The organism is Brevibacterium sp. S22, from assembly GCF_004745485.1.
Taxonomy (GTDB): Bacteria; Actinomycetota; Actinomycetes; order Actinomycetales; family Brevibacteriaceae; genus Brevibacterium.
In genome coordinates, this window is sequence record NZ_RHFG01000001.1 from 115344 (window position 1) to 341854 (window position 226511).

The 226511-nt window shown below is 64.0% G+C and carries 216 protein-coding genes, 5 pseudogenes and 1 riboswitch (2 of these 222 cut by a window edge); of the genes and pseudogenes, 86 read left to right on the forward strand and 135 right to left on the reverse strand.

All coding sequences use genetic code 11. From position 1 onward, the window contains the following. The 6 genes from EB835_RS00620 to EB835_RS00645 all read right to left on the reverse strand — a co-directional run. Nucleotides 1-815: the 5' portion of a PIG-L family deacetylase gene (locus tag EB835_RS00620; RefSeq protein ID WP_135807568.1), read on the reverse strand. 508 nt of this gene lie to the left of the window's left edge; 815 of the gene's 1323 nt are visible here — the first part of the coding sequence; the start codon lies at nt 813-815; its stop codon lies beyond the left edge, outside the window. Nucleotides 816-867: 52 nt separating this feature from the next. Continuing rightward, a complete protein-coding gene (typA, locus tag EB835_RS00625; RefSeq protein WP_135807569.1) occupies nt 868-2778 on the reverse strand; it encodes a translational GTPase TypA in 1911 nt (636 codons plus the stop codon). Between the two features lie 106 nt (nt 2779-2884). After that, complete coding sequence (locus tag EB835_RS00630) at nt 2885-4807, reverse strand: ABC transporter ATP-binding protein (RefSeq protein ID WP_135807570.1); 1923 nt, start codon at nt 4805-4807, stop codon at nt 2885-2887. Next, complete coding sequence (locus EB835_RS00635) at nt 4807-5838, reverse strand: ABC transporter permease (RefSeq protein WP_135807571.1); 1032 nt, start codon at nt 5836-5838, stop codon at nt 4807-4809. The genes EB835_RS00630 and EB835_RS00635 overlap by 1 nt, the downstream gene beginning before the upstream one ends. After that, complete coding sequence (locus EB835_RS00640) at nt 5835-7379, reverse strand: ABC transporter permease (protein ID WP_135807572.1); 1545 nt, start codon at nt 7377-7379, stop codon at nt 5835-5837. The genes EB835_RS00635 and EB835_RS00640 overlap by 4 nt, the downstream gene beginning before the upstream one ends. A gap of 95 nt (nt 7380-7474) precedes the next feature. Beyond that, a complete protein-coding gene (locus EB835_RS00645) occupies nt 7475-9280 on the reverse strand; it encodes an ABC transporter family substrate-binding protein (protein WP_135807573.1) in 1806 nt (601 codons plus the stop codon). 259 nt (nt 9281-9539) lie between these two features. On the opposite strand from EB835_RS00645, the gene EB835_RS00650 reads away from it, so the two are divergent. After that, entirely contained in the window at nt 9540-10124 is a 585-nt protein-coding gene (locus EB835_RS00650) for a hypothetical protein (RefSeq protein ID WP_240688448.1), read from the forward strand. Nucleotides 10125-10175: 51 nt separating this feature from the next. Here EB835_RS00650 and EB835_RS00655 read toward each other — a convergent pair whose 3' ends face one another. From EB835_RS00655 to EB835_RS00675, 5 genes are all read right to left on the reverse strand, one after another. Beyond that, nucleotides 10176-10829 (reverse strand): MBL fold metallo-hydrolase, encoded by a 654-nt coding sequence (locus EB835_RS00655; RefSeq protein ID WP_135807574.1) that lies wholly within the window; start codon nt 10827-10829, stop codon nt 10176-10178. A gap of 119 nt (nt 10830-10948) precedes the next feature. Continuing rightward, nucleotides 10949-12019 (reverse strand): NADH:flavin oxidoreductase/NADH oxidase, encoded by a 1071-nt coding sequence (locus EB835_RS00660; RefSeq protein ID WP_135807575.1) that lies wholly within the window; start codon nt 12017-12019, stop codon nt 10949-10951. A gap of 28 nt (nt 12020-12047) precedes the next feature. Continuing rightward, on the reverse strand, nt 12048-13673 hold the full coding sequence (locus EB835_RS00665) for an SLC13 family permease (RefSeq protein WP_135807576.1): 1626 nt from the start codon (nt 13671-13673) through the stop codon (nt 12048-12050). 104 nt (nt 13674-13777) lie between these two features. Then, entirely contained in the window at nt 13778-14545 is a 768-nt protein-coding gene (locus tag EB835_RS00670; RefSeq protein WP_135807577.1) for an alpha/beta fold hydrolase, read from the reverse strand. A gap of 96 nt (nt 14546-14641) precedes the next feature. Continuing rightward, entirely contained in the window at nt 14642-15283 is a 642-nt protein-coding gene (locus EB835_RS00675; protein WP_135807578.1) for a thymidine kinase, read from the reverse strand. Between the two features lie 157 nt (nt 15284-15440). Here EB835_RS00675 and EB835_RS00680 point away from each other — a divergent pair, with 157 nt between their 5' ends. The 3 genes from EB835_RS00680 (at nt 15441) to EB835_RS00690 (ending at nt 18929) form a co-directional block, all read left to right on the forward strand. Next, nucleotides 15441-17669, forward strand: coding sequence for an NADP-dependent isocitrate dehydrogenase (locus EB835_RS00680; RefSeq protein ID WP_135807579.1), 2229 nt, complete (start codon nt 15441-15443; stop codon nt 17667-17669). Nucleotides 17670-17789: 120 nt separating this feature from the next. Next, complete coding sequence (locus EB835_RS00685) at nt 17790-18281, forward strand: LapA family protein (RefSeq protein ID WP_135807580.1); 492 nt, start codon at nt 17790-17792, stop codon at nt 18279-18281. Nucleotides 18282-18284: 3 nt separating this feature from the next. After that, nucleotides 18285-18929: a 4'-phosphopantetheinyl transferase family protein gene (locus EB835_RS00690; protein WP_135807581.1), complete on the forward strand. Its 645-nt coding sequence runs from the start codon at nt 18285-18287 to the stop codon at nt 18927-18929. A gap of 470 nt (nt 18930-19399) precedes the next feature. Here the strand turns inward: EB835_RS00690 and EB835_RS00695 are convergent, their stop codons facing one another. Then, entirely contained in the window at nt 19400-19789 is a 390-nt protein-coding gene (locus EB835_RS00695) for a hypothetical protein (protein ID WP_135807582.1), read from the reverse strand. Next, entirely contained in the window at nt 19786-21180 is a 1395-nt protein-coding gene (locus EB835_RS00700; protein ID WP_135807583.1) for a MocR-like pyridoxine biosynthesis transcription factor PdxR, read from the reverse strand. The genes EB835_RS00695 and EB835_RS00700 overlap by 4 nt, the downstream gene beginning before the upstream one ends. 218 nt (nt 21181-21398) lie before the next feature. Here EB835_RS00700 and pdxS point away from each other — a divergent pair, with 218 nt between their 5' ends. From pdxS to EB835_RS20490, 3 genes are all read left to right on the forward strand, one after another. Further along, nucleotides 21399-22280 (forward strand): pyridoxal 5'-phosphate synthase lyase subunit PdxS, encoded by an 882-nt coding sequence (gene pdxS, locus EB835_RS00705; RefSeq protein ID WP_135807584.1) that lies wholly within the window; start codon nt 21399-21401, stop codon nt 22278-22280. Next, nucleotides 22277-22858 (forward strand): pyridoxal 5'-phosphate synthase glutaminase subunit PdxT, encoded by a 582-nt coding sequence (gene pdxT, locus EB835_RS00710; RefSeq protein WP_346763128.1) that lies wholly within the window; start codon nt 22277-22279, stop codon nt 22856-22858. Before pdxS ends, pdxT begins: the two co-directional genes overlap by 4 nt. A gap of 118 nt (nt 22859-22976) precedes the next feature. Beyond that, nucleotides 22977-23207 (forward strand): helicase HerA-like domain-containing protein, encoded by a 231-nt coding sequence (locus EB835_RS20490; protein ID WP_346763131.1) that lies wholly within the window; start codon nt 22977-22979, stop codon nt 23205-23207. A 25-nt stretch (nt 23208-23232) separates the two neighbouring features. Here EB835_RS20490 and EB835_RS00720 read toward each other — a convergent pair whose 3' ends face one another. From EB835_RS00720 to EB835_RS00745, 6 genes are all read right to left on the reverse strand, one after another. Then, nucleotides 23233-24231, reverse strand: a complete 999-nt coding sequence (locus tag EB835_RS00720; protein ID WP_135807587.1) for a diacylglycerol/lipid kinase family protein — start codon at nt 24229-24231, stop codon at nt 23233-23235. A gap of 20 nt (nt 24232-24251) precedes the next feature. Further along, on the reverse strand, nt 24252-25361 hold the full coding sequence (locus tag EB835_RS00725; RefSeq protein WP_135807588.1) for a winged helix DNA-binding domain-containing protein: 1110 nt from the start codon (nt 25359-25361) through the stop codon (nt 24252-24254). A 76-nt stretch (nt 25362-25437) separates the two neighbouring features. Beyond that, complete coding sequence (locus tag EB835_RS00730; protein ID WP_135807589.1) at nt 25438-26745, reverse strand: carboxylesterase family protein; 1308 nt, start codon at nt 26743-26745, stop codon at nt 25438-25440. Nucleotides 26746-26754: 9 nt separating this feature from the next. Continuing rightward, complete coding sequence (locus tag EB835_RS00735) at nt 26755-27258, reverse strand: phosphoribosyltransferase (RefSeq protein WP_135807590.1); 504 nt, start codon at nt 27256-27258, stop codon at nt 26755-26757. A 59-nt stretch (nt 27259-27317) separates the two neighbouring features. Further along, a complete protein-coding gene (locus EB835_RS00740) occupies nt 27318-27821 on the reverse strand; it encodes a DUF2087 domain-containing protein (protein ID WP_135807591.1) in 504 nt (167 codons plus the stop codon). A gap of 199 nt (nt 27822-28020) precedes the next feature. Next, complete coding sequence (locus EB835_RS00745; protein WP_168216582.1) at nt 28021-28404, reverse strand: YchJ family protein; 384 nt, start codon at nt 28402-28404, stop codon at nt 28021-28023. A gap of 54 nt (nt 28405-28458) precedes the next feature. Here EB835_RS00745 and EB835_RS00750 point away from each other — a divergent pair, with 54 nt between their 5' ends. The 4 genes from EB835_RS00750 to EB835_RS00765 all read left to right on the forward strand — a co-directional run bounded on the left by EB835_RS00750 (nt 28459) and on the right by EB835_RS00765 (nt 32018). Further along, entirely contained in the window at nt 28459-29046 is a 588-nt protein-coding gene (locus tag EB835_RS00750; RefSeq protein ID WP_135807592.1) for an HhH-GPD-type base excision DNA repair protein, read from the forward strand. A gap of 201 nt (nt 29047-29247) precedes the next feature. Further along, complete coding sequence (locus EB835_RS00755; RefSeq protein ID WP_135807593.1) at nt 29248-29844, forward strand: hypothetical protein; 597 nt, start codon at nt 29248-29250, stop codon at nt 29842-29844. Between the two features lie 293 nt (nt 29845-30137). Then, nucleotides 30138-30692 (forward strand): hypothetical protein, encoded by a 555-nt coding sequence (locus EB835_RS00760; RefSeq protein WP_135807594.1) that lies wholly within the window; start codon nt 30138-30140, stop codon nt 30690-30692. A gap of 102 nt (nt 30693-30794) precedes the next feature. Next, on the forward strand, nt 30795-32018 hold the full coding sequence (locus EB835_RS00765) for an NAD(P)-binding domain-containing protein (protein WP_240688449.1): 1224 nt from the start codon (nt 30795-30797) through the stop codon (nt 32016-32018). Here the strand turns inward: EB835_RS00765 and EB835_RS00770 are convergent. Beyond that, a complete protein-coding gene (locus EB835_RS00770; protein ID WP_135807596.1) occupies nt 31988-32650 on the reverse strand; it encodes a hypothetical protein in 663 nt (220 codons plus the stop codon). The genes EB835_RS00765 and EB835_RS00770 overlap by 31 nt on opposite strands. 105 nt (nt 32651-32755) lie before the next feature. On the opposite strand from EB835_RS00770, the gene EB835_RS00775 reads away from it, so the two are divergent. After that, nucleotides 32756-33472, forward strand: a complete 717-nt coding sequence (locus EB835_RS00775; protein ID WP_135807597.1) for a PIG-L deacetylase family protein — start codon at nt 32756-32758, stop codon at nt 33470-33472. Nucleotides 33473-33626: 154 nt separating this feature from the next. Here the strand turns inward: EB835_RS00775 and tpx are convergent, their stop codons facing one another. The 7 genes from tpx to EB835_RS00810 all read right to left on the reverse strand — a co-directional run bounded on the left by tpx (nt 33627) and on the right by EB835_RS00810 (nt 39687). Then, nucleotides 33627-34127, reverse strand: a complete 501-nt coding sequence (gene tpx, locus EB835_RS00780; RefSeq protein ID WP_135807598.1) for a thiol peroxidase — start codon at nt 34125-34127, stop codon at nt 33627-33629. Between the two features lie 139 nt (nt 34128-34266). Further along, on the reverse strand, nt 34267-36390 hold the full coding sequence (locus EB835_RS00785) for a bifunctional metallophosphatase/5'-nucleotidase (RefSeq protein ID WP_135807599.1): 2124 nt from the start codon (nt 36388-36390) through the stop codon (nt 34267-34269). Nucleotides 36391-36505: 115 nt separating this feature from the next. Continuing rightward, nucleotides 36506-37513, reverse strand: a complete 1008-nt coding sequence (locus tag EB835_RS00790) for a DUF368 domain-containing protein (RefSeq protein ID WP_135807600.1) — start codon at nt 37511-37513, stop codon at nt 36506-36508. A gap of 44 nt (nt 37514-37557) precedes the next feature. Next, a complete protein-coding gene (locus tag EB835_RS00795) occupies nt 37558-38076 on the reverse strand; it encodes a DinB family protein (RefSeq protein ID WP_135807601.1) in 519 nt (172 codons plus the stop codon). Nucleotides 38077-38131: 55 nt separating this feature from the next. Continuing rightward, nucleotides 38132-38503: a VOC family protein gene (locus EB835_RS00800; RefSeq protein WP_135807602.1), complete on the reverse strand. Its 372-nt coding sequence runs from the start codon at nt 38501-38503 to the stop codon at nt 38132-38134. Between the two features lie 107 nt (nt 38504-38610). Further along, complete coding sequence (locus EB835_RS00805; protein ID WP_135807603.1) at nt 38611-39429, reverse strand: thioesterase family protein; 819 nt, start codon at nt 39427-39429, stop codon at nt 38611-38613. Nucleotides 39430-39471: 42 nt separating this feature from the next. Then, nucleotides 39472-39687 (reverse strand): hypothetical protein, encoded by a 216-nt coding sequence (locus tag EB835_RS00810; protein ID WP_135807604.1) that lies wholly within the window; start codon nt 39685-39687, stop codon nt 39472-39474. A gap of 84 nt (nt 39688-39771) precedes the next feature. Here EB835_RS00810 and EB835_RS20800 point away from each other — a divergent pair, with 84 nt between their 5' ends. Further along, nucleotides 39772-40749 carry a GNAT family N-acetyltransferase gene (locus EB835_RS20800; protein WP_346763129.1) on the forward strand — a complete coding sequence of 326 codons (978 nt, stop codon included), beginning with the start codon at nt 39772-39774 and terminating at the stop codon, nt 40747-40749. Nucleotides 40750-40824: 75 nt separating this feature from the next. Here EB835_RS20800 and EB835_RS00825 read toward each other — a convergent pair whose 3' ends face one another. Beyond that, a complete protein-coding gene (locus EB835_RS00825; RefSeq protein WP_135807605.1) occupies nt 40825-42975 on the reverse strand; it encodes a S1 family peptidase in 2151 nt (716 codons plus the stop codon). A gap of 265 nt (nt 42976-43240) precedes the next feature. Further along, entirely contained in the window at nt 43241-45202 is a 1962-nt protein-coding gene (locus tag EB835_RS00830) for a S1 family peptidase (protein WP_135807606.1), read from the reverse strand. Between the two features lie 246 nt (nt 45203-45448). On the opposite strand from EB835_RS00830, the gene EB835_RS00835 reads away from it, so the two are divergent. Genes EB835_RS00835 through EB835_RS00845 form a run of 3 tightly spaced genes read left to right on the forward strand, consistent with a single transcriptional unit; the run spans nt 45449 to nt 47217 of the window. Beyond that, nucleotides 45449-45928: an META domain-containing protein gene (locus tag EB835_RS00835; protein WP_135807607.1), complete on the forward strand. Its 480-nt coding sequence runs from the start codon at nt 45449-45451 to the stop codon at nt 45926-45928. Beyond that, a complete protein-coding gene (locus tag EB835_RS00840; protein WP_135807608.1) occupies nt 45925-46245 on the forward strand; it encodes an META domain-containing protein in 321 nt (106 codons plus the stop codon). Before EB835_RS00835 ends, EB835_RS00840 begins: the two co-directional genes overlap by 4 nt. Next, nucleotides 46246-47217 carry a DUF808 domain-containing protein gene (locus EB835_RS00845; RefSeq protein WP_135807609.1) on the forward strand — a complete coding sequence of 324 codons (972 nt, stop codon included), beginning with the start codon at nt 46246-46248 and terminating at the stop codon, nt 47215-47217. Nucleotides 47218-47322: 105 nt separating this feature from the next. Here EB835_RS00845 and EB835_RS00850 read toward each other — a convergent pair whose 3' ends face one another. From EB835_RS00850 to EB835_RS00875, 6 genes are all read right to left on the reverse strand, one after another. Next, entirely contained in the window at nt 47323-48144 is an 822-nt protein-coding gene (locus tag EB835_RS00850; RefSeq protein WP_135807610.1) for an ABC transporter ATP-binding protein, read from the reverse strand. Beyond that, nucleotides 48141-49244 carry a FecCD family ABC transporter permease gene (locus tag EB835_RS00855; protein ID WP_240688451.1) on the reverse strand — a complete coding sequence of 368 codons (1104 nt, stop codon included), beginning with the start codon at nt 49242-49244 and terminating at the stop codon, nt 48141-48143. Before EB835_RS00855 ends, EB835_RS00850 begins: the two co-directional genes overlap by 4 nt. After that, the gene (locus EB835_RS00860; protein ID WP_135807611.1) at nt 49241-50308 is read right to left on the reverse strand and encodes an iron chelate uptake ABC transporter family permease subunit; all 1068 of its coding nucleotides are present in this window, start codon (nt 50306-50308) and stop codon (nt 49241-49243) included. The genes EB835_RS00855 and EB835_RS00860 overlap by 4 nt, the downstream gene beginning before the upstream one ends. Nucleotides 50309-50393: 85 nt before the next feature. After that, nucleotides 50394-50879, reverse strand: coding sequence for a SufE family protein (locus tag EB835_RS00865; protein WP_135807612.1), 486 nt, complete (start codon nt 50877-50879; stop codon nt 50394-50396). Beyond that, nucleotides 50879-51787 (reverse strand): sulfurtransferase, encoded by a 909-nt coding sequence (locus tag EB835_RS00870; protein WP_135807613.1) that lies wholly within the window; start codon nt 51785-51787, stop codon nt 50879-50881. The genes EB835_RS00865 and EB835_RS00870 overlap by 1 nt, the downstream gene beginning before the upstream one ends. A 72-nt stretch (nt 51788-51859) precedes the next feature. Continuing rightward, nucleotides 51860-52648, reverse strand: coding sequence for an alpha/beta fold hydrolase (locus EB835_RS00875; protein WP_135807614.1), 789 nt, complete (start codon nt 52646-52648; stop codon nt 51860-51862). Nucleotides 52649-52738: 90 nt separating this feature from the next. Between EB835_RS00875 and EB835_RS00880 the strand changes: the two genes are divergently transcribed. Then, nucleotides 52739-53197 carry an NUDIX hydrolase gene (locus EB835_RS00880; RefSeq protein ID WP_135807615.1) on the forward strand — a complete coding sequence of 153 codons (459 nt, stop codon included), beginning with the start codon at nt 52739-52741 and terminating at the stop codon, nt 53195-53197. 21 nt (nt 53198-53218) lie between these two features. Here the strand turns inward: EB835_RS00880 and EB835_RS00885 are convergent, their stop codons facing one another. The 3 genes from EB835_RS00885 to EB835_RS00895 form a co-directional block, all read right to left on the reverse strand. Further along, entirely contained in the window at nt 53219-54178 is a 960-nt protein-coding gene (locus tag EB835_RS00885; protein ID WP_135807616.1) for an iron-siderophore ABC transporter substrate-binding protein, read from the reverse strand. Between the two features lie 105 nt (nt 54179-54283). Next, nucleotides 54284-55756, reverse strand: coding sequence for an amino acid permease (locus tag EB835_RS00890; RefSeq protein ID WP_135807852.1), 1473 nt, complete (start codon nt 55754-55756; stop codon nt 54284-54286). A 112-nt stretch (nt 55757-55868) separates the two neighbouring features. After that, nucleotides 55869-57191, reverse strand: a complete 1323-nt coding sequence (locus tag EB835_RS00895; RefSeq protein WP_135807617.1) for an FAD-dependent oxidoreductase — start codon at nt 57189-57191, stop codon at nt 55869-55871. Between the two features lie 125 nt (nt 57192-57316). On the opposite strand from EB835_RS00895, the gene EB835_RS00900 reads away from it, so the two are divergent. Continuing rightward, on the forward strand, nt 57317-57925 hold the full coding sequence (locus tag EB835_RS00900; RefSeq protein WP_205749829.1) for a TetR/AcrR family transcriptional regulator: 609 nt from the start codon (nt 57317-57319) through the stop codon (nt 57923-57925). Nucleotides 57926-57932: 7 nt separating this feature from the next. On the opposite strand, the gene EB835_RS00905 is transcribed toward EB835_RS00900, so the two are convergent. Genes EB835_RS00905 through EB835_RS00915 form a run of 3 tightly spaced genes read right to left on the reverse strand, consistent with a single transcriptional unit; the run spans nt 57933 to nt 61107 of the window. After that, nucleotides 57933-59186 carry an alpha-hydroxy acid oxidase gene (locus tag EB835_RS00905; RefSeq protein ID WP_101544819.1) on the reverse strand — a complete coding sequence of 418 codons (1254 nt, stop codon included), beginning with the start codon at nt 59184-59186 and terminating at the stop codon, nt 57933-57935. A gap of 47 nt (nt 59187-59233) precedes the next feature. After that, a complete protein-coding gene (locus EB835_RS00910) occupies nt 59234-59881 on the reverse strand; it encodes a response regulator transcription factor (protein ID WP_101544985.1) in 648 nt (215 codons plus the stop codon). A gap of 35 nt (nt 59882-59916) precedes the next feature. After that, on the reverse strand, nt 59917-61107 hold the full coding sequence (locus tag EB835_RS00915) for a sensor histidine kinase (RefSeq protein ID WP_135807618.1): 1191 nt from the start codon (nt 61105-61107) through the stop codon (nt 59917-59919). Nucleotides 61108-61261: 154 nt separating this feature from the next. Here EB835_RS00915 and EB835_RS00920 point away from each other — a divergent pair, with 154 nt between their 5' ends. Beyond that, complete coding sequence (locus EB835_RS00920) at nt 61262-62512, forward strand: DedA family protein (RefSeq protein ID WP_135807619.1); 1251 nt, start codon at nt 61262-61264, stop codon at nt 62510-62512. On the opposite strand, the gene EB835_RS00925 is transcribed toward EB835_RS00920, so the two are convergent. Both EB835_RS00925 and thiE read right to left on the reverse strand, forming a co-directional pair. Continuing rightward, entirely contained in the window at nt 62466-63431 is a 966-nt protein-coding gene (locus tag EB835_RS00925; RefSeq protein ID WP_135807620.1) for a ketopantoate reductase family protein, read from the reverse strand. The genes EB835_RS00920 and EB835_RS00925 overlap by 47 nt on opposite strands. Beyond that, on the reverse strand, nt 63428-64111 hold the full coding sequence (gene thiE / locus EB835_RS00930) for a thiamine phosphate synthase (protein ID WP_240688455.1): 684 nt from the start codon (nt 64109-64111) through the stop codon (nt 63428-63430). Before thiE ends, EB835_RS00925 begins: the two co-directional genes overlap by 4 nt. Before the next feature lie 11 nt (nt 64112-64122). Then, a riboswitch (TPP riboswitch) is annotated at nt 64123-64226 on the forward strand. On the opposite strand from thiE, the gene thiO reads away from it, so the two are divergent. The 4 genes from thiO (at nt 64216) to moeB (ending at nt 67604) form a co-directional block, all read left to right on the forward strand. Continuing rightward, nucleotides 64216-65394 carry a glycine oxidase ThiO gene (gene thiO / locus EB835_RS00935; protein ID WP_135807621.1) on the forward strand — a complete coding sequence of 393 codons (1179 nt, stop codon included), beginning with the start codon at nt 64216-64218 and terminating at the stop codon, nt 65392-65394. (Overlaps the previous riboswitch by 11 nt.) Continuing rightward, entirely contained in the window at nt 65391-65648 is a 258-nt protein-coding gene (gene thiS, locus EB835_RS00940; RefSeq protein ID WP_135807622.1) for a sulfur carrier protein ThiS, read from the forward strand. The genes thiO and thiS overlap by 4 nt, the downstream gene beginning before the upstream one ends. 1 nt (nt 65649) lies before the next feature. Beyond that, on the forward strand, nt 65650-66417 hold the full coding sequence (locus EB835_RS20375) for a thiazole synthase (RefSeq protein WP_135807623.1): 768 nt from the start codon (nt 65650-65652) through the stop codon (nt 66415-66417). Continuing rightward, nucleotides 66414-67604, forward strand: coding sequence for a molybdopterin-synthase adenylyltransferase MoeB (moeB, locus tag EB835_RS00950; RefSeq protein WP_205749830.1), 1191 nt, complete (start codon nt 66414-66416; stop codon nt 67602-67604). The genes EB835_RS20375 and moeB overlap by 4 nt, the downstream gene beginning before the upstream one ends. A 101-nt stretch (nt 67605-67705) precedes the next feature. Here moeB and EB835_RS00955 read toward each other — a convergent pair whose 3' ends face one another. Beyond that, nucleotides 67706-68215, reverse strand: coding sequence for an SRPBCC family protein (locus EB835_RS00955; protein WP_135807625.1), 510 nt, complete (start codon nt 68213-68215; stop codon nt 67706-67708). A 23-nt stretch (nt 68216-68238) separates the two neighbouring features. Here EB835_RS00955 and EB835_RS00960 point away from each other — a divergent pair, with 23 nt between their 5' ends. Continuing rightward, a complete protein-coding gene (locus EB835_RS00960) occupies nt 68239-68883 on the forward strand; it encodes a mismatch-specific DNA-glycosylase (RefSeq protein WP_101544802.1) in 645 nt (214 codons plus the stop codon). On the opposite strand, the gene EB835_RS00965 is transcribed toward EB835_RS00960, so the two are convergent. From EB835_RS00965 to EB835_RS01015, 11 genes are all read right to left on the reverse strand, one after another. Further along, entirely contained in the window at nt 68880-69509 is a 630-nt protein-coding gene (locus EB835_RS00965) for a thymidine kinase (RefSeq protein ID WP_135807626.1), read from the reverse strand. The two genes, EB835_RS00960 and EB835_RS00965, sit on opposite strands and share 4 nt — an antisense overlap. Continuing rightward, entirely contained in the window at nt 69502-70203 is a 702-nt protein-coding gene (locus EB835_RS00970) for a PepSY domain-containing protein (protein WP_135807627.1), read from the reverse strand. Before EB835_RS00970 ends, EB835_RS00965 begins: the two co-directional genes overlap by 8 nt. An 82-nt stretch (nt 70204-70285) precedes the next feature. Beyond that, on the reverse strand, nt 70286-70747 hold the full coding sequence (locus tag EB835_RS00975; RefSeq protein ID WP_135807628.1) for a VOC family protein: 462 nt from the start codon (nt 70745-70747) through the stop codon (nt 70286-70288). Between the two features lie 11 nt (nt 70748-70758). Beyond that, nucleotides 70759-71331: a DinB family protein gene (locus EB835_RS00980; protein WP_135807629.1), complete on the reverse strand. Its 573-nt coding sequence runs from the start codon at nt 71329-71331 to the stop codon at nt 70759-70761. Nucleotides 71332-71391: 60 nt separating this feature from the next. After that, a complete protein-coding gene (locus tag EB835_RS00985; RefSeq protein ID WP_135807630.1) occupies nt 71392-72033 on the reverse strand; it encodes a hypothetical protein in 642 nt (213 codons plus the stop codon). Nucleotides 72034-72092: 59 nt separating this feature from the next. After that, nucleotides 72093-72629 carry an HXXEE domain-containing protein gene (locus tag EB835_RS00990; protein ID WP_135807631.1) on the reverse strand — a complete coding sequence of 179 codons (537 nt, stop codon included), beginning with the start codon at nt 72627-72629 and terminating at the stop codon, nt 72093-72095. Nucleotides 72630-72720: 91 nt separating this feature from the next. Continuing rightward, nucleotides 72721-74130: an ATP-binding cassette domain-containing protein gene (locus EB835_RS00995; RefSeq protein WP_135807632.1), complete on the reverse strand. Its 1410-nt coding sequence runs from the start codon at nt 74128-74130 to the stop codon at nt 72721-72723. Between the two features lies 1 nt (nt 74131). After that, nucleotides 74132-74968, reverse strand: coding sequence for an energy-coupling factor transporter transmembrane component T family protein (locus tag EB835_RS01000; RefSeq protein WP_135807633.1), 837 nt, complete (start codon nt 74966-74968; stop codon nt 74132-74134). Then, the gene (locus EB835_RS01005; RefSeq protein WP_135807634.1) at nt 74965-75843 is read right to left on the reverse strand and encodes a histidine kinase; all 879 of its coding nucleotides are present in this window, start codon (nt 75841-75843) and stop codon (nt 74965-74967) included. Before EB835_RS01005 ends, EB835_RS01000 begins: the two co-directional genes overlap by 4 nt. Further along, nucleotides 75840-76973 (reverse strand): nucleoside hydrolase, encoded by a 1134-nt coding sequence (locus EB835_RS01010; RefSeq protein ID WP_135807635.1) that lies wholly within the window; start codon nt 76971-76973, stop codon nt 75840-75842. The genes EB835_RS01005 and EB835_RS01010 overlap by 4 nt, the downstream gene beginning before the upstream one ends. Nucleotides 76974-76999: 26 nt before the next feature. Beyond that, nucleotides 77000-77458, reverse strand: coding sequence for a DUF2695 domain-containing protein (locus EB835_RS01015; protein ID WP_135807636.1), 459 nt, complete (start codon nt 77456-77458; stop codon nt 77000-77002). Between the two features lie 119 nt (nt 77459-77577). On the opposite strand from EB835_RS01015, the gene EB835_RS01020 reads away from it, so the two are divergent. Further along, nucleotides 77578-78483, forward strand: coding sequence for a carbohydrate kinase family protein (locus EB835_RS01020; protein ID WP_135807637.1), 906 nt, complete (start codon nt 77578-77580; stop codon nt 78481-78483). Here the strand turns inward: EB835_RS01020 and EB835_RS01025 are convergent. From EB835_RS01025 to EB835_RS01035, 3 genes are all read right to left on the reverse strand, one after another. Continuing rightward, nucleotides 78473-78943 carry an SRPBCC domain-containing protein gene (locus EB835_RS01025; RefSeq protein WP_168216584.1) on the reverse strand — a complete coding sequence of 157 codons (471 nt, stop codon included), beginning with the start codon at nt 78941-78943 and terminating at the stop codon, nt 78473-78475. The genes EB835_RS01020 and EB835_RS01025 overlap by 11 nt on opposite strands. Beyond that, on the reverse strand, nt 78936-79268 hold the full coding sequence (locus EB835_RS01030; protein WP_135807639.1) for a VOC family protein: 333 nt from the start codon (nt 79266-79268) through the stop codon (nt 78936-78938). Before EB835_RS01030 ends, EB835_RS01025 begins: the two co-directional genes overlap by 8 nt. 189 nt (nt 79269-79457) lie before the next feature. Next, entirely contained in the window at nt 79458-79949 is a 492-nt protein-coding gene (locus tag EB835_RS01035) for a winged helix-turn-helix transcriptional regulator (protein ID WP_135807640.1), read from the reverse strand. A 120-nt stretch (nt 79950-80069) separates the two neighbouring features. Here EB835_RS01035 and EB835_RS01040 point away from each other — a divergent pair, with 120 nt between their 5' ends. Then, nucleotides 80070-80708, forward strand: coding sequence for a dihydrofolate reductase family protein (locus tag EB835_RS01040; RefSeq protein ID WP_135807641.1), 639 nt, complete (start codon nt 80070-80072; stop codon nt 80706-80708). A 137-nt stretch (nt 80709-80845) separates the two neighbouring features. Here the strand turns inward: EB835_RS01040 and EB835_RS01045 are convergent, their stop codons facing one another. Further along, entirely contained in the window at nt 80846-81532 is a 687-nt protein-coding gene (locus EB835_RS01045) for an SDR family oxidoreductase (RefSeq protein WP_135807642.1), read from the reverse strand. A gap of 87 nt (nt 81533-81619) precedes the next feature. Between EB835_RS01045 and EB835_RS01050 the strand changes: the two genes are divergently transcribed. From EB835_RS01050 to EB835_RS01065, 4 genes are all read left to right on the forward strand, one after another. Beyond that, a complete protein-coding gene (locus EB835_RS01050; RefSeq protein WP_135807643.1) occupies nt 81620-82153 on the forward strand; it encodes a hypothetical protein in 534 nt (177 codons plus the stop codon). A gap of 80 nt (nt 82154-82233) precedes the next feature. Continuing rightward, nucleotides 82234-82839, forward strand: coding sequence for a 1-acyl-sn-glycerol-3-phosphate acyltransferase (locus EB835_RS01055; RefSeq protein ID WP_135807644.1), 606 nt, complete (start codon nt 82234-82236; stop codon nt 82837-82839). Nucleotide 82840: 1 nt separating this feature from the next. Beyond that, a complete protein-coding gene (gene arfB / locus EB835_RS01060) occupies nt 82841-83284 on the forward strand; it encodes an alternative ribosome rescue aminoacyl-tRNA hydrolase ArfB (RefSeq protein WP_135807645.1) in 444 nt (147 codons plus the stop codon). Between the two features lie 45 nt (nt 83285-83329). Then, nucleotides 83330-83824, forward strand: coding sequence for a mycothiol transferase (locus tag EB835_RS01065; protein WP_135807646.1), 495 nt, complete (start codon nt 83330-83332; stop codon nt 83822-83824). 58 nt (nt 83825-83882) lie between these two features. On the opposite strand, the gene EB835_RS01070 is transcribed toward EB835_RS01065, so the two are convergent. The 3 genes and pseudogenes from EB835_RS01070 to EB835_RS01080 all read right to left on the reverse strand — a co-directional run bounded on the left by EB835_RS01070 (nt 83883) and on the right by EB835_RS01080 (nt 86227). Beyond that, a complete protein-coding gene (locus EB835_RS01070; RefSeq protein ID WP_135807647.1) occupies nt 83883-84734 on the reverse strand; it encodes a GNAT family N-acetyltransferase in 852 nt (283 codons plus the stop codon). A gap of 19 nt (nt 84735-84753) precedes the next feature. After that, nucleotides 84754-85698 (reverse strand): alpha/beta fold hydrolase, encoded by a 945-nt coding sequence (locus EB835_RS01075; RefSeq protein WP_135807648.1) that lies wholly within the window; start codon nt 85696-85698, stop codon nt 84754-84756. A gap of 90 nt (nt 85699-85788) precedes the next feature. After that, nucleotides 85789-86227, reverse strand: a pseudogene (locus EB835_RS01080) (nucleoside deaminase). A 226-nt stretch (nt 86228-86453) separates the two neighbouring features. Between EB835_RS01080 and EB835_RS20380 the strand changes: the two are divergent. Next, complete coding sequence (locus EB835_RS20380) at nt 86454-86642, forward strand: hypothetical protein (protein ID WP_205749831.1); 189 nt, start codon at nt 86454-86456, stop codon at nt 86640-86642. On the opposite strand, the gene EB835_RS01090 is transcribed toward EB835_RS20380, so the two are convergent. Together EB835_RS01090 and EB835_RS01095 are read right to left on the reverse strand one after the other, a co-directional pair. Further along, nucleotides 86603-87043, reverse strand: coding sequence for a YtoQ family protein (locus EB835_RS01090; RefSeq protein WP_135807649.1), 441 nt, complete (start codon nt 87041-87043; stop codon nt 86603-86605). The genes EB835_RS20380 and EB835_RS01090 overlap by 40 nt on opposite strands. A gap of 106 nt (nt 87044-87149) precedes the next feature. Next, nucleotides 87150-88379 carry an alpha/beta hydrolase gene (locus EB835_RS01095; RefSeq protein WP_168216585.1) on the reverse strand — a complete coding sequence of 410 codons (1230 nt, stop codon included), beginning with the start codon at nt 88377-88379 and terminating at the stop codon, nt 87150-87152. A gap of 566 nt (nt 88380-88945) precedes the next feature. Here EB835_RS01095 and EB835_RS01105 point away from each other — a divergent pair. Then, a complete protein-coding gene (locus tag EB835_RS01105; RefSeq protein ID WP_240688457.1) occupies nt 88946-89110 on the forward strand; it encodes a hypothetical protein in 165 nt (54 codons plus the stop codon). A gap of 646 nt (nt 89111-89756) precedes the next feature. Here EB835_RS01105 and EB835_RS01110 read toward each other — a convergent pair. After that, on the reverse strand, nt 89757-90704 hold the full coding sequence (locus EB835_RS01110; RefSeq protein WP_135807651.1) for a LysR family transcriptional regulator: 948 nt from the start codon (nt 90702-90704) through the stop codon (nt 89757-89759). 123 nt (nt 90705-90827) lie between these two features. Here EB835_RS01110 and EB835_RS01115 point away from each other — a divergent pair, with 123 nt between their 5' ends. Together EB835_RS01115 and EB835_RS01120 are read left to right on the forward strand one after the other, a co-directional pair. Then, on the forward strand, nt 90828-91820 hold the full coding sequence (locus tag EB835_RS01115; RefSeq protein ID WP_135807652.1) for a putative oxygenase MesX: 993 nt from the start codon (nt 90828-90830) through the stop codon (nt 91818-91820). Nucleotides 91821-91837: 17 nt separating this feature from the next. Continuing rightward, nucleotides 91838-92872, forward strand: coding sequence for a methionine synthase (locus EB835_RS01120; protein WP_135807653.1), 1035 nt, complete (start codon nt 91838-91840; stop codon nt 92870-92872). Nucleotides 92873-93379: 507 nt separating this feature from the next. Here EB835_RS01120 and EB835_RS01125 read toward each other — a convergent pair. From EB835_RS01125 to EB835_RS01150, 6 genes and pseudogenes are all read right to left on the reverse strand, one after another. Further along, nucleotides 93380-93508 (reverse strand): annotated as a pseudogene (locus EB835_RS01125) (DUF933 domain-containing protein); the annotation flags it as partial. 25 nt (nt 93509-93533) lie between these two features. After that, nucleotides 93534-93974 (reverse strand): HEPN domain-containing protein, encoded by a 441-nt coding sequence (locus tag EB835_RS01130; protein WP_135807654.1) that lies wholly within the window; start codon nt 93972-93974, stop codon nt 93534-93536. After that, nucleotides 93967-94560 (reverse strand): ArsR family transcriptional regulator, encoded by a 594-nt coding sequence (locus EB835_RS01135; protein ID WP_135807655.1) that lies wholly within the window; start codon nt 94558-94560, stop codon nt 93967-93969. Before EB835_RS01135 ends, EB835_RS01130 begins: the two co-directional genes overlap by 8 nt. Nucleotides 94561-94655: 95 nt before the next feature. After that, the gene (locus EB835_RS01140) at nt 94656-95114 is read right to left on the reverse strand and encodes a phosphotransferase (protein WP_135807656.1); all 459 of its coding nucleotides are present in this window, start codon (nt 95112-95114) and stop codon (nt 94656-94658) included. Beyond that, nucleotides 95111-95413 (reverse strand): HigA family addiction module antitoxin, encoded by a 303-nt coding sequence (locus EB835_RS01145; protein ID WP_135807657.1) that lies wholly within the window; start codon nt 95411-95413, stop codon nt 95111-95113. Before EB835_RS01145 ends, EB835_RS01140 begins: the two co-directional genes overlap by 4 nt. Continuing rightward, the gene (locus EB835_RS01150; RefSeq protein WP_135807658.1) at nt 95400-95681 is read right to left on the reverse strand and encodes a type II toxin-antitoxin system RelE/ParE family toxin; all 282 of its coding nucleotides are present in this window, start codon (nt 95679-95681) and stop codon (nt 95400-95402) included. The genes EB835_RS01145 and EB835_RS01150 overlap by 14 nt, the downstream gene beginning before the upstream one ends. Before the next feature lie 657 nt (nt 95682-96338). Here EB835_RS01150 and EB835_RS01155 point away from each other — a divergent pair. The 5 genes from EB835_RS01155 to EB835_RS01175 all read left to right on the forward strand — a co-directional run bounded on the left by EB835_RS01155 (nt 96339) and on the right by EB835_RS01175 (nt 100385). Continuing rightward, nucleotides 96339-96800, forward strand: coding sequence for a hypothetical protein (locus tag EB835_RS01155; RefSeq protein ID WP_135807659.1), 462 nt, complete (start codon nt 96339-96341; stop codon nt 96798-96800). Further along, nucleotides 96797-97510 carry a hypothetical protein gene (locus EB835_RS01160; protein WP_135807660.1) on the forward strand — a complete coding sequence of 238 codons (714 nt, stop codon included), beginning with the start codon at nt 96797-96799 and terminating at the stop codon, nt 97508-97510. The genes EB835_RS01155 and EB835_RS01160 overlap by 4 nt, the downstream gene beginning before the upstream one ends. A 128-nt stretch (nt 97511-97638) precedes the next feature. Further along, a complete protein-coding gene (locus EB835_RS01165; protein WP_135807661.1) occupies nt 97639-98403 on the forward strand; it encodes an ABC transporter ATP-binding protein in 765 nt (254 codons plus the stop codon). Then, nucleotides 98400-99158, forward strand: a complete 759-nt coding sequence (locus EB835_RS01170; protein ID WP_135807662.1) for an ABC transporter permease — start codon at nt 98400-98402, stop codon at nt 99156-99158. The genes EB835_RS01165 and EB835_RS01170 overlap by 4 nt, the downstream gene beginning before the upstream one ends. A 705-nt stretch (nt 99159-99863) precedes the next feature. After that, the gene (locus EB835_RS01175; RefSeq protein ID WP_135807663.1) at nt 99864-100385 is read left to right on the forward strand and encodes a hypothetical protein; all 522 of its coding nucleotides are present in this window, start codon (nt 99864-99866) and stop codon (nt 100383-100385) included. A gap of 710 nt (nt 100386-101095) precedes the next feature. On the opposite strand, the gene EB835_RS01180 is transcribed toward EB835_RS01175, so the two are convergent. Continuing rightward, nucleotides 101096-101713: a TetR/AcrR family transcriptional regulator gene (locus EB835_RS01180; RefSeq protein ID WP_135807664.1), complete on the reverse strand. Its 618-nt coding sequence runs from the start codon at nt 101711-101713 to the stop codon at nt 101096-101098. Between the two features lie 37 nt (nt 101714-101750). On the opposite strand from EB835_RS01180, the gene EB835_RS01185 reads away from it, so the two are divergent. Both EB835_RS01185 and EB835_RS01190 read left to right on the forward strand, forming a co-directional pair. Continuing rightward, the gene (locus EB835_RS01185) at nt 101751-102311 is read left to right on the forward strand and encodes a GNAT family N-acetyltransferase (protein ID WP_135807665.1); all 561 of its coding nucleotides are present in this window, start codon (nt 101751-101753) and stop codon (nt 102309-102311) included. A gap of 9 nt (nt 102312-102320) precedes the next feature. Further along, a complete protein-coding gene (locus EB835_RS01190) occupies nt 102321-102908 on the forward strand; it encodes a zeta toxin family protein (protein WP_062241913.1) in 588 nt (195 codons plus the stop codon). 382 nt (nt 102909-103290) lie between these two features. On the opposite strand, the pseudogene EB835_RS01195 reads toward EB835_RS01190, so the two are convergent. Then, nucleotides 103291-104474: pseudogene (locus EB835_RS01195) on the reverse strand (IS3 family transposase). A gap of 62 nt (nt 104475-104536) precedes the next feature. Here EB835_RS01195 and EB835_RS01200 point away from each other — a divergent pair. Together EB835_RS01200 and EB835_RS01205 are read left to right on the forward strand one after the other, a co-directional pair. Then, nucleotides 104537-104815 (forward strand): annotated as a pseudogene (locus tag EB835_RS01200) (ABC transporter permease); the annotation flags it as partial. Between the two features lie 431 nt (nt 104816-105246). Next, nucleotides 105247-105621 carry a VOC family protein gene (locus EB835_RS01205; protein WP_135807666.1) on the forward strand — a complete coding sequence of 125 codons (375 nt, stop codon included), beginning with the start codon at nt 105247-105249 and terminating at the stop codon, nt 105619-105621. 143 nt (nt 105622-105764) lie between these two features. Here the strand turns inward: EB835_RS01205 and EB835_RS01210 are convergent, their stop codons facing one another. The 3 genes and pseudogenes from EB835_RS01210 to EB835_RS20200 form a co-directional block, all read right to left on the reverse strand. After that, nucleotides 105765-106406: a response regulator gene (locus EB835_RS01210; protein WP_135807667.1), complete on the reverse strand. Its 642-nt coding sequence runs from the start codon at nt 106404-106406 to the stop codon at nt 105765-105767. Between the two features lie 5 nt (nt 106407-106411). Continuing rightward, nucleotides 106412-107365: a sensor histidine kinase gene (locus EB835_RS01215; RefSeq protein WP_168216586.1), complete on the reverse strand. Its 954-nt coding sequence runs from the start codon at nt 107363-107365 to the stop codon at nt 106412-106414. 262 nt (nt 107366-107627) lie between these two features. Continuing rightward, nucleotides 107628-107984 (reverse strand): annotated as a pseudogene (locus tag EB835_RS20200) (ABC transporter permease); the annotation flags it as partial. Nucleotides 107985-108042: 58 nt separating this feature from the next. On the opposite strand from EB835_RS20200, the gene EB835_RS01225 reads away from it, so the two are divergent. After that, nucleotides 108043-108955, forward strand: a protein-coding gene (locus tag EB835_RS01225) for an IS5 family transposase (RefSeq protein WP_240688460.1) whose coding sequence is annotated in 2 segments (ribosomal slippage) — nt 108043-108414 and nt 108416-108955 — 912 coding nt in all. Because the reading frame shifts where the segments join, the coding sequence is not laid out codon by codon here. 22 nt (nt 108956-108977) lie between these two features. On the opposite strand, the gene EB835_RS01230 is transcribed toward EB835_RS01225, so the two are convergent. Further along, entirely contained in the window at nt 108978-109352 is a 375-nt protein-coding gene (locus EB835_RS01230) for a cupin domain-containing protein (protein WP_135807670.1), read from the reverse strand. Between the two features lie 462 nt (nt 109353-109814). Between EB835_RS01230 and EB835_RS01235 the strand changes: the two genes are divergently transcribed. Both EB835_RS01235 and EB835_RS01240 read left to right on the forward strand, forming a co-directional pair. Next, the gene (locus EB835_RS01235) at nt 109815-110831 is read left to right on the forward strand and encodes an alpha/beta fold hydrolase (protein ID WP_135807671.1); all 1017 of its coding nucleotides are present in this window, start codon (nt 109815-109817) and stop codon (nt 110829-110831) included. Nucleotides 110832-110880: 49 nt separating this feature from the next. Continuing rightward, the gene (locus EB835_RS01240; protein ID WP_135807672.1) at nt 110881-111228 is read left to right on the forward strand and encodes a VOC family protein; all 348 of its coding nucleotides are present in this window, start codon (nt 110881-110883) and stop codon (nt 111226-111228) included. A gap of 68 nt (nt 111229-111296) precedes the next feature. Here EB835_RS01240 and EB835_RS01245 read toward each other — a convergent pair whose 3' ends face one another. From EB835_RS01245 to ychF, 6 genes are all read right to left on the reverse strand, one after another. Then, on the reverse strand, nt 111297-111830 hold the full coding sequence (locus tag EB835_RS01245) for a VOC family protein (RefSeq protein WP_135807673.1): 534 nt from the start codon (nt 111828-111830) through the stop codon (nt 111297-111299). A gap of 87 nt (nt 111831-111917) precedes the next feature. Next, entirely contained in the window at nt 111918-112577 is a 660-nt protein-coding gene (locus EB835_RS01250) for a helix-turn-helix domain-containing protein (protein WP_135807674.1), read from the reverse strand. 109 nt (nt 112578-112686) lie between these two features. Beyond that, the gene (locus EB835_RS20205) at nt 112687-112830 is read right to left on the reverse strand and encodes a hypothetical protein (protein WP_168216587.1); all 144 of its coding nucleotides are present in this window, start codon (nt 112828-112830) and stop codon (nt 112687-112689) included. Nucleotides 112831-113178: 348 nt separating this feature from the next. Then, nucleotides 113179-113436: a type II toxin-antitoxin system RelE family toxin gene (locus EB835_RS01255; RefSeq protein ID WP_135807675.1), complete on the reverse strand. Its 258-nt coding sequence runs from the start codon at nt 113434-113436 to the stop codon at nt 113179-113181. Nucleotides 113437-113445: 9 nt separating this feature from the next. Continuing rightward, nucleotides 113446-113691 (reverse strand): type II toxin-antitoxin system prevent-host-death family antitoxin, encoded by a 246-nt coding sequence (locus EB835_RS01260; RefSeq protein WP_135807676.1) that lies wholly within the window; start codon nt 113689-113691, stop codon nt 113446-113448. Between the two features lie 78 nt (nt 113692-113769). Then, on the reverse strand, nt 113770-114855 hold the full coding sequence (ychF, locus tag EB835_RS01265) for a redox-regulated ATPase YchF (protein WP_025778105.1): 1086 nt from the start codon (nt 114853-114855) through the stop codon (nt 113770-113772). 72 nt (nt 114856-114927) lie between these two features. On the opposite strand from ychF, the gene EB835_RS01270 reads away from it, so the two are divergent. Continuing rightward, a complete protein-coding gene (locus EB835_RS01270) occupies nt 114928-116124 on the forward strand; it encodes a DNA recombination protein RmuC (RefSeq protein WP_135807677.1) in 1197 nt (398 codons plus the stop codon). 72 nt (nt 116125-116196) lie between these two features. Here the strand turns inward: EB835_RS01270 and EB835_RS01275 are convergent, their stop codons facing one another. Beyond that, nucleotides 116197-117213, reverse strand: coding sequence for a 4-hydroxy-3-methylbut-2-enyl diphosphate reductase (locus tag EB835_RS01275; protein WP_135807678.1), 1017 nt, complete (start codon nt 117211-117213; stop codon nt 116197-116199). Between the two features lie 91 nt (nt 117214-117304). On the opposite strand from EB835_RS01275, the gene xseA reads away from it, so the two are divergent. Together xseA and EB835_RS01285 are read left to right on the forward strand one after the other, a co-directional pair. After that, the gene (xseA, locus tag EB835_RS01280) at nt 117305-118612 is read left to right on the forward strand and encodes an exodeoxyribonuclease VII large subunit (protein ID WP_135807679.1); all 1308 of its coding nucleotides are present in this window, start codon (nt 117305-117307) and stop codon (nt 118610-118612) included. 52 nt (nt 118613-118664) lie between these two features. Then, the gene (locus EB835_RS01285) at nt 118665-118904 is read left to right on the forward strand and encodes an exodeoxyribonuclease VII small subunit (protein WP_101555286.1); all 240 of its coding nucleotides are present in this window, start codon (nt 118665-118667) and stop codon (nt 118902-118904) included. An 85-nt stretch (nt 118905-118989) separates the two neighbouring features. Here EB835_RS01285 and EB835_RS01290 read toward each other — a convergent pair whose 3' ends face one another. Then, nucleotides 118990-119559 (reverse strand): DUF4245 domain-containing protein, encoded by a 570-nt coding sequence (locus tag EB835_RS01290; protein ID WP_240688466.1) that lies wholly within the window; start codon nt 119557-119559, stop codon nt 118990-118992. A gap of 198 nt (nt 119560-119757) precedes the next feature. Between EB835_RS01290 and glpX the strand changes: the two genes are divergently transcribed. The 3 genes from glpX to EB835_RS01305 all read left to right on the forward strand — a co-directional run bounded on the left by glpX (nt 119758) and on the right by EB835_RS01305 (nt 123063). Next, a complete protein-coding gene (gene glpX, locus EB835_RS01295; RefSeq protein WP_135807681.1) occupies nt 119758-120882 on the forward strand; it encodes a class II fructose-bisphosphatase in 1125 nt (374 codons plus the stop codon). A 60-nt stretch (nt 120883-120942) separates the two neighbouring features. Further along, complete coding sequence (locus EB835_RS01300; protein WP_135807682.1) at nt 120943-121569, forward strand: carbonic anhydrase; 627 nt, start codon at nt 120943-120945, stop codon at nt 121567-121569. A 90-nt stretch (nt 121570-121659) separates the two neighbouring features. Continuing rightward, nucleotides 121660-123063: a class II fumarate hydratase gene (locus EB835_RS01305; RefSeq protein ID WP_135807683.1), complete on the forward strand. Its 1404-nt coding sequence runs from the start codon at nt 121660-121662 to the stop codon at nt 123061-123063. Nucleotides 123064-123253: 190 nt separating this feature from the next. On the opposite strand, the gene EB835_RS01310 is transcribed toward EB835_RS01305, so the two are convergent. Continuing rightward, nucleotides 123254-124561: a PhoH family protein gene (locus EB835_RS01310; RefSeq protein WP_135807684.1), complete on the reverse strand. Its 1308-nt coding sequence runs from the start codon at nt 124559-124561 to the stop codon at nt 123254-123256. Between the two features lie 211 nt (nt 124562-124772). After that, a complete protein-coding gene (locus tag EB835_RS01315; RefSeq protein WP_135807685.1) occupies nt 124773-125534 on the reverse strand; it encodes an isoprenyl transferase in 762 nt (253 codons plus the stop codon). A gap of 103 nt (nt 125535-125637) precedes the next feature. Here EB835_RS01315 and EB835_RS01320 point away from each other — a divergent pair, with 103 nt between their 5' ends. After that, nucleotides 125638-126423 carry a PAQR family membrane homeostasis protein TrhA gene (locus tag EB835_RS01320; RefSeq protein ID WP_135807686.1) on the forward strand — a complete coding sequence of 262 codons (786 nt, stop codon included), beginning with the start codon at nt 125638-125640 and terminating at the stop codon, nt 126421-126423. A gap of 305 nt (nt 126424-126728) precedes the next feature. Here EB835_RS01320 and EB835_RS01325 read toward each other — a convergent pair whose 3' ends face one another. Together EB835_RS01325 and mca are read right to left on the reverse strand one after the other, a co-directional pair. Next, nucleotides 126729-127142, reverse strand: coding sequence for a hypothetical protein (locus EB835_RS01325; protein ID WP_205749832.1), 414 nt, complete (start codon nt 127140-127142; stop codon nt 126729-126731). Next, nucleotides 127139-128149: a mycothiol conjugate amidase Mca gene (mca, locus tag EB835_RS01330; RefSeq protein ID WP_135807687.1), complete on the reverse strand. Its 1011-nt coding sequence runs from the start codon at nt 128147-128149 to the stop codon at nt 127139-127141. Before mca ends, EB835_RS01325 begins: the two co-directional genes overlap by 4 nt. Before the next feature lie 123 nt (nt 128150-128272). Between mca and EB835_RS01335 the strand changes: the two genes are divergently transcribed. After that, a complete protein-coding gene (locus tag EB835_RS01335) occupies nt 128273-128698 on the forward strand; it encodes a DUF4307 domain-containing protein (RefSeq protein WP_168216588.1) in 426 nt (141 codons plus the stop codon). A gap of 259 nt (nt 128699-128957) precedes the next feature. After that, nucleotides 128958-129452 carry a transcription elongation factor GreA gene (gene greA / locus EB835_RS01340; RefSeq protein ID WP_135807688.1) on the forward strand — a complete coding sequence of 165 codons (495 nt, stop codon included), beginning with the start codon at nt 128958-128960 and terminating at the stop codon, nt 129450-129452. A gap of 165 nt (nt 129453-129617) precedes the next feature. Here greA and EB835_RS01345 read toward each other — a convergent pair whose 3' ends face one another. Beyond that, nucleotides 129618-131072: an AI-2E family transporter gene (locus EB835_RS01345; protein ID WP_135807689.1), complete on the reverse strand. Its 1455-nt coding sequence runs from the start codon at nt 131070-131072 to the stop codon at nt 129618-129620. Between the two features lie 65 nt (nt 131073-131137). On the opposite strand from EB835_RS01345, the gene EB835_RS01350 reads away from it, so the two are divergent. The 3 genes from EB835_RS01350 (at nt 131138) to EB835_RS01360 (ending at nt 134850) form a co-directional block, all read left to right on the forward strand. After that, a complete protein-coding gene (locus tag EB835_RS01350; protein ID WP_240688468.1) occupies nt 131138-132181 on the forward strand; it encodes an SGNH/GDSL hydrolase family protein in 1044 nt (347 codons plus the stop codon). Then, a complete protein-coding gene (locus tag EB835_RS01355; RefSeq protein ID WP_135807690.1) occupies nt 132178-132915 on the forward strand; it encodes a Maf family protein in 738 nt (245 codons plus the stop codon). Before EB835_RS01350 ends, EB835_RS01355 begins: the two co-directional genes overlap by 4 nt. 123 nt (nt 132916-133038) lie before the next feature. Further along, nucleotides 133039-134850, forward strand: a complete 1812-nt coding sequence (locus EB835_RS01360) for an acetyl/propionyl/methylcrotonyl-CoA carboxylase subunit alpha (RefSeq protein WP_135807691.1) — start codon at nt 133039-133041, stop codon at nt 134848-134850. A gap of 70 nt (nt 134851-134920) precedes the next feature. Here the strand turns inward: EB835_RS01360 and EB835_RS01365 are convergent, their stop codons facing one another. The 4 genes from EB835_RS01365 to EB835_RS01380 form a co-directional block, all read right to left on the reverse strand. After that, entirely contained in the window at nt 134921-136198 is a 1278-nt protein-coding gene (locus EB835_RS01365) for an RNA polymerase sigma factor (RefSeq protein ID WP_135807692.1), read from the reverse strand. Beyond that, entirely contained in the window at nt 136198-136539 is a 342-nt protein-coding gene (locus tag EB835_RS01370) for a YciI family protein (RefSeq protein WP_135807693.1), read from the reverse strand. Before EB835_RS01370 ends, EB835_RS01365 begins: the two co-directional genes overlap by 1 nt. Nucleotides 136540-136661: 122 nt before the next feature. Continuing rightward, nucleotides 136662-138086, reverse strand: coding sequence for an NAD(P)H-quinone dehydrogenase (locus EB835_RS01375; protein ID WP_135807694.1), 1425 nt, complete (start codon nt 138084-138086; stop codon nt 136662-136664). Nucleotides 138087-138145: 59 nt separating this feature from the next. Beyond that, the gene (locus tag EB835_RS01380; RefSeq protein ID WP_135807695.1) at nt 138146-138697 is read right to left on the reverse strand and encodes a gamma carbonic anhydrase family protein; all 552 of its coding nucleotides are present in this window, start codon (nt 138695-138697) and stop codon (nt 138146-138148) included. A gap of 283 nt (nt 138698-138980) precedes the next feature. On the opposite strand from EB835_RS01380, the gene EB835_RS01385 reads away from it, so the two are divergent. Further along, nucleotides 138981-139229, forward strand: coding sequence for a WhiB family transcriptional regulator (locus EB835_RS01385; RefSeq protein WP_009374875.1), 249 nt, complete (start codon nt 138981-138983; stop codon nt 139227-139229). Between the two features lie 229 nt (nt 139230-139458). Here the strand turns inward: EB835_RS01385 and EB835_RS01390 are convergent, their stop codons facing one another. After that, nucleotides 139459-140973: a sensor histidine kinase gene (locus tag EB835_RS01390; RefSeq protein WP_135807696.1), complete on the reverse strand. Its 1515-nt coding sequence runs from the start codon at nt 140971-140973 to the stop codon at nt 139459-139461. A gap of 238 nt (nt 140974-141211) precedes the next feature. Continuing rightward, nucleotides 141212-146092, reverse strand: a complete 4881-nt coding sequence (locus tag EB835_RS01395; protein WP_240688470.1) for an NAD-glutamate dehydrogenase — start codon at nt 146090-146092, stop codon at nt 141212-141214. A gap of 141 nt (nt 146093-146233) precedes the next feature. On the opposite strand from EB835_RS01395, the gene EB835_RS01400 reads away from it, so the two are divergent. Further along, nucleotides 146234-146698: a DUF2505 family protein gene (locus tag EB835_RS01400; protein WP_135807698.1), complete on the forward strand. Its 465-nt coding sequence runs from the start codon at nt 146234-146236 to the stop codon at nt 146696-146698. Between the two features lie 38 nt (nt 146699-146736). Here EB835_RS01400 and EB835_RS01405 read toward each other — a convergent pair whose 3' ends face one another. The 3 genes from EB835_RS01405 to EB835_RS01415 are packed head-to-tail and all read right to left on the reverse strand — an operon-like array spanning nt 146737 to nt 149142. Continuing rightward, complete coding sequence (locus tag EB835_RS01405; RefSeq protein WP_135807699.1) at nt 146737-147213, reverse strand: DUF6912 family protein; 477 nt, start codon at nt 147211-147213, stop codon at nt 146737-146739. Nucleotides 147214-147223: 10 nt separating this feature from the next. Next, nucleotides 147224-148495: an AAA family ATPase gene (locus EB835_RS01410; RefSeq protein ID WP_135807700.1), complete on the reverse strand. Its 1272-nt coding sequence runs from the start codon at nt 148493-148495 to the stop codon at nt 147224-147226. Further along, nucleotides 148495-149142: an SAF domain-containing protein gene (locus tag EB835_RS01415; RefSeq protein WP_135807701.1), complete on the reverse strand. Its 648-nt coding sequence runs from the start codon at nt 149140-149142 to the stop codon at nt 148495-148497. Before EB835_RS01415 ends, EB835_RS01410 begins: the two co-directional genes overlap by 1 nt. A gap of 159 nt (nt 149143-149301) precedes the next feature. Between EB835_RS01415 and EB835_RS01420 the strand changes: the two genes are divergently transcribed. Continuing rightward, nucleotides 149302-149523, forward strand: a complete 222-nt coding sequence (locus tag EB835_RS01420; RefSeq protein ID WP_025780784.1) for a helix-turn-helix domain-containing protein — start codon at nt 149302-149304, stop codon at nt 149521-149523. Between the two features lie 37 nt (nt 149524-149560). On the opposite strand, the gene EB835_RS01425 is transcribed toward EB835_RS01420, so the two are convergent. Further along, entirely contained in the window at nt 149561-150076 is a 516-nt protein-coding gene (locus tag EB835_RS01425; protein ID WP_135807702.1) for a hypothetical protein, read from the reverse strand. 149 nt (nt 150077-150225) lie between these two features. On the opposite strand from EB835_RS01425, the gene EB835_RS01430 reads away from it, so the two are divergent. Together EB835_RS01430 and EB835_RS01435 are read left to right on the forward strand one after the other, a co-directional pair. Beyond that, a complete protein-coding gene (locus tag EB835_RS01430) occupies nt 150226-151068 on the forward strand; it encodes a LysM peptidoglycan-binding domain-containing protein (protein WP_135807703.1) in 843 nt (280 codons plus the stop codon). Continuing rightward, the gene (locus EB835_RS01435) at nt 151065-151526 is read left to right on the forward strand and encodes an Rv3235 family protein (protein WP_135807704.1); all 462 of its coding nucleotides are present in this window, start codon (nt 151065-151067) and stop codon (nt 151524-151526) included. Before EB835_RS01430 ends, EB835_RS01435 begins: the two co-directional genes overlap by 4 nt. A gap of 18 nt (nt 151527-151544) precedes the next feature. On the opposite strand, the gene secA is transcribed toward EB835_RS01435, so the two are convergent. From secA to mtrA, 7 genes are all read right to left on the reverse strand, one after another. Beyond that, nucleotides 151545-154235: a preprotein translocase subunit SecA gene (gene secA / locus EB835_RS01440; RefSeq protein WP_135807705.1), complete on the reverse strand. Its 2691-nt coding sequence runs from the start codon at nt 154233-154235 to the stop codon at nt 151545-151547. A gap of 54 nt (nt 154236-154289) precedes the next feature. Then, nucleotides 154290-155531, reverse strand: a complete 1242-nt coding sequence (locus EB835_RS01445) for a winged helix-turn-helix domain-containing protein (protein WP_135807706.1) — start codon at nt 155529-155531, stop codon at nt 154290-154292. Between the two features lie 90 nt (nt 155532-155621). Next, the gene (gene raiA / locus EB835_RS01450) at nt 155622-156284 is read right to left on the reverse strand and encodes a ribosome hibernation-promoting factor, HPF/YfiA family (RefSeq protein WP_135807707.1); all 663 of its coding nucleotides are present in this window, start codon (nt 156282-156284) and stop codon (nt 155622-155624) included. A gap of 65 nt (nt 156285-156349) precedes the next feature. Further along, nucleotides 156350-157072 carry a ComF family protein gene (locus EB835_RS01455; protein WP_135807708.1) on the reverse strand — a complete coding sequence of 241 codons (723 nt, stop codon included), beginning with the start codon at nt 157070-157072 and terminating at the stop codon, nt 156350-156352. 55 nt (nt 157073-157127) lie between these two features. Beyond that, complete coding sequence (locus EB835_RS01460; RefSeq protein ID WP_135807709.1) at nt 157128-158852, reverse strand: LpqB family beta-propeller domain-containing protein; 1725 nt, start codon at nt 158850-158852, stop codon at nt 157128-157130. Continuing rightward, complete coding sequence (mtrB, locus tag EB835_RS01465) at nt 158849-160840, reverse strand: MtrAB system histidine kinase MtrB (protein WP_135807710.1); 1992 nt, start codon at nt 160838-160840, stop codon at nt 158849-158851. The genes EB835_RS01460 and mtrB overlap by 4 nt, the downstream gene beginning before the upstream one ends. Continuing rightward, nucleotides 160837-161517, reverse strand: a complete 681-nt coding sequence (gene mtrA / locus EB835_RS01470; protein WP_135807711.1) for an MtrAB system response regulator MtrA — start codon at nt 161515-161517, stop codon at nt 160837-160839. The genes mtrB and mtrA overlap by 4 nt, the downstream gene beginning before the upstream one ends. Nucleotides 161518-161768: 251 nt before the next feature. On the opposite strand from mtrA, the gene EB835_RS01475 reads away from it, so the two are divergent. Genes EB835_RS01475 through EB835_RS01495 form a run of 5 tightly spaced genes read left to right on the forward strand, consistent with a single transcriptional unit; the run spans nt 161769 to nt 167150 of the window. Next, the gene (locus EB835_RS01475) at nt 161769-162818 is read left to right on the forward strand and encodes a hypothetical protein (protein ID WP_135807712.1); all 1050 of its coding nucleotides are present in this window, start codon (nt 161769-161771) and stop codon (nt 162816-162818) included. Further along, nucleotides 162815-163549, forward strand: coding sequence for a DUF4129 domain-containing protein (locus EB835_RS01480; RefSeq protein WP_135807713.1), 735 nt, complete (start codon nt 162815-162817; stop codon nt 163547-163549). The genes EB835_RS01475 and EB835_RS01480 overlap by 4 nt, the downstream gene beginning before the upstream one ends. Then, a complete protein-coding gene (locus EB835_RS01485) occupies nt 163546-164805 on the forward strand; it encodes a DUF4350 domain-containing protein (RefSeq protein ID WP_135807714.1) in 1260 nt (419 codons plus the stop codon). Before EB835_RS01480 ends, EB835_RS01485 begins: the two co-directional genes overlap by 4 nt. Then, nucleotides 164802-165863 (forward strand): AAA family ATPase, encoded by a 1062-nt coding sequence (locus EB835_RS01490; protein WP_135807715.1) that lies wholly within the window; start codon nt 164802-164804, stop codon nt 165861-165863. The genes EB835_RS01485 and EB835_RS01490 overlap by 4 nt, the downstream gene beginning before the upstream one ends. Beyond that, nucleotides 165864-167150, forward strand: coding sequence for a DUF58 domain-containing protein (locus tag EB835_RS01495; protein WP_135807716.1), 1287 nt, complete (start codon nt 165864-165866; stop codon nt 167148-167150). A 13-nt stretch (nt 167151-167163) separates the two neighbouring features. On the opposite strand, the gene EB835_RS01500 is transcribed toward EB835_RS01495, so the two are convergent. Beyond that, complete coding sequence (locus tag EB835_RS01500; RefSeq protein ID WP_135807717.1) at nt 167164-168162, reverse strand: stage II sporulation protein M; 999 nt, start codon at nt 168160-168162, stop codon at nt 167164-167166. Between the two features lie 115 nt (nt 168163-168277). Between EB835_RS01500 and EB835_RS01505 the strand changes: the two genes are divergently transcribed. Next, the gene (locus tag EB835_RS01505) at nt 168278-169102 is read left to right on the forward strand and encodes an RDD family protein (RefSeq protein ID WP_240688471.1); all 825 of its coding nucleotides are present in this window, start codon (nt 168278-168280) and stop codon (nt 169100-169102) included. Between the two features lie 126 nt (nt 169103-169228). Here EB835_RS01505 and ahcY read toward each other — a convergent pair whose 3' ends face one another. From ahcY to EB835_RS01520, 3 genes are all read right to left on the reverse strand, one after another. After that, nucleotides 169229-170689: an adenosylhomocysteinase gene (gene ahcY, locus EB835_RS01510; protein ID WP_135807718.1), complete on the reverse strand. Its 1461-nt coding sequence runs from the start codon at nt 170687-170689 to the stop codon at nt 169229-169231. 170 nt (nt 170690-170859) lie between these two features. After that, nucleotides 170860-172344 carry a phosphohexomutase domain-containing protein gene (manB, locus tag EB835_RS01515; RefSeq protein ID WP_135807719.1) on the reverse strand — a complete coding sequence of 495 codons (1485 nt, stop codon included), beginning with the start codon at nt 172342-172344 and terminating at the stop codon, nt 170860-170862. Next, complete coding sequence (locus EB835_RS01520; RefSeq protein ID WP_135807858.1) at nt 172341-172697, reverse strand: DUF3499 domain-containing protein; 357 nt, start codon at nt 172695-172697, stop codon at nt 172341-172343. Before EB835_RS01520 ends, manB begins: the two co-directional genes overlap by 4 nt. Before the next feature lie 88 nt (nt 172698-172785). Here EB835_RS01520 and EB835_RS01525 point away from each other — a divergent pair, with 88 nt between their 5' ends. Then, nucleotides 172786-173148: a metallopeptidase family protein gene (locus EB835_RS01525; RefSeq protein WP_135807720.1), complete on the forward strand. Its 363-nt coding sequence runs from the start codon at nt 172786-172788 to the stop codon at nt 173146-173148. 123 nt (nt 173149-173271) lie between these two features. Here the strand turns inward: EB835_RS01525 and EB835_RS01530 are convergent, their stop codons facing one another. The 3 genes from EB835_RS01530 to EB835_RS01540 are packed head-to-tail and all read right to left on the reverse strand — an operon-like array spanning nt 173272 to nt 178066. Next, nucleotides 173272-174729 (reverse strand): DUF5719 family protein, encoded by a 1458-nt coding sequence (locus tag EB835_RS01530; RefSeq protein WP_135807721.1) that lies wholly within the window; start codon nt 174727-174729, stop codon nt 173272-173274. Beyond that, the gene (locus EB835_RS01535; protein ID WP_135807722.1) at nt 174726-177818 is read right to left on the reverse strand and encodes a glycosyltransferase family protein; all 3093 of its coding nucleotides are present in this window, start codon (nt 177816-177818) and stop codon (nt 174726-174728) included. Before EB835_RS01535 ends, EB835_RS01530 begins: the two co-directional genes overlap by 4 nt. Beyond that, complete coding sequence (locus EB835_RS01540; protein ID WP_167200753.1) at nt 177815-178066, reverse strand: WhiB family transcriptional regulator; 252 nt, start codon at nt 178064-178066, stop codon at nt 177815-177817. Before EB835_RS01540 ends, EB835_RS01535 begins: the two co-directional genes overlap by 4 nt. A gap of 538 nt (nt 178067-178604) precedes the next feature. Here EB835_RS01540 and EB835_RS01545 point away from each other — a divergent pair. From EB835_RS01545 to EB835_RS01560, 4 genes are read left to right on the forward strand one after another with little or no spacing between them, the layout of a single operon-like run. Then, complete coding sequence (locus EB835_RS01545) at nt 178605-179732, forward strand: coenzyme F420-0:L-glutamate ligase (protein WP_135807723.1); 1128 nt, start codon at nt 178605-178607, stop codon at nt 179730-179732. Between the two features lie 43 nt (nt 179733-179775). Then, a complete protein-coding gene (locus EB835_RS01550) occupies nt 179776-180468 on the forward strand; it encodes a hypothetical protein (protein WP_135807724.1) in 693 nt (230 codons plus the stop codon). Continuing rightward, on the forward strand, nt 180456-181226 hold the full coding sequence (locus EB835_RS01555; protein ID WP_135807725.1) for a CoA transferase subunit A: 771 nt from the start codon (nt 180456-180458) through the stop codon (nt 181224-181226). Before EB835_RS01550 ends, EB835_RS01555 begins: the two co-directional genes overlap by 13 nt. A gap of 12 nt (nt 181227-181238) precedes the next feature. After that, the gene (locus EB835_RS01560) at nt 181239-181901 is read left to right on the forward strand and encodes a 3-oxoacid CoA-transferase subunit B (protein WP_135807726.1); all 663 of its coding nucleotides are present in this window, start codon (nt 181239-181241) and stop codon (nt 181899-181901) included. Between the two features lie 562 nt (nt 181902-182463). On the opposite strand, the gene manA is transcribed toward EB835_RS01560, so the two are convergent. The 8 genes from manA to EB835_RS01600 form a co-directional block, all read right to left on the reverse strand. Next, the gene (manA, locus tag EB835_RS01565) at nt 182464-183783 is read right to left on the reverse strand and encodes a mannose-6-phosphate isomerase, class I (protein ID WP_135807727.1); all 1320 of its coding nucleotides are present in this window, start codon (nt 183781-183783) and stop codon (nt 182464-182466) included. Between the two features lie 290 nt (nt 183784-184073). Continuing rightward, nucleotides 184074-186914: an NlpC/P60 family protein gene (locus EB835_RS01570; protein WP_168216590.1), complete on the reverse strand. Its 2841-nt coding sequence runs from the start codon at nt 186912-186914 to the stop codon at nt 184074-184076. Nucleotides 186915-187179: 265 nt separating this feature from the next. After that, the gene (locus tag EB835_RS01575; protein WP_240688474.1) at nt 187180-188730 is read right to left on the reverse strand and encodes an LCP family protein; all 1551 of its coding nucleotides are present in this window, start codon (nt 188728-188730) and stop codon (nt 187180-187182) included. A 304-nt stretch (nt 188731-189034) separates the two neighbouring features. Beyond that, nucleotides 189035-190183, reverse strand: coding sequence for an acyl-CoA dehydrogenase family protein (locus tag EB835_RS01580; RefSeq protein ID WP_135807862.1), 1149 nt, complete (start codon nt 190181-190183; stop codon nt 189035-189037). A gap of 38 nt (nt 190184-190221) precedes the next feature. Then, nucleotides 190222-190749, reverse strand: coding sequence for a 5-(carboxyamino)imidazole ribonucleotide mutase (purE, locus tag EB835_RS01585; RefSeq protein ID WP_135807728.1), 528 nt, complete (start codon nt 190747-190749; stop codon nt 190222-190224). Between the two features lie 84 nt (nt 190750-190833). Beyond that, complete coding sequence (locus EB835_RS01590; protein ID WP_276605969.1) at nt 190834-192027, reverse strand: 5-(carboxyamino)imidazole ribonucleotide synthase; 1194 nt, start codon at nt 192025-192027, stop codon at nt 190834-190836. A 104-nt stretch (nt 192028-192131) separates the two neighbouring features. Further along, the gene (locus EB835_RS01595; protein ID WP_135807730.1) at nt 192132-193322 is read right to left on the reverse strand and encodes an alkaline phosphatase family protein; all 1191 of its coding nucleotides are present in this window, start codon (nt 193320-193322) and stop codon (nt 192132-192134) included. After that, entirely contained in the window at nt 193322-193909 is a 588-nt protein-coding gene (locus EB835_RS01600; RefSeq protein ID WP_135807731.1) for a DUF5998 family protein, read from the reverse strand. The genes EB835_RS01595 and EB835_RS01600 overlap by 1 nt, the downstream gene beginning before the upstream one ends. Nucleotides 193910-193989: 80 nt before the next feature. On the opposite strand from EB835_RS01600, the gene EB835_RS01605 reads away from it, so the two are divergent. The 3 genes from EB835_RS01605 to EB835_RS01615 all read left to right on the forward strand — a co-directional run bounded on the left by EB835_RS01605 (nt 193990) and on the right by EB835_RS01615 (nt 200379). Further along, the gene (locus EB835_RS01605) at nt 193990-196662 is read left to right on the forward strand and encodes a bifunctional acetate--CoA ligase family protein/GNAT family N-acetyltransferase (RefSeq protein ID WP_135807732.1); all 2673 of its coding nucleotides are present in this window, start codon (nt 193990-193992) and stop codon (nt 196660-196662) included. Between the two features lie 276 nt (nt 196663-196938). Further along, entirely contained in the window at nt 196939-197493 is a 555-nt protein-coding gene (locus EB835_RS01610) for a TetR/AcrR family transcriptional regulator (RefSeq protein WP_135807733.1), read from the forward strand. 147 nt (nt 197494-197640) lie between these two features. Beyond that, nucleotides 197641-200379: a DNA gyrase/topoisomerase IV subunit A gene (locus EB835_RS01615; RefSeq protein WP_135807734.1), complete on the forward strand. Its 2739-nt coding sequence runs from the start codon at nt 197641-197643 to the stop codon at nt 200377-200379. Nucleotides 200380-200446: 67 nt separating this feature from the next. Here the strand turns inward: EB835_RS01615 and EB835_RS20500 are convergent, their stop codons facing one another. Beyond that, complete coding sequence (locus EB835_RS20500; protein WP_240688476.1) at nt 200447-202144, reverse strand: adenylate/guanylate cyclase domain-containing protein; 1698 nt, start codon at nt 202142-202144, stop codon at nt 200447-200449. After that, complete coding sequence (locus EB835_RS01625; protein WP_135807735.1) at nt 202144-203016, reverse strand: biotin--[acetyl-CoA-carboxylase] ligase; 873 nt, start codon at nt 203014-203016, stop codon at nt 202144-202146. The genes EB835_RS20500 and EB835_RS01625 overlap by 1 nt, the downstream gene beginning before the upstream one ends. Nucleotides 203017-203083: 67 nt before the next feature. On the opposite strand from EB835_RS01625, the gene EB835_RS01630 reads away from it, so the two are divergent. Both EB835_RS01630 and EB835_RS01635 read left to right on the forward strand, forming a co-directional pair. After that, the gene (locus tag EB835_RS01630) at nt 203084-204664 is read left to right on the forward strand and encodes an acyl-CoA carboxylase subunit beta (RefSeq protein ID WP_135807736.1); all 1581 of its coding nucleotides are present in this window, start codon (nt 203084-203086) and stop codon (nt 204662-204664) included. Further along, entirely contained in the window at nt 204661-205035 is a 375-nt protein-coding gene (locus tag EB835_RS01635) for a hypothetical protein (RefSeq protein ID WP_135807737.1), read from the forward strand. Before EB835_RS01630 ends, EB835_RS01635 begins: the two co-directional genes overlap by 4 nt. A gap of 68 nt (nt 205036-205103) precedes the next feature. On the opposite strand, the gene EB835_RS01640 is transcribed toward EB835_RS01635, so the two are convergent. The 4 genes from EB835_RS01640 to EB835_RS01655 all read right to left on the reverse strand — a co-directional run bounded on the left by EB835_RS01640 (nt 205104) and on the right by EB835_RS01655 (nt 209797). Next, nucleotides 205104-206855, reverse strand: coding sequence for an MDR family MFS transporter (locus EB835_RS01640; RefSeq protein ID WP_240688478.1), 1752 nt, complete (start codon nt 206853-206855; stop codon nt 205104-205106). Continuing rightward, complete coding sequence (locus EB835_RS01645) at nt 206852-207562, reverse strand: TetR/AcrR family transcriptional regulator (RefSeq protein ID WP_135807738.1); 711 nt, start codon at nt 207560-207562, stop codon at nt 206852-206854. The genes EB835_RS01640 and EB835_RS01645 overlap by 4 nt, the downstream gene beginning before the upstream one ends. Before the next feature lie 105 nt (nt 207563-207667). Next, complete coding sequence (locus EB835_RS01650) at nt 207668-208465, reverse strand: carbon-nitrogen hydrolase family protein (protein WP_135807739.1); 798 nt, start codon at nt 208463-208465, stop codon at nt 207668-207670. A 144-nt stretch (nt 208466-208609) separates the two neighbouring features. After that, nucleotides 208610-209797, reverse strand: coding sequence for an MFS transporter (locus EB835_RS01655; RefSeq protein ID WP_135807740.1), 1188 nt, complete (start codon nt 209795-209797; stop codon nt 208610-208612). 118 nt (nt 209798-209915) lie between these two features. Between EB835_RS01655 and EB835_RS01660 the strand changes: the two genes are divergently transcribed. Next, entirely contained in the window at nt 209916-211589 is a 1674-nt protein-coding gene (locus tag EB835_RS01660) for a DUF885 domain-containing protein (protein ID WP_135807741.1), read from the forward strand. Nucleotides 211590-211602: 13 nt separating this feature from the next. Continuing rightward, nucleotides 211603-212325, forward strand: a complete 723-nt coding sequence (locus tag EB835_RS01665; RefSeq protein WP_135807742.1) for a GntR family transcriptional regulator — start codon at nt 211603-211605, stop codon at nt 212323-212325. Here EB835_RS01665 and EB835_RS01670 read toward each other — a convergent pair. From EB835_RS01670 to EB835_RS01690, 5 genes are all read right to left on the reverse strand, one after another. Beyond that, nucleotides 212268-213041: an aspartate/glutamate racemase family protein gene (locus EB835_RS01670; protein WP_135807743.1), complete on the reverse strand. Its 774-nt coding sequence runs from the start codon at nt 213039-213041 to the stop codon at nt 212268-212270. The two genes, EB835_RS01665 and EB835_RS01670, sit on opposite strands and share 58 nt — an antisense overlap. Before the next feature lie 21 nt (nt 213042-213062). Next, complete coding sequence (locus EB835_RS01675; protein ID WP_135807744.1) at nt 213063-214580, reverse strand: NCS1 family nucleobase:cation symporter-1; 1518 nt, start codon at nt 214578-214580, stop codon at nt 213063-213065. A gap of 315 nt (nt 214581-214895) precedes the next feature. Then, nucleotides 214896-216389 (reverse strand): MFS transporter, encoded by a 1494-nt coding sequence (locus tag EB835_RS01680; RefSeq protein WP_240688479.1) that lies wholly within the window; start codon nt 216387-216389, stop codon nt 214896-214898. 151 nt (nt 216390-216540) lie between these two features. Further along, nucleotides 216541-217920 carry an LLM class flavin-dependent oxidoreductase gene (locus tag EB835_RS01685; RefSeq protein WP_135807746.1) on the reverse strand — a complete coding sequence of 460 codons (1380 nt, stop codon included), beginning with the start codon at nt 217918-217920 and terminating at the stop codon, nt 216541-216543. A gap of 59 nt (nt 217921-217979) precedes the next feature. After that, nucleotides 217980-219311 carry an MFS transporter gene (locus EB835_RS01690; RefSeq protein ID WP_135807747.1) on the reverse strand — a complete coding sequence of 444 codons (1332 nt, stop codon included), beginning with the start codon at nt 219309-219311 and terminating at the stop codon, nt 217980-217982. A gap of 298 nt (nt 219312-219609) precedes the next feature. Here EB835_RS01690 and EB835_RS01695 point away from each other — a divergent pair, with 298 nt between their 5' ends. Together EB835_RS01695 and EB835_RS01700 are read left to right on the forward strand one after the other, a co-directional pair. Further along, the gene (locus tag EB835_RS01695) at nt 219610-220140 is read left to right on the forward strand and encodes a flavin reductase family protein (RefSeq protein WP_135807748.1); all 531 of its coding nucleotides are present in this window, start codon (nt 219610-219612) and stop codon (nt 220138-220140) included. Nucleotides 220141-220203: 63 nt separating this feature from the next. Further along, nucleotides 220204-221310, forward strand: a complete 1107-nt coding sequence (locus EB835_RS01700; protein WP_135807749.1) for an Rv2578c family radical SAM protein — start codon at nt 220204-220206, stop codon at nt 221308-221310. Between the two features lie 64 nt (nt 221311-221374). Here the strand turns inward: EB835_RS01700 and EB835_RS01705 are convergent, their stop codons facing one another. Beyond that, nucleotides 221375-222130 (reverse strand): helix-turn-helix transcriptional regulator, encoded by a 756-nt coding sequence (locus EB835_RS01705; protein ID WP_168216591.1) that lies wholly within the window; start codon nt 222128-222130, stop codon nt 221375-221377. Between the two features lie 192 nt (nt 222131-222322). Here EB835_RS01705 and EB835_RS01710 point away from each other — a divergent pair, with 192 nt between their 5' ends. Beyond that, a complete protein-coding gene (locus EB835_RS01710; protein ID WP_168216592.1) occupies nt 222323-223354 on the forward strand; it encodes an ABC transporter substrate-binding protein in 1032 nt (343 codons plus the stop codon). 58 nt (nt 223355-223412) lie between these two features. Beyond that, on the forward strand, nt 223413-224147 hold the full coding sequence (locus tag EB835_RS01715) for a DsbA family oxidoreductase (protein WP_135807752.1): 735 nt from the start codon (nt 223413-223415) through the stop codon (nt 224145-224147). A 162-nt stretch (nt 224148-224309) separates the two neighbouring features. Here EB835_RS01715 and EB835_RS01720 read toward each other — a convergent pair whose 3' ends face one another. Next, nucleotides 224310-224963, reverse strand: a complete 654-nt coding sequence (locus EB835_RS01720) for a TetR/AcrR family transcriptional regulator (RefSeq protein ID WP_168216593.1) — start codon at nt 224961-224963, stop codon at nt 224310-224312. A gap of 136 nt (nt 224964-225099) precedes the next feature. On the opposite strand from EB835_RS01720, the gene EB835_RS01725 reads away from it, so the two are divergent. Then, on the forward strand, nt 225100-226511 hold the 5' portion of the coding sequence (locus EB835_RS01725; RefSeq protein WP_168216594.1) for an ABC transporter permease. Its footprint extends 964 nt past the window's final position; the window shows 1412 of its 2376 coding nt (coding positions 1-1412); its start codon is at nt 225100-225102; its stop codon lies beyond the right edge, outside the window.

Below are 226511 nucleotides of genomic sequence, written 5' to 3' on the forward strand. Positions count from 1 at the left end.
ATCGGGGCTCCGGCCCCGATGGAGAAGTATTCGCGGTCGCCGATCTTCTGACCCACACCGTTGGACAGAGCGAAGAATCCGCCGGACACGCTCACCTGGGTGCGGTGTGCCTCCAACGCAGCCCGTTTGGCTGGCAGCGCCGTGGTGACGTCCTGGTCGATGACGATCTGCCCGACCGGGGGTTTGGCCGGGATCGTCTCGGCGGCGGAGAACCCGGTGGCGGCGAAGCCGTCTTGATTCGGGTCGAATGACCGGCGAGCCGCCTCGGTGGGGGTGTCGACATAGAGGAGCCGACCGGCCCGCCATTCGGCGAGGTCGAAGGCCAGGGTCGTGGCCTCGTGCACCCGCACATGGTCGGGGTGTCCGTATCCGCCGTTGGCGGCATAGGTGATGACCGCATGCGGTTCGAAGGCGTCGATGACGGCGGCGATATGCCGGGCCACGGTCATGGCATCGGCTGCACACAGGGCATTGTCGGGCATCGTCGATGCGGGTTGGGCGTGCCCGTCCGGCCCCCACTCCATTCCCGAATCCTCGAAGGTCCGGGTGGTCCCGCCGAGGAAGGTGTGCATGCGCACACCGAGAGCACGCATCGCCTCGGCGATCTCCTGTTCGCGGACCCGGGCGAGACCAGCACGGTCGCCTTCGAGCTGCTGCAGCTCTGCGGGGATGACCTCGCCGCCCTCACCGCGGGTGGCGGTGAGCACCATGACCTCGGCACCTTCGGAGACCAATGCGGCGATCGTGCCGCCCGTCGTGATCGTCTCATCGTCGGGATGAGCGTGCACGAGGAGGACGCGTGGCGTAACAGTCATTGGTTCCTGGGTGCTCGAGGTCATTCGGTGCTGCCGGCAGTGGATGTCCGGCTCAGGCGTTCTGGCGGCGCATCTTCGCGTAGAGCTTTGCGCGTTCCTTCTGGTCGAGTTCGACCTTGCGGATGCGGATGGCCCCCGGGGTGACCTCGACGCATTCGTCCTCACGGGCGAATTCGAGGCTCTCTTCGAGGGTCAGCCTGCGCGGCGGAGTGAGGTTCTCGAAGCTGTCAGCCGATGCCGAACGCATGTTCGTCAGCTTCTTCTCCTTCGTGATGTTGACGTCCATATCGTCAGCGCGCGAGTTCTCGCCCACGATCTGGCCCTCGTAGACTTCGGAGGTCGGTTCGACGAAGAAGGTGCCGCGGTCCTGCAGGTTGATCATCGCGTACGGGGTGACGGCTCCGGCGCGGTCGGCCACGAGCGATCCGTTGATGCGGAACTCGATGTTGCCGGCCCACGGACCGTATCCGGCCGAGATCGTGTTCGCGATTCCGGTGCCGCGGGTCTCGGTGAGGAACCGGGTGCGGAAGCCGATGAGACCGCGTGCCGGAACCTTGAACTCCATCCGCACCCAGCCGGTGCCGTGGTTCGTCATGGTCGACATGACGCCCTTGCGTGCGGCAAGCAGCTGGGTCACGGCGCCGAGGTAGTCCTCCGGAACGTCGATCGTGAGCTCTTCGAAGGGCTCATGGACCTTGCCGTCGACCTGTTTGGTCACGACCTGAGGTTTGCCGACGGTGAGCTCGAAGCCTTCGCGGCGCATCTGCTCGACGAGGATGGCCAGGGCCAGCTCTCCGCGTCCCTGCACCTCCCAGGCGTCGGGGCGTTCGGTCGGCACGACCTTGAGGGAGACGTTGCCGACGAGCTCCTGGTCGAGGCGGTCCTTGACCATGCGGGCGGTGACCTTCGTGCCCTTCTCACGGCCGGCCAGCGGTGAGGTGTTGATGCCCACGGTCATCGAGATCGCCGGATCGTCGATGATGATCGCCGGCATCGGCTTCGGGTTGTCGATGTCGGTGAGCGTGTCGCCGATCATGATGTCGGGGATGCCGGCGACGGCGACGATGTCACCGGCCGAGGCCTCCGTGGCGGGAACGCGGTCGAGACCCTGTGTCTCGAGCAGTTCGGTGATCTTGACCGAGCTGATCGCGTCGCCGCGGGCCCAGGCGACCTGCTGCCCCTTCTTCAGCGTGCCGCCGAAGATGCGCAGCAACGCCAGACGGCCGAGGAACGGAGAGGCGTCGAGGTTGGTGACATGTGCCTGGAGGATGCCGTCGGAGTTGATCTCCGGCGCCGGGATCGTCTCGAGGATGGTCTTGAACAGCGGTTCGAGGTCGGGGTTGTCCGGCACGTCTCCGTCGGCGGGCTGTTCGAGGGAGGCGGCACCTGCCTTCGCGGCGGCGAAGACGACGGGCACGTCGAGGACGGAGTCGACGTCGAGATCGGGCACTTCGTCGGCGAGGTCGGCGGCCAGCCCCAGGAGCAGGTCCTGGGCTTCCTCGACGACTCCGTCGATGCGCGCATCGGCTCGATCGGTCTTGTTGATCACGAGGATGACGGGCAGCTTCGCCGCCAGCGCCTTGCGCAGGACGAAGCGGGTCTGCGGCAGCGGCCCTTCCGAGGCGTCGACGAGGAGGACGACGCCGTCGACCATGGACAGTCCGCGTTCGACCTCTCCGCCGAAGTCGGCGTGGCCCGGAGTGTCGATGACGTTGATGACGATGGGGTCCTCACCGGCCGAAGGACCGTTGTAGAGGACCGAGGTGTTCTTCGCGAGGATGGTGATGCCCTTCTCGCGTTCGAGGTCGCCTGAATCCATGACGCGTTCGGCGAAGTCGCCGTGTTCGCTGAACACACCGGTCTGCCGGAGCATGGCATCGACCAGTGTGGTCTTGCCGTGGTCGACGTGTGCGACGATTGCTACATTTCGGCGGTTTTCCCGTCGTGTGATGGCTTCAGTCATCAAGAACCTTTTGAGATAGAGAGATCGGTCCAGCCCGGACCCAACAGACAATTATACGCACCACCTGCACGCTCTCGCGTGCAGGTGGCCGTCAGGTTGAGCAGACTCAGGCGTTCATCGTGGCTTCGAGAACCGCGTCCCTGGCCTCTCGACGCTTGCGCTGCTCCCTCGGATCCGGGACCGGAACCGCCGACAGCAGGCGCTGTGTGTACGGGTGGACGGGGTTCGACACGACCTGCGAGGACTTGCCGATCTCGACGAGGTAGCCGTGGCGCATCACCGCGATGCGCTCAGCGATGCGTTCGACCACTGCCAGATCGTGGCTGATGAACATGCATGCGAAGCCGTATTCCTTCTGCAGGCCTTCGAACAGGTCGAGGACCTTCGCCTGCACGGACACGTCGAGCGCCGAGGTCGGCTCATCGGCGATGAGCAGCTTCGGTCGCAGAGTCAGTGCGCGGGCGATGCCGATGCGCTGCCGCTGACCACCGGAGAGCTCGTGCGGGTACCGGTTGCGCATCGACGTCGGCAGCTCGACCGCGGTCAGCAGCTCCTCGACGCGCTTGCTCAGCCCGGGTCCCTTCATCCCCTCATGGAGGTAGAGCGGTTCGCCGATCGACTCACCGACGGGCAGTCGCGGGTTGAGTGAGGAGCCTGGATCCTGGAACACGATGCCGACTTCCTTGCGCAGCGGTCGCATCTGCTTGTTGCTCAGACCCTTGATGCTCGTGCCGTTGACGACCATATCGCCTTCGACAGTGGGCAGGAGGCCCAGAGCGGCACGCCCGATCGTGGTCTTGCCCGAACCGGACTCGCCGACCAGACCCACGACTTCGCCGGGAGCGATCATGAGATTGATGTGGTGGGCGGCGCGGAAGGCCTTCTTCCGTCCGATCGCGGGATATTCGATCGCAGCATCGCGCAGCTGCAGGGCAGAGGGCTTCGAGAAGTCCGCCTGCGAGCCGGGATGGTAGTACGTCTCAGTGGAGTCCATCTCGATCTCGCGGTGATCCGGCTCGTTCGCCTGAGCTCGTGCCTCGGCCACAGCCATATCAGCGGCCCCGGCCTCCGAGAGACCGTCCCCGCCGGCACCGTTGTCCTGCAGCCCGACAGGGTCAGACACGTGCGAGGCCTGGTCAGAGCTGATATCGCTCAGCGAGGCCTTGACATCTCCGATGCTGCCGCCGAATGCTTCGTTCTCGGTTCCCGCACCGAGGTGGGGAACAGCATCGAGCAGCTGCTTCGTGTACGGATGCTGGGGTTGATAGAAGATCTCCTCCGCCGTGCCCGATTCGACCACCTGGCCCGCGCGCATGACGATGATGCGGTCGGCCATATCCGCCACCACGCCCATATCGTGTGTGATGAGGATGATGCCGGCGTCGAGCTTCGACTTCAGCTCGCGCATGAGCTTGAGGATCTCGGCCTGCACCGTGACGTCGAGCGCCGTGGTCGGCTCGTCGGCGATGAGCAGCTTCGGCTGGCAGGCCAGGGCCTGCGCGATCATGATGCGCTGCCGCTGACCACCGGAGAGCTGGTGCGGGAAGGAATGGAAGCGATCCTCGGGGTCAGGGATCTCGACGAGCCGCATGAGCTCGAGAGCCCTCTCTTTGGCCTCGCTGGGACCGATGTCGAGGTGGACGCGCAGCGTCTCGACGATCTGGTAGCCGGCGGTATAGACCGGGTTGAGCGCGGTCATCGGCTCCTGGAAGATCACGGAGATCTCGTTGCCGCGGACGTGCTGTATCTTCTCCGGCGGCATCCCGATGAGCTCACGCCCACCGAGCTTCGCCGAACCGGTGGCTCGACCGTTGCTCGGCAGGAGCCCGAGCAGAGACATGCTCGACTGCGACTTTCCCGAACCGGACTCACCGACGATCGCCAGCACCTCACCGGCGTTGACGGTGTAGTCGAGGTGTTCGGCGGCCATCCACCATTCGTCGCTGACCCAGAACTGGACGCCGAGGTCCTTGACCTCGAGGATCGGGGACCCCTTCTTCGACTGGGCATCTGCTGTGTTCTCAGTCATCAGTTCGCCCCTTTCTGCGCCATGCGTTCGGCTTTCTTCATCTTCCTCCAGCTCGGAATGGTCTTCATCCTCGGGTCGAACGCGTCGCGCAGGCCGTCGCCGATGAAGTTCACGCACAGGGCGATGATGATGATGAACAGACCCGGCCACCAGAACAGCCACGGCCGCGTGGCAAAGGAGGTCTGGTATTCGCTGATGAGCTGGCCCAATGAGATGCCGGGCGGCTGGATGCCGAAGCCGAGATAGCTCAGCGAGGCCTCGAGGACGATCGCCTGGCTCATGATCAGCGTCGTGTTGACGATGATGACGCCCATGGCATTGGGCAGCATGTGCTTGAACATGATGCGGAAGTCGCTCGCTCCCGCCACACGGGCCGAATCGACGAACTCCCTTTCGCGCAGTGACATGAAGTCACCGCGGACGAGACGGGCCAGGCCCACCCAGAGGATGCAGCCGAGCGCCAGGCCGAGCATCGGACCGCTGGATCCGCCGACGAGGACGCCGAGGATGGAGCCGACGACGATGACCGGCAGGATGATGAAGCCGTCGGTGATGCGCATGAGGATCGAATCGACCCAGCCGCGGTAGTAGCCTGCGACGGCACCGACGATCGTACCGATGACCAGGCACACGGCGCCGATGATGAACATGACCATGATGGAGATCTGAGTCCCCTTCATCACTCGGGCGAAGTTGTCGCGGCCGATCTCGTCCTGCCCGAACGGGTGGTCCCCGAGGGAGAAGATCGACGACAGCGACCACGTCGGCGCACCACCGGGATTGGCCACCTGCCCGGAAGCCGTATGGGAGAACTTCCACCAGCCGGGCAGGCCGCCGATTCCCTGCGCGCTGAAGGCGAAGATCGCCACGAGCACGAGGACGATGATGCTGATCATCGCACCCTTGTGACGGAGGAACTTGCGCAGGACGATCCTGCCCTGCGACAGGCCTTCGGTTTCCTTCGACTCGATCGCATTGTCCCCGACTTCGTCGAGAGCGAGAGCGTTCTGATTGTCGTTGTTGGTACTCATGCGTTCACTCGGATTCTCGGGTCGAGGACGGCGTAGAGGAAGTCCGCGACCAGGTTTGCGATGATGGCGAGCAGACCCGTGATCAGGATGTAGGCCATGACCGGATCGAGTTCGGCCTGCCTCATCGAGTCGATGAAGAGCTTGCCCATGCCGTTCCAGCCGAAGATCGTCTCCGTGATCACGGCACCGCCGATCATGGTGATGATGTCGACGGGGATGATCGACGCCAGCGGCAGCAGTGCATTGCGCAGGGCATGGCGCATGATCACCGTGCGCTCGTTGAGGCCTTTGGCTCGCGCCGTGCGGATGTAGTCCTGCCCCATGACCTCGAGCATCGAACCGCGGGTGTAGCGGGTGTAGGAGGCGAAGGAGATCAGCACCAGAGCGATCGACGGCAGCAGCAGGTGAGTGAACGAGTCGAGGTTCGTGATCCAGAAGTCACCGTCGATGTTCGGTGCAGAGGCACCGATCGTCGCGATCGGGCGGTTGTTGATCGCTGGGTCGTTCGAATAGTCCTGCCAGCCCTGCAGCACGCGGTCGGCGAAGATGAGCACAGCCACGATGATGGCAGTGAAGCTCGTCGTCCGTGCAGTGTCCCAGGGATCCGGGCCGCGGAATGCCAGTCCGACTGCGATGGCGATCGCGATCGCGACGATGAGGAGACCGAACATCCACAGCCAATTCATCCCGACGTAGTAGAAGAGGTTCATCAGCGGCCAGTAGAGCAGCGCGCCGATGACGACTGTGGTGAGCGAGGCGTAGAGCACGCGGCGATTCTTCAGCCCCGTCGACAGGAACGTCATCACGACAGCCGCGCCGGCGCCGATGACGACGACACCGAGGAGACCGATCGTCGGCTGCTGCATCCAGCCGCTGGCGAGGATGTAGTAGACAGTGCCGAAGGTGATGAGAGCGGCGGCGGCAAAGGTGATGATCCGTCGTCTGGCGCTGCCGCCGAGCGCACCCATCCAGAACAGCCCCATCGCCACACAGCCGATGATGATCGGCCACCAGGAGTCCAGTGTCGGATCGTTGATGAAGTTGTTGATGTCGATCGCGCCGTACTGCTTGAGCAGCACTGCCACCCAGAAGACAGGCAGCGAGTAGAGGAGGAACGAGACGAAGGTGATGAAGTAGTCGAAGCCCGAGTACTGGCGGATGGCCGAGATCATACCGACGGCGATGCCGAAGATGATGGCCACGATCGTCGAGGCGGTGATGAGCTTGATCGTGTTGACGATCGCGCCCTGCAGCTGGTCGGTGACCTCTTGGCCGGACTTCCAGGCGATGCCGAAGTCACATTGGCCGATGGCGCAGCCGCCCACACCGGCGAGCCACTTGAAGTAGCGCACGACTGCGGGGGTGTCGAGGTCAAGGAGTCGACGACGCGACTCGTAGAGAGCTTCGATGTTCGGAGAGGTGCTCGAACGCAGGTCCCAGAAGAAATCCAGGGCCACGTTGAGCAGGAGGTAGAGGACGAAGGTGACGACAAGCAGCACGAGCACAGTCGAAAGGAGTCGTCGGAGGATGAATCTGATCATAGCGGGCTGTCCGTTTCAAACTTCTGAAGACGCCGTTGTGGGGACCACACAGTGATCCCCACAACGGATGGTGTGTGGAGAGGAACCGACCAGGGTCAGTTCGTCTCCCACTCCCAGTAGTTCCACATCAGAGTCGGTGAAACGGTCGTCGACGACGCATTCTTCAGCTTGTCGCTGTAGATGAGCAGCTCGGGGTGCTGGAACAGCGGTGCGCCGAAGGCATCGTCTGTGAGCTGCTTCTCGAGTTCCGTCGACAGCTTCTCATGGTCCTCTTCGGGTGCCACGAGGATCTTGTCGAGGATGTCGTTCGTCTCGTCGCTCGAATAGCCCCCATAGTTGTTCTGAGCACCGGTGCGGAAGTTCGCATCGGCTTCGGTGATTCCGGTGCCTTCGGACTGCCATCCGAAGATCGACACATCATATGTCCCATCACCGAGGCGAGTTCCCCAGTTGACATCACCGACGTCTTCGATCTCGAATCCGGCCTTCTCCGCCGATTCCTTGACCAGCTGGAACTCCTGCTGGCGCCGGGAGTTCGTGTTGTCGTACATGACACGGACCTTGGGTGACTCGACGCCCGCCTCCTTGAGGAGCTTCTTCGCAGCGTCGACATCGACCTCTTCGTAGGCGTCGATGCCATTGCCTGCGACGATACCGTCGTACAGCGGGGATCCGGGCACCTGGTTGAAGGAGTCACGAGTGACAGCTTCATCGTTGAGCGGCTTGATGATCTTGTCGACGATGTCCTGACGCGGGACGGTGTGCAGGAACGCCTGCCGCACCTTCTTCGCCTTCTCCTCGTCTCCGCCGTTGGCTTCGGGGTCGAAGGGCCCCTTGTTGTCGAAGGTGAAGTCGACATGCTCATAGGTCGCGCCGTCGCCGGCTTCGACGGTGACGCCGTCGAGGTCCTCGGCAGCCGAGAGCACGTCAGCCGTCGCCTGCGGCTGGGTGAAGTCGACTTCGCCGTTCTCCACCGCCTGGACCATGGCCATCGGATCACCGTTGTAACGCACGGTCACGGTGTTGACCTTCGGTTTGTTCGGGCCCGTGTAGTTGTCGTCGAGTTCGAGCGTGAGGTACTGGCCTTCTTCGAACTTCGTGATTTTGTACGGTCCGTTGTGGACGAGGAGATCCTCGTCTTTCGGCATCGATGTGAAATCGAAGCCGGTGTTCCAGGTGTTCGAGATCTTCGAGAGCTTCTCGGTGTCCTCGTCCTTGATCGCATCGAGGATGGCCTGCTTGCCCTCTTCCGGATCATCGACGCCGAGAGCCTTCTTCGCGACGATATGCGAAGGCACTCCCACGCCATCGGGACCGATGCCGAACTCGTCGGCCCAATCGGCATAGGGTTTGGTGTATTCGAAGGTGAGCTCCTTGCCGTCATCGGAGATCTCCGGGAAGTCCTTGATCAGCGATGCCCCGACAGTCGAGGAATCGAAGTAGACAGTCTTCGCGTCGTTCTCCTTCACCGCTCCGTCGTCGTCGTTGTTCGACTCGACGGTGTTGAAGTTCGTCGACCTGCCGGCCCAGGTCAGCGCCAAGTCAGCGGCGTCGACGGGTGTGCCGTCGGACCACTTTGCATCGTCGTTGAATGTGTACTTGACCTTCAGCGGATCTTCTGAGACCTGCTCCACCGTACCGAGGTTGCCGTCCTGAACTTCGAGGTTGTCGTCGTAGTACCCGAAGTTGTCGTTCATCAGGTAGGTGAGGAGGGCATTCGAGGCCGCATTTCCGTTTGCGGTCTGGGTATTCATCGATCGGAAGGACTCATTCCACCCGATATTGAGTGTTGAGTTGTTCGACGACTCTTCATCATCGCCTCCGCCAGGGGGTGTGCAGGCGGTGAGCACCATTGCAGCGGCAGCCACAGAGGCGCCGGCCGCGAGGAAGCGCTTGTTCACGTTCTCTCCTTGTTGTTCTAGGGCGAGTCACCCTCGTACGTGCACCCCAAAACCGGAGTGCATTCCGGTCACATCCGCAGCGTCGGCAGAGGCCGAAGCACATGTGACCGCGTTCATGTTTTTCACATGGATTGCATCAAAGCTAATTCACTGAGGACTGTGACCGAGTCCACATAATGAGCAAATTTCGCAATCGTTACCGTTTCGAGACTAAGAGAACAGACAACTTTTGCTCAGTCTCAGTGGATAGGATGAACAGGTGGCTGACAGTGAGATAGATCGCAATGACACCGAGCCGACCGTCGTGCGGACGACGAGCTCGACGGCTCTGTTCTTCATCGTCGGCGGGCTCTGCGCCTTGGGTGTGATCTCCATCGTCTTCGGCGATTTCACACTGCGCGGACTCGCCGCCGCTGGCATCCCGCTGGCCGTCGGCACCTTGGTCTTCGTCTTCTACCGGTATCCCCGTGTCGAGCTGCACCGCCGGCAGATCGTCTTGGTCAATCCCCTGCAGACCGTGACGATCCCATGGAACCTCGTCGACGGCTTTGAGACCCACTTCGGTCTCAGCGTGCGCACTCATGCGAAGAAGTTCGCCTCATGGCCGCTGGCCGGCAAGGGCAAGAAGTGGGAGAAGGACGAGCACGGTATCCGCCGGCTGGTCGAGGATCCCAACCCGGCCGTCGACACCGTGCTCGAACGCTATTCGGCTCTCAGCGACGAAGAGCTGGCCAACCCAGGCGGGCAGCGCAGGGTCGAGACGAGATGGAACATCGGCATCGTCGCCGTGGGACTCCTCGCCATCGCGTGGGCGCTCATCGGCTTCGCCGCACTGCCGAGCTGAGGAACTCTCTGAAGGCTCTCACCATCGTCTGAAGCCTGCGCAGGACCGCGGTCACCACCCGCGTTCGCGCCACTCCCCCAGTTTCGGGCGCTCGTCACCCAGAGTCGTCGAGTCTCCATGCCCGGGCAGAACGAGCGTCTCATCCGGAAGCTCACCGAAGATCCGATCTTCGAGGTCGTCCATCAGAGATGTGAAGTCCTCGGCCGACCAGGTCTTGCCCGGTCCGCCTGGGAACAGCGAATCGCCGGAGAACAGGATCGTCTTTCCCCCGTCACGAAGGAGCAGCGCTGTCGAGCCGGGAGTGTGTCCGCGCAGTCCGATGGCCTGGAGGACGAATCCGCCGAAGTCCCCGACGTCGAGGTGATCGACGGAGTGCGCGATCTCTACGCCTTCCGCCTCGGTGATGGCGGCCGCGTCCGCGGCACCGGCGATGGTCATCGCCTCCGGATAGTTCGCCGAGGTGGCCTGCAGAGCCCGGATATGATCCCAATGCTGGTGCGTGGTGATGATCGCCCGCAGAGTCGGCTCGGCTTCGGTGTCCTGGGCGCCGGAGCTGATGAGATCGGCGATCCCATCGGCATCATCAGCGGCATCGATGAGCACCTGGGAACCGGTCTCCCTGCCTGTGAGCAGGTAGACGTTGTTCGCCATCTCGGAGACCGCAATAGATCGGATGACGACGTGCTCGGTTTCGATCGTGTTCATTTCCGTACTCCTCAATCTGTTCTGTCTCGGCTCGATGTCTTCTGTCTGGGCGAATGGTTCGGTGATGGCTGGTCGGGTGCCCCGATCGCTGCGGAGCGTCCGCAGCGATCACGGATGGATCACCAGGATCCGCGCGTGTACTGCGGAGGGTAGGGTCCGGGTTCGACGCCGAGCACGTGGGCGGCGCGCTGTGGCCATGAGGGTTCGCGCAGAGCGGCTCTGGCCATGAAGATCGCATCGGCCTGACCCGTGCTGAGGATGGTCTCGGCCTGCTTCGGGTCGGTGATGAGTCCCACGGCTCCGGTCGGGACGCCTTCTGCCCGAATCGCTGCGGCCAGGGACACCTGGTAACCGGGACCGATGGGGATCCGCACCGGATAGTTGCCGCCCGAGGAGACGTCGATGAGGTCGACTCCGGCTTCAGACAGAGTACGGCTGACCTCGGCGGCCTCGGCGACGTCGAAACCGCCGTCGGTCCATTCGCTCGCCGAGATGCGCACGAACACCGGCACATCGTCTCCGACTTCGGCGCGCACCGCGGCATAGACCTCGTGCAGCAGTCGAGACCGTCCGGCGAGGTCGCCGCCGTATTCGTCGCTGCGCTGATTCGACAGCGGGGACAGGAACGAATGGAGCAGGTAGCCGTGAGCGGAGTGGAGCTCGACGAGATCGAAACCGGCGTCGATCGAACGACGGGCCGCAGCGGCGAAGGCGGCGACCACCTCGGCGATATCGTCCTTGGTCATCTCCGCAGGCTCGGCGAGCTTCGGATAGGCGATGGGGCTGGCGCCGAACGTCGGCCACCCGCCCTCGGACTCGGGCACGCTGCCCTTCGGTTCACCGGTGAAGGGACGATAGGTGCTCGCCTTGCGGCCGGCGTGAGCGAGCTGGATGCCGATGACGCTGCCCTGGGAGTGGACGAAGTCGACGACCGCCGACCAGGAGTCGGCCTGATCGTCGTTCCAGATCCCGGCGTCCTGCGGTGAGATGCGCCCTTCGGGGACGACGGCCGAGGCCTCTGTGAGGATGAGTCCGAATCCGCCCTGCGCTCGGGCACCGAGGTGGACGAGGTGCCACGGGCCGGGCATTCCGTCTTCGGCTTCGCAGGAGTACTGGCACATCGGGGCCAGCCAGATGCGGTTGGGAATCTCGGTCCCCCGCAGAGTCAGCGGTTCGAACAGCTCAGTCATGCCATCAGTCTGCCAGTTCCGCTCGTCCTCAGACAGCGATCCCGAATACCGGAACGGCGAGCAGATACACCGTGGCGGTGATGAGCACGATGCCGATGACATTGAGCCACAGCCCGCCCTTGACCATCTGCGCCACGGTGACATATCCCGAGCCGAACGCCACCGCGTTGGGTGGGGTCGCGACCGGCAGCATGAACGCGCACGTCGCGGCCAGGGCAACGGGAATCGTCAGCAGCAGCGGGTCGAGGCTGAGGCCCATGGCCACTCCGCCGACGACCGGAACGAACGTCGCCGCGGTTGCGGTATTCGAGGTCAATTCTGTGAGGAAGAGGATGATTGCCGCGAAGATCGCAACGACGAGCATTGTCGGAAGAACCCCGAGACCACTGGTGGTCTTGCCGATCCATTCGGTCAGGCCCGAATCCGAGAACTGTGCGGAGAGAGCGAGCCCGCCGCCGAAGAGCAGGAGGACTCCCCAGGGCAGCTTCTCCGCCGTCGCCCAGTCGAGGAGCCGAACTCCCCGGTTTGCTCCGCCGGGGATGAGGAAGAGCAGGAGCCCCACGACCATGGCGATGCCTTCGTCGCTGATCGGCGGCTCGTCAAAGATCAGCGGCAGCGAGATCCAACTGACGGCGGCAAGGACGAACATCGCGAGCACGAGCTTCTCACCTGTGGACATGGGGCCGAGTTTGGCAAGTTCATCGCGGATGAGCTCACGCCCTCCGGGAATCCTGTCGATCTCCGGTCTGAACAGTACCTTGACCAAGAGGAACCAGGCGATGGCCATCATCACCACCGACAGGGGCACACCGACGATCATCCACTGGCCGAAGCCGATGGAGATGTCGTAGTTGTCTTTGAGATAGCCGACGAGGAAGAGATTGGGAGGAGTGCCGATGATGGTGCCCAGCGACCCGATCGACGCGGAGTAGGCGATGCCGAGCATGAGCGCGGTGCCGAAGTTCGACTTCACGACCGCGCCGATGCCGGTGTCATCGCCGCCGTCGCTCGGTCTGTCGGCAGCGCCGACGGCGTCTTCTGTCCCGTCTCCGTCAGGATCCGCCGTTTTGTTGAAGGCGGTGCCCACAACCTTCGACACGATCATGAGCACCGACATGCCGATCGGCAACATCATCACTGCGGTCGCCGTATTCGACACCCACATCGAGATGAACCCGGTGGCGATCATGAAGCCAGCGATCATCGGTCCTGGCCGGTCACCCATGATGCTCAGCGTCACGAGTGCGATGCGACGGTGCAGATTCCACCGCTGCATCGCCAGGGCGATGAGGAAGCCGCCGAGGAAGAGGAAGATGATCGGATTCCCGTACGAGGCGCCGACGGTCTCCATCTCGACGTCCGTGCCGAACACGGGGAACGCCACGAGCGGAACGAGGGAGGTCGCTGCGATCGGCAGCGCTTCCGTCATCCACCAGGCCGCCATGAGCACCGCGACCGCCGCGGTCAGTTTGGCACCATGCCCGATATCGGCAGGCATGATCGCATAGATCAGAGTGGAGAAGATGAGGCCGAGCAGGAACCCGGTCCACCTGATTCGCAGGGTGGTGCGGCTGATTCCGGGTTCTCGTTCCCCGGGAGAGCGCAGGTCGACCTCGGTGGATGTGAAATCAGGGGAACTCGGGCGCGGGGACATTCTCACTCCTCATCGAGCAGGTTTGCCTGTGCTTTGGCACAGCCTACTCCAGAAGTGGTCTCACCATCGACAGAGGAGCCCTTGACCCGTGGGCGCAAGCGTTCCTACAGCTGGCCGCAGAACTCCTGGATATGGTCGGCGACGATCTCGGGGTGTTCGACCATCGACAGGTGCGCCGAGTCCGGGATCGTGACGAAGTGCGCGCCCTCGATCTGCTGGGCCATCTCTGACATCGCCTCCGGGGTGCAGCCGGGGTCCTGGGCCCCGGCCACGACCAGCGTCGGGGTGCTGATCGAACCGAGCTTTCCGCTCAGATCGTAGGTCTTCAGCGCCGAGGCGGCCGCGCTGTAGACCTCATCATCGACCAGCGCGAGGTCGGAGAGGATGAGGTGACCGGTGGCGATGTCCTCGCCGAGGAATCCGGCGGCGAACCACCGGTCGGCGGTGTCATCGACGATGCTCCGGGTTCCGTCGGCGCGGACTTGGCCGATGCGTTCGTCCCATGACTCCGGGGTGCCGAACTTCTCGGCAGTCGCGCAGGCGATGAGTCCTGTCAGGACGTCGGGATGGTTCAGTGCCAGAGTCAGACCGACAGCGCCGGAGATCGAGACTCCGCAGTAGGCGAAGGACTCGACCCCGACCTCGGCGAGGGACTCGACGACACCGGAAGCCAGCGCTTCGACTGTCAGCGGGGCGGCCGATCCACCGTTGGCCACGGTGTGCCCCGGAAGGTCGGTGAGGTAGATCTGATAGTCGTCGGCCAAGCGTGCGGCTACGGGCGTCCACAAGGGCATCCGTGTGCCCAGAGCGTTGCCGAAGACGAGGACGGGAGAACCGGGATTGTCGTTGAAGGCACGGACGGCGATGCGCATGGAGGCTCCTTGAGAACTTGAGGTGCGTCGGAAATTCGACTGGATGTGACGGAAGTCGACGAGCTGGATGCGACGGGGAAGCTGTGTCGGGATCGGTCAGGAGTCTGTCGTTGAAAGCCTACCGTCGGAGTACTCGAGATAACAGCTCGGGCACAGTGATTCATAGGTCACAGTGTTGCCGTCGATGGCGACCTGATCGCCGTCGAAGATGAACCGTCCGTCCACGAGCCGGCCGTTGAACATGGCCTTGCGACCGCAGCGACAGATCGTCTTGAGCTCCTCGAGGGTATGGGCGATCTCGAGCAGCCGGGCCGATCCGGGGAACGCCTTCGTCTGGAAGTCCGTGCGGATTCCGTAGCACATCACCGGCACCGAGGCATTCGTAGCGATGCGCATCAGCGAATCCACTTGGACAGGGGTGAGGAACTGCGCCTCGTCGATGAGCAGGCACGAGACCGGGACCTTCGGAGCGTCGATGGACTCGATGAGGGCATCGTGGTCGACGTAGTCCGCATGTTCGGCATAGATCGTCTCAACGTCGCCGTCGGCGGGGATGACGAAGTCGACCTCTCGAGTGACTCCCAGCCGGGACACGATCTGCGATGCTCCCTTGGTGTCGATGAGCGGTTTGGCCAGCAGGACCCGCTGACCGCGCTCCTCATAGTTGAAGGCCGCCTGCAGCAGAGCGGTCGACTTGCCCGAATTCATCGCTCCGTACCGGAAGTAGAGTTTGGCCACTGTCGTCCTCTTTCTGTTGTCCGTGCCGACACAGAAGACTACCGGGTGCCGACGTCAGATGTGAGCACCATCATCGGCCTGACCCGACTGCTGAAATGGCCCAGAAGGTAGGATGGAGGGCGACAAACCCCAAGAAGATGCGGAGTGGTCCACAACTATGGCTAAAATCATTTACACGCGCACGGATGAAGCGCCGCTTCTGGCGACGTATTCGCTCAAACCCATCATCGAAGCCTTCGCTACGTCGGCCGGTGTCGAGGTTGAGACTCGAGACATCTCTCTCGCCGCACGCGTGCTGGCCCAGTTCAGCGACCGCCTGCCCGAAGACCAGCAGGTCGGCGACGCCCTGGCCGAACTGGGTGCACTCGCCCAGACCCCTGATGCCAACATCATCAAGCTGCCCAACATCTCCGCTTCGGTCCCGCAGCTGAAGGCGACGATCGCCGAACTGCAGTCCCAGGGCTACGATCTGCCCGACTATCCGGAAGAGCCTTCCACCGATGAGGAGAAGGATGTTCGGGCTCGCTACGACAAGGTCAAGGGTTCGGCCGTCAACCCGGTTCTGCGTGAAGGCAACTCCGACCGTCGCGCACCGCAGGCCGTGAAGAACTTCGCCAAGGCCCACCCGCATTCGATGGGCGAATGGTCCAAGGACTCGAAGACCCGCGTCGCCACCATGGACCGGGGCGATTTCCGCGACAATGAGAAGTCCGTGATCATCGATGCCGATGACACCCTCACCATCCGCCTGCGCACCGAAGCCGGCGAGACCACGATCCTCAAGCAGTCCCTGCCCGTCCTCGCCGGCGAGATCATCGATTCGACGAAGATGAACGCCGCCGCCCTCGACGAGTTCGTCAAGGATCAGATCGCCGCTGCCAAGGCCGACGGCGTCCTCTTCTCCGTCCACCTCAAGGCCACGATGATGAAGGTCTCCGACCCCATCCTCTTCGGGAAGGTCATCGAGGCCTTCTTCCCCGATGTCTTCGCCGAATACGGTGATGTCCTCGCCGAGGCGGGGCTGACCTCCGACAACGGACTGGCCGCCATCCTCGGCGGGCTCGATGCCCTCGATGCCGACGTCGCCGCCGGGGTCAAGGCCGGAATCGAGAAGGGCTTGGCCGATGGTCCCGACCTGGCCATGGTCAACTCGCACAAGGGCATCACGAACCTCCACGTGCCCTCCGACGTCATCGTCGACGCCTCCATGCCCGCGATGATCCGCGTCGGCGGCAAGATGTGGAACAAGGACGACCAGACCCAGGACACCCTGGCCGTCATCCCCGACTCGTCCTACGCCGGCGTCTACCAGACCGTCATCGAGGACTGCCAGGCCAAGGGCGCCTTCGATCCGACGACCATGGGCACCGTGCCCAACGTCGGTCTCATGGCCCAGAAGGCCGAAGAGTACGGCAGCCACGACAAGACCTTCGAGATTTCCGAGGCCGGCACCGTCGAGGTCGTCAACTCCGCCGGTGAGGTCCTCATGAGCCATGAGGTCGCCGCCGGTGACATCTGGCGCGCCTGCCAGACGAAGGACGTCCCCGTCCGGGACTGGGTCAAGCTCGCTGTCACCCGTGCCCGCCTGTCGGAGACCCCGGCCGTGTTCTGGCTCGATGAGACTCGTGCGCATGACACCAACATCCGTGCGAAGGTCGAGGAGTACCTGCGTGACCACGACACCGAGGGCCTGGACATCCGCATCATGAACCCGGTGGAGGCCACTCAGTTCTCCATCGACCGCATCCGCGAGGGCAAGGACACCATCTCGGTGACCGGGAACGTGCTCCGTGACTACAACACGGACCTGTTCCCGATCCTCGAGCTCGGCACCTCGGCGAAGATGCTCTCCGTCGTCCCGCTCATCGCAGGCGGCGGACTGTTCGAGACCGGTGCCGGCGGCTCGGCTCCGAAGCACGTCCAGCAGCTCGTCGAAGAGAACCACCTGCGGTGGGACTCACTCGGTGAGTTCCTCGCCCTGGCCGAGTCCTTCCGCCACGAGTTCAACGTCCACGGAAACGAGCGGGCCGGAGTGCTGGCCGACACCCTCGATGCCGCTACGGGCAGGTTCCTCGAGGAGAACAAGTCGCCTTCGCGCAAGGTCGGCGAGATCGACAACCGCGGCAGCCACTTCTACCTCACCCTCTACTGGGCTCAGAAGCTGGCAGAGCAGACTTCTGACGAGGCGCTGGCCGAGGCCATCGCGCCGGTGGCGAAGGCACTGACCGAGAAGGAGGACGCCATCGCGACCGAACTCCTCGAGGTTCAGGGCGGCCCGGTCGACCTGGGCGGCTACTACTACCCCAACGATGATCTGGTGAACGCGGCGATGCGTCCGTCGGCAACGCTCAACGAGATCATCTCCTCCCTGAGCAAGACCGTCTGACCCACTGCTCGACACCAACTGAGGAAGAGTCCCGGCAGCCCCTGCCGGGACTCTTTCTGCAAACCACCCTGGTTCTGCAATCCACCCTGGTGCGCCCCATCAGCAGTTATGATGGGGCGCATGAGTACTCAAGACCCGCGTGGCGATTCGCAGACGCCCGAAGAGCTCCTGGCCGAAACCGATGCAGTCCTCGGCAGCGATACTCCCGCGACGGGCGAGGCCGCCGCTGCAGACAAGACTCGGGAGATCTCCCCACACGAATCAGCTGAACAGACTCAGCCTCCGGCCGGACATACCGACGAACAGTCACAGCCTCCGGCCGGACACACCGGTGAGCTGCCGTCGACGAAGGCCGGTTCCGGAATGTCGGCGGGCATGTGGGTCTCGCTCATCCTCGGCGCCGTCATCGTCGTCCTGCTGCTCATCTTCATTCTGCAGAACAATGTCCCCGCCGAGTTCAAGTACTTCGGCTGGCAGTTCGAACTGCCTCTGGGCGTGGCTATGCTCTTCGCAGCCATCGGCGGCATCCTCATCGCCGGGATCATCGGGTCGGTGCGGATCTACATCCTGGGCCGCAAGCTGAAGAAGATCAACAAGGCCCTGGGCCGCTGAACGATGGCGCACCACCCCAGCTTCACCGAACTGTCCACCGAGCTGCCCGTGACTCTCATCCTCGCCGATACTTCGGCTGAGGCGGCGTGGGCACGCGACGACGCTTCCGTCCTCACCGAGCAGGAACGCAACTATGCACAGGAATTCGACGCCGAGGCGGCCGTGACCTGGTCAGCCGGTCGTGTCGTCCTCCGCCATGTGCTCGGAGCACATCTGGACCGGGATCCCGCTGCGATCGAGATCCGCCTCGATTCGGCGGGCAAACCACGCCACGATGAATGTGAGTTCTCGGTGTCTCGGTCTCGACGCCTCGTTCTCGTCGCCGTCGCCGACGACCCGGTCGGGCTCGACATCGAAGCGGTCCCCGAACGAGATGTCGCCCTCGAGGCTGTGCATCTGCTCCACAAAGATGAGCGGGCCGAGCTCGAGGCCTTGTCCGACGAGGACTTCGCCGCTGGGTTCGTCCGCGTGTGGGCGCGCACCGAGGCCTTCCTCAAAGCGCTGAGCACGGGCCTGGCTCGCGATCCCGGTCTCGACTACATCGGCGCCGGGCCGCACCCGAACTCACCGCATCCGGACGTCGACATCCACGACCTCGAGGCTGGCATTCCGGACGGTCATATCGCTGCGATCGCGTTCAATCGCTGACTGTCTCTCCGCGCTGGCTTTCACCCCGCGCTGACTTTCACTCCGCGCTGACTTTCTCTTCGCAGAGTCACGCCGATCAAGCATTGCCGCGTCTGACCGCCCGCCGCACACGTTCACACCACAAACTACCCGCCGATCAAGCCTCGCCGCGGAAATATGCCCGTAGACGACCACAAATCCGCGGCAGCGCTTGATCGGCAGGAATCATGCGGCGCCGAACAGGTGTTCTGGGACGGCTGTTCGCCGAGACCGGACCGTTCGCGCCGATCAAGCATTGCCGCGTCTGACAGCCCGCCGCGCACGTTCACACCACAAACTCTGCGCCGATCAAGCATTGCCGCGGAAATATGCCCGTAAACGACCACAAATCCGCGGCGACGCTTGATCGACAGTGAGAATGTGCGGCACCGCTTGATCGACGGCGGAGCATGTGCAGCGGAGCTTGATCGACAGTGAGCAGGTGGCGGGGGTCAGGGGCTCTGTGAGTCCTCTTCGCTGAAAGAGGGACCGTTCTCGCCGGTAGTGAAGACCACAGCGATGCCCAGCGAACCCACACCCATCAGGACGAAGAGTATCCAACCACCGGCGGGATTGCTCGCAGCAGCGAGGATGAGGCCGATGACGACGGCGACGATGAGGAGCGCGTCGAAGACCATCGGGAACTTCAGATAACGCTTCTCTCCCTTGCTCACGGCATAGGAGATCTGAGTGGCGGCGCTGAGGAAGAACAGCACCAGAGCGGTGATGACCAGCCAGCGCGGGGCGAGGAAGAAGTCCTCGAGCCCGCCGACGAAGATGAAGCCGGCAACGGCCAGCAGCAGCTTGATGATCCCGTCGACTGCGAATCCCGAATTCCTCATGACTGGATTCTACTCAACAGGGTCTTCACTTCTCCCAAGGCCTCCTGCAGCACTGAGGCGTCGACGTTCGAATGTGCGATGACTAGACCATGCCTGACCTCATCACCGCCGGTCCAGCCGCGCGCCAATGAAGCGACGAGAATGCCGCGGTCGGCCAGCTGCCGCAGCAGACTCTCGGCCTGCTCCTGAGTCGTTTCGATGACGAGGGTACGTCCGTCATGGACCAGACCGGGGATCGGACCGATCTCCCCCACGACCTCTTCGGCCGCCCGCAGTCGACGCCGGCCGCGGGAGATGCGACGACGCAGCCCGCCGGAGCCGAGGTAGGAGGCGATGGCCATCTGCAGAATCGGTGAGAAAGCGGGCCCCAGTGCCGTGCGCGCGCTTATGAGCTTCTCCGAGATCTCCCCGCGGGCGATGACGTATCCGGTCGATACTGCCGAGGTCAGCAGAGTGGAGAAAGTGCCGATATGGACGACCTCGGCCGCGCTGCCGGTCGATGATGCGAGGTCGAGAAGTGTCGGGAGCACAGTCCGGGTGAAACGGGCCTCACTGTCGTAGTCGTCTTCGACGAGGACGGCATCGCCTCTGGCCGCCCAGTCCAACAGCCGGGCACGCTGGTCGACCGGCATCGGTGTCCCGTGTGGGAACTGGTGATTCGGAGTCACGACGGCGGCGCCCACATCGGCTGGAGCCGGCGACGAGGAGGCGGTGTCCAAGGGCACGAGATGCTGGTCGGTCATTGCCTGCCGCAGGCCTGGGAAGCCCGGATTCTCCACGGCGATGGAACCGGCGATGCCGATGCTCAGCAGCAGCCTCAGTCCGTCGCGAGACCCGCTGGTGAGGATGATTTCATCGGGGTCGACTGCCATGCCGCGCGCCAGTCGCAGATAGTCGGCGATCGCCCATCGGGCACGGGGCTGGCCCAAGGGATCGATCGGCCCCGGGTCGAGGTCGAGCGATTCCCTCCAGGCGCGACGAAAAGCCGGTTCGCGCAGCGGGTCATCACCGCCGAATCCCGGACGCAGGTCGACATAGTTGCGTAAGAGCCGCCTCGGTGATTCGGGAATCCGGCGCCGCGGACGCAGTGTTCGCGGTGCGGCGGGCAGGTCAGGGTTGATCCGCGTCATCGAGCGTTCGGCGGCGACGAGAAATCCCTCGACGGCGAGCTGCGCATAGGCAGTCTCCACGCTGCCGCGGGAGATTCCGAGGTGCTTGGCCAGCCGACGACTCGAGGGCACCGCGTCCCCGGGACGCAGCGTCCCGTCCGAGATGAGACGGCGCAGCTCCTGAGTGAGCTGATCGGGCAAGGGAGTCGGCAGACCCTTGTCGACACTCATCGGCAGCGCGATGCCCTCGGTCTGCGTGCGGTCCTGTGACGTCGAAGCCATCAGACGATCATAGTGCGACAACGCGTATCTGGCTTAAAATACTTGACTCTTTCTGGCTCTCACAGTGAGCCACTCGGCAGTTTAGGCTAGTCAGGAACGGCCGTTCACCCCGAAGATACATGATCCTTCCGATACTTGGCAGCAGACCGCGATCACTCTGCGCTGCACCCAGTGTCGGCCCGGATCGACTCCGCGACAGTGAATGGACTGGCACCACAATGACCGAAACACAGACCCTGCTCAACACCGGACTTGCCCAGATGCTCAAGGGCGGCGTCATCATGGACGTCGTCAACGAAGAGCAGGCACGCATCGCCGAGGCGGCCGGAGCCTCAGCCGTGATGGCCCTCGAACGAGTCCCCGCGGATATCCGCGCTCAAGGCGGAGTCGCCAGAATGAGCGATCCCGATCTCATCGACTCGATCATCAGCGCCGTGTCCGTGCCGGTCATGGCCAAGGCCCGCATCGGGCACTTCGTCGAAGCACAGATACTTGAGACCCTCGGCGTCGACTACATCGACGAATCAGAGGTCCTTTCCCCCGCCGACTACGTCAACCACATCGACAAGTCTGTCTTCAAGGTGCCGTTCGTCTGCGGTGCGACCAACCTCGGTGAGGCTCTGCGCCGGATCACCGAAGGCGCATCGATGATCCGGTCGAAGGGCGAAGCAGGAACCGGCGACGTCTCCGAGGCGATGCGTCACCTGCGCACCATCAACTCCGAGATCCGTGCACTGGGGGCGAAGAGCGAAGACGAGCTCTACGTCGCGGCCAAGGAGATCGCTGCCCCATACCACCTGGTCAAACAGGTCGCCAGCCTCGGCCGGCTGCCCGTCGTGACGTTCGTCGCTGGAGGCATCGCCACCCCAGCGGATGCTGCGATGATGATGCAGCTCGGTGCCGACGGCGTCTTCGTCGGCTCCGGAATCTTCAAGTCCGGCAACCCCGAGGCCCGTGCGAAGGCCATCGTCGAAGCGACCACTCACTTCGACGATCCGCAGGCTGTGGCCAAGGCTTCCCGCGCACTCGGCGATGCGATGGTCGGCATCAATGTCGCCGATGTTCCCGCACCGCACCGCCTGGCCGAACGCGGCTGGTGAGAGTCGGCGTCCTCGCCCTCCAGGGAGCTTTTCGTGAGCACCTGCTCATGCTCGGCTCCCTGGGGGTCGACCCCCTCAAGGTCACCAAGTCCGACCACCTCGACGCCATCGATGCGCTCATCCTGCCCGGCGGAGAGTCCTCGGCGATGGTGCGCATCGCAGCCGGCACGGATCTCTTCGCGACCCTGCGCGAACGCATGACCGGTGGTCTGCCGGTCTTCGGCACCTGCGCGGGGCTCATTCTCCTGGCGGATCGGCTCAGCGATGATTCGCTGGGCGGCTACGACCGCCTCGGTGGGCTCGATATCACCGTGGCCCGCAACGCCTATGGTCGCCAGCGCGAGTCCTTCACCACCCCGCTGACCGTCCACGGACTGACCGAGCCGGTCGACGGCACATTCATCCGGGCCCCGCAGATACTCGATCTCGGGCCCGACACCGAGGTGCTCGCCCGGCATGACGGTATGCCCGTCCTCGTTCGGCAGGGGCAGGTGTGGGGAGCCAGCTTCCACCCCGAGTTGGGGACGGACCGGCGAGTCCATGCAGAATTCCTCCACCGCCACGGTGCGGCTGTATAAAGATTGAGGCATAACAGCGCAGGCATTGCAGACACTCAAAGACGGATACACCTTCGACGGGGAGACCCTCGATCTGGGAGTCGCCCTCGACGGTGAGGAACCCTGAAAGGAGACCCCGATCTCCATCGGACTGTCCATGCTCAACCGGCACGACCTCGTCGCCGGTGACACCGGAACCGGCAAGACCGCACCCCTGCAGATGCTCGCCGAGCGGCCGTCACGGGACGGTGCGCCGGTCTTCGTCTCCGATGTCAAAGGCGATCTCTCGGGTATCGGCGGAGCCCGTACAGATCTTCCCGAAGTCCGGCTATGGCCTCGAAGAGCTGCCCACGCGGACCGCGGCACGTGAGATCGCGCGCGGGATCTTCGGCACCTCACGCCGTCGGCGCTGATACCAAGAGCTTCTTCTCGCCGACGCTGACCCGCAGTTCCACACAGTCGCCGATGTGGTCGCCGTCGAGTTGCGCCGGCACAGGTGATTCGAGCGCGACTGTCGTTTCCGCGGTACTGCGATAGCTCATGAGCGGGTGTGTCTGCGGTTCGCCCTGCAGGCATGCTGCGGCGATTCCCGCCCACGCTCTGCACCGGGCCATGAACGGGTGCGGAAGTGGGCCGACGGTGAGCACGGAGAAGGTCTCTGCCTCGATTCGTGCCTCGGGGAACACTGCGATGGGTCCTGCAGGACGGGCCGCCTTCGATGCCATCACCGACCACACCGGCCTCTGGGCAGCGTTCCCAGGACGCATTGTGAAGTTGGCGGCGAAGAGGGCTCGGACGGCTCCCCAGGCGTAACCCGCCAGCCCAGGGGCGGCGTGATGGTGGGCGACGGCACGGGCGTCTCCCCCGATTCCCGCGAGGCTGATGAAATCGCTGCGAAGTCGACTGCCGTCTGCTTGCCGAAGGTCCGCCGCATTGACCGGGACGCTCACACTGTTCGTGGTCCCGCCGCGGATGATCGATGCCACCGTGGACACACAATGGTCGATTGCCTGCCGGGACGAGCCGAGACCGATATGACGGCTGAGCACATTCGCGGTTCCCGTCGGGATGACGAAGACAAGAATCCCCGCTTCTGCGAGCACCGGGGCTGCCGCACGGATGGTGCCGTCTCCGCCGAGGATGATGACGATGTCGGCGCCCCAATCGGTGAGCTGTTCGGCTTGCCAATGCCCAGAGCGTTCGACGCTGGTCGTCATGCTTCGGTGGTGCGCGGAAACAGAACGCAGGCCCTGAACGAGATCGGCATACGCTCGCAGAGTCGCCGCATGTCTGGGATTGAGTATGATCCCGACGTCGATTCTCCGCTGCGACGATGTCGGCCGGCCTTCTGGGGCGACCTCGCCGCCCGCCGGTGTCCTCTGTGATTCGCCCATTGTCGGTCGTGCCTGCGATCTCAGACGAAGGCCGGGTGGGTTTCGCTCACCGATTCGACGGCCTCGAGGGCCACCGTCTCACCAGGAAATGCTTCGACGAGGACACGTGGACCGGTTTTGCGGGGTGATCGCTTCCATGTGGCGCGTGCACGGGTGCCCATCACCACCGTGTTCTTGAACATTCCGTTGCCTCCGGGAACAACGAGCTTTTCGTTTGCAGGGTCGAGCGTAGCGCTGCGGTCTTTGTAACCGAGGATGATCTCGTCGAATCCCGGCAGCAGCATCGTCTCCTGCGCCGCGGTCTCCCATTCGGACAGACGATCTTCGAGGTCCGGGGCGTGCACGCAGTCAGTGCCGTCGATGTCCGCACTCACGATCTCACCGGCGTCGATCCCAGCGTGGATGGCCATTCTGACGTGGGTCTTCGGCAGTCCCGTCCATCGGGTGGCGTCGTCGAGCGTCACCGGTCCGTGACTGGTGACGAAGCGTCTCATCCATTCGTGCAGCGCCGCCTCGGCGTTCAACGCGGTGGGACTCGTCACCCAATCGTCGGTGAGCACGTATTTCATATCGTCCTTGCCCTCGATCATGGGGGCTTGAACGATGATGTTCTGCAGTGCCAGGGAGGTGATGAGGTGTCGAGCGTGTCCGTATTCGTCTCCGGCTTCGATGGGGGCAAACGCTTCGAGCAGCTCTTCACGGGTCAGAGGTCCACGGTCTCTGATGGCGGTTGCGGCCAGTCGGGCCGCGGTGTCGATCATCGCGTCGGTGATGCCGAAGTGCTTGCGCCGGTTGGCTGTGGACTTCATCGTCCGTGCACCGGTCAGGCCGAGGATCCACCCGATGTCCTTGGCTGTGGTCAGATGGATGGTGCCGCGCTGAGTCCAGGACCGCACGATCTCTCCGGCGTCGATGGCGGCGCGGACGGCGCCTACCCCTGCAGTGACATCGGGACCCAGACGCAAGGCGATGGAGACCAAAGCGCCGCTGAGGGCCTGCGCTTGGACGCAGCCCAGATGTTCGACGACGGCACCTGCAGGTGAGAGGTCCGTGCCTGTCGGTGACGAGGGCGGAGGTCCGACGAGGCCCTGAGCGATCAGACGGGCGGCCGAGACCTGATGTGCATCCATGGTCTTACGGTAGTGCACGCCGGTGACACGGCAATTGTGAAAGACCGACAGAATCGGGACCGCACTGTCGAACCGTTCAGCCCATGATGTCGATGAGGCCGGGCACGCGCATACGCGGCAGCGACCCCGAGGCCGCGAAGTCGCCCCAGATCCGGCGCAGTTCGGGACCGGCGATATCGGTGGTCGCGCCGTAGTCGAGGAAGGATCTGTGCCAGATCGCGCCGGGGAAGATCAGCGGCAGGTCTCCGGCATGGGCGGCGTCGAAGAAGCTGCCGTCGCCGCGAGAGACGATGAGCAGGCGCGCTCCCTGACCGCCGGACATGCGGTGCCGGTCGTAGAACTCTCGACCGGCTCGGGTGTAGACCGCCGAAGTGATCCCAGAGATGAGGGATTCGAGCATCGGTGAGGTCAGGGACCGCTTGTGCAGCCGGCGCAGGGCGGGGACGAAACCGGCGAAGAACGCCATCTCGCGTTCGGTGCGGGTCATGAGCACGTCATACGTCGGCGCGACGTCGACCCATGCCTTGGCCGCCTCGGCGCGGGACGGCAGCGGGTACCGGCCGTAGTGGACTCCGAAGCACATTCCCGCGTGCAGGCCGCCGACGAGGGCCGCCCTGTGCACTTCCTCCTGGGCCTCGAGAATCTCCTTCACGCTCGCGTCAGGGTCGATCCTCTGGGCGACCTTGGCCATCGCCCAGTTCATCGTGTCCGTACCACCGGCCAGACCCAGCGGTGCAGATGCCATGAGCACGCGCCGGAAGAGGCCCGTCGTACCCTCGGCGATCATCAGGTGGGCGCAGGCGTCTGCACCGGCGCTCTGTCCGGCGATCGTGACATTGCGCGGGTCGCCGCCGAAGGAGGCGATGTTGGTCTGCACCCACCGAAGAGCGGAGATCTGGTCGAGCACACCGAGGTTCGAATGCTCGGGTGCGCCCGTGCCCAAATAGCCGAGCACGCCGAGGCGGTAGGTGACGGAAACGACGATGATGTGCTGTTCTGCCGCGATGGTGTGCGCGTCGTAGATCTCCGCGTCACCGGCCCCGGCGACATAGGCTCCGCCGTGGATCCAGACGAGGACAGGCAGCCCCACCTCGGCGCTGGGATCGATGTCGCGGGGCATCGTCACGCTCACGCGCAGACAGTCTTCGCTGATGGGAAGGCCTCCGAGCTGGTCGAAGGTCATCCCTGCGTTCGGGTCGCGGCGCAGCTGCGGGCTCGCCGGGCCGGGCTGGCCGCCGTCGATGAAGTCCACCGGGGGCTCGTCGACGGGAGGAAGGAAACGCCCCGCGCGGGCATAGCGGATGCCCCGTGCGCGGATCACATCGTCGGCGATATAGGCGCGGACGCGTCCGCACGGGGCGGCGATGTCCCGTGTCTCCTCCATACGGTCAGCTTACTTGCTGGGTTCGACCGGCGGCTCGGCCGACCAGGGGAAGACGATCCACTGATCGGTGCGCTTCCACACGAAGTCCGGGTCGATGATCGACGCGGACTTCGCGTAGATGACGGCCGACTGGGCTTCGGCACCGTGTTTGCGCAGCAGTTCGAGGACGAGGGCCAGGGTACGACCGGAGTCGGCGACGTCGTCGACGACGAGCAGCTTCTTGCCCTTGATCGCTTCGATGTCGAGCATCGGGGCGAGCAGGATGGGATCGGGCAGCGTTTCGTGGACGTCGGTGTAGAACTCGACGTTGATGGCATCGGAGAGCTTGAGCCCGAGGGCATAGGCCAGTGCTCCGGCGGGCAGCAGCCCACCCCGGGCCACGGCGATGACGATCTCGGGGTCGTAGTCTGAATCCGCAATGGTCTGCGCCATCTCACGCGCCGATTGGCCGAACATGTCCCAGCTGAGAATCTCTTTTTCGTCGAGATCGGTCGAATCGGCGTGGTAGGCCATGGATGCTCCTCGTGTCTGCCCGGTTGTGGTTCGAGCTTCAAGGATACGCCGTCGCCGGTTCAGCTCAGAAATACCTCGAGTCCGGCCATCTCCTGTGCCTGTGAGCCGCTGTGGATGGGTGGTTTCGGGTTGACCCAGTACTCACCCGTGTGGGCATTGCGTTCGAGCAGTCGGTAGTCGATGAGTTCGCGACGCAGCAGGGCGAAGTCCGGATGGAACTCGCCGAGGATGCCGTTGAGCTGCTTTTCGTCGTAGACCCGGTCTGGGTCGAGGGAGACGAGGACCTCGATGAGGATGACGACGAGGGCGCGACGTTTCGTCGGAACGGCTGTGATGCGACCGTTCGGCATGAACGTCCTCAGTGTCTTCGCCCGAAACCGATCGATCTGCGGGTCGATCGGGGAATCGCTGAGGATTTCGCCGCTGGCTCCGCGGTGCGCCTCTGCACTCCGGTTCGCATCTTGGCTTTCGGCGAGCAGTGCGGCGCGGGCAGTAGTGAAGTTCTCACCGGTTTCGGTCATCCGCGTGCGAACGAGTCTCTTGAAATCCTTGTCCTTGGTCATGGTGTCTCTTCCTCAAGCGACCAAGTCTCCCCCCAGCACGAAACCTGGTCAGGGATTCACCGTGCCGGTTTCGTCCGAGGATGCTCTCCCCTTCGCCATGTGGTCGGTGTGCTGGGATCACGACCTCGGCTGGGCGTTGGATGCGCCAGCCAACAGTATAGATGTCATCGTCATCGATTCTCGAAGTCGGTGTTCGAAGTCAGTTCTCAAGGGCATCGAGGTACATCCACCGTCCGGCCCTGCGGACGAAGGAGGAGTTCTCTTCGAGGAGATGATCGCCGAGGTGGTCCCGGAATTTCGCTCGGAAGTGCACCGTTCCGGCGCCATCATCGGGTCCCCCGTCGGTCGTGGACAGGATTTCGAGACCGAGCCAGGTGGTGGAGTCATCGACGCCGACGTCGTCGGGTCGGGTCTTGGCATGCCACGTGCGGAAGAGGTGGTCTTCATTGCCGCGAACAAAAGCGGTATAGCGGGAGCGCATGAGCGCCTCGGCGGTGGTGGGCCAGGTTTCGCCGTCGAGTGCAGGTCGGCAGCAGTCGGCGTAGTCGGCGCCTCGAGGCACTCCGGAACAGGGACAGATCATTCCCCGATGATATCGGTGCATGGACGGCAGACGGCGGCATGCGAAGATGGAGCCATGACTTCACTGTTCCTGTCTGGAGATCCGAAGGCCGATGCACTGTTGGCCGAAGACCGCTTCGCTCTGCTCGTCGGAATGCTGCTCGATCAGCAGGTGACCATGGAGAGCGCTTTTGCGGGGCCGGCGAAGTTGGCCGAGCGACTGGGCAAGCTCGATGTCGACGAGATCGCAGAGATGAATCCGGATGATTTCCTCGACACTTTCGCCCAGTCTCCTGCGGTCCACCGGTTCCCGAAGTCGATGGCCGGACGGGTGCAGAAGCTGGCTGCGGCCATCGTCGACGACTACGACGGGAATGCTGAGGCGATCTGGACTGATGGTGATCCCAGCGGTGCCGAGGTCCTCAAACGGCTGAAGAAGCTGCCTGGATTCGGTGATCAGAAGGCGAAGATCTTCCTGGCGCTGCTCGGTAAGCAGTTCGAGCTTCAGGCCGAAGGCTGGCAGGTGGCTGCCGGTGACTACGGTGACGAGGACGCCCGCCGTTCGATCGCCGATGTCGTCGACGACGTCACTCTGCAGGAGGTGCGCGCCTTCAAGAAGCAGCAGAAGGCCGCCGCGAAGGCGGCAAAGGCGGCGAACAAGTAGGGCCGATCTCTTCGGCACAATTGCTTCCGCGCACTCGGACATGAGTTATCCACAGATTCGACTTCGCCTGTTCTAAAAAGCGCGCCTGTCGAATAATGTAGAGAATCCGGGTGTCGGCCGATGGGGTCGCGCCGCAGTTGCAGACCACAGAGGCGTGGAATGAGAACTGGATCGTCCCGACCGTGTCGTCGACCCGCCCAATTGATCGTTGCCATTTTCTCCGCATTGAGTCTGGTCTCAGTTGTCGGCTGTGCCGACACTTCGCCCGTCGCTGCGCCGACGTCGACCCTGCCCGCGAATGAGCCCGACGCTGATTCCACAGATGACACCGCCGAGGTGGCCATCCCCGATTACGAAACCGACCTCGACCTCAATAAGGAGGAAAAGAAGGCCGTAGAGGGAGCGCTGGTGGCGTTTGAAGGTTTCATCCAAACCATCAATGAAGCATATTCCGGAAAGACCAAAGCAACGAGCGAGTTCCCTCAGTTCGCGTCTGGCGATGCACTTAAGTCAATTCAAGCAGAAGCCAAATCAGTAGCTTCGGATAAAGCGACGTTTGAAGGCCAAGTCGTACCGCTAAAGGTCGAAGTATTTGATATCACGGAGCTGGAGGACTCAGCAGAAGCCGCATCAGTCTTAGTGAACTTCTGTGTCGACACTACAAAGTGGACGATGACCCCGGCGGGGCAATCACCGACTTCGAACCCTGACGGAAAAGTGACAATGCAACACACGATTCAGCAGGATGACGGGAGCTGGAAAGTCGACCAGCAAACACTCTGGGAACGACGTTGCTAGACAACAGGGCTTCCCACACCATACTTTCTATCGCAATTGTCGTCATTTGCTTATTCGTGGTTCCGATACCAGCAGTGGCAGCACCGGGTTGCACCATCGGCGACACAAGCGGGTGTGAAGCAGTGAAACCTCCTGCTCCAGAGCCGCCTCCGGGCGGGGGCGGCTCCGGAGGTGGCGGCGGTGGGACCGGAGGAGGCGGCTCCGGTGGCGGTAGCGACGGCGGAGGTGGCGCCGGTGGTGGCGCCGGTGGTGGAGTGCCGGACTGTGCAACGGAAGATGTCGGTTATCTGTGCGTGAGCGAACCCGGCCCCGGCGGTGGAGGAGGCGGAGGCGGCGAGGCTCCGGCCCGACCGGATCCCCCGACACGCATCCCGGAATCGCAGTTCCAGAACTTCGATATTCCGGCTCCCACAATCTACGCCTGGCCAAAAGATTGGGCCGTCGTCGGCAAGCCGACAGCGTTTTGGACCGACATCGACGTCAGCTATATCGACATGACCCTGCTGACCTACGCAGTCAAAGTCAGAGTCACCCCAGAGCGCTTCAGCTGGGACTTCGGAGACGGCTCGGGCACCACAACCACTGCGAAAGGCGCGAAACCACTTGCCGGCGGCACACCGCAGATCGGTCACGAATACCAAAAATCAGGCAAAGTCTCGGCAGCGATGACAGCGACATTCAGCGGAGAGTTCTCCGTCGATGGCGGCCCTTGGCTGCCTATCGACGGCTTCGCCCACGTCGCCAGCAACACCATCGGCATCGACGTCTACCGGTATCACCGCTACCTCGTCGACGAAAACTGCTACACCAACCCTCGCGGACCCGACTGCGCTCAATCGGCCAGATGACACCCCTCATCTCTCGGCCAGAACGCAACAGTCTAACGCCCCGGCATAGACAGTCGGACTGTGACTCGAGAAACCTGAAACAATGGCACCATGGTGTGCCGAATGAACGAGCTCCTGATCGATTCTCACTGGCCCGTCGTCATCATCGGGGCGGGCCAAGCCGGGCTGTCCGCAGCGCATTACCTGTGGCGCGACGGGCTCGCACCGGGCAAGGATTTCATCATCCTCGACGCCGGCGACGGACCCGGTGGAGCGTGGCGGGAGCGGTGGGACTCCCTGACTCTGGGTTCCACGAACCATATCTCCGACTTGCCCGGATTCCCACTCGGCCGCCCCGACCCGAACATACCCGCCTCGCAGATCGTCTCCGACTACTACTCCCGGTTCGAACGCGAGCTCGAACTCTGCGTCATCCGCCCAGCTGAAGTGAACACCGTCCGCTCGGAAGAACGAGGGCAGGGACGCTTCACCATCACCACCACAATAGACGGTGAACACGTGGCGCTCTCCAGCGACTTCCTCATCAACGCAACCGGCACCTGGACTCAGCCCTACGTCCCCTTCATCCCCGGCATCGCCGAATTCGAAGGCCACCAGCTCCATACCGTGAACTTCCGGGACGTCGAGGACTTCCGCGGACTGCGCACACTCGTGGTCGGCGGCGGAATCTCCGCCACACAGTTTCTCCTCGAACTCGCCGAGGTGACCGACACGCTGTGGGCCACACGCCGTCCCCCGAACTTCACGTCCAGAGAATTCGACGGCCAATGGGGCCTCGAAGTCGAGCGGGCCGTGCGCGACCGAACTCTGTCCGGCCTTGCCCCGGCCAGCGTCGTGCGCACCACGGGGCTGCCGATCCGACGAGAGTTCCGCGAAGGGATCGATTCCGGAGTTCTGGTCTCCCGTGGCATGTTCGACCGCATCCTTCCTCACGCGGTCCGGTTCCCCGGGACCGGCGACACCGAACAGCCGACGACCTCGGAGGGACTGGGCCCATCGGCCAGTGACCATCTGGCAGTACCCGAGTCGTGGGCACCATTCACCGCACCTCACGTCGAAGAGGTCGACGTGATCTTCTGGAACACAGGATTCCGAGCAGCTCTCAAACACCTCGCACCTCTTCATTTGCGCACACCGGATGGTGGGATCGCCATGGAGACAGAAGTCGCCGTCAAGGACGATCCCCGACTCTTCCTCGTCGGCTACGGATCGGCCAGTTCCACGGTCGGCGCCACCCGCGCGGGAAGGATTGCGGCCCGGGAACTGCTCAAACGCATGTCAGGTAGCCGACAGCCTCAGCGCAGGTCTGGGGCTTTGAGCACCTGATCGCCGAGGCGAACCGTCGGAAGCATTTGGCGGAACTGGTCCTGAGCTTCGGTGTCATCGGCTTGAGCAAGCATGTCGACACTGATCTTGAACAGTCGACCGTCGGCGGATAATCCGGCAACGGTACCGAAGATCACTGAGTCCTCCTGATCGACTGCGCGCATATCGTCGGCAGCCAGCGTGCCATGGAAGACCCAGTACTCTCCCCCACTGAGTGATCCCGTGGTTTCACTGTCCAATGTCGACCCCGAGGTGCTGAACATTCTCTCCCGCGCCTGATCCACCAAGCCCTGAGGTGAAGAATCATCGTCATCGAAGCAGTTGACCGTGATGATCGCCTCGGAATCGGCGGTATAGAGCCGATATCCGTCGTACCCGGAACCATCGGCCCAGTCTGCGCCCAATGCCAGGCTGACTTCGATGGGACACTTGTCGCCCAGGTCAACGGTGGTCTCACTCATGTCGTCGGGAATCGTCGGACCCGTTGATGTCGGCGATGGTGACTGCCCATCCCCGATGCCCACTTTCGCCGGCTTCGAGCCTGCTTCATCGGAGCTGCTGACCCGGAACGCCGAACATCCGCTGAGGGTCAGCCCCAGAACCAACGTCACCGCTGCGAATGACCTCTTCATCGTTGTCTGCCTTCACTCGGTCGGTGGGGTCATCCACATCGTACCCAAAGTCGGATTCGTCCCCGTTCCCTAGCGCAACTGCAGGATGCCGCCTAGCCTGGAGGCATGACTGAGATCCCGCTTTTCGATGACTCTGATATCAACCGCGTGCTCTGCGTGGTCGCCCACCCCGACGATATGGAGTACGGAGGGTCGGCCGCAGTGTCGAAATGGACCGACGAGGGCAAGGAGGTCGCTTATCTGCTGCTTACCCGTGGGGAGGCAGGGATCCGTGAAATGAGCCCCGAGGAGGTGGCGCCGTTGCGCGCCGAAGAGCAGCGTCGGGCATGCAATGTCGTCGGCGTCGACGATCTCGAGATCCTCGACTACCCGGATGGACTGTTGGAACCCACTCATGAGCTGCGTCGCTCGATTGCGCGGAAGATCCGCGAGTTCCGACCGAATGCGGTCGTGGTGACGACATTCGATCTGCAGGTCCAGTGGGGACTCAATCATGTCGATCATCGCAATGCCGGTGTCGCCACTGTCGATGCGATCCGCGATGCCGACAATCCCTGGGTCTTCACCGATCTCAAGGACGAAGGGCTCGAAGCGTGGAAAGCCGATCGGCTGCTCATCAACGGTGCCGAGCCCACTCATGCCGTGGCCCTCACCGCCGAGCATGTCGACCGCGGTGTGCGGTCACTCGAGGCGCACAAGGTCTATTTGGACGCACTCAGTGACCACCCGGAACCGAAGGATATGATCTCCGGCATCACCACGAGCGGTGGAGAGCTCGCCGGTGTTGATTATGCTCTGCCGATCACCGTCGTCGATATGTGAGAACTTCGGCACGAGCTGCGTACCGGCACCCGAGGTGCCTGCCGCATTGATCATGATCGGCACTCTTTGCCTGCAGAGTGAACCGGGTGGGACGCGTACACGTCCCACCCGGTTCACTATGCGCGGGTCGAGGATTCGGCCCGCAGACAGGAGATCAGGCTCCCAGAGCTGCGATCGCTGAGTCGTAGTCGGGCTCGGTGGTGATCTCGTCGACGAGCTGTGTGTAGGTCACAGTGCCTTTCTCATCGACGACGACGACAGAGCGTGCGAGCAGGCCGGCGAGCGGACCATCGACCATGGTCACACCGAAGTCCTTGCCGAACGAGCTGCGGAATCCCGATGCTGCCACGACGTTCTCGATTCCCTCGGCACCGCAGAAGCGGCCCTGAGCGAACGGAAGGTCATTGGATACGCAGAGAACGGTGGTGTTCCCCAGGTCGGCGGCGAGTTCGTTGAACTTGCGCACCGAGGCTGCGCACACGCCCGTATCGACGCTGGGAAAGATGTTGAGCACGACGCGCTTGCCCGAATAGTCCTGTGAGTTCACATCACCGAGGTCGCCGCCGACGAGGCTGAAGGCCGGAGCCTGCTCGCCTTTGGCAGGCAGGTCGCCGACGGTCTTGACCGGAGATCCCTGGAATGCTGTGTTGGCCATGCTTGACTTTCTCCTTCTTCAGAGCTGACTGCTGTCTCTCTCACTCTACGTGAGTCGAGGCCGGGGGAAGCCCGATGAATGCAGACCGGTCATCAGGTCGACGTCAATTCGCTGTGTCCCGCGGATGCTCGGCGATTCCTCAGCTGCGACGGCGGCGTGTGAAGAGCACCAGCACCGTCCCGAGTGCGATGATCGCGGCAGCGATGCCGATGCTCGTGGTGACTTCGACACCGGTCCGTGGAAGGTCGGCCCCGCCACCGGCGCCGGCCGCCGATTCATCGGCTTCGCCGCTGTCATCCCCGTCAGAGCCTCCGGCATTCCCAGAACTCGAAGCATCCGAGGATTCGCTGGCATCGGACTCGTCGTCATCGGATCCATTCGAATCTGCTGCCGCAGTTGCTTCACGGGAGCTGTCTCCGTTGTCGCTGGAATCGTCGCCATCGTCTCCGCCGTCTCCGCCAGGGGTCCGACTGCTGGTGACGACCTGCCAGTTCTCGTCGAAGAAATCGGCTGGGTCGACGATCTGTTTTTCCTCGGCCCAGTCGATGAGGGCCTGGCGCACCTCGACCTGCTCGTTGTAGATCTCTTTGAGTCCGTCGACCGGGTAGCCGCCTCCCCCGGACTGGCGGTAGTTGTTGATGGCGAGAATGAACCGGTCGTCGTCTCCGACTTCGGTGCCGTCGGCCCGTTTGAGATGCTCGATCCTCTCACCGCTGGGTTTGGAGACGTTGATGTCATAGTCGATTCCGGCCAGAGCGTCATAGTTGTAGTCCGGGATCGGTGAATCGGAGCCTTCATCGATCGCATTGGTGCCGTCGACCGGGTCGAATTCAGCGCCTTCTTCAGTCTGTTTGAAATACCGGGCCGAGTACTCGAGGTAGTCACGGAGCTGGGCACCGTTGATTTCGACCCCGGCCAGAGTGTTGTCGTAGACGTAGAGTCCGGCCACATCGCGGATCGTGATGTCACCGGCTGGGAATTCTGCGGTGCGACTGAACGGTGATGCCTGTGAGATCACGGGCAGATCCTCATAGTCTGTTCCCTTCAGGCCCTCCTGCACCGTCTCAGTCTGGACGTGAGAGATGAAGTCGAGGATCGCTGTGTCCTCGTAGTAGGAGGTCTTCGCCGACAGGGTTTCAGTCACCCGCCCGATCTTCGTGTTCACGTAGTCGATCGTGGTCCGGTGCTGCTCATCGACGAGGTCCTTGATCTCCTGATCCTCAGCGACTTCGCCCTGGGTGGCCAGCGCATCCGCGTGGGGCTCGATCTCACCCCAATCGACGTGGTGTGTGTCGAGATTGATCGGCAGGCCCACCTCGGAGACCGATCGGGCCCAGTAGTTCGGCTGGGTGATGAGCACCTGACTGCCGTCGTCACGGTCCACGACCTGACTGGGTTCGTTCTGGTGGGTATGTCCGGCAACGAGGACATCGATACCGGGAACCTTCGCCACCGAGGTGCTGAGGTTCTCCTGCAGTTGGTCCGGGTCCCAGTTCTGCCCCTTCGGATCCTTGCCCGAGTGGGAAAGCACGACGATGACGTCAGCGCCTTTCTGCTTCATCTCGGGGACATACTTCTGGGCCGTCTCAACGGGATCGTCGAAGTGCACCTTTCCGGTCAGGTTGTTCTTGTCCCAGATTCGACTGCCGGGGGTAGTCACTCCGAGAACACCGACGGTGATCGTCTCACCATCGACCTGTTTGTCGACCATCGCATACGGATCCAGATGTGTCTGACCGTCAGCGTCATCGATGACATTGGCGCCGAGCAGCGGGAAGTCGATCTGGTCTTTGTAGGTGGCCAGCAGATCGAGACCGTAGTTGAACTCATGGTTGCCGACGACCTGTGCGTCGTATTCCAAATGGTTGTAGGTCTTGGCCAGCGGGTGCGTCTGACCACTCGTCGTGATCGGCTCCTGTTTGGCGAAGTAGTAGGCCAAGGGGTTGCCTTGGATGGTGTCACCGTTGTCGACGAGGAGCACGGATTCCGCGCCCTTGTCCTCGCGGACCCCATTGACGAGCGTCGCTGCGCGGGTCATCCCCAGTTCCTCCCCTGCCGGGTAAGGCTTGTTCGCGAAGTAGTCCCAGTTGAGTACGTTGCCGTGTACGTCGGTCGTCGCCAGCAGCGTCAGCTCTCCGGTCTTGGCCGCCTGGGCGTCGGCGGAATCCCCTGCGTCGCCGAGGCCGGTCGCCGAGGCGGCCGCGGGTCCGGTGACGATGAGAGCAAGGGCGAGTGTTGACGAGGTCAGGGTGCGCAGACGCATGTGTCTCCAGAAGACTGGTCAAAGTGGATGAAAGTGATTCAACTCTCTCACCCTAGTGTGCGCTGACCGTTTTCTGAATGGATCTTGAAAGAAATTTGAACAAACTCTGTTGCGCTCAAGCCGCGCTGGAGTCGGCTCCAACCGACTGAGCCTTCGAAGCAGCGAATTTCGCCTCGACGACGATGAGGATGACGACAACAGCTGCGCCGAGGACTGCCAAAAGGATCGGGCCGAGCACCGGGTCACCAGGAGCCAGCAGAGCACCTGCTCCGTGCTCTTCGCCGTCAGCCCCTGCCTCGGCGGACGACTGCCAGGGCCAGAGAGCGCGCAGGGAACCGAACATCAGTCCCGCCATGACGGTGAGTGTCCACCACCGGTGGTTGTGGAGGAAGTATCTGAGGATGTTGACAAAGACGGCCAGGCCGAGGATCGCTCCGAGCAGGAAGATTCCGATGTACCCGAAATCGCGGGAGTCGACGGCGCGCAGTGTCGTCGAGTACAGGCCGACCGCCAGCAGGAAGAATGATCCGGAGACTCCGGGAATGACGAGTGCGCAGATGGCGATCGAGGCGACGAAGAAGACCGTGATGAGAGGCGGGTTCTCCACATCTGCACCGCCGGCCAGACTCGTCATCCAGAACGCGAGCGCGGCTGCGGCGATGAAGGCCAGAACACCGAGGAGTGCCGGCTGACGCGTGGTCCGTGCGGGCAGCATCCGCAGCGGCACCGCGATGCTGGCGGCGACGAGACCGAAGAACAGTCCGCGGGAGAGTTCGGGGTTGCCGGCGACGAAGGACTCCATGACACCGGCAATGGTGAACACTGCAGTGGCCATTCCCAGCAGAACGGGGATAACGAGGAGCCAGTCGGTACGCCGCAGTTCAGCGATCGCACCTGTCACCCGGTCCGGTCCTGCCACCAGGGTCTTTGCTGCAGAGACGACGTGTGCGGCGGAGTCGATCAGCTGGTCGTAGACTCCGGTGACCAGGGCGATGGTTCCGCCGGAGACTCCGGGGACGAGTTCGGCGCTGCCGATGAGGAAGCCACGCACCAGGTCGAGTGGAAGGAGCGCCTTGGGTCGTTTCGGCTCAGTGTCGGCAGCGGATGGCGAGGAGTTCGTCATACCTCCCAGCCTATTTCATCGACCGGCCGTTGCGAGCCTGCGACTCAGTCGCCGATCTCACCATCGATGTCTTCGCGCAGGAGATCGGCGTGGCCCGCATGTCGAGCATATTCTTCAATGAGGTGGATGAGGATCCAGCGGACGTTGAACCTGACTCCGTCGCTGTCACTTCGCTCGGTGAGCGTGCCCAGGTCGGCCACCTCGGCGAGGATTTCACGGGATATTTCGCATGACTGTGCGTGGGCGTCCAGGAGCTCTTCCGCAGTCATCCCCGCAGCGGAGTCGAAGTCCCAATCACGGTCGGAGTTCCAATCGACACTCGACCACGGCTCCCCCAGCTCTCTACCCTGCAGCACTTCGACGAACCAGCTCTCTTCGACGAGAGTGAGATGGCGGAGGATCCCGCCGATCGTCAACGACGAGGAGGCCACGGTGTGCGCCAGCTGGTCAGGCGTCAGCCCATCGGCCTTGCGTCTGACCACCTGTCGAAAGTAGTCGAGGAACTCTTCGAGCCCACGGCGTTCGGTCGGGGTGCTGCTCGGATCGGTCAATGGCAGGGTCATGCTGAGCCTCTCTGATCATGCAGACGGCCTGTCGTTCAAACCAGGTGCATGGGGTTCAGTCTAGTTTTCTTCGGCCGATGTCGAAGAGATTTCCTTCGGGATCTTTCAAGGTCGTCCATTCGATTCCGTATTCGTCGAAGGACCCCAGCTTCTGCGCCCCCAGGGAGACCGCCCGGTCGACATCCGCTGGATAGTGCGGATCGTCGAGGTCGATATGCAGCGGATTCTTCCCCTCTGTACGCTCGTCGACCTTGAGGAAGAGCATTCCCGGGGTCGATGATTCGGTGTTGTGGACTCCCCCGATGCTCGCGACATAATCATTGGCACCAGAATCGATTTCGGCACCGAGGAGTTCGGCCCAGAAGAGCGATTGCGTTTCCACGTCGAGGCAGTCGAATGTGATGCTCAGCGATGACAGCGATGCCATGGACTTGGTCCTTTCACAGTCGGATAGGTGTTGAACTGACTCTAGAGCACCGTGCTGACATGACACTCTGTGGGCGTCATCGTCGGTTATCCGCCGTCATCGTTTCTTCACCCACGAGGCTGGCGCGCCAACTGACGTGACTGAGCCACGAGGCGGCCGGCCGAGTCCCACAATTCGCAGTCCTCTTCGAACATACCGCCGGCGATGTTCCGAGTGGCCAGTCGCGCACTGATCCAACCGGGCGCAGGCAGGGCCCGAACGTGCGCGGTCAGTTCCATCGTCGGTGCCCAATTGAAACGACCCAGGTCGAACATCACCGGTGGGAAGGAGTCGAGGAATGTCAGCAGAGACCGCGGATCTGGATCCGTCCCGTCGATGAACCGAATCCAGCCCTGCAGCACTCCGCGACCACTGGGTCTGCCGACCGCGAACCCAGCGGTGGCCGGGTCCAGGCGCATATCGAAACGTTCGATCAGCGGTGCCGCTTTCGTGAAATCCTCGCTGGCTTCGGCGACGCTGACACACTCCTCTGGTGGCGGCAGCTGGGGCAGGGTGGCAGTGGTGCCGACATCGTCGGGAAGCTCGCCGAGGTTGCCCATCGTGGCCATTGCCGAGATCGTCGGTGCCCCGTTCTGGGAGAGTTCGATGCCGTAGCTCGCCGTTGATCGGCCTTCGCGCAGTGTGCGAGTGGTGATGTCCACCGAACCTTCTGTGCTGGGTCCCAGATAGAAGGTGGAGACCACGAGGGGGTCCGGCGTACTGGGGTTGACGGTGCGAAGTGCTTGACCGGCGACCCCGAGGAGGTAGCCTCCGTTGACGGCTCCGGCGACTTTCCAGCCGGCGTCGAGTTCGGCGGTGAACTCGTGTTCGCTTTGTCGAGTAACGGCGGTGGCGCGGGAGAATTCACTGGCGGTCGTTTGACTCATGTGACATACATTACCAACAGCTGAACGATCGTACAGCCAGCATCAGGATTGTTTGGGCTGACGTTCGTTTCCGTGACGGTAGTTTCCGGTCGCCCGGGCCAGCAATTGCTGGTCGGTTTCGTCATCGCGGCCGAGTCTGGGAATGAGTGCGGCGGCCTTCTTCCCGCCGAGTTCCATGACCGTACGGCCGCCTCGGCGGATGACAAGGACTCCGGATTTGGTGATCTGGTAGTCGAACGGGTCGTCTTCAAGGCTCATTGCTGGACTCCTTCGTCGGACGCGCTTTGATCATCGCGTATCTGCTCTGAACCGCGGTGGGCACACTCCGGTTAGTCTAAGCGCATGAGTATGCAACTGACCCGAGTCGATCCCGATGACCGCGATACTGGTGAGCTCATTGAGTTCTACACTACGGAAGAGTTTCCTTTTCACGTGGCGACGTCCGGCTGGTCAGAGGAATCGGTCCGCGAACGAATTGCGACCGGATACTTCCTCGGCGAGACGAACGAGACATTCTGGCTCGATCACGGTGAGTACGGGCGGATCGGTATCGTCCGACTCGAGGATCTTCGTGACGAGACTCCGATGCTCGACCTCCGATTGGCCGCACGGTTCCGGGGCCTGGGGCTCGGCGTTGCGGCATTGAACTCCATTTCCGATCACATGTTCGCCAATACGCGAGCGATACGAGTGGAAGGTCAGACCCGGGAAGACAACTGCGCCATGAGGTCGGTCTTCGAACGAGCGGGCTGGACAAAGGAAGCTCACTACCGTCAGGCGTGGCCCGTTGCCGGTGGAGACCCTTTGGATTCAGTCGCCTACGCGATTCTGCGCAGGGAATGGGAGACAGGGGTCCGTGACGTGCTTCACTGGCACGATCGTCGACACTTCCCAGAGCGGACTCGAAACGGGATCACGTATTCGTCGAATGACGTGTCTTCGCGCAGTGAGCTGCTCGGCCTCTACGATTCAGTCGGATGGTCTGCTTATACAAACGACCCGGAACGGCTGATCCTCAGCGTGCTCAACTCCGCACATGTCGTTTGCGCTCGCGAGAAAGGAACTCTTGTGGGACTGGCTCGCGTTATCAGCGACTTCGGGACACTTGTCTATCTGCAGGATGTCCTCGTTGACCCCAGGGTGCAATGGCGCGGCATCGGAACGGAACTCGTCATCCGTGCCTTCGAACCTTTCGCCGACGTCCGACAGACTGTTCTGCTTACCGACGATGATCCGAGATTGACGGCGTTCTACGCTTCTCTCGGATTCAGCGAGGCCTCCCCATCTGCAGGGGCGGCTCTGCGTGCTTTCGTCCGATGATGAGAAAGTGCCCCTGACCCGAAGGTCAGGGGCACGTCCGCTCAGTCGGTCAGCATCTGACCGTCAGAGTTTGCGTCAGTTGTTCTTCTTGCGACGCATGGTCAGAACAACAGCGGCTCCGCCGACGAGGAGGAGTCCGGCTCCGGCAGCAAGGCCGGTCAGCTCGGCACCGGTGCGAGGCAGATCAGAGCCACCGCCGTCACCGTTTCCGTCGTCGTTGCCGTTGTCATCGCCATCGTTGCCGCCACCGTTGCCGTCTTCGTCGGCCACGACCTGGAAGGAACCGGTGAGGGCTTCTTCGTCTTCGGCGTCGTTGGCTCCGGTGACCTCGAGATCGTACTGACCGAGGTAGGCCTCGGGGTTCGAGGCGCTGGTGCCGTAGATCGAGAATCCGACGACTCCGTCTGCATTGGCGGTCTCTTCGAGAGTGATGCCCTCGACATTGTCCGGACCGGCAACAACCTCGAGGCTGACCTTCTCGCCCTCTTCGAAGCCTTCAGCGGTGACCTGCACGCCCTTGTCTTCCTTCACGAAGTCAGAAGCAGAGACTTCCTTCGGGTCGACGGTCAGGCTGCGCTCGGCAGGGGCCTCTTCAGCCTCAACGGTCACAACGAACTCAGCCGGGGCGGAGTCCTGTCCGTTGACGTTGACGACTGCGGTGTAGTTGTACTCACCGGCTTCGGCAGGAGCCTCGGTCGAGAAGTTGCCGTCAGCATCGGTCTTGACGGTCACATTGCCCTCAGCGGGTGCGGCCTGAGCGGAACCAGCGTTGGCGCCAGCAGACTTCCAAGTCAGCTTCACTTCAGCATTCGGAGCGGCCTGACCGCTGATCTTTCCACCTTCGACGACTGTCTGGTCGCCGACCTTGGGAGCTTCGGGCTTCTCGTCACCGTCAGCGTCGGAATCAGCTTCGTCATCCTTGCCGTCGGCGGCTGCGGAAGCGTCTGCCTCTGCTCCGTCTGCGTCAGCCGAAGCTTCAGCATCGTCGCCTTCTGCAGCGGACGAAGCGTCGGCATCCTTGGCGTCTGCATCAGCGTTGTCGGAAGCGTTGGCGTCGTCGCCTTCTGCGGCTGCCGAAGCATCCGCGTCCTCACCCTCAGCGGCAGCAGAAGCATCTGCGTCCGAGTTGTCGTCGCCAGGGGGCTCCTCGGCGGGGTCCTCGAAGGAAATCGACTGGTTCGACTGCTCGAGGGAGTAGTCGAGGTCGGCTACCCAACCGAGTGAGAACTCGGTGCCGTCGTCCCATTCAGCAGGTCCGCCACCGGAGATCACGCCCACTGCGGTGTCTCCCTGGAAGACACCGCCGCCGGAGTCGCCGGGCGCCGAGAACGGATCGCTCAGCGACGACTCAACAGCAAATCCATGCACCCAGCGATCGCTGACGCTCATGAAGTCGAACGGCGCCTGCTCGCGAGGGATGACCTGGCCCTCTGTCAGTCCGGTCGTGCGACCGGCCTTCTGAATGCTGCCTTCGGTATGCGATCCCACAGAGGTGATAGCCGCGACCGAGGATGAGAGGTCTTCATCATCAGACCAATCGGTGATACCGCTCTTCACGTTGTACTTCGACTCGTCGACGTCGATGACGGCGAAGTCGATATCGCCCTCACTGCCTGTCTCGTCATCAGGTTCGACAGGGCTGCCGTACTTGTTGTATCCCCAGGAGCCGAGAGAGCCTACCCCGGTGACTTCGCCACCCTGACCACCGGCGGCGGGAGAAGAGTTGGGAAGCTCGGTGTCGAGGATATCGTTCGAACCGAGGTCCTCGCCGTTCTCTCCGGTGTCTTCGGCACAGTGGCCCGCCGTCACGACGACAGGGTTACCCTGATCGTCCCATCCGGAGAATCCGGTCGAGCAGGCCCCTGTTCCGCCGGTGCTCGGCGAGGTCAGCAGATAGCCGGCGCCACCGACCAGATCGTCAGCGGCATGGGCTTCGACTTCGGGAATACCGGCCTGAACGACGACGCTGTCAGCCCCGTACTTCTTCTGGAGCTTCTCAATCTCTGCCGAATCTACGTCACCTTCGTTTTCGACACCGAGGTGAAGTGTGCCGTTGTCGAAACCGAAAGCATTGACGACGGGAATGGACTTCGCAGCCTTCTGCGCAGTCTGCTGAGTGAGCTCAGGCGAATCTGCCATTGCGGGCCCGGTGACGAGTGCGCCTCCGAGTCCGAGTGCTGTCGCTGCGGCCAGCGCCAGCGAACTCTGCACGAGTTTCTTCTGCATAAGTTGTTGTCTCTCTTGTGTGAGGGATCAAAATCACGAATCGATGACCTAAGTCACGATAAGGTTACGGGCCGCACTCAGGGACTACCAAAAAAGTACGTGGAAAACTGTGAACTTAATGAACGAAACTTCAACAGGTGTACAAAGCGACTTGCCTTTATCCGCCGCGCGACCACGGGATGAATTGACGATGCCCCCGGCCAGGAGGCCGGGGGCATCGACATTAGGCGTTCAGCAGACCGTCAAACGGTCAACATCACTGCACTCAGTTGTTGTTCTTGCGACGCATGGTCAGAACGATTGCGGTTCCGCCCACGAGGAGCAGTCCGGCGCCGGCAGCAAGGCCGGTCAGCTCGGCACCGGTGCGAGGCAGATCAGAGCCACCGTCACCGTTTCCGTCATCGTCATTTCCTTCGCCGGCTCCGCCGTCGGCATTGCCGTCGTCGTTGTTGCCGTCATCGTCGCCACCGGTTCCGCCACCGGAGCCGTCTTCGTCAGCAACAACCTCGAACGAACCGGTCAGTGCCGACTCATCCTCGGTGTCGTTGGCGCCGGCGACCTCGACGTCGTACTTACCGAGGTAGGCCTCGGGGTTCTCGGCGCTGGTGCCGTAGATGGAGAATGCGGCAGCGCCGTTCTCGTTGGCGGTCTCTTCCAGCTCGATGCCTTCGACACCCTCGGGTCCGCTGGCGACTTCGAGGGTGACTTTCTCACCCTCGTCGAAGCCCTTGACCGTGATCGTCACGCCGTTGTCTTCCTTCACGAAGTCGGAAGCCGCGATCTCCTTGGGGTCGACACTGATCTCGCGTTCGACCGGGGCGGGAGTCTCGGACTCGTCCTTCTCAACGGTCACATCGAATTCGGTCTGTTCGGACTTCTCGCCGTCAACGGTCGCAGTCGCAGTGAAGTCGTAGTCACCCTCTGCCTTGGGTCCTTCGACGGAGAAGTTTCCGTCCTTGTCGGCCTTGACTGTCTCCGAACCGCTTTCAGCAGCCTGAGCGTCGGCCTGGTTGCCCTTATCGCTTTCGGCAGCCTCCCACTTCACCTCGACCTCGGCGCCGGCCTCAGCCTTGCCCTTGACCTTGCCTTCTGGCTCGATGGTCTGGTCTTCAGCCTTCGGAGCGGCGGGAGCCTCGGGAGTCTCCTCCCCCGGCTTCTCGAGGTTGAAGTCCGTGCCGGACTCCTCGAGCGAGTGATCCAGGTCAGCCACCCAGGTGAACGAGGTGTTCGCGTCGAGGTCGCCGCCACCGGAGATGACACCGACGGCCGTCTTGCCCTGGTACACGCCGCCACCGGAGTCGCCCGGCTGTGAGAAGGGCTTGTCGATCGGCGAGGTCACGCCGAATCCGTGGACCCAGCGACCGCCGACGTTCTGGTAGTCGAAGTCGTACTCCGAGCGCGGCAGAACTTCGCCGTCGGTCTTACCGGTGGTGCGGCCCGACTTGTTGATCGCACCTTCCTTGTGTTCGCCGACCTCGGTGATCTCGGTCGTCGACTTGGCCAGATCGTCCGAATCAGCGGTGGACCAGTCGGTGATGCCGTTCTTGACGTTGTACTTCGACTCGTCGACGTTGATGACGGCAAAGTCGATGTCCGACTCACTGGGCTCGGGCCAGTTATCCTGGTCGGCGCCCTCGAGCAGGTCGCCGCCGAAGTTGTGGAAGCCCCACTTGCCGATGACGCCGTCGCCGGAAGCCTGGAATCCTTCTCCACCGTTGGCTTCAGAGGTCGAAGGCTTCTCGGTCTGATCGACAGTGGTGTCACCGTCGAACTCGTTGGTCTGCTCGTTGATGATCTTCGAGCAGTGTCCGGCAGTCAGGACGACGGGCTTGCCGTCTCCGTCCCAGCCGGTGAAGCCGGTCGAGCAGGCTCCGCCGTTTTCGCCGGCCTTGGCGAGGTAGCCGGCGCCGCCGACGAGGTCATTCTTCGCGTAGGGCTTCAGTTCCTTGATGCCCTCGGTGACCTTGATGTTCTTGTACTGCTTTTCGAGCTTCTTGATCTCGTCGGTCTTCTTGGCAACGCCGATGCTGAGCTCGCCGCCTTCGGTGCCGTAGGCGTTGACCCCCTCGACACCGGACAGAGCCTTCTGGACGTGAGCTTCACTCTGGAGGTCCAGCTTCTGCGGAGCGTTGTCGGCCATCGCCGGCGAGGCAACGAGCGCGCCGCTCAGGCCCAGCGCCGCTGCGGCACTGATTGCCAGCGAACTCTGCACGAGTTTCTTCTGCATAAGGTTGATTCCCTTGATCGTTGTCGATGCTTCGATTGCCCGACCCCTTCAACACGCTTCGCCGCAGTTCGGCGGTCAATGTCTCTGGTGTCAGATTTCCAACCGTGTGAAAGATTACGGTTTGATCACGAGACATGGCAAAAACCATCAGCGTCGCAGGTGAACACAACTTACAGAAGTCGAGGTTCACAAGCCGTCCTGTGTTCTTCCAGGGGCCTCGAAAACGGTGCCGTTATGATCAGGGGCATGCCGAACCACACACAGCTTCGCGCCCTGGCCGCTGCGAGACCCGCATCGAGGCTCGCGCTCGGACTCGCCGCCCTCGCCCTCACACTGCCCTTGGCAGCCTGCGACACCGGCGTCGACCCACGGAGCCCGAGCTCCCCCTCACCCACCGAATCCACCGAAACCGCGCCCCCCAGCGAAGAGGCCTCCGAGCCTGACCCGACCGGCAAATGGACCTCACCGGAAAAGGGTGACCCCTTCCTCGAATTCGCTGAAGACGGTTCGCTCGAAGGTTCTGACGGCTGCAATGCGATTATTACCAGCTGGAAAGTCGAAGGCGACGAGATCGTCATCGATTCCTTCATGTCGACTCAGAAGGCGTGCGCAGGCGTCGACACCTGGTTGAGCAAGGCGTCGACAGCCGCCATCGAAGGCGACGTCATGAAAGTCAAAGACAGCAACGGAGAAGTCATCGGCGGACTGGAGAAGGAAGACAAATGACACAGGAACTCATCGGCCGCTGGGTGGCTGAGACGAACGAACGAGCATTCCTCGAGTTCTCCGAGAACGGGTCACTGCGCGGCAGCGACGGCGCCAACAACCTCGTGACCTCATGGTCGGCCGAGCCGGAAGGATACATGATCAGATCCTCGATCATGACGCTCAAAGCCGCTCCCGGAATGCTCACGTGGGTCCCCAAAGCCAGGCGGGTCGAACCCGACGGTGACCGTCTGCGACTCTTCGACGCCGCAGAGAACCACCTCGGCGATCTCCATCGTCAGCCGCCGGGCACCACTGAAACGCTCGGCGCTCGGTAGATGGCCGGGGGTCTGATCGCACTCCTTGACGACGTCGCCGCGATCGTCAAGCTCTCGGCTGCCAGCCTCGACGATGTCGCTGCCGGTGCGTCACGAGCCGGCGCCAAGGCTGCGGGCGTCGTCATCGATGATGCGGCGGTGACGCCGAAGTTCGTCGAAGGAGTGAATCCGAAACGTGAGCTGCCGATCATCCAGCGCATCGCTGTGGGCTCGCTCTTCAACAAGCTCGTCATCATCTTGCCGGTCATCCTGCTGCTCAGCCAGTTCCTGCCCTGGCTGCTGACCCCGCTGCTCATGGTCGGCGGCACCTATCTGTGCTTTGAGGGTGCCGAGAAGATCGGTGAGAAGCTCGGGTGGATTGCCCACCATGAGAAGGAGACTCCCGCCGCGGATGAGCCGACCGATGGTGCGGCAGCGGAGAAGAAGGTCGTTCGTTCAGCCATCACCACCGACTTCGTCCTCAGCTGCGAGATCATGGTCATCGCCCTCAACGAGGTGGCCGGTGAGTCCCTGACCAGTCGCGCGGTCATCCTCGCCGTCGTCGGCATTGCGATCACCGTCGGTGTCTACGGTGTCGTCGCGCTCATCGTGAAGATGGATGACATCGGTCTGCATATGGCGAAGAAGGATTCCCCCGGACAGCAGAAGTTCGGTCGGTTCCTCGTCGGAGCCATGCCGAAGCTGCTCGCGCTGCTCTCCGTCGTCGGCACCTTCGCAATGCTGTGGGTCGGCGGCCACATCATCCTCGTCGGCACCGATGAACTCGGCTTCCACGCCCTCTACGGCTTCGTCCACCACCTCGAAGAACCCGTCGCCGCAATCGCGGCCGTCGGCGGATTCCTCGGCTGGCTGGTCAATACGTTCTTCTCCTTCATCCTCGGCGCGATCTGGGGAGGCATCGTCGTCGCTGTCATCGTCGGAGCCAAGGCGCTTGCGACGAAGCCAGGGAACAAGGACGCCGCTGCTTCATAGGCGGGCGCAATCTGTTCGTATCCGCTCGTCGGCGCCGACGGCTTCGAGCCCGTCCTTCATCGTGTCGCTGAGCCTTTCTGAGTCTGCTGCTCCTGAACAGGCGCGTCAGCGTTGGGAGAAGGTCTTCTTCGGTGCTCCTGCCACGATCATCGGAGCATCCGTGACCGGATCGTCGATGACCGTGCACTCGATGCCGAACACCTTCTGGACGAGGTCCGAGGTGATGATCTTCTCCGGCGGCCCCTGAGCGACGATTGCACCGTTCTTCATCGCAATGATCTCATCGGCATAGCGGCACGCTTGGTTGAGGTCGTGGAGGACCGCGACCATCGTGTGCCCGTATTCGTTGTTCAGCTGTGAGAACAGGTCGAGCAGTTCGATCTGGAAGGCGACGTCGAGGAACGTCGTCGGTTCGTCGAGGAGCAGCAGCGAGGTCTCCTGCGCCAACACCATGGCCACCCACACCCGCTGACGCTGACCGCCGGAGAGTTCGTCGACCTGCCGGGACGAGAGTTCCTCGGTGTTCGTCGCCCGCAGTGCGGTGAGCACTGCGGCCTCGTCTGTGTCGGTCCACTGTCTGAGGAACGACTGATGCGGGTGCCGGCCGCGGGCGACGAGTTCGCCGACAGTGATGCCTTCGGGCGCGATCGAACTCTGCGGCAGCAGACCCAGGCGGCGAGCGATGCTCTTCGTCTTCATCTTCGCGATGTCCGTCCCGTCGAGCAGGACCGATCCCTTAGCCGGAGGCAGGAGTCTGGCCAGGGCTCGCAGCAGGGTCGACTTTCCGCAGGCGTTCGGGCCGACGATGACGGTGAACTTGCCGTCGGGAATCGACACGTCGAGGTCGCGGACGACCTGTCGATGGTCATAGGACAGATCGAGATTCCGCGCGACCAGCGGTGACGGAGAGGTTGTGGATGTGCTCATTGTGCCTTCCGAGCTTCTTGGATGAGGAGCCAGATGAGATAGATGCCGCCGATGCTGACGGTGACGACTCCGACGGGCAGCTGGATGTCGCCGAGGGCATGCTGAGCGATGAGATCGGCCCCGACCAGCAGCAGCGCTCCGACAGCTGCGGAGGCGAGCAGACTGGTGCCCTGGGCGCGAGCGATCCGTCGCCCGATCTGCGGGGCCGCCAAGGCGACGAAGGCGATCGGTCCGGCGGCGGCGGTGACCACTGCCACGAGGGCGACGGCGACGACGATGAGTGCTGCGCGCACCGGTTCGTTCCTCACTCCCAGCGCCTTCGCCGTATCGTCTCCCAATTCCATGGTGTGCAGGTCACGGGCGAAGATCCCGCAGCCCAGACAGAGGACGATCGTGGCGACCGCTGCGGGGGTGATCGTCGACCAACCCATGCCGTTGAGAGACCCGGCTCCCCAGGTCGCTGCGGCCATCGCGAGTTCGAGGTCCGCGCGCAGGATCAGCCAGGTGTTGAACGCGTTGAGCATGGCCGTCAGCGCAATGCCGACGATGATGAGTCGGAAGCCTTGGACTCCGCCCTTCCACGTCAGCAGGTAGACGACGACGGCGGTGAGGATGCCGCCGATGATCGCACCGAACGCCGTGGACACATAGCCTGCGCCGAAGACGATGATGGTGACGATTCCGCCGGTGTAGGCGCCGGTGGAGAAACCGATGATGTCGGGGCTTCCCAGCGGGTTGCGGGTCAGCGACTGGAACACCGCTCCCGATACCCCCAGCCCTGCTCCGAGCACGATGCCGGCGATGATCCGCGGAGCGCGCCATTCTCCGACGACGGTGTTGACGATGCGTCTCTCGGCCTGACCGAACAGGCCCTGGAACACTTCGGCTGGGGTGAGCGAGAACTTGCCGAGCATGAGTGCGGCGAAACCGCAGGCCAGCGCCAGGAGCGTGACGATGCCGACGGTCAGAACGACGCGCATGTCGATGCGCTGGCCGAAGATGCGCAGCATCGGCCGTCCGAAGTCGATCTTCTCCCCGGGAAGCACGGACCGGTCGATGTTCATCTCGGTCGATTCGAGTCGGGTCGGTGCAGTCTTCACAGTCCGCTGGCCTTCTTTCGGCGTACGAGCGCAATCAGGACGGGGGCTCCGACGAAGGCCGTGACGACACCGACCTGCAGCTCTCCGGGTTTCATCACCACACGCCCGATGACGTCTGAGGCCAGGAGGAGGATGGGTGAGAGGAGAACGGAGTAGGCGAGGATCCACCGTTGATCGGGTCCGACGATCCAGCGGGCGATGTGCGGGATCATCAGTCCGATGAAGCCGATCGGCCCGGCTGCGGCGGTCGCGGCGCCGGCCAGCAGCGTCACCGCGAGGATCGAGAGGATTCGAGTGCGGTTGACCGAGGTGCCGAGGCTCGCAGCGAGGTCGTCGCCGAGTGCGACGGCGTTGAGCGAATGGGCCAGTGCCAGAGCCAGCACCGTGCCGACGGCGATGAAGGGCAGCACCGCGGTGACCGCGTCGAAGTCACGACCGGCGATCGCGCCGACGTCCCAGGAGCGGAAGGAGTCGAAGGCCCGTTCGTTCGTGAGCAGGATCCCCTTCGTCAGTCCTGTCAGCACGGCGGCCATGGCCACTCCGGCCAGAGTCAGTCGAATCGGGTCGACGGTGCGGGTGCGCCCGGACGAGCCGATGATGTAGACCCCGACGGTGGTGAGGAAGGCACCGACGAAGGCGAACCAGATGTAGCCGTTGATCGAGGTGATGCCGAAGAAGCCGATGCCGATCGTCACCGCGAAGGAGGCACCGGCGTTGACTCCGAGGATTCCGGGATCGGCCAGCGGGTTGCGCGTCAGTGCCTGGATGAGCCCGCCGGCAAGCCCCAGGCCCATGCCGACGAGGATGCCCAGCACGGTCCGGGGCAGACGGAGTTCGAGGACGACGAGTTGGTCATCGCTGCCGGTCGGAGCGAAGAAGGCGTCGAGCACCTCGGAGACGGGCATGTCCCTGGCACCGATGGCCAGGGAGGCCAGCACCACGACGACGAGAGCGAGCACTGCCGCGATCAGTCCCGTGGTGCGTTTGATCAGCAGAGCCCGACCGGTGGTACGTCCGGCATCCGCTTCCTCCTTCGCCGAGGAGAGTGTGGCGGATGCTGTCATCGGGGTCGGTCCTTCGAGTGGCTCACTAAGGTCAGGCTAACCACACTGTAACGCACTCCCCGATGACAGCCAAGCGCTGGAGGGATCAGCTGCCTGTGATCTTGCCGATCCTTTCGGAGACCTGTCGCTGGATGCGTGAGAGCATTCCGCTCATTCCGCGCAGCCGCAGCGGACTGACGACCTCCGACATCGACAGACGCAGCGGCAGGTCGGCGGGCACCGACAGGATCGCCTCGGCGCTGGCTCCGTCGAGCCCTTCGTGGAGGATACCGGCGAATCCGCGCGTCGTCGGCGCCTCCGGGGGCGCGGAGAAGTGCAGGCGCACCTCAGCCTGCTCCCCCGCCTCGGGGTCGGCCACCTCGGTGACGAGGAAGATCGGCGACTGGCATTCGGGCACAGGCTCGAGCAGTTCGGGATGATCCGTGTACTTCGCGGGCAGGTCCGGAAGGTCGGTCGCGAACTCCAGCAGCACCTGCAGACGGTCATCGGCCGGGGTTTCGGCGAAATCGACCACGATCTCCGCCAGCGCCTCCGGCAGGTCATCGGTTGTGGGTGTGGTGGCCTCAGTCATCAGCGCCCGGGCACCTCTCCGGGCTCGGCTCCGGTGACGATCGGCACGGCCACGACGTTGCCCCATTCGGTCCAGGAGCCGTCGTAGTTGCGTACATTTTCGTAGCCGAGCAGGTGCTTGAGGACGAACCATGTGTGGCTGGAGCGCTCACCGATGCGGCAGTAGGCGATCACCTCGTCGCTGGTGCCCAGTCCGGCCTGCTCGGTGTAGAGCTCCTTGAGTTCGGCTGCGGACTTGAAGGTGCCGTCCTCGTTGGCCGCCTTGCCCCAGGGCATCGACTTCGCACCGGGGATATGGCCGCCGCGCAGTGCGCCTTCCTCCGGATAGGCGGGCATGTGGGTGCGTTCGCCGGTGTATTCTTCGAGGCTGCGCACATCGATGAGCGGCAGTTCGCCGAGGCTGTCCCGGACGTCGGACAGAAAAGCGCGGATGACTGAATCGTCGCGTTCGACGACGGGGTATTCGGTGGGTTCGGGCCTCGGCTTCTCGGTGGTCATCTCTCGGCCTTCGGCCTGCCATTTCGCACGTCCGCCGTCCATCAGGCGGACGTCTTCGTGACCGAAGAGGGTGAAGACCCACAGTGCGTAGGCGGCCCACCAGTTGGACTTGTCGCCATAGACGACGATGGTGTCATCGCGGGAGATGCCCTTGGCGGACATGAGTGCGGCGAATCCTTCGCCGTCGACGTAGTCACGGGTCACGGGGTCGTTGAGTTCGGTGTGCCAATCGACCTTGACTGCTCCGGGAATGTGCCCGGTCTCGTAGAGCAGCACGTCTTCGTCGCTTTCGACGATGACGAGTCCGGGATCGCCTGCATGCTCAGCCACCCAGTCGGTGCTGACCAGTCGGGTTCCGTCCGCGTATTCGGCGAACTTCGGTGCGGGATCGGCCGGGATCGAAGTGCTCACGCATTCCTCCTCAGGGTTGGTGACTAGTTGTGCTCGACATGGCAACGCCGAGCGCGTTCAGCATATTCCTTTTCAGGGTCGGCTGAGGAATGCCGTCAAGGCTGAGACGAACGCCTGCGGCTTCTCCGAATGCACCCAGTGGCCCGAGCCTTTGACGGTGAGAAGGGTGGTGCGTGGGAACAGGCCGCGCATCTGCGGCAGGTCGTCACGGCTGACGTAGTCCGACTTCTCGCCGGCGACCCACAGGACGGGGTGGTCGAAGACGGAATCACCCATCTCCGGGAAATCCCCGATGATATCGAGGCTCGAATGCAGGAGTGTGAGGTTGGGCTGCCAGGAATACCCCGCCGAGGTGGGGCGCAGGTTCTGCAGCAGGAATCCTCTGATCGCGGCTTCGGGGATCGGCTCCTGAAGCGCCGCATCGGCGTCGGTGCGCGATTCGATCTGTTCGAGATCGAGGGCGGCCAGGCTGGAGAGGAGATGATCGAATACGCCGGTCGAGCCGCCGGCGTTGGGGCCGATGTCGACGACGACGAGGCGGTCGATCAGGCTCGGGTGGCGCAGGGCGAGCACCATGGCGACCTTTCCGCCCAGGGAATGCCCGACCAGGTGCACCGGCTGTTCATCAGGACCGACCGCCTCGGCGATATGGTTCGCAACGGCATCGGCGAGCTCGACGTAGTCGAAGGTCTCGGTCCATTCGGAGTCGCCGTGGTTGGGCAGGTCGACGAGGAGGCTGGAGAATTCGGGCTCGATGTCCTTGGCGATGCGGGTGAAGTTCTTGCCTCGGCCGAACAATCCGTGCAGGAAGACGACCAGGCGCCCGGAATCACCGATGCGAGTGCTGTTGATGGTGGTCACGTCTCCAGCCTATCCCGTCGGTCTCCTATCCGGTCGGCCTCCCGCGCAGACTTCCGTACCCGAGGGATCCCGCACCGGTAGGGTGAGGGCATGCACTTCTCCGAATATGACACTCGACTTGCCGGCTACGCGGTCATCGTCAATGACGACGACGAAATCCTCCTCAGCTGGTTCAACGGCGGGAGGGACCGCCTGCACGCGATCTGGACGCTGCCCGGCGGCGGAATCGAATTCGACGAGAGCATCGAAGCGGGCACGATTCGGGAGATCAGAGAGGAGACCGGCTACGACGCTGAGCTTGTCCGCCCCCTGACCACCCACTCCTTCACCGAATCACGACGCAATCCGGTGTTCGGCGATTCGACCTCTCGCCCCTTCAAAGGAGTGCGCGTCGTCTACGAGGCTCGGGTCACCGGCGGCACGCTGGGCACGCTCGAGGTCGACGGGACGACGGACCGGGCCGAGTGGCTGCCGATCGACTCGCTGACAGATGTGCGGCACGCCCGCATCATCGACGTCGGTCTCGATGCGCGGCGTGCCGCGTCGTAGTCGGCAATCGCGGTAGGACGGCTACTTGACGATCTTCTCGAGTTCGTCAGGCAGGTGTTCGGCCGCGTACTTCGCTGAGAGGATGGAGTTGAGCGAGAACGCCATCCGCAGGTCGTCCATGTCGTCGGTGAAGACGAGGGAGCGACCGTCCTTGACGGCGGGGATGCGCTCAAAGCCCTCATCGTCGGTGACGTCGGAATCGGGGATGTAGATCGGGAACGTCAGCAGCACATCGGCGTCGAGGGTCTTGAGGTTCTCCTCGGAGACCGGGACGGAGAATCCTTCGGCCTCGCTCTCATCGATCTTCGGTGACTGAGTGAAGCCGAGTCGCTCCATGACCTCCACCCGGCTCGACTTCTCGACATACGCGCCCCACCCGTCCGCAGTCTTCGCAGCAACCGTGGCGGTCTTGCCTTCGAACTCGGGATGAGCCTCCGCCGCATCTTCGAACGTCTGATCGAGATCGTCGAGCAGCTTCTTCCCGTCGTCGTCCTTATCCAGCGCTTGGGAGACGAGATCGACCTGCTGCTCCATCGTCGTCAGGTAGTTGTCGCCGCCTTCGGGAACGCCGACGGTCGGAGCGATCTCGGACAGACGATCGTAGCGCTTCTGCTCTCCCGAGCTGTTCGTGTCGAGGATGAGGTCGGGTTCGAGTGCGGCGATCGCCTCGTAGTCGGGTTCCATTGTCGCGATGATCTCCGGGTCCTGGTCATAGAGGTCTTCGGCCCAGGGGCCGACGCCCTTGCCGCCGAACTCCACCCAGTCCGAAGCACCGACGGGCTGGACGCCCAGCGCCAGGGCGGTCTCGGCGTCACCCCACCCGAGCGCGACGACCTTCTGCGGGTCGGCGGGCACCTCGATGGCACCGAATTTGGTGTCCACCGTGGGACCGGAGGCGGAGTCTGCTGAGTCCGATCCTCCTCCGCCGCAGCCGGCGAGAACGAGAACAGAGGCGAACAGTGGAGCAAGAATTCTGCGCATGGGAGGGAGTCCTTCTTGAAGTATTAGGCGAGCCTAGCTTAACCCATCATCATGCAGGTGATTGCACTCGACTCTCCCCCCGCCGCAGAACCCCCGCGTCGTGATTCAGGACGCCTTGATCTCCAGACCTTCGATGTCCATCTCGTCCAATCCGACCATGCGAGAGTCTCGGCCGGTGACGATGCGGTGGATGACCCACAGCAGCAGGAATGCCGGAAGCCCGGCATAGGCACTGGCGACCTGGAGCAGCTGACCGTTGACGATGGCCTGCACATTCTGGCCGATGATGACGACGACGAGCATGATGAGCGCGATGATCGGACCGATCGGGAACAACGGTGCCCGGTACGGCAGGTCCGCGACAGCACGTCCCTGCCGGACATAGGCGCGGCGGAACCGGAAGTGACAGCACGCGATGCCGACCCAGACGATGAAGCCGGAGAGACCGGAGACGTTCATCAGCCAGGTATAGGCACCACCGTCGCCCATGATCTCAGTGAGGAATCCGAACAGACCGATCATCGCGGTGGCCAGCAGCGCCATGACAGGCACTCCGCGTTCGTTGAGTCGGGCGAACAGCCTCGGCGCGGTTCCTTCTTCGGCCATGGCGTAGAGCATGCGGGTGGAGGCGTAGAGGCCGGAGTTGCCGGCCGAGAGGATCGCGGTGAGGATGACGGCGTTCATCATCCCGGCGGCCACGGCGATGCCGGCGCGCTCGAAGACGAGCGTGAACGGCGAGGCGGTGATGTCCTCGTTGTTCGCCGAGGCCAGCAGAGAGGGGTCCGTGTAGGGCAGGAGGAACCCGATGACGGCGATGGCGCCGATGTAGAAGAGCATGATGCGCCAGAACACGGTGCGGATGGCTCGCGGCATGTCCTTGCGAGGATTCTCCGACTCCCCAGCGGTGACGCCGACGAGTTCGGTGCCCTGGAACGAGAACCCGGCGATCATGAACACGCTGATGACAGACATCCATCCGCCGACGAACGGAGCCTCGCCCGTCGTCCAGTTGCTCATTCCGGGTGAGGTTCCGCCGAGGATGCCGAAGATCATGAGAACGCCGAGGACGAGGAACGCCAGGACGGCTGCGACTTTGATGGCGGCGAACCAGAATTCGCCTTCGCCGAAGGCCTTCGCGGACAGGAAGTTCAGCCCGGCGAGGAGGATGAGGAAGACCGCCGCCCAGATCCATGACGGCACATCGGGGAGCCAGAAGGACATGATGACACCGGCTGCGACGAGTTCGGCGGCCAAGGTGATCGCCCAGTTGAACCAGTAGTTCCAGCCCATGGCGAAGCCGAATGAGGGGCTGACGTATTTGGTGCCGTAGGTGTGGAACGATCCAGCCACCGGCAGGTGGGTCGACATCTCACCGAGGGACTGCATGACGAAGAGGACCATGATGCCGATCGCGGCGTAGGCCAGGAGGGCACCGCCGGGTCCGGCCTGTGAGATCGTGCCGCCTGAGCCGAGGAAGAGTCCGGTGCCGATGGCACCGCCGATGGCGATCATCTGCAGGTGGCGAGACTTCAGTCCCCGTCGGAGTCGGCGTTCTTCGCTCGCCGAGGCGGCTGTCATTCCCATGGTCATCCTCGTTCGTGGTTCGGCAGGTCCGCGCACGAAGACCCTGGCCATTCCTACCACACACGGGCCCGTTCGAGGCCGATGGGGACGCAGTCTGGGAGGAGGGTCACATCCGCTCGGGTGGGGATTCGAGCAGCTGCAGTATCGGCTTGAGCGCGGAGCGGATGCTGATGACGCGGAACGCCTGGTCGCGGGCGAATGCGAAGAGGCGGGACCGGCCGAACATCAGTCGGGCCAGAGACCGCGAATTGTCGTGAGCCGCCTCGACACGCGGTCGCTGGCGGGCTTCGAAACGTTCGAGTGCGGCCACCGGTTCGGAGGCAACTGAACTGCCCGCGCTTGAGGCCGTGCTGGGCCGAGTGGCCAGGGCGGAGAGTTCGCCGGCGAGCACTCCGGCCGATTCCATCGCCATGCCGGCACCGATTCCGGCCGTGGGGAGGAACCCGGCCGCCGCATCACCGAGCAGAACGGTCCGCCCGTGGCACCACCGGTGTGCCCGTGAATCCCGCAGCGGCCAGAAGAAGGGTGATTCCGCCTCCTCGACCGCAGTGAGACAGGCGTCGATCCGCGGCGTCAGCACCGTGAGACGGTTGCGGACCTCGGCGGCGAATCGTCGCGGGCCGAGCGGCTGCCGGGAGTCGGGACAGCCGAGGAAGACGCCGATTCCGTCCTTGACCGGATACATTCCGAGGAAGAATCCGTCGCCCCAGATCTCATCGACGGCACTCTGATCGTCATCGGCTTCGGCCCAGCAGACCCATCCGCCCCAGGTCGTGTCCACTGCCGACACGGGCGACGGCCCGTCGGCGCCTGTCGCGGCGGGCTTGGCGTTCTTTCCGGGGTCGGTCAACGCAGTCTTGCCGTTTACGAGTCCGCGGGTGCGGGAGTTCATTCCGTCAGCGATGACGACGACATCGAAATCGTGCTCTGCATCTTGGCCCCCATGGCCTCCTTGGGCCAGAGTCACAGTGGCTCCGGCTTCGGACAGTTCTGTCACTGTAGTGCCGAACGCGATCGAGCAGTCGCTGACGGTGAGCACGTCGAGCAGTGCTGCGCGGGAGATTCCGCGGTAGTCGCCGTAGTCGGCCAGCAGGTCACCGAGGCGGTCCTGCCTGAGGACTCTGCCGGTATGCGCACGGGCGATATAGCGGTCGATGCCGACGCTGGATTCGAGGTAAGCCTCCCGGCAGTCGAGTTCGTCGATGATGGGATCGACCATCGGCATGAGGGCGAGCATGTATCCGGCGCGGTTGTCGCCGATCATGCGGCCGGAATCGGCCGAGCGGTCGATGAGGACCGGGTGCATCCCGCGGCCCCTGAGCAGCTGAGCCAGGGTGATTCCGGCGATTCCGGCTCCGACGATGAGGATGCGCGGCTCTTCTGGACTCACGTCTTTCAGCTGGTCGTCGACCGTGACGCTGGTGATCATGTATGAGCTCCTTCGTCGATCCAGTTCAATGTGCCACCCTCAATGTGGACCGGGTGGTCCACACACGATATCACCGACTGGACCGGATGGTCCATAGACTGGATGGCGATTGCTACACTGACGACGTGTCCGAGACTGCATTGGCGCGTATGCGCCCCGAGAAGCGCGCCGCGCTCATTGACGCCGCCGCGCGAGAATTCGCTTCGCGAACGTTCGAGGAGGCGTCGCTCAATCGCATCATCTCCACCTGCGGGATGAGCAAGAGCTCCTTCTACCATGTCGTCGATTCGAAGGACGACCTCTTCGCCCTCGTCGTCGCCGATCTCGCTGCATCCGCCCGCCGGTTCTGGACACCGCCTGCTCCGGAGACTTTCTCAGACGGGTTCTGGGACCGAGCACGCTCGGTCTGGGGCAACATCGCGCGAACATGGCCGGAGAGCCCCGATCTCACGCGTCTGTGGCACATCGTCTATGCGAATGCGGACAGTCCCGCGGTCCGGGAGCTCGCCGGCCATGTCGAAGAGTGGGTGCGCGCCGTACTCATCGTCGGGCGTAAGGCCGAGGCGATCGATGTTGATTGTCCGCTCGAACTCCAGACACTGACGGTGTTCTCACTGCTGCGCACTTTCGATGAAAGGGCTCTGTCACTGACGGAGGACGACAGCGCGGCCGTCGATCCGGCGGAGATCTCGGTCCATCAGTTCCGACTGCTCACACGTCTGCTGCAGGCCTGACGGAGACTCACAGGGAGTCGGCCGACAGCTTCCGGTCCGAGGCCGGTGCATGAGGCAGGCCCCGGACGAGTTCGGGACCGAGGTCGGAGATGCTGCGGACGCCCATGAGACCCATGGCGGTGAGGATCTCCTGCTGGATGAGGGCGATCGCCCTCTCGACGCCTCGCTGACCTCCGGCCATGAGGCCGTACAGATACGCCCGGCCGATGAGCACGAAGTCCGCCCCGGCGCACAGTGCGGCGACGACATCGGTGCCGGACATGATCCCGGAGTCGAAGATCAGCTCCATCTCCGGTCCGACCTCCGCTCGGACTTCGGCCAGTGACGTCAGCGGGTCCGGAGCCCGATCCAGCTGACGGCCGCCGTGGTTGGAGACGACGAGTCCATCGGCTCCGACGGATTGCGCGCGCTGGGCATCCTCGGCAGTGAGAATGCCCTTGACGAACAGTCGCCCGGTCCACTGTTCGCGGATCCAACGCAGGTCATCGAGGTCGAGAGTCGGATCGAACATCGTCGCTGTCATCTCCGCCAGGGACTGGGAGGTGTTCGACAGTGATGCGTACTTCGGCGGTTCGGTGGTGAGGAAGTTGAACCACCAGCCGGGGCGATAGGAGGCGTCGAGGATGGTCCCCAGCGTCAGTCGGGGTGGGATCGTCAGACCGTTGCGGTGATCACGCAGACGCTGACCGGTGATCGGGGTGTCGACGGTGACCAAAAGGGTCTCATATCCGCTGGCGGCGGCCCGCTGGATCAGGTCAAGGCTGCGTTGCCGGTCCTTCCACAGGTAGAGCTGGAACCACCGGGTGGAATCCGGTGCCGCCTGCGCAACGTCTTCGACAGAGGTCGTGCCCATCGTCGACAGTGAGAACGGGATTCCGGCCTTCGACGCCGCACGCACTCCGGCGACTTCGCCTTCGGAGTGCATCATGCGTGTGTATCCGGTCGGGGCGATGCCGAAGGGCAGTGCGGTTCGGGTGCCGGCGATCGTCGTCGACGTGTCCGGGGCGTCGACTCCATGGAGGATTCGGGGAAGCAGCTCGACGTTGCCCAGCGCGTCACGGTTCTTCGCCAATGTCCGCTCATCCAGAGCGGCACCGTCGACATAGTCGAACGGAGCCGTCGGCGTCACGCGCTTGGCGATGCGGCGGAGGTCCCAGATGTCTGCGGCCGACTCCAACCTCGCGGCGACTCGGTCGAGGCGGGGCAGGTCGAACTGGAGCAATGGAGCGAGCTCTTTGAGATCAGGCAGTCGGCGTTTCATTTCTCTCCTCATTCTCGGCCCAGGTGGCGCTTCTCGGTCCGATTCTTTCACTCCCGGTTGAGGTAGGCGAGCACTGCCTCGACGCGGCGGCTCGTCGTCTCCCCCGCTTGGAGGCCGAGTTTGTCGAAGATCGCGCTGATGGCCTTCTCGACGGAGCTGACCGAGACGAAGAGTCGCTCGCCGATGCCCCGGTTCGACAGTCCCTCGGCCATCGCTTCGAGCACTTCGCTTTCCCGCGGGGTCAGGGTCGACAGCGTGTTCTGCCTCTCCGAGGTGGTGAGCAGCTGACGGACGACGTCGGGGTCGATGACCGTTCCGCCCTCGGCAATCCGATGGACCGATTCGAGGAACCGGTCGATGTCGGTCACTCGGTTCTTCAGCAGGTAGCCGACGCCCACCGACTCGGTGCTCAGCAGTTCTGTCGCATATTCACGCAGCACGTATTGGCTGAGCACGAGCACGCCGATGTCCGGAAAACGCCGTTTGATCGCCAATGCCGCCTCCAGCCCTTCGGTGGTGTGGGTCGGCGGCATCCGCACGTCGACGATCGCCAAGGTCGGTCGCAGCTCGGCGACCGCCCGCAGCAGCTCGCCTCCGTCTCCGACGGACGCGACGACGCTGATCCCTTCGTCTTCGAGCAGACTGCGGACGCCTTCACGCAGCAGCACCGCATCATCGGCGAGAACGACGCGCATCTGATTCTCCGTCTGTATCTCTGTCATGGTCACCTCTAGCTCTTCTCACTCTTCGTGCTGCCCATCTGTGCTTCGGCACCGAGCGGGATCCAAGCGCTCACCGTCGTGCCCGTGCCCTCTGCGGAGTCGACATTGAGACTCCCGTCGAGGGCACCGACCCGTCGCGCAAGCCCTTGGAGTCCTCCCCCGCGCGGATCGGCTCCGCCGCGGCCGTCATCGGAGATGGTCACGGTCAGCGCCGTCTGCGCCTCGGCGACGATGCTCACCGTGATCGCGGTCGCCTCGGCGTGTTTGACGACGTTCGTCACGGCCTCGCGAACGACGAAATAGGTCGCAGATTCCACTGCTGCCGGAAATCTGCCTTCCGGCACGGTCTGGAGGGTCAGCGGTACGGGGCTGCGCCCGGCGATCCGCTCGAGCACGGGGCGAAGCCCATGCTCATCCAGCGCTGTGGGATAGACCCGCCAAGCGACTTCCCGCATCTCGTCGATGAGGTCCTGGGACTGGATCAGCGCATCGTCGAGCAGGGATTCGGTCTTCACCGGATCCGAGGCCCGCCTGGCACGCGCGATGAGCATAGACAGGGACACGACGTTCTGCTGCACGCCGTCGTGCAGGTCGCGTTCGATCCGGCGTCGTTCCTCGTCGATGGCGAGCACGACTCCACGGCGGGTCGTCAGCAGTTCGCTGATGCGGGTGTAGACGGCGAAGGGGCGCTCCACCTCGACGAAATGCGCGTCGATGCGGCTGTGCGCCCAGCTGGCCGCCTCGGCCAGAGCGACGGTTCCGATGAGGTTCGCCGCCCCGTAGAGGACACCGACGAACAGCGTCGGCTGGGAGATCGACCACATGTCGAACCCGATGTTGACGGCTCCCCCGATGAAGAATCCCTGGAAGAGCGAACCGAGAGTGACGACGAAGAATCCGCCGAGGAGGTTCGCCGTGGGGATGATGGCGAGACCTGCGACGAGGCCGTTGCCGAGCAGGAATCGCCGTTTCATCGGTGCAGATGCGAGGACGAGTCCGAATCCGCGGGAGTGCCGGGCGAGTTCCCAGCCCCGGACTCTCGTGGCCACGCGTGAGGTGGGCGGGAGAACGGAGGTGATGACAAGCGGCAGGCACAGCAGACCACCCCACACGACAGCGAGGACGGACCGCGTCCACCGCGCGGCGAACATCCGTACTTCGGGAGGAAGGCGGGTGGACAGCGCGCTCGGCCAGGGCATGAATCGATCGTAGCAACGCCGATCGCCGACTCACAGGGGGTTCGACCGCAGTCTCGGATTCCGGTTTTCCGCAACGGCACTTGCCGGTCGACTGCACCGACTGTGTGCCCGACCGCGTACCGACCTTCCCGCCCGGTACCTAGCGTGGATAAGTATGGATCTCGCACTCGAGCTGCTCACTGCCTCTCTCACCTCTCCGTGGGTGTACCTGCTCATCGCCCTGGCCGCGGCTCTGGACTCGCTCGTGCCGATTGTGCCCTCGGAGACTCTGCTCATCACCGCTGCGACCTTCGCCGCGACGGGGCAGCCGCACCCAGCAGGGCTCGTCCTCGCCGCTGCGTCCGGAGCTCTCCTCGGCGATCTGGCGGCTCATCTTGTCGGCCGTTTCGCTGCGACCGGGGTCGGACGGTGGCGACGGTGGTCCCGAATTGAGAAGCTCCTCGGCTCCGCCCACACGGCTTTCTCTCGCCGAGGCGGGACTGTGCTCATCGCCGGTCGGTTCGTTCCCGGAGGCCGCAGTCTGGCGACCATCGGCTCCGGCCTGCTCGGGTTCCCGATCCGAAGCTTCCTGCTCTGGGACGGAGTCGGAAGTCTGGCCTGGGCGCTCTATTCGACGGGAATCGGACTCATCGGGGGCACGCTCTTCGAGGACCGGCCGCTGCTCGGGGTCGCCGTCGGCATCGGAATCGCCCTGGCCATCACCGGCAGCGTCGAACTCGCCCGACGCTTGCAGAGCATGCGCCGGCGCCGCCGCACACGCAGCAGGCGCCGCACCCGCAGCAGGAGTCGATTCGACAATCTCCGAGGCCGAGATGTCATGATGGAGAGGATGTCTCAAACACATGTGTGGTACGTCAGCTACGGATCGAACATGGCCCGCGATCGGCTCGCCTGCTATCTGCAGGGCGGGCGACCACCCGGTGCGAAGGTGACCTATCCGGGTGCCAGAGACAGCACCCTCCCCCAGGCAGAGGCCGGGATCGAGCTGCCCGGGACGATCTACTTTGCCGGAGAGTCGAAAGTCTGGGGCGGTGGCATGGCCTTCTACGACCATTCCGTCCCCGGACCGACACCGGCCAAGGCCTACCTCATCACTGCCGAGCAGTTCGCCGATGTCGCGGCTCAGGAGATGAATCGGCCGCCCGAACCCGACAGTCCGCTGGAGCGGCTCGTCTTCGACCTGCCCTCAGGCAGCTCACATTCTGTGGGCCCCGGCGGTTACGAGACGCTGCTCGTCCTCGATGATGTCGACCGCGTCCCCATGGTCACATTCACCGCAGCCCACGGTTCGACCGACACCGAACACACTCAGCCGCAGGAGCCATATCTGGCGATGCTGCGCACGGGCACGGCTGAAGTCAGGACCGCTTCTGGGCTTCCCCTGCCCGCAGCTGCACAAGTGTGAGGTCGAGCAGAGGAGTCGGCACTCCCAGCTCCGCAGCCTTGAGCGCCATGTCGCCGAGGATGTGCTCCGTTTCGCTCGGCAGCCCAGCCGTCACATCCCGGTAGAGGGATGAGGTGAAGGCCGAACCGTCCTCGGTGAGCATCTTCAGCGTCATGGCGTGTGAGGCCTCCGAGACCGGGTGTCCGGCCGTTGCCGCCACGGCTTCGAGCTCGTCGACGATGGCATGCACATGCGACCGGCCGCCGGCTTCCATGATCGCCCCGACCGGAGCACGGAACAGGCAGGTGACGACACCGGCCGCGGCGATGAAGGTCCACTTCTCCCACAGCCCGTCGATGATTCCAGCGACGGTCTGGAGCTTGAACCCCGGCACGTCGAGAGCGTCGGAGATCCGCGCGGGCACCTGGGCACCGTGGAGGTCGCCGATGGTCATCACGGCCAGGTCGGTGAGCTGAACGACGGCTCCGTCTCTGATGGTGCCGACGATCTTGACGAATCCGCCGAGCACCTGTCCGGGGTATCTGTTCTGCAGCTTCTCGATCTGAGCCATGCCGTTGAGGAACGGGATGATCGTCGTCTGCTCTCCGACAGCCGGTCCGATGTCATCGATGACCGAGTCGAGGCCGCCGGCTTTGACCGCGATGATGACGAGGTCGAAGATCCGTGGTGCGGCTTCGAGCTCCTCAGCGGTGATGACATCGACCTGATTCGTCCGATCGGCATCGGGAGCGGTGAAGCGCATTCCTTCTGCGCGGACCGTCGCCGCTCGAGCCTGCCGGAGCAGGAATGTGACATCACGTCCGGCCTCCTGCAGATAGGTGCCGAAGGCTCCGCCGGTGGCACCTGCCCCGGCGATGAGAATCGACAGATCCGCGCCTGCACCGGTTCCCTGGGCTGCGCTGTCAGCTGCTTGGGTCATTCCAACTCCTCCTTGAGCTCCCGAGCGGCCGCCGCGGGATCCTCAGCCGAGGTTATCGCACGAACGACTACGGCACGGTTCGCACCCGCCTGTCGGACCGCGTCCAGCCTCTCCCCCGCCGCGATCCCGCCGATGGCGAACCACGGTTTGTCCGCCTCGGCGGCGGTGGCGGTGAGCAGCGCCGTTCCCACGGCTGCGCGACCGGGCTTCGTCGGGGTCTCCCAGACGGGTCCGACACAGAAATAGTCGGTCTCCGGGTCCGCTTCGGCGGCGAGCGCCTGTTCGAGGGAATGGGTGGAGCGGCCGAGGATGACATCGGGGCCGAGTACGGCCCTGGCCTGAGAGCTGGTGAGGTCGCCTTGACCGACGTGGAAGACATCAGCGTCGGTGAGCAGTGCGACGTCGGCGCGGTCGTTGACGGAGAAGAGCTTGCCGTGGCGAGCGGCGACATCCCGGAGGACCTCCAAGGCTGCGATCTCCGCGCGGGCCTCGAGGCTCTTGTCCCTCAGCTGGATGATGTCGACGCCCCCGCGGTAGGCGGCGTCGAGGAACTCGGCGAGGTCGCCCTGAGAGGTCCTGGCATCGGTGCACAGGTAGAGCGACGCTTCGGCCAAACGGGCCTGCCTCCAGGCTCTCTTCGTCTGCCGTGCTGCGGTGCGCGGTGGCATCTGTGTGGTCATGGTCATAGAGTAGAGGAGTTCGCGGGAGCCTCCCAACGAGGCTGAGAGGGCGTAGGAGCCGACCGTCAGACCTGATGCGGATCATGCCGCCGGAGGGAGAAGTTGTGAGAGTCATTGTCGTCGGCGCCGGAATCATCGGCCTGTCCACGGCCTGGTACCTGCGCCGCCTCGGTGCCGAAGTCACCATCATCGATCCTGTCCCCGCGTTGGGGGCGAGCCATGCCGCCGCGGGGATGATCGCTCCCGCCGCCGAGGTGGTGTGGGGGCAGACTCCCCTGTACCCGTTGATGCAGGCCTCGGCGCAGATGTACCCGGAGTTCGCTGCCGAGGTGGCGAGCGCTGCCGCGGTCGACCTCGGCTTCACGGATGCCGGAACTCTCGTGTGCGCCGGAGACAGTGCCGATCTGCAGGCACTGCGAGAGCTGCGCGAAGCTCAGTCGCGGTCCGGTTTCGCCACCGAGCTCATCACCGGCAGCGCTGCCCGCCGGGTCGAGCCCTCTTTGTCGCCCGCAGTGGCCGGAGCCGTGCACATTCCCGGCGATCGGTCGATCGACCCGCGTCGGGTCTCCGCGGCTCTGATGTCTGCCCTGACCGCTGACTCAGTGTCGCACCTCATTCGGCAACGGGCAGTCGAGCTGCTGAGGGACGGTGATGCGACCGTGGGCGTCGCACTGAGCGATGGTCGTCGGTTGGAAGCCGATCAGGTGATCCTCTGCGCCGGCAGCACCAACAACACGATCCATGGTGCCCCGCAGCTGCCGATCCGGGAGGTCTGGGGTGATGTTCTGCGACTGCGAGCCCCCGCCGAGGTGACTCCTCTGCTGAGCCGCACCATTCGCGGGCTGGTCAACGGCCGCTCCGTCTATCTGGTTCCTCGCCCCGACGGCGAGATCGTGCTCGGTGCCAGTTCCCGTGAAGATGGTCGCTCCGGCACCCCCGCCGGGGCGATCCACCGACTGCTCGCCGACGGGCAGCGACTGGTCCCAGGCATTCTCGACGCGGAGATCACCGATATCACCACCCGAGCCCGCCCCGGGTCCCCCGATGACCTGCCGATGATCGGGCGCATCGATCCCGGCTGCATCGTGAGCACCGGGTATTTCCGCCACGGCATCCTCTTGGCCCCGTTCGGCGGCAGACTCGGCGCCGAACTCGCCCTGGGAACCGTGTCCGACTGGCCTCCTGACGGGTCGCTCGAGTCCGTGTCCCCACATCGCTTCACCACCGAAACCACTGCCGGCCCGAACCACGCAACTGCCTACTCGACGAGGAGCATGTCATGACCGACCGCGAACACCCACCGACCATCGTCCTCAACGGCGAGCATCATGAGCTCCCCGGTGCCACCTCGGCGCTCGACCTCATCGCCGACGTCACCGGACGGGAGCTGCAGACTGACGGGACACCGGCCGACGGCGGACGTCTGGGCATCGCCCTGGCCGTCGACGGTGAGGTCATCCGTCGCGGTGCCTGGTCCGGATTCGCCTTGGCCGACGGGCACACCGTCGACATCGTCACCGCAGTGCAGGGAGGCTGATATGAGCTGGACGATCGATGATGTGGAGATGTCGTCTCGTCTCGTGATGGGCACGGGAGGGGCGAGCTCCCTGAGCATCCTCGAAGACGCCCTGGTGGCTTCGGGGACCGAACTGACCACGGTGGCGATGCGCCGCTTCGACGCCGAGTCGAGAGACTCGGTCTTCACCATGCTCCAGCGTTTGGGAATCCGAGTGCTGCCGAACACCGCCGGCTGCTACACCGCCCGGGATGCCGTGCTCACTGCCCGCCTGGCCAGGGAAGCCCTGGAGACGAACTGGGTGAAACTCGAGGTCATCGCCGATGAGGACACGCTGCTGCCCGACCCCATCGAACTCTTCTCCGCGGCCGAGGAACTCGTCCTCGACGGATTCACGGTCTTCGCCTACACGAACGACGATCCGGCTCTGGCGAAACGCCTGGAGGATGCCGGGGTGGCGGTGGTGATGCCGGCCGGTGCACCGATCGGCAGCGGACTGGGCATCCTCAATCCCCACAACATCGAAACCATCGTCTCCCGTGCGCAGGTGCCCGTGATCCTCGACGCCGGTGTCGGCACCGCCTCGGACGCGGCTCTGGCGATGGAGCTCGGATGCACCGCTGTGCTTCTGGCCTCGGCCGTCACCCGCGCCCACGACGCTCACGCCATGGCCCGGGCGATGGCCTTGGCCGTCGAGGCCGGGCAACTGGCTGCCGGAGCCGGGAGGATCCCCAAGCGGCCGTTGGCAGTGGCATCATCGCCATTCGCCGGAATGGTCACAGCACAGTGAGCGCCGCTGCCGCCACTCATCTATCGCTGCCGCCTCTCGTCGACCCCGTGGAGTCCCTGTCCCGGGCGGAGTTGGAACGCTACTCCCGACACCTGAGCCTGCCGGGATTCGGATTCGAGGGACAGCGGCGCCTCCGGGCCGCCTCGGTGCTGGTCATCGGAGCCGGTGGACTCGGTTCGCCCGTGATCAACTATCTCGCGGCCGCCGGGGTCGGCTCGATCACGATCATCGACGATGACGTGGTGGAGTCGTCGAATCTGCAGCGTCAGGTCATCCACCGGGATGCCGACGTGGGCCGATCGAAGGTCGCCTCGGCCGCCGAAGCCGTGCACCGGCTCGATCCGAACATCGTGGTGCGCACGATCGAGGGTCGGCTGACCCCGGAGAATGCGCTCGATCTCTTCGCTGGCCACGATCTCGTCCTCGACGGTGCCGACAACTTCGCCACCCGGTACCTGTCCAATGATGCTGCCGAACTCATCGGCACCCCCTTGGTGTGGGGCACGATCTTCCGCTTCGCCGGACAGGTGAGCACGTTCGTTCCCGGCCACGGACCGATGCTGCGCGACCTGTTCCCGGATATCCCGGAACCCGATTCGGTACCCAACTGTGCCGAGGGCGGAGTCCTCGGGGTGCTGTGCGGAACCGTGGGCTCGGCGATGGCGACCGAGGCGATCAAACTCATCTGCGGAGTCGGTTCTCCATTCATCGGTCGACTCCTGCGCTATGAGGCGCTGACCGGGGAGTATTCGACTCTGCGGTTCTCCCCCGATCCCGACCGTCCCGCGGTCACCGATCTCACCGAGGCAGCCGCCGCCTGCGCAGCCGTTCCGGCCATCGGCACGGCCCCCGGTCCCACGGTGGACGAAATCGACATCGCAGAGTTTCGGGCCCGGGAAGACGATGTGGTCGTCGTAGACGTGCGAGAGGACTGGGAACGCGAACTCGCCTCCATCCCCGGTTCGATGCATCTGCCCCTCGGCGACATTCGAGACAGCGGGTGGGAGGCGCTTGAGTCGGTGCTCGGTGGCGCCGGCCGGTCGAGGTCTCCTGTCGATATCGTCATCCACTGCAGGTCCGGGGCTCGATCGGCCGAAGCCATCGAGATCCTGTCCGGTTCGGTGCCGGCCGGAGTCCGACTGCGTTCCCTTGCCGGCGGCATCGATGCGTGGGCGGGGCAGGATTGAAGCCTCCGGCAACGCGAAACGAGCTCAGGTCACGCGAAACTCGACAATAACGTCACCGGCGGCGTCTCTTTCGAGTTTCGCGTGACCTGAGGGGGTTCGGATCAGTGACGGCCCAGTCCCGACAGCCGCCGATGCAGTCCGCGTTCGCCGGCTGCCATCACCGCACCGTGCATGAGTCCCGACAGCGGTCGCATCGCCCTGATCAGGGTCCTGTTCGTCGTCACACACCACATCGCATCGATGACCGTCACACCCTCGAAGGCATTCAGAGTCCACCGGCCTTCGCCGCGCAGATCGCCCACTGATCGGAACCGGATGAGATTGGGTGCTTCGACCTCGTCGACCTCGATGGTGAAGCGCAGCGACCACCCGATCGGAGCGCGGACGAGTAGTCTGGCTCGGCTGCCGGGAGTCACGGAGATATCGGCTGCATCGTCATGTCCGACCCCGACCCGTTCGGCAGCGGTCAGTCCCGTCCACCATTCCGGCCACTGATCCACCCGTTCGAGAACCGCCCATACCGACTCGATTCCGGCGTCGACGATCCACCGTTCATCGAAATGGAAGGCGGCAGATTCTCCGGCCTGTGGGGTGACATGATCGTGGCTCATGGTACGACGGTAGTGTGCAAGGTGTGAGTGAGGACAAATTCGTCAGCAATCGTCGGCCATCGCCTCTGGGCGGCCGCAAACCGACCAAGGACGACCTGGCGGCGTTCGCGACGGACGATCCGAATGCGATCGACGATATCCTTCCGGCCGATTCCTCCGGACTGAAGATGCTCATCGTCGGCATCAATCCCGGCCTGTGGACGGCTGCGGTGAATGCCCCGTTCGCGCGTCCCGGCAATCGTTTCTGGCCGTCTCTGCATCAGGCGGGTCTCACCGATCACCAGGTCGATGCGTCGTGTGGACTCGATCCCGCGGATGAGCAGCAGCTCCTCAGCCGTGGAATCGGCTTGACCAACCTCATCGGTCGCGCCACTGTGCGTGCCGACGAACTCTCCCGGCAGGAGCTGCGTGAGGGTGCGGCTCACCTCATCGACCGTCTTGCCGCTATCCGGCCCTCTGCGGTGGCGATCGCCGGGATCACCGCGTTCCGCACCGGGTACCGGCTGCCGAAAGCTCAGCTCGGGCGTCAGGATACGTCGCTGATCGAGGGGTGGCCGGCCGATGTGGCGCTGCATGTGGTGCCGCAGCCGAGCGGGCTGAACGCCCACTATCAGATACCGGATCTCGCGCGGATCTGGCGTGAGGTCTGGGACAGCATCGACGACTAGGCCTCTTGGCCGGCTCCGGTGAAGTGCTGCCGACAGCGCGCGACATAGGTATCCAGCCCACCGATATGACTGGCGTCGATCGTGGTCGCGGCCAGAGTCGCGGCAGGGTTCTGAGTGCCAGTCGCCGAATCTGAGCCGATCGGGCTCCCCGTCTGCTCCAGTCGTTGGTGGAACACAGCGTCTTTCCCGCAGACGGTGCACACAGCAGTGAGTCTGAGGACGTCTTCGGCCACGGCCATGAAGCTCGGCAGCGGCTCGAACGGCTGCCCGTCGAAGGTCACACACAGTCCTTCGACGATGACGTCGATTCCCTGTCGGAGGAGTTCGTCGACTGCGGGGACGAGGTCCTGACCGAAGAACTGGGCCTCATCGATGGCGATGAGGTCATAGTCCTTCTGCCTGGCCGCCTCGGCGAGAGACGCGACGTCACCGAGCGGCACTGCAGGGATATTCACCCCGGTGTGCGACGTGATCGTCGAGATGTCCGAACGGGTGTCAAGAGAGTGGGACACGACGAGGACATCGACTCCGGCGATCGTGGCTCGCCGGACCCTGCGCATCAGCTCTTCGGATTTTCCGGAGAACATGGGTCCGGCGATGACCGTGAGGCGGCCGGAGTCAGTCATCGACGCTGACTCGCTTGGATTCGGTGTCGACGGTGACCTCCGTGTCTTCGCCGCCCTTCTCGAAGTCGAACTGGTATACCTGCTTGTCATCGTCGAATTCGAGCTTCCAGCTCACGAGCTTTCCGTCGGACTTCTTCTGCGCACGCTTGAGAGCGTCGTCGAAGGTCATCGGATCATTGAGGTCGATGGCCTGCTCTTTGTCGTCGGCGTCGTCTGTGTCCTCGCTGACGACCTTGCCGGTTTCGGCATCGATGTCGACATCGTGGTCGGTCTTGCCGTCGAGGACGGACACGTCGTACTGCCAAGCCTCGTCCTTGTCGTCCCAGTCGAGTTCGATGCTGTGAACGGTTCCGCCTCCGACCTTCTCCTTCGCCTTCTTGATTGCGTCTTCGGCACTGATCGCCGGCGAATCCTCGGCGAGGTCGGCATCGGCACTGAGGCCCTGACCGGACGAGTCCTGAGCCGCGGTCTTCTTCTCGTCGTCTTGGTCGTCCTGATCGTCTGTGTCGTCGTCGGTGGCCGCGCTCTGGTCGTCGTCTTCGGCAGAGCCGGCCGGGGCCGATTCGCTTGCCGCGGGTGAGTTCTGAGCTTCGTCGGATCCGCTTTCGGAATCACTTCCGCCGCATCCGGCCAGGCCGAGCGTGAGTGCCGCAAGTCCTGCCACTGTACTCATTGCCATGCGATTCGTCTTCATGGCTGCCACGCTAGCAAGCGAACGGCTCACACCAGAGGTTTCTGAGAACAATCTCATCTGGTCAGACGTCCACAACCGGTGGTCAGTCGAGACAGAATTCGTTGTCTTCGGGGTCGGCCATGACGATGAATCCGTGTTCCAGGGGCGGGTCCGGGTCGATTCGGCGAAGCCGGGTCCCTCCGAGTTCCGACAGCCGATGGCATTCGGCCTCGAGCGCGTCCATCCGTTCATCGCCGTCGAGTCCGGGCGCAGTCCGAACGTCGAGGTGCAGGCGGTTCTTCACTGTTTTGGGCTCGGGCACGGTCTGGAAGAAGATACGGGGACCGACTCGGTCCGGGTCATCGATCGCAGCGCGCATGTTTTCGGGACCGATTTCGATTCCGAGGTCAGCGATGAACTTCTTCCAAGCGGCGAATGGATCCTCATCTTCTCCGAGTCGTACCCCTGGAGGGCCGGGGATGATGTAGCCGAGCGCCTCGGCCCAGAATCGGGCGAGCTTCTCGGGATCGTGGCAGTCGACGGTGATCTGGACTGTGCGGCTCATTGTCTGACTCCCTATTGTCCGGTTCTGCCGTCGATGCATTCGCGCAGCAGATCAGCGTGCCCACAGTGGCGGGCATATTCTTCGATGCGGTGGACGAGGAACTCACGCACCGCAATGTCTTCACGGCCGACGTGTGTGTCGAGGTCGTCGTGTCGGCTGACTTCGGCGTCGGTGGCGGCCTGTTCCTGTTCGAGCCGGTCGAAGGCGTCGACCAGGACGGCGTCGTCGGGGTCGGGCGGAATTTCACTGAGGTCGAATGCGGCGTCCAAGCTCCCGTAGATCGGAGGTTCGGGTTTGCCGTCCGTGATCCAGTTCCGCCAGTCTCTCTCCACGTCGGTCATGTGTCGGACCAGCCCGAGCAGTGACATCGTCGACGGTGGGACAGAGAGCCTCACCATCTGTTCAGGAGTGAGGCCCTGACATTTCATATCCAGTGTCAGCCGGTAGTCGTGGAGATAGCTCAGCAGTGTGGCGAGTTCTCCGTCGGGACTGTACCCGTCGGTGTTGCGGGGATCGTCGTCGGGATCGACCCACATATCAGGGTAGACGGTGGCAATGCTCCAACGCCGCGGTGAGGTGGACATGGTGGCCATTCTTCTCCGGTGGGTGTCTGCGCACCAGGGTTGAGGACGATTTGTCAGGGTTCAGACAGCCAGTTGCACATCGAGTTCGAACAGGCTGGGGGTCTCTTCTCGGATTGCGGCTCCGAAGGCGAGCGCACCGCCGAAGAGGGCTTCGATCGTGTCGACCGTCTGCAGCACTCGGTCCCGGGAGAACTCGGGAATGAGCTCGCCGTGTTTGAGGTACCCCTTGAGTGAGCCCGAGGCGGCGGCCCTCACCCCGAGTCTTCCGGCGATGAGCCAGGTGATGCATTCGATTTCGAAGCGCACCTGGGCGGCCTCGGTCCGTGTCTCCGCGAATGCCGCTTGGAGGTCTGGCCGTGGCCCGCGGTGGCCGGAGATGGCAAGGGCGAGTTCGGTGAGGAGATGAGTGAGTATGACGGAGGCGCTGCGTGTCTGCGGAAGATCGTCCGGCAGCAGATTCTTCCGGTGCAGCGTGTTGATGACTCTGTGCAGTCCGTCCCACGTGGGTGGGCCAGGTGCCGGCAGAGGATTGAGAACATCGGTCGTGACGTCGGGCTGGTGTTGCGCGATGCGGGCCGCCTCGACCGCGGAGAGCTGAGGGGACCGACGGATGGCGGCGAGCAGATGATCCCATGGCATCGGCGGCTGATGGTCGAGCTCCTCGATGCTGTAGGAATCGATTGGGTGCGAGTTCTGATCCATGTCCTCACGGTAGATGCAGCCCCTGACACGAGATTCAGTGCCGACCGACGTCCGCCTGATCAGGCATCTGCATCTGCAGAGGCTGCGCAGCCCTGCGACCGCCGGAGACGATTCCTTCGACTTCTGAGCAGGGACAACCAGTCGATGCGGACGAGGACGTGAGCAGCCAACGCCACCGCGCCCATGGTCGGTGCCCCATAACGCCAGTCGGCGGCGGTCAGCGGCTTGCCGAGCGCAGCGAGTTCTCGTCGCGCGTACGCGGCGCCCGGCCACATGATCGGCACTGCCGTGAGCACCCCTGAGGTGTATCGGCGCGCCACCGCTGCCGAGAGCAGATGAGTGAACACGTGGGCTTCGAGACCGGCGACAGAGGACCGATAGAACCGGGAGTCACCTCGCGTTCGCACCCCGCGGATTCCGGCAGCGGCGAGCGCAGCCCCGACCAGGCCGATCGCGGCCACGCTCTGCTTCGTCGTCATCCGCAAAGCGTCGATTCCGGTGAGGTCGGCCACATAGTCGGCCGACGCGGGGAAGGTCAGTGTCTCCTCAGCATCGTGGAGGGCCCAGGCGGCGAACAGCACTATCGGTCCGCGCATTGCGTTCCTTTCAGACGACGGTCCTCACAGTCACATTGCACCATGCAATCGCCTCGAAGTACCGTCGCTTCGCTGCTCGGCACTCCCCTGCTCATCTTCGCTGGGCCCGCCCGCCGACCAGACGCAGTCGGTGGTGCGCGGACTCGTGCGCCCACCGTTGGTCGTGTGTGGTCGCCAGGACGGCACCGCCTCCGCTGAGGAATCGCTCGATGATCGCATTCAGCCGAGTCATCGCGGCCAGGTCGCGTCCGATCGTCGGTTCGTCGAGCAGCAGCACCGACGCTTCGGTCATCAGTGCCGAGGCGATGACGACGTCTTTGCGTCGGGGCACGTCGAGGTCGAAGGGGTGTTCGTCGGCGACCTCGGTCAGATCCGCCTCGGCGAGGACGGTGTCCACGTCTGACCGGCGTTGGTCGCGCACTTGAGAGCGGTCTCTTCGCCGATGTGGCGGAAGTGGCGCGGCGTGCAGCAGTTCGCGTGCCACTGTGGCGGCGGAGAGCTGCTGTCCCGGGTCCTGCCCCACCCACCCGAGGTAGGCGCTGCGGGCGTGGGTGGGCAGCGTGTCCATCCTGGTCATCTCGCCGAGGCGGCTGACCGTGATCGTGCCCGTCACGGTCGCGGACCGGCCGAGCAGACCGAGGAGGGCGCGCAGGAGCGTGGATTTTCCGACCCCGTTGGCTCCGGTGACGGTGGTGAGTTCGCCGGGCCGCAGATCGAGGTCGAAGCCGTCGAGGATGCGTCTGCGTCCCCGGTCCACGGTGAGGTCGCGAACAGTGAGCAAGGCATCTGACTGGCTGCTCACTGTCTTCGAGTGGGTCGCGGCGTCGTCGGCGAGGCTGTCCCAGACACCACCGGTTCGGGTCGGTGCGGTCGCCGTCTGCAGCCGTCCGGCGTCGAGGAAGTGGACCTCGTGGCAGATCCGAGTCAGTTCGTCGCCCTGATGTCCGGTGATGAGCACTGATCCTCCCCGGTCGCAGAATTCCTGCAGCACTGTCGCCAGACGCATTCGCATCTGCGGATCCAGGGATTGTGCGGGTTGGTCGAGAACGAGAAGGTCGGGCCCGGACGCAAGAATCCGTGCCAGCGCGACCAGCTGCCTCTGCCCGCCGGAGAGCGTGTCCAACCGGCGGCTCCACAGTTCGTCGATGCCGAGTTGTTCGAGCAGGTTCCGAGCTCGGCTGCGGGCTTCGGCCGGGTCGGATCCGTGCAGTCGACAGGCCAGCTGCGTCTCATCGCCGACGTGGCTGGTCATTCCGCTCAGCTGCGCTTCCGGATCATCTCCGAGCAGGGCCACCCGGCCGCCTCGGTCGATGGTGCCGGTCGTGGTGCCGCGGGAAGCGAGCTGTCCGGACAGCATGCGACACAGAGTCGACGTTCCCGATCCGAGTGGTCCGAGCACCGCGGTTATGGTTCCACCGGTGATGTCGAGGTTGATGCCGCTCAGTGCGGCAGTGTCCTCCCCGTGATAGGTGAAGCCCGCGTCCGTGATCTCAACGGTCATGTCAGGCACCGCCGATCAACTGAGCGGCACCCGGCAGCGGGAGAACTCCGATCACCGAGGCGACGACGCTTCCGAAAGTCACGAGCGGAGTCAGGATGCGCAGTAGGCGCTGCCCCGTCCCGTCCGTGTGGTCCTGGAGGTCGACCGTGCTCGGACTGGAATCGAGTCCGCTCACTTCGAGCACTTCGTGACGCTGATCGACGGTCAGCAGGATCGCGGTGACGAGTCCGACGACGATTCCCGGCAGCAGACGAACGCGCACTCGCCAGGAGTCGGTGGCCCAACCTCGGGCCTGTCTCGCTTCGATGATGTGCCGGGTGCGTGCGCCGATCAGTGGGATGAGTCCGATGGCCGAGGCACAGACATAGGCGACTGCCGGCGGCAGTCGGAGTCGACGCAGACCGTCGAAGAGGCGAGCGGAGTCAGTGCCGAGTCCGAACAGCGCACACAGTCCGATCAGGCTGCTCACTCGCAGCCAGATCTGGACGGCGATGCTCAGTCCTTCCACACTGAGGCGGGCGGGTCCGGCCTGCCAGAGTACGTGCACCTCGATGCCGGGATAGAACAGTCCCTGCACGATGATGAGCACGACCAGAGTCGGCAGGCACAGCAGCCCCACGGTCATCGCCCATGTCCGCGGCCGCACAGCCGGTGAGACCATCACTGTCACGAGCGAACAGGCCAAGATGATGACCGGCACGATCGGAGACGGGACGCCGAAGACGAGCAGCAGGCTGCAGGCAAGGATGACCAGTTCCGTGGCCGGATGCAGACGACGCTTCGGACCGACGTCCGGGGCAGCTTCCGCGGTATGTGTGTCGGTTGAGGCAGAGCTCATTCCGTCGGCTGTGCCGCTTCGACCGGTTTCGCTGGATCGGAGCCACGGGTCTTCGTCGCACGGGGCCGACTGTGGGCGGCGAACTCGTAGCGAGCGATGATGCGTTTGGGCAGCGACCGGATGACGACATAGGCGAGGGCGAAGATGAGCGCTTTGTCGACGATGTCGGAGACCATGCTCTGGGCGAACGTGGCGTTGAACATCTCGAGGCCCACAGCTTGGAGGATCGCGACGACTCCCCCGGTGCCGGCTCCCAGTCCGCCGCCGAAGACGTAGGCGGCGACGGGTGCCCCGATGGCACCGGCAGGTACACCGGCGACGGCGCCGACGATGACCGCGGTCCAGGGTGTGCGGAAGACTCCGAGTCGGGCGGCCCAACCGGCGGCGGCTCCGATGAAGGCGGCTCCGGAGCTGAAGGCGATGACGCTGGGGCTCAGGGTCACACCCCAGATGAGGTTCGAGATGATTCCGGTGAATGCTCCTGCTGCGGGTCCGGCCAGGACGCCGATGAGCACTGTTCCGATGGAGTCGAGGTAGAGGGGCACGGGCGTGTAGTTGCCGATGATCTGCCCGATGACGATGTTGAGCGCGATGGCGACCGGGATGAGCGCGAGGACGCTGCGGGGAACGAGCGGGAGGGTGCCGGCGGCGAGCAGGATGCCTCCGCCCAGATAGCCGAGCATGACCCACAGAGTGGTGTGGCCGAGGTCGACGCCGAGGTTGGCCGGTTGGGTCAGCAGCACGGCGACGTAGGTGCCGATGACGATGAGGGTGCCGAGCAGTGTGAGGGTGAGGGGAAGGGTGCGGTTGCGGTTTTGTCCGGGACCGACCGTGGTGGTCGGCCCCTGCCCAGACTGTCTGGAGTGTGCGGTCATGCGAGTGGTCCTTTCATCAGGGTGGTGCTGAGGTGGTCGAGGAATGCAGGAGCGTCGATGGTGCGGATGATCTCTGCATTCACGGGACGGCCCCAACGTCCCAGCCAATCGGCGACGGTTTCGCCTCGTGTGAGTGTACCCGTGAGTTCGACATCGACAGGTGCCCACCGAGTTGTCGCCCACGGCAGTTGGCCTGCAGCTCCCCTGACGGGAGCCGTGGCGGCCGTCTCCTGGGCGTCGGTGTTCGGCTCTTCGGGCTCCGCCCCGGTCGACGCGACGGTGGTCTGTCGTGCCCATGACAGGGTGCAGGCGAGGACGAAGGGATCGTGGATATGGGCGAGGTAGCCGAGTCCGTCGGATTCGTGGAACTCGAAGTAGAAGCGCAGCGCCTCGGACAGCTCAGCCACCATCGCCTGCCACGGCTGGCCGGAGGCCTTGGCTCCGTTCCGGATTTCAGTGAGTCGATCGGGTGTCATCTCCACGGCTTCGGTGGCTTCGATCGGGGCGATGACCGGCAGATGCTTGAGCCGACCGTTCGTGTGGGCAGTGCTGAAGGCAGAGAGGACCTTCGATGTGGATTCCGGGTCGAAGGTGACGTTCCATTCCGTCGTGGGGTGGGTGTTGCCGCGGTAGTTGAACGCTCCGCCCATGATGAAGAGTCGTTTGAACAGTCTCGGCAGCTCCGGGTCGATGTCGAGGGCGAGAGCGAGGTTCGTGGCCGGACCGATGACGACGCCGAGGAGCTGTCCGGGATGGGCGTGGGCTGCATCGACCCACGCCTGTGCGGCGGACACCGAGCTCACCGGGTCGATTAGGGCCGGCAAGTGCGCATACCCGCGCCCGGTCTCGCCATGAGTGAGGTCGGCGTATTCCAGTCCTTCGTCCGGCGCTGTCTGCGGAGTCTGTCGTGCCAGCGGAAGAGCGTGGCCGGCGTGGACGGGTATGTCGCTGCGGCCGGCCAGCGACAGCCATCCGCGGGTGTTCTCGACGACCTGTGAGGTAGCGACGTTGCCTCCGGTGGCGGCGATGCCGATGACGTCGACGTCGTTTTGGCAGCTCAGGTAGGCCAGCGCAATTGCATCGTCGATGCCGGGATCGCAGTCGAGGAAGAGCGGCAGTGTGGAAGGCATGATCCTATTCTGCCGGACGCGTGCGCTCACCACCGTCGGATGCGGGCCCAGTTTCCGCAGGCTTGGGTGGATCCTCGTCTCACCAGTCGGCAGCAGAGGTAGAGCGTCGTCGAGGGAGGTTCGTCGATTCCGAACCGTTCTCTCATGTCGATCGCTTCCTCACTGCCGAAGGGAGTGCCGATGAGCTCTCCGAACGGCATGCTGGTGATCCAGGGTTTGGCTGCGAAGGTGAAGGCGTTGAAGAACATCTCACAGTCACAGCAGCAGGCACCCATCCTGCTCAACCGCGCGAGCAGCGCCGTGGCTCGTGGAGCCGTCCGGTCGCGGAAGCTCTCTGCGAAGCGATGAGTGCCGTTGCAGCCGAATTCGCCGAGTTGGCGGAACACATAGCAGGCCAGGCATTCTCCGGGCCGAGGGGCGAAGACGCGGGCGGTTTCCGCGTCGATGATCGTTCTGACGTCGTTGTCAATGGTGTTCTTGTCCATGACCACACCGTTCCAGACGGTACTGACATGAAATGACGCAGATGCGTTCCGCTCACCGATTTTCGTCCTATTCCTGCTGGTCAAGGCCGGAGAATGTTTCTCACCTTAGAATCGTGCCCATGAGTATTCTCGTCATCGGTGAAGCCCTCATCGACATCGTCAGCACGAACGGTGCTCCCGACCGCTATGCACCGGGCGGAGCCCCGGCCAACGTGGCGCTCGGCCTGGGCCGCCTCGGTGACGATGTCGAGTTCCTCACCGATGTCGGTGATGACTTCCTCGGCGGATTCCTTCTCGCCCACCTGCGGGAGTCCCAGGTCGACGTTCTCACTTCCCCGCGCGGCGCCACATCCACGGCGCTGGCTCGACTCTCGGAGGACGGATCGGCCGAGTACGAATTCCAGCTGCGGTGGGATCCCGATTCATCGCTTCTCGGAAGAAATGCCCATTCCGCCCTGCATTTCGGGTCGATCGCAGCATTCCTGTCACCGGGTTCCGCCGTGATCGATCGGCACCTCGATGATGTCGCGGAGCAGTCAGATCAGCAGAGAGACAGACCCCTCGTCTCCTTCGACCCGAACATCCGGCCGTCGATCATCGGTTCCCACGACGAGGCCCTGCCGCGGTTCGAAGCTCTCGCCCAGCGTGTCGATGTCCTCAAGCTCAGCGATGTCGATGCCGATTGGCTCTATCCCGACCTCGCCGAAGATGCTCAGATCGATCGTCTGCTCGGACTCGGTCCATCACTGGTGGCGATGACTCGCGGAGGTGACGGTGCGATCCTGGCGACCGCCTCGGCGCGGGTGACAGCAGCTGCGTCTCAGGTCGACGTCACGGACACGATCGGGGCCGGGGACACATTCATGGTCTCCCTCATCCACGACCTGCACGCTCAGGAGGCCGCGTTGTCCGATCTCAGCACGACAGAGCTCACGGGCCTGGGCGAACACGCAGCGGCGCTCGCCGCGATCACGGTCAGTCGCGAAGGCGCCGATCTTCCGTGGGCCGCGGATCTCACGAACTGAGGAATTCGCCGAGCTGTCGCAGGCAGATGTCGTGGCCGTTGCGGTGGCCATCGATCATCCCCTCACCGACGAAGGACACGACCTGGTCGACGAGTTCGACTCGGGTGCCTGTCGAGGTGGGAATCAGGGCCCAGGTGATGATGGCGGTCGAGAGGATCTCATCGCCTCTTGTGAGAGTCTCAGTGGTCACGATATGACGGTCCGGCACGACCGCGCAGTACTGCCCGGTGGAGACGAATTCCAGCGCTCCGGGTGACCCGCAGCGGGCGCGGATCGCTCCACCCGGGCGGAACTCGTCGACATCGCAGACCATCTCCTCTCCTTCGGGGACTCCCCACTGCACGCGCTGGTCGATATCGGCGAAGGCGCTCCACACCGCGGAGACCGGGCGGTCGATATCAGCACCGAGGCTGATCGTCGCGGTCACGGGCGCACCCTGGTCGGATGCTGCCTCACTCACCGAAGAACACCACCTGGTTTCCGTCCGGGTCGGTGATCGGCAGGATGCGCTGTCCGCCACCGGGGCTCGGCTCGTCGTGGTCGATTCCGGTCACCCGCAGATGCTCGGCCATCTTGTCGAGGTCATCCACATCTAGGACCGCATTGGAGCGTCCGGCTCGCTGTGGGTCTTCCCAGATCTGGATTCCGAACTTCTCGTCGAAGAGCCATTGGGCCAGCCCCGCCATCGGCTTGTCATCCGGCTGTCGCCCAATGAGCCGGGAATACCATGCGGTCGCCTCCTTCTCGTCGGTGACAGCAATATTGGCCATGAGTCCAGTGATCATGATCGCTCCTTCGGGATCAGCCCTGAGAGTAAGTGATTGCAATATGCAATCACCTAGTACATGGAACCACATCTCGCGGGATCGGGCAAGAGAATCGTCGAATCGACCTCACACCAGCCTCGCCGCGATCCCCCGGCCATTGGGGCTGGCCGCAACCGAGGTCGACGCCCGGCTCAGCTACCGGGACTCTCAGCTTCCGGAGATCTCCGCCTCGTAAGCGGCCTGCAGTCGCTCCGAGGAACGCGGTTCGTCAGGATTCGGGCGCGGCACCCCGAGGTGGGTCTCCCGAAGCTCATCCACGAGACCTGCGACGAGTTGGGGGTCATCGGCCATGATTCTGGATCGGATCGTCAGCTCCGGCGAGGTCTCCCGGTGGGTCATTCCCCACGTTCCAAGGGCGACCATGACCGGCAGAGTCTGGATTCCAGCCTCGGTGAGGGTGTACTGGGCTCGCTGCCCGCGTGCGGCTTCCGCCTTTGTCAGCAGCCCTTCGTCGATGAGCTTCCTCAGACGACTGGCGAGCATGTTCGAGGCTATGCCCTCATCATTGTGGGTGAGCAGCTCGCGGAAGTGCCGACGATTGCCGAAGATGATGTCCCGCAGGACGATGAGCGACCAGTTGTCGCCGAGGACCTCGACGGCGGCGTTGATTGCGCAGCCCGAACGCGGCTGTGCAGGCATCGCCCCTCCTCCAGTGATTGCATTCTGAAACTACTTAATCTTACACTGGGTCCACTTCCCCGGAACCCACGCCATCCGTCGGACTGAAGACATCAGCCGAACCATCACATTGGAGTGCACATGGCCAAAGCGTGTGTCAACAACCTCTTCGTCTCCCTCGACGGATTCGCTGCCGGCGAGTTCGTCACCTTCGATCAGCCGATCGGCGAAGCCCAAGCACTGTTCTCCTACTTCGACGGCCGCGGCATCGAGGGCGTGGACAAGGTCGACGCCCCGGTGACCGCAGACCGTGCCTTGTTCGCCATGTGGGGTCAGGGCATCGGTGCCGAGATCATGGGCAGGAAGAAGTTCGGCCCCCAGACAGGGCAGTGGCCCGACGACGGCTGGCGCGGTTGGTGGGGAGAGGAACCGCCATTCAAGACCCCGTGCTTCATCCTCACTCATCATCCGCGGGAGCCGATGGAGTTCGACAACGGCACGAGCTTCCATTTCGTGGATGCCTCCCCAGCCGACGCACTCGCCGAGGCGAGCGCTGCCGCTGACGGCGGCAATGTCCGCATCGGCGGCGGTCCTTCGATGGTCAGACAGTTCCTTGCGGACGGCCTCGTCGACTTCATGCACCTCGTCATCGTCCCGGTCACCCTCGGCCGCGGGGTCTGGCTCTGGGAGGGCCTCGAGGGACTTGAGAAGGATTTCACGATCGAGAGCCTCACCACGGCCAGCGGCCTGACCCATCAATTGTGGAATCACCGAGGCTGATCTGCCCGAGGACTCAGGGGTCCGGTCCCTGCCGGTGCGGCAATGCCGATGGCCCGCCGTTCCCTATCGGAACGGCGGGCCATCGGGTCAGTGGGCCGCTCGGACCCGGGTGACGGCTCGGAGCGGTCGGACTCAGCTCAGCTGATCGCCTCGGCGATGGGGGTCTGCCCGTCGTAGAAGTTCACGGTCTCACGCAAGGCTGCGGATTCGGCGATGACGTGTGTGATGACATCGGCGACGAGTTCGCGGGAGGTCACCCGCACCTCGTCGGCCGGCCGGTCGCCGTCGAGGTCGCCGGCTTCATCGGCGATGAGGACCTTTCCGGTGGAGGGCTCGAGGGTCAGCCCGCCGGGTCCGAGAATCGTGAAGTCGAGATCGCTGGCGCGCAGGTGCGCATCGGCACCGGCCTTGGCCTCGACGTAGGGGTAGAAGGAGCTCTCCGGGTCGACGCGGTCCGAGTCGACGGAGGCGCTGGCGTAGGAGACCATGACGAAGCGTTTGACCCCGGCCTGTTCGGCGGCGTCGATCGAGCGTGTGGCGGCCTCGAGGTCGACGGCCTTCGTCCGCTCCGGGCTGCCGCCGCCGGCTCCGGCGGAGAACACGACAGCCTGGGCTCCTGCGAACAGGTCGGCGAGTACCTGGGTGTCGGCGGTTTCGATGTCGAGGACGACCGGGTTGGCCCCAGCGGTTTTGACATCTGATGACTGGTCGGGGTTGCGGATCACCGAATCGACGGCGAAGCCTGCGGCCTTGAGCTTGGGCGCGGCCAGAAGTGCGATCTTTCCATGGCCGCCGAGAATGACGACACGAGCTGAATCAGGCATATCTACCTCCGTTGTCGGTGATGCTTGGTGTCCGGTACAGCGACAGGTCGGCCGTAATTATTCCGTGCCGCCGGTATTCTGATGTCCATGACCGACGATCTCTCCCCTGCCGCCGTCGTGCGTCGGCTCGGCCGTGGACAGCAGGTCGTCATCCCCTCCTCGAATCGGCAGGTCCTCTTCGGTCTGCTCGTCGCACTCGTCATCGGCATCGGTCTACTCGCCTTCTTCATCTACGTCGTCACCGCCACAATCGAGGACGGGCGCAGCCCGTGGCTGATCATCATCAACCTGCGCATGTGGGCGTTGGTCATCGGCATCGTCGGGTGCCTCGTCGTCGCACCGATCGGTCTGTTCGTGCGAATGCGCAGGCGCGAATCCCTCGTCCTCTCCCCCGTCGGCGTCGCGTTGGCACGGCGCGGTGAGGTTCTGCCGGGCACACTGCTGTCGTGGCACAATATCGAGGCGATTGTGTTCGAAGAGGCGGCACGCCGTGGTCCGAGGGTCGCGACGTATATCCTCACCGAGGAAGCGACCCGGCGGCGACGCGGGCGCAGGCATCATCCGCGGTTACTCGTCAGGAATGGTTTTGCCCTCATTCCCGGCGACTCTTCCCGGTGCTGAAAGCCGCACATGCCCGTTTCGCACCACGCGTCCATGGACACCGGTAGGCCCGCACATGCGCGTGCCTTACCGTTGAGATCATGATCCGACGCCTCATCGCCCGCGCCTTCTGGACGTTCAGCAAGTGGAAGCTCGTCACCGAGCCCGCCCCGAATCGTCCGACGATCCTCATCGGGGCACCCCACACCTCCAATTGGGACTTCGTCGTGATGCTCGCGATCGCGTGGCGCCTTCGTGTCGATGTCCATTGGCTGGGCAAGCATTCCCTCTTCACCGAATGGCGTGGGCCGATCATGCGCGGACTCGGCGGGATACCCGTCGACCGGTCGGATCCGGCCAAGATCGTCGACGAGGTGGTCGGCCGCATGCGTAAAGGGGAGGTCTTCGCTCTCGTCATCACTCCAGACGGAACCCGCGGTGGGCACACTCACTGGAAATCGGGGTTCCATCGCATCGCCCGTCAGACGGGCCTTCCTGTCACCTTGGGCTACGTGGACTCGGCCACTCACACCACAGGCCTGGGTCCGACCTTGGAGATGACCGATGACCTGGTCAGCGACATGGATCGGATCCGCGAGTTCTATGCCGACAAGCACGGCATCCGGCCGCACCTGCAGATCACGCCGAGGCTGCGCGAAGAAGCCGCCCCCGGTGACGATCGCAAAGGCGAGGCGGAGCAGAGCTGAGATGGACGGTGATCTGCGGGTCCCCGCCGGACCGGGGATCCCTGCCGGACTGGTCGTCCCCGCCGCCGAACTGTCAGAACAGTTCTCCCGGTCATCGGGACCCGGAGGCCAGCACGTCAACACCTCTGACTCCCGAGTGCAGCTGAGCCTCGACCTGGCTGCGGCGACCTTCCTCACCGAACCTCAGCGCGAGCGGGTGCTCAGCCGGTTGGCACCGCGCCTGTCCGGCACTGTGGTCACCGTGACCTCGGAGAAGCAGCGGTCGCAGCTGAAGAACCGGCAGGACGCGCGGATGCGTCTGGCGCAGATGCTGCGAGAGGCGTTGGCCCCGCCGGTGCAGAGGCGAACCACGAAGCCGTCCCGAAATTCCCGTCGCCGCAGAGTGCGATCCGAACAGCGGCGGTCGGAGATCAAACGCAACCGCCGCCGGCCCCGTCTCGACTGATCCCCGGTGGTGACAGAGATGGTCGCGAAGAGCACAATGGGCGACATGAACAGCATTGAGATTCTCACCGACCTGTCCCAGCGCCCCCTCCAAGCGGCGCAGGCGCTGCCCGACCTCTCCCCCGAGGAACTCAACAGCCACCTCGGCGGTCATCCGAACTCCATCGCATGGTTGCTGTGGCACAGCGGCCGCGAGATCGACGTCCAGCTCTCCGACCTCACCGGAGGCCCTCAACAGTGGGAGGACTTCCGTGAGCGCTTCAACCTCGACGAGGCCGGCGATGGGTTCGGGCTCGGGCACACCCCGGAACAGGCAGCCGAGATCCGCGTCGACGATCAGCAGCTGCTCGTCGCCTATCTCAACGCTACATTGAACGCGTTCACCGAGTACCTGGAGACGCTGTCGGAGGACGACTTCGACGAGATCATCGATGAGAACTGGACGCCGGCAGTCACTCGCGGCGTCCGCATGGTCTCGATCATCGATGATGCGATTCAGCACGTCGCGCAGGCGGCGTTCATCGCCGGCGCTCCGGCCTGACCTCCGACGTCGGCTGTCCTGATCTCCAACGCCGCGCCGGCCTGTTCTCCAACGCCGATCAGGGGCGGCTGAAGTCCCTGACCTCGCCGAGGCTGTCCATCCCGGCCGCTCGATAGGTGGCGACGGCGGCGGTGTTCGATGACGGGGTGGCCACGTTGACACTCGACGCTCCCATCGACCGCAGTGCGCTTGCAGCACCGAGCGCCATTTCCGTGCCATACCCGTGGCCGCGGTGGTCACCATGAACTCCGAGAGGTTCGATGATGCCGGGGCGACCGTGTCCAGCGGACCAGACGGTGGTGGCTCCGACGGCAGCACCGTCCGTGGAATAGCCGACGAGGCACCGAGCCTGTTGGTAGGCGTGTCCTGCAGCCATCAGCTGCCATCGCTCAGCGGTCAGTGATGCGCCGGGGAATGCGGCGGATTCGACGCTGATCCGGTCAGCGATGCCATCCGCTTCGACAGTCTCGAACCTCAACGAGGTCGGTGGGACAGAATCTGACAGTGCGCGGTGCAGGACGGTCCAGGGTTCGTCGGGTGTCCATCGCGCCTGGGTGAGGGTGTGCTGCAACTCGGCCCCGAAGCGAGCCTCGACGATTCCTGTCCCCGGTGGGAGGAGATCGGACAGCGTGGTCTCGAGATCCGTCACGACCGCCTCGGCGAGGGTTTCATCCGAGGCATGGTCAGGCGAGATCGCCATACGGATGAGTTCGGATTCGTCGAGGAATCCGACAGCTGCGATCTCACCGTCGCGCGTCCATACCCGCAACGCCGAGGCGAGCGCTTGCGAGCCGAAGCGCTGATACCAACCGAGGTCGCCTGGATGGACTTGGACGGGCAGCCCCTCGCGCTGCCAGGACGCGACAGCATCGATGATGTTCGACAGGTCCTCGGCAGACGGAATCATCATGGTGGGTCAGCCTCGATCTTTAACCTGCGACGACGCGGGTTGCGAAACCAACAATCTCCGCTTCCGCCTCGGCGCGAGTCGTCGATTCGTTGTGGACTTCGTGCCGGACTCCTGAGAAGACTCGTGTGCGCACGTCGGCGTGACCGGTCTCGCGCAGCCTGTTGGCCACATGGTAAGCGCCTTCGCCGTAGTTCGCAACCGGATCCTGGTCACCCGCGAGGATGAGCACCGGCAGATCGTTTGAGATCGTCGCATACCAGGAATCGGCATTGGCTTCGTCGTAGATGTCGACGAATCCCTGCAGGAATCGCGCACTCATCGGGGCACCGAAGTTGTTGAACGGGTCACGGCCGTGATCGGCGACGACCGCTTCGTCGAGGGCAACCCATGCGGTGGGTCCTGCATCGGGACCACAGCGGTCGAGGAACCCGTCGAAGAGCTGTCCCACCAGATGGTCTGCGGCAGGTTCCGCACGATGGTCGCCAGCGGCCGCCTCGGCGAGTTCAGCGCGGTCAATGGTCTGTTCGATTCCCTTCATCTGCGCGGCGATTCCGCACAGCGCCAGCCCGGTGAGTTCGGTTTCAGGGCGGGATGCCATGGACCGGGCGATCATCGACCCCCAGCTGTGGCCGAAGACGATATAGGGCAGTCCGGGCAGGATCTCACGCGCCTTCGCCTGCAGAGTCAGCTCGTCGTCGACGACGACGCGCGCGGCCTCGTCTCCAGCGTCGGCCCAGACACCCGACTCCATGGCAGTGCGCCCGTGCCCTGCGTGGTCACTGGCGACGACGGCGAAGCCGGCATCGAGCAAGGTGCTGATGAGGTGGAGGTAGCGGCGGGAATGTTCGCCGAGGCCGTGGATGATCTGCACAATGCCGTTCGGCGCCGTCGTGGGAGTGTGGAGCCACGCGTTGATCGTGTCGCGATCGTTGCTCGAGGGGAACGTGATTTCATGCAGGGCCAAGGCCGGACTCCTTTGTCAGTTTCGCTGCCGGCCCCGTGATTTCGGTGCGGGCAGAACAATCGCTGAGATGCAGATACTGTACCGCGGATCTCAGGCATCGACTCCGTGCAGACGGGCGTGCAGATTCCGCACCTGGGTGCTCAATTCCGGATCGGGTCCGGCGACTTCGATTCCCGGGGCGACGTCCTGAACGGGCAGCGGCAGTACGGGACCGGGGGCCAGACCCCAGTCCTTGTGCCAGGCGCTCAGCTGCTGGCTGCTGCTGGCGTAGACGATGCGGCCGAGGCCCACCCACGCGTGCGCCGCTGAGCACATCGGGCAGTGTTCGCCGGAGGTGAAGACGACGGTTTCGGCTCGCTGCTGGGGTGTGAGATGGTCGGCTGCCCAGCGAGCGATTTCGAATTCGGGCGGCGTCGACGAGCACGGACCCGAATGGTTCGTCTCCGGCATCAAGGGCTTCGCGAGCCAGGTCGACGCACCGGGTGAGGAATCTGCGGTCATCATCATTGAGATCAAGTTGAGGTTCCATGCTCCTCATCCAATCACAGCGGGCATATCCTTGATCCATGCCGTTCGAAGCCGTGTCATTCACCGAGGTCTCCACCGAAGGTCTCGAGTCTTCCCCCGTCGCCGAGGCGCTGGCGGGCCTACGTGCCAACGAGGCACGGTACTTCTCCAATTAGTACAAGCACACGTTCACCGTGGCCCCGGCTGCTGAAGCACAGGACGTTCTGGACTGGGTCGAGGAGATCCTCGTGTCCGAACGCGAGATCGTTCCGACCTCGCCCGCGCTCGAAATCAGCATCAACGATATCGACGGCATCTACTGGGTGGAGGCCGCGAGCGACCCTTTGGCAGGTGGTCGTTCGCGGCCTCAGCTCATCGGGTTCAGTCCTTTTCAGGTTCAGTCTCTGAGGATGTACTTCAGGGTTTCGACCACCTGATCGGTCGTCTGGCACCAGGCTTGGGCTTCAGCGTCGACCTCTTTGAGCGGATGAATGATGTCGGCATCGTGGAGGGTCACATAGGGTGTGCCGAGTGCTGCGCAGTAGCCGGCGTCGAAGGCGGCGTTCCACTGCTTGTACTTGTCGCCGAAGCGCACGACGACCATATCGGCCTTTGCGATCAGGGTGCGGGTGCGGATGGCATTGACCTTTGACGACTGGTGGTCGCGCCAGAAGGCGCTGTCGTTCTCGCCGAGGTGGTCACCGGCGGCATCGCTGGCGGGATGGTCCGTCACCGGGGCGGTGAACTCGATATCGAGCCCGGCCGCCTCGGCGCCATTTTTGACCTCCTCACGCCAATCGGTGTGGATCTCTCCGGACAGGTAGACAGTGAAGCTCATGATCGAGTACTCCTGATTCCAATAGGCGTGGGACCGGCACGGCCCTTTCGGGACCACCATAGCCAATTGGTGGTCGTCAGCACCGGTCTCACCCAGGAGGTCGGGGTCAGCGAAAGCGTTCGGACAGGTAGGCTTCTGCGATGCTCAGATGCCCTTGGCTGCCGATTGAGTTCTTCGCCTTCTGTGTGTAGGCATGATTGGCGAGAGGAACCTGCACTGTCTGGACGTCGACTCCACGGCTTCGGGCCGATTCAGCCCATGCCAGTTGGTCGCTCGGTGTGATGACGTCATCGCGCATGGCAGTCATCATGAGCACCGGTGGCGCGGGTTCTTCCAAATGCGTGACGGAATCGGCCGCGGCGTAGCGTTCCGGGTATTCCTTCGGTGTGCCGCCCGTATAACTGGTCGCAAACAGTCTGGTTCCTGTTCCCGCACCAGGCCCGGTGGGAGCGTTCTCGTAGAGGCCGGTCACATCGAACGCCGGGTAGTCGGCAATGACCGCCGCCGGAACCGGAACCTTGCCACCACATGACGACTCGGCGGCGCCTTGCGCTGCGGCACCGGCGGTGTTGGCGACCATGTTGCTGCCCGAACTCTCGCCCCAGAACGCAAGGCGATCGGTATCTGCACCGATCGTGTCTGCGTGGGTCTGAATCCAGCTTGCCGCACAGGCGACCTGCGACGGTGCGCTCTGCCAGGTTGCGTTATCCAGGGTGGCGAGTTCGTATTCGACCGATACGACCAGGTAGCCGTGATCAGCGAGTTCACGGAGTTCTGAACTCGCTGCGTTCGGTTCGCCTGCGATCCAACCGCCTCCGTGGACGTACATGATCGTCGGGGCCGGACCCTTCTCTCCCTTCGGCTCGTAGATCGAAACGGAAAGATCGTCACCGGAGGTGGACTTGTCGTACACCTCTTGGCGGTCAGGTGACGCAGAGTCGATCGCCGAGAGCCCGAACGTGGCAGTGAACAGGTTCACCGAGCCACCGGCCGAGGTGATGGCGACGAGGAGCACAATGACGACCGCCAGATTCGCGATCGTGCTCACCACTCCGAATCCTGTCATTGCAGCTCCGGTCCATCGACGGCCTCGGCGCAGCCAGACGATTCCGAACCCAAGCACAATCGCTCCGACCACAGTTGCCATCGGCGCAATCGTCGGCGCAAACCGGGCCGCAGCGGAACTGACCGGGCCAAGCCCGGGAATGAGCGATGCCAGGCCGTTGACTACAGCGATCGCACCGAACACGAGCGCGAGGAGGACGCCCGTTGCCCGAACTGTCTTGGTGACGCGTTGGGGCACCGCGGGCTGTGACGAACGCTTGCTGGCTGTCACCTTCGGTCCTCGCTTTCCGACCTGTCGGGTTGAGATTCCCGCTGCAGCAGATCTCATCGTGGCGGTCACCTCCTGACGCCAGGGGCCACTTTAACGCAGTCCGATTCTCACAACCCAGATGAATCGGCCTGCGCCCACGGCCGTGGGAGGGCAGCCGAGGTCAGCAGAGAATCCCTGCACTGAGTCAGCCTCATCGAAGTCGCGAGGCTAGTCGGGCACGCTGGACGATCGGCAGATCCCACCGAGCTGGAATGCTGTTCGGCGGTCATTGTCGGCTCGAGGCGGTCGGCCCCCGTGTTTGAGGACGAGAGCATTGTCGCGGGCAAGTGATTGGAAGTCTTCTGCTGTGAAGTCGGGGACCAATACGCCGGCGGCGTGCCCCTGAGCGACAAGGCTGTCGTGGAATTCCGTTCCGGTTTGGCACAGGGCCAGCAACTGCTCGGAGCCGCGATACTCCTGGAGGAGAACCCCTGCCGGACGCGGACTCCTTGATCGGCCAAATGGGTCGCACGCGAGGGATCGCGGACACTGACGCCGATCTGCCCAGGCGGAATCCGCTTCAGAAGATGGTCGAACCATTTGAGGGCCCGATCGACCTGACGCTGCCCGAGCCGGTCACCCTCGCGGACTTCGCCGCTTCCGCGTCCGAAATCGGCGGACGCCGAATCGAGCGCGTCGTCGTGGACGACGAAAAATGGGTGGCCGATGCCGACACGGTCACCGTCCACTAGACGTCGAATCTGAGTTTCACCCATGAGACGTCCGACGAGGGTGCCGCTTCAACGTCGGAGTGAAATCCCATCGCTTCCAGCTCTCGAGCCCTGACGCATTCGGCCAGGGCCGGAGTCAGACGTGGCCTCGCTGCCTCGACTAGGTCGGCGGCAGTTGAGGCTACAGGACTCATCGCCTCGCGGATGCCGCGATCTGCAACCCCAGAGAGCACGGCCCCTGCACCGAGGTGGTCTTCAAGCGAGGGGCGCGGCGAGTCGTCGGCCTGCCACCACCCACCAGCTGCCATACCTGCCACCGATCCCGCACGCGCTGTTCGATCCGCGCCTTGACGTGGAGACCAAGCGAAGACTAGCCGTACGGCTATTCGAAAACCCACTCGCCGGAACCATCGAGTTCTCTCGGTTGAACATCGGCCGGAACTCGGTCAGATCAGCTGACGCGGGATCCTGACGGGCGACGACATCGATCGTGCGAGGCGTCATCAGTTGATCTTCCACCGCGGCTCGACTAGCCCGACTCCGGTGCTCCTCAAACATGCCACAGCAGAGCGTCTGCCGCACAGCGGCGTCGGCGGCCTTTGCCGAGGGAGCGCTGACGAACTGACGATCTCGTGGGTCGAGGGAACCGCCTCGGCGCTGCCCTCGGTCAAGGCCGGTCGAGCAGCGCCATGCCGAAACCGCCGACGACGGCCCGCACTTCGTCGAGGTAGCGCTGCGCCTGTTCGGTCAGCGGGATCCCGGAATGATCGATCCAGCCGATCTCGATGCGTTCCTCGACCTCGAGTGGAATCGCGACAATGGCCGGATCGAGATCGTCGCTGATGATGCCCGTCGAGATGGTGTAGCCGTCGAGTCCGATCATCAGGTTAAAGATGGTCGCACGGTCAGAAACCCGGATCTCCTGCTTGCTCGACAGAGTGGAGAGAATCTCCTCGGCGAAGGAGAACGAGTTGTTCGCACCCTGGTCGAAAGTGAGCCGCGGCAGGGCGGCGAGATCGTCAAGGGTGACGCGGTGGCGGGAGGCAAGCGGGTTCGTACGAGAGATGAAGATGTGCGGAGAGGCGAGGAAGAGCGGGTGGAACGCAAGCCCGGAATCTCGCAGCAGTTTGTCGATGACCTTCCTGTTGAAATCGTTGCGGTAGAGGATGCCGAGCTCACTGCGGAGCGTGCGAACGTCTTCGATGATGTCCCAGGTACGCGTCTCTCGCAGTGAGAACTCATACTCGGCAGCATCGCTGGCCTTGACCATCCGAACGAAAGCATCGACGACGAACGAGTAGTGCTGTGCCGAGACTCCGAGCAGACGCCGTGACGGTGGGCGCCCTAGGTAGTGCTGCTCGAGAAGTTCCACCTGTTCGACGACCTGCCGAGCATAGCCGAGGAACTCCACACCGTCGTCAGTCAAAGTCACCCCGCGGGCGGATCGGACGAGCAGAGCTCGATCCACACGGGTCTCCAGGTCCTTCATCGCGGCAGACATGGTCGGCTGAGAGACATAGAGGAGATCGGCGGCGGCGGTGATCGACCCCTCCGACGCGACCTGGATGAAGTACTGGAGTTGCAGCAGCGTGATGTTCTTCAGACCTCGAGGCATAGATCTAGGCTATAGGAATCCATAGTTCGCCCGAGTTACCCGATGACTACCGGGGACGGGCAGGATGGATCACAGACATGCAAACGACCGCAACAGGCCGAACACCCACCGAATTGGACGTCCATGACACCTGAGTTCTCATTCAGCATCACCACGACGCGATTCGACGAGGACTACTCGCCGTCGGAGAGCACCCGAGCGACGACGAACTTTGCCAACCTCGCCAGAGGCAAGGACCGTCAGCAGAACCTCCGCACTGCTCTGAGCATCATCAATCGCCGCTTCAACGAACTCGCGTCCTGGGACAATCACGACCGGGATCGATACGTCCTCGAACTCGACATCGTCTCCGGAGGGCTTCACCTCACCTCGGGCGGCCGGGAACAGGAGTTCCCCCTGCTCGAAATCCTGGATATCCAGATCATCGACAGACTGACTGGAAAACGTCACCCCGGAATCGTGGGGAACAATTTTTCGTCTTTCGTCCGCGATTTCGATTTCAGCGTGCGGCTGCCGGCTGCCAATGAGGCCGCAACCGAGTTCACGGTCCCCGATGACTTCGGTGATCTGCATGGCAAACTATTCCAACACTTCCTCGATTCTGCCGCCTATCGAGAACGGTTCCAGACGGCACCCGTGATCTGCATCAGCGTGTCCACAAGCAAGTCGTATCGTCGCACCGAGCATCACCACCCGATTCTCGGGTTCGAATACCAGCAGGACGATTATTCACTGACCGATGACTACTTCGCGAAGATGGGACTCCAGGTGAGGTATTTCATGCCGCCGGGCAGCGTCGCACCGCTGGCCTTCTATCATCGCGGCGACCTCCTCGGCGACTATTCCGATCTGGCGCTCATCGGCACGATCAGCACGATGGAGACTTTCCAGAAGATCTATCGGCCCGAGATCTACAACGCGAATACCGCCGCCGGAGAGATCTACCGGCCGACGCTGGACCGGCACGACTTCTCGGAGATGCCCGTCACATATGATCGCGTCGAACGCAACCAGCTCGGCATCAGACAGGGAAAGTTCACGGAGAAGTTCTTCGTCAACCCGCACCGAGAGATGCTCGAGCAGTGGGCTTCCGACCGACCCGTCCCAGTCGCATGACCGCAGGAGAAGAAACGATGACGCAGCCGCTGTTGCCCACCTCAATCGTCGGCAGTCTGCCGAAGCCGTCCTGGCTCGCGCAGCCCGAAACCCTCTGGTCCCCCTGGAGCCTGCAGGGCGATGCCTTGGTCGAGGGCAAGCGCGATGCCCTGCGCATCTCAACTCATGAGCAGTCCAACCGCGGCATCGACATCGTCAGCGACGGAGAGCAGACCCGCCAACATTTCGTGACGACGTTCATCGAGCATCTCAGCGGAGTCGATTTCGAGAAGCGCAAGACGGTTCGGATCCGCGATCGCTACGACGCAAGCGTGCCCACAGTCTTCAGCGCCGTGAGCCGTGAGAAACCGGTCTTCGTCGACGATGCGAAGTTCCTCCGCCAGCAGACCGATCAGCCGATCAAGTGGGCGCTGCCGGGTCCGATGACGATGATCGACACACTTTATGACGACCACTACAAGAGCCGCGAGAAGCTGGCCTGGGAATTCGCCACGGTCCTCAATCAGGAGGCAAAGGACCTGGAGGCGGCGGGAGTGGATATCATCCAGTTCGACGAGCCCGCATTCAATGTCTTCTTCGAGGAGATGAAGGACTGGGGAGTCGCCGCGCTCGAACGAGCCGCGGAAGGTCTGCGGGCCGAGACCGCAGTGCATATCTGCTACGGCTATGGGATCAAGGCGAACAACGACTGGAAAACGACCCTCGGGTCCGAGTGGCGCCAGTACGAGGAATCCTTCCCCCTCCTACAGCGCTCGAGCCTCGACATCGTCTCGCTCGAATGCCACAACTCCCATGTCCCGATGGACCTCATCGAACTGATCCGCGGCAAGAAGGTCATGCTCGGCGCCATCGACGTGGCAAATGAGACCATCGAGACACCGGAGGAGGTCGCCGCCACTTTGCGCAAGGCACTGAATTTCGCCGACGCGGACAAGCTCATTCCAAGCACGAACTGCGGCATGGCCCCCTTCGCGCGCGACGTCTCCCTCGAGAAGATGAGCGCCTTGAGTGCGGGAACAGCGATCGTCCGCGAGGAACTGTCAAGGGGCTGATCGCCGCCGCACTCCATCCGCACATGTCCCCAGCCGTCGGGCCTCTCCGCGACTATTCTGGCGTTCTGAGCCTAGGAAGTGCAGGACAGCTCAAGCTGTCGTTGCCACAGTGCCCCAGCCTCTGCCGCGGACGCCGGGCAGAACGGAGAGCGCCCGCCTATTAACGCTTGCCTCAGACGTTGAAGCGGAACCTTCGGCAGACCGGATTCCACGACGAGTCGAACGGCTGCGCGATTACGAGAGGTGTGATCGCAGAGATCCTGTCGCGCAGCACCCGACGCTCACGACGCAGCTAGTCGAAGCATCGCGGCGGCACTCCGATCGACGCGGCGAGCTTGTTCTGCGTGATCAATGCGTTTGTCGTAACTGCTCATGCCAGATCCACTCGGTCTTATTATCGCCTAGTGATCTGATATCGAACCCAGCGCATGACGGAGTCAGTCAGCAACGCTAGACGTCGAACCGGAACTCCACGACGTCGCCGTCGACCATGCTGTAGTCCTACTAGAAGTCGGTATGGATGACTCCGGCCACCTCGGGGGCGGTGGCACCCTTCGGAATCGTCCACGCACGGGATTCCTTGGGCCCGGCCGTCAGGCAGGTATGCCTACCGAGGTTGTCGAAGCCGATGCGGGCGAAAAACTGCACCCAAATTCGTCGACTACCCGTCGCGACGCACGTACTCGGCACAGACATCGACGATCCGAACGGCCGCGGTGATCGCTTCAGCCACGTCTTGGTTCGTCGCTGTCGGTCGATCGTCGTCGGGATACTCAGTCGCGTTGCGCACTTGACGCATCCACTCAAACTCGTCCAAGGCACTGTCGTTGACGAAGCCCGCTGCCGCGATCCCGGTGTTGCGATGAGCTCCGCCCACGGGTCGGACACGGAACCCTTCGGTGGCAAGAACCGCGACGAGCGCTTTGCGCGCACCATCGTACGCCGCTGTGAACGCCATCGCGTGATCGTCGGTATCAGCAAGCAGCTCTGCCGTACGGATATGGCGTTCTGCGGTCACGACCACAGCCAGCGCATGCTCGCGATTCCGCTCCACACGCTCCAGTCTTCGGTTCACGAGCATCTGATTGACGATCTCAGGCAAGGATCTCACCGGACCTCACATCGACTAAGGGGCGTGACCGAATCGTCGAGACGAACGGCGACGGGCCCTCAGAGTTCCAGTCAACCGGTGCGATACGCGTGATGTTCACGGGCAAGTCGAGCTTGTCACCTGCTTCGGCCGCAATCCCCGAGAGCGTCCTCCGCGGCGTCTCCCCCACGACGAGGACGTCTAAGTCGTTGGGAAACTCACCGCTTTCCCCGGACCGGCGCGCGGCCCAAGATCCGTAGATCAGCAGCTCCTCCACCCCGTCGATCCCGTCGAAGAGCTCACGCAAGATCGGCACCGGCCCGTAGGTCGCCGCGATCAGATCTCGCATCAGAGCGAACAATGGGTGGTCGGCATTCGCACTCACGAGACGGTTTCGCCCCTCATACCGGTCACGAAGCACGGCGGAGTCGACCAGTCGCCCCACTTCGCGGTGCACGACCGGGCCGCTCGTGTCCGTGCGCCGCCCAAGCTCTGCCAGCGTAAACTCCCGCTCAGGGTGCCCGAGAGTCTCGGCCAGAATCGCCCCAACGGCATCCGAGCGCACGAAAGGCGTCAGCTGCGGTGCGATATTCTTCATAGAACACGAAGATATCTTCCACTTATAGGAAGAGTCAAAAGTGTGGGCATCACTCGATGAACCGGAACTCCACCGAGTTCCGGCACGGACGACCATCACGGACCGACTCGGATGGCATCGCCCCACACCTCTACCCCGCGCTCCACATATTCAGCCACCGCTCGCCAGTGATCGCCGTGGCCGTTCAGAAACGTGGTCCCCCAAGGTTCCGCTCCGTCGCGATGAGCATCTCGAAGCATCTCGTACATCGCCCAGGTTCGTTGCGCCAACACGTCAGGAATAACGCTGAGCAGCTCCGCCTCCGCGCGGTACCCGTCAACAAAGGCGCCGAGTGACTGCCCTGCCACGTTGGGATCAACAGACATGTCGTTGAGCGTGAAGGCCTGCGCGGAGTACGCCAGGTCCCACAACCGGGTACCCGCAGCCGCACCATCCCAGTCGATAAATACCCAGCGCTCACCCAGCAGAAGGTTCCAGGGCGTGAGATCTCCATGACCTTCCGCCAGCGGTTCTTCCGTCGCCCTGCCCAGCAGATCGGAGTGCTCGCCGTTCATGCCACCTGCAGCGGAACGATCGAAGCGATCTGCTCACCTGCCTGGTCCTCGGCGCGGTCGAGCTCGTAATGACTCTGCAGGTTGATCCAGAACTCCGCCGACGTACCGAAGTACTTCGCCAGCCGCAGCGCAGTGTCCGCAGTGATCCCACGCTTGCCGTGCACGATCTCGTTGATCCGCCGAGGTGGGACACCGATGGACACGGCAAGCTTGTTCTGAGTGATCCCGAACCCCTCTATGAAGTCCTCCATGAGGACCTCCCCAGGGTGGATCGGCTCGATCTTGTCAGTGGCAGTCAACGATCTCCACCTCCTCCGGTCCGGCGTCTGTCCACACGAAGCAGATGCGCCATTGGTCGTTGGTCCTGATACTGTGCTGCCCAGCTCGATTGCCCTTCAGAGGTTCGAGACGATTGCCGGGCGGGACGCGCAGATCCTCGAGGACTTCCGCCGATCCCACCTGACGAAGCTTGCGTAATGCGACTCGATGGATCCTCGGATCTATCGACCGCACGCGCTCACGATGCCACAGCCGCTCGCTCTCCTTGTCGCCGAACGATCTGATCACCAGTTCAGTGTATAACGCAGAACGTCATTAACGCTAGACGTTAAATCTGAGTTCGACCGCATCCCGCACCCGAATAACCTCTAATGCAGTCACCACGCTGATCAGCCCTTCATGTTGGTTTCGAAACTTTCTGCGCGCCCTTTACGATTGAGTGTCGGAACGTGGTGAATAACCAACAGTTTGCATGTCAATATGACACGAATCGGAGCTTCGTCAAATCGGGCTTGTTGTCGGCCATACGCAGGAACTACTGCCACTTCTTGGCGCGACTAACGATCGAATACCGCGCAACCCGCCCGGAGCCAGTGTAGAACGCGCGAAGTGGGGCGAAGATACTATCCCAGAGCCGTTGCGCCCGGGACAACGTTCGCTTCAGAGTCCGATGCGGGACCTGACAGGCGACCCGCCCTCTGGAAAGGTCGAGCCACACAACGAGATAGGCTCGATCGGTAATCTTGCCACCGAGGACCGAGGTGTAGGACCGTTCCGCAACCCATGTCAGCCCTTGACTGAAGGCATCGGCGACCTCCATAAAGGAACCACAAGGTCCCCAATTCGGGCTGCGGAAGAGCGAATCGTTTTCGACGGGCCCAGTCGGTCAGACCACCTGTCACCCTAGGGTTGACACCTTGTCGAAAGACCGTCACCATTGAAGGCATGACACGTAAACCCAGGGGCGACAGTTCGATTGCAACCGAGTCGCTGCCCGAAGCGTGGGCTCAGGTCCTCGCCCATCGCGCAGTTGACGGTATGGACCTCGATGAGCTGGTCGCCCGGTTCACTTCCTGCGGCATCGGGCCGCAGGAGGTGAGCGCGGTTCTGATGGACGGCGGCGACAGCCTCTACGAGGCGGCCGCCGGCGGAGAGCCCGGTTGGGCCGAACAGTTCGGCGGACCCTTGGCCGTCGCGCTGCTCGCCGCCGAGGTCAGTGCCTTCGCCTCCCACCTGAACTCACGCGCGTCAGGGGCGCGTTCGGTCGCTGTTGACACGCTGCTCGACGACTACAGCGCTGTCGCCGTCGCCCGCGAACTCGGCGTCTCCCGCCAAAAGGTCTACGAGATTGCCCGCAGCGGCCTGCGCGGACCCCACCTCGATCACGTTCCGTGGAGAAAAACATGAACACCATCCGTGAAGAAGGCAATCTGCCGGACCCCGCCATCCAACCGCTGGTCCACCCGCTCGACCTGCCGGCTGCTCGCCGTTCGTTCGCCGCGTCGTGGTGGCTTGATCAGCTTGCCAGCCCCACGATGTTCCTCGCGCTGGCATCCATGCTCTGGGCCATCAGCAACAACTACATCACGCCCATCCTGGTTTCGCTCGTCGTTACCGTCTGCGCCGCTTTCGCCAGCCGCTACCAGTCGGGTGAAGCATGGTCACACATCCCCCGCAAACGTCACGACCACCAGCGCCACGTGCCACTGTGGTGGTCGGTCGCCCAGGCAGCGATCAGCACGCTCGCTCTATACGTCGGCCTGATCCTGCTGCTCGGCTGGATCATCGCCCGTGATTTTCCGCCGGGAGTTGCGGCCTTCTCCGTGGGCATGGGAATCGGAATCGTGCTGATCATGTCCACCACACCGCTATGGAACCTGGGAGCGCCGCGGCACCTGCGCAGCGAAGCGCGCGCGTGGTCCCCGCAGTACATCAGCCTCGCCCTCACGGCCGCAGCCGTGGTCTTTTCCAGCGTCACACTAGCTGGGGCTGCCGACGCAGAAAGCTGGCAGCTGATCGACATCGCGACAGGTACTGCCGTGATTCTGGCGGTCCAGTGCCTCTGGCTGCTGATTCACGTCGTGACGTCACGATCATCCTCCGGCCCGCGCACCTGACCGCGCACGCGGCCTGTTCGTGCGCACGGGCCTGACATCGCCACCGCCTGATCAGGCTCCTCCCTCGATCGAATTACCGAGACTTGCGCCGCACCTCGGGCGTTGCACTCTGCTCGAAAGGAACCCTCATGACCATCATCACCGTACGAGAGCTTCATAAAACCTTCGGTCCGACTGTCGCTGTCGACAACGTCACCTTCTCCGTAGAGACCGGGGAGATCTTCGGCGTTCTCGGGCCCAATGGCGCCGGCAAAACAACCACAGTGGAATGCATCAGCGGTATGCTCGAAGCCGACCGTGGATCGCTGAGCGTCCTTGGACGTCACCCCTTCCGGGGAGGTTACTTTCTCCGGTCTCAGGTTGGCTACCAAATGCAATCGAGCACCCTGCCCGCCCAACTGCGCGTCGGCGAGGCGCTGCGCCTGTTCGCCTCCCTCTATCCGAACCCGGCCTCCATTCCGGAACTGCTGGACACCGTAGGCCTTGCCCACCGCAGAAAGACTGCGTTCGCCGCACTCTCCGGGGGTGAACGCCAGCGCTTGTCGATCGCTTTGGCGCTGATCGGCAATCCGCGGATCGCCATCCTCGACGAGCTGACCACGGGTCTCGACCCGCTGGGCAGACGCGACATCTGGAACCTCGTCGAGCGGATCCGCAGATCCGGAATCACTGTGCTCCTCGTCAGCCACTTCCTCGACGAGATCGAACGTCTGTGTGACCGATTGGCAATCATTACGATGGGAAGATCCATCTTCGTCGGCACACCGGAACACTTGATCGCTCGAGCCGCAGTGCAGAATCCACACATCACAGGGCTGGAAGACGCCTACCTCACCATCGTCGATTCCGCCGCCAGTCTCACCGGCACCGAAACCGAAGGAGCACAATCATGAGTGCGCTGGCCACACTCATCCGCACGGAGGCCAGCCTCCTACTACGCAACCCGACCGCACTCTTCATGGCCCTGGCCTTCCCCGCAGTCCTTCTGCTGATGCAGGGATTCGTCATCCCCGGTACGCGCGAGGCGGTCACCGGCGTCAACGACCCATTGCTCGACGGGCTGCGCGTCATCGATCTGTTCGTGCCGATCGCACTCACCGCGGCACTCGGCAGCGTGGCGCTGACGAACTTCCCCTCTGCAATCGGCGGCTACCGGGAACAGGGCGTGCTGCGCCGGCTGGGAAGCACTCCGGTCGGCCCGCATCGAATCCTCGCATCCCAGCTCATCGTCTCCTCCGTCTCGCTGGTGGGCGGAGCGTTCATCGCCACCGGCGCGGCCATGCTGCTGCTGGGAGCACACGGCCCGCAGTCCGTCCTGCTCGTGGTCGTGACGTTCGGCCTATCAGCCATCGCCATGCTGTCGCTCGGCTCGATCATCGCTGCGCGTGCTGCGACCGCTCAGAGCGCCAACGGCATCGGGATGCTGGTCTTCATTGCCTCGCTGTTCACCGCCGGCGTCTGGACCCCCGGCCCGCTCATGAGCGAACCGCTGCGGCAGATCGCTGGCTACACGCCGCTCGGCGCGGCCTCACAGTCGCTGTCCGCCGCCTGGTACGGTCAGCCGTTTCCTCTCCTCCAGCTCCTCGTCCTGATCGCCTGGACGATTCCCAGCGCCTTCCTTGCCTATCGCACGTTCCGCTGGCGATGATAACTACCGGGCGCGCGGTTCATGGCCGCCTCGTCATATAACTGCGCCTATTCGTCCTGAGGCAAGTGCGTCGACCCGTGTACTACGCGGCTTTGCGATCTTGGACCCGAATCTCTTTTGGGGCCAGTACTATCACAAGACGGCTTATTTCAGTCCTGATCCTGGCCGTGGCAGTCGTAGTCGTCATGATGCGCGTACCGCGCAGCCTGCTGGTCTCGGGCCAGCAGGGTTCTCCACACGGTCAAGAAGTCCATCCTCCAGTGCACGGCCGATAGTGGGAACGTAGAGTCCCGTAGTCATAACACCCAGCAACAGGGCGCGAGTTGACGGACCCACCTACGCTATCAACGCTTCTGAGTTGGGAAGGCTACCAAGACTGACGTTCGGCGACAAAATTGTCTGCGCTCTGCATGAATAACCTACCAAGATGCAAATATCGTTCGGCACTCGCCAAGCCGACATCGACGTCAGCATTGAGTTGATCACCCCCGGCAGCTGTTGTGCTCGCTTTCTACCCGACGACCACGATCGCCAGTGGCATCTGGCGCGGCCCCCTACAACTGGAAGTATCCCGAAACGCAGCACTGCTTGCATGTTCGCAGTTCCCGAAGGCTGTGCCTCAGTCGACGTCTGGGTTCCTCTAGCTGTCCGCCAGCTGGCGATGTCAATGAGAAGAATGAGTTAGATCACCAAAGGAGAAGCCAAATGCGAAAGCCCCCACCCTCCACTTCGGAAGCAGACAGCACCGCGATGCGGGGCGAACGTCCACCTGGGGCGGTCCGGGCGGCGGTCGGCGCACTGATCGCGGCACTCGCAACCGGAATCGTTGAGATGACCGCACAGCTCTGGCCGATAGACCTTCTCGGCGACAGCCTCGTTTTGATCGCAATTCGCTTGCTCATCTACGCCGTCGTCCTCGCCGCTATTGTCCTATTCGCCCGCGGCCGAAATTGGGCACGACTTATCCTGCTATTTGGCCTCGGGGTGGTAGGAATGCTGTCCCTAATTATCGATCCCGCAATCTGGATATTCTCAGACTCCGACCTCGGGGCATTCATTGCCGAGATGGACGCTCAGCTGGCTGTGATCACCGGGAGCCGGATCGCGCATATCGCAGCCGTGATTGTCGCCGTGGTTGCTATGATTCAGAGAAGTACACGTCAGTACTGCTCGAAGGCGGCATTCATGTCCAAACGGTATACGCATGCGTCTCAGGAAGACCAATGACACCAGTCTCAGTTAGGCGACCGGAACGCCCCCGAGCGTGGAGAGCAGCTTCGTCGCCTCGTCATTCCTCCCTCCGGGGCTCGGAATTACCACAGCAGCACACAAAGGCGATGCTGGCAAGAGGACAGTTGGATCAAGCTGCGCTGTTTGCCGCCTTCGAACCTCTCGCACGTCTCCAATGTCTATTTCACATCCTCTCTGGCGGTCACGCGATTGTCGATCTTTCAGATATCGACTCGTTCGGCCCCAACGAGGAGCCAAATCAGAAAAGTACGAGGGCCATGCTTCCCACGCCGTGCCACTGCGGGTATGCTTCACGGCGCCAGACTCGCTCGGCGATGTCAGCCTATTGACCTCAGCGGTGCGGGCGCTGGACGTTATGTCCCTCGCACCATTGTCAGGCCAATCGGGCACGCCTGTGCCAGTCTATTATCCTCATTCGAGGTGGCGATATCTCTAGTTGGAGTTGGATACACCGTCGGCAAAATCTGCGCTGAATACAAACCGCACTTCGCGGACTCAAAGCCTCAACCTGCGGCGCCCACAGACCTACGTCTTGCTGCTCCAAAATCCCCGTCAAGATGGCAATATTGACCTCGACCTGACGCGTATTCCGGGGATGGGCTTGAGTCCGCCATCGCGCCCAAACGGAGGTCACCCTTGAGACAGCCCACCTGAGGAAACACAACTGTGTCATTGGACAAGAGACCTTATTCGGATATCGAACAGTAGTTCCTGAGCGCGGCGACGCCTTCAGCAACCGCTCGCTCCGCGCTCCCATCGCTCTTCTGCCGGTGGAGCCTCGAGTATGTCGGCGCTGCCGCACTGTCGACAACGGCATCCGGTTCACTTACGGCGACGTGAGCGGTCGTTGCGCTACCGATGACGAAGTTCGACAGAGCGTTAGCGTTCACCAGCGGGTCAACCGCCCCATCTTCGATCAGCAGCACGACCAGCCGTTCGGACAGCCTGAGGTAATGCGGCCCCCGCGGGGGCCGCATCGCGATCACCTGGCATGCCCAGCGGTGACGGACCAGATGCCGGAAGTAGGCGAGCATCAGAGCGTCGACGCCGTCCTCGACGATAGCTCGAGCCATTTCCGCATCGGCGCCGAGCGCGGCGTCGAGACCAAGGTCAAAGAGGTCGTCTGCGGAATCGATCCGCGAATACAGGCTTGACGGTGCGACGCTGAGCCGTTTTGCCACAGCCCGCACCGTCACAGCCTGCAAACCTCCTCCATCAAGGAGCTCCACTGCCGCGCGGGCAATACCTTGAACGTCGACAGCCCGCGCTCGTCGCACTGGCTTAATTCGGCTCCAGTAACTCACATGTTAATTGTAACCGAACTATGTTAGTTTAGATGACATGCTCGACTCATCACTCCTCCCCGTACAGGATGATCAAGTGAGGCTCCGCCCCCTGCACCCTCGGGACGCCGCCGCTTATGCCGAGGGAACCAAAGATCCGGGCGTGCAAGAGTACGCCCATCTACCCCACCCCGAGTACACGCCTGAGTCGGTACGACAGATGATCAAACACGACGCCGAACCTGGTCTGCAAAGAGGCGACCTCGCTGTACTATCGATTGCAGACGCCGTAACCGATCGGTTCGTCGGCAGTCTCGTCATCTTCGACGTAAGAGGCCACAAGGCTGAAGTCGGGTTCTGGATCCATCCGGCCTACCGGGGCAGAGGTATTACCTCATCGGCCCTCCGCCTCGTTGCCCGCTACGCTCGCGACTGCGGCTTACGGGAGCTCACGGCCAAAACCCTACCGGCGAACATTGCGTCTCAGCGCGTCCTCGAAGCAACCGGGTTCATCCTGCACGGTCGCAAGTTGGACACTGCACCATCCGGGCACCGCGCCGAGCTCCTGGCCTACGCGCGACCGCTTAGCGAGAAACCGACCTGGACCGAATTTCTATAAGTTGACATCATGCCCTTGATTAGTCCTTCGACCCCACTACCGCATCACCCGTTACGAGTGCTGGTAGCCGGGAACTCCGGTGCAGGGAAGACGACCCTAGCCCAACTGATAGCCGAAGCGATGGGTGGGACCACAGAACATGTCGAGATCGACTCCCTGTTCCACGGCCCCAATTGGCAACCTCGAAGTAACTTCGTCGAGGAAGTTGATGCCTTCAGTCGAGCAACAACATGGGTGACTGAATGGTCCTACACCTCGATCCTCGGACAACTGCTCGCTGATCGGGCAGACCTCATGGTGTGGCTGGATCTTCCGAAGTGGCAAGTAGCTCTTCAAGTCCTCCAACGAACCCTAAAGCGGCGGGTACCCCGGCCGCAGCAGCTCTGGAACGGCAACGTCGAACCACCTCTTCACACCTTCTTCACCGACCCTGATCACGTGGCCCGGTACGCAATCAGGCACCACTCCAATAAGCGCAGAAAGCTCTTACAGTTGGCCGCCAGTCGGCGGGACCTGTTAATTATTCACCTGCGGTCTCATCGCGAGGCGAGTAAATGGCTCTCTGGCCCATTCAGAGCCTCAATAGGCCTTGGGTGATGCTGGATCAGCGCAGATTGGCTATACGCACATTCCAACCCCGCAGGTAAAAAGCGTGATTGATCTGACGATCGGTTCGAGAACGCCAACCCCAGCGGTTCCTCCTACGGAAAACAGGCTCCTATGACCTCGTTACCAGGTGCCGTACAGGGTTGAGGAGGATCCGCACAGACACCGCTTTCGTATGAGCGTTCTTATCGAGTTGGGATCGTCCAGTACTGGTGCCAGCGGATCGTTGACTAAACGAGTGCGCGGTCCGCGGCGCCATCGCCGAGCAGCTCTCTGCCCGCACACTCCAGGTGACCTACGGGATGATGTGCTAGAAGATTGCTACCAAATCGACAGAACTAGGGACTGCTGACGGTTTAGTTGACCCCGGGGTTTATGCCGCCAGAGCGACAGCCTTGTGGTGAACAAGCTGGTATTCAACCGGAGTCAGTTTACCCAAACGCCGTTGCCGACGCTTCCGGTGATAGGTCCGCTCGACCCAGTGGACGATCGATGTCCGCAACCTCGCTCGCGTGTCCCAACGGCCCCGGTCGAGGACGTTCTTCTGCAACACAGCGAAGAACGATTCCATCGCCGCATTATCACCAGCAGCACCAACCCTTCCCATCGACCCCACGAGCCCGTAATGCCGTAGAACCTGCTGGAACTTACGAGAACGAAATTGCGACCCGCGATCCGAGTGAACGACACACCCTGCCACGGCTCGCGGTCCGCCACGACGAGCCATAGCGTCATCAATCGCCGCCACAGCCAGGCGAGATTTCATCCTCGAATCGATGGCATAACCGACGATTCTGTTGCTGAACACATCCTTGACCGCGCACATATACAGTTTCCCCTCACTGGTGTGATGCTCGGTGATATCGGTCAGCCACAACTCGTTGACTGCCTTTGCTGTGAAGTCGCGTTCGACGAGGTCATCACACACTGGCGGGCCGGGCTTCTTACCGTGCTTCCGGGCCCGTTTGATCGTGTGGGAGAACAGCTCCTGCTGCGAGCACAGCCGCCACACACGACGTTCAGAGGCGCTGTATCCGCACGCCTGGAGCTCATCAGCGATGAACCGGTGCCCGAACTCAGGATCGTCCGTATGAACGTCGTATGCGGCATTGATCAAGTGCGCCTCCTCGAGCTCCCGGTCAGAGACAGGTTCCGCGCACCACTTGTAGAAACCCTGCTTGGTAAAGCCGAGCACCCGGCAGGCCACTGCCACCGGCACCCTGGCGGCAGCAAGGTCGAGGACCAGCGGGTACATCATTTTGGGTGATGACCACCGAGCTTCAAGTTCGCTTGCGAGAGATACGCTGCAGCCTCGCGGAGGATCTTGTTCTCCCGCTCGAGTACCCTGATCCGCTTCAGTGCTGCTGCCTGGGCGCGAGACTCCTCGACATCACGGGAGGGCTCGAGTCCGTGCTCACGCAGCCGTGAGTCACGTACCCAGGCCTGGAGAGCTGACTTCGAGATGCCGAGGTCGGCGCAGACCTGCTTCTGGGTCATCCCGTCGCCCAGGAGCTCGAGCGCTGATTGCTTGAACTCATCGGTGTAGATCTTTGGCATGACTTCCATCCTTCCTGGAACTTATCCAGTCGTGAAGTCAACTAAACCCTCAGCAGTCCCGACTGGCCGCGAAGTCCGTCGATGGGGCGACCGCGTTCTCCTACCCGCTGATCTTCCTCCCGTTTCTCAGCTCGGCGTTCGTCCCGACGGACACCATGCCAGGACCCGTGAGATGGTTCGCGGAGCACCAGCCGACAACAGCCATCATCGACACGATCCGCAGCTTGCTCGCGGATCAGCCTGTCGGCGGCGACATCTGGATCGCCATCGCGTGGTGCATCGGTACCCTCGTCGGCGCCTACTGCATCGCGGTGGCGATCTACCGACGAAAAGTGCAGTAACACCTGCCTTTCACACTGACCAAGGCCGGGAGAAGCGCCGATCACGGTTGTCCGGCCGCCGGATTTAGCAGTAGTCAGCGTCCGCGCACGGCCATCGAGCTGTCCGCAGATGACACGCGGCATGGACGCATCAACCTGTTTATATCTGACTTCCAGCGCAGTACGACGCATCGGAATAAAGCCGTTAGACCTTGAAGACGGGCGCTCCCGGGCGATACGGTGTATGCGTGAAGACCGGAACGGCAATCTGCCACGCACAGGACGGCTATCCGGTCGCAGGCTGAGAATCGACCGGCCCACCGGGCCGGCTCCCCTGCGAACCAATCCTCCCCGCTGTCATCTCAGAGCTCGAAGTCCTCCATCTGGACTGCAAGCGCGCTTAGCGCGCTACGCATGTCATCACCAACGGATGGAAACGAAAGGTTCTAGATATGACCGCACTTCTCAATCACACAATCATCGCAGCACTTGATCGGCACGAATCGGCTGCCTTCTACTGCCACATGCTGGAGGCCTCCGAAACCGAATCGTGGGGTTTGTTCAGCAACATCATGATCGGCGGAGGCGTGATGCTGCAGTTCGCTGAACCACCCTTCCCCATTCAGATGCAACACTACGCATTCCTGGTATGTGATGATCATTTCGATCGAGCACTCATGCGCCTGAATGACGGTGGCATCACGTACTGGGCGGATCCGCAGATGAGCCGTCCTGGTCAGACGAACACAGATCACGGCGGGCGCGGCGTGTACTTCAAGGACCCCGCCGGTCACGCGCTTGAGCTCATCACTCAACCCTACGTGTGACGCCGCGGCCGTAAGCGCCCCGAGCACGCGGTCCGAAGAACGCTGACCGAGGGGACCCGCAGCGCCCGCGATACAGCGGTGCGTTGCGGGCCGTAGGCGCGCAGCCGGTACCTGCTTACCCTTCCACAGGGCAGCTTTCCGGCTTACAACAATCCACGCTCGAGAGCCAGCGTGACCGCTCGCGTACGATCCTCCACCCCCAGCTTCGCGAAGATTCTCAGTAAGTGCGTCTTGACCGTCGACTCAGCAATATGCAGCTCCGTTCCTATTTGGGCGTTCGATAGGCCAGCAGCGACATTGCGAAGGACAGCCAACTCCCGAGGCGTCAAAGGTTCTTGACGCGGAGCGCGCACCGAGGCCGCGAGCACTCCAGCGGCTAATGGCGCCAGGGTAGTGTGGCCGGCTGCTGCGCTTTCCAGGCTCGTCACGAGCTCCGCAGCGGGCGTGTCCTTCAGCAAATATCCCGTTGCACCCGCCTCAATCGCGCGCAGTATCGCTGAATCCGTTTCGAAAGTAGTCAGCACCAGTACTCGCACTGGATTCGCCATCGCACAAAGACGGCGGGTGGCAGTGACCCCGTCGATGACGGGCATCCGTAGATCCATGAGAACGACATCCGGAGTCATTCCGTCGAGAACCATCCTCTCCACGCGCTCGATGACCTCCGCCCCATTTACGGCTTCGGCCACAACTTCATGTCCCGCATTCTCCAGAACAGCACGCAGGCCAGCGCGGAAAATGGGATGGTCATCAGCGATCACGACCGCAAGAGAAGTGGATCCCACGTCCGTTACGCTCCCGTCCCCTCGGCGGCTTGGAAAGGCAATCGTGCCGTCAGCGTAGTGCCGTGCCCACGGGACGCCGCAACACCCAGTGACCCACCCTCGATCTCCAACCGAGAACGCGTGCCATGCAGGCCATATCCCGGAGACGGTAGATCGGCGTCGAAACCCTCCCCGTCATCGTGAACTTCCAGTACAGCGACATCGTCAACATCATCAACCTTCAAGATCACTCGCGCCTCACCTGCATGCGAATGCCTCTCGACATTGCGCAGCGCCTCCTGTGCGACGCGCAATAACACGACTTCGAGCCTCGTTGCCGCGGGCTGCCACCTGGCGGAGTCTACGGAGGCACGGATCCTGGTTCGCTCTGACAGATCCCTGGCGAGTCGCTTCACCGCCAAGGCAAGATCCATTGGAGGCCGCGATCGCGCGAGCAGGCCGCGCGCCTCCGCGAGACCATCGCGAGCAGCGACTTCAATCTGTTCGATCAACCCGGGACGTACCGAATCGTTCTGCCGAGCGGCCTGCGCCAGGATTGCGATCGAACTGAATGATTGCGCGAGAGTGTCATGGATGTCCGCCGCGATACGCGCACGCTCATCAGCTGCCCCCTGGGATCGTTCCTTGGATGCCAGCTCTGCTCGCGCGGCCTCTAGCTCCGATACCGTCTCGGATAGACGCGCAACAAGCTCACGGCGTTCGTGGGAGCGGACCTCAACGCGCCATATCCACGCCGCAAGTCCGATCGAGAACGCCGCGACACCGAAGCCCATCGCGAGAGCCGATCCGAGCACATCACCATTGACTCCGCCCTCGCTCCAGATCACGACAAGCACCATGGCCGTGGCAGCAGCGACGGTAGCTAGCAGCCCGCGGATAAATGTTTCGAGCATGATCCAGATCAGCGGAAAGGTGACGAACAGATGTAATCCGTTGTCGCTCACGGTCAGAAGCGCCATTGCAAGGACTGTCATCATGGCGACCCCGCATTCTCCGGCCCCCGAACCTGGCGGACGATATAAGCCCAGTGAGTGAGGCCGTAGGACGCCGCCCACAGCAGGGCCAGAACTATCGCCGATCCACCGGGCGCGAGCGCGATCTCCACACCGGCGGCGACGAAGACCGCGACATGAACAGGCCAATTCGTCCGCCAGTTTCGCTCCGCCTCGGACGCCAGAGGAACGTTTCCGCCAGTGAGCAAGTGACGGTGCCGTGCTTGCTTCACCGGGAGAACCAGCGAAATGCGCGCCAGGTCAACGCGGCCATAGCGACGAACCATAAGCTCAACGCTACCGCCACCACGGGTAGCTCTCCGATCGCTGCAACCCCGAACGGTTGGGGCTCGATCGCGTCAGTGAATTCGACCGGCAGCACAGTATGCCGCAGCCCTCGGGCGATCCATGCCTGCGGAAACAGGTAACCGGCGCTCTGCAACCAGCCGGGAAGCTCGGTCATCGGTATGTAACTCCCGGAGAAAATGCTCAGCACAACCGTGATGGGAGTGGCAGACGCTATGGCGCTTCGCGCGTTCGGCATCGCGGAACCGAAGGCGACTCCGGCAGCAGTAGCAGCAGCGGTGCCGAGGACTAGGGCATGTCTCCTTTATTCGAGGCTGTGGGGCTGACACTGTGGATGGGTGACTACGCACGACCGCCATCAAATCTTCACTGACGAGCAGTGGGAGAAAATCAAACCACTGCTGCCCTCGAATGCCGGCAAGAGAGCCCGACCGTTTGAGAACAATCGTCGGATCGTCGAAGGTATCGTCTACCGATACCGGGCCGGCATCGCCTGGCGCGACCTGCCCCGTGAGCACTTCGGCCCCTGGCAGACAGTGTGGAAACGCCACCGCCGCTACGCCGCCGACGGCACCTGGGACCGCGTGCTGGCCCAGGTGCTCTCTGAAGCCGACGCTGCCGGTGACATCGATTGGAACGTCTCCCTCGACGGCACCATCAACCGTGCCCACCAGCACGCGACGAACACAACCCGCCCCGATCAAGACACAGGGGGCTACATCGAATTACAAGAATCTGCCCGATCAGACGTGTGAACCGGCCGGACACGGCATCGGACGCTCACGTGGTGGACTGACGACGAAGATCCACCACGCCGTCGACGGCAAGGGCAGACCTCTGGCTGTCGTGGTCACCGGCGGGCAACGCCACGACGGAGTGATGCTGCCGCAGGTTCTGGCCGACATTCGAGTCCCACGGGTCGGTGGCGGTCGTGCTCGCACCCGTCCGGACGCAGTGTTGGCTGATCGTGCTTATGGGTCCAAAAGCAACCGCGAATACCTGCGTTCGCGCGGAATCCGTACAGTGATCCCGGAGAAGAAAGACCAGATCGCGACTCGAAAGAAACGCGGCAGCAAAGGTGGGCGACCGCCGGCGTTCGATGCCGCCGCGTATCGGAACCGCAATGTCGTCGAGCGTTCGTTTGCCTACGTCAAACAATGGCGAGGTTTAGCGACGAGATACGACAAACTCGCCGTCACCTATCGAGCGGCCGTCGTGATCAGCGCAATCCTGAAATGGCTACGTCGATAAACTTGGTTGCGAGCTAAGCAGCTTACAAATATTCAGTACTCCAAGGACCGGTTGCGGTTCCAACGATCACAGTATCTACATCAGCGCCATCAAAATGTACGGCTCCTGCCGGTACATATAAGAATGATCCCGATGGGTAGGATCTGGCAGCACCAGGTTCGAGCACCGGGCCGTATCCAAGTCTGAGTGTGCCCGCCGCTACATGGAGATGGGCAGCTGCAGAGTGTGAGTGTGGTCCATCGTAGACACCAGCGGGAATGAAGAATGCATAGGAGAACATTTCTCCAGGAGCACGGCTGCCAATGAGAGTCGCAGATTTCGTGCCATCATCGTGCGTTACTTCCCACGGCATGTCATTTGGGTCAAAGGCTGCTGCGCCAGGCAGAGAGTTGATCATGGTCCGAGCCTAGTTCTTTGCGCAGCCACACAGCTGGCGGGATTCGGACTTCACACTTTGCAGAATCTCCCGCCATTTGGGAGACGTGCCCTAGTAGAGCGCCGACACCTGACGCAACCCTCCGGCTCACCCATGCTGTGACCGCAGCTGTCAACCAAAGTACCACCAGCGATCCGGCGACCGCATAAACGATGAGATACAGCAGGCCAGGGTCGACAGGCACATCGTGCGCGCTGTACATGTTCACGGCATGTGAGTGCAAGGTGCGAGCTGATTGTTGATCGATGGCCGCTGCAACCGCAGGGACGGCCGAAAGCGCCGCCGCCGCCCCAAGGGTCCGTCGGCCGTAGGCCAGAGGATTCACTTCATCCCTCCCGGGCGTTCGCCCGGCTTCTTTTTCGAACATGTTCCTTAATTAGGTCACGAGGTACCCACGGTCCAGCAGGTTGTTACACTCGACCTATGTCTGATGCCGTGGGAAGGTTCCGAGGCGCTGATGCCCGGGCACGCTTCATGCGCGCCTTCGACCGAGCGATGGAGACCTGGCCCGCGCGAGTCGACCACCAAGTCGAGACGAGCTACGGAACGACGGTGGTGTCGGCATCGCGGACGCGCCGCGCTACCATCCCGGCCCTCCTTCTTCCCGGTGGCGGAAGCACGATCGCCTCGTGGGGCCCATTCGTCAGCGCCTGGGAGTCCGAGCGGCAGATCTTTGCCGTTGACACCATCTGGGACGCCGGCCGGAGTGTCCAGACCAAGCCACTTCCGACGGGCGCGGAGGTTGCATCATGGCTCGAGCAGACCCTCGACGGCCTGGGGATCGAGAAAGTGCACCTGGTGGGTTTCTCTTACGGTGGCTGGGCCGCACTGAACCAGCTCGTCCGCTTCCCCTCCCGCCTCCAGAGCGTCACTGCGCTGGACCCACCCGGGTCCCTTGCGCCGATCCCCCTGGGAACATGGGCACGAATGCTCGCCATGTTGCTCGGCGATGAAGAACGATATCGCTCGTACTTGGCCTGGGTACGAGGAGGAAAGCTGCCCGAATCAACAACACTCGACCTGCTTATCGCCAGCAGGCGAGAGTTCGTGCAGGCAGGGACGCCGCGCCCACAGCGCATCGCCCCGAGCGAATGGGCCGCATTCGACTCGCGGGTTGCGGTCCTACTCGGCGGAAAAAGCCGGTTCGTCCCCCGCAGAGCTGAAGCGACCCTTCGGCGCCGTGCTCCCGAGTCCGAGGTCAAACGTTTTCCCAACGCCAGTCACGCGCTGCTCGTCGACGAAGCCGAAGCGATCACGCAGTACGTGAACACCTTCATGCGCGATCGTGATGCCCTCCAGACGCTGCTCCTAATTGCGATCACCTTCGCTAAGCCCACGCCCTGCCACAGGTGCTCGCGAATCCTGGGTCCCGGCTGCTCATCCCGTGGGCGACGGGCGTCACGGTCAGGGGCGTTACGGCGACCGTGCAGTCCGCCGTAAACCATGCCGGCAGCGGGCGACAACAGTGCGCCGGAGCTATAATCTCGTCATGAGCATCGAACGCATCGTCCCCGACCTCTCTGTCACGGACCTCCGCCGGAGCGTCGACGAATACGCCGCGGTATTCGGTCTCGACGTCGTCATGGACCACGGATGGATCGTCACCCTGGCCGATGCGGAGGGGCGTCAGCTGAGCCTGCTCTCCGCCGATGCGACCGCTCTTGAGAATCCCACCGCCTCCGTTTTCGTTGACGACGTCCAAGCCGCCTACGAACGGGCCGTGGCGGCCGACCTGGAGATCGTGCACCCTCTCACGACCGAGACGTGGGGTGTGACCCGATTCTTCTTCCGCGACGGCTCAGGCAATGTGATCAACGTCGGCATGCATGCTCGGTGAAGGCTCGAATCCCACCGTAAGACGGCGCTGCACGGGTGACCAGCCGACCGGCCTCCGGTCGATTGGGCCTATGACCCCTTTGGGTCACGCAGCGAAGACATCGCTTCCAGCAGCGTGTCATGGATGTACTCGAGATCGGGCGATACCTCGGCCCACCCGACGTCGTTTCCTGCGGCCGGCCATTCCTTCTCATCATCATGCACGTCCCACGCCGCGTCGCCGTGTCGCCAGATCCACCACAATTTCGCACTCGCGTCTTGCACACGCGCGAACTGCGCGCCGAAGAAATCGGTTGGCTTCGTGACCAGACGTGCTCCGCGCGCGAGGGCACGCTCGAGCACCAGCTCAAGGTCGTCGACGTACACCTGGAGCAGGCTCGGCGTGAACGGCCAGCCCGGCTTACGCTCGGCGAGCATGATGGTGGTCGTACCGACGCGCACCTCACTCTGTAGCAGCAGCCCGTCTTCATCGATGGTGCGGGCTTCCACTCGCTCCTCGCCATCAAAGACCTCGATCACGAACCGCGTCACGTCATCGGCATCTCTCGTGATGATGAAGGGGTTGACGGTGGCATAGCCTTCGGGGGCGGGAGGTGCGGACATCGTTTGCTCCAATACTCGAAACCCAGTGAGAACGTGAGCTCTCAGTCCATCACCGCAGGAACGCCACCGTCTTGAACAAAAACGCCCTCACCGACCTGCCAGAACCTGGGCCGGCGTCTGGCCGTGGAATACCCTGAGCGAACGAGTCAGATGGGCCTGGTCCGCGAATCCGCATCGCTCAGCGCATTCGATCGGCGGCACGCCCTGCAGCAACAGGGCATACGCTTCACGCGCGCGCGACACCTGCTCGATCTGCTTACGAGTAAGACCCGTCGCGGCTCGGATCCGACGTTGCCGACGCCGCGTCGAATAGCCCGCATCATCGCCAGTGAGCATCCGTTGAACAGCGTGGTCATGGCGCAACACATCGAGCTCCAGCAGTCCCTGTACGAAACTCTCCAGATCCTCGAACTCAGGGAACGGCACCGCCTGCATCCCGAGCGTGATGAACCCGTCCTCGACGACGAACTGCTGCTCCGCTCCGAGCAAAAGGTCCTTGCGCACTCCGGGCAGAACGATATGAGTCTTCAGCTGAACACCCCAGCTGTGCTCCCCGACTGTCGAGCGAATCCAACGGTGCCCTATGGAAGGGCCGGCTATTCCGGCGCGAAGCTCCCCATCTGCCGCGCGGGTGAACCATAGGTCCCAGTGCTCGACAGCCGGCACGAGGTAGCGCTCCTCTCGCGTCGCCCGTGCCTGCCACATGCACTGCACAACAGGCGAGTCAGGATGGCGTTCTTCGTACATGCCCCCATTTTCGCCGTCGACCTCCGAGGGGACTCTTCACCTTCAGATCGATCGGCGGATCTCCGCTGGCTCTCGTCACGCCAGCTTGTCCTGCCGCCTCACGCGGTCCTCAGATGATCCCGTCGATGATTGAACCGTCGGCGCGCGTCGGGTATCTCTTGTGCAGAGCCGGAATCCGCGCCCAGAGCGCCACGAGCATCCGCGGTCGCTCCGCGATCCGTGCGCCAACTGCGTAGAAGCGGGTTGTCGGCACCGCCGCTGGTCACACGTTGAACCGGAACTCCACCGCGTTCCGTAGCCGAATAACCTCGCGTGCTATGTGACCCACTACTTGCCCCAAAGACACACACGCCAGCGCCACCCACGCTGCCATGGGTTTCGAGGGACAATCCCGTCGCGTTGCCCTCAACGGTGCGCCCAAGAAGGTCTGGAAGGTCGTCCTTGATCCAGTTCTCGATCCCCAACACACCCGACGCAACTAGCGGTGACTTGTAATCCCGCCCCTTTTTCACATGGCTAGCCATGGGCCCAGTGCGCTGGTTCGATCTGGGCAAGCTCACGCAAACGAACTCCCCTCCATCATGAGACGGTGGACGTCACCTCAGCGAGACACCTCTCGGCGATGTCCGACCCGGAGCACGAGGACTACCAGCTCGTCATCCTGGTTGTCGTATACGACACGGTAGTCACCGACGCGGATGCGGAACTCTCCCCTACCTCCCTTGAGCTGAATGCAGCCCGGCGGACGCGGGTCAAAGGCGAGGCCATCGATGGCCTCAAGCAGTCGACGAGCCGTCGATTTGTCGAGCTTCCGAATAGTCTTCGCTACCGAAGGGGCGTAGCTGATTGAGTACGGCATCGAACCGGTTCAGAGGCCAAGTTCGCGCATGAGCTCCTCGTGGGAGACTCGCCCCTCTTCATTGCGAGCCTTGGCGGCGCCGCGAACATCAGCTTGGTCCTCCAATGCCTGCAGCGCACGATCAAAGAACTCGGGGGACACGACCACGGCACGGCGACCGGCTCCGCGCGAAGTGATCTCGACGGGCTCTCGCTGCGCCACGGCGATGTAGTCGCTCTGCTGATTACGGAACTGGGAAAGGGTCACGGAAGCCATGGGCTTATGGTACAACTTGCACAAGTTGCGCACAAGCAGACAGTGGACGCGACGTCGAGACGTTGAATCGGAACGCGACTACACGTTGAAGCGGAACTCCACCACGTCCCCATCGACCATGATGTAGTCCTTGCCTTCCATCCGGACCTTGCCGGCGGACTTCGCAGCAGCCATCGAACCGTTCGCATCGAGATCATCGAAGGACACGATTTCGGCCTTGATGAAGCCCTTCTGGAAGTCTGTATGGATGACTCCGGCCGCTTCGGGGGCGGTGGCGCCCTTCGGAATCGTCCACGCACGGGATTCCTTGGGACCGGCAGTCAGATACGTCTGCAGACCGAGGGTATCGAAGCCGACACGAGCGAGTTGATCGAGTCCGCTCTCCTCCTGACCGGTCGACTCGAGCATTTCCCGGGCCTCTTCTTCGTCGAGTTCGGCGAGTTCGGACTCGAACTTCGCGTCGAGGAAGATCGCCTCGACGGGAGCCACGAGGGCGCGCATCTCGTTCTTCTTGTCCTCATCGGCGAGCACCTCGTCGTCGACGTTAAACACGTAGAGGAAGGGCTTGACCGTCATCAGCTGCAGCTCACGCAGGGCACTGACGTCGAACTTGTCGGCCTGCATCGCCTGGTAGAGCGTCCGCCCGCCTTCGAGGATCTCAGTGGCGGCGTCGATCGCGGTCAGTTGCTCGGCCGGTGCGCGCTTTCCCTTGACTTCCTTCTCGATCCGCGGCCGCGCCTTCTCCAGCGTCTGCAGGTCGGCGAGGATGAGTTCGGTGTTGATCGTGTCGATGTCATCGGCGGGGCTGATCTTGCCGTCGACGTGGACGACGTCGTCGTCGACGAATCCGCGGATGACCTGGCAGATCGCATCGGCTTCGCGGATGTTGGCGAGGAACTGGTTGCCCAGGCCTTCCCCTTCGGAGGCGCCGCGCACGATTCCAGCGATATCGACGAAGTCGACGGTGGCATTGAGGATGCGTTCGGAGCCGAAGATCTCAGCCAGTCGCGTGAGTCGCTCGTCCGGCAGTGGGACCACGCCCACGTTCGGTTCGATCGTCGCGAACGGGTAATTCGCCGCGAGAACTTGGTTCTTGGTCAGTGCGTTAAACATGGTCGACTTGCCGACATTGGGCAGTCCCACGATTCCAATAGTCAAAGCCACGGTATCCAAGTCTAGCCGTCGCCGAGGTGGTCCTCGAATTCTCGTGTCAGTGCCCTCTGTCACCCTGGGATCATGAATGCTTTCCCCGCATCCGCAGTCATCATCGTCTTCATCGTGGCGATCGTCCTCGCCGCCGTGCTCGGATTCCTCCTCGGCCGCAGTCTCACCCGTTCCCGCTATCTCGAAAGACTCACTCGCGCCGAGACCACGTCACGCATCCTGTCCGAGCGCACCGAAGATCTCGAGGCCGATGCGCAGATGGCCGGTGAGATCACCGCCGCCATCGGGCCGTTGGCGGCAAGCGTGAAGAATCTGCAGGAGAACCTGCACTCCCAGGACCGCACACAGATCGAACAGATCACCCGACTGAACTCCCAGATCGGGCACCTCAGCCAACAGAACCTCCGCCTCCAGGAATCGACCGGGTCACTGGCCAACGCTTTGAATTCGACGACCCACCGTGGAGACTGGGGCGAGGTCCAGCTCAAACGCATCGTCGAATATGCCGGCCTCCTCCCCCACGTTGACTTCGACACCCAGGTCAGCGCCGAACGCGATGGCAAGCGCCACCGACCCGATATGGTCGTCCACCTGCCCGGCGGCGGCACGATCGTCATCGATGCGAAGACTCCCTTGTCGGCGCGGATGAACGAGGACTCCGTCGAGGCGGCCGACTCCGGCACGGGCGGTCAGGACCATGCCCGCGCCCTGTTGCGCCATGTTGATGCCCTGGCGTCGAAGGAGTACTGGAAGGCGTTCGATGCCTCCCCCGACTTCGTCGTCTGCTTCGTGCCCACCGAGGGTCTGCTCTCCGCGGCCGCGGCAAGCTACCCGAAGATGATCGATCATGCACTGGGCAAGAACGTCGTCCTCGCCTCACCAGCGACTCTGCTGGTGCTGTTGAAGACCGTGGCGCTCAACTGGCGGCAGGCGGACATGTCCACCTCGGCGGCCGAGGTGCTCCGACTCGGCACGGAACTCTACGAACGTATCGGCACCCTTGTCACCCACGTGTCACGGATGGGTGCCAGCCTGGACCGCTCGGTCGAGGACTACAACCGGTTCGTCTCCTCGCTGGAGTCGCGCTTCCTCGTCACCGCGCGAAAGTTCCCCTCGACGGGAATCGTCGCCGACGAGCTCGACGCCGTGGCCGAACTCGATACTCGTTCTCGCGGCATCAGCGCCGAGGAACTCAGTCGGCCGCGGGCCATGGACTTCGATGATCGTGGTCCGACTCATCTGCGCGGTCGGCAGACGGGGACAAGTTGAGAATCGACAGCGTTTGTCGACTCCGTTGAGTCGTGGAAGTCCCCGTCGCGTCACGTAGCGGAATTGCTCAGCTCAGCCGAGTTTGCGCAGTTCCTTCGGCAGCGAGAAGATGAGGTCCTCTTCGGCGGTGACGACCTCTTCGACGGTGTCGAATCCGTATTCGGCCAGCAGCTGCAGCACGTCCTGGACGAGGCTCTCCGGAACGCTCGCACCTGAGGTGACACCGACCGTGGCCACGTCGTGGAACCATGTCTCGTCGATCTCGCGGGCGAAGTCGACACGGTAGGCAGCCTTCGCCCCGTGTTCGAGAGCGACTTCGACGAGGCGAACGGAGTTCGAGGAGTTCGCCGACCCGACGACGATGACGAGATCCGCGTCGGGCCCGATCTTCTTCACTGCAACCTGTCGGTTCTGTGTGGCGTAGCAGATGTCATCGCTGGGTGGGTTCTGCAGATGCGGAAAGCGCTCACGCAGGAGCTCAACGGTCTCCATCGTCTCGTCCACGCTCAATGTCGTCTGGGAGATCCACACCAGCTTCTCGGCGTCAGGCACCTCGATGGTGCGCGCCTCCTCGGGGCTCTGTACCAGAGTGATGTGGTCCGGGGCCTCTCCCATGGTCCCTTCGACCTCTTCATGCCCGGCATGGCCGACGAGGAGAATGCGGAAGCCGTCCCGGGCGAACCGGATGGCCTCCTTGTGGACTTTGGTCACCAACGGGCAGGTCGCATCGATCGTCGACAGCGAACGTTCAGCCGCCTCGACATGGACGGCCGGTGAGACTCCATGGGCGGAGAACACGACTCGAGCGCCTTCCGGGACCTCAGCGGTGTCATCGACGAAGACGGCTCCTCGTTCGGACAGGGTCTCGACGACGTGGCGATTGTGCACGATCTCCTTGCGGACGTAGATCGGTGCACCATAATGCTCGAGCGCGCGTTCGACGGCGATGACGGCCCGGTCGACACCGGCACAGTAGCCGCGCGGCGCGGCCAGCAGCACTCTCTTGTCAGCATTGACCGGAGTGCGGATCTCGCCTGGTGTCAGACGCCGGCGCGGAATGGTCGGGGCAGGTACTGAAACGACAGTCACCCGTTCAGTCTAAGCCGGAGGCCTCTACGGCGGCCAGGAATGGGCTGTGTCAGAGCTGTTCGTTAGGCTGGGGATTCGGAAGGGGACTTAGATGGCGCAAAGAATTTCCGGCACGCCCGGCACGCTCGGCGAATCCGTCGAGCCGAAGGAGCTCGCCGCCACCGCAGCAGAGACCACAGCGGAGAATCCGTGGCCGCTGAGTCTGCTGTCGTCGAAGATGAAGTCCTATATCGATCGCATGTCGAGCGTGTGGATCGAAGGGCAGGTCGTCGAGCTCAATCATCGCGGCAAGGCCAGCTACCTGACTCTGCGTGACACCGACGTCGAGATGTCCCTGCCGGTCCAGGTCTGGAAGAACGTACTCGACCGCACCGGGGCGCCTCTGACCGAGGGCAGCCATGTCGTCGCCAACCTCAAAGCCGACTTCTGGACGAAGACCGGGCGACTGACGATGCGAGCCAACGACATCCGTGCCGTCGGACTCGGCGAACTCCTCGCCCGCCTCGAACGACTGAAGAAGCAGTTGGGTGCCGAAGGGCTCTTCGACCCCAGTCGGAAGCTGCGCCTGCCGTTCCTGCCGAACCGGATCGGTCTGATCACCGGACGGGATTCTGATGCGCAGAAAGACGTCATCCGCAACGTGCACCTGCGCTGGCCTGCCGCCGAATTCGAAGTCCGCAACTGTGCGGTTCAGGGCCCGGACGCCGTCCCCGGCGTGATGAAGAACCTCGCTGAACTCGACGCAGACCCGCAGATCGATGTCATCGTCATCGCCCGCGGCGGCGGCGGCATGGAAGACCTCCTGCCGTTCTCCAACGAAGCGCTCGTCCGCGCTGTGTCTGCAGCCCAGACACCGGTGGTCTCGGCGATCGGACACGAAGCCGACCGGCCGATCCTCGATGAGGTCGCAGACATGCGGGCATCGACGCCCACGGATGCGGCAAAGAGGATCGTGCCGGATGTCGCCGAAGAAGGCATGAATCTGCTGCGCGCCCGAGCCGAGCTCGAGGCCGCTGTCAATCGCATTCTCGACCGCGAACAGGAGATGCTCACCGCCGTGCGTTCGCGCCCGGTGCTCGCCGAACCGCAGACGATGATCACCGCTCACGAGAACGAACTGGCGATGATCCGCCGTCGCAGCCTGCAGGCGACGAACGCATCGGTCGTCCAGGCCCAGAACGAGATCCAGCACCTCCGTTCCCAGGCCCAGTCCCTCTCTCCCCTGCGGACGCTGGAGCGCGGATACGCCGTGGTTCAGACCGACGAGGGACAGGCCGTCCGCAATGCCGACGAGGTCACGACCGGCGACACCGTCCACGTCCGGGTCGCCCATGGTCGATTCGATGCCGCGATCACCGACGTCTCACCGGAAACGGACGATTCGACGACCGACGGATGACCACAGCTCCACACTCCGCCCACATTCCACTCACTCTGCGAAGGAGACACCGATGACCGAACCGACCACCCAACAGGATCAGCCCGATATCAGCACCCTCAGCTACGAGCAGGCACGCGAAGAACTCGTCATGACAGTCAAACGTCTGGAGACCGGCAATCTGCCGCTCGAAGAGTCGCTGCAGCTGTGGGAACGAGGCGAGGCTCTGGCCGACCGGTGCCAATCATGGCTCAATGGGGCACGCGAACGCCTCGACAAGGCTCGTGAGGAGACTTCGGACGACGCCGAGTAGGTCTCGGCTGTTCAGAGGTCAGGCTCAAGCCCAGCCGATGGGCTGAGAGCGCCGTGCCGGCTCACCTCCGGTCAGGCGCCTGACATCACTTCAGTTGGGCGGCCACCTGATCGGCGAAGCTGTTGATGGTGTCCGGTGCAGCGGTGGCACTCATGACGACATACATGTCGCCCTTGTGCGTGACCCAGTATTCCTTCGCCTCTTCGGTGCGGTAGATCTGGAAGTCGGCGCCGCCGACAGTCACCTTCTCGGCGGCGACAGCCTCATCGGTCTTCCGCTTCGCCCAGTTCTCACTCGCTTCGGCCTGTTCGATGCTCACCCATTGGTCCTCGGGACCGATGAACGACATGTACCACGAGGTGTATTCCGAGTCGCCCACACGATCGAGGCTGGCCTCATTCGAGGTCCACCCACGCGGGATCTGCGGAACGATCAGGTCGAAGTCGGCATTGCCCTGCGACTGTTCGGCGATTCCCTGATAGTCGACGACACGTTCGGAGTCGACTTCGGGCTGAGGGGCGAGGAACAGGATCCCGACGGCGACGGCCAGACAGGCGAGGATCGCGATGATCATATTGACCCAGTTCGAGTTCTTGCGCAGGGAGCGCATCTCTTCACGGGACCCCGGCAACATCACTCCGGACTCGTCAGCCATGGACTCTCCCTTGGGACTCTGCGTCGACTCGTCGACGACTGTTCGAGTACCCGTCTCGTCAGCAGCATTTCGGACATTCACACCGCCATTGTCCTCGGCTCGCGCGCGAAGGGCCAATTCCAGCTCAATCGCGTGACTGCGGCCACAAGCGGACACCGCTGTCGCGACCCGGATCACAGGGGTGGCACAATTGGAACCATGAGTGACTCCAAAGAGCCTGTTGACGTGAAATCTCACCATGACCGAGGACGAGTTGATGAGGAGGCTCCACCTGTCGCAGTGACCGACTCATGGTCACAGAAGGCTCAGGTCGAGTCGGACGCACCCGACCGCAACTTGGCCCTGGAACTCGTCCGAGTCACTGAGGCTGCCGCCATCGCCGCCGCACACTGGGTCGGCCGCGGAGACAAGAACGCCGCCGACGGAGCAGCCGTGGCCGCGATGCGCAACGTCATCTCCACCGTCCGCATGGCCGGAACCGTCGTCATCGGCGAAGGCGAGAAGGACGAAGCTCCGATGCTCTTCAACGGCGAGCAGGTCGGCGACGGCGGCGGACCGCACTGCGATGTCGCCGTCGATCCGATCGACGGCACCCGCCTGACCGCGTTGGGCATGCCCAACGCGATCTCGGTCATGGCCGTGACCGAAGACGGTGCGATGTATGACCCTTCAGCCGTGTTCTACATGGAGAAGCTCGTCACCGGCCCCGATGCCGCCGACGCCGTCGATCTGCGTCTGCCGATCGCCGAGAACATCCGTCGCGTCGCCAAGGCGAAGGGAACGAAGGATCCCGCCTCGGTGACGGTGATGATCCTCGACCGTCCCCGCCACCAGCAGATGATCGATGAGATCCGCGCCGCCGGTGCCCGCATCCAGCTCATCACCGATGGCGACGTCGCCGGAGCCATCGCCGCCTGCCGTCCCGGAACCGGCGTCGACATGCTCATGGGCATCGGCGGCACCCCGGAAGGCATCATCACCGCTTGCGCCATCAAGGCGCTCGGCGGAGTCATCCAGGGCCGTCTGTGGCCGCAGGACGACACCGAACGCGAAGCCGCCGCCAAGGCCGGCCTCGACGTCAACCAGGTGCTCAACACCGATGACCTCGTCACCGGAGACAACAGCTACTTCGTCGCCACCGGCATCACCAACGGCGATCTGCTCGACGGAGTGAAGTTCCAGGGCGGCCACGTCACCACACACTCGCTGGTGATGCGGTCGAAGTCGGGGACCGTGCGCCAGGTCTTCGCCGAGCACCAGGCCGCGAAGACGCATTCCTACGTGGAGGCCGCTGAAGAAGCCGCACGCCGCGGACTGGTCTGACCTCCCATCGCACCCGGTCCCGGGCGCGATGCACACAACTCGGAAGCAGGTGCGAAAGCAATGCCCAATCAGGCGTGGAACCGACTCCTCGAGGGAAATCAGCGTTTCGTCGACGATGTCCCTCGACACCCCAACCAGGACACCGCACGACGCGAGTCGCTGTCGGACAGCCAGACCCCGTTCGTCACTCTCTTCGGCTGCTCGGACTCCCGAGTCGCCGCTGAGATGATCTTCGACGTCGGACTCGGCGATATGTTCGTCGTCCGCAATGCCGGACAGGTCGTCGACCCGGTCACCTTGGGATCGCTCGAATACGGGGTCGAGATGCTCGGCACTCCCCTGCTCGTCGTGCTCGGACACGACAGCTGCGGAGCCGTGACCGCTGCCTACAATGCCTACGACTCGGGTGAGACTCCCCCTGGCTTCATCTCCGACGTCGTCGCCCGTATCCTGCCGACGGTGGCCCGGGCCCGGAAGAACGGGCGCACCACGATCAACCAGACCGTCGGGCAGAACACCATGGACACGGTCGACAAGATCATGCAGCTGTCCACGATCATCAGAACCGCCGTCGAAGACGGCCGACTCATCATCGTCGGACTCACCTACCAGCTCCACGACGGCCGCACCACGGTCGTCGCTCAGTACGGAGGCGACGAGGCCGCGGTCTCGACCTACGCCTCCTGACCATCGGCCACCTCGGTGGTCAGCCGCTCAGGCTCTCAACGAGCCTGAGCTCTGCAATCATCTCCCAGGCATCGAACGGAAAGGACAACAATGACCGAAGAATTTCGCATCGAACACGACACCATGGGTGAGGTCAAAGTCCCCAAGGACGCCCTCTACAGTGCACAGACCCAGCGTGCCGTCGAGAACTTCCCGATCTCGGGCAAGACCCTCGAATCCGCTCATATCGCGGCTCTGGCACAGGTGAAGAAGGCCGCGGCGAAGGCCAACGCCGAACTCGGTGTGCTCGACGAGACTCGCGCCACGGCCATCCAGAACGCCGCCGATCAGGTCATCTCCGGTGAGTATGACGCCCACTTCCCCATCGACGTGTTCCAGACCGGTTCGGGAACCTCGTCGAATATGAACACCAACGAGGTGCTGGCCTCGCTGGCGACCTCGGCCCTCGAAGCCGACGGCATCAGCGTTCACCCGAACGACCACGTCAACGCTTCGCAGTCCTCGAACGACGTCTTCCCCACCTCGGTGCACGTGGCCGTGACCAAGGCCCTGGTCAACACCCTCATCCCGGCTATGGACACCTTGGCGACCTCGCTGGAGAACAAGGCGAAGGAATTCTCTTCCGTCGTCAAGTCCGGCCGCACCCACCTCATGGACGCCACCCCGGTGACTCTGGGCCAGGAGTTCGGCGGCTACGCCGCTCAGGTTCGGTACGGAATCGAGCGCATCGAAGCTTCCCTGCCCCGCGTCGCCGAGGTTCCGCAGGGCGGAACCGCTGTGGGCACAGGAATCAACACTCCCGACGGCTTCTCCTCCCGCGTGGTCGAGATCCTCGCAGAAGAGACGGGCCTGCCGATCACCGAGGCCCGCAACCACTTCGAGGCTCAGGCCAACCGCGACGGGCTCATCGAAGCCTCGGGTCAGCTGCGGACCATCGCCTACGGCTACATGAAGATCTGCAACGACCTGCGCTGGATGGGTTCGGGCCCGAACACCGGCCTCGGCGAGATCGCCATCCCCGATCTGCAGCCCGGTTCGTCGATCATGCCCGGCAAGGTCAACCCGGTCATCTGTGAGGCCACTATCCAGGTCGCCGCCCAGGTCATCGGCAACGACGCCGCAGTCTCGCTGTCGTCGACCAACGGAGCCTTCGAGCTCAATGTCGGCATTCCGGTCATGGCCTCGAACCTGCTCGAGTCGATCCGCCTGCTCGCGAACTCTTCGACGGTCATGGCTGAGAAGATGGTCGACGGACTCACCGCCAATGAGGAGCGTGCCCGCTTCCTCGCCGAGGCGAGCCCCTCCATCGTCACCCCGCTGAACAAGGTCATCGGCTACGAAGCGGCTGCGAAGATCGCCAAACACGCGGTGGCCGAGAAGATGACGGTCAAGGAAGCGACGATTGCGCTGGGCTTCGTAGAGAACGGCTCCATCACCGAGGCCGACCTCGACAAGGCTCTCGACGTCACCACGATGATCGGCGACTACAAGTAACCATCGGTCTGACTGACCAGCACACGGCGCCCGGACGATTTCGTCCGGGCGCCGTTCTGTGCTTTCGACCCACGCCAGTGGGCCGACCGCTTACGTCGCCGTCGACCGCTTACCTCAGCGCATGACGCGGCACAGCAGCGCGTACGTGAGCGGTCGGGGAAGTTCCGCCCACAGCAGCGAATCCGGAGGATCAGGATCGGAACGGGTCGAACTCCTCGAGCACATCGGTGACCAGAGCAGCGATCTCCGACCGCTCCGAGCGCGTCAGGGTGACATGAGCGAAGAGATCATGGCCCTTGAGCTTCTCGATCACCGCAGCGACGCCGTCGTGCCGGCTCACTCGCAGATTGTCCCGCTGGGCGACATCATGGGTCAGCACCACCTTCGAATTCATTCCGATGCGTGAGAGCACGGTCAACAGAACATTGCGCTCCAATGACTGTGCCTCATCGACGATGACGAACGCATCATGGAGGGACCGTCCTCGGATGTGCGTCAGCGGCAGCACCTCGAGGATCTCTCTGTTGACCACCTCGTCGATGACGTTCTTGCTCACCAGGGCGCTCAAGGTGTCGAACACGGCCTCCGCCCAGGGATTCATCTTCTCGCCTTCGCTGCCGGGCAGATAGCCGAGGTTCTGCCCGCCGACGGCGTAGAGCGGCCGGAAGACCATGATCTTCGAGTGCTTGTTCTCCTCCAGCACCTTCTGCAATCCTGCCATCAGGGCCAGCGCGGACTTCCCCGTTCCGGCTCGCCCTCCCATCGACACGATTCCCAGCGCATCATCGAGCAGCATGTCGATGGCGATCCGCTGTTCTGCCGATCGGCCGTGGACTCCGAAGATGTCGCGATCCCCGCGCACCATCGATACTCGGTTGCCGCTGCGCACCCGGCCCAGACCAGAGCCGCGCGGTGAGGTGATGACGACTCCGGTGTTGACCACCTCGTCAGAGACCTCATCGGTGACGATCGACCCCGAATCATAGAACTCGCTCATCTGCTCGTCGTCGAGGCCGAGCTCACCCATCCCGGTGAATCCGGAATCGACGGCCAGCTCCGCCAGATACTCCTCAGCATGCAGGCCCAGGGCAGAGGCCTTCACACGCATCGGCACGTCCTTGGTCACGACGACCACATCACTTCCTTCGGCCGAGAGATTGCGGGCCACGGCCAGAATGCGGGTGTCGTTCTCCGTCCGGTCGAAGCCGACCGGCATCGTGGAGGCGTCGATGTGGTTGAGCTCGACCCGCAGCGTTCCACCCGCATCACCGACCGGGATGGGCTGATCCAATCGGTCGTAGTCTGAGCGGAAGTCGTCGAGGATGTGGAGGGCTTTGCGAGCTGTGAAGGCGAGCTCGGGGTGGTTGCGTTTGCCTTCGAGTTCGGAGACGACGATGAGCGGAATGACAACGTGGTGTTCGGCGAAGCGCAGAAGCGCTCCGGGATCCGACAGCAGCACCGAGGTGTCGAGAACGTAGGTGTGGACTTTTTCAGCCATGAGGACCTCTGAGGCGTGAGTTCCGCCGAGATCCGGTTCTGACATCCCCCGATCTCGGGTTGGTGTCGACCAACTACATTCAACCTAACCCGGTTCGCCCCTGCTGGCGGCAGCGGCACGCGTGCTCGGTCAAGTCGAGGTTATGAACTTCGAGTGAATGCGGGAGATCTCAGTCATTCGGCCGGTCAGCAGGGTCCATCACCGGCCCGGCCTATTTGCCGAAGCGACGCTGACGCAGACCGTAATCGCGCACGGCACGGAGGAAATCCGTGCGCCGGAAATCCGGCCAGTAGGCTTCGCAGAAGTAGAACTCGGAATAGGCGCTCTGCCACATGAGGAAGCCGGAGAGTCGCTGTTCTCCCGATGAGCGGATGATGAGGTCGGGATCGGGCTGGCCCTTGGTGTAGAGGTGTTCGCTGATCTGCTCCGGAGACAGCTCGGAGATGATCGCCTCCAGATCCGTGCCGTCATCGGTCCGCGACCGCAGCAAGGACTTCACCGCGTTGACGATCTCCTGCCGACCTCCGTAGCCGACAGCCACGTTGACGCGCATTCCGCAGTCGCCGTTCGTCGTCACTGCTTCCAACCGGGCCCGCAGGTCGGTCGGGAGGATGTCGAGATCGCCGACGAGCTGGACGCCGACGCCGTCGAGCGCGGCGATCTTCTCCACCAGATCCGAGATGATCTCGATGAGGATCGAGACCTCCTCGGCCGAACGCGCGAGGTTCTCTTTGGACAGGACGTAGAGGGTGACGATCTCCACATCGATCTCGTGGCACCATCCGAGGAATTCGACAATCTTCGCAGCTCCGGCCCGGTGGCCGTCGGCGGTCGTCGCCCCGAACTCCTTCGCCCACCGGCGGTTGCCGTCGGTGATGACGCCGACGTGCCGCGGAACCGGAACCGACTTGTCGAGCTCGCGTTTGAGCCGCCGCTCGTACAGCCGGTAGAGCAGGTTCACGGGTCGCGCCACAGCTGTCCTCTTCCATATGAATCTTCGGTCGGGTCGAACACTGTACAGACTACTAGCCGAAGATGCTGAATGAGGCTTCAGGCCCGCTCGCTAATATGGAGTCATGAATGAACCGTTCATCGATTCCTCTCCAGTCGTTCCCGACGGCTCCAGGCCGGTCGGTTCCGCAGGTGCGGATGATGCTCCGCCCGCCGATGACCAGCGCATCGCCCGTCGCCGCTCGGCGCTGCGGGCCGAACTGACGAAGCTGGCCGGTCAGGTCAAACCGAAGCTGCGAGGCTGGTTCCACGCCGGCGCATTCCCGCTGGCGATGCTCGGCGGGCTGGCGCTGGTGATCATCTCCCCAACGGTCGAATCGCGTATCGCGGCTGCGATCTTCGCCATCACCGGCATGCTTCTCTTCGGCACCTCAGCCGTCTATCACCGGGGCCGCTGGCGCACCCGCGTCCGCCTCATCCTGCGGCGGCTCGACCATGCGAACATCTTCCTCATCACCGCCGGCACCTACACTCCTCTGGCCGTGCTGATGCTCCGCACCGACCAAGCGATCTTGCTGCTGTCCGTGCTGTGGGGCGCCGCTGCACTCGGCGTTGCCTTCCGCACGATCTTCACCACTGCACCGAGGTGGCTCTTCGTCCCCATCTATGTCGGCTTCGGTGTTGCCGGAGTCGGCTACATCCCCCAGATCTGGGCGACGAACTTCGCCGTGGGGCTCCTCGTCGTCCTCGGCGGCGTGTGCTATATCACCGGGGCGGTGATCTACGGAATCAAACGGCCGAACCCGTCACCGAAATGGCTCGGCTTCCACGAGATCTTCCACATTCTCACGATCCTCGGCTACGGCTGCCACCTCGCTGCGCTCATCACCGCCGCAGTCGCGGCCTACTGACCTTCGAACACGACACCGCCAGGCGGGCCCAGCACCATTCTGCGTTCCTCACATCTGTTCGCGTCCAGATGTGAGGAACCAGATCTGGTCGTGAGCGTACGCGATGTGGCGAGCAGCGTACGCAATGTGATGAGAGCGGACGCGTACGCAATGCAGCGGGAATTCAGAAGGAGCAGGCGGGCCGGTCACGTTAAGACGGACAGGGTCAGACGCACCGTTGCACTGCACGCATATTGACACCGACTCAAAGCAGTGGGGGCGCAGTCACCAAACGGTGACTGCGCCCCCACTGTTCTCTGGGCGGTTCAGGCGCTGGAGTCCGAAGACAGACCCTCTGGCCCCTTCTCGTCGCCGACTGATGTGCTCTCCCCCGGCTGCTGCCCGGAGGCATCGTCTGTCCCGGCCTCACCGTCCGCGCCCTCGGATTCGCTGTCTGCGTCCTCGGATACGCTGTCTGCGGTCTTCGATTCGGGCGCTTCCGGGCCCGAGAGCTTCGACTGGTTGGGCACCACATGCTTGCGCAGCGGAATCGGGTAGGCATCGCTGGCGCCCGAGCGCGCCCGCACCCGGCGGACACGGCGCAGCGCGTCGCGAATGAGGAAGATCGTCAGGATGACCACTGCAAGTGTGGCCAGGAACCCGATGGTTCCCGGTGTCACCAGATCCGGGTCCGGTGCCCCTCCGTCGGGAGTCGGCGGTGGAGTAGACGCGAGGATCATGCGTGGGAGTCACTTTCGGTCAGGGTGGCGGAATCGGCGTCGAGATCATCGTCGGCCGGCGATTCCGGGAGCATCCCCTCATCGGGGACACGACGACCGTCATCGGAGGTCACGGCCGCAAACAGATCGGTTTCCTGGAAGTCGATCTCCGGGTTCAGCGGCTCACGGTCCGTGAGATCGACTGCCAGTTCGAACTCTTCGGTCGGCCAGTACGTGCGAGCAGCCTTGCGAGAAGCGGAGAAGAAGCCGCCCTCGGGGTCGATCTGAGTGGCGTGGGACAGAAGCGCACGATCGCGGGCCGGGAAGAATTCTGCGCAGGAGATGCGGGTGCTCAGCCAGTTTCGGCGCTGGTTGTCGCGCTTCTTGAAATCCTCAAGATGGTCGGCGAACGGAGACTCGAGTCCCGCCTCGAGCATCTTCTCGTGGATGGTGATCCATTTCTTCGCCGAAAGATCCTGATTGTAATAGATCTTCTGCACCTGCCAGGGCTCACCGAGCTCGGGGTGGGAGGACGCGTCGGCGGCGGCCTCGACGGCGGCCATGGTCACTGCGTGGTTCTTGATGTGGTCGGGGTGAGGATAGCCGCCGAGTTCGTCATAGGTGGTCACCACCTGTGGGCGGAAGGTGCGGATGATATGGACAAGAGGCAGCATGGCCACCTCGTCCGGGACCCGATAGAAGCATCCGGGAGGCGTCTGATTGTCGAAATCCCCGTCGGGCAGCCCCGAATCGACGTGACCGACCCACACATGTTCAGCGCCGAGAGCTGCGGCCGCGGTGGCCATCTCTTCGCGGCGGAGCCCGGCGATATCTCGACTGGCTTTCGGACTCTGCAGCAGAGCGGGGTTGAGGATGTCGCCGGCCTCACCGCCGGTCATGGTGGCGATGAGCACCCGGGCGCCCAGAGAAGCGTACTTCGCGCTCGTTGCCGCACCCTTGGAGGATTCGTCGTCGGGGTGGGCATGGACGGCCAGCAGGCGCAGCCCATGGTACGGAAGCGAAGTCATATCCTAAATGTCCCTTTCGATTCAGCCTGGTGGCCACCTGCTGCCGGTGCTGTGGCTGACATGATCGCCGGCAGAGGATCGACTACTCTAGATTAGTGCGCGAAGTACTTAAAGAGGAATTCAATGACTGAGGTAACAGTGGCACCACCACTGCATGATGATCGCTACGGCCGGACCCGCAGACCCAAGCGAGAGCTGAGCCGTCGGGCGAAGATCATCGCCGTCGTCATCGTTGCCGCAGTGGTCGCCGTCATCGCTGTCTGGTCATTCAGCCCGCAGACGGAACCCACGACGCCGCGCACTCTTGACTATTCGGTTGTCGACGACTCTTCAACGCACGTCAGCGTCGGAATATTTCCCGATCAGGAACGCGACGTGCACTGCACCGTCCAAGCAACGAACGAGCAGGAAGCGGTCGTCGGCTTCACCGAGGTGACCGTTCCCGCCGATCCGAACGCCGATCCGAATTCGCCGAAGCGCATCGACATCGACCTGTCCACGACACAGCTGGCCGCCTCCGGTCATGTGGACTCCTGCTGGTTCGAGTAGGTCCACAGTTCGTGCGGTTCGGTCACCTGGTGAGAACACAGCAGCCTGGCTGCCCCAGTTCCTTCGAATAGTTCTCGCACGAGGGCGCGACTTGCGATCGCGAGCCGCCGACTCGCAGGCGGGGACGTGACTGAACTCATCGTTTTTCTCCGCTGATGCGTTACACTGTAGTTTCATTCAACTTCCGGGCGTGCCCATACGCCCGGTTTTTTCGTTGCCTGACACGCCCGTCAGTGCACCGACCGAAGAAGGAGATGTCATGACCGAGGAAGTCACCCAGGAAGAGACATGGTTGACCCAGGAAGCCTTTGACCGTCTGTCGAAGGAACTCGAGCATCTCTCCGGACCGGGTCGTGCAGAGATTGCTGAGAAGATCGAAGCCGCCCGCGACGAGGGTGACTTGAAGGAGAACAGCGGCTACCACGCAGCGCGTGACGAGCAGGGCAAGCAGGAAGCACGCATCCGCCAACTCGAGGTGCTGCTGCGCAACGCCAAGGTCGGCTCCAGCGACAGCGACGGTAAGACCGTGGCTCCCGGAACCGTCGTCACTGCAACCGTCGCCGGCAACAGCATGCGGTTCCTGCTGGGTAACCGCGAGATCGCCGGAGACTCCGATATCGACGTCTTTTCGGAGAAGTCGCCTCTCGGCGCCGCTGTCCTCGGTGTCAAGGCCGGAGACACGACCTCTTACGAGGCTCCGAACGGCAAGACCATCGAGGTCAAGGTCGACTCCGTCGAGGCTTTCAACGGCTGATTGAGAACTCTGCTCGACAGGTCGGCCCTGAGGTGCTTCGGCGCCGATGCGAACATCCGGCAGAGTTGAGAACTGAGAGAAGTGGGCGGGTGCGATCGCACCCGTCCACTTCTCTATTCACTCCGGACCGGACGAATCTCGCCGGATCGCCCGCCGTTCCGGACCTCAGTCCTCATGGTCCCTCTTCGATCCATCGGACTCTGCCGAACTGGACGTGCCCGAATCTGACGAGCCGGTCTTCCCGGACTCTGTCGCATCGGGCGACTCGGACGCTGTTGCACGTTCGCCTTCTGCGGTCTCGTGGACGGCTTCAGTGAGCCGTTCCTTCGCCGTCGCCAGGACGGCGGCGGCTTCACGCTCGTCCGAATCCTGCGGTGGGTCCTCCTCCGCGTCCTCGGCTTCACCGGCATTCGTCCGCACGACATAGCTGACGACGCTGTTGAGCACCGCCACAAAAGGAACGGCGAAGAGGGCCCCGACGATGCCGAAGAGGAAACCGCCGCCGGTGACCGCGAGGATCACGGCCAGCGGATGGACGGACACGGCCTTGCCCATCAGGAAGGGCTGGAGGACTTGGCTTTCGATCTGCTGGACGGCGATGACCACGGCCAACATGATGATCGCGCTGACCAGGCCGTTCGAGACCAAAGCCACGAGCACGGCCACTGCTCCGGAGGCGATGGCACCGACGACTGGGACGAACGAGGTGAGGAAGACCAACACAGTCATGGGGATGACCAGAGGGATCCCGAGGAACGCAGCACCGATGCCGATGCCGATCGCATCGACGGCGGCAACGAGGACCTGGACCCGCACGTACTGCACGAGAGTCGTCCACCCGCGCAGGGAGGCACCCGTGGCGACAGGGCGGGCAGGGACCGGAAGCAGATTCATCACCCACCTGAAGATGTTCTCTCCGTCATAGAGGAAGAAGAACGTTGTGAACAGGCAGACGGCCATGCCGGTGAGGAAGGTGCCCACCGAGGAAGTGGCCTGGAGGGCACCGCCGAGAAGCTGGCTGCTGTTGTTCTGGAAGAAGTTCGTCGCGGTCTTGATGGCTTCGTCGATATAGCTCGAGATCGTCGAAGCATCGATGCCGAAGGGGCTCGTGGCCAGCCAGCTGCTGATTCCGGACACACCGGCGATGACCTGTTTGACGAGGTCGGGCATACCGGAATAGATCTGCTGACCGACGAGGCCGAAGAGCCCGAGGACGACGACGATGAATCCGATGAAGGAGATCGCCGCGGCCCCGCCTCGAGGTACACGCTTCTTCTTCAGCCACCCGGTCAGAGGTGCCAGCAGCGCGGCCAGCAGCAGGGCGATGAGCACAGGCAGCACAACGCTGGAGATCTTCGACAGCAGCCACAGTGCCACACCGATCGCCACGAGCACGACGAGCGATCGCCACGACCACGCGGCGGCGAGTTTGAGGCCAGGGGCCACATAGGGTTTGGCCTCGGCTTCGATCCGGCTGAGCGCGATCTCCTCAGGGCTGACCGCCTGCGCCGGGGTCACTTCGGGCTCGGATTGGGCACGCGAGGATCCGCGTCCCCGCCGGAACGCCTCCCATGCCCCACGGAAACGGTTCGAAGGATGCTGCTGATCGTTTTCGGTCATGACTCAACAATAGTTGTTGATGCGCTGACAAAGGTGCAATGATGACGCCGGAGGAGGGAAAATCCGTGGGAAGACGCTTGATCTATACGCTGGCGACCATGGCGGCGACGGCCGTCGGTGCCGGCGCTTCGGCGGCAGGGCTGCTCCGCCATCAGGCAGGATCGCTGCGCCGCTCCTTCGATGACGACAAGAACCGTCGTTTCTCCACCTTCACCGAGGCGATCGCCGCCCCACGTGATCACGATGACGGCGACTCCGCCGCCTTGGCCATCATGGGCGATTCCTGGCTGTGCGGGGTCGACGTCGACCCGGAGCAGGCACCTCCCACTCTCATCGGCCGCGGGTTGGCGCGGATGCTCGGCACCACCGTGCGAGTCCAGACCACCGCCCGCCCTTCGGCGCTGTCGGATGATCTCCACCGGCAGGTCGACGAAGTTCTGCGCTCCCCCTGGCTCTCACGTCAGCTCTCGGACCAGTGGAGCGAAGACCGCCGGTTTGCGATCATCTCGATCGGCACCGGAGACATCATCCACCCGATCCAGGCGACCATCGGCGTTCCCGTGCTCAACCAGGCCATCAACCGACTCCAGCGGGAGGGCCGGTACACGGTTTTCGTCCTCGTCTGCCCCAACCTCGGCGGTCTGCCCGGTCTGCGCGATCCGCTCAAGACGTCCCTCCGTCGGACTTCCCGGGTCCTTGCCGGTTCTCAGTGGCTGGCCGCTCTCGCCGCACGTGCTGTCCCGTTGCGGTCGACGGGATCACTCAGCGGGACGACACGCCGATCACTGCTCAACGACTCGGGACGCTTCCCCAGCGAACTCGGCTACGCACAGCTGTCTTCGACCCTGCTGTCCGCGATCGCCGAACGCATCGAGGCTCCCGTCATCGTCGATCGCAGCCTCGATATCCCGGAGAAGGGCGAGACCGCCCGCCGACACGAACTCGTTCCCGGCGCTGAGACTCAGTCTGCCGCCGAGAGCGCATCCAGCGCCGATCCGCAGCCTGCCGACGCACAGGCCCCCGTACAGGCCGCGCCCCGCGGACAAGACTCGGCGACGCAGGACGACTCGGCCCACCAGGTTCCGAGTCCGTCGGAGGCCCGCTCGTGATCCCCGTCGTCCTCGCCTCACAGTCTCCGTCGCGCCGTCAGATCCTCCAAGCCGGCGGAATCGACCCGGTCATCATCGTCTCCGAGGTCGACGAACGTGCCATCGAGGACGAGTTCTCCGGTTCCGTCGGGGATCTCACCACGGCGCTGTCGGAGGCCAAAGCCCGCGCTGTCATCGACCGGATCATCGCTTCCGCACCTCCGACTCTCCAGGATGCGGATACCGTCGTCATCATCGCCGGGGACTCCCTCCTCGAATTCGACGGCCGGGCCATCGGCAAGCCGGGAACGGCCGAACGCACTCGCGAAGTGTGGTCGATGATCGCCGGTCAATGGACGCAGCTGCATTCTGGTCATTCGGTCGCCGTGCTCACCCGAACGCTGCAGTCGATCGAAGCAGCCGAACACCTGGCAGCTGACGGCCGCACCGACGCAGCCGAACATGTCTCTCGAGCCCGCTCGACGCAATTCGAACTCAGCGCTCTGCGCTCGAAGCGGTCGACCACCTCGGTGCTCATCGGCTCCCCCGAACCAAGCGAGCTCGAAGCATACATCGCAACCGAGGAGCCCTTCCACGTCGCCGGGGCTCTGACGATCGACGGATTCGGCGGCGCCTACGTCGACCGACTCGACGGCGACCATCTCACTGTGCTCGGGCTCAGCCTGCCCGTGGTGCGCGAATTGGTCACAGATATGGGCCTGTTCTGGCCCGACCTGTGGACTATCAAGCGCTAGACTCGGTCCTGGTGCGGTGACACGCCCGAGGACATTGAAGTTCTCGTCCCAGTTTTTTATCGCTGTTCTACAAACCCTTGGTGCGGTTCTCTAAATTGTTCTGTGATCATACAAAGGAGCACCATGACCACAGTCCTCCCCGACTCCACGACCTCGGTTCTGAGCACCACTGTTCCGACCGGGGCCGTCCGCCGAGTCCTCATCGCCAATCGCGGTGAGATCGCTCTGCGCATCATCCGGGCCGCCCACGACCTCGGCATCAAGGCCGTCGCCGTGTACACCCGCGCCGATTCAGATGCCGATTTCGTCGAACTCGCCGACGACGCATGGCTGTTGGACGGTTCCGGTGCCGGGGAGACATACCTCGACGTCGAGAAGATCCTCGCTTTGGCCAAACGCTCCGGCGCTGACGCGATTCACCCCGGATACGGCTATATGGCCGAGAACGCTCAGTTCGCGCAGGCTGTCATCGATGCCGGGCTGATCTGGATCGGTCCTCCCCCGGCCGCGATCGAGCTCCTCGGTGACAAATCCGGAGCCCGTGCCGTCGCCGAAGCCGTCGACGCTCCGGTCGCGCCCGGTTCCGATGGCGCCGTGGCCGATCTTCGAGAGGCCGCAGAAGTGGCCGACAGGATCGGATTCCCCGTCGTCGTCAAGGCCGTCCACGGCGGCGGTGGGCGCGGTTTCCGTGCCTGTGCTTCATCTGCCGATCTCGAAGCCGCCTATACCGCGGCGACCCGTGAGGCCCAGAGCGCCTTCGGTCGCGGTGAGTGCCTCATCGAGAAGCAGATCGTGCGTCCCCGTCACCTCGAGACCCAGTGCCTGGCCGATGCCCACGGCAATGTCCGGATCGTCTCGACGCGTGACTGCACCCTGCAACGTCGCAATCAGAAGATCGTCGAGGAAGCACCTGCCCCGTTCCTCACTGCTGAGCAGGAGCGCATCGTCTCCGAAGCCTCGGCCCGCCTGCTCGCCCACGTCGGCTACGTCGGCGCCGCGACCTGTGAGTTCCTCCTCGGCGAAGACGGCACCATCATCTTCATGGAAGCCAATGCGCGTATCCAGGTCGAGCACACCGTCACCGAGGAGGTCACCGGAGTCGACCTCGTCGGCTGGCAGGTGCGCATCGCTTCGGGTGAGTCTCTGCCCGATGAGTTCCCCGCCGTCCGCGGACACTCCTTCCAGTTCCGCATCAACGCCGAAGATCCCACCACATTCTTCCCCGCCACCGGCGCGGTGAAGAACCACCGTGAGCCTTCGGGCCCCGGTGTGCGTCTGGACTCGGGCATCGGCGAAGGCAGCGTCGTCGGCACGGACTTCGACCCGATGTTAGCCAAGCTCGTCGTCACCGGTGCCACCCGGGACGAGGCCTTGGCTCGAGCCCGCCGAGCTCTGGCCGAGTACCGGATAGAGGGAGTCTCGACGTTGCTGCCGCTGCATCGTGTGCTCGTCGACGAGCAGGCGTTCGCCTCCGACTTCAAGGTCTGGACCAACTGGCTCGAAACCGCTTTCGTCAATCCGCTTGTCGATCCACAGCTAGGAGAACAGATGAGTACTGCAACCGACAGCTTCAGTGTTGTGGTCGAGGTCGATGGCCGCCGCATGACCGTTTCGGTCCCCAAGGACGTCATCTCCGATCTCGGTCACGTTCCCAGCCCCAGTGTGCCGCGGCGCAAGCGCGGGCTGAGCAGCCGCAAGGGTGCGAAGATCGCCGACGACTCGAACGCGCTCAACGCTCCTATGCAGGGAACCATCGTCTCCGTCTCGGTCAACCCCGGTGACACCGTCGAAGCCGGCGATACCCTCGCCGTCATCGAAGCGATGAAGATGGAGCAGCCGCTCAAGGCCGGTCACTCGGGGACCGTCTCCGAGGTGCTCGTCGATGCGGGTGCCTCCGTGAAGTCCGGTGAGGCGGTCATCCGCTTCGCCGCCTGATTCGAACCACCGCCGGACTCCCACTCGCTTCGCATCGAGCAGGAGTCCGGCTCATTTCTCCCTGCCCGGGTCACCGCTGAGAATCGGTGATCCGGGCGGTGATGTATTCGGATTCGGCGTCATTGCCGGGACACGCCAGGCTGGCGGCATAGGCATCCTCTGCTTCGGCAGTGCGACCGAGTTCTTCGAGGGTGATCGCCCGGGCGATGTGGTAGGGCCTGTGCCGCAGCAGGTGCGGCTCGTCGGCCAGCTCGTCCAGGGCGCCCATCGCCGCCTCAGGTCCGGAGACCTTGCCGAGGGCGATCGCGGTGTTCAGCGCGACGACCGGCGTCGGTTCGATGTCGGAGAGCATCCGAAAGAGCACGAGGATCTGCCTCCAGTCCGTGTCGGCGAACCTCGCGGCGTCGGTGTGGAGGGCTGCGATCGCCGCCTGGATGGTGTAGGCGCCGGCCCCTGGTTCTCCGGCGGCCGCACCGACGAGCCCAGTCCCCTCGGTGATGAGCCGGGAATCCCACAGGCTGCGATCCTGATCGGCCAGCGGCACGGGCAGCCCGTCGGGCGCCACCCGAGCGGGGTCGCGAGCTCGAGTGAGCAGAAGCAGAGCCAGCAGACCACGTGCTTCGGTCTCGGCAGGCAGATATCCGACCAGCAGTCTGGTCAGTCTGATCGACTCCTCCTGCAGATCCACGCGTGTATGGTCGGGGCCTGCGGTGGCATTCATTCCCTGGGTGAAGATGAGGGAGAGGACGCGGAGCACTCCGGGCAGCCGGTCGCTGAGTTCGTCGGGTGCGGGGCGGCCGAAGGGGATCCCGGTCTTGAGGATCCGCCGTTTGGCTCGCACGATCCGCTGCTGCATCGCTGCGGTCTCGACGAGGAAGCCGGCGGCCACCTCGGCGGTGGTCAGTCCCGAGAGGAAGCGCAGGATGAGGACGAGGCGTTCGTCCACGCGCAGGGTCGGGTGCGAGCAGGTGAAGAACAGTCCGAGACGTTCGTCGGGAATGTCTGCGGCATCCATCTCTTCACTCAGGCGCACCGCATGGTCGTCGTGGTCCCCTGGCCGCAGTTCGTCCTCGATACGCAGTCGGGCGAGATGCCGGGTACGCACTTCGTCGGCGCGGATGAGGTCGATGGCGCGGTTCTTCGCCGTGGCCATCAGCCACGCCTGGGGACGTTCGGGCACTCCCCGACCGGGCCACGTCTCGACCGCGCGGAGCACGGCATCGTGGAGGGCCTCCTCGGCGAGGTCGAAGTCACGGAACCGGGTCACCAGAGCCGCGAGCAGCCGCCCGAAGTCCTCCTCACCGATGGCGCTGAGGACACGGGCGACCGCTTCGGACTCGGGACCCATCAGTAGTCGGCCACCGGGCGGATCTCGATGTGTCCGGCCCTCGCTCCGGGGCTCTTCTTCGCCCAGGCGATCGCCTCGTCGATGTCGGCGACCTCGATGACGTAGCTGCCGCCGACGAACTCGTTGGATTCGGCGAACGGGCCCGAGGTGACGAGCGGTTCGCCGCCTGATTCGCTGACCCGGACCCCGAGCTCGGGGCCCTCGAGGGCGAAGCCGCCGACGACGATCCCCGCCTCGGTGATCTCTTTGTCGAATGCCATGAACTCGCTGGGATCCGCGCCGCCGTCCTCACCGCATTCGGGGTCGTCTGTGCGTCCCATGAGCAGAAGTGCGTACTTCATGTCGATCTCCTTCGTCGTTCCTCATGTCATGCCGGGCGGCCTGACACCATGATGACGGTCGAGGTGTAAGAAGATCGACAGCTGCGGAGAAAAACTTCTCCGCGATCGCGAAAGCGCCGATATCAGAGGTGGCGGTGGAGCTTCCGTGCCGCTTCGGTCAGCGAACCGCTCACCGAAGGATAGACGACGAAGGATGCGGAGAGCTGATCGACCGTGAGCCGGTTCTCCACGGCCATCGTGATCGGCAGGATGAGCTCGCTGGCCCGGGGACCGACGACGACGCCGCCGAGGATGGAGCCGGATCCTCGTCGGGCAAAGATCTTGACGAAGCCGTCCTCGATGCCGAGCATCTTGGCGCGCGGGTTCGTGTCCAGCGGCAGCATCACGGTGTCGATGTCCGTCGGGTTCTCGCGGTAGTTCTGCTGTGTGAAGCCGACAGTGGCGATCTCGGGTGCGGTGAACACGTTCGAGGCGACATTGCGCAGCTTCAACGGCTGCACGGCATCGCCGAGTGCGTGATTCATTGCGATCCGCCCCTGCATCGCAGCCACCGAGGCCAGAGGCAGCACACCGGTGCAGTCACCGGCCGCATAGATTCCGGCCCGTGAGGTCCGCGAAACCCCGTCGACGACGATGTGGCCGGATTCGCTGACCCGCACACCGGCCTTCTCGAGACCGAGACCTTCGGTGTTCGGAATCGAACCGACAGCCATGAGGCAGTGGGATCCTTCGACGCGGCGACCATCGGCGAGCACCACTTCGACTCCGTCGTCGGTGCGAGTCACCGAGGCGGCACGGGAGCGGGAGAGGACGTTCATGCCCTTGTTGCGGAAGACGAATTCGAGCACATCGGCTGCATCCTCGTCCTGGCCGGGCAGAACCTTCTCCCGCGAGGACACCAGAGTGACCTCGGTGCCCAGGGCGCGGTAGGCCGAAGCGAACTCGGCACCGGTGACACCGGAGCCGACGACGATGAGGTGTTCGGGCAGCTCATCGAGGTCGTAGAGCTGGGTCCAGGTGAGGATGCGCTCGCCGTCGGGCTGCGCGGTGGGCAGCTCACGCGGGTGCGCACCGACGGAGAGCAGGATCGTCGAGGCTTCAAGTGTGTATTCGGTGCCGCCGGATTCGACGACGTGGACCTGGTCACGGCCGGCCAGAGTCGCCTTGCCCTGGATGGCTTTGACGCCGGCCCGGATGAGTCCCTCGTAGATGTCGTTGGCCTGAGCATCGGCCAACGCCAGGATGCGCTTGTTGACAGCTTCGAGGTCGGCGGTCACTCGGCGCGTATCGGCTTCGGTGTCGTCGTCGCTCTCGATCCGGATCCCGAGCCCGTCGGAGCGTTCGATCTCATCCATCATCTCGGCGGTGGCGATGAGCGACTTCGACGGCACGACATCGGTGAGCACGGCGGAACCACCACACCGGTTCGCCTCGATGAGCATGACATCAGCACCGAGCTGAGCCGCGACGAGCGCGGCTTCATAGCCGCCGGGGCCGCCGCCGATGATGACGACGCGATCTGCAGTGGAATCAAATTCAGTGTTCACACTCAGATTGTCTCAAATCGCCACGATGCTTGCGAACGGCCCCTGAGGATCACACCTGATCAGCTCGGTTCGACCACCTCGGCGGTGTCCTTGTGCAGGGTCGACAGGTGCACATACGACTGTGCGTTCTGGCGGACCTTCTCAACTCCTTCGTCGGTCATCTCACGCCGCACCTTCGCGGGAACTCCGGCGACAAGCGACCGGGCGGGGATCTGCGTGCCTTCGAGGACGACGGCACCCGCGGCGACGAGGGACTCGCTGCCGATATGGGCGTCGTTGAGCACGGTCGAGTGCATTCCGATGAGCACATCGTCGTCGACGACGGCTCCGTGGACGAGGGCCTGGTGGCCGATCGAGACCCGGGCGCCGATGACGACGGGCTTGCCTGCGTCGGTGTGCATGACGGTGTTGTCCTGCACGTTCGAGTCCTCACCGATCGTGATCGGGGCGGCCTCGGCGCGCAGAACGCATCCGTAGAACACGCTGGCGCCCTTCTTCACGTGCACGTCACCGACGAGGGTGGCACCGGCTGCGATGAACGCCCCGGGATCGACCTGCGGGGTGTGGCCGCCGACGGCGACGATGCGGGGGCCGGCGAGATCGTTGGTCATGAGTCCTCCATCGGTTCACGAGATGTCTGCGTGCATTCACCTGCTGTCTGCATGTGCCTGCCAGTCTATTCGGAGACGCTCCGGCAGGGGCGGAAGGACGAATCGCGGACCGATTTGCGCGATCGCCCTCATAGCAGGACAATAGGAAAAATTCTTGTCAGAAATTTCACACTGCCGGACCCTTGTGCGCCCAATTGCGTTATGTGAACCTTGACAGTGAGAGTTGCGCGCCCGGAATTCGGACGCGATCAACCGCGTTCACTGAATTCGTCGAAAGGTCACCATGGATTGGCGACACCGTGCAGCATGCCTCAATGAGGATCCGGAGCTCTTCTTCCCGATCGGCAACACCGGACCCGCGCTGCTCCAGATTGAGGAAGCAAAGACTGTCTGTCGCCGCTGTGAAGTTGCAGAGACCTGCCTCCAGTGGGCTCTCGAGTCCGGTCAGGATGCAGGAGTCTGGGGCGGTCTGAGCGAAGACGAGCGTCGCGCTCTCAAGCGTCGCGCAGCTCGTGCCCGTCGTGCCGGCTGATCCGCCGGCAAGCGAGGCAGGCGGTCCTCTCAAACTGCCGAAGCTCTGACTGAACAATTGAGAAGCAGCCACATCACCGACTGAGTCCCTTGTTCTGACGGCGCATGATCATCGTCGGAACAAGGGACTCAGTCGTGTCCGCGCCTTGCCGCCGGTTCGCAGATGGCGGGCAGCGGTCGCGACAGCTCAGTCGATCTCGCCGTCGGGCTCACAGCCGGACAGGTGCCGCTCAGTCGTAGGAGTCGGGCCGCAGCGGAACGTCGAGGACGGCGACGGTTCCGCCGCCTTCTCGTGCCTGCCATTGGATCGAACCGGCCAGGTCCGCCGAAACCAATGTGCGCACGATCTGTGTGCCCAATCCATTGCCCGGGTTCTGCGTCTCCCCCAGCCCGATGCCGTCATCGGCGATCGTCACACTCAGATGGTCTCCGTCGCGTTCGGGAGTCACCCACACATGGCCATTGAGCGTCTCCCCCTGTTCCAGGCCCTCGAGGTTCTCGGTCGGAAACCCGTGCTCGATCGCGTTCGTGATCAGCTCCGTGATCGCCAGGGCCAAGGAAGTGGCATCGGCGGAGGAGATGGTGCCGAAGCTTGCGCACCGTTTGAGTTCGATGTGCACCAGCGGACTGGTCAGCTCGGGTGTCAGGCGCAGACCCTTGTCGACGACTTCGTCGAAGTCGACTTCTGATTCGACGCCTTGGCTGAGCACATCGTGAACCACGGCGATGATCGAGACCCGACGCATCGCCTCGGTCAACGCGCTCTTGGCCTCCGGGTTGTCGATGCGGCGGGTCTGCAGCCGCAGCAGAGCCGACACGGTCTGCAGGTTGTTCTTCACCCGGTGGTGCATCTCTTTGATCATCGCGTCGCGGGAGAGCAGCTCCCGCTTCCGGCGGCGGATCTCGGAGACGTCACGAGCGAGTACGATCGCACCGGTCCGCTCCCCTTCATCCGTCAGCGGAATCGCTCGCAGAGACACACTCGTCCGCCCGACTTCGAGTTCGGTCCGCCACGGAGCACGTCCGGTGAGCACCAGCGGAAGCGTCTCGTCGACCTGACGCAGTTCGGCACCGAGACTCGACACCACCTCGGAGAGGTAGCTGCCCTCGATCTCTCCGCCGTAGCCGAGACGGTGCATCAGCGATACAGCGTTCGGAGAGGCATATTGGACATGCGAATCGCGGTCGAGGATGAAGATGCCGTCGCCGACCCGCGGATCGCCGTGTCTGGCCCCGGACGGCGCGTCGCGGTCGGGAAAGGTGCCCTGCGCGATCATCCGCATCAGCGCCATGGCCGTTTCCCGGTAGTACTTCTCCAACCGGGACGAGCCCCTGCGGCGGACCTCTTCCGAATACCTGACGACGAGCGCGATGGCCTCACCATCGCGGAGGATCGGCACCGCCTCGGCGAGGATGTCCACATCGGAGGATCCGGCACTGACCCCCATTCCGTGGGCCCCGGCGACGTGGGTGACATAGCTGCGGGTGCTGCTGGCCTGGTCGAGCATCTCCTTCTCCAGACCGGTCGCCCGTGCCCCGATCAGGTCCCGGTTGAACAGCGTCGCCCCGGTCGTCGATCGCGCATGGGCGACCACCGTGTAGGCGCCGCTGGGCGAGGGCACCCACAGGACGAGGTCGGCGAAGGAGAGATCGGCCAGCAGCTGCCAGTCCGCGACCAGCAGATGGATGTATTCGACGTCTGACTCATCCGTGAGGCCCTCGGCCGCCAGCAGTTCGTTGAGCACGATTCGTTCCTCCCAGGTGAGATCAGCAGACCCGGGTTCCCCACGGATCTGCTGAAAAGTCGATGTTCAGACGCTACCACTTAATCAGGGTACGAATGGACTCGCTGAGGCGGCGCCTTCCGACCGAGTACGGTTGACCCGCTGACCACGGCCGGCGCACCGAGCACGCCTGGGGCCCATCATGGGGTCGTTCGGCCGGTCACGGCCGACCATGGGGTCGGCCGTGACCGGAATCGGATCAGCTGTTGTGTTCGCTTTCCCAGGCCGAGGAGCGGACCATCGACCGCAGGGAGCGCAGCAGCACCGACAGCGGGGCCTGGGTGACGGCGTCGAGTCCGAGGATCGTCTCCGTCGTCTCCAGCACTCGGCCCACGACCGTCTCGTTGCGTTCGAGCCATTCGGCCAGCCGCTGCTTCGCCCGCTCGTCCGGGGTGCCGGAGATCGGCGAATCCGTGGCGCCCAGGACCGTTCCGGTCACCGACAGGATCGCTGCGTAATAGTCATCACGCATGGATCCGCGGGCCAGAGCCGACCACCTGTCGCTGCGGTCGAGTTCACCGATGAGGGTGAGGATCTGCGAACCGGAGAAGCGTTCGTTCACGGCGTAGTAGACCTCTGCGACATCCTCGGCGGATTCGTTCGCGCGGGCCGCCAGCTGGGTGATGTCCAGCAGCACGAACTCGTCGAGCAGGGCAGCGGACCGCCAAGCGAGTTCGCTGGGCACACCTTCGTCGATGTAGCCCTGAGCCTTCGTCTGCATGGTCTCCGCATCGTAGCCGTCGACGAGTTCCGGAACCCGGGAGCGCAGAGCCTCGACGACCTTGCCGTACATCTCGATGCCCGAATCGACGTCGAGGCTGTCCGGAGCCTGCTGCACGAGCCAGCGCGACGAGCGGTCGAGCACACGCACATAGTCGTGCTGGAGCTTCACCTGCACCTCGGTCGGCACCTGGTTGTCCAAGGCGCACACCGCTTCGAAGAAGTCGTCGAGACCGAAGATCTCCGAGACCACGACGAACACGCGCGCGATCTGCGGCACCGAGGCCGGGGTCTCCTCCAGCATCCGATAGGTGTAGGTCAGTCCGCCGCGGTCGACCAGCCGGTTGACGAGCTTCGCCGTCGCGATCTCCCGATGCAGCGGGTGCTCGGGGATGAGCTCCCCGTACTTCTCCTGCAGGGTCTCCGGGAAGTAGGACACGAGTTCCCGACGCATCCACGTCTCATCGGGTACGGGGCTGTCGAGGATCTCATCGGCTGCGTGCATCTTCACATAGGCCAGCAGCACGGCGAGTTCGGGTGACACGTAGTAGCTGAATTCGCGTTTGGCCAGTTCGTCCGCGTTCGGCAGGAACTCGACCGCACGATCGAGGTCGGCGTTCTTCTCCAGGTAGCCCAACAGCCGACCATAGGTGCCCGACATGGATTCCGTCTGGGCTCGTGCCTCTCCGAGGACGACGTTCTGCGCGTAGTTGTTCGCCAGCACCCGGTCGGCGACCTGGTCGGTGAACGAGTGCAGGACCTGTTCCCGCTCTTCTGCGGCGAAGGCTCCCTTGTGCACGAGGGTGCGCAGGAGCAGTTTGATGTTGACCTCGTGGTCCGAGCTGTCGACGCCGGCCGAGTTGTCGACGGCATCGGTGTTGATCTCGACGCCGTTCAGCGCCGCTTCGACACGTCCCAGCTGAGTCACACCGAGGTTGCCGCCCTCGCCGACCACACGTGCCCGCACATCGGCGCCGTCGATTCGGATGGCGTCGTTGGACTTGTCGCCGACATCGGCGTGACTCTCGGTCGAGGATTTGATATAGGTGCCGATTCCGCCGTTGTAGACGAGGTCGACGGGTGCCTTGAGGATTTCGGACATGAGGTCTGCCGGGCTGCGCTTTCCCGGTTCGACTCCGAGCACCGAGGCGGCCTCCGGGCTGAGATCGATCGATTTCGCCGAACGGGAGAAGACTCCGCCGCCGGCGGAGATGAGGTCTCGGTCGTAGTCCTGCCAGCTCGAGCGCGGCAGGTCGAAGAGGCGCTGTCGTTCGACGAAGCTGCGTGCGGCCTCGGGGTTCGGGTCGAGGAAGATGTCCCGATGGTCGAACGCCGCGACCAGACGGATGTGCTCGCTGCGCAGCATCCCGTTGCCGAAGACGTCACCGCTCATATCGCCGATGCCCACGACCGTGAAGTCTTCGGCGGCGGTGTTGAGCCCGAGCTCGCGGAAATGGCGTTCGACGGACTTCCACGCACCCCGGGATGTGATGGCCATCGCCTTGTGGTCGTAGCCGACCGATCCGCCGGAGGCGAAGGCGTCACCGAGCCAGAAGCCGCGGCGTTCGGCGATCGCATTGGCCACATCGGAGAACCGTGCGGTGCCCTTGTCGGCGGCGACGACGAGGTAGTAGTCGTCCCCGTCATGGCGGACGACACGGTCGGGATGGACGACGACGCTGGAGTCATCGCTGCCGTACGTGAGGTTGTCTGAGACCTCGAGCATGCTTTCGATGAACACCTCGTAGGCAGCCTGACCGGCAGCCATCCAGGCGTCCCGATCGCTCATCGGCGGCAGCTGTTTGGGGAAGAACCCGCCCTTTGCGCCGGTGGGCACGATGAGGGCGTTCTTGACCATCTGCGCCTTGACGAGGCCGAGGACCTCGGTGCGGAAATCGTCCCGACGATCCGACCAGCGCAGTCCGCCGCGAGCGACGGTGCCGAAGCGCAGATGCGCGCCTTCGACCTGCGGAGAGTACACCCACATCTCCAGTGCCGGCTTCGGCTTCGGCACGAAGCTGAGCTCGTCGGGTCGGATCTTGAGCACCAGGGCGGTCGGCAGAGCACCGGATTCGGCGATGTAGTAGTTCGTGCGCAGGGTCGCCCGCAGCAGCTCGAGGGAGGAGCGCAACACACGGTCCGCGTCGAGGCTGGCTACTTCTGTGAGTGAGGATTCGATGGATTCGTCGATCTCAGCCATCGCAGCTTCGCGCCTGCCCTCGTCGACGTCCGGATCGAACTTGGCGGCGAAGTAGTCGACGAGCAGCTTCGAGATCTGCGGATAGTCGCTGTAGACCTCTCCGACGTAGGTATCCGAATACGTGAAGCCGGCCTGACGCAGGTATTTGCCCAGTGCGCGGATGATCGTCACATGCTGCCAGGAGAGCCCGGCGACGACGAGGCGGTCGAAGACTCCCGCTTCCTTCTTGCCTTCCCAACCGGCGATGAAGGCTTCGGCGATGCGGTCGTAGTCGTCGTCGGCCAGGTCCTCGGAGAAGCTGAGACCGAAGTCGTAGATGAAACGGTGCGAACCGTCGGCGAGGTCGAGTTCGTGGGGACGCTCGTCGACGACGTCGGCACCGAATGCTGTGAGGTAGGGCAGGACTTCGGACAGGCTGACCCGGTCGTGGCGGTAGAGGACGAGTCGGACGGAGGCGTCCGTGTTCTGTTCGGGGCGGTAGAGGCGCACTGCCGGCCCGTCACCGGCATCGAGGGCTTCGAACCGAGCGACGTCGGCGACCGCCTCGGCGGGGGTGTGATGTTCGCCGTAGCTGGGAGGGAACGCCTTCGACCACAGGTCGGCCCGAGCGTGCGAGGCCCCGGAGTCGCCGGTGTCGGCGGGGACGAGGAACGCGTGGACGTCTTCGGACCAGGAGCGGACGGCTCCGACGATGCGGTCCTCGACCTCATCGGCGCCGATCTGCGGCAGTTCGGAGTCACGGGCGACGCGGGCGATGAAGTGGATGCGGGCCAGCGCCGATTCGCTCAGCAGCACATCGAAGTCGACGCTGTCGGCGTTGTAGAACCTCCGCAGCACTTCCTGCACGCGCACACGGGCATCGGTGTTGTAGAGGTCGCGCGGGAGGTAGAGGATGACGGAGACGAAGCGCTGGTAGGGGTCAGCGCGGACGAACACGCGCGATTCCCGGCGTTCCTGCATGTCGACGATCTCCATGACGACGTCGAAGATCTCTTCGGTGTCTTCGTGCAGGAGATCTTCGCGCGGGTAGTTCTCGAGGACTCCCAGCAGCTCGTTGGCCGAATGGGATCCGGTGGGGAATCCGCTGGCCGAGAGGATCTTCGCGACCTTCCGGTCGATGACCGGGATGTTGAGGACGCTGTCGTTGTAGAACTCGGGTTTGAACACGCCGACGAAACGGCGTTCGCCGACGATCTCACCGTCTGCGTCGAAGGTCTTCACGCCGATGTAGTCCATGAAGGAGGATCGGATGACGCGGGAGCGGGAGTTCGCCTTCGTCAGCACCAGCACATGCGGTTCCAGGGCCTTGTCGGCGACAGCCCGGCTGAGCGGGGACTTCACGAGGGGGCGCAGGGTGGAGATGCCCATCGAGGTGTCCTCGATCGGTTCGAGGCTGCTGTGCTCGGCGTCATGGATGTAGTCGTATTCGCGGTAGCCGAGGAAGGTGAAGTGGCCGTCGAGCCAGGTGAGCAGGGCAGCGGCGGATTCGGCTTCGGAGGCCAGCTCCGGGCGCGGTGCATGTGCGCTCAGCTCGGCGGCGATGTCTTTAGCCTTCGCGGCCATTGCCTGGGCGTCGCGGGCTGCCGCTGCCACATAGTCGAGGACTCCGCGCAGGCGGTCTTCGAGCGCGGCGAAGTCGGTGTCGGAGATGCGGTCGATCTCGAGACGGATCCAGGATTGCTGCTGTGGGGCGCCGTCCGCTGCGACGGCAGGGGCCTCGGAGACCGTCGGGATGCTTGCCGTATCCGCACTGAGTGCGGGAGATTCGGCTGGGGAGAGGATCTTCTCTCCGGCGCCGGTTCCGGTGACGGTGATGATCGGGTGGTGGACGCGACGGATCGACCTGCCGTTCGCGGCGAGGTCGCTGACGATCGACGACACGAGGTGCGGCATATCAGCCAGGACGATGGCGATGACCGTGTGGTTGTCGCGGAACTCCGGCGAGTCGACGCTCGGATTGTAGATGGCGATCGCCGGTGTCTGACCGTCGTATTCGGTCCCGAGAGCGAAGTGATGGGCCGCCGCTGCCGCGTAGGCCTCGGGGTCGCTGGCCCCTGTTTCGAACCGCGGATAGTACGCTTCGAGGAAGTTCTCGGGGGCTGATTGCCCCCTCTGCTTCCTCCACTCTTCTGCAACGTTCGAAATTGAGACCTGTGTCACTGTGCCACCTCTATGATCAACGAGCATTCGTCCGGCGATTCGACATCGAATCGTCACTGCCCACACTATGCCCAATTATCGAGAAAGGCACGCCGAGCGGCATGCGGTGGTGTACCGTTCATTCGCTGGCAGACTGGAGCTATGCGAACTCTGACCCTCAATCATGACTATGCGGTTGATCTGTCGTCATTCCTGGCCAAACTCGCCGATCCCGGTGTGTGGGAGAAGCTCGGCTCCGAGGCCAGTGCCGAACATATGGACCCCGACACCGAGATGACCGTGCGGACCCCGATGCCCAAGTCCGAGCTCCCTGCGGCTCTGGCCTCCAGGCTTCCGGAGAACACCGTACTGGTCGAGGTGTACATGATCCCCGGGGATGTCCTCGGCACCGAGGCAGAGATCCGCATGACCGCCCGTGCCGCAGGCGTGCCCGTCGAGATCGATGCGGTCCTCGAGCTGCGCGAAGCGGAGTCAGTGACGAAGCTGACCGCACACGCAGAGATCAGCTCATCGATTCCGATGTTCGGAGCGATGATCGAACAGGCCGTGGTCCCGATCCTGGAGAAGCGACTGAGCGACCGGCTGCGCCGCTTCGAATCCGCCTGAGTCCGACGGTCGACGAAGCTGATCGCCGATACGTCGGTTCAGCTCTCGTCGCCGAGCAGCTGATCGAGTTCAGAGGAGTCGTACCACAGCAGATCGGAAGCGCCGAGGTGGTCCTCAGCCCCGCTCGCGCCCGTCTCCTCGGCCAGCCGCACCGCTTCGTCCCAGACGACGTCTTCGTCGAGGTGGAAGCTTGCGACCCGGGTCATATCGACCTCGGCGAGGGTGATGAGTTCGAAGCCGTCGGTCAGCAGTTCAGCCGGGCTGGACTCAGGGGCGTCATAGGCCACGATGACACGGCGCTCGGGGGCCGCCTCGGCGACGGCATCGGTCTCAGCAGGATCGAACTCCGCGTTCGCGGCCAGGGCGGCGGCGATGCACATGGCGTCGAATTCAGCTGTTTCGAACTCCTCGCCGCGCAGGCTGCGCCCCTGGGCATCGGGGGCGACGGCGCGGACGTCGGTGAGTGTCGAACGCAGCGCGGTCAGGGTGGTGGGAATGTAGCAGCGAATGGCCATGCCCCTCATCCTAGTCCCGCGGTCCGCTCCCCTGACCCACCCGCATCTTCCGTCCGCGACGACCGGTGCGAAGGCGCTCGCGTCCTCCCTCGGCTCTGCGGGACCGGCGACGGCCCGGCAGGAGCTCGTCGACCATCCCGGCGAGGTCGCCGACGAGGACGGACCGGGGATTCTGTTCGTGGAGGGTGTGGCCGGCGAGCATCGCGGCGTCGGCGGTGGAGCGGTCGTCGCTGAGCATGAAGTCCGGGGTGATGCGCACGAATCGGGCGAGGACCTCTCTGATCCGAGTCTCGGCGGGGTGGCCGACCGCGCTTGAGCGCACCTTCGTGATCACCAGCCGCAGCTTCTCCCGCACAGTTTCGGCCCGCGCTGTGCCGAGGAGTTTGACCAGCCGCTGCAGACCGATCGGGTCCCCCGCGGCGAGGACGAGCACGGTATCGGCGGCCTCAAGGGCGGCGCGAGTGGCGCAGTGCCGGTCATAGAAAGGGTCAGCGAGGTCATCATCGGGATCGATGCGGTCGCTGACGTCGACGATGACGACGTCGTAGACCTTCGCCAAGCGCTGCAGCACCGTTTCGAGGACGGAGGCGCGGATCTCCGGCCACCGCTCGGGCCTCGTCAGCCCGGTGACGACATGGAAGTTCTCACGGATCGCTGCATGCGGCACCGAATGCGGATCGAGTCTCCCGGACGGGTCTGTCTGCGATCGGCACAGACTGGCCAGGTGTGAGGATTCCTCTGTCAGCCCGAGCGTGGACGCGACCATCCCGGAGACCGTGTCGGCGTCGACGATGACGCTGCGCCTGCCCTGGCGGGCGGCCTGATCAGCGAGATTGACGGCCGTGAGGGTGCGTCCGGGCGACGACCCCGTCCCCCAGACCGTGATGATCACTCCCGCTCCGCCGACGGCGCCCGGTGGCGTCGTCGGGCGCGGCGGGACCACGGTGGCGGCACGGATGTCCTCGATGGCCGACGCCATCGTCGTCGCATCCGCATCCGTCGAGACCACGGCGGTGATGCCGACGGCTTCGAGCACGTGCGCGTCATCACCGAAGCCGAGCACCTTCGCTCCGGACGCCGTGATCGCGGTGATCACCTCGGCGTCGAGACCTGGAAAGTATCGGCCGATGATGACGACGTCGGCTCCGCCGGTGCGGCAGTGGGCCAGCAGCTCCACCTCGTCGGCGGGGCGGGCGACGATCGTGACATCGTCGATCTCGCTGAGCAGCTCGAAGAGGATGAGGTCGTACTCGAAGTCGACGGCCAGCAGGACCTGTGTCATCACTGCCCGCCGTCGTCGGCGGGAACGGATGGGGCGCCGACGACGGAGAGCACGCTGCGTCCGTCGAGGGCCGCGAGCACGCCGGGCAGGTCCCCAGAGCCGACGAACACTTCGATCCGGGCCCCATCGCCTGCCCCGAAGCTGCCGACGTCTCGGGTGATGTGGGCGACCGGAGCGGAATCGACGATCTGCTCGGGCGGTGTTCCGTCCTCGTCGATCCCGTTCTGGTCCGGTTGGGCCCAGACGTCGACGAGGCTGCCCGAGCCGACGACGCTGGGAACGGAACCGGCGATGTCGATCGCCACGACCCGTCCTTCGAGTTCGGACAGGGGCGCCACCGCCGAGGCGGCCAGCAGCTCCCCCGCCGCAACAACGCTGCGCACGCTCGTGTTCGCCGGCAGCTCGGCATCGGCCGAGAGGTACTTCTTGCCGAGATCGGCGAGATTGACCTCGGCGACGGTCAAGTCAGCCGGCTCGAGGACTTCACCGGGGACGAGGGCGTGGGCACTCGCCCACACGCGGGCAGTCGAGTTCGCCGAGGTGACGAGCAGATAGGTTCCGACGACCGCGAGAATGACGAGCACCGCTCCGACCAGCAGCCGTGCGTCGGTCCAGCGGGGGCGCCTGCTTCGCTTCGAGAGCTCCATTGCATCTCCAGATTCGCAGAAGTTTCACTGACAGAAACCGTTCCTCAGTGATAATATTAGGCATCAAATGATGCCAAAGCGGTGTTTTTGGCAAATCGCACCAACAAGCAGATGGACATCTGGAGGCAGGTGGACATTTGGAATGGGAGAAGTCACCTCATGGCCGTCGAAAGTCGCTTCCTGCCGCTGACCGATGTGGCCGAGCTGCTCAATGTCTCGATCGCTCAGGCCCGGGCACTGGTCCGTTCGGGCGATCTCCGCGCCATCAAGGTCGGCGGGCGCGGCCAGTGGCGAGTCGAGAAGTCCGAGATCGAAGCCTATATCCAACGGATGTACGAGCGCACCGAGTACCAGATCAAGACCGGATCCATCGAGGACTGACCCTCCCACTTCGACTCTGATCTCCATCACACCCGGCTCATTCGAAGGGATTCGTCCGGGCGTGGACGGCACTGATCGCAGCGAAGGGAACGATGCGGCCGGCGATTTCGACATAGTCGGCGCCGACGAGTTCGCATCGTCCGCGGATACCGCCGGAGCGGTCGGCAACATCGATCGACACCTCTTCATGAGCGGCTGACCAGCGGCGCAATGCGGACCCCATCCCCAGACGCTCAAGCCCACCGACTTCGAACCGATGTACCTTCGTGGTCAGCCTGAGTCCACGAACGGCACTGATCGCAACGGCAGAGACCTCAGCCCCGGCAACGACGACGATGTCACGGCCGAGGAAGCGCACCGCACCATTGACCTCACGATCAGACATCGTCACCCGCACCGTCGACCCCACTGCTCCACGCAGCCGTTCGAGCAGAGTCCTTTCGGCGGCCTGACCGGCGACTTCATCTCCGTACTCACCTCGCCTGGCGTGCACGCGTGCCGCTGAGTCGGCGGCTTCGATATCCGCCAGAAGTGCATCGATGCGATCGTCCATAGACGCCAAGCCTGCCCCAGCTGTAGTCCACTTTCAAGACTTGAAACGAAGATGCGTCGAACTACAGCCATGTAGTTAGAACTTATCCATTGACAACAAATTGCATCTAACGGCATCATTAAGTCCAATATCCAATGGAGGATGTCTAAATGTATCTTTTGATTGCATGTGCGGGTTCCTGGCTGGTTCTGCTCGGTTCGTTCTTCACCGTATGGACACAGATGCCCCAGCCGCGGACGACCACCGACATCGTCGTCATCGCCATCATCGGCGCGACAGCGCTCTTGTTCGCGAGGCTCGGTCTCGTCTCTCTGCTGGCACTGCTGCTGCGAATCCTTCCTTCCGGTCGCCTCCGGTCGACCCTTGCGGGCCTGGTCGTGACGGCGATGCCGCGGATTCTGGCGTCGAGCGTTCTTGCCATCGTCTCTGCCGGCCTGGTCGTCCACTCCGCTCAGGCGACACCGGTCGCGTCCTCCGGGCCCGAACCCGTGAATCCGACGGTGACGTCGACGGCTCCGGCCGATCCCGGCTGGCCGACGATCGACGACGACGGCCAGGTTGAGGATGCCCCTGACCAAGCGGAGTATGCCGACGACGCAGAGTCACCAGAGGAATCCGAGTCACCGGAACGAACACATCTGCCCGATCCCGGATGGCCCACCGAACCGCCGCCGGGCAATGCGCATTCATCACCCCCGAGTAACTCTGGCACGGACAGCTCCGGAGAATCAGATCAGGATGACGAATCCGACCGCGGTGGGACACCAGATCGGCCCGGAGTGGGCGACGACGCTTCTGTCCCCGCAGGTTCCGGAACCTCCACACACGTTGTGGCTCAGGGTGAGAGCCTGTGGTCGATCGCGGCCGGGCTGACCGACTCTGCTGAAGAGACTCCGCAGCTCGTCGCTGCAGTCTATGCCGCCAACGAGGACACCATCGGACCCGATCCGAGCCTCATCATTGCAGGTCAGAGATTGGAGATCCAGACATGACCGCCCCGCTCACTCTGACCCGACCGCAGGCTGCGGTGCCGCCTCGGCGACAGGTCGCTTCGCCGTCCACGGCACAGTCTTCTCGCAACCCGATCCGAGGTCAGGATTTCGCAGACGAGCGGGCGCGGATCGCGGCCACGGCCACCTCGTTGGCGGTTGCCTGTCTCGAGGTCCTCTCCGGTGTCAGACGCAGCGAGACGATCGCCCGCTGGGTCGAACCGGAGCTGCTGGCGAAGATCGATCACCGCTGTCAGCTGCGCGCCGAGGTGGCGCCGCAGCGGGCGACCGTACCCGGGGCGCGTACGGTGCAGCCGGGCACGGCACATGTGTGCCAGGTCAGCCCAGAGGTCGCCGAGGTCACGGTCATCGTCGCCGCCGCCAACCGCGTCCGGGCGGTGGCAGTCCGCTTGGAGCTGCTCACCACCCGGTGGACGCTGACTGCACTGCAGACGATGTGAGCCGCCGAGGGATCTGGGTCAGTTCTTCGCCTTCTTCTTCGCGCGACGTTCAGCGCGGTTGGCCGGGGCCGCTTCGTCATCGTCCTCCGTTTCGGAGACCGAGGAGGAACCGGCCTCGGACGGGGCCGACAGCTGCATCTTCGGAGTCTTGTGACGCAGCTCCTCAGCATCGACTTCGACCTCGGGCTCGCCGTCGTCGGTGCCCGCTGAGGAAGTCACCTGAACCTGCAGCGTGTTGGTCAGGCGGACGACGTCCTCCTTGATCCCATCCTGCATGGTCTTGAACATGTCGAAGCCCTCACGCTGGTATTCGACCAGCGGGTCCTTCTGGGCCATGGCGCGCAGTCCGATCCCGTTCTTCAGATAGTCCATCTCATAGAGGTGTTCGCGCCAGCGCTTGTCGATGACGGAGAGCACCACGCGGCGTTCGAGTTCGCGGGTGGCTTCCTCACCGAGTTCCTCTTCGCGCTGGGAGTAGAACACGCCGAGATCGGACTGGATCTCCTGGTTGAGTCGGTTCTTCGTGAGGTTTCCAAGACCGCCGAGTTCCTCGGCGAGGTCTTCGGAGCTGATCGACGGTGAGTAGATCTTTCCGAGGGCGTCGAAGAGCTCGTCGATCTGCCAGTCCTCGACCGGTCCCGTGGTCGCTTCGGCAACGTAGGCGTCGATGACCTCTTCGCGGAATTTAGCGACCTGCTCTTCGAGATCAGCGCCGTCGAGGACTCGGCGACGCTCGTCGTAGATGACGGTGCGCTGGCGGTTGAGAACGTCGTCGTATTTGAGCACGTTCTTGCGCTGTTCGGCATTGCGCTGCTCGATCTGTGACTGGGCTGAGAGGATGGCGCGTGAGACCATCTTCGATTCCAGGGGCACATCGTCGGGCACATTTGCCGTGGCCATGATCCGTTCGGCGGCTCCCGAGCCGAACAGGCGCATGAGGTCATCGGTCAGCGACAGGTAGAACCGCGATTCGCCGGGGTCTCCCTGACGGCCGGAACGTCCGCGCAGCTGGTTGTCGATGCGCCTGGATTCGTGCCGTTCGGTGCCGAGCACGTAGAGTCCCCCGAGCTCGACGACCTCTTCGGCCTCTTCCTTGACCTTGTCCTCGGCGGCTTTCAGCACAGCCGGCCATTCGGACTCGTACTGATCCTCATTCTCGGCCGGGTCGAGGCCGCGACGTTCCATTTCCGCGACCGCGAGGAACTCGGCGTTGCCGCCGAGCATGATGTCGGTACCGCGGCCGGCCATGTTCGTGGCCACCGTGACAGCGCTCTTGCGTCCGGCCATCGCCACGATCGAGGCCTCACGGGCGTGGTTCTTCGCGTTGAGGACCTCATGCTTGACACCGCGTTTGGCCAGATGCTTCGACAGGTATTCGCTCTTCTCGACGCTGGTCGTGCCGACGAGGACCGGTTGTCCGGTCTCGTGGCGCTCGACGATGTCGTCGACGACGGCATCGAACTTCGCGACCTCGTTCTTGTACACGAAGTCGGATTCGTCGACTCGCTGCATCGGCTTGTTCGTCGGAATCGGGACGACACCGAGCTTGTAGGTGGACATGAACTCCGCGGCCTCGGTCTCGGCCGTACCGGTCATGCCGGAGAGCTTCTCGTAGAGACGGAAGAAGTTCTGCAGGGTGATCGTCGCCAGGGTCTGGTTCTCGGCCTGGACCTTCACCCCTTCCTTCGCCTCGATGGCTTGGTGCAGGCCTTCGTTGTAGCGGCGGCCCTTGAGCACACGACCGGTGTGCTCGTCGACGATGAGGACCTCGCCGTCGAGGACGACGTAGTCTTTGTCCTTCTTGAACAGCTCCTTGGCGCGGATGGCATTGTTGAGGAAGCTGATGAGCGGGGTGTTCTCCGCGTCGTAGAGGTTGCCGATGCCCAGGTAGTCCTCGACGCGTTCGATGCCGGGTTCGAGGACGCCGACGGTGCGCTTCTTCTCGTCGACCTCATAGTCGCGGTCGGTTTTCAGGCGCTTGACGACCTTGGCGAATTCGTCGTACCAGCGGTTCGCATCACCTTCGGCAGGACCGGAGATGATGAGCGGGGTACGTGCCTCGTCGATGAGGATCGAGTCGACCTCATCGACGATGGCGAAGGAGTGTCCGCGCTGCACGAGCTCATCGGCTGACCATGCCATGTTGTCGCGCAGGTAGTCGAAGCCGAATTCGTTGTTCGTGCCGTAGGTGATATCCGCGGCGTACTGCTTGCGGCGCAGGTCCGAGGGCATGTTCGCCTGGATGCATCCGGTCTCCATGCCCAGGAAGCGGAACACGCGTCCCATCAGTTCGGACTGATAAGTGGCCAGATAGTCGTTCACCGTGATGATGTGGACCGGATTGCCGGTGAGAGCGTTGAGGTAGGCCGGTGCCGTGGCGACCAGGGTTTTGCCCTCACCGGTCTTCATCTCTGCGATATTGCCCAAGTGCAGGGCGGCGCCGCCCATGAGCTGAACGTCGAAGTGTCGCAGACCCAAAGTCCGGCTCGATGCTTCGCGCACGGCGGCGAAGGCTTCTGGAAGCAGGGAGTCGAGGCTCTCGCCGTCCTTGAAGCGCTCCTTGAACCGGCCGGTTTCCTCACGCAGTTCGGTGTCGGTCATCTCGCTGAACTCATCGGACAGCTGATTGATGGCATCCGTGTATCGGCGGAGCTTCTTCAGAGTTCTGCCTTCACCTGTGCGCAGAAGCTTCTCGAGGAAATTAGCCACTTTTCTCCTAATCGGCATGTCTGCCGGACAACAACTCGAACGACTGTATAGCCCCTAGCTTAATGGCAGGTGAGTACCTTCGAAGTCCACGGCTCTCAGACCCAGCCATGCAGCCATCGTCTTGAGCTCGGCAGCCAGTTCCGTGGTGTGCTCCTCCCCCGGCTCCCATGTCACCGTGTGAGCGCGCAGGATTCCTGCAGCCCGGTCCCGGTGCAGATCCACCCGCCCGACGAGTCGATCGCCGAGGAGGAACGGAGTCACGTAGTAGCCGTGGACCCGTTTGGCGGCCGGAGTGTAGATCTCGATGCGGTAGTGGAAGTCGAAGAGCCATTCGATGCGCGGACGATAGAAGACCAACGGGTCGAACGGCGCCAGCAGTGCTCGAGCGGTCACTGTGCGCGGAGTCCGTGCCTCATGCCATTTCAGAGCTGGGACCCCTTCGACATCGACTTCACGGAGTTCGCCCGAGGCGATGAGCTCGGTGACCGCGGCGTCGGTCGGTGCGCGCCGCTGCCGAAAGTAGTCGGCGATGTCCTCGGGCCTGGCGACTCCCAAGGCCCGTGCGGCGATGCGGGTGAGTTCGAGGACGTTGTTCTCGACCCCGGAGATCCCGCGCGGAAGCTGCGCATTCGGGTCGAGTCCCAATCGAGGATCCTCCGGCGGCCCATAGCTCAGAGGGATCTCAGGCAGCTCTGGCGAGACGTCGCGAGCCAGTGCATAGATGCGTTCGAAGTGGTCATTGCGCCCCGAGGCGCTGATGATTCCACCGGCGAACAGTGCTTCGAGGGCGACTTTCACCTGGCTGGGATTCCAACCCCAATGGCCACGGTGTGTCTCCGGCAGATCATGGTCGACCACCTCGGCGACCTCCCGTGCCGTCTTCGGCCCCGAGGAGAGAGCGGTGAGGACGGAGGACTGGAGATTCCGGAATTCTTCGCCGGTCTCCGGATGGCGCTGTCCGAAGTCATTGCGCCACCATTCGCTGTGGGCCCGGGCGAAGTGCTTCCACGTCTGCGGCGGAACGAAGGCCGCGGCATGCGCCCAGTATTCGACGCCCATGCGCGGTGAGGAATAGAACAGACGGTCCAGGGTCTCCCGCGGATAGGGACCGAGACGGGAGAAGTAGGGCAGATAGTGAGAGCGGACGACTCGCGCGACGGAGTCGATCTGGGTCAGCCCCAAGGTGGCGAAGACGGACTTGAGGTGCCGGGCGGTGACTTTCGCCGGACGCTGACGGTCCAGTCCGGTCGCCGCGATCGCTGTCCTGCGGGCCGCGGCCCGTGTCATCCTCTGCATATCCCCACGCTATACCCCAAATTGCTACCTGACGGCGGCTCTGCAACCTTGCGCAAGGTTGCAGAGCCGCCGTCAGGTAGTAATTTGGGGTCAGTCTATGGCTTCTTCGAGCTCGTGGTCGAGCGCGATGACTCCGTAGCTCCAGCCCTTGCGGCGGTAGACGACGGAGGGTTTGCTCGACTCCTCATCGATGAACAGGTAGAAGTCGTGTCCGACGAGTTCCATTCGGTTCAGGGCCTCTTCGATGCCGATCGGTGAGGCGTTGAAGGTCTTCTCACGCAGCACCACCGGCGAATCGCCTTCGGCCTTGATCCGCCCGTTCGTCTGATCGACGCTGCGGTCCTCATCAGGCTTCGCATCATCTGCGTCCGCGTCGGGGATCATCGGTTCGGCCACCGGCATCTTCGCCAGCACCTCGGCCGTGGATTCCTTGCGGTGATGGCCCGAACGCGGCACCTTATGCCGGTCCCTCGCTCGCCTCAGACGTTCGACGAGCTTCGCCCATGCCAGATCGAGTGCCGCATATTTGTCGCTTGCCATGGCCTCTGCCCGAATTGCCGGCCCTTTCGCCACAACCGTGAGCTCAACTCGCTCACTCGTCTCGGGCTGGCGGGAGTTCTTTTCGTGAGTGACATGCACTTCGACACGCTGAGCACGAGGGGCAAGCTGTTCGACTTTGGCGATCTTGTCCTCGATGTGGGCTCGAAAGCTGTCGGAGATGGTCAGTTGACGGCCGTTGACAACGATGTCCATGATGTGTCCTTAGCGACTCGTTCTTCGGATTCATCCGATCCCATGCCCTTGGATGGGTACCACCGTTATACAGTAAAGGGAGAGACAAATCGAGTGCCCCCGCGACCGAGCCCGAGAACAGCTCCAACAGCGGGTCTGATCTGCACCGATGCTAGCAAGCGTGTGCTTTCTGCCAAGGTAGCGCCGGTGGTGGAGAAGTCGTCGATGAGCAGATCTGCAGACGCGGAACCTGCGCCTGAGGCCGGACGTGATCCGGGAATCCCAGCAATTCTCCTCCGGTCGAGATATTGAGTCCGCTCCGCGTTCTGTGCACGCTCAATCGCTCCGAGCCCGACCTGGTCGCGCGAGCGCTTCGCCGAGAGCACATCATGGACTTCCATGGGCAGCTCCGGCGACAGCTCCTTCGCCCGATTCGCCAAGGCGGCAGTATGCGATCCGCCACGACGACGTCTGGCTCGATCCGAGCTGGGCGCTGGGAAGAGACGGATTGCTCCGCCGGAGTATCCGATGAGGTCGAGTGCAGCGACGATCGAACGGGTCAGTGCCAGAGCCAACGGATCGAGGATGTCCCGGCGACCTTCGTCCTTGAAGCCGACGACCATGCGGGAGATCTGCGAGTTGTATTCGCAGACCCCGACGATCGGCATCGTGCCGTAGCGCGGTTCCATCGCCCGCGGAATCCCTCCCAGCAGCTGCAGGCAGCGGGTGCACAAGGAGACGTTCTCCCGCCCGCATCCGGCGCACCGGCGGGGCAGGAGCAGTTCGCCGAACTCCTCGAGCAGCCCCATGGGAGCAATCTACTATGCTCAGCCAGCCCCGGTCAGCCGTGCTCGACCCGACCGGTCAGCCGGGATAGGACGGGTCCTTGGCGGCGACGTCGACGAGCTTCTGCCACGCATTCGAGTTGTAGCTGTACAGGGCACCATCAGAGCTGGTGACCAGGATCGAGCGTCCATCCACCCCTCCTGCGATGCGGCTTCCGTCCGAGACTTCGCCCAGCTGTTCTGCAGGGCCGGTGACTCCGATGCGGAACGGCTGCACAGAATCTCCTTCTTCAGCGGCCAGTGCCACCAGAGAAGTCGATCCCGCCCAGGAGACGTCCTTGATCTCGTCGAAGCTCGCGCCCACTTCGATCGGTGTCTCGGAGACCTGGCCCGACGGATTGCCCGCCTTGTCCCGCGGCACACCGACCACATCGACGCGGTCCGGCTCTCCCTTGTGCCGGCTGAGCAGAGCGACGCGGGTGCCGTCTCGAGAGACCTCGATATCGACGAGCTGCCGACCGTTGAGGAAATCGGCGGCCACGGTGAAGGCTTCGCCGTCACGGCCGACCGCCTTGAGCTCGCCCTTGTTCTCCGCCTCACCTGTCCAGGTCGTGTTGAAGCGATCGATGCTGGGGCGCACGAGCTTCTCGCCTTTGAAGACCGGGGTGGCGTCGACGGCGTCGGACCTCAGCCGCATGAGCTGTTTGCCGTCATCGGCCAGGTACACATACAGGGAGTCGTCCAGCGACACCGCGGGGTCACTCGCCTTCGCCTTCTTCAGGTCCGGACTGTTCTCGACCTTGGCGAGGGTCGTTCCCGAGACTCGGGAGAGTCGGTTGTCGGCGAGCACGACGGGCGGTCCGTCGACCTGGACCGAGGTGTCGGTCTTCGGCTGCAGGCTGGCCGGCACGGTCTGTCCGCCGATGGTCAGCTCGATCGCCGAGATCGAGGGAATCACCTGCAGAGTCGTGGCGATCTGCTGTCGGATCAGTCCCTTCTCACGGTCCGACGGGGCCGGGTTCTGCGGTCCCAGGGCAACATGGGCGACGCCGTTATCGATGGTGACCACATTCGAATCGCTCAGCTTCGCCCCGTCGGGGATCCCGGTGATCACGGCACCGGACAGGTAGGGGGCGGGCCCGCTGAGCAGTTCATTCATCAGCACGGTCGGGGTCGAGGAGGACCGGAGGAACCAGCGCGAATCCGGGACGAGATAGGAATAGTCGGAGGTGAAGAACTGCAGTGAATAGTTGAGGAAGATCGTACGGAAGTCGGTTTGGCTGATGAGCAGCCCGTCCGGCGCCGAGGAGATCCTCCACTCCCCGTTCTCCTGCCGCAATGAGAATTCCAGGGTCGATTGGGTGCCCGGTTTGGTGGAGCTGAACACGCCGGAGGAGTCGACGAGGCCGACGACCGGAGCCGAGATGCTCATCGTCTTCTGATCGGAGGTGACCCCGACGTTCAAGGAGTCGAGGTCCGTATCGTTCGGCAGCACCGACACCGATTCCTGCGGGCTCCACTTCTGTGCCTCGCCCTCGGTGAGGAATGACCGAGCCACGGAGAAGTTGTTGCCGGTGCCGGCTCCGGCCCGGAGGAAGCCCCGCACGATGTCCGATGGGCTGTCACCGGGTTCCGGACCGTCGGGAATCCGTGCGTTGTTCGCACCCGGATCACTCGAATCGTCTTCGATATGGCCGACAGGTGATGAGGTCGGGATCGACGAGCAGCCGACGAGCGCAAGGGCTGTGAAGACGGAGACCAGCATGGTCTTCACCCGGAAGCCACGGGATGTCGTGCGCTTCATGACCGTCCTCCTTCGCTGTCGTCCACTCTGTCGCCGCCGTCGCCTTCGCTGTCCAGTTCCGGATCGGTGGTGTCCAATTCAGGATCCGGGCTGTCCAGTTCCGGATCAGGGGTGTCCAGTTCCGGATCTACGTCATCCGCGGACCGTTCCCCCACCTCGCCGGCGTCCGGTTCCGCAGTGTCTGACTCAACGAGCTCTGATCGGACTGTCATCGTGGCCGACTGGAGTGGGAAGGATTCCTGCGGGGCCGCCTCGGCGGGAGTGTTCTGCTCCACCTCGAGCATCTCCGGCTCGGTTTCGACGACGATCGGGATCGAGCCGGTCTGAATGCGCACGGAACCGTCCGAGGACAGCGGTCCGGCGACGAGCGCCGAACCGCGGATCTGCGCATCGCGGGGCGGCAGCGGCAGAGGTGAGGAGGTGATCTCCTGGTCGGGACGCCGCGGAATCGTCAGCCGGAAGCATGACCCTTCGCCAGGCTTACCCCAGACCTGCAGCCAGCCGTTGTGCAGGTGGGCGTCCTCGAGCGAGATGGCCAGGCCCAGGCCCGAACCGCCGAGGGTGCGCTTGCGGGCCGGATCGGCGCGCCAGAATCGGTCGAAGACGTGCTCGACCTGTTCTTCATTCATGCCGACTCCGTGGTCACGCACGCTCACAGCCACCGCCTCGGCGTTGGAGGCGACGTAGATGTCGACCGGGTTGTTCTCACCGTGTTCGATCGCATTGACGACGAGGTTGCGCACGATCCGGGTGATGCGCACCCGATCGACCTCGGCCATGACCGGTGACGACGGAGCGTGGACGACGATCGCCGTCGACATCTGTTCGGCCACCATCGACACGGTCTCGACCACGGAGGTCACGGTCGCGCCGATATCGACGGGTTTGGCCACCAATGCTGCGGCTCCGGCATCGTAGCGAGAGATCTCCAGCAGGTCGGAGAGCAGGTTGTCGAAGCGTTCGGCCTGCGAGTTCAGCAATTCGGCACTGCGCGCGGTGACAGGGTCGAGGTCGTCGCGGGAATCAAAGATGAGATCGGCGGCGGCACGGATCGTCGTCAGCGGCGTCCGCAGTTCGTGGGAGACGTCGGAGACGAACTGCCGTTGCAGCACGGACAGTCGCTCCATCTGCTCAATCTGATGCTGGAGGGTGTCGGCCATGTCGTTGAAGCTCTCGCCGAGCACGGCGATCTCATCATTGCCGTGCACAGGCATGCGCTCATCGAGGTCGCCGTCGGCGATGAGTCTGGCCACCTCGGCCCCGGTGCGCACCGGAGTGACGACGAGCCGGGTGACGATCCAAGCGACAGCACCGACGAGGACGACGAGGACGAGGGCGGCGACGAACATCGACCGCTGCACGAAGTTCAGCGTGTCCTGCTGTTCGCTGAGGTCACCGAGGTAGTACAGCTGGAACTGACCGGCACCCGGAATCTGCAGCTCCTGGGTGATGAGCAGACCCGGCCCGGTGCCGTCGGGCAGGCTCACCGACTGGTAGAGCTTGTCATCGGCCGGGGCTTTGCGGATGGCCTCGCGGAGCTCATCGGTCATCGGCACCTGCGATGCCTCACCGTCCTCGCTCGGTTCACCGGCGGTGACTGTCGAGAATGAGGAGTTCGGATCCTTCGGCTGCAGGGTCAGAGAGTACACCGACCCGGCTGAACGGTTGTAGATCGATGACAGCTGCGAGCTCAGCGTGTCCTGAGTGACCGCCTGACCGTCGACCGGTGCCAGGGACCGCAGTTCGGCCAGAATCGAACGTGTCTGCGAGGACAGGGAGTCCAGGCGGGTGTCGAAGAGACCGCGGGCGATCTGCTGGGACATATAGGTGCCGACACCGAAGATCGCCACCGAGGTGAGCACGATCGTGAGGACGACGATGCGAACCTGCAGGGAGTGGCTGAACGATCGGAGAATGAAATTCCAGAACGTCTTCAAAGCCGAGGCCGCGGTGCGGACGGGTCCGTCCACGGCTGACTCGGAGGTCACGCGGCTCGGCCGGCCTTATAGCCGACGCCGCGGACGGTGACGATGATGTCCGGCTTCTCCGGATCGCGTTCGATCTTCGACCGCAGACGCTGCACATGCACATTGACCAGCCGGGTGTCGGCGGCGTGACGGTATCCCCACACCTCTTCGAGCAGAGTCTCCCGAGAGAACACCTGCCACGGCTTGCGGGCCAGGGCCACGAGCAGATCGAATTCGAGCGGAGTCAGCGACACCGGGGATCCGCCCTTGGTCACCGTGTGACCGGCGACGTCGACGACGACATCGCCGACGGTCAGCAGCTCGGGAGCCTGCGGTTCGGAGATCCGCAGGCGAGCACGGACACGCGCGACGAGCTCCTTGGGCTTGAACGGCTTCGGCACGTAGTCATCGGCACCGGACTCGAGGCCGAGGACGACATCGACAGTGTCGGACTTCGCCGTGAGCATGATGATCGGCACCGACGAGATCTCGCGGATCTCCCGGCACACTTCGAGTCCGTCCTTGCCCGGCAGCATCAGGTCGAGCAGCACGAGGTCCGGACTGACCTTCTGGAACTCTTCGAAGGCCTGGTCTCCGGTGGCACAGAAGAAGGGCTCGAAGCCTTCGCTTTTGAGCACAATTCCGATCATTTCGGCCAAAGCCGTGTCATCATCAACTACGAGGATTCGAGCGTTCATGCTCCCATTGTCCCTTATGTTCGCGTGTTCTTCGGTTCTCGACACTCCTACCCTATCGGGCGGAATCGACCACTAGGTGCACCGCCTCCGCTGACAGCGGTGCCCGCAGCCTCGACCGCAGGCCCATCGGAGCCTGCGCCCGAGGCTCCCGTGCGTCTCCCCTGCGTCTCGGTCCGACGAGATCCGCACAGACGGTATCGGACAGGGAGACTTCTCGGCATGAGCAGGTGAAACATGGCAGGATTGGCGTAATGGGACAGACGAATGCATGGACCTCGGAGGTCGACTGGCAGACCGGCCAGTGGCAGCGACGTTCGCCGTCCCCTCCCTCACGGCGCTGGCAGCCTCCACCACCTCGCGGGCTCCTGCCCAAACGCCCGCTGACGTTCATCGAGGCGCTGGATTCCGGGTTCCGCCTGCTGCGATTCATCCCGACGCTGTCCGTCGGCTCCGCGCTCATCGTCTTCACACTCTGGAGCCTGCTGCTCGCCGCGATCGGCGCCCTCATCGCCGTGCAGTTCCTGCCGTTCTTCAATGACCTCAGCGGCAATGACGAGGCCGTCTCCGGTTTCCTCGCTCTGGCCCAGCTGGGGTCGGCGTCGCTGAGCCTGCTCAGCCTGGGGCTTGCGCATCTGCTCTCCGGGCTCATCGCCACCGGCACTCGCGCCTCCTTCGGTGCGCGCAGAACCACCCTGTCGATGGCGTGGAGATCCCTGTCCGGTCGCCGGTGGCGCCTTGTTCTGGCCACACTGCTGATGTGCGCAATCAATCTCGGCCTGCTCCTGGCCCTGACTGCTCCGACCCTGCTGTTCTTAGGCGCCGATTCGGCGGTCCTCGCCTTCGTCTGGGCCGCATTGGCCGCGCTGCTGTGGTTCATCGCTCTCATCTGGATCAACCTGCGCCTGGCCTTCCTCGGCTCGGCGATCGCGGTGGAGGATCTGAGCGTGCGAGCCGGAATCCGACGCTCGTGGAGGCTGACTGGGCGTGGTTTCTGGCGGATGCTCGGCCAACTGGCGCTCGGATACTTCCTCTCCAATCAGCTCGTCCAGCTCATCATCTCCCCGATCGTCTTCATCATCTCCCTCGCCCTGGGCATCGGCATCGCCACGACCACCGACTCGACGACCGCGCAGACTGCCATCACGCTCGTCTCCGTCGGTCTGCTGCTCGGACTCACACTGATCTCCTCAGCTGTACTCTTCGCCTATTTCGCCTGCCTGGTAACGGTCTGCTTCTTCGACCAGCGGATGCGCACCGAAGGCCTCGACCTCGTCCTCATCCGCGCTGAGGAGGATCGATGATCCTCTCCCCCGTCACCGAGGCGGTCACCCGATTCCGCACCGCTGTGTCCTTCCGGTCGGGCGACGCCCAGCTCAGCACCTCCTCGGCGAGCATCGACCGGGACACCGGTCGCGAATGGGTTGAGCACGAACTGTCGAAGTCCGAATACGCCGCCAACGACCTCACCCCCTTGGAACAGATCGGCCGGTGGCTGTCCTCGCTGTGGGATTCACTCGTCAGCTCCGCCCTGAGCGCGAACTCCCCGTGGCTGCTCATCCTCGTCATCCTGGGTCTCGCGGCGATCATCGCCCTCATCGTCTGGCGCGTCCGCCGGGCTGGATTCCGCCGCGTCGGGGTCCCGCTGTCGGCCTTCGACCCGGTCGTGTCCCTGCCCGAACCGGGCCCGTGGCGCGACAGCGCAGCCAGGGCAGCCCGTGCCGGAGACTTCGAGACCGCGGTCATCGACGAATCCCGGGCGATCTTCGCCGTCCTGTCGATCAAGCAGATCGTCTCTCTCGAGTCCTCGGCCACAGCCAGTGAGATCGCCCATTCCGCCGAGGCGGCCCTGCCCGACCACGGACCCGCCGTCCACGGTGTGGCCGAGATCTTCAACGACCTCCGCTACGGGGAGGAAGCCGCGCAGAAGGCGAGCGCCGATCGCGGCCTCGACGCGATCTATGCGGATCTGTGCGCACTGGACCGAACCCTGAGCGCACTGCCGGTCCGTCACCGCCAGGAGGCACCGGCATGAGCGCACAGCTGGATGTCGCCGCCCGCGGCACTCGTTCGAGCTCCCGGATCCCGCTGCGTGCCCGTCTGCGTTCGGCCTCGGTCTGGATCGTCGCAGCCTTCGTCATCCTCATCACCGTGATCGCGCTCGTGCTGCTGACCGGTGATGACGAGTCCGAGGAGCCCCTGCACTATGACTCGCCGGCGCGCACCGGCACGAAGGCCCTCGTCGAGACCCTGCGCGACCACGATGTCGACGTCACCACCACCGAGGATCAGGAGCAGGCCCGCACGGCCGCCGCCCGGCCCGACACCACCCTGCTCATTCCCACGAACACCGAGGCGCTGTCGCGCGGGGACATCGCCGGCCTGCAATACGCCCTGCGCACCCACGGCAACCGGCTCGTCCTCGTCGACCCGGGCCCGACGGTCACAGAGTTCACCGACCGCATCACCGTCAACGACAACCTCAGCCCTCTGGCCACCCCGGATGCCACGTCCCCACCGTCATGTGACTCACCGATCACCCGCCAGACCGGGGCCGTGACCACGGGCGATGTCGAATATGCGGAGACGAAGAAGGGCACCGACGGAATCAGCGCCTGCTACCCGTTCACCGGTCCCGGGGTCGACGAGATCGACGGTGCCGAGGTGCCCCCCGGGTCTGCGCGCGGACAGTTCGTCACCGATTCGCGAGGTTCCGTCCCGTTGACCGTGCTCGGCAATCCCGACTGGGTGACCAATGAGCATATCGACGAGGAGGGCAATGCCTCCCTCGTACTCTCGCAGCTGTCGGAGACACAGAACCTCGTCGTCTACTACCCGACCTTCGATGATGCCGGGCAGCAGCAGTCGGCGCCGTCGCCGATCGATTTCGTGCCCGGCTGGTTCCTCGCCGGCGTCCTGTGGCTGATCCCCTGCGTGCTCGTCCTCCTGCTCGTCATCGGGCGCCGGTTCGGCCCATTGGCTCTCGAACGTCTGCCCGTCATCGTGCCGGCGGTGGAGACCGTTCACGGCCGGGCCGCTCTGAGCTCCCGCAGCCACGACCGGGAGGGAGCTCTGCACACGCTGCGGACTGGTGCACTGCTGCGCATCGCCAAACGTCTGAGCCTCAGCCCCGATGCCCGGACCCCGGACATCATCACCCGCATCGCGGCCACCACGGGAGCCGACCCGGGCTTCCTCCACCATGTCTTCGTCTCCGCGTCGGCACGCACGGACGCCGAACTCACTGAACTCGTCCATCAGCTCACCCAGATCGAAAGTGAGATCCCATGACCCAGCCGCCCCAGGACCCCACGAATCCTCAAGCACCAGCCGCGTCGCAGGCATCAGCTGCGCCGCAGGCACAGACCGCCGCCGCACTGCAGACCCCTCCGGCAGAACCGGATCCGGTGCGTGAGGCGTTCACCGGTGTGCGCACCGAGATCGCCAAGGCCGTCGTGGGCCAGGATCAGGCGGTGACCGGAATGCTCATCGCACTGCTGTGCCAGGGGCATGTGCTCCTCGAAGGAGTCCCGGGAGTGGCGAAGACTCTGCTCGTGCGCAGCTTCGCGGCCGCAGTCAGTCTGGAGAGCTCACGTGTGCAGTTCACTCCCGACCTCATGCCCAGCGATGTCACGGGGTCGTTGGTCTACGATGCCTCCGCCTCGGACTTCTCTTTCCGTCCCGGCCCGGTGTTCACGAACATCCTCATCGCCGATGAGATCAACCGCACCCCGCCGAAGACCCAGTCGGCTCTGCTCGAGGCCATGGAAGAGCATCAGGTGTCCGTCGGCGGTCGGTCCCGGAAGCTGCCCGAACCGTTCCTCGTCGCGGCCACGCAGAATCCCGTCGAGTACGAAGGCACCTACCCGCTGCCGGAAGCCCAACTCGACCGGTTCCTGTTCAAGCTCGTCCTCGATCTGCCTGAGCGGGAGCACGAATTCGAGATCCTCGACCGCCATGCCCGCGGCTTCGACGCCGGAGCCCTGTCATCGGCGGGTCTGCGGCCGGTGGCGGATGCCGAACTCATCGAACGGGCCCGCGAGGCGATCGCGAAGATCTACATCGCCCCGCAGATCATCACCTATATCGTCGACCTCGCTCGAGCCACCCGCCAGACCCCGTCCCTGGCGCTGGGCGTCTCACCCCGCGGAGCGACGAGGATGCTCGGCGCCGCCCGTGCTCATGCCTGGCTCAGCGGCCGACACTATGTCACTCCCGACGACGTCAAGGCCTTGGCCCATATGTCGCTGTCGCACCGGGTCATCCTGCGACCCGAGGCACAGATGGACGGTTTGGATGTCAATCAGGTCCTCGATTCGATCATCGCCACGACCGAAGTTCCTCGCTGAATGACCACCCGGCTGTTCCTGCTCACCCTCCTCGGCCTCGTGCCCGTCATGCTGGTGCCCACGTGGCCGACGGCGCTGATCGTGGCCGGTGCGATCGTCGGGATCGCGGTCCTCGACTTCTTTCTCGCGCCTCGGATCCATGGACTGGAGCTCCAGCGCACACCGGGTCCGATGGTCCGCCTCGGCGACGGCACCCACAGCACGCTGACTCTGCTCAACGGGACGAATCGCCAGCTGCGGCTCTACGTCCGCGACGCTTGGGCGCCGAGCGCAGGGGCCGTCCAGACGCGCACTCGCCACGTGTTGGAACCGGGTGAGCAGACACAGGTGCGCACCGAGCTGCAGCCGACGCGGCGAGGTGCGCTGCCCGGCGATCTGGTCACGGTCCGCAGTCGCAGCGTGCTCGGCCTGATCCACCGACAGAAGAGCATCGACGTTCCTGTCTCCGTGCGAGTGCTGCCTCCGTTCGTGTCCCGTCGGGAGCTGCCGTCGAAGACGCAGAAGCTGCGTGAGCTCGAGGGGCGGTCTGCGGTGATGATCCGCGGAATGGGCACCGAATTCGATTCACTGCGCGATTATGTCGACGGTGACGATGTCCGATCCATCGATTGGCGAGCAAGCGCTCGCGCCCAGAACCTCGTGGTCAAGACCTGGCGGCCGGAGAAGGATCGTCGGGTCGTCATCGTCGTCGACTCCTCCCGTTTCGCCGCCCGCCGCTGCGGTGAGGGCACGGTCTTCGACGCCGCGCTCGAGGCTTCGCTGCTGCTGACGGCTCTGGCCACCGGCGCCGGCGACCGGGTCGATGTCATCGTCGCCGATGCCCGGGTCCGCGCAGTCGCATCGAGCCATCGAGCTCACGACCCGGTCCATGACCTCTCGGTCGCACTGACGCCTGTGCACCCAGAACTCTATGAGGCGAACTGGGAGTCGATCGCCGCCGCCGTTCTGCAGACGTCCAGACAGCAGGCTCTCGTCGTGTTGGTCACACAGCTCGACGAAGCGACCTTCGCCGAGGACATCCTGCCTGTGCTGCCCACGCTCACGACTCATCATCGGGTCGTCGTCGCCGGGGTCGCGGATCCCACTCTTGCAGAGTTGGCAGCCGAGCGCGGCGACGCCGAGGACGTCTATACGGCGGCGGCCGCAGAAGCGGAGATGCTGGCCACGGCGTCTCTGCAGACACGACTGCGCGGACTCGGCGTCTCATCCGTCCACGCTCTGCCGGAGAAGCTTCCCGGAGCGCTGGCCGATCTCTACATCCGGCTCAAGGTCACCGGCGGACTGTGACCGAGCCTGCCGCTCAGCGGTCGGTGGAGACGACCGAATAGCCGGCCTGGTGTTCGTCCAGGTCGGCGCTGAGACCGACCGCGGCCGCGCGTCTGCCGAAGTACCAGGCATAGACGACGACCGCGGCGGTATAGGCCACTCCGATTGAGATCTTGATCGCCGGCGGAATCGGGTTCGGAGTCACGAATCCCTCGATGAGACCCGAACCCAGCAGCAGCAGCACGAGGCCGCCGGCGACGACGAGCAGCGAGCGGGCCTCACCGGCGAGTCTGTCACGGCGCAGGCGCGGACCCGGCACCACCCACGCGAAGAACAGCCGCAGCCCCGCGGCCGCGGCGAGGATGATGCAGCTGATCTCCGGGATCCCGTGCGGCAGGATGTAGAGGAAGAAGTCCGAGGCTCGGTCGAACTCGAACATCATCGCCCCGGAGAAGCCGACGTTGACCGCGTTGGAGAACAATCCGACGACGACATAGCCGCCGGTGATGCCGAGGAGGACGAACTGGACGGCGATCCACGCATTGTTCGTCCACACGCCGACGGCGAAGAATCCGTTCGGATTCTCCTTGTAGTAGTCCACGAAGTCGTGTTCGGCGAACTGCCGTCTGAACTCACGGCTGCCGAAGGTCTCGAGCACTTCCGGATGCGTTCCCGCCCAGATCCCCGACAGGACGGCGACGGCGAGGAACCCGGCAGCCACGATGACGAAGTCCCACCGCAGTCGGTACAGCGACAGCGGCAGGCTGATGACGAAGAATCGCGCGAGTCCCGACAGCCCTCCGCTGGGCACGGACGAGAGATGGTTGCGCGAACGGTGGACGATGGCCGAGAGGCGGGCAGCCTCGAGCGAATCAGGAGCCACGGTCGTGATCTGCGACAGATCCTTCGATGCGGCCCGGTAGAGCTCGAGAAAACGGGTCGTCTGCCCCGGTGTCAGCGTGTTCTTCTTCGCCAATGCCGACAGCTCCTGCCAGTCATCGCCGTGCAGCTGGGCCAGCAGGTTCGGATCCATTCCTCCACCCTATCGGAGACCACGCACGGGCACCTCCGACCCGGCCGGAGATCACACGGCCATGCTCTGGGCGAAACGCCCACCTCGGAGCCCTCGGATATGACACGATGGTCGGGTGAGTACTCTGATCACCGGTGAAGCCGTCGAACTCAACGTCCAGCCGGCCGCTCTGGCGGCTCGGGCACTGAGTTGCCTGATCGACTACATCGTCTATTCACTGGTGAATATCGGGCTGCTCATCGCCATGTTCTGGCTGATGCTCAAGGTGCTCGATCTCAACGGGCTGCTCCTCGGCTCGCTCATGACCGTCATGACCATCTTCGTGTTCGTGCTGCTGCCGATGCTCGTCGAAGTGCTCAGCCACGGTCGCTCCCTCGGCAAGCTCATCCTCGGGCTGCGTGTGGTCCGCGACGACGGCGGCGCGGTGCGATTGCGGCATTCCTTCATCCGAGCCCTGCTGTGGCCGTTCGAGGTCGTCTCCAACGGCGGCGGGATCGCGGCACTGTCCGGGCTGCTCTCGCCGCAGGCCAAGCGCCTCGGCGACTATCTGGCCGGAACCATTGCCGTGAGCGAACGCAGCCGGCCTCTGCCGCCGATGCACACTCATGTGGCCCCGCAGCTGCACGACTGGCTGAACCGCACCGACGTGACCACGATCCCCGACGGTCTGCATCGGCGCATCGTCGCGTTCCTCGCCATGGCACCGCAGCTCGGCACGGAGTCACGGTGGCAGCGCGCGATCGAACTCGCCACCGAGCTCAACCCCTATGTGGCGCCGGCCCCGCCGGAGGGGACGTTTCCCGAACAGTTCCTGTCCGCAGTCATCCACCGACAGCGCATCGCGGAGGTCGAGAAGCAGCGGCGGCGTGCGGACCGTGCGAATGCGTTCCGGTCCGGGGTCGACTCGCTTCCCTACGGGCTCAGCCTCACCCGCCCTTGAGGACTCGACCCGCCTCTCGGCAGCCGACAGGCGATCCCGGCGTATGAGAAACCCGGCGTATGAGAAGGTCCGCTCTGCCTGCACGCAGAGCGGACCTTCTCGCACGACAGACCGCTGCCTGCTCGATCAGTAGCGGTAGTGTTCGGGTTTGAACGGCCCCGCCACGTCCACTCCGATGTACTCGGCCTGTTCCTTGCTCAGCTCGGACAGCTTCGCCCCGAGCGCAGGCAGGTGGAGGCGCGCAACCTTCTCATCGAGTTCCTTCGCCAGCCGGTGCACCGAATTGCCGTAGTCGTCGTGGGCGTTCCACAGCTCGATCTGTGCCAGCACCTGGTTGGCGAACGAGGCACTCATCACGAACGACGGATGGCCGGTGGCGTTGCCCAGGTTGAGCAGGCGTCCCTCGGAGAGGACGAGGAAGTCCGTGCGATCGCGGCCGAGTCCGGCCTCGGCGGGCACGGGCACGCTCCACTCATGGACCTGCGGTTTGATCTCGATCTTCTCCACTCCGGGCAGGCGGGACAGACCGGCGAGGTCGATCTCGTCGTCGAAGTGGCCGACATTGCCGACGATGGCACCGGGTTTGAGCGTCTGCAGGACTTCGACGGACACGACCCGGGTGTTGCCGGTCGTGGTGATGATGATGTCGGCCTGGGGAGCCGCCTCGGCGAGGATTTGGACCTGGTAGCCGTCCATCGTCGCCTGCAGCGCACAGATCGGGTCGATCTCGGTGACGATGACTCGCGCCCCCTGCCCGCGCAGCGCCTCGGCCGCTCCCTTGCCGACGTCGCCGTAGCCGATGACGACGGCGATCTTGCCTCCGATGAGGACGTCGGTGGCGCGGTTGAGCCCGTCGGGCAGCGAATGACGGATGCCGTAGCGGTTGTCGAATTTCGACTTCGTCACCGAGTCATTGACGTTGATGGCCGGGAACGGCAGTGCACCCTGTTCGGCGAGGCGGTAGAGGCGGTTGACTCCGGTCGTCGTCTCCTCGCTCACGCCCCTGATCTCAGCAGCCAGGCGGGCAAACCGACCGGGAGCGGCCTCGATGGAGGCAGCGATCTGCTTGAGCAGGACCTTGAACTCCTCCGGGTCGTCCTCGGCGGCGGTGGGCACTCCCCCGGCGGCTTCGAATTCGGTGCCCTTGAGCACGTACATGGTGGCATCGCCGCCGTCGTCGAGGATGAGGTTCGGACCCTCCTCGAAGTCGAAGATCTTGTCCGCGGCCCACCAATACTCATCCAGAGTCTCGCCTTTCCACGCGAAGACCGGGACTCCGGCCGGGGCCTCAGGGGAGCCGGAGCCGACGACGACGGCGGCTGCGGCTTCGTCCTGAGTGGAGAAGATATTGCAGCTGGCCCACCGGACTTCAGCGCCGAGTGCGACGAGGGTTTCGATGAGCACCGCGGTCTGCACGGTCATGTGCAGACTGCCGGCGATTCGTGCCCCGGCCAAGGGCGCGGTCGAGGCGTACTCCTCACGCAGCGCCATGAGGCCGGGCATCTCTCTTTCGGCGAGGCGGATCTGGTGTCGGCCGGCCTCGGCCAGGCTGAGATCGGCGACCTTGAAGTCGGTGGAATCGAGCACGGTACCTCCATACGGCGGGCTGTCGGATCGACTTCGAGTCTATTGCCGGGCAGGCGACTTGTCGCGTCGTGCCCGATCCGCGGACAGCAGATCTGCGGCCTCACGCGCGCATACCCGCACCCGCGCCGACGTATAGCTGCACCCGCGCGGCCGGCGACGGAGAGCCCGCCTCAGGTGCGGGCGGTGACGAAGTCCGTGACCTGGCGGGTGAGAGCGTCCAAATGCGCCGAATCGGCGGCTTCGACATTGAGTCGGATGAGAGGTTCGGTGTTTGACTTGCGCAGGTTGACCCACCAGTCCGCCCCCTGCAGCCCGATCCCGTCGAGGTCATCGATGGTGCTGGTGGGGAACTCACCAGCGTGGGCGACGAAATCCGCGAGCACCGCATCGGGATCGGAGACCGTGAAGTTGATCTCCCCCGACTGCACGAACCGATCATAGTCCGCGACCAGCCGGGACGCCGGGGCTCGTGATTCGGCGAGGGCGGAGATGAGGTGGCAGGCGGCGAGCATCCCCGAATCGGCGCCGTAGAACTCGTCGAAATAGAAGTGCGCGGAGTGTTCGCAGGCGAAGACGGCTCCGGTCTCACGCATGAGCGTCTTGATTCCCGAATGCCCGACCTTCGATCGCAGCGCATGTCCGCCGGCGGCGGCGATCGTCTCGGCCACGCTGCGGGAGGTGATGAGGTTGTGGATGACGGTGGGGCGGTCGTCGCCGAGCGCTCGGGCCCGTGCGATCTCCCGTTCGGCGACGAGTGCCCCGACGGCAGAGGCCGACATCGTCGCTCCCGTCTCGTCGATGAAGAAGCAACGGTCGGCGTCCCCGTCGAAGACGAGCCCGAGGTCTGCTCCGGTGTCGACGACCGCGCGTGCGGCGTCGACGAGGTTCTCGGGTTTGAGGGGATTCGCCTCGTGGTTGGGGAAGGTTCCGTCGAGTTCGGTGAAGAGTCCGATGACATCGAAGGGCACCGAGGCGGCTCCCGCATCCGTGCCGAAGACCTCCCCGAGGAGGCGCCCGGCCATGCCGTTGCCGGCGTCGAGCACGATCGTCAGTCCCGTGACCTCATCGACATGCGTGAGTTCGCGGATCCGTGCCGCGTACTGCTCCCGCATCCGGGATGCCGCTGCCTCATCCTCTTCGACGGTCCGACCGTCGCTGCACGGTGCCGTGATCGCGAGCTCCTTGATCCGGGAAAGGCCGGAAGCCAGGCTGACGCCGCCTGCGCGGGGTCCGCAGATCTTGATCCCGTTGTAGTCGGCGGGGTTGTGGCTGGCGGTGATCATGGCGCCGGGCAGATCGAAGATGCCTGAGGCGAAGTAGAGCTGATCTGTCGAGCACAGGTCCAGCAGGACGGCTCTCGCTCCGGCGGCGTCGACACCGGCGGCGAAGGAGTGGGCGAACCCGGGAGAGCTCGGTCGCATATCGTGACCGATGACCACCTCGGTGCTGGCGTGGATCTCGGCCATCGCTCGTGCCGTGGCCCAGCCGAGGGTGAACAGGATGTCCTCATCGAGCTGATCGGGAATCCGTCCGCGGATGTCATAGGCTCCGACAGCGACGTCGAGGGCGGCCGATCTGGCCCGCCCGAGCTCGGAGTCCGGCAGAATCTGCGCTGCGGAATCGGTTCCGGTCGAGCTCGGTTCGGGGTGGCTCATGAGTCGCCGATGATGCGGAGGTGACCGTGTCGGCGCCCCGAGGCCGCCGGATCATCGGCCGATCCCGCTTCGGGACGCGGCGGAGTCCTATCCGCACGGCCGGCGGCTTCCCTGACGGCGTCGGCGATGGCCAGCAGGTCATCGTGGCTGCGTTCGGGCGGGGCCTGTCCGGAATCGATGCGGATGAGCTGCCAATCCACGGGTGGGGTCAGCTTCGCCGCATGTTCGGCGCACAGGTCATGAGCGCCCGGCTCGGCTCGCCTGCCCAGGGGTCCGATGACGACCGTCGCATCAGCGTGCACGTACGTCATGGTGGCGGCGGCGGGGCGCGAACAGCTGACTTTTGAACACATTCTCACGGCTGACACAGTCCCACACTCTACACGCCACGGCCCGCCGAATCGCTCAGGCACCGCGGCCTCGCACGTAGAATGAAGTGCTATGAGACCAAGGCGACATCGCGACCGACACGGGCGGGGTCTGCGGTCGCCGCTGCACCGGGCCGAGGTGCCTGCGCGGCTGAGTCGAGCGGAGAGTTTCGCCAAGGTCGCAGCCGCCGAGTTCGCCCGGATGCGCGGACGCGAACCCGATCTCCTCGCCGAGGTGGTGCTGGCCGTCGACTCCGTCCCACCGGCGAGCTCGACCGAACCGAGCTTCGGTCGCGTCTTCCCGGCCGCCGGGAACCGTCCCACCCATATCGTCCTCTACCGGCGGGTGATCGAAGACCACGCCGGCAGTGAAGCCCGGGATGCGCTCATCGCCGAGGTGGTCGCCGACCAGGTCGATATCCTCCGTCGCACCTGAGACCGACCGTCCTGCCTGAAACAGACCGATCCGCCCGGGGCCGACTGCCCGCTTGCTGCCGGTACGTCGCGGTCGAATCTCTTCGTCCGGCTCGCCGAGGCGGTCCTCCGTCACGGCGGGGACTCAGCCGAGGCGGATATCCCGATAGGCCACGCCTGCAGGAGCCGGCGCCGGAACGACAGTGGAGATTCCGTCCTCAGTCGTCACGACGAGAGTCGCGTGCACCCCATCAGCCTGCGAACCCGCAGCGTGAGATCCCTTGAGGACAAGTGCGCGCACCGAGTCGTCGGAGACGTCGCTCGGGCTGAGCACGGTCGTTCCCGTCGGATTGAGCTCGATCGACTGCGGATCAGTCAGCGAACCGTCGTCGAGCATTCCCTGCACCTGAACATGCCCCTGACCGGGTGAAAGGTGCAGGGTGGACTCACCGGTGCGCGGAAGTGCCATGATCTGGGTCTCGGCCAGGGAGTCGGTGGACGGGATGCTGCCGAAGTCGGCGGCACCCTTCTCTCCGTCCTTGCCGATGAAGGCACCTGCCTGGATGCGTCGGGGCGATTCGAGGACGAGGCTCGTGGCATCGAGATCGCCGAGTTCGGCTTCCGCGACACCTCGGCCGACCACGGTCATCGAGGAACGGGGAATGTCGATCTCGCCGTCGGGACCATAGGCTTTCAGTGAGACTTCGGCGAGATCGCTGCCCGGGTTCGCGACCCGCACTCGCACATCCTTGCCGCTGAGCCCGGTGAGCACCTGCTGGCGGTCGGCTCCGGCGCCGCCGGCAGCGAGGTCGATGCCCTGAGGCTTGAGGCCGTCGAGGACGGTCTCCTGAATGGAACCGGCCAGGACTCCGCCTTCGACCGTGACATCGACGGCCAGGGCTTCGGCCCCTCCGGCCAGACCGCCCAATGGAACGGCACGCTGCTCACCGGCCTTGATGCTCAGCTCGGTCGGTTCGGCAGATTCGCCGCCGGGAGTCATGAGGGCGACCTTCGCCTGCACAGGAACGTCGCCCGGGTTGCTCAGCAGCAGCTGCGAGTTCGAGCCGGCCTCACCGGATCCGGCGACGATCCGGAAGTTGCTCGAGGCCTGGGCACAGGTGAGTGTGGCGAGTCCCGTGAGATCACCGGAGCTGCCTTCGACGGTTTCGAGTCCGGTCGTCAGCGCGGGTGCACCCGGACGGGCGACACCGGTGACGAGCTTCGTCGAGTCGATACTGTCGTCTCCGGAGACGAAGCCCTGGCCGGCGGAACTGTCGAAGTCGATCGATCCGCCGAGGTCGGCGACCTGCAGGCGGGCCGATGAGGTCGATCCGTCTGCGGCACCGATCGGCGCGGAGGCGGAGACGACGCGGGTCGAGACCTTCGAATCGTCGACGAATTCGGCATCGGTGCCCTCGGCCTCCCCCGCTGTGAGCAGAGGTCCGGGACAGACGACGCGGGTGTCCGCGGTGGGCATGCGCACCTGTTCGGGACTGCGATCCAGGGTGCCGGGGGTCAGCGGAGTGAGGAACGAGGTCATGGCCACGAGCACTCCGGGTACGGCGATGGCCGTGAAGGTGACGATGCTGCGCTGATGCTTCATGCTTTCGCCTCCGCACGGCCGGTCTTGGTCGTCTTCTCGTTCCCTGCCCGGCCGAAGGGGACGGCTACGATGAGGCTGAGCAGTCCGAGCACCCATCCGGCGATGACTCCCGCCGGATAGAGCGGTGAGTTCAATGAGATCTCGACCGTTCCGCCTGCGGCGGGCAGGTCGAATTCGCTCGCCCACGCGTCTTCACCGGGTTTCGGCTGCGGCAGCGGTTCGCCGTCGATGCTCGCGGTGATTCCGTGCGAAGCATCGGCGATCGTCAGGGTGCGTCCCTCCTCACCGGCAGGCACCTTCGCGGCAGCACCCTGCATCGCCGCCGTGGAGACCTTCCCTTCGGCGTCGCGGATGAGGAAGCGTCCGCTGTAGGGCTTGTCGACGTGCCACAGCTGTCCCGACGAGGTGGGCCCGACAGGCAGCAGTCCTTCCGAAACAGACACGGAGTTCGCGAGGCCGCCGGCGTTCTTGCCGACGAGGACGAAATCGACGCCGAGCTCACCGAGGATGTTCCCGAGGTCACCGGCATCATCGGCCGAGAGCGCGGACGCGGCCTGGGCCACGAGCACCTGGTCGGAGGTGATCGGCAGGGGGCGACGCTGCCACGGCCACCCTCCGACGGTCTCGGCCGAGGTCACGGTCGATGTGCCCAGCACTGTGCCGTCGGCAGAGGAGATGAGGGTGGCCAGAACCTCTCCGTCGACATTGTCCAGACGCAGAGTGCGCGCCTGAGTCGCACCTTCCGCGCGGTCGGCCGCCAGGGCGGGAACGCTGCTCTCGGAGGTCGCGATGACTGCATCAGTCGAGGTCGTGGCCCGTCCGGCGCCGATGGCGATGAGCCCGACGGCGGCCACTGTGACGAGCGCAACGAGGCCGCGCATGGGGATCCGGCCGGAGGCCGCGGAGCGTCCCTTGGCCGCACCCTTCGCCTCATTCGAACCGGCTTTGCGGCTGCGCACTGCGCGTCGGCCGGCAGTGCGGTCGGCGCCGAGGGACAGCAGCAGGATCGACCCGAGGCTGACCAGGGTCAGGCCTGCTGCCGGGTACGAGCCGATGAGGTGGAACGGTCCGGTCTGCGCGGGCAGATGCACTTGGATCGCGGCGAGGATGAGCCCGCTGAGGTAGAGGCCGACCGCCCAGGACAGGCGGGAGAGTTCGAGCCTGGCTTCGATGAGGGTGAAGAAGGCCAGGATGAGCATCGGCAGCACGAGGAGCGGAGCCCAGAGCTCGAGGATGCCGGCAGAGACACTGCCGAGGCCGAGGCCGGAGATCACATCCGCCAGCCAGGACATGTCGATCGGCGTGGGGAATCCGACGGCCAGCAGATACGTCGGAGCCGATTCCGCGGCCAGGGTCTGCCCCGGCATGGTCAGAAGCGTCCCCGGTTCGCGGACCACGGCCCACAGCCATGGCCATCCCAGGAACACGGACGGGGCCAGCAGCCACAGATGGCGCAGACCGCGGCCGGATGCCAGCAGCACCGCGGTGCCGAGGACCGCAACCAGCAGGAGGAGCGGAACACCGGCGGTGATGATGAACAGCAGCAGGCCGGTCCCGGCTGCCGCAGCGATCGATCCGGCGGTCAGGCTGCGGCGCAGGGTCAGCGCCGCCAGCGGTGCACAGATCCAGACGAGGACCACGCCGAGGCGGCCTTCCGACAGCGCGGTCGTGAACAGCGGAGACGCGATCCACAGCAGAGCGGCGAAGCCGCGCACCCACCGTCTCGCAAGGATGCTGCCGGCGCCCGCATAGGCGGTGACAGCGGCCAGAATCGGTGCCGCCAGCAGCAGCGAGCGGACCATGACGTCGACATGGCCGAAGAAGACGAGGGACAGGACTCCGAAGACGAGGTGGTAGGGGTCGGACGGCACTGCTGAACCGGTCGAGACATCGAGGTGGCGGCCGAGCAGGCGGTCGAAGATCTCGCCGAGACCGATATCGGTCGCTCCCAGGGCGCCGCCATCGAGGTGGCCGGGGCCGAAGAGTCTGTAGCTGATGAGACCGCTCATCACCGCTGCAGCCAGGATCACGTACGTCAGAGGTGCGCGCAGCAGGCTCGAACCACCGGAGATCTCCAGGCGGGAGAAGGAGTCGATGGCCTCCTCGGTGTCGCCGACCGGGTTGAGTTCGGCATCGGCGTCGGGTCCGCCGGTGGGAACCTCTGCCGGGCGCGAGTCTTCGCTCTCACCGCTCATCGTCCGGCGTTGGACGGCCAGTTCATCGTCGTCAGCATAGAGCGCGGCGACGGATCGTCTGTCCGCCTTGGTACGGCGGGCGTTGGCACGTCGCAGCGGGGCGGTGGTCGACACATCGGCGGGAAGGCCGAAGAGCGCCGAGAAGTGCCACCCTGCCGGACCGAAGTTGTTCGACAGCAGCCCTCCGACGATGCGGCCGAGGTGGCCGACGGCAAGCAGGCAGAACAGAGAGAGCAGCCCCTGTCCGGCGAGGCTGAGTCGGTAGCGCTGTTCGGTGCGGATCTGTGTCTTCGAAGTCGGCGGGTGGGGTGAGGAGCCGAGACGAGCGGCAGAGGCTGAGGAGATCTCCATCCGAGCGCGCGGTGCCAGCAGCACACGGGCGCCGAGGTCGCGCAGACGACGAGAGTATTCGAGACCGGAATAGGCCGGGCCGAGCACCCGGGACGGTGCTCCGATGCGGCGGAGTTCAGAGGAGGCCAGGAGGAGGCCGGGCAGGTCGAGACCCAGCGTTTCGATCTGACTGTCGCGCTGGCCCTGATCGATTTCGCCGGAGCCGACCGGATTGAACCGCTCCCCCACCGAGGTGGTGCTCACTCCGGCGGAGACGATGCGACCGGAGCACATGAGCTTCGGTCCGACGGCGGCGATGGATTCGGTCTCCCCGATGGCGTCGAGCAGCTCATCGAGGCAGTCGGGTTCGGGACGAGAGTCGGGGGTGAGGAACCACAGAAAATCCGATTCCGCGACCTCCGGCATCTCACCGGCCTCGCGGACAGTCCGTCCCCCGAGATCCACCACGGGGATCTCGGGGAAGTGCGGACGAAGAGCTGTTTCGAGCTCGACCTTGCTGGCATCGTCGCCGGAGACGACGACGATGGTGACGGCTGGACTCACACGACCTTTTTCTTGAGCCGGCGGCGTTCGCGTTCGGACATTCCGCCCCAGATGCCGAAGCGCTCATCGTTGGCGAGAGCATATTCAAGGCATTCGGAACGGACATCGCAGGAGGCACAGACCCGCTTGGCTTCGCGAGTCGAACCGCCCTTTTCCGGGAAGAACGCCTCGGGGTCGGTCTGAGCGCAGAGGGCCTGGTCCTGCCAGGACAGTTCGCCGTCTTCTGCGGCGCCCAGGAGCAGCGACAGCGGTGAGACGGCAGAGTTGTCCGTCGGCAGCGGTGTCAGATCGCTCGGATCGACGGCCAGCGGATCCGGCAGCGTCTCGGGCGTACGTGCTCCTGGTTCGATGAACCAGTCTTCGGCACGGCGGGAGGTGACTCCCGGTGCGGCGGTGAAGTCTTCTCTCTCCCGCCATTCTCTCTGTGCACTTTGCACGGTTTTCCCCTTTCTCACGCTCGAGCAGTTCCGTTGCCGTGACTGAGCCGTTCAGTCCGATGTACGGTCGAACTCCGGAGGATCCCTGCTCGGCGCGTTCCCCTTAGGTATAAATTACACGCGTGTCATTACCACCCCGTCAAGCCCTTATGGAGTAATGAGATACCCCATGAGACGCTATTCGAACATGCGTTCTCATGCACACGCGCCAAGAACCCCACATATAGGCAGTCGCCCTACCATCCGGCACAACCTGTGGGATCCGCCTGAACAAACCTGGAGAATTTAGAAACTGGACGCCCTCAATGGGATTATGGAGGAATGAGAGTGGAATCACCGGTGGCCGAGCATGAATGATCGTCTGCTCACCGTCTACGCGCCTCCCGTCGACGAAGAGATCGCGCCGGGTTCCGACCTCTCCGCGATCCTCGTCAACGCCCTGCGGCGCAACCGCATCGACCTCAAAGACGGCGATATCCTCGTCGTCGCCTCCAAGGTCGTCTCCAAGGCCGAGGGGCGGATGCGCACGGTCGCCGATCGGGACGAGTTCGAGGAGCTCGTCTCGGAGACCGGCACCCACTTGGTCGCCGAACGCTCCTATCGTTCCGGCACCACCGTTCAGGTCGTACGCACTCCGGCGGGCACCGTGCAGGCCGCAGCGGGTCTCGACCAGTCGAATTCCGGCGGTGCCGTCATCCTCCACCCTCTCGACAGCGACCGCTCCGCCGATGGCCTGCGCCGACGGGTGGAGGAGGCATTCGAGGTCCGCATCGGCCTGGTCATCTCGGATACGAGTTCACGCCCGTGGCGGGTCGGGGTCGGCGATATCGCCATCGGCCTGTCTGGGTTCTCCGGCCTCGACGACCAGCGGGGCCGCCCCGACGACGACGGACGCGTCCAGACCGTGACCGTCCGCGCGATCGCCGACGAGATCGCGGCGGCCGCCGATCTGGTCAAAGGCTCCTCACGCGGACTGCCGATGGCATTGGTCCGCGGCGCCGGCGGGTACCTCGACAACGGCTGCGATGGTGCCCGAGCTCTCTCCCGTGAGCTAGACGAAGACTGGTTCCGCCACGGCCATGTCGAAGCCATTCAGCGCGGGCTGGGTGTCACCGATCTGCCCGGCAGCGCCCCTGCCGGCGACAACAGCGACGACATCCTCGAACGCGTCTCCCGAGCGATCCGCGTCGTTCGCGGCGGCCAATCGCGGACTCCTGGACATACCGCGTGGCGGATGCGCATCGAAGGCGCCGGATCGCGGATCACACTCAGCCCCTCCGACTCACCGGCCACCGCTCAGTCCGGCGGTCCCCCGCTGCTCGAGGCGATGGTCGGGCTCGGGTCTCTCGTCGAACGTCTCCACACAGCACTCTTCGCCGAGGACCTCAGCGCCTCCACGCGCTATCACTGGGTCGATGGAGAGCTCGGAGCCTTCCCCCGCGGTGTGACGATCGACATCGGCCTCATCGTGCCCTGACCCACTCGACCGGCACCCCCGACGAACAAGCATGGAAGCGAATATGGATCTCTCAGTCATCTCCCGCACCGGCGGCCCAGTCCTGATCTGGCGCGGACCCGATTTCGATCGCCTCGATCTCACCGGCCCGGTCGTCTCGAATTGGGTGAATAAGGGAGTCGGTCTCTTCGGCGACTACGACCTCGGCCCGGACTTCACCCTCTTCTCTCCGCTGCCGGAAGGTCTGCACTGGCGCGAACTCGTCGCAATCCTCAGCGTTCTGCTGGCCGGAGGCAGCGTCGTCATCGCGGCCGAACCGCCGACGGAGGACTTCATGGCGATCGTTCCCTTGGGTCATGAGGATGATGACTCGGTGGCAGATGCCGACGAGGTCTTCGTCTTCAATCCTCCGGCGCTGGCTCTGAGCACCCCGGTCGGTTCCGACTTCATCGACGTCAACTCCGCCATCCGCGCCTACCCCGATGTCACAGCACGCCGCCTCAACGCTTCGGGAACTCTCGAAATCGATGGTCAGGTCATCGACTGGACGCGCTCCGAGGCGGTCGACCCGGCCCGCCCGGAAGGACTGCTCGTCTCGAACTCGACCCCACGGCCGGCCGAGTGGCCGCACTTTCTGCAGCACCTCCTCGGCGGTGGTGAGGTCCTGCTCACCAGCAGAGTCGACGATGCTCGCATCCCGGACCTGGCCGACGGGCTGGGAGTGGTCCATGGCACACTGGGCACATGGACAAAGTAGTTGATACCCCCGCAGCAGCGGTGGCCGACATTGCAGATGGATCATCGATCGCCGTGGGCGGCTTCGGTGTCGTGGGCGTGCCTGAATTCCTCATTCGCGCGCTGCAGGACCAAGGCGCCAAAGACCTCGAGGTGATCTCGAACAACGCCGGCGTCGACGGCCGCGGACTGGGCATCCTGCTCGCCGACGGACGCCTGCGTCGGATCATCGCCTCCTATGTCGGTGAGAACAAGGAATTCGCCCGCCAGTACCTCTCCGGCGAACTCGAAGTCGAACTCACCCCGCAGGGCACGCTGGCAGAGAAGATGCGCGCAGGAGGCGCAGGGATCCCGGCGTTCTACACCATCACCGGTGCCGGTACCCAGATCGCCGAGGGCGGAATGCCGTGGAAGTACGACGCGGACGGCAACGTCATCAAGGAATCCCCCGCCAAGGAGACGAAGGTCTTCGACACCTTCGACGACGAGAAGGAATACGTCCTCGAGAAGTCGCTGGCCCCTGACTACGCTCTCGTCCGAGCCGCCGTCGGCGACCGCCACGGGAACCTCGTGTTCCACTCCTCGGCACGGAACTTCAATCCGCCTGCCGCGCAGTCCGCGCGCATCACCATCGCCGAGGTCGAGAAGCTCGTCGAACCGGGAGAGATCGATCCGGACCACGTGCACGTGCCCGGAGTCTTCGTCCACCGCGTGGTGCCCCTGACCCCTGAGCAGGTGGCCGACAAGCCCATCGAGAAGCGCACCGTCCGAGAAGCCTGAGGAGACACAGATATGTCATTGACACGCAATCAGATGGCGGCCCGTGCCGCCCAGGAACTCGAAGACGGCAGTTACGTCAACCTCGGCATCGGCATGCCGACGCTGGTTCCGAACTTCCTGCCCGAGGGCGTCCACCTCGTGCTCCAGTCCGAGAACGGCCTGCTCGGAGTCGGCCCCTACCCCACCGAAGATGAGATCGATCCCGACCTCATCAACGCGGGCAAGGAGATCGTGACCATGAATCCAGGCGCCGCCTACTTCGACTCGGCGGCGAGCTTCGGCATGATCCGCGGAGGCAAGATCAACGCCGCGATCCTCGGCGCCATGCAGGTGGCGGTCAACGGCGACATCGCGAACTGGATGATCCCGGGCAAGATGGTCAAGGGCATGGGCGGAGCGATGGACCTCGTCCACGGTGCCCAGCGCGTCATCGTCATCATGGACCACGTCGCCAAGGACGGTTCGCACAAGCTGCTGGACTCCTGCGACCTGCCGCTGACCGGCAAGGGCGTCGTCGAACGCATCATCACCGATATCGCCGTGCTCGACGTCAGCGGAGATGCCTTCACCCTCGTCGAACTCGCCCCGGGCGTCACCGTCGACGAGGTCAAGGAGAAGACCGGCGCCGAGGTGATCGTCCCCGCCGACGTCCCCACCGTCGAGGTCGCTGCCTGAGGCCGATCCCACCACGGACGACGAAGCGGGCCGGTTCTCTGATCTGAGACCCGGCCCGCTTCGTCGTTCCCGCGGCTGCGTCCCGAGGCGATCGAGCTCCCGGCAGCAGGAGGAGCTGCCCGGCCCCGCGGCAGCGGGAGGAGCAGCCCTGCTCGAGAAGATGGAAACCGCCTCGAAATCAGCATCCGAACGTGATCACTTCTTCATGTTCGGCCCCTCGCGCCTCTCCTCTGCCGACCCCTGAGCAGCGCCATTCACAGCCGGAAGCAGAATTGTCTGGTCGTTCCGCGGCGATTTCTTCGAGGATATCGCCGCGGAACGACCAGACAATCCACCTTCAGGGGCATTCAGGGCTCTGCGCGAGCGCGACCGCGTCCGGCCGATGGTGCACCGCAGGAGCCTTCGCACAAACAGCAGCGCAGGAGCTATCGGGAAGCGGTTGTCGTTCGCACTACGGCGCTGTCCGATACCGCGGCAGCAGTGCACTTGCGAGGGCCACCGCAGACCGAGGCTGGCGAAAGCTGCCGCAGAATGGGGCTGCGGGTTCCTGCTCGCCGACGCCTCAGCGCCCGCCCGCCCCGGTGCCCAGTCCCGTCGTGGCCACGAACAGATCGCCGTGGCCGTCTGCTGTCACCGTCGGTTCGTTTGCCGCGATGAACGCACTCTGCCCTCGTTCGAGAGTGAGCGTCGAGCCCAGCGAGCTGAGCGTAACAGTTCCCGCGGTGCACAGCGCGATCGCAGCACCCCGCCGCTCTACCGTGTTCAGGCGCGGGCACCGCAGCGCCTGCAGAGCGAAATCGTCGGTGGGACCGAGCAGCATTCCGGAACGGTCCGGTTCGACCATCCGCGGCGCTCCCGCACGAAAGTCCGTGATCGTCGACAGCTGTTCGATGTCGACATGTTTCGAGGTCAGCCCTCCGCGCACGACGTTGTCGCTCGAAGCCATGATCTCGATGCCGGTGCCGAAGAGGTATGCGTGCAGCACCCCGGCATCCATGGTCAGTGCCTCGCCCGGCTGCAGGTGGACGCGGTTGAGCATAATCCCGACCAGTGCGCCCGGGTCGTGGGGGTAGTCGGTGACGAGTTCGCATAACGTCTGCGCAGGGTCGACGGCGCTGCCGGCACGGCTGATGTGCCCGACCGGCAGTTCGTCGATTCCGTGGACGGCCACCTCGTCGACGAGCCCGGGTGTCCGTGGGTCGCTGAGGATGATTTCGACGGCGCGAGACAGCGCTTTGGCCTCGCTGAAGGACTTCAGGGCAGCGATGATCGCTCCGAGCACGTCCAAGGACGGCGGTGTCAGAGGCTGGGAGAGCATCCGTTCGAAGGTCGCCCGCACAGCCTTGCGGGGGCGGAAGCCCGTGAGCGCGTGGAAGTCCGTGAGCGCGTAGATGAGCTCGGGTTTCGCCGAGGGGTCTTTGAAGTTGCGATCGGGTGCATCGAGGGCTGGTCCCGCCGCCTCTTCGACTGCGAATCCGGCGCGTGCCTGTTCCCGATTCGGATGCACCTGGATCGACAGGGCCTTACTTGCCGAGAGCACCTTGAGCAGGAACGGCAATCTCGCCCCGAAGGACTCGAGGGAGTCGTGCCCGAGCAGACCCTCCGGGTCCCCCGCCAGGTATTCGATGAGGTTGGGTCCGAGTCGAGGCTCGGTCTCGGTCGCCACGCCGCCCGTCGACTCCTGACCGCCGAGGCGGTTCTGCCCTTCCAGCTGAGCCTGGGTTCGCGCGGGGCCGACTTCGAGACGAGAAGGGCTGACCGGGTGGGCGCCGAGCCAGAGCTCTGCGCAGGGGGTGCCGTCCGGAACAGTGCCGAGGATCGCGGGAATCGCGTCTGTGCTGCCCCATTCGAAGTTTTTGACCGTGTTGTGCAGACGATGCACTGCGGGCCCCCTTTAGACAGGATCGAGTCGGATTCACATCCGGTGAGTTCCGGTTGTGCTCCGTCCAGCGTAATCCCACCATCACGCGCAAAGAAGGCACTTCACTGACTGTTCAAGCGAAGTCACAATCTATTCACCGCTTGTCACCTGGGAGGATACATTCGACTCGGTCAGCGCTGTCCACAGAATCATCTGGGAAACCAGACAGTGCCCCGAGGGAGATCCGCAGTGGGATCGTCCTCAGGGCACTGTCTTCCTGACGCTGTGCGCACTGTCCTCGATGCCGGGGATCAGCCGACTACGCGGATGACCTTGGCTCCACGGTCGAGCATCCAGCTGTAGCTGCGCTTCGTGGTGTTCGTCCGCGTCGAGCCTGCATCGTACATCTGGCCCTTGGTCTCGGAGATGATTCCGATATGACCGGGGATCCAGATCAGGTCGCCGGCCTTGGCGTCCTTGATCGAGATCTCCTTGCCGGCGTAACGCTGCTGACTGGTTGTGCGCGGCAGTTTGACGCCGTTCTTGCCATAGACGTACTGGGTGTATCCCGAGCAGTCCCAACCGGACTTGGGCGAGGTGCCGCCCCAGACGTACTTGACGCCGAGGTTGGCCTTCGCATCCTTGATGATGGACGCACGCTGGGCCTCAATCTTCTCGGCCTTGGTCGGCTTGTCCTTCTTCTTGGAGTCGTCCTTAGACTTGTCATCCTTCTTGGAGTCGTCCTTGGACTTGTCATCCTTCTTGGAATCGTCCTTGGACTTGTCATCCTTCTTGGAATCGTCCTTGGACTTGTCATCCTTCTTGGAATCGTCCTTGGACTTGTCATCCTTCTTGGAATCGTCCTTGGACTTGTCATCCTTCGAGTCTTTGTCGTCTGCAGAACCTTCCCCGGAGTCTGCAGGCGACTCGTCATCGCTGGACTCGTCTCCGGGCGGAGTCGTGCCGCCCGGAGCATTGTTGTCGGTGACTCCGCCGGCGATCGACCCCTTGGCGGAGAACTCGGTGGTTCCGTAGCCTTCGGCCCAGACGAGCCGTGCACCCTGGAAGAGCTGCTCACCGCGGCCCTTCTTGTAGACCACGTCCGACTTGGGGTAACCGAGGTGACCCTTGACGGTCCCCTTGTCGCCCCAGTACTTCATGATCGTGCCGGCGGCGTAGTGGGCGCCGGTGTCCTTCGACCAGTAGAACGAGCCCTTTTCGAAGCGCTGCGCGACGCCCCCGTCCTTGAGGCCGCCCTTCTCCGCAGAGGTGGGCAGCCCCAAGTCGGTGACTGCATTGCCCTTGTACGCCGAAGCGATCGCTCCGGACAGGTGGTAGGCGCCCGTCTTCTTGGACCAGTAGACAGTGCCCTTCTCGAACTTCTGCGCCTTGGCGCCCGAGACGCCCTTGACGTCGTATTCCTTGCCGAGAGCCTTACCGAGCTTCTTTTCCTTGGCGTACTTCTCGATCGAGGTCTGTGCCTTCGGCTTCTCGGTCTTCTTGTCGTCGTCCTTTTTGGAGTCATCCTTCTTCGAATCGTCCTTCTTGGAGTCATCCTTCTTGTCGCTGGGCTGTTCGCCGGTCTTCAGAATCGAGTTGACCGTCGAGCGCATCTCGCCCAACTTCGCGTAGAAGGCATCACCCGGGCAGTCGGTCTGCCCCAGGTCGCGGTGTCCGACCAGGTTCGACTTCGTCGCCTTCGAGATTCCGTTGAGGGAGAACTTCCAAGCGATCGCCGAGGCGACGGCATCGCGGGTCTTCTTCGGCGGAGCCGCACTGTTGTAGGTACCCAGCACGGAGATGCCGAAGGTTCCGCTGTTATGTCCGGCGACGTGGGCACCGATGACGGCCTTCGAGACGTCACCGCCGCGGGCATGCCAGAGGCGTCCGTACTTGTCCGCGACGACGTTGTAGCCGATGTCGTTCCAGCCACGCCCATCCTGATGGTAGGCCTGGATACCGCGGATGATTCCGGGGACGTCCTCGGCAGAGTAGCTGTTCGAACCCGAGGTGTGGTGAACGACGGACTGCTTGATACCGCTGGCGTAGTCCGGGCTGCCACGGTAGGCCTTGGCACCCCACGAGCTGCGCGAGCCGATCTTCGGCTTCGACACCTTCTTCGCCACGGTGTCCACCGTGGACGATCCGGGAACGTAGTTCTGGTTGGTCACCGTCGCACCCGCGGCTGCGTCCACATTCTCGGCGGAGGCCGCCTCGGCGTCGGTCGACTCATCGGTCGCAGCCTCTGAGGCGTCCTCGGAAGCGTCCGACGTCTGCTGATCGAGCTCGACGGGTGCGTTCTCGGAGACTGCCTGGGCGTCGCCGGCGTCGCGCTTGGGATCGACGAGCACGAGCTCCGCGTCGCTCGGTGCGGAATCGCCGAGGATGCGCATCTGCACACCCGAAGCGTTCGTCACCGTCATCGGCTCCGAGCCGTTGTTCTGAGCTTCTTCCTGCTGCTCCTCGTCGAGCGTGTCCCAACTGCCCCATTCGGACCCGTGCTTGATGCGGACCTGGATGCGGATGTTGGACTTCGCTTCGGAGAAGGTGAAGCCGACGAGGCTCGGATTGTTCGTCGGAACATCGAGGACGTCCGAGATCAGTGCGATGTTCACACCGTCCTCGGTCTTCTGCCGGACCGAACCGGAGATGTCCTCGTCGTCGGACTTCTCGTCTTTCGCGCCTTCGTCGTCGGACTTGTCGTCGTTGGACTTCTCGTCCTCGGACGTCGACGGATCCTCGGTCTTCTCATCCTCGGCGGGTGACTGCTCCGCGTCGGAGGGAGTTGAGGATTCCGACGGCTCGATCTCGGCGGAACCGGATGTCAGCCCTGCCGAGACGTTGTTGACCGTGCCGGTGGCAGCCGTGGCGGAGGCATTGACGACATCGGGCACCTTGGCCGAGGCGAGAGCGGTCTGCGACTTGAAGATGTTCGGCAGATTGCTCGTGGCGCTCTGATTGGCGGCGGTGGCGGTGGAATCACTGGAATCGCGGGCACCGGGGACGTCGAGTCCGTCCTTGCTGACGTCGAGCGCCTCTTTGGACACTTCGGGCGACGACGTGGCTGCAGCAGCCGTCGTTGCCGTGACCGCTAAGGTGCCGACCAGCGCAACAGAAGCGCAGCCCGCGACAGTGGGCAATAGATATTTCATCGTTACAGCCTTTTCGAGGAAGACAGGGAAGTTCAGGCCTCGAGGTCCCCTGCACCGTTGGCAGAACGGTGGGCAACCCCAACATCTCAAAATTGTTACACATTTTCGGCGTGTCAGACTAGCCACAGAGCAGAATATTCTAATTACACGAGTGTGATTCCCAGTATTGGCAAGGGACACACCGAGCAAAAGAATTTCCCGGAATCGTCGTGGGACCGACCGATTCGGTCATTGTTCCCATTTCGACCGGACCCACAGCGGTGCCTCAGGGCACGTAGCAGATCGCCTTTGCGTCGGCTTCATCGCCGTTGTCAGCAGAGCTGTCGCCGGCACCCTGTGCCAGCAGCTGCGGCCCTGAACCGGAGTTCGGATCGAGTCCCGCATCGACTCCGGCAGCGGCTGACTGGTCGCCTCCGGGAACCGAGAACGCGCCTTTGTCCTCCTCGGAGGACTTCGACGACTCTTCGATCTTATCCGCTACCAGCTGATGTGCCACATCGAAGTCGGGCTGCGACGGAGTGATGCGTGGCGGGGTGAGGTCGACGGATTCGATCTTCTGCGACTTCACCTTGAGCGCGAGGTCGACGAACGAGTCGACCTGAGACGACGGGATGTCCGTCGCCACGGCCCCCGGAGTGGCTTTCGCGATCGACTGGTACCGGGTGAGCACGGTGGCCGGATCGAGCTGCTTGACCATCGCGGTCTGCACGCAGCGCTGACGGATCATCCGCTCGTAGTCGCTGGAGAACTCCCGGGAGCGGGCGAACCACAGCGCATTGAAGCCGTCGAGCTTCTGCTTGCCCGGTTCGATCCAGCCTTTGACCGGCCCATGCTGACCCGTGCTCGGATCGACCTTCGACGAGATCGGCACCCGCTTGCCGGAGACCAGAGTGATCCCACCGAGGGAATCGATGAGGTTCTCGAACCCCTTGAGGTTGATCATCGCGTAGTACTGGACTTCGAGGCCGGTGACACCCGAAACGGCGTCCATCGTCGCCTGCTCTCCAGCCTCCTTCGGGTCGTCGAACTCGTCTTTGTGCTCTTCGCCCTGTTGGAAGACAGCGTTGAGCAGGCATTCGTCTCCGCAGTTGTATCCCTGCGGGTAGTGCTTGTGCAGCGGAGAATCGTCCGGGAACGGCACGTTCTCCATATTCCGGGGCAGACCGATGATGACCGATTTGCCGGTCTTCGCATCGATCGAGACCAGTGACAGCGAGTCCGGTCGGATTCCCGTCCGCCCCTTTCCTGCGTCCGAACCCAGCAGCAGGATGTTGTACCGGCCGTCGACGGGCTTGAGCGCCTTGCCCGAGGCGAACAGGTCGCTCATCAGACCCCGCTGGGAATTCAGAATCGTCGTCCCCCAGGCCAGAGGCCCCACGACGATGAGCAAGAGCGCGCAGAAGGCCGCCACGAAGCGTTTGCGGGCCTTCCGGGAGATGGTGACGATCCGGACGCGGCGCAGGGTGTCGAACAGACACAGGGCCCAGTTGATCGCGATGACGGGCACCCAGATGGTCAGAAAGGTGAGAATGAACGGGTTCGTGCCGATGGTGAACAGGAATGTGCGGCTGATGAGGACGATCACTCCGGCCACAAGAGCCAGGATCCAGCTGATGCCAGTGATCGACAGTGAGATCTTCGCCCAGCGGCGATAGCCGAACAGGAGCTGCACTCCCCCGGGTACGAATGCTGTGACGAGAAGCAGGAGCCACGCCCGCACATCACGCGTCGGCTGCGAGGCATACGACGGGTGGCGGATCGGGTCCACGTATCTCGTTTCGGCCACTGACTTCCCTTCGCCTCGCGCTCTGGTCATGGACTGATGTTGACGTCGACATCCGCGGACGACCGCGCACAGGTCGTTTCGCCTCATCGGGCGCCCACCGCAGACTACTGTGCCAAAGACAGTTCAGAGTCCACTGTGTTCACCTATTGTGTCGCGTGAGAACCGTCGATTCCGGCACATCCGCGCCGCGCATGTCGCATTCTTCGCACGTGCGATTCTTCACAGGCAGAAGAACGGGCACTGCGGGCTCTCCCATCAGGAGAACCAGCAGTGCCCGTTCGACTCAGCCCGGCCGAGTTCGTACACGGCTCGGAGCAGAGACCTTGAACCCGCCTCAGGCGAGGAGCTTGCGCCCCATCACCATCCGCTGGATCTGGTTGGTGCCTTCGTAGATCTGCGTGATCTTCGCATCGCGCATCATCCGCTCGACGGGATGGTCGACGACGTAGCCGGCACCGCCGAGCAGCTGCACGGCATCGGTGGTGATCTCCATGGCCGCGTCCGAGGCGTAGGCCTTCGCGGCGGCACCGAAGTAGGTGAGGTCCTCATCGCCGCGTTCGCTCTTGGCGGCGGCGGTGTAGGTGAGCTGACGTGCCGCCTCGAGCTTCATGCCCATATCGGCGAGCATGAACTGGATGGCCTGATTCTCCGCGATCGACTTGCCGAACTGCTGGCGATCCTTGACGTAGGCAAGCGCGTAGTCGAGCGCGCCCTGGGCGATGCCGACGGCCTGAGCGGCGATCGTCACACGGGTGTGATCGAGCGTGCGCAGGGCGATCTTGAGGCCCTCACCGGGCTCACCGACGATCCGGTCGCCGGGCAGGCGGACGTTGTCGAAGAGCAGCTCACGGGTGGGCGATCCCTTGATGCCGAGCTTGCGTTCCTTCTCGCCGAAGGTGAAGCCCTCATCGGACTTCTCGACGACGAAGGCGGAGATGTTGCGTCCGCGTGCGCCTTCGGGGTCTGTCACGGCCATCACCGTGTAGTACTCGGATTCCCCGGCGTTCGTGATCCAGGTCTTGACCCCGTTGAGGATCCAGTCGTCACCGTCGCGGACGGCGCGGGTCTTCATCGAGGCGGTGTCCGAGCCGGCTTCCCGCTCGGACAGTCCGTAGGAGAACCCGGCTTCGCCTGCGGCCACCGACGGGAAGTACTTCTTCTTGATCTCTTCGCTCCCGCCGAGCTGCACGGGCATGCTGCCGAGCTTGTTCACGGCCGGAATGAGCGAGGACGAGGCGCAGCCGCGTGCCACCTCTTCGATGATGATCGCCACGGCCAGTGCGTCGGCCCCCATACCGCCGTATTCCTCGGGGATGTGAGCCGCGAAGAAATCCGTCTCGACGAGGGCGTCATGGGCTTCCTGCGGATAGCGCGAGTCGGCGTCGACCTCGGCCGCAAACGGCGTGATCTTCTTCTCGACGATATCGCGCACCGCGGCGCGGATCTCTTCGTGCTCTTCGCTGGGCTGGTAGAGGTCGAACATCATTCTCCTAGGACTTATCAAACGTTCAGCAAAATCTATTATTCCTGCAGAGCCCTGCCTTTGTCGAGGGCGACTTGCCGCAGCTGGCCCCGATAGTCGTCGAGACGGGAGCGCAGAGCTTCTGCTTCTGCCCCCTGGCCGGCCCCGAGGATGCGCGCCGCCAGGAGGCCCGCGTTTTTCGCTCCCCCGATCGAGACGGTCGCCACGGGGACTCCGCCGGGCATCTGGACGATGGACAGGAGCGAGTCCATTCCGTCGAGGTATTTCAGCGGCACCGGCACGCCGATGACAGGAAGCGAGGTCATCGACGCGATCATCCCGGGCAGGTGGGCCGCTCCCCCGGCTCCGGCGATGATCACGCGCACTCCGCGGTCGGCCGCGGACTTCGCCCACGCCACCATGTCTTCGGGCATGCGGTGGGCCGAGACCACCTCGGCACTGGATTCGATGCCGAGCTCGTCGAGGGCCTCGGCGGCGGCCTGCATCGTCGGCCAGTCCGAGTCCGACCCCATGACGATGCCGACCGGAGCCGCTGTCGGAATGGATCCTTCGTTCGCTGTGGTCATCTGTGCTTCCTTCACTGCAGGCGGTTCGGTCCGGACGGTGCTGATGAGTTGCGGGTGGTTCCCGGGCGCAGATCACACCGGGGCTCAGTGTGTGTCGGAATCTCCGTCGGCCAGGAGGTCCTCCGGATTCGGCATCTGCGGATGTGGGTCGACGTCGACCCCGGCGATGAAGTCCGCGGCATGCCGTGCCCGTGCGAGCACGAGCTGCCGATCCTGCCCGTAGGCGTTGACGTGGCCGACCTTGCGGCCCGGCCGCACGCCCTTGCCGTAGAGATGGACCTTCACGGCCGGGTCGTGAGCCATGACGTGCAGGTACGGCTGATAGAGGTCTTCGTGCTCAGCGCCGAGGATGTTGACCATCGCGGACACCTCTTCCCTGGCTGCGGGGCTGCCCAGGGGCAGGTCGAGGACAGCGCGCAGATGCTGTTCGAACTGGCTCGTCACCGATCCGTCCTGAGTCCAGTGCCCGGTATTGTGCGGACGCATCGCGAATTCGTTGATGAGGAAGCCGTCGTCAGTCTCGAACATCTCCATGGCCATCACGCCGGTGACTTCGAGGGTGCCGGCGACGGTGAGGATCGCCTCGGTGATGGCCCTCGCCTTTTCGGCAGGCAGATCGGGGGCCGGGGCGATCGCCTCCTTGCACACCCCGTTCTGCTGCCAGGTTTCGACGACCGGCCACACGGCGGTCTGTCCCATCGGGGAGCGTCCGACCATAACGGCGAGTTCCCGGGTGAAGTCGACCTTCTCCTCGGCGAGCAGCTGCGGGACCTCGTTCAGCCACTCGATGGCCTGCTCGAGGCTGTCGATGACGCGCACTCCCTTGCCGTCGTAGCCTCCGCGCGGTGTCTTGAGGATGAAGGGGTAGCCCACACGCGCGGCGAAGGCCTCGACATCGGCGGCCGAGGTGATCTCGGCCCATGCCGGGTTCGGCAGTCCGAGCTCGTCCATCTTCGTGCGCATCCGGATCTTGTCCTGAGCGAAGATCAAGGCCTGCGGTCCCGGACGGACGGCATGGCCGGCCGCCGCGAGTGCCTCGAGGTGTTCGGGCGGGACGTGTTCGTGGTCGAAGGTGATGACGTCGACGGTTTCGGCGAAGGCCTTGAGGGTCGGATAGTCCGTGTAGTCGCCGACGGTCACCTCACTGATGACCTGGGTGGCGGGGGCGTCGGCGGTCTCCGCGAGGACGGAGAAGCGGACGCCGAGGGCTTCTGCGGCTGGGGCGAGCATGCGTGCCAACTGGCCGCCGCCGATGACACCGATTCGTGGAAAAGTCACGTCTGTCATCCTATCGTCAGCTCACGATGTGCTCACGCCGGGTTCACAGAGTGCCAGAGGACAAGGAATGTCAGACGGCACAGAGTGTCAGAGGACGAAAAGCGTCAGACGACGAGGAGCGGGATCTGCAGCTCCTGCTCCGTCGTCGATCCGTGGTGGCCGATGAGCGCCAGCGCCGAGGCGGATTCCACATCCGAATCGACGACGGCGAAGCCGTCGGTGCAGATGACGAGGAAATCCCCGATCCGCGGATAGACGTGCGGGGCGACGGGGCCGAAGTAGCCGCGGGCGATCGCCTCGGACTTCGGCAGGATGAGCCCGCGATCGCCGATCGTCTCCTGCCAGGTCGAGAGCACGTCTGCCTGGGCTCCGTCAGCGGCGTAGAGGTGAAGTGCCCGCGGCTCCCCGCCGACGTGGCGCAGACCGGCCTTGAGTTCAGGGGTCTCGGCGAGGTCGAGGCGACGTTCGTGGTCGACGTCGACCATCCCGTGGTCGGCGGTGATCAGCATGGTCGCGTCGTGAGGAAGGTCGGAGGCGAGCCGAGACAGGGCGAGATCGACGCTTTCGAGCTCCTCGGTCCAGGCCGCAGAGTCCGCACCGTGCACATGCCCAGTCTTGTCCAGATTGCCCCAGTAGAGGTAGACGAGGCGACGGCCGGGAGCCTTCGCCTCCGACAGGGCCTGGGCACAGCGTTCTTCCAGGGTCTTCGAATCGCGGAATCTGCCGCCGCGCAGCGATGCCCGGTTCAGCCCGCGGCCGGCGAACTTCTTCTCACCGAGGCTGACCACATCGATCTCGGCATCCGTGAGGCGTTCGAAGAGCGTCGCATCGGGGACCCATGCGATCGGGTCGACGTCGAGGTTCCACGTCAGCTGGTTGAAAACCGCGTCCTTCTCCGGGTCAAGGACCCGGTAGCCGACGACTCCGTGCGCACCGGGCAGACGGCCTGTGGCCAGTGAGGACAGAGAGTTCGCCGTCGTCGACGGGAAGCCGGCGGACAGGGTCCGGCGCGTCCCGGCCTGTGACCGGAAGAAGGGAGTGTAGCCGCTGTAGCGACGCAGCTGCGCCTCGCCCAGACCGTCGATGAGCACGACGATCGTCGCCCGGGATTCCCGGTCCAGCCCGAGCCCGCGTGCCCGATCCGACATCGGCGCATCGAGAGCGTCTCCGGCTCCGAGGCCCAGCGCAGCGGCGGGGACGACGTCGGAGAGCATGGGGCCCGCATAGTTCGGGGGCCCCAGCAGCTCACTGTCGGGGTGAGACCGCGCGCCCTGCTGAGTTGAGTTCTCGCTCATCAGCGACGCGACCGCAGCCGGGCGTGGAAGACTGCGGCACGCAGTCTGCCGGCGAAGTCGGCCATGCGATCGACGGCGGCCTGCCCCTCGGCCTCGGCCGAGACCCGGAGCATGACATCCTCGGCGAAGATCGACCCTCCGTATCCGTGGTCGCCCATGCAGTTGGGGTCTCCGCAGGTCTCGGGGAAGGCCTCGACCCGCTTCGACGCACCCCAGGACATCGTCAGCGAGACCTCGACAGGCTTGTCGCCGGGCTTGTAGGCGGCCGGATCGGCGAAGGTCCGACCGACCATCACGGTGCCCAGACGGTCGAGCTCGATGTCCTCGCTGCTCGTGACCGCACGGGGCTTCGATCCGGGCTCCGCATTCGGATCGTCATCGACATGTGCCAGCAGCAGCCGGGTCTCGGTGAGGACGAAGGCAGTGACATGCCGGTGGATGGATTCGATATCGACATGAGTGTCGATGTGGACGAAGTGGGCAAGTACCGGTTCGTCGTAGAGAGAGTCGGCGAGTATGCCTTGAGTGAGTTGGGGATAGTAGCCGGCCGAATGCAGATCGTGAACGAGAACCTCGGGTAATGCCATGCCCACTATTGTGCCCCACTCCTCTGACACTTCCCAGCGCGGTCGGCCATATCCGGGCGCCTGACGCATATGCTGGAACCATGGAAAACTATCCTGCCGGGTGGGAAGCCGATGTCGTCCTCCGCGACGGCGGAACCGCCCATCTGCGTCCGATCACCCCTGACGATGCCGCTGCCCTGGCCCGCATGCACGAGGCCCAGTCACCGGAATCCGTCTATCTGCGCTTCTTCGCTCCGATGCCCCGACTGCCGCAGCGCGACCTCGACCGTTTCGTCAACGTCGACCACCGTGACCGGGTGGCGCTGATCATGCTCATCGGCGATGACATCATCGGCGTCGGCCGCTTCGATCGGCTCAGCGACACCGACGCCGAGGTGGCCTTCAACATCGCCGATGCCCACCAGGGCCGCGGGGTCGGCTCGATCCTCCTCGAGCATCTGGCCGCGGCCGCGCGCGAATCGGGGATCCAGCGCTTCACCGCCGAGGTGCTGCCCCAGAATCGTTCGATGCTGCAGGTCTTCCAGGCCGCCGGCTACGAGGTCTCCCGCGGATTCGACGACGGCGTCGTGGCCGTGAACTTCGATATCGATCCCACGGCACGGTCCATCGAAGTGCAGGCCTCGCGGGAGCACAGGGCCGAGGCCCTGAGCGTGCGCACGGTCCTCCACCCCGCCTCGGTGGCGGTGATCGGCGCCAGCCGCAAACGCAACTCCACCGGTCATCTGCTCATCCGCAACATCACGGCCGCGAAGTTCGCCGGCGATCTGTGGGTCGTCCACCCCGAAGCCGATCAGATCGCGGGAGTCCAGGCGTATCCGAGCCTCGACGAGCTGCCGGGCAAGGCCGACCTCGCCGTCATCGCCGTTCCGGCCGAATCCGTCACCGAGGTGGTCAAGGACTGTGCCGTGCACGGGGTCAAGGCCGTGCTCGTCATCTCCTCCGGCTTTGCCGAAACCGGTCCCGCAGGAGCCGAACTCCAGCGCCGCATGGTCGCGACCTCCCGCGCCTACGGAATGCGCGTGGTCGGGCCGAACTCCTTCGGTCTGGTCAACGAGGCCGCCGACTTCTCGCTCAACGCCTCCTTGGCCCCGTTCCTCCCCGCCTCGGGAACCCTCGGACTCTTCAGCCAGTCCGGGGCGCTGGGCACCGCCCTGCTCGCGGCGGCGAAGAATCGCGGACTGGGCATCTCCACCTTCGTCTCCGCCGGCAACCGGGCCGACCTCTCGGGCAACGACCTCCTCCAGTACTGGGAGGAGGATCCGGCCACGCAGACCGTCGGCCTCTATCTCGAGTCCATCGGCAACCCGCGCAAATTCTCGCGCATCGCCCGCCGCGTCTCTCGCGTCAAACCCGTCATCGTCATCAAATCCGACCTCACGGGCCGGGAGCTGCCTCCAGGGCATATCGTGCGCACCTCGTCCCTGGCGCCGAACACCCTCGACCAGGTGCTCGAACAGGCGGGAGTGATCCGCGCGGACACGATCCACCAGCTCTTCGACCTCGCCCAGGTGTTCTCCACCCAGAAGCTGCCCGCAGGTCGGCGTGTCGGAGTCATCGGCAACTCCGCTGCGATGAGCACCCTGATCATGCAGCGCGCCCGCTCCGAGGGTCTGCGCGTCGACACCGACCCCGTGTCCCTGCACCCCGAGGTCGATGCGGAGACCTTCCGGACCGAACTCGATGCGATGTACGAACGTGACGATGTCGATTCGGTCATCGTCACCTTCACTCCTTCGACCGGTGTGGAAGAGACCGAGATCGCCGGACTGCTGTCCGAATCCGCGGCGCGTTCCGGAAAGGCCACTGTCGCCTGCTTCCTCGGCATCCACGGCGTCCAAGACGAGCTGACCTCGTTCCTCACCGACGAGGACGGCGATCGGATCTCCCACACCGTCCCCAGCTACATCGGTCCCGAAGATGCCGTCTGGGCTCTGGCCCGGGCCACGGACTACGCCCGCTGGAGAGCGGCTGATCATGGTCGCTACACCGAATTCGACGATATCGACGACAAGAGGGTGCGGGCGATCATCGACTCCGCTTTGGAAGGGGCGAAGCCGGGCGCACCCGTCCGGCTCGAACGCGATGACACCCGGGACCTGCTCAACGCCTACGGAATCGAAGTTCTGCCCTATCTTGCTGCCTCCTCGGTGGAGGAAGGCATCGCTGCGGCCGAGAAGATCGGCTATCCCGTCGCTCTCAAGGCCGTGTCGAAGGTCCTGCGGCACCGGATGGAGCTCGGCGGTGTGCGACTGAATATCGACACTCCCGAGGAATTGGCCGAGGACTTCACAGCGATCCAGGAGACGATCCGGCAGCTGGCCGGTGAGGAGGAGCCGCTCGTCGATGTCCAGGCCATGGCCCCACACGGTGTGCCCTGCGTCCTCCGAGCCGGTGAGGACCCGCTGCTCGGTCCGCTGCTGGCCTTCTCATTGGCGGGAGACACCACTGAGCTGCTCGGCGATGTCGCTCATCGGGTCGCCCCGATCACCGACAAAGAGGCCGGGGACATGATCCGGTCGATCAAGGCCTCGCCCAGGCTGTTCGGCTACCGCGGTCTGCCGCCGATGAATATCGAACCGCTGCGCACTGTGCTGGAGAGACTCGCAGTGCTGGTGGAGAACCATCCGCAGATCCTCGAACTCGTCATCCACCCGATGGTCGCCACGGAGACCGAGTCGCATGTGCTCAGTGCCCACGTCGACCTGCTGCCCGACCCGACTCGGATCGACGGAACCCGCCGTCTGCTGGGCTAAGACCATTCGAGAAGAGACCCTCTGAGCTGAAAGGAGAATCCACGCCCACCGCAGGGTGTCTTCGAATTTCACCGTCCGAGCGCCTGATTGGCGCGTCCTATACCAATTCGCAGACTTGACGGGTAGTGTCTGTATCCGTTCACCACGAAATGTTATGAATTCGTGTTTTAGTGAGTGGCCGCTCCGGGGGTCGCCGTCTGTGGCCAATCACTGGCCATCCACCGTCCCAGGCGTCCGCAGTCAGCGGGTGTCCCATGAGAGCGAGGCCTCACAGTCATGATTTCGCGCAGAGACGTCGTCACCGACTCCGCGATCGCCGTAGTCGCCGAACAAGGAGTCCGCGGACTCACCCACAGGGCAGTCGACGCACTGGCCGAACTGCCCGTGGGGTCGACTTCGAATGTCTACCGCACCCGCGATGCCCTGATCACCGGAATCATGGAGCGCATCGGAGAACTGAATTCCCAGCAGCTCGAGCGTCTGCCGGAGCTCATGCGGACACCGGGTGCCGATCCCATCGAAGTCGCCATCGACTTCTGCATGAACTGGCTGACCACCGACCGCAGCCGGTTCTACACGATGATGATGCTCAGCCTGGATCCGGCGCTGCCGCCCGAGGCCGTGATCGCCAAGGAGAAGAACCTCCGCGCGATCAAGGACTTCATCATGCGCTTCGCCGGCATCGACGCGGAATACGCGCAGCGGGTCAACAGCTCGGTCGCGGGCATGATGTTCAGCGAACTCGTCGCCGGCACTGCAGAGCGCTCCCATGTCGAGGCCTACCTCAAGGAGTTCTTCCAGTGGCTGCGCAGCAGCCGCGAAAGCGCCTGATCTCCGACACGGACCCTCCGGGAACGCCCGATTGAACCGGAGATCGCAAATCGAACGCTAGAATCGACGGGTGCCCTCCCCCACTGAGGTCAGGCTTCGGCGCGGGCGGGTGTTCGAATCGAACAGTTCGTGCGTCAAAGGAGTTCCATGCCCGAAGGCAGAGTCATCGAAGTCGACGTCTCCTCAGAGATGGAGAGTTCGTTCCTCGAATATGCGGTCTCGGTCATCCACTCCCGCGCCCTGCCCGATGCCCGTGACGGCCTCAAACCCGTCCAGCGGCGCATCGTCTACCAGATGGGCGATATGGGCCTGCGCCCTGAGCGCGGTCATGTGAAGTCCTCTCGCATCGTCGGTGATGTCATGGGCAAGCTCCACCCGCACGGCGACACCGCGATCTACGACGCACTGGTGCGTCTCAGCCAGGGTTTCATCATGCGTGTGCCGCTCGTCGACGGCCACGGCAACTTCGGTTCCCTCGACGATGGTCCCGCTGCCCCGCGTTATACCGAGGCTCGGCTGACGACTGCGTCGATGCAGATGATCTCCGGACTCGACGAAGACGTCGTCGACTTCGTACCGAACTACGACAATACGCTCACCCAGCCCGAGGTGCTGCCCAGCGCCTTCCCGAACCTGCTCATCAACGGCACCTCGGGCATCGCGGTGGGGATGGCTACGAACATGGCCCCGCACAATCCCGGCGAAGTCATCGCCGCCTGCGCCCACCTCATCCGCAACCCGGAAGCCGGGCTCTCGGAGCTCATGCGCTTCATCCCCGGCCCGGATCTGCCCACCGGTGGGCGGATCATCGGCCTCGACGGTGTGCGTGAAGCCTATGAGACCGGTCGCGGCACGTTCCGCACCCGGGCCACCGTGTCCTTCGAGAACATCAGTGCCCGCCGCAAGGGCATCGTCGTCACCGAACTGCCCTACCTCGTGGGGCCGGAGAAGGTCGTGTCGAAGGTCAAAGACGCCGTCGGGGCGAAAAAGCTCACCGGAATCGCCTCGATCGATGACTACTCGGACCGCAAGAACGGCATGCGACTGGTCATCGGAATCAAGAACGGCTTCAATCCCGAAGCCGTCCTCGCCGAGCTCTACCGCCAGACACCGCTCGAGGAATCGTTCAGCATCAACAATGTCTGCCTCGTCGACGGGCAGCCGCGGACCCTGGGACTGCGCGAGCTCCTCACCGTCTATCTGTCCCACCGCATCGACGTGGTGCGCAGGCGCACGGTCTTCCAGCTGCGCAAGGCCAAGGACCGGCTCCACCTCGTCGAAGGTCTGCTCATCGCGATCCTCGACATCGATGAGGTCATCCAGCTCATCCGCTCCTCCGACGATGCAGCCACGGCACGGACCCGCCTCATGGATGTCTTCGAACTCTCCGAGCTGCAGGCCACCTACATCCTCGACCTGCAGCTGCGTCGGCTCACGAAGTTCTCCCGACTCGAGCTCGAGGCCGAACGTGACGAGCTGAAGAAGACGATCGAGTACCTCGAATCGCTGCTGGCCGATGAGGCGAAGCTGCGTGAGCTCGTCGCCGCCGAGCTCGAGGCCACCGCCGAGGTCATCGGCACACCGCGGCGCACTGTCCTCATCGAGGGATCGATGAAGGAGCTGAGTGCCAAGGGCAAGAAAGCTCCGACGAACCTCAAGATCGCCGATTCCCCCTGCCGGGTGCTGCTGTCGACCTCCGGGCGCATTGCGCGTACCTCGGACGCCGCTCCCCTGGCACGCGAGGGCCGACGCTCCAGCCATGATGCACTGGTCTCCGAGATCGTCACCACGACTCAGGGCAAGGTCGGCGCCGTCACCACCACCGGTCGCCTGCACATGGTCGATGTCGTCGACCTGCCGGCCCTGCCGCCGGCTGCGGCCCGGCCCAATGTCGCCGGTGGGGTGAAGATCGCCGAATATGCGGCCCTGGAGAAGAACGAGAAGATCATCGGTCTCATCGACCTCGACCGCGAGTTCGTCCTCGGCACTGCCGAAGGAGTCGTCAAACGGGTGTCGGTGGGCGGTCGGCCGAACAAGAACGAGTGGGAAGCCATCACCCTCAAGGGCAAGGACTCCGTCGTCGGAGTCGCCCAGCCCGAGGACATCGACGATTCTCTCTCCGTGTTCGTGACCTCGAACGCCCAGCTGCTCGCCTTCGACGCCTCCGGTCTGCGCGCGCAGGGCTGGAACGCCTCCGGTGTGGCCGGAGTCAAGGTGGCCGCAGATGCGAAGGTGATCTTCTTCGGAATGACCCCGAAAGCGGCGAAGACCGACGAGGACGGTGCCGCGGATGCCGAACTCGGCAGCTTCGCTGTTGTCACGATCGCCACCGGTGAGAACTTCTACGGTGCCCCGTCGTCGTCGATCAAGGTCAGCGAATTCTCCGAGTTTCCGACCAAGGGGCGGGCCACCTCGGGCGTGCGTGCCCACAAGTTCCTCAAGGGCGAGACCGAGCTGTCGCTGGCATGGGTCGGCGACTCTCCGCAGGCCGCCGCCGCTGCCGGCGGTGCCCGCACGCTGCCGGCCGAACTGTCCCGTCGTGATGGGACGGGATCGCCGCTGGAGTCGAAGATCGATGTCGTCGGCACCCTGCCCCGCCTCGGCGGCGCCGAATCCGTCGACTATTCCCAGACGGACGACGATGGCGGCTCAACCGACGCCGAGGCGGTCGCGGGGACCGCGTCCGGTGCGAAGAATCCGAAGTCCGGCGCTGACCGGTCCGCGGGGAGAGAACAGCAGGGGCTGGCGACGAGCTTCGATGAGCTCGAGCTCGACCTCGATGAGGCCAAGGATGAGATCGCGCGATCCAAGTTCGACACCGAGGGTGCCGTGATCGTCTCTCACGACGACGATGACGATGAGGACGACGATTCGGCGCTGTTCTGACCTCGGAGTCTGAGGTCGAGGTCGACAGCTGAAGCCAGCGCCTCGGTGCCGGGTTCAGCTGTCGGTCTCAGTTCTCGGTTTCGTCGTCGAGGTCGAGGCGCATCTGGGCCGCGGTGCCGCGTTTCATCTCACCGATGGAGGTCTCACCGAGTCCGTGCAGCGAAATCGAATCGCGGGGTTCGAAGACGTAGTCGTCCGAGGCCGAGAGCACTCGTGCCGTCTCCTCGTCGGTGAAGATCGTGCCGGGATCGGCCACGGCCGTCAGGCGTGCGGCGAGGTTGACGCTGGAGCCGAAGATATCGCCGAGGCGGGAGAGCACCCGGCCCCAGACGAAGCCGACGCGTGCCTGTGGCAGGTCCTCGGCAGCGGAGACGCGTTCCATCAGTGTCATGGCGATCTCGGCTCCGGCCAGTGGGGTCGAGGCGGCGAAGAACACCTCGTCGCCGACGGTCTTGATCACCCGTCCGCCGCCGGTGGCGACGATGTTGTAGGCCATGCCCTGGAACTCCTGGACCATGTCCGCCAGCTGCCGCGGCTCCATCTTCTGTGACAGGCGGGTGAAGGAGACGAGGTCGATGAACCCGACGGCACGGGCCAACGGCATCGAGGAGTCGTACCAGCCCTGCCGGTTGTCCATGGCCAGCCCGTCGGAGACGTTGACGTTGAGACGGCCCATCACGTCGGCGAGATTGCGCCGCCAGGAGTAGGTGAGCATCTTCTGCAGCGGGTCGATCATCTCTTCGACGACGGCCAGGGCGTCCCGTCGGGCTTCCGGGTCGGTCAGCCCTTTCTCCTCGGTGAGGAACTCGACGAGGGTCTCCATCTGCCAGACGACGAGGCGATCCGTCGTCTGGCCGATCGCCCGGGCCAGAGACAGTGCCGTGGTCTGGTCGATGAGACCGTCCGCGACGGGTTTGGCCCAGATCCGGAGGGCGTGGGCATCGCTGACGGTGTAGGCCTTGTCAGTCGGCTTCGCCTGGGACATTCCGAGTGCTCGCCACATCTTCCGGGCCGAGACCGTGGAGATTCCGCCGAGCTTGGCGGCCTCACGCCGGTCGAGGACGCGTTTGCCGTCGAGGAGGATCTCTTCGAGGCGTTCGGCCGCGGTACGGGTCTCATAGATCGTGTCGTCGAAGTCTGGGCCGTCATCGTCGAGGGCATCCTCATCGATGATCGGCAGCGCCGTGGTCCGCGGATCCTCACGCAGTCCGCTGAAGAAGTCCTCATCGACGTCGACGCCCGGTTCCGCATCGGCGGAGTCCGCGTCCGCGGAGGCCGTGCCCGCGGAGGCCGTGCCCGGATCGGCGGTCACCTCGTCGGCGAGCTCTGCGCCGACCTCCCCGGCCTGGGGAGCGGATCCCGTCAGACTCCCAACCGGCTCCTGTTCGCCTCCGACATCGCCGAACAGATCGTCCGCACTCGACACGGCAGCATCCTCGGTGGACTCATCCGCGGAGCGGTCGGCCGCCTCGGTGCCGGGCCGGATCTCACCGTCCTCGCTCGGGTCTGCACTGGTCGAAGCTTCGGGACCAGGATGGGGATCGGGATCAGACTGGGGATCCGCGCCCGACCGAGGTGCGGTCTCCTCCTGCGGCTCAGCGCCCGTCGGCTCTTCGTCGCCTGACTGTGTTTCATCGCCTGACTGTGATTCAGCGTCGGGTGGCTGACCGTCCGTGGAGGCACCTTCGGAATCTCCGACCTCGGGCGTGCCCACCGTCTCCGGACCGACGATGTCGAATCCGGCGGTGAAGTCCGAAACCGCCATCAGCGATCGCTCCTCTCCGGAGCTGACGAGGATGCGACAGGACGCAGATGGTGGACGTCTCCGGCGCTGAGCGACACACGATCATCGATGATGAGATCGGCTCCGGAGTCCAGCCCCGTGGCGGTGCCGATGATGTCCGAGCCGTCGGGCTTCTCCACTCGAACCTTCGACCCGAGCGTCACCATATGATCACGCACTCTTCGCGCTGTGCGGCTGTCGCGGAAATCCTCATCTCCATAGTCGATCAGCTCTCTGTAGCAGGGGATCAATGTGCTCAGGATCGAGACTAGCAACGCTTCATGATCAATTTCTGAGCCATCGGCACCGGTTTCGATCGCCAGAGAACTCGCGTCCGCCCGCGGCAGATCCGCAGGCTCCAACCGGGTGTTCAGACCCATCCCCAACACGATCTGCGGACCGCTGGCCAGGGGCTCGACACGCGCGAGGATTCCGCACAGCTTCTTGCCGTCGGCGGTGAGCACATCGTTGGGCCATTTGATTGAGGCGGGCACTCCCGCCTCGGTGACGGCGCTGTGCACGGCTTCCCCGGCGATGAGCGGTATCCAGCCCCACCGGGAGAACCCGGCCGGGGGTGTGAGCAGAATCGACCAAGTCAGGGACCGGCGGGCGGGCACCGTCCAGATCCGACCCAGACGACCGTGTCCGGCGTTCTGAAAATCTGTGCCGCGGATGGTGAATTCGTCCATGGGCGCACCGCTGTCCGCGCGTTCCCGGACCAACCGCGCGAGTTCGTCGTTCGTCGACGTGCAGGTATCGTCCCAGATCAGAGGAGGAAGCGAGAGACCACGATCCGCGACTGTGCGGTGCACCGAGTCGACGTCGACGAGAAGAGGATTGTGTTGGCTGTTCACCAGTCCACTCTAGATTCTTTTGGCGAGAGTGCACAATGAAGTCTCACGTCATCGTTATTGTGGAGACATGACGGATACTCCACGGACCACAGCCGAGCGCATCGACGCTTTCAGCCAGCGCCGAGAAGCGGCCCACACCGGCAACCAGCGCTCGGTGGACAATCAGCACAAGCGCGGCAAGCAGACCGCCCGTGAACGCATCGCAGCTCTCCTCGACGTCGACTCCTTCCAGGAGATCGACGAATTCGCCCGTCACCACAATCACCAGTTCGGAATGCAGGACAACCGCCCCGACGGTGACGGAGTCGTCTGCGGTCTGGGTACGATCGAAGGCAAGACCGTCGCGGTCTTCGCCCACGACTTCACCGTCCTCGGCGGGTCCCTGGCAGAGGCGAACGGACGCAAGATCGTCAAGGTGCAGAAGCTGGCACTCAAACTCGGCTGCCCGATCATCGGCATCAACGACTCCGGCGGCGCGCGGATCCAAGAAGGCGTCGGATCGATCGCGCTCTTCGCCGAGATCTTCCGCCTCAATGTCGCCTCCTCCGGCGTCATTCCGCAGATCTCGCTGATCATGGGACCTTCGGCCGGCGGCGCCGTCTACTCCCCCGCGCTGACCGATGTCACGATCATGGTCGACCAGATCAGCCACATGTACATCACCGGTCCCGACGTCATCAAGACCGTCACCGGGGAGTCGGTCGGCCACGAGGAGCTCGGCGGCGGACGGACCAACAACACCGTGTCTGGTAACGCCCACTACCTCGCCGCCGATGAGGATGATGCGCTCAACTATGTGCGCGATCTGCTCTCTTTCCTCCCCCAGAACAACCTCGATCCGGCGGATGCCGACGAGTTCGAATCCGATCTGTCGGTGACTCCCGAGGACGAGGCGCTGGATACGCTCATGCCGGATTCGCCCTCGCAGCCCTATGACATCCTCGATGTCGTCACCACGATCCTCGACGACGGCGAATTCCTGCAGGTCTCGGAGCTCTTCGCCCCGAACGTCGTCACCGGCTTCGGCCGTGTCGAGGGAGTCAGCGTGGGCATCATCGCCAACCAGCCCATGCAGCTGGCCGGCACACTCGACATCGACGCGTCGGAGAAGGCTGCGCGCTTCGTGCGCCTCTGCGATGCCTTCAATCTGCCGATCCTGACCTTCGTCGATGTGCCCGGGTTCCTGCCGGGCACCGATCAGGAGTACGGCGGCATCATCCGGCGCGGGGCCAAGCTCATCTACGCCTACGGCGAGGCCACCGTTCCGCTCGTCACCCTCATCACCCGCAAAGCCTACGGCGGCGCGTACTGCGTGATGGGTTCGAAGCAGCTCGGTGCCGATATCAACCTCGCCTGGCCGAGCGCCCAGATCGCGGTCATGGGTGCCCAGGGTGCGGCCAACATCGTCTACCGACGCAAGCTCAAGGCCGTCGAAGAGGCCGGTGAGGACGTCGAGGCGGCACGAGCCGAACTCATCCAAGACTACGAGGATGCCCTGCTCAACCCGTACCTCGCCGCCGAAGAAGGCTACATCGACGCCGTCATCAGGCCCAGCGAGACCCGCAGTCGGATCGTCCGCTCTCTGCGAGCGCTGAAGAACAAACACGTCGACGCTCCCGCACGCAAGCACGGTAACATCCCCCTATGAGCGATGATCTGCACACCGACGCCGAGGCGAACCTGCCCAGTGATGCTTTCGTCGAGGTGACTGCCCCCGGTGAGGATTCCGCCGCCGAGGCGGCCCCGACCTCGGCCGAGACGCTGCGGGTGCCCTCGGTGGAGGGACGGTCACAGGTGCGTGCCGATGACGGCGAACCCATCAGTGACGAGATGGCCAGTTCCGCGGCCGTGGCCGCGGTCGTCGCGATCCGTCAGGTGGCGATCGCCTATGCGGCCCAGCAGGCCGCAGCCGCGGACGAGTCCGAAATCCGCAAGGGTGATCGGGCCGGCTTCCGGGCCCCGCGCCGGAATGTGCGCAAGCGCCTCCCTCAGACCTGGGACCAGCACCTGGGTCGCTGAAGCGCTCACGCAAGAAGACAGGGCCGGCGGATCCTCTTCCGCCGGCCCTGCTTCTGTCCTGGGACTGACTACTTCAGCCGATACTGTTGCTTGGCCGGGTCGAGCCACAGACGATCCGGAGCATCGACATCGTGGATGCTGTCCGCATCGGCGTCGAAGTCCGGCTGCGCCTCCGAGGCCACGGAGATCGTGGAGAGGCGTCCGGAGTCCTCCTCAGCGTTCGCTGCGGCGTGTCCGCCCATGTCCTCTCCGTAGACGGCCTCACCGCGGGCCACCATGCCGGCGACGTCGGAGAGTTTGAGCTGCGGGAGGAACCACGCGAGGACGAAGGCCACGAGGAAGACCGGAACCATGTACCAGAACGACGGGGCCAGAGCGTCGGCGTAGGCACCCACCACGAGGTCGTGGATCGGACCCGGCAGTTCGGCCACAGACTCAGGCGTGAGCGAGTCCGTCGACGGGGCTCCGGCGGCCGCATTCGCCGTGTCCGCCGGCAAGCCGTGCATCGCCTCGGCGATCTTGTCCGACAGTCGCGTGGTGAAGATCGACCCGAACAGGGCGGTGCCGACCGAAGCGCCGATCTCGCGGAAGTAGTTGTTCGTCGAGGTGGCCGTGCCGACGAGCTTCGGATCCACCGAGTTCTGGATGACGAGGACGATGATCTGCATGACCAGGCCCAGGCCGAAGCCCATCGTGAAGATCATGGTGCCGATGAGCACCATCGAGGTCTCCGCAGTCATCGTCGTCATCCAGGCCAGCGCGGCACCGGCGATGAGGGTGCCGACGAGCGGATAGATCTTGTACTTGCCGGTCTTCGACACGATGATGCCTGAGACGATCGACGTGAGCATGACGCCGGCCATCATCGGCAGCATGAGCAGGCCCGATCCGGTGACGTCGGTGCCCGCTGCCATCTGCAGGAAGGTCGGCAGGAATGCCATCGCGGAGAACATGCCCAGCCCCAGCAGCAGGCCGATGGTCGTCGAGAGGACGAACGTCGGGTTGCGGAACAGGTGGATCGGGATGATCGGGTTCGACACCTTGGACTCGACGAGGACGAAGAGGGCTCCGGCGACGATGGTGCCGATGATGAGTCCGATGATCGTCGGTGAGTCCCAGTCGTAGTCGTGGCCGCCCCAGCTGGTGACGAGGATGAGCTGTGAGGTCGTGGCGACCATGAGGACGATGCCGAGGACGTCGACCTTCTGGTCCGACCGGTGGCTGGGCAGCTTGAGCGCGAAGAGGGCGATGAGGAAGGCGACGATGCCGATCGGCACGTTGATCCAGAAGCACCAGCGCCAGTCCATGTGCTGTGTGAAGAACCCGCCGAGGACGGGTCCCAGAACGCTCGAGATCGCGAACAGGCCGCCGAGCGGGCCCATGTACTTTCCGCGTTCGCTGGCGGGGATGATGTCGGCGATGATCGCCTGCGACAGGATCATCAGTCCGCCGCCGCCGAGACCCTGGAAGCCGCGCCAGGCGATGAGCTCCCAGAAGTTCTGCGCCATACCCGAGCCGAACGAGCCGATGACGAATATCGCGATGGCCACGAGGAAGATGATCTTCCGTCCCCACATATCTCCGAACTTGCCGTAGAGGGGCATGACGATGGTCATCGCCAGCAGATAGATCGTGACCAGCCACGCCTGGTGTTCGACGCCGTCGAGTTCGCCGACGATCGTCGGCATCGCCGTGGACACGATCGTCTGGTCGAGGGTCGCTAAGAACATCGCGGCCATGAGTGCGGAGAAGATGAGGATGATCGTCCGCTTCGTCAGGACGATCGGGGCCTTCTCGGCCACCGGTGAAGCACCGCTCATGCCGATTCCTCCTTGAAGATCGTGCGCAGTTCGTCGAAGATGTTTTCGATCACTGGGCCCGGGTCGCCCTCGAACCTACGCATCCGTGTGAAGGTCGCTTTGAGCGCCATCATCGCCAGCGCGGTCACGGCCTCGGCACGTGCCGACACCGGCTCGTCTTCCGGTTCGCGAGGGCAGGATGACGTCGCGTCGTCGTCGTACCCGACCGGCGCCGAGGCGGTGCGAGCAGTTCCGTCGAGTCGACGCTGGATGATCTGCCGGAAGAGCCGTTCGTTATTGCCCATCCGCGCCATCTGCAGCTGCAGCAGCGAAGGATCCTGTTTGAGCATGAGGTGGTACTGGTGCATCTCCTCGCGCTTGCTCATCCGGGTGGCGACGATGAAGCCGAGCAGGTGCTCGAGATCCGCGACGAGGCGGCCGTGCGGGCCTCCGGCCTCGAATTCGTCGATAGCAGGTTGGTCCTCTTCGTCGAACACGGTGTCGGCACGGCCGAGAAGGGCCTCTTCCTTCGACGAGTAGTAGTTGAAGAACGTCCGTCTCGAGACTCCGCAGCGTTCGCAGATGTCTTCGACGGTGACGTTGTGATAGCCCTTCTCCAGGGCGAGGTCGATCGCGGCCCGGCGCAGGGCCTGACCGCGTTCGCGCTTCTTGCGTTCGCGCAGTCCCTCGGCCGGAACCGGGGTCGCGCTGTCTGAACTGGAAGTCATGACCCCATTGTTGCACTCAGTGCATTTTTTCCTCAAGTGCAATTATTGTGGTCTCTGACACACTCCTCCGGACAGCGTCGCTCGCTGACATCGTCGCAGCGTGAGTCAGTAGCCGAGCTTGGCATTGGCCAGGACAGGCACCGCCTCGGCGGCCTTGTCTGCTCCTGCCAGGTCGAGGTCGACGATCTCGAGGCGTTCGGCGCCGTCGATTGAGGTCAGCACCGTCCCGAAAGGGTCGGAGACGAGGCTGTGCCCGACCCCGGTCGGCCCCTTCTTCGGCACATCGATGCCGGAGACCTCGGGGTCGGCCTGGCCGAGGGCGGCGACGAACATGTTCGAGTCCAGCGCCCTGGCCCGGGCGAGCAGTTCCCACTGTGCGACCTTTCCGGGGCCTGCTCCCCATGACGCGGCCACGACCGCCAGCCGCGCGCCCCGACGGCTGAGCTCAGCGAAGAGCTTGGGGAAGCGGATGTCATAGCACAGGGCCAGTCCGATATCTTCACCGTCGACGGTGAAGAGCACCGGCTCCTCCCCTGCTTCGACGGTGTCCGATTCCTTGAAGCCGAAGGCGTCGTAGAGGTGGATCTTCGCATAGTCGCTGCGCTCACCGGTGGGGGTGTAGACGGCGAGTAAGTTGATGACCTTGGCCGCAGTGGTCGCGAACTCGCCGACGACGACGGTGATGCCGGTCTCGACGGCAAGCGCACTCAGCGCGGTCCGCCACGACTCGGTGTGCTCCTCGGCGAGGGTGCGCAGTCCTGTTCCGAACGCCGACATCGTCGCTTCGGGGAAGACGACGAACCGAGCTCCTGATGCGGCCGCCTCCCGGGTATAGGTGCGGACCTTGTCGAGATTGTCGGCCACCTCGGTGGTGGTGTTGATCTGAGCGAGCGCGAACTTCATTCTCATCCTCCGGCGACAGAGACTGGGGCGGAGGACGGCGGCGCCGAACCTCCGGTCGATTCTCTCCAGGCTATCGCGATCCCGCCCCCTCCGGAACTACCTGACGGCGGCTCAGCAACCTCGCACCAGGTTGCTGAGCCGCCGTCAGGTAGTTCCGGGGCGGCCGCCTCGGTGACGTCCGTGCACGACGACGTAGACTCCGATGGCGACCACGACGAGACCGGTGCAGACGAAGAACATGCCGTTTCCGCCGGTGAACGGGTAGAGGAATCCGAGGACGACGGGGCCGATGCCGGAACCTGCGTCGAGGAGAAGGAAGAACGACGCGGTGGCGACGGGGACTCGGCTCATCGGCACGGACTTCACGGTGATGGCCTGCATGCACGGCATGAGGGAGCCGAAGCCGAAGCCGATGAGCACTCCGGCCAGGACGATCCCCGCCATCGTCGGCCACATCGCCAGCAGCACATTGCCGGCGATGTCGGCGACGAAGACGGGGAAGATCACCGCATTGTCGCCGAAGGTGTCCTGCAGTCTGCCGACGAACAGGCGAGCGAACAGAGAGGCCGCTGCGAAGGCAACGAAGAACAGGGACGCAGCCGAGGCGACACCGTGTTCGGCTGCATAGCCGGCGAGGAACACGAGCGCCGCGGCGTAGGCGGTGCCTGCCAGGAGCATGACCGACCCGATCCGCAGCCCGTCCCGATCGACGAGGGTGCCGAGCTTGAGATGCCATTTCGTATGCCGCTGATAGTCGCTGATCTCCTGCCCCGGCAGCCGGATGAGCAGACAGCAGATGAGGGCGAGGACGGACATGAACGCCGAGGCGACGAAGAGCATGACGAAGTCGAACTCACGGGGCAGGATGACTCCCAGATACGGTCCGAGCGCCGTCGACAGGGTCGTCGCGGTGCCGAAGTATCCGGTTCCCTCACCCCGCCGGGAAGCGGGGATGATGCTCTGGATGGCGGTCATGATCGCCGTGTTCCCGGCACCGAAGGCGATTCCGTGGACGATGCGCAGAACCAGCAGCAGGGTGAGGTCGCCGGCGAAGATATAGGCCAGGGAGGCGAGAACGGAAACCGCCATGGTGATGATGAGCAGCTTGCGCCGCCCGATGAAGTCGAGGTACTTCCCGGTGAGCACACGGGCGACGACGGCACCGACGACGAACGACGAGGAGGCGAAGCCGGCAGCGGCCTCACCGGCGGAGAACCGTGCCACTGCATACCCGGCCATCGATGTCATGAGCAGGTAGAAGACCATCGACATCGACAGATTGAGCCCGATCCCGACGATGAAGTCCTTCGTCCACAGCTTCGCTCGTGCCACTGGAGATCGGTCTCACTTTCTGCTGCCTGCAAGGAACAGTGACACATTAGCGGGTTCGCGGCGATCGCGCGGTCTGGTCCACCGGGGATGTGACTCAGCTCGCGATAGGGTGGTCACCATGACTGAGAAGAGAACCCCCACCGCCGTCGATGCGGTCGCTGAAGACTACGTCGATGACATGCTCGCCCTCTCCCCCTCTCTCGCCCTCTACCTCGGACTCGACGGTGCGCAGGGCTTCGACGACTTCTCGCCGTCCGGACTCTCCGCACTCAACGATGTCACCGTCCGGACTCTGGCCCGCCTCGATGACGTCGCGGACCGCCCCGACCTCGACGACGTCGATCTCGTCACCATCGATGCGATGCGTGATCGCCTCGGAGTCGACCGCGATCACTTCGCCGCCGGGATCAGACACGCCAGCCTCAACGTCATCGAATCCCCGCTGCAGCAGGTCCGGGACGCCTTCGACCTCATGCCCACGGAGACCGTGGCTGATTGGGAGACGATCTCAACCACTCTGGCCGCTGTGCCCGGCTCGCTCGCCGGCTACCAGGAGTCCCTGGCGATGGCGCGTGAGACCGGTCGCGTCGCCGCCCGCATCCAGGTGGAGAAGGTCATCGAACAGGCCCGCGCCCTGGCCGAACCCGGCAGCAATTTCGATCGCCTCGTCGCCGGAGCCGATGTTCCCGACGCCCTGCGCTCGGACCTCGACAGCCACGCCGAGGCGGCTCGTGAGTCCGCCGCAGGACTGGCCGATTTCCTCGGCGAACAGCTGCTGCCAGCAGCCGGAGAGGACGAAGCCTGCGGTCGGGAAGCCTATGCTCTGTACTCCCGGGACTTCCTCGGCGCCGAAGTCGACTTCGACGAGACCTATGCCTGGGGTCTCGACGAACTCGGGCGCATCGATGCCGAACAGCGCGAAGTGGCGGCGAAGATCATGCCCGGTGCCGACCTGTTCGAGGTCATGGACGCCCTGAACAGCGACCCGAAGCGCACCCTCAAGGGAACCGAGGCTCTGCGCGAATGGATGCAGGATGTGGCCGATGAGGCGATCCGCGAACTCGGCAAGTCCCATTTCGACATCCCCGACCCTGTGCGCACGATCGAGTGCATGATCGCCCCCTCTGCCACCTGCGGAATCTACTACACCGGTCCGACCGACGACTTCTCCCGCCCCGGCCGCATGTGGTGGTCGGTGCCCGAAGGCGTCACGGACTTCGCCACGTGGCAGGAGAAGACGACCGTCTACCACGAGGGTGTGCCCGGTCACCATCTGCAGATCGGTCAGGCCACCTATGTCTCCGGGACCCTCAACCGCTGGCGCCGCCTCATGTGCTGGGTGTCCGGCCACGGTGAAGGGTGGGCACTGTACGCGGAGAAGCTCATGGCCGATCTCGGTTTCCTCGACGATCCCGGCGATTATCTGGGCATGCTCGATTCGCAGCGCCTGCGGGCCGCCCGCGTCGTCCTCGACATCGGCTTCCACCTCGGCCTCGAGGCTCCGGCCAGCCTCGGCGGCGGGATCTGGAACCGGGAGAAGGCCTGGCAGTTCCTCACCGACAATGTGGCCATGGACCGGTCATTCCTGGCCTTCGAACTCGACCGCTACCTCGGCTGGCCCGGACAGGCGCCCAGCTACAAGATCGGCCAGCGCCTGTGGGAGCAGTATCGTGACGAGGCGAAGGCGGCGGCAGGGACCGATTTCGACCTCAAGGACTTCCATACGCGGGCATTGGGTCTCGGTTCGGTCGGACTCGACACCCTGGGCCGCGCCATGAAGCGCTCGCAGTGAGGTGAAAGACCGAATGAGATCCAGTGAGAGCCCTCAGTCAGAGACCATGCGAGTCACCGAGGCACTGCGCAATGAGATCATCGAGGGCCGCCGTCGCCCGGGCTCACGGCTCGTCGAACGCAATCTCGCCACTGAGCTCGGGGTCTCCAGGGTGCCCATCCGAGAGGCGCTGAAGAAGCTGGCTTCGGAAGGTCTGGTGACAAACCGGCCGAACACCTGGTCGACGGTCAGGGAGTTCTCCCCCAGCGACATCGCCGACCTCAACGAGGTGCGCACGGTCTTCGATGTGCTCTCCTTCGAACTCGCCGCTCAGCGCCATACCCGCGAAGGGCTGACCCGGCTGGAGGCCACGATGCTCCAGGGCCGTGAGCTCGCGGAGGCCGGGGACGTCGCGGGTGCTCATCGCTGTGCCGCAGAATTCCATGCCATCGTCACCGAGCTCTCGGGCAATGAGCTGCTCGGTGAGATCGGCGCCCTGTTGGATTCACGGATGCGGTGGCAGCTGAGCCAGCATGATGATCTCGCGGTCGTCGCCACCGAGCATGCCGAGCTCTTCGATGCGATCGCCCGCCGGGACCAGGCCTGGGCCGGGTCTCTGGCCGCCCGACACCTGGGAACGAGTCAGGAGCAGCACGACAAGCATTCGAAGCGCTTGGCCGAAACCGGGCCCGCGGAGGATCAGGCCGGTCTTGGCGCTGCGGAATCGGAGGGTGCGGATTCGGCCGTCGCTGACTGACCGAGCGGCCAGCCGCTGAGCTTCTTCTCTCGGGCGGGAGCATAGGTGCGCACCTTCGAGGTGCTCAACCCCAGTCCGACGAGTGATTCGGCCAAGCGCACGGCCGCCGCGACCCCGTCGACGACGGGCACGCAGCAGCGCTCCGTGATCGTCTCCCCGAGCTCCGCCATCCCGCCACAGCCGAGGACGATGACCTCGGCACGGTCCTGCTCGACCGCCTCGGCGGCCTGATCGGCGATCGCATCGATCGCGGCCCGCGGATCCTCCTCGAGCTCGAGCACGGCCATCCCCGATGCCCGCACGGACACGCAGTGGGAGTCGAAACCGGCCAGCAGCAGCCGGTCCTCGATGAGCGGCACGGTGCGGTCGAGTGTGGTGACGACGGAATAGCGGCGGCCGAGGAACATCGCCAGGGCCGCCCCCGCCTCGGTGATGTCGATGACGGGCACGTCCAACAGCTCCTGCAGACCTTCACGCCCGTGCTCTCCGTATCCGGCCTGGATCACGGCATCGAACTCGCCGGAGTACTTCAGGACTGCGTCCATGACGCCGAGTGCTGCGAGGTGGCTTTCGACATTGCCCTCGCAGGATTCGGCGCCGAACGTCGGGGTCAGACCGATGATCTCGGTTCCCGCCGAGGCGGCCTGCCGTGCCGCTCCGGCGATGCCCTCGGTCATGGACGCGGTCGTGTTGACGTTGACGACGAGGATTCTCATCAAGCTGTCTCCTGTTCGGGGTCAGTGCGTGGTCGGGACGGCGATCTCCTCGCCGTCGACCTCGCGGAAGGTGAAGTCGCGGCGAGCGATGACGAAGTAGATGAGTGCGGCGATCGCGGCCCCGGAGAACCACGAGAATTCGGAGAAGCCGGAGAATGCGGGCACGAGGGCGAAGACCAGCGAGATCGCCGAGGCGGGGATGAAGGCTCCGATGGCTCTCCAGTTGACTCCGCGGTGATAGAAGTACTCGCCGTCACCGGCCTCGGTGTAGAGCTGGGGCACATTGACCTTGGTCTTGCGGATCACCCAGTAGTCGACCATGATCACACCGAACAGGGGCCCGAGCAGGGCGCCGAGTCCACCGAGGAAGTAGACGATGACCACCGGTGAGTCGTACAGGTTCCAGGGCAGGATAACGAAGCCGATGACGGCGGAGATGATGGCGGCGCTGCGGAAGTTCAGGTGGCGCGGGAACAGGTTCGTCAGCGCATAGGTCGGGGCGACGAAGTTCGCCATGAGGTTGACCGCGACGGTGAGCAGGAGCAGCGACAGGGACGCCAGCACGAGCAGGATCGGACTGCCGATGGATTGGACGATGTCGGCCGGTGAAGTGATGACGGTGCCGTCGATCTTGTACTGCGCACCGGCCAGAGAGATGACGACGAGTCCGAAGACGAGCATGTTCACAGGGATGCCCCAGAAGTTGCCGACGACGATCGATCCACGCTTCTTCGCGGCCCTCGTGAAGTCGGAGAAGTTGAGCACGAAGGTGCCGTAGATGGCCACCCACAGTGAACCGCCGCCGAGGATGTGCATCCACATCTCTCCTCCCGACAGGGCGTCGTCGGTCGACCAGGCGATGGAGAAGTCGACGCGGATGAGCATCCAGACCGCCAGGGCGAGGAAGGTCACGAGGATGATCGGCCCGGCGATGGCTTCGTAGCGACGGATCATCTCCATCCCGTAGCTGACGATGATCACCTGGACGACCCACAGCAGAGAGAAGGAGAACCAGCCGAGTCCGGAGAGTCCGAGGAACTCGGCATCGGCCCAGGACTGCAGTCCCGGCACCATCGTCAGAAGCACGACGTTGAGGACGCTCGAGGCCAGGTAGGTCTGAATGCCGAACCAGGCGATGGCGACGATGCCCCGCACCGAGGCGGCCAGCTGGGCCCCGTGGATGCCGAAGGAGATCCGGCTCATCACCGGGTAGGGCACTCCCGTCTTGTATCCCATGAATCCGGAGAGGGTGAGCAGAAAGAACAGCAGAGCGGCGCCGACGAGGAGGGCGACGAGGATCTGCCAGGCACCGAGGCCGAGGGCGAAGAGTCCGAGGGCGAAGCCGTAGTTGCCCAGAGAGTGCACATCATTGGCCCACAGGGTGAAGACGCTGTAGGCCGTCCAGCTGCGCCCCTCCTTGCGGGCCGGGGCGAGGTCGGCATTGTAGAACCGCGGGCTGATGCGATGAGCCGCCAGCTGTTCGGGGCTGGGCCCTAGGCGTGTGGGCACGGGCGCCCCCGCTGTCTCGGTCTTCCTCATGCCGTCCGCTCCTTGGATCCAATCAACGCCAAACTGGGATACCAAATGAGTAAACACAGCTTCGTGGCCCGATAATCTGACCAGCTCAGAGTAACCCAGCTCACATCGATCGGACAATGAGTCGGACACGAAAACTTCATCATAGCCGGAACTGACGCGGATGAATGGATCCACTCCAGAGAACGGCTCGATCACAGCGCGATCGCTCGAGCCTTTCGCTCTTTGGCATACCATTGATGCTTCAGTTGAGGATTTCACCTGGTCATGTGCGATGTGTTCGACGACGGCCACGTTCGATAACCGCCGTCGCGGTGCTCAGTCTTCGTGCTCGACGTCCTTGGCGGTCGGGTCCCAGGCGACGATTCCGACGGCGATCGCACCGGCCAGCGGTGCGCAGGCGACGATCCAGAAGACCCCTGTGCCCAGAGAAGCCGCAAGAATCGGGAACATGATGAGCGAGACGATCGAGAACGCACGCAGAACGGACTGGTTGAAGCCGATGCCGATTCCGCGCAGCCGCGTCGGATAGGACAGAGTCGCATAGTCCATGAGGTTCGCGCCCGGTCCGCCGGCCTGAGCGAAGACGAAGGCGGCGAGCATCGCGACCGAGACGAGGACGAGCGCTCCGTTCGGGATTCCGACGATCGCGAGCAGACCCAGCGCAACAGCTTGGACGACGAACCCGATGAAAGTGATCCTACGGGTGCCGAAGCGGTTGATGATCGACATGCCGAGCAGGCCGCCGAGGGCGCCGAAGCCCAAGTTGATGATGAGCGAGGAGACGATCGTGATCAGCGGCGTCTGGTGGAAGAGCGTGGTGATGATGAGCGGTGTTCCGTACGCCACGGCGTTGTAGCCGAAGGTCGAGAAGACGGAGACGCAGAGGGCGACGATGGTGCGCACCCGGTATTTCGGGGAGAAGAGTTCGGCGAATCCGCTCCACCGTCCGGCCGCCGGCTTGCCGGACTCGCCGGTCGGGCCTTCTGCTGCACCACTTGATGCCTCGGGGGCGAGCGTGACGTTGAGGTTGTGGTGGGAGCGCATGACATCGACGGCCGCACGCAGGTCGCCCTGGTTGGCCAGCCATTCCGGGGACTCGGCGAGGTAGCGGCGGCGGACGAGGAGCACGACGAGGGCGGGCACAGCGCCGAAGCCGACGACGATGCGCCACAGGATGGCATGCTGGTCATACGGCAGAGTCACGAAGATGATGAGGACGATGAGGTAGCCGACACCGGTGGCGATGTACCATGCGGGCGACCACGAGTTCACGCGCTGCGAGCGGTTGCCCTTGCCCTTGAGCTTCGAGAATTCGGCGAGAAATGCCATCGCCACGGGCATGTCGAGTCCGACTCCGATGCCCATGACGAAGCGGAAGGCGATGAGCACCCATTCGTTCGGAGCCAGCGCGCAGCCGATGGCCGCGATGACGAAGAAGACCATATCGGCCATGAACAGCCGGTAGCGGCCGAACCGGTCGACGAGGTAACCGCCGAAGAGGGCTCCGATGACCGCGCCGACCATGATCGAAGCATTGACGAGTCCGGTCATGAACCCGGAGAGCCCGAACTGGTCCTGGATAGCGGTGATGCCGAAGGCCAGAGAGGAGAAGTCATAGGCGTCCATGAAGATCCCGCCGAGGGCGAGGATGATCACTGCCTTCGTCTTCGTCCCCTGCGAGCCGAATTCGGCGAGGATCGAATGGATGTCAGCTGCGGAGGACACAATGCGCGAAGCCTGTGGACCAGCGATCGCCTGAGGTCCGGATGTCGTCTGAACCGCTTCCGCGGCGGGATCTGATGAAGTCACAATCGACAAGTATCGGACTCTTGCCGCCGATCGCCGATTCCCGTTGTCACACTTCGTCACCGAAGCCGAGAACACGGCCGGCGGATGGGAGAACGGCCGCAGACTCGTATGATCTGCGGCCGTGTCCCGATGCCGACTCACACTGAGCGAATCACACGCGGGCGCCCTCGCCGAGGCGGTACCGGGCACCCGTGTGGTCCTCGGCCAGTCGTGGGCCACCGCCGGTGAGTGCTTCGCGCACCGTCGCGCCGGGAACCGGTTCGGGCAGCAGTCCGCGGCGGCGCAGCTCGGGAGAGACATACTTCGTGAATCGCTCGGCATCGGCCGGGCGCACGGCCGCAGCGATGTTGAACCCGTCGATATCGGCCTCAGTCATCCACCGTTCGAATTCGTCGACGATGGTCGCCGGCGAGCCTGTGATGACCGGTCCGCGACCGCCGAGGGCGACGAACTCTGCGAGGTCCCGAATCGTCCACGCCTTGTCTCCGGCCATGGTGGTGAAAGAGGCGAGCGCGGACTGGTTCGCATCGGTGGACACGTATTCGAGGGTGTCCTCAGGGTTCGCTCCGGAGAGGTCGACTCCGGTCCACCCGCCGAACAGGGAGAGCGCCGACTCCGTGTCGACGTAGCGACGGTAGTCGGCCAGCCGTTCCTGGGCCGCCTCGTCGGTGTCGTCGACGATGACGGTGGCCAGCGCGAAGATCTTCACGGAATCGCGGGCACGGCCGCGCTCTTCGAGCCCGTCACGGACCTTGTCGACCCAGCTGCGCAGGATCTCCGGTGTCGGTCCGGAGAAGAAGATCGCCTCGGCGTGGTCGAGGGCGAACTCCTGACCGCGCTTCGAGGCACCGGCCTGGAACAGCAGCGGCGTACCTTGGGGCCCCGGCACGGCGAGCGCCTGTCCGGGGACATTGAAGAACTTGCCCTCGTGGCCGATGTCGTGGACCTCGTCCGGGTCGACGAAGACGTTCGCCTCGGCGTCGGCTTTGAGCGCGTCAGGACTGATCGATCCCTCGCAGAGCTTGTACATGACCTCCATGAACTCATCAGCCCGGTCGTAGCGCTCATCGTGCGGGATCTGGCCGGAGAGCCCGAGGTTGCGGGCGGCGGAGTCGACATAGCTGGTGACGATGTTCCAGGCCACCCGGCCGTTCGTGAAGTGGTCGAGGGTGGTCAGGGTGCGGGCGAGGAGGTAGGGCTTCTCATACGTCACCGAGGCGGTGACGCCGAATCCGAGGGTCTGCGTGGCTGCGGCCATGGCCGGGATCGCGACGAGTGGGTCGAGCAGCGGGAACTGGACTCCCCCGCGGTTCGTGACATCGGCATTGCCGCCGTAGACGTCGTAGACGCCGAGGATGTCGGCGAGGAAGAGGGATGAGAACCCGCCCTCTTCGAGGGTCTTCGCCAGATCCGTCCAGAAAGACAGCTGGGTGAATTCGTCGACGCGTGATTCCGGGTGGCGCCACAGTCCGGGCGACTGATGGACCGGGGTCATCATATCGAAGGCGTTGAGCAGGATCGGTTTCGTCATCTGTTGTCTCCTGATTCGGTGGTGGGCGATGAAGTACGAGGGATGAATGCGCTGTCGGCTCAGGCGGCGCTGCGGGCGAGGTCGCGTGCCGGGTCCTTGGCCGCCGCTGCGGCGATGAGCGAGATCACGCACAGCAGAGTGAGGTAGCCGCAGATCAGCCACGGCGAGTTTCCGCCGGCGACGTAGAGCAGGGCGGCGACCATTGGCATGATTCCACCGCCGATCACGGTGCCCAGCTGGTAGCCCATATTCACCCCCGAGTAGCGGACCTCGATGGGGAACTGTTCGGCGAACCAGGCGGCCTGGGGGCCGTAGACGGCATCGTGTGCGAGGTTCATACCGAGGATGACGATGATGGGCAGGAAGGCCAGCGGCCCCGCATCGAGGTACGCGAAGAAGATCCATCCGAACACGGCGATGCCGATGAAGCCGCCGATCGTCACGGGCTTGCGGCCGACGCGGTCGGAGACCCAACCCCACGCCGGCCCGGTGACCAGGCCGATGGCCGAAGCGATCATCACGGCGGTGACTCCCGAGGTCGAGTCGTCACGGTTCTCCGCCAGGTAGCTGAGCATGTAGACGGTGATGAGGTAGAACACACTGTTCTGGGCCAGGCGCAGCCCGATCGTGATGAGCAGGACCCGGGGATGGTCAGTGATGACCTTGCGCAGCGGAGCCTTGGCGACCTTGCCGGAGTCCTTGAGCTCTTGGAATTCCGGGGCGTCGGAGACGCCGAGGCGGATCCACAGCCCCAGGCCCACCAGCAGCGCGGAGGCGAGGAACGGAATGCGCCAGCCGAACGATTCGAACTGTTCGGCACTCATGAGGCTCTGGACGACGAAGAAGGCGCTGGTAGCCAGCAGCATGCCGGCCGCGGACCCGATCTGAGTGAAGGATCCGAAGAACCCGCGTTTGCGCGCCGGAGCGTGTTCGACCGACAGCAGAGCGGAACCGCCCCATTCGGCGCCCGCGGACAGACCTTGGACGATGCGCAGGACGACGAGCGCGCCTGCGGCCCACCAGCCGATGACCGCGAAGTTCGGAACCAGTCCGATGAGTGTCGAGGCGATGCCCATGGACAGCAGGGACACCACGAGCAGCGCCTTGCGTCCGACCCGATCACCGAGGTGGCCGGCGATGATTCCGCCCAGGGGTCGGGCGAAGAACCCGACGGCGAGGGTGGCGAAGGAGGCGAGTCGGCTGCCGAGTTCGCTGTCGGAAGGGAAGAACTGGACGTTGAAGATCAGGGCCGCCGCGGTCCCGTAGAGGTAGAAGTCGTACCACTCGATCGTCGTTCCGGCGAAGGCCGAGGCCAACACCCGCTTCTTTCCGGCAAGGAACCGCTGTGGCGGATCTTGAGTGGTCGGATCGGTGACCGAGGTCTGGGTCATGGAAGGCTCCTGCTGCGCTCACCGGGTGAGACACGTGAGTCGGGGTCGTCAGTATCGCTGAGCAATCTATGTCCCCGCACCCGAGTTCGCGTCGCGCCACGTCATTGGCCGACTTTGTCTGTCACAGAGAGTCACACTGCGTCGCCATATGACCGTGGCCACCGCTCCTCACGTGGTACGTTGCAATCATCGAGGACAACGACCGACGCACACCGACCAGCGCTCCTCAGACCCTCGACCCCTCGCACGAGTGATGTCGCCGGTCCGGATCGCTCAACAGAGCATATGAGGTGAAGGAATGACGATCTTGGCAGACCCTTCGGTCACACCACCTGCTGCAGCCGATGCCGCCTCACCGGAGAACCTCCGTGAGACCTTTTCCCACTTCCCGCAGGGAGTCGCTTTCATCGGCGCGACGATCGACGACGCACCGATCGGGCTCGTCGCCTCCACACTGACGGTCGGAGTCTCGCTCGATCCGCCCCTGGTCAGTGTTGCCGTTCAGAAGTCGTCAGCCACCTGGCCCACCCTCCGCGATGCTCCTGAGCTCGGGATCTCACTTCTGGGAACGGACCAGGAAGCGCTGGCCCGGCAGCTCGCGTCGAAGGACCGCTCCCGCCGCTTCGACGGCATCGATCCCGAGCTCACTGCCGCCGGTGCGGTGACGATCCCCGGCAGCTCGGCATTCCTGTGGACCCGCCTCTTCAACGAAGTCGAGGCCGGCGACCACACCGTGGCGCTGCTCGAGATCCTCGGCACCCGCAGCCCCGACGGCCCAGAGGCCCTCGTCTTCCATCGCAGCGAGTTCAAAGGCATGCGCGTGTCCTGACCGCTCCCGCAATGACCACCTGGGGGTCTTGACGCACGTTCGAACACATGTTCGAATTGAGCCATGAGGTGGAACGAACTCACGGCCGCCGCTCCGGGCGGCGACGCCCTAGACGCACCTGCCGGAGCCAGCGCAGAGACGACACCGGAACTCTTCGGCGTCAGAGGACTCGTCCGCACCGTCCGCACTCCCGAATTCTCAGGCGTCACGTTCCACGAGGTGCTCGCGAAGTCCGCCCTCAATCGGGTTCCGGCGGCCAGTTCGATGCCGTTCACCTGGACGATCAATCCGTATCGCGGGTGCACCCACGCCTGCGTGTACTGCTTCGCCAGGAGCACCCACCGCTATCTCGACCTCGATTCCGGCGAGGACTTCGACCGGCAGGTCATCGTCAAGATCAACACCCCCGAGGTGGTCGCCGCCGAGGTTGCCAAGCCGAAATGGTCGCGCGAGCTCGTCGCGCTCGGCACGAACACCGACCCCTACCAGCGCGCCGAAGGCAGGTACGCGCTCATGCCCGGCATCATCTCGGCCCTCGCCGAGCACAGCACCCCGATGTCGGTCCTCACCAAGGGCACGCTGCTGCGACGGGATCTGCCGCTTCTGGCCCGTGTGGCTGAGGACGTCCCAGTGGAGCTCAGCATGTCGATCGCCGTCCACGATGACGAGCTCCAGCAGAGCCTCGAGCCGGGCACTCCCACCACTGCGGCCCGACTCGCGACCGTTCGGGCCGCTGTCGAACTCGGCTTCGACGTCACGGTCTTCATGATGCCGATCATGCCCAAGCTCACCGATTCCCGCGACCACCTCCACTCCGCGCTGCGGGCAATCAAGGATGCCGGTGCCGCACGCGTCGTCTACGGCGCGCTGCACCTGCGCCCGGGAGCACGGGAGTGGTTCTTCTCCTGGTTGGAGCGCGAACACCCTGAGCTCCTCCCCCGCTACCGCCGCATGTATGCGACCTCGTCGTATGCCTCGAAGGACTATCGTCGCTGGCTGGGTGAGCGCATCAACCCGCTCATCGACGGCTATGGGCTGCGCGGACGCAGCGATGATGACTACCCCGCGACCACTCGACGGCAAGGTCGACGACACCAGGCTCCCCTGGCACCGTCGCAGGCGCCGCTTCCCGTCGACCTCGTTCCGCCCGCGCAGCGACCGCTCTTCTAGGCGGTTCCCCGCCGACGCACCGGAGGGCCGCTGACTGCGAAGCCACAGACCGACGACAGCTCGCTCACGGTCGATGCAGACGGACGTACTCGGCGGGCGTAGTGCCGAATTCCTTCCGAAATGCGTCGATGAATCCGCCGGACGTCGCATAACCCACCGCCACGCCCACGCGATGAACGGGTTCGCCCTCCATAAGCCTCGTGAGCGACGAGAGCAGCCGGGTCTTGGTCCGCCATCGGGCGAATCCATGTCCGGTCTGGGACTCGAACGCCCGCGCGAGGGTGCGAGCACTCACCCCGTGAAGTGCGGCCCATTCGCTCAGCTGCGTAGGCAGATCCGGGTCGGCGATGAGGGAATCAGCGACGGCCCGCGCAGCAGGGTGAATCGGCAAGGGGAGAGTAGTATCGCGATCCTCCGCCTCGTCGAGGAGATCAAGAAGGAGCCGACAGCACGACGCACGACGATGAGGACTCAGAGCGCGCCCGGGAAGATGACGCATGATCGCTCCGACAAGCGGGTCGAGCGCAATCGCGCGAGGACGCATCCAGCGCTCGCCAGCAGGACGGAGCACCGGGCTGAGATAGACACTCACCGTCGCGCCGGGGCCGAGCAGTCGGCTCGAATGCACGACGCCCGCGGGGATCCAGAGCAGGGTGTCCTCGTGAACCAACCAGCGATGCTCGCCGATGACGACTTCCATCGCACCCCCGGGGAACCAGTAGAGCTGGTCGCCTTCGTGGCTGTGCGGAGCGAACGACTCGCCCCAGTGTTCGGCAGCGGAGAAAGTCGCCGTTGTCACTTCAGCGTCATTGAAAACCATAGTCTCGCCTTCAGCGGCTGCCATTACGTCAATCCCCGCCTTCCGATTCGTCACAGACGACACCCTAGTGTCACTTGAACATCATTTGTGTCATCTGATCAGAGTAGAACATCGCCAATGACAAAGGTTAGCCTTACCTCGAGTGCCGGCCCGGCACCGTCCCGATATCGCCCCGATGAGAATCGAGCACCCATGCCCCTGAGCCGCCGACTGCGATCGGTCATGCCGTTTGTCGCCCTTGTCACCGCCGTTGCCTTGACTGCCTGTTCCTCGGCGCCTGCCGACCAAGAGGATGCCGGAGGAACATCCGGACCCGAGGACGGCTCATTCCCGGTCACCATCGATCACGCCTACGGCACGACGACGATCGAGAGCGAACCGAAGAAGATCGTCACCCTTGGCCTATCGGATCAGGATCCCCTGCTCGCTCTCGGCGTCGCCCCGATTGCCGTCGCTCCCTGGTGGGGAGATTACGACTACGCAACCTGGCCCTGGGCACAGGACGAACTCGGAGATGCGAAGCCGACGGTCCTCAACGGCGGGGAGCGCAACGATGATCACCCGCCGGTCGAGGAGATCGCCGAACTCGAACCCGACCTCATCATCTCGCTGTACAACGGCACCACGGAGGAGCAGTATCAGCAGCTCTCAGAAATCGCTCCCGTCGTCGTCCCCGACAAGGAGTACACGAACTTCTCGATCACCTGGCAGGAGGCGACTCGCGCCACCGGCGAAGCGCTGGGACGCGAGGACGAGGCACTCGACCTCGTCGACGACCTCGAGAAATCATTCGCCGACGCCGCATCCGACCACCCCGAGTTCAAGGGCAAGAAGGCTGTCGTCGCCGAACGCTTCGACGCCGGCGAATCCGTTGTCCGGACGGGCAACGACGTGCGGGCGCAGTTCTTCTCCCAGCTCGGATTCGACGTGCCGAAGTCCATCGCGGAGTTCGAGCCCAACGACGCAGGCGAGGTCTACGTCCCTGATGAGCGCATCGATGAGCTCTCGAAGGACCTGCTCGTCTGGAACGCCGGATTCAGCCCCGACGCGAAGAAGACCGTTGAGGGCCTCGGCCTCTACCGGGATCTGCCCGTCGTCACCGACGACCATGTCCTCTGGGTCGAAGACGAGGTGCTCTCCGGGGCCTTCAGCTGGGGAACAATCCTCAGCCTCCAGTACGCGCTCGACGAGATGGTCCCGCAGATCGCGAAGACGGTGGAATAGTCCGCGGGCTCCCACGAGCGGCGGGAATACGGGTGACTCGCGCGCGGTTGCTTCTGTCATGAAGATTGAGATCTGGTCGGACATCGCCTGCCCCTGGTGCTATATCGGAAAACGTCGTTTCGAAACGGCCCTCGACGCTTACGCCCACAAGGACTCCGTCGAAGTCGCCTGGCGCAGCTTCCAGCTCGACCCGAACCTGCCCGATCACTTCGACGGCACCGAGACCGAACACCTCAGCCAGATGAAGGGCATGCCCGCCGCACAGGTGCGGCAGATGTTCGACCATGTCACGCAGCAGGCCTCTGAAGTCGGCCTGCACTACGACTTCGACTCGATCGTCGTGGCCAACAGCTTCACAGCCCACCGTCTCCTCCACTTCGCCAAGACTCACGGGCTCATGTCGGAAGCGAAGGAAGCGCTGCTGTCGGGCCATTTCGAGAAGGGCCGCGACATCGGGGACATCGGCTACCTCGCCGAGGTGGGCCGCGAGATCGGCCTCGACCCCGATGAGGTCCGACGGGTTCTCGCAACCGATGAGTACGCGGACGAGGTGCGGGCCGATATCAGTGAGGCCCGCTCGCTCGGCGCCAACGGCGTTCCGTTCTTCGTCATTGACCGCAAGTACGGCATCTCCGGGGCACAGCCGGCGGAGGTCTTCGCCCAGGCTCTCGAGACGGCCTGGGACGAAGGGCAGAAGCTCACCGTGCTCGCCGGCGCTCCGCAGGCAACCGGAAATGACTCGGCAGAGGATTACGCCGAGGGCGCGGTCTGCGGCCCTGAGGGCTGCAGCTGACCCCAAACCCCCAATTTGCTACCTGACGGGGGCTCTGCAACCTGGCGCCAGGTTGCAGAGCCCCCGTCAGGTAGCAAAAGTGATTCGAAGCCCTGGCTCGGAATCGCTCCGGCTCGGGGCAAGGTTGCTTGTGCCTCGAGCCGGCACCGCCTGTGACCCGGATCAGAGCATCGGGACGTTCGGATAGCGCACGGCGCCGTCCGGGTCGGTCACAGGTGCGCCGAGCATCCCCGCTGCGGCATCGATGAGGAAGCGTCCGACCTGCTCCCAACTGCCCTTATTGGCATCCTCGTTCATCTTCGCCTCCTGGTCGGCACAGACGCCGACGACCATGCTCCCCAGCAGATATGCTCGGCCGCGCAGTACGCCTTCGGGGATCCCGTCGATCGCACCGTTGATGAAGCGCAGATCATCGGGCAAGTCAATGTCCCTGACCACCTCTTTGGCCACCTCGACGGCGGATGGGACTGCCGAGATCTGGGACATGAACTGCGCCCTCCAGCTCGGCCTCGGAAGACTGTCGAGCAGTTCGATGAGCGGGCGCAGGCGGGCCGTGACGAGCTCATGAATGTTCGGCGATTCGCCCAGCTGTTCCATCAACTCATTCCTGCGCCGGGACATTTCGTCCTGATGCCGTTCGACCAGTGAGCGCAGCAACCCGTCACGGCCTCCGAAATGGTAGGCGATCGCCGAATGGTTCGCAGCTCCGGCATGTTCGACGATGCGCCGATTCGATACCGCATCGATCCCATTGCGCGCGAACAGCTCTTCGGCGGCATCGAGCAGCGCGTCGCGTGCCCGGTCACTCTGGGTCATCATCCCCTCATCTTTCCATTCGCTGTAGAAATCACAAGTTCTCGATTTTACGATTTTAAGTCACCTGTCTTAAACTGGGAAAGTTCATCGTGGTCGACGAGGATCACACGACTTCCGGCACTACAGGAGGAAGACCATGTCCGACCGTCAACCACGCACGAGAAAAGAGGCCCTCGAGTCCGAGCACCCTGCTGCCGACTCCGATACGGGGCCGATCGCAACCGCCGACGATCAGGCTGAGGCCAAACGTGCCAAGGCCGAGATGATCGGACGTACCGTCGCGATCTTCGTCATGCCGCTCATCTTCGTGGGCATGATGATCACGAGCTATCTGGGGACCATGCACTCCCCCGCACCCAATGACATGCCCATCGTCGTGTCGGGCTCATCGGAGAAGGCCGACGATGCGAGGTTCGCCATCAACGGCTCCGAACCCGGCGCTTTCGATATCGACGTCGCCGACGATGCCTACTCCGCCAAGGAGAAGGTCTACGATCGGGAAGCCTCGGCGGCAGTCATCGTCGAAGGTGACACTGCTACGATCGTCACCGCCAGCGGAGCAGGCGCCCAGCAGTCGACCACCGTCGAACAGCTGATCACCCCGGCCCTCCAGGATGAGGGACTCAAGATCACCACCGACGACATCGTCCCGCTGCCGGACAACGACCCCTCGGGCATGGCGGCGATGTTCCTCATGACGTCCATAGTCATGGCTGGCTACATGCCCTTCAGCGTGCTGCGGTCGAATTCACCCGAGCTGCTGAAGTTCAAACGCATCGTGCCGATCCTCGCCGGCTGGGCGGCAGCCATCGCCGGCCTCGTCTGGACCGTGGCCTGCCCGATCCTTGACGTCGTCGACGTCAAGGACACGGTGGCGGTGCTCGGCATCGCCTGGCTAGGCGTCTTCGCCATCTCCTCCGTGCAGCTCTTCATCACCCGCCTCGTCGGCGCCCTGGGCGTCATCGTCGGCATCCTCTTCCTCATGGTCCTCGGAATGCCGTCATCGAACATGGCGATACCGGTCTACAACATGCCGAAATTCTTCCGCTTCCTCCACGAGTTCCTCCCGATGCCGGCCATCGGCGAGTCAATGCGTTCGGTCCTCTACTTCGACGGCAACGGGGTCACCGGCCACCTGCTCGTCCTCGCCCTCGGCGCGGTGGCCGGCCTGCTGCTGACGAAGATCTACGACTTCTTCTACGCACGGCGCAATTCCCACCCGGTACCCCTGGACGTCAATGTGGCTGCGATCCACGGCGGCCGGAGGCCGGATTCGAAGCTGATCCGCTACGTCTCGCTGACGCTCTTCCCGCTGGCGATGGTGACGATGATGATCACATTCATGCTCGGAGCCATGCATTCGCCGACGCCGAAGGATATGCCCGTGGCCGTCGTCGGAGCCTCGTCCGAGCAGGCCGAGGACACGATCAAGCAACTCGATGAGCAGATGGACGGCATGTTCGAGTTCACCGCACTCGATGACAAGGATGAGGCAGAGCGCCTCGTTGAGAACCGCGATGAGGTCGCCGCCCTTGTGCTGCCCAGCGA

What these genes read in the sequence shown, in the direction of transcription:
- typA (WP_135807569.1), bottom strand. Translation starts at nt 2,778, where the DNA reads ATGACTGAAGCCATCACACGACGGGAAAACCGCCGAAATGTAGCAATC.
- EB835_RS00630 (WP_135807570.1), bottom strand. Translation starts at nt 4,807, where the DNA reads ATGACTGAGAACACAGCAGATGCCCAGTCGAAGAAGGGGTCCCCGATC.
- EB835_RS00635 (WP_135807571.1), bottom strand. Translation starts at nt 5,838, where the DNA reads ATGAGTACCAACAACGACAATCAGAACGCTCTCGCTCTCGACGAAGTC.
- EB835_RS00640 (WP_135807572.1), bottom strand. Translation starts at nt 7,379, where the DNA reads ATGATCAGATTCATCCTCCGACGACTCCTTTCGACTGTGCTCGTGCTG.
- EB835_RS00655 (WP_135807574.1), bottom strand. Translation starts at nt 10,829, where the DNA reads ATGAACACGATCGAAACCGAGCACGTCGTCATCCGATCTATTGCGGTC.
- EB835_RS00660 (WP_135807575.1), bottom strand. Translation starts at nt 12,019, where the DNA reads ATGACTGAGCTGTTCGAACCGCTGACTCTGCGGGGGACCGAGATTCCC.
- EB835_RS00665 (WP_135807576.1), bottom strand. Translation starts at nt 13,673, where the DNA reads ATGTCCCCGCGCCCGAGTTCCCCTGATTTCACATCCACCGAGGTCGAC.
- EB835_RS00670 (WP_135807577.1), bottom strand. Translation starts at nt 14,545, where the DNA reads ATGCGCATCGCCGTCCGTGCCTTCAACGACAATCCCGGTTCTCCCGTC.
- EB835_RS00680 (WP_135807579.1), top strand. Translation starts at nt 15,441, where the DNA reads ATGGCTAAAATCATTTACACGCGCACGGATGAAGCGCCGCTTCTGGCG.
- EB835_RS00685 (WP_135807580.1), top strand. Translation starts at nt 17,790, where the DNA reads ATGAGTACTCAAGACCCGCGTGGCGATTCGCAGACGCCCGAAGAGCTC.
- EB835_RS00690 (WP_135807581.1), top strand. Translation starts at nt 18,285, where the DNA reads ATGGCGCACCACCCCAGCTTCACCGAACTGTCCACCGAGCTGCCCGTG.
- EB835_RS00695 (WP_135807582.1), bottom strand. Translation starts at nt 19,789, where the DNA reads ATGAGGAATTCGGGATTCGCAGTCGACGGGATCATCAAGCTGCTGCTG.
- EB835_RS00700 (WP_135807583.1), bottom strand. Translation starts at nt 21,180, where the DNA reads ATGGCTTCGACGTCACAGGACCGCACGCAGACCGAGGGCATCGCGCTG.
- pdxS (WP_135807584.1), top strand. Translation starts at nt 21,399, where the DNA reads ATGACCGAAACACAGACCCTGCTCAACACCGGACTTGCCCAGATGCTC.
- EB835_RS00720 (WP_135807587.1), bottom strand. Translation starts at nt 24,231, where the DNA reads ATGGGCGAATCACAGAGGACACCGGCGGGCGGCGAGGTCGCCCCAGAA.
- EB835_RS00725 (WP_135807588.1), bottom strand. Translation starts at nt 25,361, where the DNA reads ATGGATGCACATCAGGTCTCGGCCGCCCGTCTGATCGCTCAGGGCCTC.
- EB835_RS00730 (WP_135807589.1), bottom strand. Translation starts at nt 26,745, where the DNA reads ATGGAGGAGACACGGGACATCGCCGCCCCGTGCGGACGCGTCCGCGCC.
- EB835_RS00735 (WP_135807590.1), bottom strand. Translation starts at nt 27,258, where the DNA reads ATGGCCTACCACGCCGATTCGACCGATCTCGACGAAAAAGAGATTCTC.
- EB835_RS00740 (WP_135807591.1), bottom strand. Translation starts at nt 27,821, where the DNA reads ATGACCAAGGACAAGGATTTCAAGAGACTCGTTCGCACGCGGATGACC.
- EB835_RS00745 (WP_168216582.1), bottom strand. Translation starts at nt 28,404, where the DNA reads ATGATCTGTCCCTGTTCCGGAGTGCCTCGAGGCGCCGACTACGCCGAC.
- EB835_RS00750 (WP_135807592.1), top strand. Translation starts at nt 28,459, where the DNA reads ATGACTTCACTGTTCCTGTCTGGAGATCCGAAGGCCGATGCACTGTTG.
- EB835_RS00765 (WP_240688449.1), top strand. Translation starts at nt 30,795, where the DNA reads ATGAACGAGCTCCTGATCGATTCTCACTGGCCCGTCGTCATCATCGGG.
- EB835_RS00770 (WP_135807596.1), bottom strand. Translation starts at nt 32,650, where the DNA reads ATGAAGAGGTCATTCGCAGCGGTGACGTTGGTTCTGGGGCTGACCCTC.
- EB835_RS00775 (WP_135807597.1), top strand. Translation starts at nt 32,756, where the DNA reads ATGACTGAGATCCCGCTTTTCGATGACTCTGATATCAACCGCGTGCTC.
- tpx (WP_135807598.1), bottom strand. Translation starts at nt 34,127, where the DNA reads ATGGCCAACACAGCATTCCAGGGATCTCCGGTCAAGACCGTCGGCGAC.
- EB835_RS00785 (WP_135807599.1), bottom strand. Translation starts at nt 36,390, where the DNA reads ATGCGTCTGCGCACCCTGACCTCGTCAACACTCGCCCTTGCTCTCATC.
- EB835_RS00790 (WP_135807600.1), bottom strand. Translation starts at nt 37,513, where the DNA reads ATGACGAACTCCTCGCCATCCGCTGCCGACACTGAGCCGAAACGACCC.
- EB835_RS00795 (WP_135807601.1), bottom strand. Translation starts at nt 38,076, where the DNA reads ATGACCCTGCCATTGACCGATCCGAGCAGCACCCCGACCGAACGCCGT.
- EB835_RS00800 (WP_135807602.1), bottom strand. Translation starts at nt 38,503, where the DNA reads ATGGCATCGCTGTCATCGCTGAGCATCACATTCGACTGCCTCGACGTG.
- EB835_RS00805 (WP_135807603.1), bottom strand. Translation starts at nt 39,429, where the DNA reads ATGAGTCAAACGACCGCCAGTGAATTCTCCCGCGCCACCGCCGTTACT.
- EB835_RS00810 (WP_135807604.1), bottom strand. Translation starts at nt 39,687, where the DNA reads ATGAGCCTTGAAGACGACCCGTTCGACTACCAGATCACCAAATCCGGA.
- EB835_RS20800 (WP_346763129.1), top strand. Translation starts at nt 39,772, where the DNA reads ATGAGTATGCAACTGACCCGAGTCGATCCCGATGACCGCGATACTGGT.
- EB835_RS00825 (WP_135807605.1), bottom strand. Translation starts at nt 42,975, where the DNA reads ATGCAGAAGAAACTCGTGCAGAGTTCGCTGGCGCTGGCCGCAGCGACA.
- EB835_RS00830 (WP_135807606.1), bottom strand. Translation starts at nt 45,202, where the DNA reads ATGCAGAAGAAACTCGTGCAGAGTTCGCTGGCAATCAGTGCCGCAGCG.
- EB835_RS00835 (WP_135807607.1), top strand. Translation starts at nt 45,449, where the DNA reads ATGCCGAACCACACACAGCTTCGCGCCCTGGCCGCTGCGAGACCCGCA.
- EB835_RS00840 (WP_135807608.1), top strand. Translation starts at nt 45,925, where the DNA reads ATGACACAGGAACTCATCGGCCGCTGGGTGGCTGAGACGAACGAACGA.
- EB835_RS00845 (WP_135807609.1), top strand. Translation starts at nt 46,246, where the DNA reads ATGGCCGGGGGTCTGATCGCACTCCTTGACGACGTCGCCGCGATCGTC.
- EB835_RS00850 (WP_135807610.1), bottom strand. Translation starts at nt 48,144, where the DNA reads ATGAGCACATCCACAACCTCTCCGTCACCGCTGGTCGCGCGGAATCTC.
- EB835_RS00860 (WP_135807611.1), bottom strand. Translation starts at nt 50,308, where the DNA reads ATGACAGCATCCGCCACACTCTCCTCGGCGAAGGAGGAAGCGGATGCC.
- EB835_RS00865 (WP_135807612.1), bottom strand. Translation starts at nt 50,879, where the DNA reads ATGACTGAGGCCACCACACCCACAACCGATGACCTGCCGGAGGCGCTG.
- EB835_RS00880 (WP_135807615.1), top strand. Translation starts at nt 52,739, where the DNA reads ATGCACTTCTCCGAATATGACACTCGACTTGCCGGCTACGCGGTCATC.
- EB835_RS00885 (WP_135807616.1), bottom strand. Translation starts at nt 54,178, where the DNA reads ATGCGCAGAATTCTTGCTCCACTGTTCGCCTCTGTTCTCGTTCTCGCC.
- EB835_RS00890 (WP_135807852.1), bottom strand. Translation starts at nt 55,756, where the DNA reads ATGACAGCCGCCTCGGCGAGCGAAGAACGCCGACTCCGACGGGGACTG.
- EB835_RS00895 (WP_135807617.1), bottom strand. Translation starts at nt 57,191, where the DNA reads ATGATCACCAGCGTCACGGTCGACGACCAGCTGAAAGACGTGAGTCCA.
- EB835_RS00905 (WP_101544819.1), bottom strand. Translation starts at nt 59,186, where the DNA reads ATGAAACGCCGACTGCCTGATCTCAAAGAGCTCGCTCCATTGCTCCAG.
- EB835_RS00910 (WP_101544985.1), bottom strand. Translation starts at nt 59,881, where the DNA reads ATGCGCGTCGTTCTCGCCGATGATGCGGTGCTGCTGCGTGAAGGCGTC.
- EB835_RS00915 (WP_135807618.1), bottom strand. Translation starts at nt 61,107, where the DNA reads ATGCCCTGGCCGAGCGCGCTGTCCACCCGCCTTCCTCCCGAAGTACGG.
- EB835_RS00920 (WP_135807619.1), top strand. Translation starts at nt 61,262, where the DNA reads ATGGATCTCGCACTCGAGCTGCTCACTGCCTCTCTCACCTCTCCGTGG.
- EB835_RS00925 (WP_135807620.1), bottom strand. Translation starts at nt 63,431, where the DNA reads ATGACCCAAGCAGCTGACAGCGCAGCCCAGGGAACCGGTGCAGGCGCG.
- thiE (WP_240688455.1), bottom strand. Translation starts at nt 64,111, where the DNA reads ATGACCACACAGATGCCACCGCGCACCGCAGCACGGCAGACGAAGAGA.
- thiS (WP_135807622.1), top strand. Translation starts at nt 65,391, where the DNA reads ATGACCGACCGCGAACACCCACCGACCATCGTCCTCAACGGCGAGCAT.
- EB835_RS20375 (WP_135807623.1), top strand. Translation starts at nt 65,650, where the DNA reads ATGAGCTGGACGATCGATGATGTGGAGATGTCGTCTCGTCTCGTGATG.
- EB835_RS00955 (WP_135807625.1), bottom strand. Translation starts at nt 68,215, where the DNA reads ATGAGCCACGATCATGTCACCCCACAGGCCGGAGAATCTGCCGCCTTC.
- EB835_RS00965 (WP_135807626.1), bottom strand. Translation starts at nt 69,509, where the DNA reads ATGACTGACTCCGGCCGCCTCACGGTCATCGCCGGACCCATGTTCTCC.
- EB835_RS00970 (WP_135807627.1), bottom strand. Translation starts at nt 70,203, where the DNA reads ATGAAGACGAATCGCATGGCAATGAGTACAGTGGCAGGACTTGCGGCA.
- EB835_RS00975 (WP_135807628.1), bottom strand. Translation starts at nt 70,747, where the DNA reads ATGAGCCGCACAGTCCAGATCACCGTCGACTGCCACGATCCCGAGAAG.
- EB835_RS00980 (WP_135807629.1), bottom strand. Translation starts at nt 71,331, where the DNA reads ATGTCCACCTCACCGCGGCGTTGGAGCATTGCCACCGTCTACCCTGAT.
- EB835_RS00985 (WP_135807630.1), bottom strand. Translation starts at nt 72,033, where the DNA reads ATGGATCAGAACTCGCACCCAATCGATTCCTACAGCATCGAGGAGCTC.
- EB835_RS00990 (WP_135807631.1), bottom strand. Translation starts at nt 72,629, where the DNA reads ATGCGCGGACCGATAGTGCTGTTCGCCGCCTGGGCCCTCCACGATGCT.
- EB835_RS00995 (WP_135807632.1), bottom strand. Translation starts at nt 74,130, where the DNA reads ATGACCGTTGAGATCACGGACGCGGGCTTCACCTATCACGGGGAGGAC.
- EB835_RS01000 (WP_135807633.1), bottom strand. Translation starts at nt 74,968, where the DNA reads ATGAGCTCTGCCTCAACCGACACACATACCGCGGAAGCTGCCCCGGAC.
- EB835_RS01005 (WP_135807634.1), bottom strand. Translation starts at nt 75,843, where the DNA reads ATGACCGCACACTCCAGACAGTCTGGGCAGGGGCCGACCACCACGGTC.
- EB835_RS01010 (WP_135807635.1), bottom strand. Translation starts at nt 76,973, where the DNA reads ATGCCTTCCACACTGCCGCTCTTCCTCGACTGCGATCCCGGCATCGAC.
- EB835_RS01015 (WP_135807636.1), bottom strand. Translation starts at nt 77,458, where the DNA reads ATGGACAAGAACACCATTGACAACGACGTCAGAACGATCATCGACGCG.
- EB835_RS01020 (WP_135807637.1), top strand. Translation starts at nt 77,578, where the DNA reads ATGAGTATTCTCGTCATCGGTGAAGCCCTCATCGACATCGTCAGCACG.
- EB835_RS01030 (WP_135807639.1), bottom strand. Translation starts at nt 79,268, where the DNA reads ATGATCACTGGACTCATGGCCAATATTGCTGTCACCGACGAGAAGGAG.
- EB835_RS01035 (WP_135807640.1), bottom strand. Translation starts at nt 79,949, where the DNA reads ATGCCTGCACAGCCGCGTTCGGGCTGCGCAATCAACGCCGCCGTCGAG.
- EB835_RS01040 (WP_135807641.1), top strand. Translation starts at nt 80,070, where the DNA reads ATGGCCAAAGCGTGTGTCAACAACCTCTTCGTCTCCCTCGACGGATTC.
- EB835_RS01045 (WP_135807642.1), bottom strand. Translation starts at nt 81,532, where the DNA reads ATGCCTGATTCAGCTCGTGTCGTCATTCTCGGCGGCCATGGAAAGATC.
- EB835_RS01050 (WP_135807643.1), top strand. Translation starts at nt 81,620, where the DNA reads ATGACCGACGATCTCTCCCCTGCCGCCGTCGTGCGTCGGCTCGGCCGT.
- EB835_RS01055 (WP_135807644.1), top strand. Translation starts at nt 82,234, where the DNA reads ATGATCCGACGCCTCATCGCCCGCGCCTTCTGGACGTTCAGCAAGTGG.
- arfB (WP_135807645.1), top strand. Translation starts at nt 82,841, where the DNA reads ATGGACGGTGATCTGCGGGTCCCCGCCGGACCGGGGATCCCTGCCGGA.
- EB835_RS01065 (WP_135807646.1), top strand. Translation starts at nt 83,330, where the DNA reads ATGAACAGCATTGAGATTCTCACCGACCTGTCCCAGCGCCCCCTCCAA.
- EB835_RS01070 (WP_135807647.1), bottom strand. Translation starts at nt 84,734, where the DNA reads ATGATGATTCCGTCTGCCGAGGACCTGTCGAACATCATCGATGCTGTC.
- EB835_RS01090 (WP_135807649.1), bottom strand. Translation starts at nt 87,043, where the DNA reads ATGAGCTTCACTGTCTACCTGTCCGGAGAGATCCACACCGATTGGCGT.
- EB835_RS01105 (WP_240688457.1), top strand. Translation starts at nt 88,946, where the DNA reads ATGGTCGAACCATTTGAGGGCCCGATCGACCTGACGCTGCCCGAGCCG.
- EB835_RS01110 (WP_135807651.1), bottom strand. Translation starts at nt 90,704, where the DNA reads ATGCCTCGAGGTCTGAAGAACATCACGCTGCTGCAACTCCAGTACTTC.
- EB835_RS01115 (WP_135807652.1), top strand. Translation starts at nt 90,828, where the DNA reads ATGACACCTGAGTTCTCATTCAGCATCACCACGACGCGATTCGACGAG.
- EB835_RS01120 (WP_135807653.1), top strand. Translation starts at nt 91,838, where the DNA reads ATGACGCAGCCGCTGTTGCCCACCTCAATCGTCGGCAGTCTGCCGAAG.
- EB835_RS01135 (WP_135807655.1), bottom strand. Translation starts at nt 94,560, where the DNA reads ATGAAGAATATCGCACCGCAGCTGACGCCTTTCGTGCGCTCGGATGCC.
- EB835_RS01140 (WP_135807656.1), bottom strand. Translation starts at nt 95,114, where the DNA reads ATGAACGGCGAGCACTCCGATCTGCTGGGCAGGGCGACGGAAGAACCG.
- EB835_RS01155 (WP_135807659.1), top strand. Translation starts at nt 96,339, where the DNA reads ATGACACGTAAACCCAGGGGCGACAGTTCGATTGCAACCGAGTCGCTG.
- EB835_RS01160 (WP_135807660.1), top strand. Translation starts at nt 96,797, where the DNA reads ATGAACACCATCCGTGAAGAAGGCAATCTGCCGGACCCCGCCATCCAA.
- EB835_RS01165 (WP_135807661.1), top strand. Translation starts at nt 97,639, where the DNA reads ATGACCATCATCACCGTACGAGAGCTTCATAAAACCTTCGGTCCGACT.
- EB835_RS01170 (WP_135807662.1), top strand. Translation starts at nt 98,400, where the DNA reads ATGAGTGCGCTGGCCACACTCATCCGCACGGAGGCCAGCCTCCTACTA.
- EB835_RS01175 (WP_135807663.1), top strand. Translation starts at nt 99,864, where the DNA reads ATGCGAAAGCCCCCACCCTCCACTTCGGAAGCAGACAGCACCGCGATG.
- EB835_RS01185 (WP_135807665.1), top strand. Translation starts at nt 101,751, where the DNA reads ATGCTCGACTCATCACTCCTCCCCGTACAGGATGATCAAGTGAGGCTC.
- EB835_RS01190 (WP_062241913.1), top strand. Translation starts at nt 102,321, where the DNA reads ATGCCCTTGATTAGTCCTTCGACCCCACTACCGCATCACCCGTTACGA.
- EB835_RS01205 (WP_135807666.1), top strand. Translation starts at nt 105,247, where the DNA reads ATGACCGCACTTCTCAATCACACAATCATCGCAGCACTTGATCGGCAC.
- EB835_RS01215 (WP_168216586.1), bottom strand. Translation starts at nt 107,365, where the DNA reads ATGGCGCTTCTGACCGTGAGCGACAACGGATTACATCTGTTCGTCACC.
- EB835_RS01230 (WP_135807670.1), bottom strand. Translation starts at nt 109,352, where the DNA reads ATGATCAACTCTCTGCCTGGCGCAGCAGCCTTTGACCCAAATGACATG.
- EB835_RS01235 (WP_135807671.1), top strand. Translation starts at nt 109,815, where the DNA reads ATGTCTGATGCCGTGGGAAGGTTCCGAGGCGCTGATGCCCGGGCACGC.
- EB835_RS01240 (WP_135807672.1), top strand. Translation starts at nt 110,881, where the DNA reads ATGAGCATCGAACGCATCGTCCCCGACCTCTCTGTCACGGACCTCCGC.
- EB835_RS01245 (WP_135807673.1), bottom strand. Translation starts at nt 111,830, where the DNA reads ATGTCCGCACCTCCCGCCCCCGAAGGCTATGCCACCGTCAACCCCTTC.
- EB835_RS01250 (WP_135807674.1), bottom strand. Translation starts at nt 112,577, where the DNA reads ATGTACGAAGAACGCCATCCTGACTCGCCTGTTGTGCAGTGCATGTGG.
- EB835_RS01255 (WP_135807675.1), bottom strand. Translation starts at nt 113,436, where the DNA reads ATGCCGTACTCAATCAGCTACGCCCCTTCGGTAGCGAAGACTATTCGG.
- EB835_RS01260 (WP_135807676.1), bottom strand. Translation starts at nt 113,691, where the DNA reads ATGGCTTCCGTGACCCTTTCCCAGTTCCGTAATCAGCAGAGCGACTAC.
- EB835_RS01270 (WP_135807677.1), top strand. Translation starts at nt 114,928, where the DNA reads ATGAATGCTTTCCCCGCATCCGCAGTCATCATCGTCTTCATCGTGGCG.
- xseA (WP_135807679.1), top strand. Translation starts at nt 117,305, where the DNA reads ATGGCGCAAAGAATTTCCGGCACGCCCGGCACGCTCGGCGAATCCGTC.
- EB835_RS01285 (WP_101555286.1), top strand. Translation starts at nt 118,665, where the DNA reads ATGACCGAACCGACCACCCAACAGGATCAGCCCGATATCAGCACCCTC.
- EB835_RS01290 (WP_240688466.1), bottom strand. Translation starts at nt 119,559, where the DNA reads ATGGCTGACGAGTCCGGAGTGATGTTGCCGGGGTCCCGTGAAGAGATG.
- glpX (WP_135807681.1), top strand. Translation starts at nt 119,758, where the DNA reads ATGAGTGACTCCAAAGAGCCTGTTGACGTGAAATCTCACCATGACCGA.
- EB835_RS01300 (WP_135807682.1), top strand. Translation starts at nt 120,943, where the DNA reads ATGCCCAATCAGGCGTGGAACCGACTCCTCGAGGGAAATCAGCGTTTC.
- EB835_RS01305 (WP_135807683.1), top strand. Translation starts at nt 121,660, where the DNA reads ATGACCGAAGAATTTCGCATCGAACACGACACCATGGGTGAGGTCAAA.
- EB835_RS01310 (WP_135807684.1), bottom strand. Translation starts at nt 124,561, where the DNA reads ATGGCTGAAAAAGTCCACACCTACGTTCTCGACACCTCGGTGCTGCTG.
- EB835_RS01320 (WP_135807686.1), top strand. Translation starts at nt 125,638, where the DNA reads ATGAATGAACCGTTCATCGATTCCTCTCCAGTCGTTCCCGACGGCTCC.
- EB835_RS01325 (WP_205749832.1), bottom strand. Translation starts at nt 127,142, where the DNA reads ATGATCCTCGCGTCTACTCCACCGCCGACTCCCGACGGAGGGGCACCG.
- mca (WP_135807687.1), bottom strand. Translation starts at nt 128,149, where the DNA reads ATGACTTCGCTTCCGTACCATGGGCTGCGCCTGCTGGCCGTCCATGCC.
- EB835_RS01335 (WP_168216588.1), top strand. Translation starts at nt 128,273, where the DNA reads ATGACTGAGGTAACAGTGGCACCACCACTGCATGATGATCGCTACGGC.
- greA (WP_135807688.1), top strand. Translation starts at nt 128,958, where the DNA reads ATGACCGAGGAAGTCACCCAGGAAGAGACATGGTTGACCCAGGAAGCC.
- EB835_RS01345 (WP_135807689.1), bottom strand. Translation starts at nt 131,072, where the DNA reads ATGACCGAAAACGATCAGCAGCATCCTTCGAACCGTTTCCGTGGGGCA.
- EB835_RS01360 (WP_135807691.1), top strand. Translation starts at nt 133,039, where the DNA reads ATGACCACAGTCCTCCCCGACTCCACGACCTCGGTTCTGAGCACCACT.
- EB835_RS01365 (WP_135807692.1), bottom strand. Translation starts at nt 136,198, where the DNA reads ATGGGTCCCGAGTCCGAAGCGGTCGCCCGTGTCCTCAGCGCCATCGGT.
- EB835_RS01370 (WP_135807693.1), bottom strand. Translation starts at nt 136,539, where the DNA reads ATGAAGTACGCACTTCTGCTCATGGGACGCACAGACGACCCCGAATGC.
- EB835_RS01380 (WP_135807695.1), bottom strand. Translation starts at nt 138,697, where the DNA reads ATGACCAACGATCTCGCCGGCCCCCGCATCGTCGCCGTCGGCGGCCAC.
- EB835_RS01385 (WP_009374875.1), top strand. Translation starts at nt 138,981, where the DNA reads ATGGATTGGCGACACCGTGCAGCATGCCTCAATGAGGATCCGGAGCTC.
- EB835_RS01400 (WP_135807698.1), top strand. Translation starts at nt 146,234, where the DNA reads ATGCGAACTCTGACCCTCAATCATGACTATGCGGTTGATCTGTCGTCA.
- EB835_RS01405 (WP_135807699.1), bottom strand. Translation starts at nt 147,213, where the DNA reads ATGGCCATTCGCTGCTACATTCCCACCACCCTGACCGCGCTGCGTTCG.
- EB835_RS01410 (WP_135807700.1), bottom strand. Translation starts at nt 148,495, where the DNA reads ATGACACAGGTCCTGCTGGCCGTCGACTTCGAGTACGACCTCATCCTC.
- EB835_RS01415 (WP_135807701.1), bottom strand. Translation starts at nt 149,142, where the DNA reads ATGGAGCTCTCGAAGCGAAGCAGGCGCCCCCGCTGGACCGACGCACGG.
- EB835_RS01420 (WP_025780784.1), top strand. Translation starts at nt 149,302, where the DNA reads ATGGCCGTCGAAAGTCGCTTCCTGCCGCTGACCGATGTGGCCGAGCTG.
- EB835_RS01425 (WP_135807702.1), bottom strand. Translation starts at nt 150,076, where the DNA reads ATGGACGATCGCATCGATGCACTTCTGGCGGATATCGAAGCCGCCGAC.
- EB835_RS01430 (WP_135807703.1), top strand. Translation starts at nt 150,226, where the DNA reads ATGTATCTTTTGATTGCATGTGCGGGTTCCTGGCTGGTTCTGCTCGGT.
- EB835_RS01435 (WP_135807704.1), top strand. Translation starts at nt 151,065, where the DNA reads ATGACCGCCCCGCTCACTCTGACCCGACCGCAGGCTGCGGTGCCGCCT.
- EB835_RS01445 (WP_135807706.1), bottom strand. Translation starts at nt 155,531, where the DNA reads ATGCAGAGGATGACACGGGCCGCGGCCCGCAGGACAGCGATCGCGGCG.
- raiA (WP_135807707.1), bottom strand. Translation starts at nt 156,284, where the DNA reads ATGGACATCGTTGTCAACGGCCGTCAACTGACCATCTCCGACAGCTTT.
- EB835_RS01455 (WP_135807708.1), bottom strand. Translation starts at nt 157,072, where the DNA reads ATGGGGCTGCTCGAGGAGTTCGGCGAACTGCTCCTGCCCCGCCGGTGC.
- EB835_RS01460 (WP_135807709.1), bottom strand. Translation starts at nt 158,852, where the DNA reads ATGAAGCGCACGACATCCCGTGGCTTCCGGGTGAAGACCATGCTGGTC.
- mtrA (WP_135807711.1), bottom strand. Translation starts at nt 161,517, where the DNA reads ATGAACGCTCGAATCCTCGTAGTTGATGATGACACGGCTTTGGCCGAA.
- EB835_RS01475 (WP_135807712.1), top strand. Translation starts at nt 161,769, where the DNA reads ATGGGACAGACGAATGCATGGACCTCGGAGGTCGACTGGCAGACCGGC.
- EB835_RS01480 (WP_135807713.1), top strand. Translation starts at nt 162,815, where the DNA reads ATGATCCTCTCCCCCGTCACCGAGGCGGTCACCCGATTCCGCACCGCT.
- EB835_RS01485 (WP_135807714.1), top strand. Translation starts at nt 163,546, where the DNA reads ATGAGCGCACAGCTGGATGTCGCCGCCCGCGGCACTCGTTCGAGCTCC.
- EB835_RS01490 (WP_135807715.1), top strand. Translation starts at nt 164,802, where the DNA reads ATGACCCAGCCGCCCCAGGACCCCACGAATCCTCAAGCACCAGCCGCG.
- EB835_RS01495 (WP_135807716.1), top strand. Translation starts at nt 165,864, where the DNA reads ATGACCACCCGGCTGTTCCTGCTCACCCTCCTCGGCCTCGTGCCCGTC.
- EB835_RS01500 (WP_135807717.1), bottom strand. Translation starts at nt 168,162, where the DNA reads ATGGATCCGAACCTGCTGGCCCAGCTGCACGGCGATGACTGGCAGGAG.
- manB (WP_135807719.1), bottom strand. Translation starts at nt 172,344, where the DNA reads ATGAGCCACCCCGAACCGAGCTCGACCGGAACCGATTCCGCAGCGCAG.
- EB835_RS01520 (WP_135807858.1), bottom strand. Translation starts at nt 172,697, where the DNA reads ATGTGTTCAAAAGTCAGCTGTTCGCGCCCCGCCGCCGCCACCATGACG.
- EB835_RS01525 (WP_135807720.1), top strand. Translation starts at nt 172,786, where the DNA reads ATGAGACCAAGGCGACATCGCGACCGACACGGGCGGGGTCTGCGGTCG.
- EB835_RS01530 (WP_135807721.1), bottom strand. Translation starts at nt 174,729, where the DNA reads ATGAAGCATCAGCGCAGCATCGTCACCTTCACGGCCATCGCCGTACCC.
- EB835_RS01545 (WP_135807723.1), top strand. Translation starts at nt 178,605, where the DNA reads ATGAATGATCGTCTGCTCACCGTCTACGCGCCTCCCGTCGACGAAGAG.
- EB835_RS01550 (WP_135807724.1), top strand. Translation starts at nt 179,776, where the DNA reads ATGGATCTCTCAGTCATCTCCCGCACCGGCGGCCCAGTCCTGATCTGG.
- EB835_RS01555 (WP_135807725.1), top strand. Translation starts at nt 180,456, where the DNA reads ATGGACAAAGTAGTTGATACCCCCGCAGCAGCGGTGGCCGACATTGCA.
- EB835_RS01560 (WP_135807726.1), top strand. Translation starts at nt 181,239, where the DNA reads ATGTCATTGACACGCAATCAGATGGCGGCCCGTGCCGCCCAGGAACTC.
- EB835_RS01570 (WP_168216590.1), bottom strand. Translation starts at nt 186,914, where the DNA reads ATGAAATATCTATTGCCCACTGTCGCGGGCTGCGCTTCTGTTGCGCTG.
- EB835_RS01575 (WP_240688474.1), bottom strand. Translation starts at nt 188,730, where the DNA reads ATGACCAGAGCGCGAGGCGAAGGGAAGTCAGTGGCCGAAACGAGATAC.
- EB835_RS01580 (WP_135807862.1), bottom strand. Translation starts at nt 190,183, where the DNA reads ATGTTCGACCTCTACCAGCCCAGCGAAGAGCACGAAGAGATCCGCGCC.
- purE (WP_135807728.1), bottom strand. Translation starts at nt 190,749, where the DNA reads ATGACCACAGCGAACGAAGGATCCATTCCGACAGCGGCTCCGGTCGGC.
- EB835_RS01595 (WP_135807730.1), bottom strand. Translation starts at nt 193,322, where the DNA reads ATGAGCGAGAACTCAACTCAGCAGGGCGCGCGGTCTCACCCCGACAGT.
- EB835_RS01600 (WP_135807731.1), bottom strand. Translation starts at nt 193,909, where the DNA reads ATGGCATTACCCGAGGTTCTCGTTCACGATCTGCATTCGGCCGGCTAC.
- EB835_RS01605 (WP_135807732.1), top strand. Translation starts at nt 193,990, where the DNA reads ATGGAAAACTATCCTGCCGGGTGGGAAGCCGATGTCGTCCTCCGCGAC.
- EB835_RS01610 (WP_135807733.1), top strand. Translation starts at nt 196,939, where the DNA reads ATGATTTCGCGCAGAGACGTCGTCACCGACTCCGCGATCGCCGTAGTC.
- EB835_RS01615 (WP_135807734.1), top strand. Translation starts at nt 197,641, where the DNA reads ATGCCCGAAGGCAGAGTCATCGAAGTCGACGTCTCCTCAGAGATGGAG.
- EB835_RS20500 (WP_240688476.1), bottom strand. Translation starts at nt 202,144, where the DNA reads ATGGCGGTTTCGGACTTCACCGCCGGATTCGACATCGTCGGTCCGGAG.
- EB835_RS01630 (WP_135807736.1), top strand. Translation starts at nt 203,084, where the DNA reads ATGACGGATACTCCACGGACCACAGCCGAGCGCATCGACGCTTTCAGC.
- EB835_RS01635 (WP_135807737.1), top strand. Translation starts at nt 204,661, where the DNA reads ATGAGCGATGATCTGCACACCGACGCCGAGGCGAACCTGCCCAGTGAT.
- EB835_RS01640 (WP_240688478.1), bottom strand. Translation starts at nt 206,855, where the DNA reads ATGAGCGGTGCTTCACCGGTGGCCGAGAAGGCCCCGATCGTCCTGACG.
- EB835_RS01645 (WP_135807738.1), bottom strand. Translation starts at nt 207,562, where the DNA reads ATGACTTCCAGTTCAGACAGCGCGACCCCGGTTCCGGCCGAGGGACTG.
- EB835_RS01650 (WP_135807739.1), bottom strand. Translation starts at nt 208,465, where the DNA reads ATGAAGTTCGCGCTCGCTCAGATCAACACCACCACCGAGGTGGCCGAC.
- EB835_RS01660 (WP_135807741.1), top strand. Translation starts at nt 209,916, where the DNA reads ATGACTGAGAAGAGAACCCCCACCGCCGTCGATGCGGTCGCTGAAGAC.
- EB835_RS01665 (WP_135807742.1), top strand. Translation starts at nt 211,603, where the DNA reads ATGAGATCCAGTGAGAGCCCTCAGTCAGAGACCATGCGAGTCACCGAG.
- EB835_RS01670 (WP_135807743.1), bottom strand. Translation starts at nt 213,041, where the DNA reads ATGAGAATCCTCGTCGTCAACGTCAACACGACCGCGTCCATGACCGAG.
- EB835_RS01675 (WP_135807744.1), bottom strand. Translation starts at nt 214,580, where the DNA reads ATGAGGAAGACCGAGACAGCGGGGGCGCCCGTGCCCACACGCCTAGGG.
- EB835_RS01685 (WP_135807746.1), bottom strand. Translation starts at nt 217,920, where the DNA reads ATGACGAAACCGATCCTGCTCAACGCCTTCGATATGATGACCCCGGTC.
- EB835_RS01690 (WP_135807747.1), bottom strand. Translation starts at nt 219,311, where the DNA reads ATGACCCAGACCTCGGTCACCGATCCGACCACTCAAGATCCGCCACAG.
- EB835_RS01695 (WP_135807748.1), top strand. Translation starts at nt 219,610, where the DNA reads ATGACGATCTTGGCAGACCCTTCGGTCACACCACCTGCTGCAGCCGAT.
- EB835_RS01700 (WP_135807749.1), top strand. Translation starts at nt 220,204, where the DNA reads ATGAGGTGGAACGAACTCACGGCCGCCGCTCCGGGCGGCGACGCCCTA.
- EB835_RS01705 (WP_168216591.1), bottom strand. Translation starts at nt 222,130, where the DNA reads ATGGTTTTCAATGACGCTGAAGTGACAACGGCGACTTTCTCCGCTGCC.
- EB835_RS01710 (WP_168216592.1), top strand. Translation starts at nt 222,323, where the DNA reads ATGCCCCTGAGCCGCCGACTGCGATCGGTCATGCCGTTTGTCGCCCTT.
- EB835_RS01715 (WP_135807752.1), top strand. Translation starts at nt 223,413, where the DNA reads ATGAAGATTGAGATCTGGTCGGACATCGCCTGCCCCTGGTGCTATATC.
- EB835_RS01720 (WP_168216593.1), bottom strand. Translation starts at nt 224,963, where the DNA reads ATGACCCAGAGTGACCGGGCACGCGACGCGCTGCTCGATGCCGCCGAA.